This window comes from Comamonas sp. 26 (genome assembly GCF_002754475.1).
Classification (GTDB): Bacteria; Pseudomonadota; Gammaproteobacteria; order Burkholderiales; family Burkholderiaceae_C; genus Comamonas.
The window spans coordinates 399,980-626,421 of the sequence record NZ_PEFL01000001.1 but is presented as its reverse complement, the minus strand read 5'-3'; the positions used below and the strand labels follow the sequence as shown (position 1 = coordinate 626,421).

Below are 226,442 nucleotides of genomic sequence, written 5' to 3'. Positions count from 1 at the left end.
TTTGTGGACGACAGCAACAAGCAAGTCGAGCTGCGCCATAAAGTGCCGACCCAGATGCTGTAAATACGGCACCCGTTTTTTGAGTGAAAGAACACCATGCCTCATCTGCATATTGAATACACCGACAACCTGACCGGCCTGAACGAGCGCGAGCTGATGCGTGAAGTCAATGCCGTGGTCTGTGCTCACCCCACCGTGACCGACGAAGCCGATGTGAAATCGCGCATTGCGCGCCTGAACATGAGCAACGTCTACATCGGCAACCAGCCCGATAACCGCGGCTTTGTACACGTGCATCTGCAACTGATGGCCGGCCGCAGTACAGAAGCCAAAAAGCAGATGTCCGACGGTATCGCCGAAGTGCTGCGCCGCCTCGTGCCCCAGCCTGCTGGCCTGCATGTGCAGCTGAGCGTGGACGTGGCCGACATGGACAAGGCCACCTACTTCAAGGGCCGCCTGTAAGGCTCCAAGTCCTGCCCGCTTCAAACCAACGCCCGCAGCCTGCGCTTGCGGGCGTTGTTGTTTCAGGGGCATTGATTCAAGATAAAAACTGCCTCTACCGCATATCTATCAAGCGCAAGACGCTCTCAAATTATGAGCAAAACTGACCGACGCCCTCGCTGTCCCAACTGCCACCGTGCGCTACGTACCTGCATTTGCGCGCTGGCACTGCCCGTGGAGCATCAGGTCGAAGTACTCATCCTCATGCACCCCATGGAAGTCCATGAGGCCAAGGGCACAGGTCATTTGCTGCACCTGTGCCTGCCCCACAGCCGGGTCTTGGTGGGCGAGCAGTTTGATGCCCAGACGCTGCAGCAAGCCCTGCAAGGCAGCTGGCATGAACAGGCCCCGCGCCAGAGCCTGCTGCTCTACCCCGACACGCACGAGCAAGATGCGACGCTGGGCCTTGCGCAGGCCAGCGCCCTGCCCCAGCCGTGGCCGCTAGCACCCGAGCAATTGCGACTGGTCATCATCGACGGCACCTGGCGCAAAAGCCGCAAAATGCTCTACCTCAACCCCGCCCTGCAAACCTTGCCACGCGTGGCGCTGCAGGATGTGGGTGATTCTGGCTACGCCATTCGCAAGGCCCATCTGCCCGGTCAACTCTCCAGCTTTGAGGCGGCTGTGCTCGGCCTTGCACAGTTGCAGAACTGGCTGCTGGATGCGGCAGCCCCTGCAACCCTCACCCAGGTCTTTGAGCAGTTTGTGGCTCGTCAAATACTGCTGCAAAACCCAAATCAGGCGCCAACTAGGGCGCCTGATGAGGTAGTGTGAAACGGAGGGGTAAAGCAGGTTCAGCGATTGTTGGCCGCTATATCCTGCGCATCCGCAGGCTTGGCAGGGTCTGTGGTCACCAGCGTGGGGCCGTTGCGTTCAACCTTGCTGCGCTTGAAGCCTGAGGTTTCATCCTCCGCACCCAGGTTGTCGCGGGTGTTCTTCTGCACGGCAATGGCACCAAACAAGGCCAGCGCAAAAGCCATGCCGTAAAAGCCTTTTTCGCTCAGCTGCAGCGTGGCGTTGAACAAGCCCGTGCCCAGCAGCAGCACCGCAATCAGCAGCGCCACCCAGCTGATGCCGTAGTAAATGCCGGTCACGGCTACGCCTTCCAGCCGGTCACGCACCACCTTTTGCAAAGAGATGGCCGAGTACAAGCCCAGCACCAGTACAGCGAAATAGAAGCCTTTTTCATTGAGCTGCATATTGGCATTCCACAACCCGGCCATGAAGGCAGCGATACCCAGCAGCAGCGCAGCCCAGGAAGCGCCGATAAAGGCAGAAGAAGGCTTGTGGCTTGAAACGGCTTGGGAGTTCATGGTCTTGCCTCAAAAGTTGCGGTGAATGGATAGTATGAAAATCAAACGATCAGCCAGCCATATTTCTCAACGGGTATCAATTAAAGATACCCAAGGCACAGTTTCAACTTAGTCTTCAGGATCTTCCTCTTCCCCATCCATGGCGGCATTGAGCTCGTCCTGCACATGAGGTGGCATGCCGTCTTCCCAGCCTTGCTCATCGACATAGGCGTAGATATCGGGCTGCGTTCCAGGTACGGCTTCAAGCATGATGGCGGGAATGGCCCACATGGCATCGCTGCCCTTGACGGCCTCACTGGTCCAGTCATAGCCGGGATGCTTTTCGTTGCCCGTGGGGGATGCCAGGTCATTGGCCGGGTCCCAGCCAATGGTGGCGGGGGCCAGATTACCATCTGCAAAGCGCTGGCTCAGGGCCTGCACTCGCGCCCAGCCCTTTTGATTGATGCTGGGCACCTTGTCCTGCGATGCGTAATGCTGAAAGTAGCCAGGCTGCTGGTACCAGTACAGCGCCTTGGCCACTGCGGGCTCCAGCTTGGGATACTTGCTGATCCAGTCCGGCAGCGCGCTGCCGTTGTCGTAGTTCATGGTGGTGACCACGGCCAGCCACTGCACGGGGGTGGCGGTAGACAGGAACTCTTTCATCAAGTCCAGATAGAGCGCATCAAAGTCGTCGTCTTCCATGGTTCAGACTCCTCCCGGTTGGCAGAGGCACCCACGATAACAAACCCGGGCTATGCAATCAAACGTGCATCCAGCCAGCCACGCAGGCTATTGACAAACGCCCAGCCTGTAACGCGGCGCAGGTCATCAATCACAATCACTTTTTCAACCAGCCGCCCTTGGGACAGCGCAAGCGCGCGGCCCACGCCCGGCAGCAAACCGCATTGCAGTGCCGGGGTCACCCACTGACCATCCAGCTGCATGGCAATGTTGCCGCGCGTGCCCTCGGTGATCTGGCCGTTTTCATTGAACAGCACGGTATCAAACACCTCTGTGCTTTTGGGCTCAAACACCTCGTAATGGTGGCGCACCGAAGTCTTGAAGCGCACCACATCGCTTTGCGCCACCGCATTCAAGATGGGCTGGCGGGCCAGCTGCAGCTTCACCGGTTCGGCGCTGGGCAAGAGCTGCACCACCGTGAACTGCACCGCACCGGTGACGGACAGCGCCAGCCGCACACGCCAATGCCCCTCAGCATGCTTTTGTGCCAACTGGGCCATATCGCTTTCCAGCTGCATTTGCATCAGCGGGTATCGAAAGTGGTGGGCTGTAATCTGCAGCCGTGCCCAGTGCAGCGGCCAGTTCTGCCAGCGGCCATCTTTGAGGGCCAGCGTTTCGAGAATTTCAAAATGCGTATTCATGCTTTACCCCTGGCCTGCCTCTTCCAGCCCGCGCAGAAAAACCTGCTTGTGCTGCCACTCCATCCATTCATCGCCCGCGTTGGCGCTGGCCGTAATTCCGCTGCCAATGCCGCAGCTCAACTGCCCGGCTTGCAGCACCACGGTGCGAATAGGCACATTGAAGGTCGCATGAATGCGCCCAGGTGCAGAGCCCGGCCGTACCACGCCCAGCGCCCCGCAGTACACACCGCGCGGCTGGGGCTCCAGCTCGCGGATCAGCCGCATGGCTTGGCGCTTGGGCGCACCAGTGATGGAGCCGCAAGGGAACAGCGCGCCAAACACATCGACCAGCCGCACGCCGGCGCGGGTGCGCGCAACCACATCAGACGTCATCTGCCAGACCGCTGGCAGGGCCTGCACCTGAAACAGCTGCGGCACCTTCACGCTATGCGGCTCGGCGATGCGCGAGAGGTCGTTGCGCAGCAAGTCTACAATCATCACGTTCTCGGCCCGCTCTTTGACAGACTCGCGCATGGTCTGCGCAGCCAGCACATCGGCCTCGGGCGTCTGACCACGCGCGGCTGTGCCCTTCATGGGGCGAGTCAGAATCTGCTCGCCATCCCAGTCAAAAAACAACTCGGGCGATACGGACAGCACCTGCATATTGCCACTGTCCACCAGCGCGGCATAGCCGCCGGGCTGGGCCTGCTGCAGGCGTGCAAACAGGGCCTGAGCCAGCGCGGAGGAATTGAGAGAATCTGCCCCCTCAAGCTTTGCAGACAAAGGGGCGGTGTAATTAATTTGATAGCACTCACCAGCGGCAATGGCAGCATGAATGCGCGCAATATGCGCATCAAACTGCTCGCGACTCAAGGCGGTTTGCCACTGCACGGCTGGGGTGGGCAGGGGCTTAGGCGCGGCTTGCGCCCCCTGCGGAGCGGCATGTACGCCAAACCAGGCCAGTGGCTGGCCGGGCACTGCGCTGTGCACAGTCTGGGCATAGGCAGCATCAAAGGCGCTGGCGGCTTCATACGCCAGCCAGCCCACGCACCATTGGCCTTGTTCGGCGGCTTGCTGCACGGCCTCCAGCACGGCGGCTACGTCCTCAGGCCTGTGCGCCTGCAGGACTTTTTCAGGCGCGCCAAAGCCATGCTGCAGGCGGGCGGCATCGGCCTGTCTGGGTGCGGTGAAGTCAAGAACGGTTTTCAAGTCAAATCGCCTGCAAGCGCAGTATCAATAAGCGCTGAATGCTATCAAACTTGCTATATCCATTGGGGCGATATTGCTGCCATAAAAAAGCGCGCTGCAGACATCAAGCCTTCAGCGCGCATCCACCAAAGTAACGATCTCTATCACCTCAGGCTTATTTGGCACCCGACTGGTACTTGGCCACCGCTTCTTGGTAAGCGGGGCTGGCCAGCAGGCGCTGATACTCGGCATAAGCCTTGCGGTATTCGGCGCTGGACTCGACTTCGATATAAGCCGCAGGTGAGGGCAGATAGCCCAGGCCGGAACGCTGGTACATCTCCAGATCAGCCTTCACTTCGGCACGGCTTTTGCTGGGTGCAGCAGCATTCTGGGGCATGCCCTGAGCCATGGCAGCGGCGGCGCTGGCGGTCAGAACAAGGGCAGTCAACAAACGGGTAGCGGAGCGCATATCAATCCTTTCAATCGTAAAAGCTGCAAGGCTTGATGGCTTAGCAGCGGTATGGCTGAACTATGCGTGTTATCCCGGGAGCCGTCTGTGCGTTTTCTCACGCAAAAGGCAATTTCACAATATGAAAAGTTAGCGTGTTTCTTCGAGTAAAACACGCAAGCCATCAACACGGCAGATACGCAGATTGCGCCCCTCGCGCTGCAGCAGACCCAGGCGCGTCAGTCGCGACATCTCGCGCGCCACCTCCTCGCGGCTGGTGCCCAGCATCATCGCCAGATCGCTTTGCCGGGGCGCGGGGGACAACAGAGCCTCATCGTCATCAATGCCCACGGTTTCAGCCCGCTCCAGCAGCTGAGCCTGCAGACGGCCACGCACCGACAAAGTCCCCAGGCTGACCACGCGCCGGGCCAGCACGCCCGTCAGTTCGTTCAGCCGCTGAATCACCGCGCGCATGACCTGCACATCGCTCATGATCAGTGCTTCTAGCTCTGCATTGGATAGCGAAGCGACCAGACTAGCCTCTGTGGCCTGCACTTCTACTGCCACATTGCGGGGCGGCTGCGCGGCAAAGGAGCCAAAGAAAAAGCCCGGCCCCAGATACCCCACAATCATGGCCCGCCCGCTGACACTGTGCCCCGCCACGCTCAGCTGCCCGTTGATCAGCATGTAAATGCGCCGGTCGGTATAGGCCCCCTGCAACACCTGCCCTGCCTCCAGCCTGTGCCAGCGACATTGCCCGGCCAGCACCGCCAGTTTCTCGTCAGACAGCGAATCCAGCCAGCTGACGCCGCGCAGCCCTTGCCAGGCCACCGAGGGTGCTGGTGCAGAAACCAACGGAAACAGGGACTCGGCCATGGACATGAACTACCTTGCGCGGATGGAATGGAAACAGCAGAACGCGCACGGCCAGGCCATGCACAAGCAGACCAGCATAGTACGGGCGCTGACGGCTGCCATACCCAGTTTGCACTTGGCGCTGCACCGCAGCATGGCATAGACTCGCGGGCAAATTGGCACACAGACTTGTCTGTTGCGCTGAACCATGAACAGATCATCAGGAGACAAAACCATGACCGCCACCGGAACGCCTTACGGCACCATCCCCCCCTCTTCGCCCCAGCCCCAGCGCCGCCCCATCAGCCTGCCGCGCCTGGCTCAGATGCGTGCGGCGGGCGAGAAGATCACCATGCTCACCGCCTACGACGCCACATTTGCCGCCGTGGCCGATGCCGCCGGTGTGGAGTGCATTCTGGTCGGTGACTCACTGGGCATGGTCTGCCAGGGCCTGCACAGCACCGTGGGCGTGACACTGGCCGACATGGCCTATCACACCGCCAGCGTGACCCGTGGCCTGCACCGTGCGCAGGCCACCGCATGGGTGATTGCCGACATGCCCTTTGGCAGCTACGCCGAAAGCCCCGAGCAAGCCATGCGCAACGCCTGCGAGCTGATGCAGGCCGGAGCCCATATGGTCAAGCTCGAAGGCGGCGGCTGGACTGCGCCCATCGTGCGCTTTCTGGTCGACCGTGGCGTACCCGTCTGCGCCCACCTGGGGCTGACACCGCAAACCGTGCACGCACTGGGCGGCTACCGCGTTCAGGGCAAGGACGAGCAAGCCGCAGCCACCCTGCGCCAGCACGCATTGGAGCTGCAAGATGCCGGAGCATCCATGCTGGTGCTGGAAATGGTGCCCGCCGCCCTGTCTGCCAAGCTCACCGAAGAGCTGAAAGACTGCCACACCATAGGCATTGGCGCGGGCAACGGCACGGCCGGTCAGGTTCTGGTGCTGCACGACATGCTGGGCGTGAACCTGGGCAAGATGGCCAAGTTCGTCCACAACTTCATGGCCGACGCTGGCAGCGTCAAGGGCGCGATGGAGGCTTATGTGCAGGCTGTGAAAAACGGCAGCTTCCCCGACAACGCGCTGCACGCTTGGTAAATCAAGGGCACCACTCAAGGGCGTTGCGCTCACTTTTCCTGCTCTTAGACTTCTGTTCCCCGACTTCTGTTTCAGTCATGCAAATCGTTCACACCATCGCCGACCTGCGCGCAGCCCTTGCTGGCCGCGGCCACCCTGCTTTTGTGCCCACCATGGGCAATCTGCATGAAGGCCATCTCTCCCTGGTTCAGCAAGCCCGCTTGCATGGTGATGTGGTCGTGGCCAGCATCTTTGTGAACCGTCTGCAATTTCTGCCGCACGAAGATTTTGATAGCTACCCACGCACGTTTGACGCCGATTGCGCCAAGCTGGAAGCCCAAGGCTGCGACATCGTCTTCGCCCCCAAGGAAAAAGACCTGTACCCCGAGCTGCAGACCTTCAAGGTGCACCCAGACGCACAACTGGCTGACATTCTGGAAGGACACTTTCGCCCCGGCTTCTTCACCGGCGTGTGCACCGTGGTCATGAAGCTGTTTCAGGTCGTGTTTGCCACCACCGGCGGCGGCGTGGCCGTGTTCGGGCAAAAGGACTATCAGCAGCTCATGGTCATTCGCCGCATGGTGCAGCAGTTTGCGCTGCCCATCGAAGTCATTGGCTGCCCCACCACCCGCGCGGATAGCGGCTTGGCGCTCAGCTCACGCAACGGCTACCTCAGCGACGAGCAGCGCGTGCAAGCCATGGCGCTGTCGCAAGCACTCAAGGCACTGGCCGATGCCGCGCGCCAAGGCGGCAATCTGGCCGAGCTTGAAGCCCAAGCCATGGCCGACCTGCGCGCCAAGGGCTGGGAACCTGACTACCTGACCGTGCGCAAGCGCAACAACCTGCTGACGCCAGCGGACGCCACCAGCGGCGACCTGGTCGCACTGGGCGCAGCACGACTGGGCAGCACCCGCCTGATCGACAACCTGGAGTTCTAGACCTCCAGCATCTCCCGAGGCGCTTTGCGCCTTTCCCCGCTCTCTTTGAGAGGGGGCGACACCTTCGCTGCCCTGGTGCACCAAAGTCAATGTGACGGCCCTGCAGCGACTCTGTGCTGCAATAAAAACCCGGTGACTGCGTGTTCACCGGGTTTCTGGAAAATTGCTAGCTAACTGCTATCGGCCAATATCTGTCGTTCAGCGCTACCAGCTACACTTGAATGCAATTGCTTTTCCAGCAGACTCTTCGAAAGTCAGATATGCATCGTGAGGCTACGGTCTTTGGTGGGTTTATGTTGATTCTTGGTGTGTTCGGTATTGCGAATGGAATCGCTATTTTGATACGCGGTGCGATCCATGCAGAAGGAAGTAGCTGCAAAGCAATATGTGGGATCTCGCTCTTACTCGCTCAGTTTTTTAATCCGGCGGTTGGCGCGGTCTCAGCAGGATCGATCTACTTGCTAATAGGCTCATGTATTGCTGTGCTTGGCTTCATGGTGCTGAGAAACAGACAGAAGACGCAGCGTTGAGCGGCCACAGCGAGTCGCGCAGAGCTGATATTTCCAGTAGGAGTGACTTTCACTTTGAAAATTATCGAATGTGGAAATCTATGCAAACCATCATCGCCACATTCTTTGTATTCTTAAACGATTGGAGCTATGGACGCGTGTATGTCAGCGTGATTTGTGGATTTTTTATCGTCGCGTTAATTTACCTGCTCGCATTGCCAAGTGAGCTGGCGTTATGGCCAGCGGTGCTACTCATACTTCTATCGGGAGTCGTGGGGCTTTTGTGGGAACGCCATAGCTCACACAGTTCCGTGATGTAAAAACCACAAACCATGCCGAGAATTTCTCCTGCCCCTGTAGAACGAGCCCGACCGGCCATCGTTGATAACGATCTCATAGAAGCGGAAGAGCATCAATGGTGGATGCGCATCATTTTCGTAGCTATAAGTGTTGTGTTCGCGACTTTGATGATTAACGTTCTGAGTTCGTTTGCAACACTCCAGGATTTTCTTGGTGCCTTGTTGATTAGCCTGTTTTCATTGATTGCCGCATTCTTTGCAGTCTTGGCTTCCCCCATACGATTTCAGGATCGCTATATGCGTCCAATATTAATCTACGGAGCAATATTGGAAATCATCACCAATACGCTCATTATGTTGAAGTGATATTCAAGCTGCGCTCGGCGATTCGAACACCAATCAAGCTGCTCGACCCTTATGACGAATTCCTTATAAGGTCCGTCTGAGCCAGTGCTACTGGTGCTGGATTCAACGGGTCGTCTTAACTTTGAGGCTGGGTAGGTGAGCCTCAAACTAGTCTCACCCACTGTAGTTGGTCTTACGGCTGCAAGATGCCTCTCACCCAGTCTTGGTCAGCACTGATATGAATCCACCGAGCACTGACTGAGCAGCGAGCGCAACTCCAGCCCTTTGCCATTTAGCTCGCAAAATAGGCCACTGGAAAATTCCAGCTCCAGCGCAAAGCTGGCGTCGCTTTCAAACGGCATGGGCAGGCTTCGCAGACGTTGGCTGGTTGGAAGCCCTTCCAGCAAGAGTTCCGCCCGCTGCACGCGGCCTATCACGGTTAAAATTTCAGTCAAATGGGGCTCTAGCGCTCTATTAGCATGCGCTACCCGCTTGCAAATCAATAGCAAAGGCTGCCACAAACCCTGACCAGCACCGGTGCGGCCTGTGTCATATAAGCGGGCAGCCGAGAAACGAATATGCAGCGTATCGCCCTGCTGCGTGACCTCGGAGACCTCGGAATCTTCAAACTCAAAAATCATGCAGCCAAGCATAACGGGGAAGGCGCGAGAGCTGGCTGGCACCTGCGCAACACCCGCCTTGCTAAGGCCCGCGCATACTGCTTCGTCTGTAATGCAAGGACAAAAGGGGAAACGAGCATGAGCGAAAAGCTGTATCTGGACGATCTGTACGTAGGTCAGAAATTTGTGAGTGAGGGCTACCCGCTGGATGAAGCGCAGATCATCGCCTTCGCCCAGCAGTTCGACCCGCAGGTCTTTCACCTCGACCCAGAGGCTGCCAAGAACACCTTTTTTCAAGGCCTTGCTGCCAGCGGCTGGCATACGGCCGCCATCAGTATGCGGCTGGTGACGCAAAGCATTCCGCTGGCCGATGGCGTGATTGGCGGCGGCATGGAAGAGCTGGCCTGGCCCCAGCCCACGCGCCCCGGCGATGTGCTGCAGGTGGAGTCGGAGATTGTGGAAATCATTCCTTCTCAGTCCAAACCCAATCGCGCTCTGGTGCGCGTTCTGGCCCACACCAAGAACCAGCGCGGCGAGGTGCTGCAGCGCTTCAGGCCCAAGATGGTCTGCTTCAAACGACCGGCCTGACCCTCGCGCAGCAAAAGTCCAGGGCACTGAGTAACATCGCCCGCTGGCGCTGCCTCCTCTGCAGGGGCTGCGCATCACTTGCTGCTGCGATATGAATCCATCCCCCCTGCTGACCCGTCTGCGCGCTGAATGGGCACCCAGTGTGCCGCGTGAACTGCTGGCCGGTGCCGTTGCCACGTTTGCGCTGATTCCCGAAGTGATTGCCTTTTCCTTTGTGGCGGGCGTAGACCCAGCCGTGGGGCTTTATGCATCCTTCATCATCAGCATCGTGATTGCGGTGTTTGGCGCGCGCCCGGCCATGATCTCAGCCGCTGCGGGCTCGGTGGCACTGGTGGCTGCACCTCTTGTCGCATCACACGGGCTGCAATATCTACTGGCGGCAGGCTTGCTGGCCGGGGCCATGCAGATCGTTTTTGGCCTGTGCAAGATGGGCAGCCTGGTGCGCTTTGTCTCCAGTTCCGTGCGTACGGGCTTTGTCAATGCCCTTGCCATTCTGATCTTTTCAGCCCAGCTGCCACATCTGCAAGGCGCCAACACTGCGACTTGGGCCATGCTGGCCCTGGGTCTGGCACTGATCTACGGCCTGCCGTGGCTGGGACAGAGATTGCAGCTCAAGGCACTGACGGCCATTCCCTCACCGCTAATCTGTGTGCTGCTGCTGACACTGCTCAGCAGCTTCATGGGCCTGCCGCTCAAGACCGTGGCCGATCTGGGCCAGTTGCCCGACAGCCTGCCGCTCTTTGCTCTGCCTGAAATTCCCGCCAGCCTTGAGACCCTGCGCATCATCGCTTTGCCTGCTCTGGCGATTGCCATGGTGGGCCTGCTGGAATCTGTGCTCACCGCCGCCGTAGTCGATGATCTGACGGGCACACCCAGCAACAAGAGCCGTGAATGCACGGGCTTGGGGCTAGCCAATGCCGCGGCCAGCCTGTTTGGCGGCATCGCAGGCTGCGGCATGATTGGTCAGGCCGTGGGCAATGTGAAGTACGGCGGCCGGGGTCGCTTGTCCACGCTGTTTGCCGGCGTGTTTTTGCTGATTTTGATGGTCGCCCTCAAGCCCTGGGTATCGCAGGTGCCGGTAATTGCACTGGTGGCCATCATGATCATGGTGTCCGTATCGACGTTTGACTGGAAGTCGCTGGGCAATCTGGTGCGCTATCCGCATCTGTCCAGCTCGGTCATGCTGGTCACCGTGGTCATCACCATCGCCACCCACAACCTGGCCATGGGCGTGATTGCGGGTGTGCTGCTGTCAGGCGTGTTCTTTACCTTCAAGGTGGCCAATATGCTGAAGGTGCAGGGCCATCTCCATCAAGACACCTATATCTGGACAGTGACAGGCCAGGTGTTCTTTGCCTCAGCCGATGCGCTGATAGAGGCGTTTGACGTGCTCGCTGCCGCTGGCAAGCCTGTGCGCATTGATGTGAGCGCCGCTCACTTCTGGGACATCACCGCCGTCGGTGCGCTGGACAAGGTGATGGAGCGCCTGCGCCAGCACGGCTGCAGCGTGGAGCTGATCGGGCTGGATGACAGCAGCCAGCGGTTGATAGAAAGACTGAAGGTCTGACGGCGAAGGTCTGGCCTTATTTCAAGCTGGTTTTAGACAGGCGCTTGGCATTGGCCACGGCCTTGCGACGAATGGGGGCCAGACTTTTGGCCGCCACCTTGTCTGCCACGGCGGGCAGCTTCTGCCCCAGAGTCCAGGGGTTTTGCAGCCATGCCTGGCACAGCTGCTGCTGCACCTTGAACATCTCGGCGCCCATGGTCAGCCAGGACTGGTTGAAAGCATCCTGCTTTTCCACCACCATGCGCGTGAACTCACGCTGATCGCGTGGGGACAGCACGGGGCCGCTGAGCGCCATACGCGCAAGCCTGTGGCTGATGACCTGAGGCACAGCCATGCTGAGCTCCAGCAGTTCGCTGGCGGTACGGTGGGGAATGGCGGATTTGGTCATGCAGGTTTTTGGCTCAAAGCGCTACTCAAAAGAGCACTTATTGTGCACTGCAGCATAAATGAGTGCGCGCACTCACTTTATAAACCACCATCCGCCAAGGTCTGCCCCTGGGCTTCCTGCAGCAGCGCCTCCATCAGCCAGGGCACGCCCACATCGCCGGGGCGGTGCAGCGGCAGCAGCATGTGAACCTGAAATGGAATGGAAAACGCCAGCGGCCGCACCACCAGTTGCGGCCCGGCGCAGGCCCGCGCTGTGAGCGGGTTGACGACGGCCACGCCCAGCCCGTGCTGGACCATGGCACACACGGCCACGGCGCTGGCCGTCTCCAGACTCAGCTGGCGCTGCACACCGGCTTTGGAAAAAACGGCATCAATCTGCGCGCGGTAAGGATCGTCTCGCGCCAGACTGATAAAAGATTCGCCCTCAAAGTCCTGCGCCGTGAGCTGCACTTTTTGCGCCAGCGGGTGGCTGGCTGGCAGCACGGCAACCTCATCCATGGCGGGCAGCGGCTGGCTGCGCGTGCCGGGCGGGGCATCGGCCAGTTCAGACAGGCCCAGATCAAAGCGCTGCGCCGCCATCCATTCCTGCAGCAGCGGTGCTTCTTGCGTGGCTACGCTGACAGCCACCGTGCCATGACTGGAATGCAGCCGCGCCAATGCGCCCGGCAGCAAGGCGTGACTAAGTGCAGGCAGGCACAGCACGCTGATGCGCGCACCCTGCGGGCGGCCCAGCTCTACAGCGCGGTCAATCACCCGCTCAAGCCCCTGCCAGCTGCGCTGCACCTCATCCCACAGCAGCAAGGCGCGCGCATTGGCACGCAGACGGCCCTGCACCCGCTCAAACAGGGCGTAACCCAGCAGTTGCTCCATGCGCGCCAGTTCGCGGCTGACGGTAGGCTGCGAGGTGTAGAGCAGCTGCGCCGCGCTGGTGACGCTGCCTGCCGTCATGACGGCACGAAACACCTCGATATGCCGGTGCGTGATGCGCAGCGAAGAATCTGAATCGGTCATGCCAAAAGCATATCCAGTTTGAATACTCTTCAAAAAACAAGCTATTGGACTGAATAGATAGTACTTGGCATGATGCGCAGGATTTTTCTATTTTCAAGAGACAGCCACCATGTCAAACCCCTTCACTCCCGCCCTGCTCTGGAACCTGGCCGACGAATTCGGCACCCCGCTGTGGGTGTACGACGCCACCACTATCCGCGAGCGCATTGCCCAGCTCAAGGCTTTTGACACCGTGCGTTTTGCCCAGAAGGCCTGCTCCAACATCCATATCCTGAAGCTGATGCGCGAGCAAGGCGTGAAGGTGGATGCGGTCTCGCGCGGCGAAATTCTGCGTGCGCTGGCTGCGGGCTTTACACCCGGTTTTGGTGAGCCTGCCGACATCGTATTCACCGCCGATGTGATGGACGAGGCCACGCTGGCCACCGTGGTGGAGCACAAGGTGCCCGTGAACGCAGGCTCCATTGACATGCTGGGCCAACTGGCGGCGGTATCCAAGGGTCACCATGTGTGGCTGCGCATCAACCCCGGCTTTGGCCACGGCCACAGCAACAAGACCAATACCGGCGGCGAGCACAGCAAGCACGGCATCTGGCACAGCGAGCTGGAAGAGGCGCTTGAAGCCATCAAGGCCGGCGGCCTGGTACTGGCCGGTCTGCACATGCACATCGGCTCGGGCGTGGACTACGGCCATCTGCAGGAAGTCTGCGGCGCCATGGTCAAGCTGGTAGAGCGCGCCAAGGCGGCGGGCGTGGACCTGCACGCCATCAGCGCTGGCGGCGGCCTGTCCATCCCCTACAAAAAGGGCGACGCCACCATCGACACCGCCCACTACCATGGCCTGTGGGATGCCGCGCGCAAGCAAGCTGAAGCCGTTGTGGGCCACAGCCTTGGCCTGGAACTCGAACCCGGTCGCTTCCTGGTCGCCGAATCCGGTGTGCTGCTGGGCACCGTGCGCGCCACCAAGAATGCGGGCAACAACCACTTTGTACTAGTCGATACCGGCTTCAACGAACTGATGCGCCCCAGCATGTACGGCAGCTATCACGGCATGGAAGTGCTGCGCCGCGACGGCCAGCAACTGCCCGCGCAAGACAGCGTGGTGGCTGGCCCGCTGTGCGAATCGGGTGACGTGTTTACCCAGGGCGATGGCGGCGTGGTGCTGCCGCGCAGCCTGGCCGGTGCCTCCGTGGGCGATCTGCTGGTGATTCATGACACGGGCGCCTACGGCAGCTCCATGTCCAGCAACTACAACACCCGTCCTCTGGCAGCCGAAGTGCTGGTCGATGGCGACAAAGTGCAGCTGATTCGCCGCCGCCAGACGGTGGATGAGCTGCTTGCATTGGAACTGGGCTTGTAATTAAAGCGCCCCCTGAGGCGCACAACATTTGGCATTGTTGCCTTCCCCCTCTCTCTACGCGCTGCGCGCTAAGAGAGGGGAATGCAGCCCTCGCTGCGGAGCGGCCCTTGCTCGGCTGCACTGGCTTGGTCTGCGCCGGCTTCATGCGATACAGGTGTCGTACTGCACCATCGCTATCTGATTCCATAGCAGCTAGCGCTTATTCATCAAGGGCTTCAGGCCGAAATTGCCTGAAACCAGCCTCTCTCGGCACCGTACCGTGCCCAGCCAGTTCTTCCATGCCAAAGCACCCTGCCCCTTCAGTCCATCGCCACACGCTGACGGGCATTGGCTTTACGGTGCTGGCCTGTGCCTGCTTTTCCATACTGGATACCGGCTCCAAATACGCGGGTGCCTTGCTGCCGCTGCTGATGGCACTGTGGCTGCGCTATGTGCTGCAGTCGGCCTTGACGGTCGGTTTTGGCGTGGCGCGCCATGGGCTGGATATTTTTCGCACGCAGCGCCCGGGGTTTCAGTTGCTGCGCGCTATTTTGTTTTGCATGAGCAACGCGCTGGCCATGCTCAGCCTGCGCTATCTGCCGCTGGCAGAGTTCACCGCCATCGTGGCGCTGACGCCGCTGGCTCTGACACTGGTTGCGGCTGTGTGGCTGCGCCAGCAGGTCAGCCCGCTGCGCTGGGTGCTGGTGGCTCTGGGCTTTGCGGGCACGCTGGTCATCATCCGCCCGGGCGGTATGCAGTTCAGCGGCTGGGCGCTGGTCTGGCCTGCGTTGCAGCTCGCAGCCAATACGGCCTATCAAGTGCTGAGCAGCCGCATGGCCGGCAAGGAGCGCCCGCTGACCACACAGATCTACACCAGCCTGCTGGCGCTGAGCGTGACCTGCATGGCCCTGCCCTGGATCTGGCAGCTGCCAAATACAGCAGCGCTGTGGCTGGCGGCTATTGCCATGGGCGTGGGCAGTACCGTGGGACACCTGATGCTTCTCAAAGCCTATGAAAAGGCCGAGCCCGCCACCATCACACCGTTTCTCTACAGCCAGATTCCCTGCGCCTTGCTGGCCGGCTGGCTGCTCTATGGCCATATCCCCGACCAGTGGGCCGTGCTTGGCATGGCCGTCGTTGCGCTGTGCGGAGCGGCCAGTGCCTGGCTGAGCATGCGAGAAAGTCGCTAGCCCGCCTTAAGAGCGGCTAACACCGCCCTAAAAAGAATAGCTGCTTGCGCCTTTATTCATTAGCTTTCAATGCAAAAGCATTTGAAACCTAGAAATATCATGCACAAGCAGCTATTGTTTTATGAGGCTTTACTCGCCGCGCGGATCCCGCGCCATCAAAGACTGCACAGCCTCGGTCACTGGCAAGGTTCCATCCAGCAAGGCCACCACGGTTTCGGTAATTGGCATCTCCGCTCCAACCTGTCGGGCACGGGCCAGCACGGTGCGGGCGCTGTAAACACCCTCGGCCACATGGCCCAGCGATGTCACAGCCTGCTCCAGCGTCTTGCCCTGCGCCAGCAGCAAACCCACTTTGCGGTTGCGTGACAAATCACCGGTAGCAGTCAGCACCAAATCACCTAGACCCGACAAGCCCATGAAAGTCTCTGCCTGCGCGCCCAGCGCCACACCCAGGCGCGTCATCTCGGCCAGACCGCGAGTCACCAGCGCTGCACGGGCATTGAGGCCTAGCTCCAGTCCATCGCACAGGCCGGTAGCAATGGCCAGCACATTCTTGACGGCACCGCCCACCTCTACCCCCACGATGTCGTGGTTGGCATAAACGCGCATGGCATCGCCGTGAAAGGCCGACACCAGCAGCTCGCTCACGCTCTCATGCGCGCTGGCCGCGACCAGTGCCGTGGGCTGCTGACGCGCCACTTCAGCCGCAAAGCTGGGGCCGCTGAGGGCTCCGCTTTGCAGCTGCGGCGCCACTTGCTGGCAGACCTCGTGCGCCATCAAACCAAAGCTGCCAGGAGCAGCATCGGCGGGCACGGCTTCAAAGCCTTTGCACAACCAGACCACGGGCACGCGGCAATCCTTGAGCAAGCCCAGCCACCGACGCAGCGCCGCCATGGGCGTGCCCAGCACAATCAAATCTGCAGCAGCCGCATGCGCCATCACATCGCCGCTGACCACGGCGAGCGGCTCAGGAAAGGTGATGCCGGGCAAATAGCGGCTGTTGGCACGCTCAGCCTGCATGAGCTGCGCCTGCGCCGGGTCACGCGCCCAGAGGCTGACGACGCGCTTGTCCGGATGGGTGGCCGCGCTGATGGCCATGGCCGTACCCCAGGCGCCAGCGCCGATGACAAGAATTTTCATAGCTTTGGAATTCATAGCAAGTAACGCACGCCAGATATGCAAAAGAGGCCGCTAGGGCCTCTTTGCTGGGTGCCTGACCTGATTGTCCCACAGGGGCATCGGATCAAAAAGCGGTGCGCGTTACTGGGGCAACTGGCCTTCAGTCTGTGCGGCGGCAGCGGCTTGTTGTTGCTCGTACATGGCCTGGAAGTTGATTTCGGCCAGGTGCACAGGAGGGAAGCCAGCGCGGGTCACCACGTCAGCCACGTTGCCGCGCAGGTAGGGGTAAATGATCTGGGGGCAGGCAATGCCGATCACGCCACCCATCTGGTCTTCAGGCACGTTGCGGATTTCGAAGATGCCAGCTTGCTTGGCTTCGACCAGGAACACGGTCTTGTCCTGAATCTTGGTCTGAACGGTCGCTGTCACGGCCACTTCGTACACGCCTTCAGCCACGGGAGTGGCTTCCACGCCCAGCTGAATGTCAACACTAGGCTGCTCTTGCTCCAGCAAGATGGCGGGAGAGTTAGGCTGCTCCAGGGACAGATCCTTCAGGTACACGCGTTGGATCTGGAACACGGGGCTGTTGTCTTGTTCGGCCATGATGAGCTTGGTCTTTCAGAAAAATTCTTGCGGGAGAAATGCAAATGCCTGCGGTGAGTGTCAGCACGGGGGCTAGTCTCACAGCAGGCATTTCCATGAAATAGCGCTTTGCATTATGCAGCGACTGCCAACCGACCCATGGTCGCTACTTGTGTAAAGCGGGAATTCATACCATTTCTTGGCATTTTTACAGGGTATGTAATGAGGGCATGTTGAGAATTGATCGGAGATCGCGTGGTAACTCCGAACAAACCTCAGAGGACCTTAGCTTTGCAGCAGGGGCAGCAGGCCGCCATTGGCATCCAGCGCCATCAAATCGTCGCAGCCTCCCACATGGGTCTCGCCAATAAAGATCTGCGGCACGGTGCGGCGGCCGGTGATCTCCATCATGTGATTGCGGGCAGCGGTGTCGAAATCAATGCGGATTTCTTCAATCTCCTCAACACCCTTGGACTTGAGAATTTGCTTGGCTCGTGTGCAATAAGGGCAGACGGCGGTGGTGTACATCTTCACGGCTTGCATGGGGTCACTTTCTTTTCAGAATTTCACAGAGGGCGCCAGCAAAGGGCGCTCCGCAGCAAAGGCTGCCGTCCCTTTAGGGAAAGGCGCGCAGTGCTCAAGGAGTATTTTTCTCAACAGGCAGACCCGCATCGCGCCAGGCCTTCAAGCCACCGGCCAGTGCCTGGGCCTTTTCGTAGCCCAGCTTCTTGGCAATGGCTTCAGCGCGCACAGCACGTGCACCCGATGCGCAGACCAGCACCAAGGGCAGTTGCTTGTTCTTAACGGTCGTAGCCAGTTTTTCTTCGAACTGGCTCAGAGGCAGATTCTTGGCTCCGTTGACATGGCCTGCCGCGAACTCTTCGGGCTCGCATATATCCAGCACCACGGCTTTTTCACGGTTGATCAGGTGCACGGCAGCAGCAGCCGAAAGGGAACCGCCAGTAGCACCGCGCAGGGCGGGCAAGAGCAGCATCACACCCGAAGCTACAGCAATCAGGATCAAATACCAGTTATCGATGATGAATTTCACGTCATTCCTTGGGATGGCAAACCTGCTGATTTTAGAGGCTGCTCCGCCATTCGGCCCGGCCAGCACTGCACAGACCCGCGTCCCACAAGCCCATACGTTCTGTTTACAAGGCCACAACCGAAAGTGCACGCTCTCCAAAATCCCGAAAAGTCTCACAGGAATAGGAAGCAGACCGGCTATTTGCCTGAAGTGGCTTTCCTGGACTCGCTCCCGGGCAAAGGCCCTGCCTCTAGAATGCACGGTTTTGACTTTGTGTCATTACTGCTTTGCTACTTTGAGAGATTCCATGTACAAGCTCGTTCTGATCCGCCACGGTGAATCCACCTGGAACCTAGAAAACCGCTTCACCGGCTGGACCGATGTGGATCTGACTGCCACCGGCGTCGAACAGGCCAAAAAGGCCGGTCAACTGCTCAAGGCAGAAGGCTTCGACTTCGATGTGGCCTATACCAGCATGCTCAAGCGTGCGATCCGCACCCTCTGGCATGTGCAAGATGAAATGGACCGCACCTGGCTGCCCGTGGTGCATAGCTGGCGCCTCAACGAACGCCACTACGGCGGTCTGCAAGGCCTGAACAAGGCTGATACTGCCAAGAAGTATGGCGATGATCAGGTTCTGGTCTGGCGCCGCAGCTACGATGTGCCGCCTCCTGCACTGGAAGCCACGGATCCCCGCAGCGAGCGCGGCGATGTGCGCTACGCCAAGCTGCAGCCCGAGCAGATCCCGCTGACCGAATGCCTCAAAGACACCGTTGAGCGCGTTGTTCCTTTCTGGAGCGAGTCCATTGCCCCCGCCATCAAGGCAGGCAAGCGCATCGTCATCACGGCGCACGGCAACTCCATCCGCGCTCTGATCAAGTATCTGGACAATATCGCCGATGACGCCATCGTAGGTGTGAACGTCCCCAACGGCATCCCTCTCGTGTATGAGCTGGATGCCGATCTCAAGCCAATTCGCCACTACTACCTGGGCGATGCCGAAGCGGCAGCCAAGGCAGCCGCTGCAGTCGCAGCTCAGGGCAAGGCCTGAAATTCCTTTTCGCCGCCCATTGCTCAGACGGCTTAGCTAGTCTGAACATGGGCTGACGCAGCAAAAGGCCTATGGAACCTCATGGGCCTTCTGTCGTCCAAGGTGTATATTGCGAATGGTTAAAGGGGTGCTATGGGTCAAAAAATCAAAATTGCAGGCTGGATCTCTGTAGGCGTGGTCGCTGGTGCGCTGACCACCGTATCACTGCAGACGCTGGCTCGTGGCGGCGTAACGCCTCTGCCACTTGAAGAAATCCAGCAACTGTCGGCCGTTTTTGGTCTGATCAAAACAGATTATGTGGAGCCGGTCAGTGACAAGAAGCTGATCACCGATGCCATCTCCGGCATGGTCTCCAGCCTTGACCCCCACTCCCAGTACTTCGATAAGAAGACATACAAAGAATTCAAGGAAGGCACTTCGGGCAAGTTCGTTGGCGTAGGCATTGAGATCACCATGGAAGATGGCCTGATCAAGATCGTCTCTCCCATCGAAGGCTCGCCAGCCTTCCGCGCAGGCCTCAAGACCGGCGACCTGATCACCAAGATTGATGACACCGCCGTCAAGGGCCTAACGCTCAATGATGCCGTCAAGCGCATGCGTGGCGAGCCCAATACCAAGGTTCGCCTGAACATCCTGCGCAAGGATGAGAGCCGTAGCTTCCCCGTCACCATCACGCGTGAAGAGATCAAAACCCAGTCGGTCAAGGGCAAGGTCATCGAGCCTGGCTACGCTTGGATTCGCCTGAGCCAGTTCCAGGAACGCACGGTCGATGACTTTGTCCGCAAGGTCGAAGAAATCTACAAGCAGGACCCCAACCTCAAGGGGCTGGTGCTGGACCTGCGCAACGACCCGGGCGGCCTGCTGGATGCAGCCGTCGCCATCTCTGCAGCCTTCTTGCCGCCCGATGTGCCCGTGGTTTCCACCAACGGCCAGTTGGCTGAGAGCAAGGCTGTTTATAAGGCATCTCCAGAGTTTTACGCTCAGCGAGGCTTTGGCGACCCCTTGCAACGCCTGCCTGCTGCGCTGAAAAAGCTGCCTCTGGTTGTACTGGTCAACGAAGGCTCGGCCTCTGCCAGCGAAATCGTGGCTGGCGCCTTGCAAGATCACAAGCGCGCTACCGTGATGGGCAGCCAGTCTTTCGGCAAGGGCTCCGTGCAGACGGTGCGCCCCCTGGGCCCAGAGACTGCGCTCAAGCTGACCACTGCACGTTACTACACGCCTAGCGGCAAGTCCATTCAGGCCAAGGGCATCGTCCCCGATCTGATGGTGGACGAAACTCCAGAAGGCAACCTCTTCGCAGCTCTGGGCATGCGTGAAGCGGATCTGGAAAAGCACCTCTCCAGCGGCCAAGGTGCAGAAGTCAAGAACGACGCACTGGAAAAAGCTCGCGAAGAAGCCCGCAAGCGCCTCGAAGAAGAAACGAAAAAGCCCATTTCTGAACGCCGTCTGCCAGAGTTCGGCTCTGACAAGGACTTCCAGCTGCAGCAGGCGCTGAGCAAGCTCAAGGGCCAGCCCGTTCAAGTCAGCAAAACGCTGACAGAGCGCAAAGTTGAAGACAAGTCCGACGATGCGGCCGCTTCAGATAAAAAACCTGCCGTGAAGAAGTCGCCTGAAAAGAGCGAATCCGACAAGAGCAAAAAATAAGCTCAGGGCTGCAAACCCCTCCCAACCAGCCGGGCTTGCCCGGCTTTTTCTTGGACTCATGGAAACCAACCGATGAACGATGGTCAATTGCTGCGCTACTCCCGCCACATCATGCTCGACGAAATCGGCATCGAAGGTCAGGAGCGAATTCTTGCTGCACATGTCGTGATCATTGGCGCAGGTGGCCTGGGCTCCCCTGCTGCACTTTATCTGGGCTCCGCCGGCGTAGGCCGCATGACCATCGTCGACAACGACATCGTGGACATGACCAATCTGCAGCGTCAGATTGCACATACCACCGAGCGCATCGGCATGCCAAAAGTCGACTCCATTCGCACAGCGGTACACGCCATCAACCCCGAGGTTGATATTCGTTGCATTCAGGAACGCGCTACAGATGCTTTGCTCAATGAGCTACTTCCAGAGGCAACCCTCGTTCTGGACTGCACCGATAACTACAAGACCCGCCAATCCATCAACGCGGCCTGCGTGCGCCACTGCATTCCGTTGATAGAAGGCGCTGCCATTCGGCTGGACGGACAACTCATGGTCATCGATCCCCGAGCTTCTGACAGCCCTTGCTATGCCTGCGTCTTCCCGCCTGAGGCTGAGTTTGAAGAAATTCAGTGCTCGACCATGGGCGTTTTTGCGCCGCTAGTGGGGCTCATCGGCACCCAGCAGGCGGCAGAGGCAATGAAGCTGATTGTCGGTTTTGGCCAATCTTCTGTCGGACGACTCCAAATGCTCGATGCACGCACTTTGGAGTGGAGTACGATGAAAATTGCTAGGGTTAAAACCTGTGTGGTTTGCGGAAGCTGAGATCCCCTTTAGTAAATCAACATTACAATAAAATTGTATAAAACATAATTTGTTTCACTATGTGGGAACTTGGTAACTCTCACATCATGTCCACAAATACAGTCATCCCCACTAAACATCTACCTACCGCCGTGAAATTGCGCACTTTTTTCGTTGAAGACAACCCTACGATTCGCGAGAACCTGATTGCGACGCTGGCGGAGCTTGCAGATGTCGAAGCGGTGGGTCTCGCAGAGACTGAGGCTGACGCATCGGAGTGGCTGAGCATCAACCAGGGCGCATGGGATCTCGTCATCGTAGATCTATTCCTACGCGAAGGTAGTGGCCTTGGCGTGGTCACCAGCTTCCAGCATCGCCTTCCATCGCAAAAGCTGCTGGTACTCAGCAACTATGCAACAGCAGATGTTCGTGAGCGCTGCCTTGAACTGAATGCTGATGCAGTATTTGACAAATCTAATGAAATCGATGCCCTCATCGACTTTTGCATTGATCTAAACACAGCGAAAGCCTGATCGTTATCAAAAATAAAAAGAGGCTTGGATTTCCAAGCCTCTTTTCGTTAATCGATCAAACGATTTTTTAACGCGTAATATGTCAAATCACTATTGGAAGAAAGCCCCATTTTCTCCATCAATCTTGTTCGGTAAGTGCTGACAGTCTTGACGCTTAAAGAAAGTGATTTCGCAATATCACCAGCAGTCTCACCACGAGCCAGTTTCAGAAACACCTGAAACTCGCGCTCAGACAGTTGCTCGTGTGCAGGCACATCATCTTTGCGATTGAGTTGCTGTGCCAGAAGGTCAGCTACTGCAGGTGTCAGATAACGTCGCCCCAGCGCAACAGTTCGAATCGCCTCGGCAATATCTTGAGGATCACATTCCTTGTTTAGATATCCGCTGGCACCTTGGCGAATCAAGTTGATTGCATAGTGCTCCTCAGGGTATCCACTGAGAATCAAAATCCCCATGTCCGGCGCTTTAGCTCGGAGCATTGCCAGTGCATCAATGCCACTTTGCCCTGGCATAGACAAATCCATCAGCAGCACATCAATCTCTTGCTCTCGTACCAAGTCAATGGCCTCTCGTCCATTGCCTGCTTCTCCAACCACCCTCAGGTCTACATGTTCAGACAGGAATTGGCGTAATCCCGAACGAACAATTGCGTGGTCATCCACTATGCCTACTTTTATCATGAACACCTCTTTTTCATGAAGTTGCGCTCGTCTCCCCCTGCGCGTAACTTTTAAAGACCCGAACTATGATGTCAGTCATTGACGATACGATTATGCAGAATATCAGGTAATTGCCTTGTAGGTGAGAGGATGTAGATGCGCTGGACCAATATCCGCAAAATTGCAGTCAGCCTGACGATAGCGATCATTGCGGCTGTCTTAATGGTAAGTATTAATGAAGCTGGCTATAAACGATCCTTGCAGGCGCTGGATACGCTCACCCAGACACAAAGCACAAGGGCCAAGCTGAATTTGCTGATGCAGCAAATACTGGACGCAGAGACTGGTCTGCGTGGCTATCTGCTTACAGGAAAAGAACGCTATTTAGAGCCTTATAACTCCGCGAATGCAGCCATTAGCGGCAGTATGGATGAGTTGCGCCGCATCTTCATCATGGATCCCAAGGAGCTGGCATCCTTCACGCCACTGGCCCGCCAAGTCGAGCGCAAGACCAGCGAAATGGAGCTGAGCCTGCGCTTGTATCGACAAGGCAACAACGAGGCATGGCGCTTTGTGATGTTTACCGATATCGGCATAGAAAACATGGACGCCATCCGGGAACACATCAAAACACTGGTTGACAGCATCGACCAGCGCGCCAAAGCCAACCTTGCTGATATCGAACAAACGCTGAGCTTGTCCCGCATCGGTATTGCAACCGTGACTGCGCTAGGCATTCTTGGTTTCTTCATGTACTTGCGCCAAGCGAACGCCCTGCAGCATTCGCACCAGCGCGAGCAAGAAATTCAGCGTGAAGAGCGCAATCGACTCGAAGAGGTGGTGAGTGAGCGAACTGCCACACTGACAGAACTGGCAACCCACCTGCAGCAGGTACGCGAAGATGAGCGTGGTCATCTGGCACGTGAACTCCACGATGAGCTGGGATCCCTGCTAACCGCCGCCAAGCTAGATGTGGCAAGACTCAAATCAAAGATTGATATCTCAACACCCGAAGTCTCAGAACGAGTCGCTCACTTGATCGAAACGCTCAACAGCGGGATTGCACTCAAGCGCCGCATCATTGAAGACCTGCGCCCCTCATCCCTCTCCAATCTGGGCCTGACTACGGCTTTGGAAATTTTGACCCGAGAGTTTGGTGAGCGCAGCAATATCGAAGTGGAATGCAGTCTGGAGCCTGTCGATTTGACGGAGTCAACCCAGCTAACGGTATACCGCATCGTTCAGGAATCTCTGACCAATATTGGCAAATACGCCAAAGCCAACCATGTGATAGTGACCGTGCACAACTACCCTACCTATGTAGCTGTGCAGATTCAGGATGATGGTCAAGGCTTTGAACTGGCCAGCATGCGCCCTAACTCCCACGGGCTGGCAGGCATGAAGCACCGCGTTGAAGCCGTAGGTGGCAGACTCACCGTAGCCTCGCAACCCAGCAAAGGAACGACTATTTCAGCCGTCATCCCACTGGCCATGGTGAATGCCTGACAGTAAGTACTTCACAGAGATTTATCCTACGCAAGTGTACGAATTTACCCCTACGCAGTAGGAAGATGCTCACCGTCACCCCGCCTGACATCGAATCTCTACAGTAAATACATGCCCTTGGCTACAAGTTCTGCCAAGTCTGTACTTTCGAGGAGAGAAACATGCTGCACTACGCTATTGTCTTTTTTGTCATCGCCTTGATTGCCGCCATCTTTGGCTTCGGCGGCATCGCAGCCAGCGCTGCAGGCATCGCCAAAATCCTGTTCTTTGTCTTCATCGTGATGGCCGTTATCACCTTCTTGGTTGGGCTGGTGAAGAAGTAAGCCTTGCTTTGAAATGTGTAGAACTTTGTTCGTATGCATTGCGCAAACAAGGAGTATTGGCCATCATTCCTCTCAGCTTCTGTATTTCAGAAGTTGTGATGCTCATGAGCCACATGACCGCACACTTTCGCAAGAATTTTTAAATTTCTGGGAGTTTCAGACAATGAGCCAAGCTGCAAAAGACGCAAAAGACACAATGGAAGACCTCAAGAGCACAGCCAAAGATCTGGCTGGCGATGCCAAAGAGGCTGTGAATGATGCAGTGAGCTCCGCCAAGAGCACGGCTCACAAGGTTGCTGATGCCGCCGAAGACATGGCTGACGACTTGGCAGACAACGCTAAGGACACTGCGCGCAGCGCGCGCCGTACGGCTTCTGAAGCCATTGACTCAACAGGTCGTCACCTGCGCAATGCTGATGATGAAGTCAACCCGCTGATCGACAACCTCGCCAACCGTGCGCAGGACTTGGCCGAGCGCAGCATCAACTTCTGGGCTGACAACTCTCACCGCGCACGTCGCCAGATAAATACGGCCACAGATGCAACCACCAAGTATGTGAGCGAGCAACCCGGCAAATCGGTACTGATTGCTGCCGCCACGGGCGCAGCTCTGGCAACGGCCTTTTTCCTCGGTCGCTCGCGAAAAAAATAAGCTTTCAATTCTTTTTCTCAAGGCACTTTAACAAAACGTTTTGGTGCCGTTTTCAACACCAAGGGAGAACCTATGAAGAACATGACTCGTGCTTTGGCTTTCAGCTTCGTTGCCCTCACTGCCGTTCTGGGCACTACCGCTTGCTCGGTCGCTCGTGACCAGCAAACAGTAGGCTCCTACGTTGATGACGCTGGCATCACCACCGCGGTGAAAGCCAAGATGGCTGAAGACAAGAGCGTGTCTGCCACTGCTATCAGCGTGGAAACATTGAAGGGCGTTGTACAGCTGTCAGGCTTTGCCAAGTCTGATGCAGAAAAAGCACGCGCTGGTGAAATTGCCCGCACAACAAAGAATGTTCGCGAAGTGCGCAACAGTATTGTGGTCAAACCCTGATTCTGTTCACATCACCTGAAAGCGGAGCCTGACAGGCGCTGCTTTACTCAGCCAAAGCCAGCTTCGAGCTGGCTTTGTTTTTTCGCCTACACCACGGCGCCGCACTTCGACGCTAAAGTGAATGCATGCGAGTTTTCAACTGCGAGGCCTGCGGCCATCTGATCTACTTTGACAGTCTGCAATGCGTGCATTGTGGCGCAGCTCAGGCATTTCTGCCAGATCAGCTCAGGGTGGGAGTTCTTCCGCCCTCCAATACAACTTCCGATGCGTCATCTAGCGATCTGACAGCACGCTACCGGCCCTGTGCGCACCGGCACAACATCAGCCTGTGCAATTTTGCGATTGAGCCCTCTGACTCTCACCAGCTCTGTGTTTCCTGCCGCCAGACGGAATGGCTGCCAGACTCCAGCAACCCTGCCAACGAGCTGCGCTGGGCAAAGATTGAAGTTTCCAAGCGGCGTCTGTTCTATACCTTGGCCAAGCTAGGCCTGCTTGACCCTCATGGGCACCGGGTGCCAGAACCCCGGTTCTCACTGCTTGCGGATATTCCCGGCTCCACCCCGGTGATGACGGGCCACGCCAGCGGCATGATTACGCTCAATGTGGTCGAAGCTGACGATGATGAGCGCGCCAGACGTCGCCTTGCACTGCGTGAGCCATTGCGCACGCTGATTGGCCATCTGCGCCACGAATCAGGGCATTTTTACTGGGATCAATTGATAGCGCATAGCGCTTGGCTGGAGCCATTCAGAGCCCTGTTTGGCCACGAAAATCTGGACTACGCGCAAGCCCTGCAACAGCACTACAACAAGGATCCTCTGGACACTCGCTGGAGCCAGAGTGCCATCAGCGCCTATGCCACATCTCACCCATGGGAAGACTGGGCCGAGACCTGGGCGCACTATCTGCACATGGTGGATTTGATGGAGACAGCGGCCAGTTACAGCACCAGCATCACCGTGCCAGACATTCCCTGCTCAGGACCGCAGCTGATCTGCAACCCGCTGGGAAATGTGCCTTTGGACTTTTCTGTGATGCAGGCACAGTGGGTGCCCCTGACGCTGCTGCACAACAGCCTCAACCGCAGTCTGGGGCTTGAGGACGCCTACCCGTTTTCCATCTCAGCCATGGCCTGGGACAAGCTACGCTTTGTGCACGACCTGATCAGCGACTACCGCCAGAAATCTGGCTTTGCAGTCCCGGCCCTTTGATTAACGATTCTTAGCTGCTGCGGCCCACCTTGGCCATCAGCTTTTCGTGCACACCCTTGGAGACGAACTTGTCCACCTCACCATTGAGAGTTGCAATCTCGCGCACAAAGGTGGAGCTGATGAACTGGTAGCGGTCGCTGGGCGTGAGGAACACGGTTTCCACCTCGGGCATCAGCGTGCGGTTCATGCCTGCGAGCTGGAATTCATAGTCAAAATCCGTCACCGCGCGCAGGCCACGCACCATGGCCTTGGCTCCGCGGGCCAGCACAAAGTGCGCCAGCAAACCGTCAAAGCTTTCAACCTGAACCTGCGGATAGCTGGAGCAAGCCTCGCGCACCATGGCAATGCGCTCGTCCAGCGTGAACAATGTCTTCTTGTGATGACCGGCCGCCACCGCCACGATCACCTTGCCAAACAGCTGCGTGGCCCGGCGCACCACATCTTCATGGCCCAGCGTAATCGGATCGAAGGTGCCGGGGTAAACGGCAATCACGTTCTGGCTCATGGCTTATCTCTCCTGCGGCTTTTTATGGGTTTAGATGCTGCTGCAGTGCAGCACAAAAGCATTATGCATGCAGCATCAAATCGCGCTTTTTTTTGCATAAAAGAGCTGCTAGCGCCTTATTTATCAGTGCTAGCAGCTCTTATATCAATAGCAAACGAATGCTTTGACGTTTATTGCTTTTTCAGCAGGTGGGCGTGTACCGCACCCGCTTTCAAATAGCGGTACAGCTCCAGCCCCATCTCCAGCAAGCGCTCTTCAGACCAGGCCTCGGGCGCTTCCAGATAGATGAAGCCGCCGTCATTTAACGCAGCCATGGCCGCCTTTACGGAGGGCTCGAACAGGTCAACGCTCTCAAAAGGCGGGTCAAGCAAGATCAGGTCCTGGCCGATAGCCGTCTTCAGGCAGCTCAGGCCATCGCCACGCTGCACGCGCACCATCTTGGCGTCCAGCTTTTGCTGCAGACGCTGCAGTTGCTGGACCAGGGCCGGGTCTTGCTCGTTCATGATGACGCTGGTGGCACCGCGCGATGCAGCTTCAAAACCCAGAGCGCCTGTGCCGGAGAAAGCATCCAGACATTTCCAGTTGGTCAGGTCCTGGCCCAGCCAGTTGAACAGCGTCTCGCGCACGCGATCAGGCGTGGGGCGCAGGCCAGGCTTTTGCGCCACGGTCAAGCGCGTGCGGCGCCACTGGCCGCCGACGATGCGGATTTCACCCGCACCAGTAGTCACGCTCTTGCCTGCAGATGCGGCGCCCTTGGCCGCACCGGGGCGACCGGGCTTGGTCGCAGCCAGCTCCTGGGCCTTGCGCTCGGCCTCGTGAATCATCTTGTCCAATGCCTTGCGGCCTGCGGGGGTGTGTAGTTTGATGGCGCTGCGGCTCATGGCTTAGATCCGAGGGTAATGGTCACCATGCGGTCGGGTTGCACCATGCGCTGCATGGCGTCCTTCACGTCTCTGGTGGTGAGAGCCTGAACGCGGTCCGTCCAGTGCTCCAGATAATCAAGTGGCAAGCCGTTCCAGGCAATGTTCGAGACATTGCCCAGCAGCTTGCGGTTGCTGTCGATGCGCAGCGCGAAGCCGCCGACCAGATTATCCTTGGCTGCCTTCAACTCTTTCTCTGTCGGGCCTTCTGCGATGAATTTGCGCAGCACATCCTGGGAGACCTTGAGCGCCTCGGCCGCCTGATCAGGGCGGGTCTGCAGGCTGATCACAAACGCACCGCGATCAAGGCCGGGCGAGAAGTCGCTGGATACACCATAGGTCAGGCCACGTTTTTCACGCACCTCTTCCATCAGGCGTGAGGTGAAGCCACCGCCGCCCAGAATATGGTTGCCTACCATCACCGCCAGAAAGTCCGGGTTGTTGCGTGCAATGCCGGGCTGGCCGATCAGTACTTGGGCCTGAGCAGACTCAAATGGAATGCCCTCCACTTTGGCTTCCTTCAAGTCCTGCACCTTGGCGACTGCAGGCAAAGGCGCGCAGTCATTGCCGTTGGTCGCCTGTAGCGGGCCCAGCAACTGCTTAACCATGGCATCGGCCTGCTCGCGGCTGACCGCCCCCACCACGCTGACCTTGGCACGGCAGGCCTTAATCAGCTCCTTGTGAAAGGCTTGCATGGCCGAGACATCGATCTTGGCCAGGCTATCGACCGTGGTCTGGTAACCATAGGGCGAGTTGCCGAACACATCCTTGCGAAAGGCCTTGGAGGCAATCGTTCCGGGGCGTGTATCGGATTCCTTGATCGATGCGCTCCAGCGCTCGCGGTCGCGCTGCCACACGGCATCGGGCCAGCTGGGCGCAGCCATCTGGCGTGCGGCCAGGGCCACAGCCTTTTGTTGCAGATCGGGCACGGTCAAGCTGCGCAGACCAAAGGTAAAGCTGTCGCGACCTGCATTGGCACCAAAGCTGGCACCCAGATCGGCCCAGGCCTGTCCCAGCGCATTTTCATCCAGCGCAGGCGCATCGCCAGCCGCCTTGATGCCCTTGGATGTCATCATGGCCACGGCAGCAGCCAGACCGGCCTGGCCTTGCGGATCGCGGCGGCTGCCGGCATCAAAGTCCATCTGCACATCCACCATGGGAATGCCGGGACTTTGCACCAGCCAGACCTGCGCACCGCTGGGCTGGGTCCAGTGCTCAATAGGCAATAGCGCCCAGGCAGATTGAGTTAAAAAACCCATTCCAGCGCTTACAACCAAAGCGCCAGCAGCTATCTTTTTCATAGTTTTCATGTGTTCAACCTCTGTTTTCCACAACGCTGCGTAAACATGGGTGCGCCCCATGCGCGAGCAGCCAAGCAAGGGCCGCCCCGCAGCAAAGGCTGCATCCCCCTTCGGGGGAAGACGCGCAGCGGCTCAGGGGATGTTTCATCAATGTACCGATCCACCCATATCAGCCTTGCCCGACATGGGGCGCTGGGGCTTGCCACCTGCAGGCAGGGGCTGGGGGTTCAAGGTGCCAACGGTGAGCTGGTCATCGCCAAAATACTTGGCAGCCACAGCCTTGACTTCGTCAGAAGTCACTTTTTGCAACTGCGCCAGCAGCTTGTCTTCAGCATCCAGCGGCATGCCCTGAATCCAGTAGCTGCCCAGGTTCTGGGCCTGGCCCATGACCGAATCGCGCTCGTAGACGTTGGAGGCCATCCACTGAATCTTGACGCGCTTGAGTTCGTCTTCCTGCACACCCTCGTCGGCAATCTTCTTGATCTGGGCACGCAGTGCGGCTTCCACATCGGCCACGGTCTTGCCCTTGGCGGGCACGCCCGTCAGCATGAACAGGCTGGGGCCACGACCCATGATGCTGGCCGAGCTGCCAGCGCTATCGGCCACGCGACCATTGGCCTGGCCTTCGCCTTGCACCAGCGCGCGCTCCAGACGGGCGCCGTCATAGCCATCCAACACAGCAGAAAGTACCAGCAGCGCCAGCGCCTCTCTATCCTCGACACCCATTTTTTCCACGCTCTTCAAGGTGGGCGCGCGGTAAGCCATGGCGATAAAGGCTTGTTCTGCGGGCTGCTTGACCTCAATGCGGCGCACACCAATCTGCGTGGGCTCCAGTTGCGGCTTGCGCTGCGGCACCGCACGGACTGGCATGCTGCCGTAATATTTCTCGGCCCAGGCGCGCACCTGGTTCACATTCACATCGCCCACTACGACCACGGCCGCATTGGCGGGCACATACCAGCGCTTGTGGAAGTCGCGTACATCGGCGGGAGTCATGGAATCCAGATCGCTCATCCAGCCCACCACGGGGCGGCGATAGGGCGACGCCATGAAGGTGGCTGCCATTAACTGCTCCATGAGCATGGCACGCGGCTGGTCATCGGTGCGCATGCGGCGCTCTTCCTTGATGACCTCGATTTCCTTCTTGAACTCAGAATCAGGCCACAGGTTGTTGGTAAAGCGGTCAGACTCGAGCTTCATCACATCTTCAAGGCGATTGGATGGAATCTGCTGGTAGTAGCCGGTGTAGTCGCGCCAGGTAAAGGCATTGTCCTGACCGCCCAGAGCCGCCACGCGGCGCGAGAAATCACCCGGCTTGACGGTTTTGGAGCCCTTGAACATCATGTGCTCCAGCGCATGGGCCACGCCCGTGGTGCCATCGACCTCGTCCATGGAGCCCACACGCACCCAGACCATGTGCACCGCCGTAGGTGCGCGCCGGTCTGGCTGCACAAGCAGCTGCATGCCGTTTTTCAGCGTGAACTGCTGCACCAGCGGTGCAGCTTCAGCGACAGCAGCAGGCACAGGTTTTAACGATGCGCCCGGTGCAGCCAAAGCTGCCCCAGCGCTCAAACAGGCCATTAAGCCCAGTGCAGGGAGTACGAGTACATGTTTCATAGAATGATGCGATTCTAAAAACCAGCCAATGTTCAGTTTTTTCAAGAAAAAGCCCAGCCCGCCCAATGCGGTGGAGCCCACGCCAGCTGCCCCGGCAGCTGCTGCGCCCGCTCCTGTTATCGAGTCCAAGCCCAACCCACAGGATACGCCTGCGGTGCCTGCCGCGAGCGCCAGCGCCTCGTGGTGGCGCAAGCCCTTTGGTGGCGGCGATGACAAGCATACCGAAGCAGCACCAGCCAGTCAGGATTTTGTAGCAGCCCCCGAGCCTGCCGCAAAGCCGCAAGCGGATAACTCCCGCCAAAGCTGGATGGAGCGCCTGAAGGCCGGCCTGCGCAAGACTGGCTCCAGCATCGCCACCGTCTTTACTGGCACGCAGATCAACGACGCGCTTTATGAAGAGCTAGAAGATGCGCTGCTGATGGCAGACACTGGCGTCAAAGCCACCCAGCACCTGCTGGAAGACTTGAAACGCCGCGTCAAAGACACCAAGACCACCGAGCCCGCCGCCGTCAAGGCGCTGCTGGCCGATGCCCTGACCGACCTGCTCAAGCCACTTGAAAAGCAACTGACCATTGGTGAGCACCAGCCCACCGTGGTCATGGTTGCCGGCGTCAACGGTGCGGGCAAGACCACGTCGATTGGCAAGCTGACCAAGCACCTGGCCGACAACGATCAGACCGTACTGCTGGCCGCCGCAGACACCTTCCGCGCCGCTGCCCGTGAGCAGCTGGGCGTATGGGCCAACCGCAACACCGTGGAAATCATCAGCCAAGAAGGTGGCGACCCCGCCGCCGTGAGCTTTGATGCCGTTTCCGCAGGCAAGGCACGCAAAAAAGATGTGGTGCTGGTCGATACCGCCGGTCGCCTGCCCACGCAGCTGCACCTGATGGAAGAGCTGCGCAAGATCAAGCGCGTGGTCAACAAGGCCGACGGCACTGCGCCGCACGAAGTGCTGCTGGTCATTGACGGCAACACCGGCCAGAACGCTCTGACTCAGGTGCGCGCCTTTGACGATGCGCTGCAGCTGACCGGCCTGATCGTGACCAAGCTGGATGGAACCGCCAAGGGTGGCGTGCTGGCCGCGATTGCGCAGGAGCGTCCTATTCCCGTCTACTTCATCGGTGTGGGCGAGAAAATCGAAGACCTGGAAACCTTCAGCGCCCGCGAATTCTCGCAGGCTCTGCTGTCCTGATCTAGAAGCAATTGATGCCTATTTGATAGCTGGCAGCGCCTGATTCCTATGAATTTCAGGCCTCTTCAGCACTCAAACCCATGAAAGGAGCGCGCAAGGCGCTCCTTTTTTATGACTGCCGAGGATTCAGGCCTGCACCTGCTGCTTGAGCCACTTGGCGTAGTCGCTCAGGCAGCGCTCGGTACGCATCGTAATTTGCGGCACCTCGTAGCTGTGCTGGTCGCGCATCAGCTTGGTCAGCCGCTGCAAAGCCTCGGGCAGGGTCTTGCAGACCAGTCGCCACTCTGGCAATGACTGCAGCACCCCATCCCATTCGTAGTACGAGGTAATGCGCTCGGTCTGCACGCAGGCCGCCGCCTTGGCAGCCACCAGCGCGCGCGCCATGTCTTCGGCCTCGCCAGAATGGCCCACGGTGGTGGTCACCACGCAGAGCGTGGCCCAATGGCTTTCGGGTGAAGACGCGGTCTTGGTAGATAGGGTGCTCATGCAGCCTAGTCTAGGCCCAAGACCATTCCAGCCCGCCAAGCGTTACAACGGATACAAACCCAGCTGCTGTGCCCGCAGCCGGGTCAGCCCCAGCAGCGCATCGGTAAACGGCGTGGCAATACCGCACATGCGGCCCATCTCGCGCACCGCGCCCACCAGCGCATCCAGCTCCACCGGCTTGCCGCCTTCCACATCCTGCAGCATGGATGTCTTGAAGCCACCCAGCTTGAGCGTGACCTGATGGCGGTCTTGCGGCGAGTCGCTGATCGGCAGGCCGATACGGGCGCCAATCTCCTTGGCCTCCAACATCACGGCGGTAATGAAGTTGCGCACCAGCTCGTCGCCCAAAATCTTGTCAGTCGCCGCCCCGGTGATGGCACTGACGGGGTTCATGGTCATATTGCCCCAGAGCTTGTACCAGGCGTCGCGCTGGATGTTGCTGGAGACCTTGACCTCGAGACCGCCCACGCGCAGCAGCTCGGCCAGCGCCAGCAGACGCGGCGTAGGTTCGTCGCCGGGCAGCGTCATGGGTTCGCCCACAATGATGCTGTTGCCAAAATGGCGGCGCACCACGCCGGGCGCATCCAGCGAGCAACTGGCATGCACGACCGAGCCAATCACCTGCGTGGTGGGAATGGCCTGCGCAATCTCGCCCTGCGGGTCCACGGTCTTGAGCTGCAGGCCGCGCAGGCTGGCATCCACCCCGCCAGCCAGAAACCACCATGGCACGCCATTCATGGCTGTCAGCACCAGCGTTTGCGGGCCTATCAGCGGCGCAATCTGGCGCGCTACATCTGGCATGGCCGGGGCTTTGACTGCAATCACCACCACATCCTGCACACCCAGCGCAGCAGGGTCTTGCTGGGCATTGACAGCCACGGTCTCGCGCGCATCGCCATGAACCAGCGTCAAACCGTTTTGCTGCAGGGCGGCCAGAGTCTGGCCCCGCGCCACAGCGCTGAGTTCACACCCTGCCTTGGCCAGCGCCACACCCAGCCAGCCGCCAATGGCACCCGCGCCAAAAATGCATACCTTGGTCAAATTCATCTCCATATCTCAGTTTTATGTTTTATCCGGGCGCAGCAAAGACTCTCAAAACAAGAGCAGCTTGCGCTTGATGAGAAAGCGCTTGAGGCTTTTTGCGTACTTAATTCTCACCGGGCGGGCGCATCTTTGCGCATTGTTGACACGTGAACATCAGTATCAACCCGAGAGAAACTGAAGGCCGTTGACAGCTGACAGACCCGCAAGCCGGGAGCCCGCTGCCTTGTTTTTTGTATTTTCAAGGACTGTCCTCATGAGCTCCAGCAACACCATCAATCTGACCGCCCAGATCACCACCCTGAGTACGGCGCTGCGCATCGTTCTCAATGCCAGCCCCGATGCCGCTCAGGTACGCGAGCAACTGGCCACCGCGCTGAACCAGTCCATTCATGACGCGCAGGAAGAAGGTATGTGGGACAACGCAAGCGGCGTCAAAACTATCAAGGCCGCATTACTGGGTTGATCTCCGTGGATTGGTTGATGCACTAATCACCGCCACCATGAAAAAAGCCGGCGGGCAAATTGCCCAGCCGGCTTTTTTAGTGAGCATTCAGACTCCGATCAGGTGACCTGACGAATCGGCAGCGATCTCACTCGCTTGCCTGTGGCCGCAAAAATGGCATTGGCCAAGGCCGGAGCAACCGCAGGCAATGGGGGCTCGCCCACGCCGCCCAGCGGGACATCCATGCCGCCGCCCACCAGATGGGTCCGAATGGTCTGTGGCTGATCGACATGGCGCAGCACTTCATAGTCATGGAAGTTGCTTTGCTGAACGCGGCCCTTGGCAAAGGTGATTTCGCTGCTCATGGCCAGGCTCATGCCCATGATGACGCCACCTTCCAGCTGCGAGCGAATGCGCTCAGGGTTGATCTGTGGGCCGCAGTCCAGCGCCGTATCCACTGCAATCACTTTCACATTGCCTTTATCGTCCACCGCCGCTTCCACCACCATGGCGGAATAACTCATAAAGCTGTAGCAGAAAGCCAGCCCCAGGCCATGGCCCTTGGGCAGTTTTCGGCCCCAGCGCGCGCCACGTGTCGCTGCTTCAATCACCGCGCGCAGCCGCCCTGTGTCATAGGGGTATAGCGTGGGCGATTCGGTGTAGTTCCAGCTATCGCTCAAGTCCTTTTCAGGGTTGAGCTTGCGCGGCGGGCCAATCAGCTCCAGCGCATATTGCTTATGGTCTTTGCCTGCTCGATGGGCCAGTTCGGCAATAAAACTTTGCGCCGCAAATGCATGGGGAATGTTGTAGACCGAACGGAACCAGCCGATGCGGGTATGGGCCTCCACCTCGCCGGTCTCGATGCGCACATTGGGAATCTGATAGGGCATGTTGATAGCCCCCATCCCCATTTCCATGCTGCTCTGTCCCTTGGCACCTTCCTGAAACAACGAACTAATGGTGGGCGCTGCCGAGCGGTGCAGCCAGGTCTGGGGCATGCCCTTGGCATCCAGCGCGGCCTCCAAATGATCAGCTGCCACTGCGTGATAGAAGTCGTGCTGAATATCATCGTCACGCGTCCACACCACTTTGACGGGCGTGCCCGGCATGGTCTTGGCAATCAGCGCCGCCTCAACCGCGAAGTCCGGCTTGGACTTGCGGCCAAAAGCACCGCCCAGCAGCAGCACATTCACCGTGACTTGCTCAATCTTCAAGCCAAGAGCTGCAGCCACCAGCTCTCTGGCAGCTTCCGGTGCCTGCACCGAAGTCCAGATTTCACAGTGGCTTTTGTCGGCCGACAGCAACGCAGTGGCCGTAGGCGGCTCCATGGAGGCATGGGCCAAATGCGGCACGTAGTAATCTGCCTTGACCAGCGCCTTGTTTCCAGCTTTTTCGACAGCCGCATCCAGATCGCCGTTGCTACGCAAGACTTTGCCCGGGCTATTGGCGGACTTTTCCAGCTGCTTGCGGTATGCAGCCGAGTCATAACTGGCGTGCGGGCCCTCATCCCAGTCCAGCACCAGCGCCTCGCGCCCCTTGGTAGCGGCCCAGGTATTGCGCGCCACCACGGCCACGCCGCCCAGCGGCTGGAATGCGGGTGCGCCCTTGTACGCAGGAATATCCACCAGCGCCTTCACGCCGGGCACGGCCAGCGCCTTGTCTTTTTGGGCACTGCGCAACTTGGCACCCAGCACCGGCGGGCGGGCGACCACGGCATAGACCATGCCGGGCAGATGCTTGTCTTGCCCGTAAACCGCCTTGCCTTTGCCAATGTCCGCCAGATCGACCACCGCCAGCTTTCCCTTGCCGATGTAGCGGAAGTCCGCTGGCTTTTTGAGCCGCAACCCATCACCTTTTGGCACCGGTTGCTTGGCTGCATCAGCAGCCAGCTCGCCATAGCCGAAGCGCTTGCCGCTGGGGGTATGAATGACCTCGTGCTGCACCGCCTTGACCTGCTCCACCGGCACGCCCCAGCGCGCGGCAGCAGCCGATTCCAGCATCTGACGGGCCGCTGCGCCCACGCGGCGCATGGGGGCAAAGAAGTGGCGCACGCTGCGCGAGCCATCCACGTTCTGGTTACCGTATTTAGATTCAATGCCCTGCGCTTGAACCACGCGCACCTTGTCCCAGCGCGCTTCCAGTTCATCGGCCACCACCATGGGCAAACTGGTGCGCACGCCGGTGCCCATCTCGGCACGGTGGGCAATGATGCTCACCATGCCATCGGCCCCAATGCTGACAAAAACCAGCGGGTCATCGACCGTGCCCCCGGGCATGGAATCGGCACCGTATTTTTTGGCCTCTTGCGCGTGGACCACGCCTTGTGCGGTAACCGCCAGACTGAAGACCAGACCCGCACTGCTCTGCAGCAGGGTGCGACGTGAAATTTCAGGCAATGTTGCGTTGTCTTGCATCATTTAGCTCCCTGCAGGCGCTGCGCTGCCAGCTTGATGGCCGCACGAATGCGCGGATAGGTGCCGCAGCGGCAGATGTTGCCGCTCATGGCCTCGTCAATCTGCTTGTCCGTAGGCTTGCCATTGGTCTTGAGCAAACCGACCGCCGACATGATCTGCCCGCCCTGGCAGTAGCCGCACTGAGCCACCCCCAGCTCCACCCACGCGGCCTGCACTACTTTGCCCACGCGGTCCGACTCCATGCTCTCGATGGTGACCACCTGTTTGCCTTCGACGGCCGAGATCGGGGTGATGCAGGAGCGAATCGGCTGTCCATCGAGATGCACAGTACACGCCCCGCACAAGGCCATGCCGCAACCAAACTTGGTGCCACACATTCCCAGCTCATCGCGCAATACCCAGAGCAATGGGGTCTCCTGCACCGTGTCCACCGACTGGCGCTGTCCGTTGATATCAAGAGTTGTCATCAGGGGTCCTTTTTTGTGGAGCGATCTGATCTGCATCAAACCTCAAAGCAGCATACAGACCCCATCAAACAGACACTAAAGCCCGGCAACAATGCTGTCAGCCTTCGTAAGCAAACACTTCCATACCTTCTAGCTGCAAGCAGACAGCTCTAATTGATGCATCGATAAGCAATTGAAATTCACCCCAGTGAAAATGACGCTGCACTGCAACAATCCAACGGCAAAACCCAATTCACCGAGCCTGCAAAAGGTTCGGGAACTTTGTCCTTAGCACTCCCTCTAACAGAGTGCTAATATGAAGATTATGGAAGAAAGGAAACCCGCAATGACAACTGCCTCCGGCTCCATTGCTACAGCCTTGGCACCCGCTAACCCCTGGGCGCTGGTACCTCCGCTGGGCAACCTCGATGCCTATATCTCGGCCGCCAACCGTCTGCCCATGCTCACCCCTGAGGAAGAGCAGGCATACGCACGCAAGCTCAAAGAAAACAATGATCTGGACGCCGCTGGGCGTCTGGTGATGTCCCACCTGCGTCTGGTCGTGTCTATCTCGCGCCAGTATCTGGGTTATGGCCTGCCTCACGGCGACCTGATTCAGGAAGGTAACGTGGGTCTGATGAAGGCTGTCAAACGCTTCGATCCCGATCAGGGCGTGCGTCTGGTCAGCTACGCCATGCACTGGATCAAGGCTGAGATCCACGAGTACATCTTGAAGAACTGGCGCATGGTCAAGGTCGCGACGACCAAGGCTCAGCGCAAGCTGTTCTTCAACCTGCGCTCGATGAAGAATGACCTCAAGTCTGACGCTGCCATGGCGGATGACGAGCCCATGATGCGCGACACACTGACTTCGCACGAGATTGACACCGTAGCGGCCAAGCTCAACGTCAAGCGCGAAGAAGTCATGGAGATGGAAACCCGCCTATCGGGTGGCGACGTGCTGCTGGACCCTTCGCCCAGCGATGATGGCGAGCAGGCCTATGGCCCCATCGCCTATCTGGCCGACGCTAACCATGAGCCTACCGCCATGATCGAGTCGCGCCAGCGTGACCATCTGGCAACCGATGGCCTGGCCCTGGCACTGGAAGGTCTGGACGACCGCAGCCGCCGTATCGTTGAGCAGCGCTGGTTGCAGGTGAACGACGATGGCTCTGGCGGCATGACGCTGCATGAGCTGGCTGCCGAATATGGTGTCAGCGCCGAACGCATTCGCCAGATTGAAGTTGCCGCCATGAAAAAGATGAAAAAAGCGCTGGCCGAGTTTGCGTAAATACCAACTTGCGCCAAAGCCCTTAAAAAGGCTGAAATGCTGAACCCTAAACCCGGATAATTTCCGGGTTTTTCATTTCTGGCGTCGGTGTCACAGGCATCTGCGCTGATCTTCATACCAACAAGACATAAGAGACCTGCCATGCACGCACGCACTTTGAAGAATCTGTCTCGCCGCAGTCTGGTCGCCGCCGGGGCCGCCCTGATGGCCGCAACGCTGGCCCCCGCTGCCATGGCCGCTGACAACTGGCCCGACAAGCCCCTGCACCTGATTGTGGGCTTCCCCGCTGGCTCTTCCCCTGACCTCACAGCCCGCGCACTGGCCGAGCCACTGGAAAAGAAGCTGGGCCAGACGGTTATCGTGGAAAACCGCGTGGGCGCTGGCGGCAATATTGCGGGTGAATACGTGGCCAAGGCTGACGGCTACACCTTCAGCGTGATGATCAACGGCAATATGACCATCGCCAAGATGCTCAATCCCGCCGTGCGTTATGACCCCATTAAGGACTTGCAGCCCGTAAGCCTGATTGGCGTGGCCCCGCTGGTGCTGGTGGCTCCCGCATCGGCACCACAAGGCAAAGCCTTCATGGAAGCCGCAGCCCAAGCGGGCGACAAGTGGAGCTACGGCTCCCCAGGCGTGGGCACCGTAGGCCATCTGGGCATGGAGCTGCTCAAGAGCCGCTCTGCCATCAAGGCCGTGCATGTGCCCTATACCGGCTACCCACAGGTTTTCAATGCCATTCAGGGCGGCGACCTGAAGCTGTCCATGCTCCCCCCGGCTCTGGCCATGGCGCAGATTCAGGCAGGCAAGCTGCACGGCATTGCGGTGACTTCTGCCGCCCGCAGCCCGCTGGCTCCCGGCCTGCCCAGCCTCAAGGATCTGGGCGTCAACAACTTTGATCTGGAAATCTGGAACGCCGTGGCCGCGCCCAAGTCCATGCCCAAGGCCCACGTCGAGAAGTTGGCCGCTGCCGTCAGCGAAATTGTGCGCACGCCTGAAATGCGCCAGAAGCTTTCCATGCAAGGTTGGCAAGCTGTGGGCAGCTCGCCTGAAGGTCTGCAGAACCGCATTCAGCAGGATGTAAAGGCACTGGGCGCCATCATTCGCGACCAGCACATCACGTCGCAATAAGCCGCCGGAGGCCCTGGCGCGCTAGTTTTAAACGCTTGGTTTTTGCTAGGCGTCTCTGGTGAAGCTCCGCTCGGTATCAAATAGAGCGACTACCGCCTCAGATATCATGCGCTCGACAGGCATGCTTTTACGCTATGCCATCGGGCGCATTTTTTATCAGGCTGCCCCGCTGTTTACGGAGCCTTCATGGACGCTGGTACCTGGTTCACGCAACTCAACGCTTGGCAAGTCATGCTGTTGGGGCTGGTTTTTTTCGGTGGCATTTATCTGCTGGGCGGCCTGCTCATGAGCATGCTGACGTCCGGGCTTTCTCGACTTGGCATCGGTCAGGTACTCGATACGCGCCCGCTCAAGCCCGATCAGTTAGGGCGTGAATGGCGTCAGTCGTTTCATTCGATTCTGGTTTTCGGCCTCGGCATGATCGTGCCCTGGGGCTTTTTGCAACTGGGCTGGGCACACCTGACACCCGATGCCAGTGCAGGTCGCATTGCACTGGAGATTGCCGTGCTGCTGATCTGGAACGATGTGCACTTCTGGATCAACCACCGTCTGCTGCATACCCGCCAGCTGGTGCGCTATCACGGCGACCACCATCGCTCCGTTGTGACAACGCCGTGGTCCACCTACAGCTTTCACCCGATTGAGGCGCTGATGCTGGGCAACATTATTTTGCTGCCCATGGTTGTGCATGATTTCTACTTCTGGTCGCTGGCGTCAGTGCCGGTGCTGAGTCTGATCCTCAATCTCATCGGCCACTCCAACTACGACTTTTTCCCCAAAGTGCCTGACACGCACCCTCTGGCAGCAAGCCGTCGCCACCATCTGCACCATTCACGGCCTGCGGGCAACTATGGCTTTGCGCTGCCCTTTATGGATCAGATCATGGGCACCAAGGTCAAGACCGCCTATACCCGCGCATCTGCCGCTGAATGAGCCAACACCCCGGCCAGCGTCTGCTTCCCACTCTGCGCCACTGGCGCGACTGGCAATCCGTGTTTTACATGCTCATCCTGCCGCTGATCGTCTGGTGGCAGTGGTCGCATGGCTTCAACCTCATCCTCTACGGCATTGAGCTGTTTTTAACGCTGGGCGTGGGCGTCATTCACCACAACCACACCCATGTGCGCATGTGGTGGGGCCGCCGGACGAACCGCGCCACCGACTACTGGCTGACCCTGCTACAAGGCCACCCCACCTTTGTGTTCTGGCCCGCCCATGTGGCCAATCACCACCGCTTTCGCCACGGCCCGCGCGATCTGGTGCGCACCTACCGGCCTGAGTTTGGCGGTGATACCAATCACCTCTGGGGCTACCTCATCCACCCCGTGCAGGCGGCTGTGGTGCTGTACCCTATGTTCTTTCGCTGGCTGAACAATCTGCGCCTTCGCTGGCCCGGCGCATTCCGCTATTGCATGGGGCAGTACGCGCTATGGCTGGGTAGCTGGGGATTTTTTCTGTGGCTGGACTGGCAAAAGGCGCTGATCTTTATCATCGTCCCCCAGTTGCATGGTCTGCACTGGCTGCTAGCCACCAACTACCTGCAGCACGCCCATGCCGATGGCAGGCCGCTGTCCAGAGCGCAGCGCAATACTCCGGGTATCGAGCTGAACTACGCCCGCAACTTTGAGGGGCTGGTCAACCCCCTGCTTTTTAATATTGGCCTGCACACCGCGCACCATGAATGCCCGCATGCTCACTGGTCTGATCTGGCCACGCTGCATGAGCGCATTTACCGCCAGCGAGTTACGCCCGCATTGAACGAGGGTGGCCTGCTGCCCTATATGGGACGCGTGTTTGTATTAGGTCTGATCTGGCCTGCGGCAAGAACCCAGCCGCAAATGCCGCCAGACGATGTGAAGTAAAACCTGTCGAGGATCTATGCCTGTTGCCTATTCAAACGTCTATCTTCAATCTGCCGGTATGTTCCTGCCTGGCTCTCCGGTGGATAACGCTGGCATGGATGCATATGTCGCTCCGCTGAACCGCATATCCGGGCGCATCAAGCAACGCATCCTGGCGGAAAACGGCATTCAGCAACGCTACTACGCCATCGATGGCGCAGGCCAGACCGTCTTCAGCAACACGCAGATGGCCGCAGGCGCAATTACAGAAACACTGGCGCTGGCTGGCAAAACGCTCGCTGATGTGGGCTACCTCTCCAGCGGTTCATCGGGAGGCGATGCGCTGATGCCCGGCTTTGCCAGCATGATTCAGGGCGAGATGGCTGCCCCGCCCATGGAAACATTGTCCGTCCACGGCGTATGCGCCGCCAGCGTGGGGGCCATGCAGGCCGCAGCCATGGCTGTGGAAAGCTGTGCCCATTCACTGGCGCTGTCTGTTGCCAGCGAGATGCCATCGCGCCTGTTCAAGCGCTCGCGCTTCGCCGCTCAGGATTACAACACTGACTTTGACGCCCACTTTCTGCGCTGGATGCTGTCGGATGGCGCAGGTGCGGTGTTGCTGGGTGGCCCCAAGGCCCTGCCGCAAGCCAATGGCCTGCGCTTGAAGTTGAAATGGACGCACCAGCGCAGTTTTGCAGGCGACTACCCCGTCTGCATGCAGCTGGGCTTAACGCCAGATCGCAGCAAAAGCCATCTGGACTTCCCCGCCTGGGGCGATGCCGAGGCAGCCGGTGCGCTGTCTCTGCGCCAGGACATTCGCCTGCTGCCACACCTGTTTGACGTCTGCATTCACGAGTACGCCGACCTCGCCCACAAAGGCTGGGTGCCCGAGCGCGGCATTGACCACTTTCTGTGCCACTACTCGTCAGAACGCTTCATCCCCGTCGTCGATGATCTGCTGGGCAAAGCCCAGCTCAGCATCCCGCGTGATCGCTGGTGGAGCAACCTAACCTGGCGTGGCAACACGGGCGCGGCCTCCATCTTCATCATGATGTCGGAGTTTTTGCAGAAAGAAGGCAAGCGCCTGAAAGCGGGCGACACCGTGCTCTGCTTCATCCCCGAGTCAGGCCGCTTCACTGCCGGCTACATGCTATGGGAAGTAGAGCTGGATGCACCCGCCAATCAAGCGCTACAGGCCGATTTCCCTCATAAAACTGCCGCCGCTGAAACGATTGCCAACGATGCCCTGCCCGATGTCTCCACTATCGCCGCTCCGCACGACCCGGCCACCGCGCCGCAGCAGCTGGCCCCACTGCTGACCGAGCTGGCCAGCATCTGGCAGGACTACCGCAGCAATGTCTGGCGCACGCCACTGCTGCGCCGCATTCGCACCCGCGAGCTGCAAAGCAGCGACTATGTGCGCTGGATGAGCCACTGGATTCCCCAAGTGCGCGAAGGCAGCCTGTGGATGCGCGAAGGCGCAGCATCGCTCACGGGCGACTACGCCACGTTGGCTTCTCTCATCGACCTGCACGCCGGTGAAGAGCAAAACGACTTCAAAATTCTGCACAGCGACTACCTGAAGGCGGGCGGTGCCGAAACCGATATCAGCAAACTGCGCCGCAACCCCGGCGGTGAGGCACTCAACGCCTATCTGCACGGCCTTGCCGCCACGCCCAACCCCATCGGCCTGCTGGGCGCCATCTACATCATTGAAGGCACGGGCCAGCGCATCGTGCCCAGCCTGCTGCCGCTGCTGCGCGCTGCCCTGCCCTTGCCGCCCGATGCCTTCCGCTTTCTGGAGTATCACGGTGCCAATGATGAGAACCATTTGGAGCGCTGGCTGATCGCCGTGCAGATGGCGCTGGACATGGACACCGAAGGCTCGGCCCAGCAAGCCATACTGCAGACCGCCCGCCACACGGCGGCCATGTATCTGATGCAGTTCCAGCATGTGCTGGCCGAATAAAAACAAGACGAGCAGGACAGCCTGATGAAGAACGAATTCAACGACCATGTCTGGGACGAGCGCGACCCCAGCCCCTGGCTGGCCCTCTACCTGGATCAGAGCACGCCACTGCCCGATGACGTCAAAGCCGCCTGGCTGCGCGACTGCAGCAGCAGCTCGCGCCAGTTTTTTCTGCCCGCCATGCGGCCGCTGGCGCGCCTGTCGATGATCCTCATTCAGGCGCTGAAAATCTTTCTGCCAAAGCGCTGGTCACACTCCATCTTGCTGCACCGCATGCTGGCTTTTGGCATGAAGAAGTTTCTCTCGCCAGAGGCCAACTGGCTCATCATGCGGCACTTTCACCTGGGCTCTCAGGTGCTGCAGTTTGTGGCGGCTAACTCGCCTACCAAGGTCAGCACCACGCCTTTGACGCCCATGGAAATTGACGATGTGAAAGAGGAGCTATTCCTCAAGCACGACCTCAACCTCTTCAACTTTGTGATTCGCCTGAACAAGGCGCTGCGTGAAAACAAGCAAGAGCTGCTCGCTGTCGCAGAGCCCGATTTCTCGATGATTCACGAGCCCGAACTCAAGCTCGAAGACATGCCGCGCGGGCGCTTCAACGTCATCGATCTGCAAAGCGCCATTGAGCTGTACACGCCCATCTACCAGCTGCTGCTGACCGACAACGACTTCTGGCGCGCCAGCAACTCGCTGCAGCTGGATGAAACCCTGGGCATTTACTGCGCCAAGATTCTGGCCTCGCCCGAACATCTGGTGTTGCTCAATAACAAGCACCCCATGGTTCCAGATTCAACGCTTTATGCGGCTTACCGTCTGGTGCTGCACGGGCTGTCCACCGAGATGCTGCATTCGCTGCTTGCGCGCATGGCCAGCGGTGAGCTTCCAATTCCGGCGCGCGAACTGGCCAAGATGCATAAGACGGCTGAAGCCGCCCAATGAACCGTCACCCGTCATAAGTTCTTCAGACCACGGCTAACCACGCGTCTAACTGCTCGGCAGGCATGGCGCGGGAATGCAGCCAGCCTTGAAAGAATTCACAGCCAATGTTGCGCAGCAGTTGCAGCTGTTCGACCTCTTCCACGCCTTCTGCTACGACCTCCAGATCGAGGGCATGGGCCATGTGCACAATGCCGCCCATCAGTCGGTCCCGGCAGGGAGATGGAGACAAAAATTCCCGCCCCAGCTTGATGCGCTGCAGCGGCAGATATTGCAGATAAGCCAGCGATGAATGGCCGGTGCCAAAATCATCGAGTGCAATCGTCACCCCCAGCCGTGCCAGCCCTTGCAGCACTTCACGCCCCTGTTCGAGGTTCAACATGGCCTGCGACTCCGTAACCTCCAGCTCCAGCCATTGCGGCGGCACTTCATACCGCGTCAAACAACTGCTGACCTGCTCGACCAGATTCACCTGCCTTAACTGATGTGCCGAGAGATTGACCGCTACGCGCAGCGGCGTACCAGCCTTGAGCCATAAGGAAATTTGCTTGCAAGCGGCATCAAGCACATAGTTGCCCAAGGCCACAATCTGTCCGGAAGCCTCCGCCACCGGAATAAAACGCACAGGACTGACATTCCCCAGCACCGGGTCATGCCAGCGCAGCAAGGCCTCTACACCCACCACGGTTGCACTCTCTACCTTGACCTGCGGCTGGTAATGAAGCTGCAGCCCTCCGTAGCTGAGCGCCATGCGCAGGCGCTCGGCCAGCTGCACACGCTCGGCCATTTCCTTACCCATGCAGGGCTCGAAAAACACGGCATTGCCACGACCCCGCGCCTTGGCGCTGTACATGGCCATATCGGCAAACCGCATCAGATCATCGCCAGTCTGCGCATCATCGGGATACAGCGCGATGCCAATGCTGGCCCCGAAATCCAGCGCTAGCCCATCATGTTTGAAAGGAATGGACAGCGCGGCCAGAATCTGATCGCTCCAAAATTTCGCTCGGGCGGCGTTTTCCCCCGCCAGCATCACGATGAATTCATCACCTCCGAGCCGGGCCAGAACACCTTCGCTGCGCAGTTGAGATTTAAGGCGTCGGGCGACTTCTCTGAGCAGATGATCACCTGCGGCATGCCCGTAACCGTCATTGATAGCCTTGAAGTTATCCAGATCCAGCTGCAGCAGGGCCATTGAGTCATCGTCGGCCTGAGCGATCTTGAGCTGCTCCTGCAGCTCCTGACCAAACTGCCAGCGGTTGTTAAGGCCGGTCAACGTGTCCTTGGTAGCCTGAAACTTCAGACGTTGCTGCATCTGGTGCAGCTCCGTCACATCCCGAACAAAGGCTACAGCCAAGCCCTTTCCATCTTCGCCAAAAAACCCCAGCGCAATGTCGACAGGCATGGCACTACCTTGCTTTCGCTGCAGCCATAAAACGCGCCCCAGCCCCATGGGGCGGCGCGAGGGCTGAGAAAAATAACTGCGCAGGTAGTGACCATGCGTCGCCTGAACATCGGATGGAAGCAGGATGTCGAGCACCTGCCCTTCCAGCTCGCTGCATTCATAGCCAGATATGACTTGCATGGCTGCATTGGCCACCACGATGCGCCCATCCCGCCCCACCAGCAAGATTCCATCAGGCGCAGAATCCAGCGCATAGCGCTCACGCTGGGTCAGCAGCATGGAAGGCAGGCTCAGCTCATCCTGCCATGCAGAAAACGCCAGACCCAGTCGACGCTGACAGTTCGCCAGTGCTACCTCGGACACAGGCTCATGCATTGAAGAAAAAGGGCATTCAGCCATACAAGCGCTCCAGACATTCACTCTGGCGTTCCTGCGTGCAGAACCCCCTCATGCAACATCAGAGGATATGTATCTGCTGGCTCGCGGCGAGAAGCCTTGCCAAGTGTTTGAAAGCACCAACTATGCGCGGCAGCAAGCGCAATCTGCTTGCGCTACATCAAACACAAATGTGTAACAATAAATTTCAATGGATTGCACTCATCTACACGATTGCTCCAGACAGCCGCGCTATCAGCCCAGCAATGCTCTCACATCCTGCACCAGGACTTGAGGGCCTGTGCCATAGCGCTCATAGATGCGCAAGCGACCTTGGGGGTCGTACAGGTAAGTACCAGCGGAGTGATCGACGGTGTAAGTCCCTTCGGCCTTGCCTGGCACTTTTTTGAAGTAAATCTTGAAGTCCTTGACCACAGCGGCGAGCTCGTCAGGCGTACCGCTCAGGCCGACAAAGCTCTGGTCGAAGTTAGCTAGATAGGCCTTTAGCACTTCGGGCGTGTCGCGCTCAGGGTCCAGCGAGACGAACACAGCCTGCAGCTTGTCGCCATCAGCGCCCAGCGCCTGTTTGACTTCCAGTAGCTCTTGCAGCGTGGTCGGGCAGACATCGGGGCATTGCGTGTAGCCAAAGAACACGGCGACGACCTTGCCGGAGAAGTCCTTGAGGCTGCGCTTTTGGCCATTCACGTCAGTCAGAGGAATGTCTTTGGCGTAATCAGCGCCCGTCACATCCACGCCTTGAAACGCAGGCTTTTTATCGTCCTTGCAGGCAGTCAGAGCGAATGCGGCTGTGCAGGCCAGTGTTGCAGCGCCGAATGCGCGCAATGCACCTCGTTTATCCATGATGGTTCAGGTCAGGTAGTGATCCACCAGCAGGGCTGCGAACAGCAAACTCAGGTGAATCAGGGAAAAGCGGAAGGTTTTGCGTGCCAGCGCATCCGAGTAGTTGCGCAGCAGTGCCCAACCATAACCGCAAAAGCCCAACCCCAGGCCCACTGCGGCAAAGAGGTACAGATAGCCGCTCATGCCCACCACAAACGGCAGCAGACAGCCCGCAAACAGCACCGCGGTGTAGAGGAACACCTGCAGTCGCGTGAAAGCATTGCCATGCGTCACGGGCAGCATGGGCAAACCCGCGCGGCGGTAGTCTTCAACCCGGTACAGCGCCAGCGCCCAGAAGTGCGGCGGCGTCCACAGAAAAATGATGAGAAACAGCAGCAGCGCCTCGTGCCCGACCTGCCCCGTCATCGCGGCCCAGCCCAGCACCGGCGGCATGGCACCCGATGCACCGCCAATCACAATGTTCTGTGGTGTGAGTGGCTTGAGCACCAGCGTGTAGATGACCGCATAGCCGATAAAGGTAGCCAGCGTCAGCCACAGCGTCAGCGCATTGACGGCCAGCAGCAAGATGGCGGCACCCGCTGCGCACAGCAGGGCAGAAAACACCAGAGCCTGCCGGTGCGACAACTCGCCACGCGCCGTGGGGCGCCAGGCGGTGCGCTTCATTCGGGCATCAATCGTGCGCTCAACCAGGCAGTTAAAAGCCGCCGCGGCCGCTGCCACCAGCCAGATACCTGCGCTGGCCGCCAGCATGCGGCCCCAGTCTTGCCAGGTGGGCGCGCCGGGCACGGCAAGCACCATGCCGATGAAAGCACAAAACACAATGAGCTGCACCACGCGCGGTTTGGTCAGCGCGTAATACTGCGCCCAGCGCGATGAGTGCTGCGCTGCCTCCGCAGCGGACTGAGGGATGCTCTCCACATTCATGACTTTTGCCTGCATGTCACCCTCCTCAATAACTATGATTTAGATAGCTAGCAGCGCCTGATATGCATGCGCTACAAGCCATTTCAATACCTATTTCTCTATAGCGTCAGCAGCCGTCCGCCCGGCCTCATCCCACGAGGAAGAGGCACGCAGCAGCCGTTCCAGATCTCTCTTGGCCTTGCCTGCCGTGGCTTTGTCCATATTGGCCGGAAAGCGCATCATCCAGTGCCCTTGCGGGTCCACCACATACAGGTGCTCATCCAGCGCATGGCCCACCTCAGGTTTCAACCAGTCTTGAATGGCGGCTGCTGGCATGCGCAGCGCCGTCGCCTGCTCGGCGGCAGGCAGAATTTTTTCGCTTACGGCTTGCTGGTCGTTGATGAGCCAGACCCAGTCCAGCCGGTCTTTTTCACGGCCCAGCGTTTCACGCAGCTGACGCTGCAGATACAAGTGGTCCTGGCAGCGCGCTTCGCAGCTGGCATTACTGGTGCTGACCAGCAGCCACTGGCCCTGAAGATTGCGCAAATCCATGCTGGTGCCATCGAGCTTTTGCACCTTCACATCGGGCAGGCTGGGCTGGCTGCTGATCAACTCGCCATAGCTGCGCTGCTGCGTGGGGCGCAGCACGTAATAGGTGAGGTAAGAAGCCACCACCGGCGCAGCGCAGACCAGCAGCACAGCCAGCATCTTCCAGCGGCCGCTGCGCGCCTGCTGCATCTGGGTTTGTGAGGGGTCTGGCAGGCTGTGAATTGAAAAACTCAGCGGCTCATCACCTTCACGAACCTCACTAGCGCGGCGCTGCGATGCGGGCTGCGCGGCGGGGGAGGTAAAAGCGTCGGACGAGTTGAAACCAGACATAAAGCAACACCACCAAAACACTGAGTCCGAACCACTGAAAGGCATAGCCGTAGTGCTTTTGCACACCAGCATTGATTTGCGGCCAGTCACGCAGCAAGCCTTGGCTGGCGGCGTCATCGCTGGTCTCCACCAAGCTCAGCGCCAGCAACGGCAAGCTGCTTTGCTGTGCCCACTGGGCAATGTCTGCATTCTGTCGGATGCGCGACTTTTGCCCATCAGGGTCTGCCCCGCCATCCGCTCCTTCCAGCTCCATCAGTTTGGAGGGCGGTGCCTCAAGCCTGCCCTCAATCGTGACCATGCCAGCAGGTGTATGCACCGGGGGCAGCACCGTGCGATCCATGAAGTTGCGCGGTGCCCAGCCGCGCTGCACGATGATGACGGCGCCTTCCTGCGGGGCAGCAAGGCGAAACGGTGTGAGCACATAAAAACCCACCTTGCCCTGCATTTGCCGGTTTTCCAGAAACACCGTCTGCTCGGCCAGCCACTGGCCTTGCAGCTGTGCGGGTCTGTGTAGCAGCTCTTTGCGCTTGGAATCGCTCAGGATTTGGCTGATGTCCGGAACCTGCGCAACAAGCTCTGCGTTGCCCCAAGGCACCAGCGCCTGCTGGCGCGCCATGGCATCAAAAATTTCCTGCTTTTGCGCGGCACGGCTCAGTTGCCAGAAGCCCAGCGATGCTGTTATGCCTGCGCAGACAAGGGCGGCGAAAGAGATCAGTAGAAACCGCCAGAGGTCTGGAATTCGGGAAGTTCGCACCAGATAATCCATTCATGAAATTCGTGATCATTCTCGCTTTTCTCGCCATTTTGGCGAGCCTTGGCAGTGCGCTGTTCTTCATGATGCGCAAGGGCGATGGCAGCGCCAGCACGGCCGCCGAGGACGCAGAGCGCAGCCGCAAGATGTTCCGCGCCCTTGCCTTGCGCGTGGCTCTGTCCATAGGGCTGTTCCTGTGTATTTTGATGGCGGCCAAGATGGGCTGGATCCAGCCTACGGGCTGGGTGCCAGGCAGCTAATTGTTCGCAAGCAACCGTTCGCAACTCCCCGCGCTATACAAAGGCAAGCGCCTTGCGCCTGTCTGTCTTTGGTTTCAGCATCAAACAATGCTGAAACCTTCAGATGACAAGCGCAAGGCGCTCTGAAAAAAGTAGTGACTAAAGCTCTCTCACATCCAGTAAACAAGGATGTAGAGGAAGACCCAGACCACGTCCACAAAGTGCCAGTACCAGGCCGCGCCTTCAAAGCCGAAGTGGTGCTTATCGGTGAAGTCGCCCTTCATCAGGCGAATGGTGATGAAGAACAGCATCAGCATGCCCACCAGAACGTGGAAGCCGTGAAAGCCGGTCAGCATGTAGAAGGTGGAGCCGAACACGCCCGAGTTGAGCTTGAGGTTGTAGTCGTTGTAGAGGTGGTGGTATTCGTAGCCCTGCACGAACAGGAAGATGCAGCCCAGAATCACCGTCATCCACATGAAGCTGATGCAGCGTGCGCGGTTGTTGACCTGCAGCGCATGGTGGGCGATGGTCAGCGTCACACCGGATGTCAGCAGCAGTGCAGTATTGATGGTGGGCAGCCAGAACGGACCCACAGTCTTGAAGGGCTCAACAATATTGCCGGGCGATGCCGTGGCACCCGCTGCAACACTGGGCCATACGGCCTGAAAGTTGGGCCACAGCAGCTCGTTCGCCAGGCTGCCCAGTGCAGGCACAGAGTGCGCGCGCGCCCACCACAGGGCGGTGAAGAAAGCGCCGAAGAACATCACCTCAGAGAAGATGAACCAGCTCATGCTCCAGCGATAAGACAGATCAATCTTGCGACTGTATAGCCCAGCTTCACTTTCACGCGCTGCATCGCGGAACCAGACAAACAGTATCGACAGCCACCAGATCAGGCCAAAGTACAGGGAATACATTCCCCATTCATGGCCGTTGATCCAGGTGCCCGCACCGAGAATCATGAAAAACAGACCGATGGCCGCCATCACGGGATGGCTGGATTCGGCTGGCACATAGTAGTAAGGGGTCGCGCCCTTATGGGTTGCACTCATCACTCGGCTCCTGACGCTGTTGATCGTTGTTTTTACCGACGCTCCACTATCACTTGCACTTCGCCCCACCCGTCTTCAGCCTAGGCTAAACGACCAGGTTGACGATCCATATCAACGCTAATACCAAGATCACAATCGCTACCAGTCCCACGCCAATGACGTGCAGCGGCGTAATGCTGGCAAAGTCTTTCTCGTATTCCTTGCCCTTGCGCACACCCAGCATGGCCCATGCCACGGCGACGATGCTGCGCCAGAAGTTGGACTTTTTGCTGTCCTGCGTCATAAATGACTCCCCGGCGCAGCCACGGAAGCCGTGCTGTCAGCAGGTGTGGCAGGTGCGGGCGGGGTCTTGCCGCCCACTTCAAAAAACGTGTACGACAGGGTGATGGTCTTCACATCTTTGGAGATGCGCGGATCAATCACAAAAGCCACCGGCCATTCGCGTTTTTCGCCGGGCTCCAGCGTGTATTGCGAGAAGCAAAAACACTCCATCTTGTTGAAGTAGGCCGTGGCCTGACGCGGTGCATAACTGGGAATGGCCTGCGCGGCCATGCGGCGGTTTTGCACGTTCTGAAACTCATACATCACCGTCGCCAGCTCGCCGGGGTGAACCTGTACCGAGCGCTTGGCGGGCTTGAAGTCCCAGGGGCCGCGTGCATTGGCATCAAACTCTACGGTGATGGTGCGGGTGGTATCGATCTGGCTATTGCTGGGCAGCTTCACATCGCGCCCGGCCACGCCAGCACCGGGCACCTGCTTTTCAGACAGCGACAAGATGTTGATGCCCGTCAGCTCGCAGATGTGCTTGTAGATGGGGATGAGCACGTAGCCAAACGCAAACATGCCCAGCGCAACAATCGCCAGCTTGCCCACCATCTTTGCGTTTTCCTTGGCTACGCTCACATCACCCTCCTTGCATTCACTGCATCAACCGGCCGCTTCAGTGCAGCCAGGCCATCTTCACGACAAAGCCGATAAAGAATACGGCGGCTGTAGAGGCCAGAATCAGCCCCAGTTTCAGATTCGCCTTGCGTTGCTCTTGCATTCTGGTTTGCGTTGTCATCTCAAAGCTCCTGTTCAGCCGATCACCTTGGTGGCGGTTTCATCAAGCTTGGGTGGGTTCTCAAAGGTGTGGAATGGTGCGGGTGAAGGCACTTCCCACTCCAGACCTTCAGCGGCTTCCCAAGGCTTTTGCGGCGCTTTTTCACCACGGCCGCGCATGGCAGGCCACACCACGAAGACAAAGAAGTAAACCTGCATCAGACCAAAACCGAAGCCGCCGATGGAGGCAATCATGTTGAAGTCGGCAAACTGCATGGGGTAGTCGGCATAGCGACGTGGCATGCCGGCCAGACCCAGGAAGTGCATGGGGAAGAAGGTGATGTTGAAGAAAATCAGCGAGCCCCAGAAGTGGATGCGGCCACGCGTTTCGGAGTACATCACGCCCGTCCATTTAGGCGACCAGTAGTAGTAGCCAGCGAACATGGAGAACAGCGAACCGGCCACCAGCACGTAGTGGAAGTGCGCCACCACGTAGTAGGTGTCCTGCAGCTGAATGTCGATGGGAGCCATGGACAGAATCAGCCCGGTAAAGCCGCCCATGGTGAACACGAAGATAAAGCCCACAGCGAACAGCATGGGAGTCTCAAACGTCATGGAGCCGCGCCACATGGTGGCTGTCCAGTTGAACACCTTCACCGCAGTAGGCACGGAGATCAGCATGGTCGCGTACATAAAGAACAGCTGACCCGTAACCGGCATGCCGGTGGTGAACATGTGGTGCGCCCACACGATGAAAGACAGGATGGCAATAGCCGCCACGGCATAGACCATGGAGGTGTAGCCAAACAGCTTTTTGCGGCTGAAGGCGGGCACGATCTGGCTGACGATGCCGAAGGCTGGCAAGATCATGATGTAAACCTCGGGGTGGCCGAAGAACCAGAAGATGTGCTGGTACATCACCGGGTCGCCGCCACCTGCGGGGTTAAAGAAGCTGGTGCCGAAATGGCGGTCAGTCAGCGTCATGGTGATGGCACCAGCCAGCACCGGCATCACGGCAATCAGCAGATACGCCGTGATCAGCCAGGTCCAGGAAAACAGCGGCATCTTCATCAGCGTCATGCCGGGTGCGCGCATGTTCAGAATGGTCACGATGATGTTGATCGCGCCCATGATGGAGCTGGCACCCATGACGTGCATCGCAAAGATGCTGGTGTCCATGGAGGGGCCCATTTGCAGCGTCAGTGGCGCGTACAGCGTCCAGCCTGCAGCGGGTGCGCCGCCGGGCATGAAGAACGAGCCCACCAGCATGATGCCCGCAGGAATCAGCAGCCAGAAGCTGAAGTTATTCATGCGCGCAAAAGCCATGTCGGATGCGCCAATCTGCAGCGGCAGCATCCAGTTAGCGAAGCCCACAAAGGCCGGCATGATGGCACCGAACACCATGATCAGGCCATGCATGGTGGTGAGCTGATTGAACAGCTCTGGGTTGACGATCTGCAGGCCGGGCTCAAACAGCTCGGCGCGAATCAGCATGGCCAGCACGCCCCCCACCATCAGCATGGTGAAGGAAAACAGCAGGTACATCGTACCGATATCTTTGTGATTGGTCGCAAACAGCCAGCGACGCCAGCCCGTGGGCGTGGCGTGATGGTGGTCGTCATGCCCATGGTCATCGTGACCATGGCCCTCATGGGTGTGGACGGGAGGAACTACGGCGCTCATATTCTTTTCTCCAATCAGTCTCTATACCCGGGGCTTACTGTGCGGCCGTGATGTCAACACGGCGTGCCTGCTGGTCCGAACCGGCAGCAGCCGTGATGGTCTCGGGCTTGCGCATCTCGATGCGATCGGCGGCTACACCGCTTTCGCTCAGCAGTTTGGATACGGCCTTGGCGCGCTCCTTGGCCAGATCGGCGTTCTTGTCGGCGCTACCGGTGGCATCCACAAAGCCTGACAGAGCAATCTTGCCGTCCTTGTGCGCCGACCAGTACTCGGCGGCCTTCTTCACAACAGCCTGAGCCTTGTCGTCCAGCGTGCTCTTGCCGGACTCAAAAAAGACCTGGTAAGGACCGGATTCGCTGGCCGCTGCGGGTGCATTTTCTGCCGGAGCAGGTGCCGGTACAGCAGGTTCAGCCGCTGGTGCTGCAGCACCACCTTCAGGGAATTTACCGCTACGTGCTGCCACAAACTGCGCAGGCTGCACTAACTGGCCGGTCTTGTTGCTCCAGTGGTTCTTGGCAAAGGTCACCACGGCTGCCAAATCGGTGTCGCTCAGTTGCTTCCAGGCGGGCATGGCACCGTTGGCACGGCCCTCCAGCACGGCATGCATCATGTCTCCCGTGGGGCCCAACACCAAAGGGCTGCCATCCAGCGCCTTGATGGGGCCTGCACCCTTGCCGTTGGGCTGGTGGCAGGCCGCGCAGTTAGAGGCATAGACCTTCTCACCACGCGCCACCAGGTCAGCCAGAGCCCAAACCTTGTTCGGGTCATCGGCCTTGGCGGCCAGCTTTTTCATCTCGCCAGCCACCCATGCGGTGTAATTCTCGGCAGAGAGCACCTTCACATGAATGGGCATGTACGCATGCTCTTTGCCGCACAGCTCGGCGCATTGACCGTAGTAGTCACCGATCTTCTCAGCCTTGAACCAGGTGTCGCGCACAAAGCCGGGAATCGCATCCTGCTTAATACCAAAGGCCGGCACCATGAAGGAGTGAATCACGTCATTGGCAGTTGTGATGATGCGCACCTTCTTGTTGACGGGCACCACCAGCGGGTTGTCCACTTTGAGCAGGTAGTCGCTAGGTGCATTGCTCACATCGCCGCTGTTGGACATCTGGCGGTGCGCCGTATCCAGCGTGGAGATATAGGCCAGGCCCTCGCCTTCGCCGTTGAGATAGTCATAACCCCATTTCCACTGATAGCCCGTGGCCTTGATCGTGAGATCGGCATTGGTCGTATCTTTTTGCGCCACCAGCACCTTGGTCGCGGGCAGTGCAATCAAGATGACGATGATGAAGGGTGCCACCGTCCAAGCGATTTCTACCTTGACGGATTCATGAAAATTCGCAGCCTTGGCGCCCTGGGATTTGCGATGCTTCCAGATGGAGTAGAACATCACCCCGAACACGCCGAGAAAGATCACCGTGCAGATGATGAGCATCATCCAGTGCAGCCAGTGCTGCTCCACGGCAATGCGCGTCACAGGCGGATGCAGGTTGAGCTGGTTGACGGCAGGGCCTCCCGGCAGATCCTGCGCGGCGTAAGCCATGGAACTACCCCACGCTGCCAAGGCCAAACTCCAGGGAACCAGCTTGGTGGAAATGTTTTTCATCGTTTTCACTTACCTCTAAGCCTTAGTTTGTCCACTCGCTCAGACTGCTTGCGCGCCGCTTGCGCCAGAAGGCTGTGCACTCACACTACCCTTGCGAACTACACCGCAGCATGCCCCAAAATTTGATAGCACTGTCTGCGCGCATTCACTAATGCATGTACCGGGAACCCATGCCAATCAGCCTGCCTTGGCAGGACTGATTGACCACGAAACCAACAACGACAAGCGCATGCCGCGGCACATACCGGGCATGGCTAAAACAGGCATCGCAGCCGCAACAGAGGTAGAGAGATGGGGACGCGCATGTACTGCGGCGACAGCCGTGCACATGAATGCTTCAGCGCAGCGCGAGGCTGGCTTTTGGTGATGAAGAACTGCGTGAGCTGGCCGCTCAGAAACCCGCTGGCCAGTCCCCTTGGCAAAGCGAAACACCCGAATCTCCCCCGGCGACTCAAGCCGCACTGTCTTGTCTCTTTCAGGCAGGAGAGATGCTTGAAAGATGGCTGCTATCTATGAAATAACTTGGGGAAATTGTAGGCAGCTTTGCGCTAAATCAATGACCGGAAAACGACACTTGAACTATCGCAAACCCGTGTTGCGCGGCTGCTTGAGCATGGCCTTCATGTCTTCCAGCGAGACGGCGCTATTGGCTTCAAGGCGCACCTTGGGCTGAGGCTTGTAGGCGTGGCCATAGACAATTTCAAAGGTCAGTGACAACTGACCATCGGCCTGCTTGTCGGGCCAGCGCTCGGCCATTTTCTGCAGCAGATCGGCCTTCCAGCGCTTGCCGCGCAGACCCGCAAAACGAGCCGGGTGCAGATTGCGCCCCAGCTCGCGCAGCTCCTGCAGCAAACGCTCTGGCGTGGCAAAGGTCAGGGTGATGCGCTCCATGTCCATCACCGGCTCGGCAAAGCCAGAATGCACCAGCATGTCGCCCCAGTCATGCATGTCGGTAAAGGCGTGGCCTGCAGGACCCAGACCCAGCTGGGTATACAGGCGGTGCAACTGCTGCACGGTGTCAGGGCCCAGACCCGAGAACATCACATAGCCATCCACCTTGAGCGCTTTGTGCCAGCGCTCAATCAGCGTCTGTGGGTCAGCCGCGTTATGCAGCAGCATATTGGCCCAGAGCATGTCCAAGCTGCCGTCCGCAGGTTCGCCCACTTGCGCAGCAGCGCCCTTCCAGCGAGCCAGCTGCCACCAGCGGCTGGTCAGTTTCTCCTGCGCAAGGGCTTGGCGCTGGGCCACGGGCTCGTAAATCGTGCATTCAGCCTGCGGATAGCGCTCGCGCAGCAGATTGTGCGACGCCATCCCTCCCCGCACCGGCTCCCAGTGACACCATTGCTCGGGCGGCTTCACAATCCAGTCCAGCCGCTGCTGCATGCGGCTGGCCACCTCCTCATGCAACCAAGGCGATTCAGCCGGAGCGGCCGTGTGCCAATGGTTAGCAGCTACAGAATCAATAGTGGGAGGAAGAGCGTGAGACATGGGCAAACAAGGCGGGCAAGAGGCTGAGGGAGCGGGCCGCCCACCTCTTGCCTGAAAGGGAATCAATGCGGCGCGAGTATATTGATTCCATGCCCGACCTTCATGCGACATGGCTTTCGCAGCTGCGCCAGCGTCTGCGCCTACGTTTTCGCCGCCAGCAGCAAAACTGGCTGAACGCCTTGCCCAGCCAGTGTGCCGTCTGTGGCCGCTGGCCGGGGCCGCGCATTTGCCATGACTGCCGTGCGCGCTGGGTTAGCCGCCTTCATCGCTGCCAGACCTGCGCCATACCGCTGCCGGCACTGGTCTGCACCTGCGGCGCCTGTCTCCTGCAGCCACCCAAGCTCCACCGCTGCACCGCCGCACTGAGCTACGCCTACCCTTGGCAAGACCTCATCACCCGCTACAAATTTCAGGCCGATCTGGGGCTGGCGCGTAGTCTGGGCCGTCTGATGGCCAGTCACCCTGAAGTCAAGGAGCAGTTGCAGGCCTGTGATGTGCTGCTGCCCGTCCCCACTACCAGCCAGCGCATACGCGAGCGCGGCTTTGACCACAGCCTGCTGCTGGCACGCGCGCTCGCAAGGCAATCGGGTATCAAGCGTCCCGTGCTCACGCAGGTGGTGCAGCGCAAACACCTGGAGCTTGCCCAGCATTCATCGACACGCGAGCAGCGCCTGCGCCAGCTGCGCGGTGTTTTCAGCCTTGCACCGGCGCAGACAAAGCAGGTTGCGGGCCGCCACATTCTGTTGATTGACGATGTGATGACCACGGGTGCCACGCTGGACGCTCTGGCCGGTTGCCTGCTGACGGCGGGAGCCGCCTCCGTCTGCGCCGTGGTGTTGGCCCGCACGGCTTGATGCATATTCATCAGACCCAAAAACTGCCTGGGCTGGCAGCACGGGTAAAGGCCCGCCTGCACAATAGCGCCCCATGTTTCATATCGTTCTTGTGGCGCCCGAGATCCCACCCAATACGGGCAACGTCATCCGCCTGGCTGCCAATACGGGCTGCAGCCTGCATTTGATTGAGCCGCTGGGCTTTTCCATGGAAGACCGCCACATGCGTCGTGCCGGTCTGGACTACCACGAGTATGCCAACGTGGCCCGCCACGCCAACTGGGAAGCTTTCATCGCAACCTGCCAGCCTCAGCGTGACCGCATGTTTGCCATGACCACGCACAGCAGCAGTCCGGCTCATGCTATTCATTTCAAAGCAGGCGACTGGCTGGTCTTTGGCTCGGAAAGCAAAGGCTTGCCTGCCGATGTGCGCGCCCAGTTCCCCAATGAGCAGCGCCTGCGCCTGCCCATGCTGGCATCACAGCGCAGCCTGAACCTGTCCAACGCCGTAGCGGTCACCGTGTTTGAAGCCTGGCGTCAGCAGGGCTTTGTGGGAGCTGCGTTGGCAGAGCCAGTTCCCGCACCTTAAGTTCCCGCAAAATTAGCACTGTTCATGGAACGATAAGTTGCGACTCCGGGGGTTTTTCTTCTGATTGCATCGGCCTACAGTAGCACCTATCGATTGCAGCCAACCGACGATATCCGCCAGGACTGCAAGTCACGCCAACTAAGGACGCATCATGAAATACGCCAACCGTCTCGCCATCGTTGCCACACTTGCCATGTCTGCCGCCGCCGCACAGGCTGGAGGATTGGACTTCACCAGCGGCCACTACCCTCCCCAGGCCGAAAGCCATTCCACACTGACCCGTGCCCAAGTGCAAGCACAGGCCATCGATGCCATGGCCAAGGGTGAACTGCAGTTCGGAGATTCCTACCTGTCTCTTTCCTCCCAGTCCCAGCAGTCTTCCACTCTCAGCCGCGAACAGGTACGCCAGGAAACCGCAGCCGCCGGAAAGGCCGGTCTGCTGGACAGCTACGGTGAATAAAGCACCCGGCCCCTCAGACAGCAAAGCCCCAAGGAAACCCTTGGGGCTTTTTTCATGGTCGGATCAATGCAGAGAAATTCAGGCTGCAGCGCCAAAGCTGCGCGCCAGCGATTCCGCCACGCATACCGGCTTGTCACTGCCTTCACGCTCCACCGTGACCAGCCAGGTCATCTGAATGCCGTCAGGCTCCACGCGTTCGGCATGCTGCAAGGTCATGCGGGCACGCAAGCGGCTGTTGACCGGCACGGGAGCGACAAAACGCACACGGTTGAGGCCGTAGTTCACGCCCATCTTCGTGCCTTCAATGGCAAAGGTGGACTCAAAAAACCGGGGCAACAGCGACAGCGTCAGAAAGCCATGGGCAATCGGCGCACCAAACGGGCCCTTGGCGGCGCGCTCCGGGTCAGTGTGAATCCATTGCTGATCGCCCGTGGCATCGGCAAACATTTGAATCTGTGCCTGGCTAATGGCGATCCAGTCGCTGACGGCGACTTCCTGCCCAATTGAGGCCAGCACTTCGGAGTAGGAGCGAAAGGTTTTCATGCCCTGAATGTAGAAGCCCCCTGCCCTGCGCCATGTCTGACGCGGGACAAGGGGCTTACCCTGAATTCAAAGAAAAATACGCCTCAAGCCCAATGCAGTAAAGCGCAGAAAGCTATGGTTTTAAAAGCAGATCAAGCCTCGGTACCGCGCTGTACAAAGAAAAGGCCAGCACCCACCGCCATCAGCAAGCCGCCAAAGATGCGGTTTTGATTGCGCATGGCCCGCGCGCTGCGCATCAGGCCGCGCAAGGCGCTGGCACCGGCTGCATAGCTGTGCATGACAGTGGTATCTACCGCCAGCATGGTCACAGCCAGAATGGCCAGCTGAGGCGCCAGCGGGCGGCTGGTGGTCATGAACTGGGGCAGCACGGCCACCATGAAAATGATGCCCTTGGGGTTGGTGGCATTGGTCAAGAAACCGGTCAGTACCCGTTTTTTAAGGCTGACTTCAGGCATGGCCTCTTGTGTGGCCAGCGGCGAACCGCCCGAGCGCCACTGGCTGATGCCCAGATAAATCAGATAGCAAGCCCCCACAATCTTCACAGCGTTGAACGCCCATTCCGATGCCATGAGCAGCGAACCCACGCCAGCCCCTGCTATCAACAAAATGAGCAGCAAACCCAGCTGCAGCCCCATGATCGTGGCGCTGGTCTTGCGCACGCCATAGGACAGGCCATGGCTCATGGACAGCACCGCCCCCGACCCCGGCGACACCGCAATGATCCAGGAAGCCACAAAAAACGCGAACCATGTGTGCAAATCCATACCAGTCCCAAGTACCCAGTCACAAAACCGCTATCTTAAAAGTTGCGCCATCAACTTGCAGACGCACAGTTGACCTGACGATATAAGCAGCAGGCAGCAATTCATTCCACTTTTCGTGCGGTCAAAAGCAAAAATATGATCCTGGGTGCCAAAATGGAATCCGTCTAGGGTAAACACCAAACAACACTCCCCATGGAACACGGCTCCCCAATCTGGCTGACTTACGGCTTCATCTACCTGACGGCGGCAGTGCTCGCCGTCCCTATTGCCAGAGCACTGGGGCTAGGCTCCATCATTGGCTACCTTGGCGCGGGCATTGCCATGGGCCCCTGGGGCTTTGGGCTGGTGAGCAATGTCGAGGACATCCTGCACTTTGCCGAGTTTGGCGTGGTGCTCATGCTGTTCGTGATCGGCCTTGAGCTGCAGCCCAAGCGGCTGTGGGAGCTGCGACGGCCCATTTTTGGCTGGGGTCTGGCTCAGATGATGGTCTGCACCGGCATTCTGTTTCTGGCAGCCTGGGGCTTTGGCTTTACATGGCGTGTCAGCCTGATTGCAGGCATGGGCCTGGCCCTGTCGTCCACCGCCGTCTGCCTGCAGGTGATGGCAGAGCGCAACCTCATGCGCACACCCAGCGGGCAAGCTGCCTTCTCCATCCTGCTGTTCCAGGACGTAGCTGCCATCCCCATTCTGGCGCTGATTCCCATTCTGGGGGCCTACAAGGTGGCCAACGCCACTCACACCGACAGCCATCTCTGGCTGACCATCTTCAAGACCGTGGGCACAATTGCCGCCGTCATCATTGGCGGCCGCCTGCTGCTGCAACCCCTGCTGCGATGGATTGCGCGCAGCAAGACGCCCGAGATTTTTACCGCCACCTCGCTACTTCTGGTCGTGGGCATTGCCATGCTGATGACGCAAGTGGGCCTGTCCATGGCGCTGGGCGCGTTTCTGGCCGGTGTGCTGCTGGCAGACAGCGAGTACCGCAGCGAGCTGGAAACCAATATCGAACCCTTCAAGGGTCTGCTGCTGGGCCTCTTCTTCATGGCCGTGGGCATGAGCATTGACTTTGGCGTCATCCTCCAGTCGCCCTGGGCCATGGCCGCCATGGTGACGGGCTTCATCACCCTCAAGGCGCTGATGATTTTTGGTCTAGCGCGCTTCATGCAAATCCCCTGGCGCGAGCGCCCCGTCTTTACGCTGATGCTGGCGCAAGGGGGGGAATTTGCCTTTGTGGTGTTCCAGACTGCCGCCCAGTACAAGGTGTTTCACCACAATGTCTCATCCATGCTGGTGGCGGCCGTCGCCCTGTCCATGCTGCTGGGCCCGCTGCTGCTGGTCGTACTGGACAAGTTGCTGCTGCGCCGCTTCTCCACCATCAAGGACGACAACGCTGAATCCAGCAAAGCCAAGGAAATCTCAGAGCAGCAAGAAGCGCCCATCATCATTGCCGGCTTTGGCCGCTATGGTCAGATCGTCGCCCGCGTGCTGCTGGCGCAAGACATACGCCCCACCATCCTCGACCACAACGTGGAAATGCTGGAGGCCGCCAAAATCTACGGCCATGGCGTCTTTTATGGCGATGCCACGCGCATGGACCTGCTGCGCATTGCCGGTGCCGCCAAGGCCCGCGTGCTGGTGATTGCGGTGGATTCGCCCGAGCAATCCATCAAGATTGCCAGCCAGGTGCGCAAGCATTTCCCCAACCTGCAAATTGTGGCCCGCAGCCGCGATCTGAATCACTGGTTCCGCCTGCGCGACTTGGGTGTGGAGCACGCCCAGCGTGAAGTGTTTGAATCCAGCCTTGTGTCTGCCCAGTCGGTGCTGGAGTTGATCGGCCAGAGCCCGGCAGATGCACGCCACATGACAGCTCGCTTCAGAGAACACAATCTGGCACTGGCCGAGCGCATGTACCCGCACTACAAGGACAAGAACAAGCTGATCGCCGTCTCCAAACAAGGCCGCCAGCAACTGGTGGAGCAAATGGCCAAAGAGCGCGCCGACCTGCTGGAGAACAGTACAGAAATGCCTGATGAGTCCGATGCACCTGATAAACCCACCGTCAGCGAGCAAAACCACAGCCCAGCTGACTCAAAGCAGCCGTGATACGCTGCGCGCCATCATGTTCAACCCCAGTCAAGCCGACGTACGGCGATTTTTTTGCGGTGTGCGCGCCAAGATGATCAGCGGCGGGCCCATGGAGGCCATCGAGACGCTGGCCAGCCTGTGGATCGCCGAGCACCCCGAGTATTTTGACGAGCTCTCCGACGTAGATGCCGCCCTTGCGCGCAACTATGACGCCGAGACCGAACGCACCAATCCGTTCTTGCACCTGTCCATGCACCTGTCCATCAGCGAACAGTGCAGCGTGGATTCTCCGCGTGGCATTCGCCAGGCCGTAGAGCTGCTGACCCGCAAGCGTGATCTGCATGACGCGCACCACGCCGCCATGGAGTGTCTGGGCCAGATGCTCTGGGAAAGCCAGCGCTCCGGCCGCGCGCCAGATGGCGAAGCCTATGTCGCTGGCGTGCAGCGCCTGGCCACCACGGACGGCAGTTTCAAAAGCGCCAGTTAAGCAGTCGGCGCTTCCACAAAAAACAAAAGCCCGTTTTCACGGGCTTTTGTTTGCAAAGGAGCAAATTACTTCTGGCCCATACGGAAGTGCGGCTGCGCCACCACTTGCATCTCGCTGTCCAGACTGCCGATGTATTTGGCCAGTTGCTGCAACTCGTCGTTCTTGAACTGCTTGGCAATGCCTGCCATCACGCCATTGCTTCGGCCGATGAGCGGGTTGTTTTCGGTCTTGTATGACTGCAGGGCGCGGAAGACATAGTCCGAATACTGGCCCGCCACCTTCGGGTAGCTGGGGTCAATCGGTTTGGCAAAGCCATCGCCGTGGCAGGAGAAGCAGGCGCCCTTTTGCAGCAGGGCGGTAACTTCGGCATTGCCCTCCTTCGCCTTGCCTTCCTTGACCTTGCCGTGACCGGCGTAGAAAGCGGCCACATCGGCAATATCCTGATCGCTCAGAGGATCCGCAATGCCGCGCATGGTGGGGTGTTTGCGTTCGCCTTTTTTGTAGGCGTTCAGGGCCGAGACGATATAGGCCTCGTTCTGCCCGCCGATCATGGGCACCTTGTACACCTCAGGGAAACTGGCCTGATAGCCGGTGATACCGTGACAGCCTATGCACATGGCGATCTTGCCTTCGCCTGCTTTCGCGTTGCCCTTGACGGCCTGGGCATGTGCCACGCCGGTCACTGAGGCGACAACTACGGCCATTACCGTGGTCCAAGTTTTTATCATTTTTCGCGCACAATCCTTCAAGAGTTCAGACGGGTGCTCAAAAGCCTTGCTGCAGTGCAAACGATTATGGCAGTGAGAATTTGGCACGCTTATCAATACTTACGCTGATACCGCCCATGAAGTTTCAAGGTTCCGACAAATACGTTGCCACGCAAGATTTGATGCTGGCCGTCAACGCTGCTGCTACCCTGCAGCGCCCGCTGCTCATCAAGGGCGAGCCCGGCACGGGCAAGACCATGCTGGCCGAAGAAGTGGCCGAAGCACTGAAGATGCCGCTGCTGCAGTGGCACATCAAGTCCACGACCAAAGCTCAGCAAGGTCTGTATGAATACGACGCCGTGAGCCGTCTGCGCGACAGCCAGCTGGCGGATATCGAAGGCAGCGAGCGCGTCAAAAACATCCACAACTACATCATCAAGGGCGTGCTCTGGCAAGCCTTCACGGCCAATGAACCCGTGGTGCTGCTGATCGACGAAATCGACAAGGCCGACATCGAGTTTCCTAACGACTTGCTGCGCGAAATCGATCGCATGGAGTTCTACTGCTACGAAACGCGCGAGATGATTCGCGCCAAGCACAGACCCCTGGTATTCATCACCTCGAACAACGAGAAAGAACTGCCCGACGCCTTCTTGCGCCGCTGCTTTTTCCACTACATCAAGTTCCCCGATGCGGACACCATGCGCCAGATCGTGGCCGTGCACTTCCCCAAGCTTCAGGGCGAATTGCTGAGCGCCGCCATGAAGGTCTTCTATGACGTGCGCAATCTGCCGGGACTGAAGAAAAAGCCTTCTACATCTGAGCTGATCGACTGGCTCAAGCTGCTGGTGGCTGAGGAGATTCCCGCTTCCGCTTTGCAGGCAGAAGACGGTAAGGTGAGCGTACCGCCCATGGTGGGCGCACTGCTGAAGAACGAACAGGACATGAGCCTGTTCGAGAAGCTGGTCTTCATGAACCAGCGCAACCGTTAAACCATAAAAGTAGCCAAAAACAGTCCAAGGAGACAGACCATGAGCAACGCCCAACAACTGCTAATGGAAGGCTGCTCTGATGCCGTCGGCTTTGTCGGCGGCGCTCTTCTGGGCTGGGGCGTTGCACATGTGCTGGGCCTTGATCTGTTTGCCCAGGGCTACGGCGCAGGCAGCATTGCAGCCATTGCACTGGTGGGTCTGGGTGGCGGGCTAGGCCTGAAACTGGCCCGACTCTGGCGCAAACGCAAAACCGTTTGAGTGAGCACATCATGGCCTTTGTAGAACCCGTCACCCTGCGCGACCGTGGCGTGCGGCTGGAGCCACTGGCGTTGAGCCATGAAGCCGGCCTTATCGCCGCAGCAACAGACGGCGAGCTGTGGAAGATTCGCGTCACCTCTGTGCCTGCGCCGCAAGAGGTGCGCGGCTATATAGAAACCGCTTTGCTGGGGCGCGATCAAGGCCACCGCTTTGCATTTGCAGTAGTCGACGATGCGACGGACAAGGTGCTGGGAACGACCAGTTATCACGACATTGTTCCCGCCATTCGCCGCGTGGAAATTGGCTACACCTGGTATGCCAAAAGCATGCAGCGCACCCATGTCAACACCTCGGCCAAGCTACTGCTGCTGGCCCACGCCTTCGGCACGCTGGCCTGCCATGTCGTAGGCTGGCGTACCGACAATTTCAACTTTGCCAGCCAGCGCGCTATTGAGCGACTGGGGGCTAAAAAAGATGGTGTGATTCGCGGCCACGCGCTGCGCCGCGACGGCACGATCCGCGACACCGTGATGTACAGCATGCGCAGCGGCGAGTGGCCTGAGGTCCGTGCACAGTTGCTCTATCTGTTAGAGCAGCATGCGCCCGCCAAATAAGCGCTGGAGCCCAATTTAATGCTGATCGACTTTTTCTACACACTGCGTGCAGCCAAGCTGCCGGTCTCGGTCAAAGAGTTTCTGGCTCTGCTCGAAGCGCTGGACGCAGGCATCATCGGCCCCAAGAGCGAAGACTGCTGGAGTCTCGATGATTTCTACCACCTTGGCCGCACCATTCTGGTCAAGGATGAAAAGCATTTCGATAAATACGACCGAGCCTTTTCAGCCTACTTCAAAGGCGTAGAAATGCTGGCCGATCTAACCAAAGAGATTCCGCAAGACTGGCTGCAAAAGCTGCTGGAGCGCGAACTCAGCCCCGAGGACAAGGCCAAGATTGAAGCCATGGGCTGGGACGAGCTGATGGAGACGCTCAAGAAACGCCTTGAAGAGCAGAAAGAGCGGCACGAAGGCGGCAACAAATGGATTGGAACGGGCGGCACCAGCCCGTTTGGCCATGGCGGCTACAACCCCGCAGGCATTCGCATTGGCGGGCCGGGCCGCAACAAGAGCGCCGTCAAAGTGTGGGAGCAGCGCGCTTACCGCGACTATGACGATACGCAGGAGCTGGGCACGCGCAACATCAAGGTGGCACTGCGCCGCCTGCGCAAGTTTGCCCGTCAAGGCAGCGAGCTTGAGCTGGACCTGCCGGACACCATTCGCGCCACGGCAGCCAATGCGGGCTATCTCGATATCAAGATGATTCCCGAGCGGCACAACAACGTCAAAGTGCTGCTGCTCATGGATGTGGGCGGCACCATGGACGAGCATGTGCAGAAAGTGGAAGAGCTGTTTTCTGCCGTCAAAGGCGAGCTCAAGCACCTGGAGTTCTATTACTTCCACAACTGCGTCTACGACTTCATGTGGAAGAACAATCGCCGCCGCTTCGCAGAGAAGTTCCCTACGTGGGACATCATCCGCAAGTACAGCAAGGACTACAAGCTGATCTTTGTAGGCGATGCAACCATGAGCCCGTACGAGATTCTGCAGCCCGGTGGCTCGGTCGAATATATGAACGAAGAGCCCGGTGCCGAGTGGCTGCAACGCCTGACCAACGCATTCCCGCGCTTCGCCTGGATCAACCCCGAGCCGCAAGGCGTATGGCAATATCGCCAGAGCATCAGCGTCATTCAGCAACTGATGGGTGACCGTATGTACCCGTTGACACTCAAGGGTCTAGAAGACGCCATGCGTATGCTGTCAAAATAAGTAATGCTCCAGACATTGCTTGTAAAAAAGTCGGCCTTGAAGCCGACTTTGCTTTTGGGAGCCGCTTTGATTCTCAGCGGTTGCAGCCTACTGTCCCCTAAAGACAAAGAAGCAGAGGCCATGGGCATAGACACCAGCGGCCCTGCGGCTTTCACTCTTGAGGTTGATGCGCCTAAAGAAGTGCGTGCGTTGCTGGAGCAGCACCTCGAACTCAAACGCTTTCGCCACCAGCCTGATCTGCAGCGCCGCGAGCTGACGCGCCTGCTGGGCGCAACCGATGCCAATGTGCGCGAGCTGATTGGAACGATGGGCTACTTCAGCCCCAGCGTGACCGTAGAGCTGACCGATACACCCGATGAAGACACGCCGCGCAAGGTCGTGGTCAAGGTTGACCCCGGCCCGCCCACGGTGATTGAAAAATCTGAAGTACGCTTTACGGGTGTCAACGCCAGCGATGAGCTGGGCACCTCGCAGCGCTTGCAGATTGAAGAGAACTGGCCGCTGCAAGCGGGCGAGCAGTTCTCGCAATCGGCGTGGAGCAGTGCCAAGAGCGGTGGCCTCAAAGAGCTGCAAAAACGCCGCTACCCGCTGGCACGCATAGACACCAGCCTGGCCAATGTGGATGCCGACACCAACAAGGCGCAGGTCAACGTCACCTACGACCCCGGCCCGGCCTACACCTTTGGCCCGCTGCAGATTGAAGGCGCCGAGCGCTACGACCCCATTCGCATCGCCCGCATTGGGCGCCTGCCCCAGGGGCAGGAGTACGACCAGCAAAGCATGCTCGATGCGCAGCAGCGCTTGGTCAGTAGCGGCTACTATGACTCGGTGTTTCTCTCGCTGGCGGACTCCCCGTTGCAGACCGATACCGAAGCGCAGCGCGACGAGCAGCGCAAGAATCAAGGTGCAGCCGTCACCTCGCCGGTGATTGCCAAGGTGCGCGAGGCAAAGCTGCAGAAATGGGTGTTCGGTGTGGGTCTGAGCACCGACACCGGGCCACGCCTGTCCATCGATCACACCTATAACAAAGTGCCCGGTCTGGACTGGCGTGCCGTGAGCAAGCTGCAGATCGACAAGAAGAACCCGTTGATCTCCACCCAATTGGTGGGCCTGCCGGGTGAAGACCTGTGGCGCTGGTTTGCCGGTGGCAAGCTGGAGCGTGCGCCTGCAGGCGACTTCTACACCAACAGCGCGCAAATGCGCTTTGGCCGCAGCAAGGCAGAAGACCGTATCGAGCGCAATCTCTATCTGCAATACGACTACGCCAAAACTCAGGGCGACGGTGCGCCGCCCGGTGCCTCATCGCTGCTGGCAAACTATGGCTGGACGGCTCGCTACTTCGACAACAACCTGCTGCCCACATCCGGCTTTGGACTGGCCGCAGAAGCCGGTATCGGTACCACACTGACCCCACAACGCTCGCCTTTTGGCCGCATCACGGGCCGCTGGCTCAGCCTGATACCGGTGGGCGATCGCGATGAAGAAACCCGCCGCCGCAGCCGCCTGCAGCTCAAGGTAGGCGTGGGTGCCGCGCTGGCCAAGAAAGATGTGGACCTGCCCACCACGGTCATGTTTCTGACCGGTGGCGACAACACGGTGCGCGGCTACGGCTATCAATCGATTGGCGCACGCACCGAAAACGGGCGAGTGATTGCAGGCCGCTACCTAGCCATGGGCAGTGTGGAGTGGCAGCGCCCCATCACCATCAAGGGCAACACGCAAGATTTTGAACACACGCTGTTCATCGATGCAGGTACCGTGGGCGATGAAATCAACAATCTCTACACGCGCGTAGGCATAGGCACTGGAATGCGCTGGAAAAGCCCGGTCGGCCCGATTCAAGCAGATATCGCCTGGGGTGCGCAGGCACAAAAACTGCGCCTGCACCTGCGCCTTGGCTTCACGTTTTAAGCATGGCAGAACAAGACAACTCAACCCCCACCCAAGCACCCGCCCGATCAGTGCCCCTCAAGCGTCGTCGCTGGCTGCGCGCACTGGGCTGGACTTTCGCCGCAGCATTTTTGGCCATCGTGTTGGCCGTAGGCGGCCTGCTGTGGTGGATTGGCAAAGACGATTCTCTGAACCAGACCCTGCAGCGCGTAGCTGGCTGGCTGCCCGCCAATCAGACGCTGGTGGCCAAAGAGGTTTCAGGCAGCCTCAAGAATGGCGGCCATATTGGCTGGCTGCAGTGGCAAAGCCCGACCATGAAGGTTGAAGTCAAGGACGCCAAGATCGGCTGGCAATTCAGGCCACTGATTTTGGCGCGCACGCTCAAGCTCGGTGAAGTTCATATCGCCGAAGTACGCATTGCCAGCACCCCCGACCCCGAGAAAAAGCCCAGCGAGCCACTGCAGTCGCTGATGCTGCCCATCAAGATCGAGCTGCCGTTCAAGATCGATCAAATCATCTGGCAAGGTCCGCCAGAAGCCGTGGTGCAAAACCTGAACGGCATCTATGAATACACCGGCAGCCACCACGATCTGCAGATTCGCAGCCTGCAGGTCGCAGATGGCAACTACCAGATGCTGGCGCGCATTCAGGGCGCTGCGCCCATGCAGACCAAAATCGAGCTGCAAGGCAAGCTCCAGACCCCCAATCCATTGGAGGCTAAACAGGGCGACGCCGCACCGTCGTTGATCGACGTGCTGGCCAATGCGCAGATTGAAGGCACGCTGGCGACTGAAGCAGCGCAACTCAAGATCACGGCTCACGCTGAGGCAGAGATACAAAAACAAGAGCTTGCAGCGGCTGATGCAAAAGCATCTGACGATAAAAATGCATCAAAACCAGCCAATGACAAGCGCAAGCAGCTAGAAAAATCAGAGCAAAAACCGCTGGATGCCCAGCCCATGCTGGCCGATATTGAAGCCAGCGTCGCACCATGGCAATCGCAGCCACTGCTGTCTGCCAAGGCGCTACTCAAAAATCTGGACGTTGCTGCCTTCTGGCCTCAGGGCCCGCGCACGGCTTTGTCTGGTGAGCTAAGCGCTGGCACCGGTCAGGCACAAGTCTCGACAGACTCAGCCACGACCGTTGGTCAGCCATCTCAGTCACATAACGACACCCAGCAGATCTGGATGCTGAGCACCGCATTCACCAACACCCTGCCCGGCCCCTGGGACAAGCAACGCCTGCCGCTGCAACAGCTGCAGGCCAGGATCCTCTTCGACGGTAGCCAGTGGCGGGTGGATGACGGTCAGCTCGATATTGGCAAAGGCCAGATCAAGCTGGCAGGCCGCTATGTGCCCGTGGGCCAGATGTTTGACGGCAAGCTGCAAGTCTCGCAGCTCAACCCCGCAGACATACTCAGCAGCCTGGAAGCCGCACCGCTGGAAGGTTCGCTGCAGGCAGAGACACTGCCCCCCCCCGTCCCCGTCAACCCGGCTAATCAGGAGGAACCTCAACCCGCCCCTGCCGTAGCCTTCTCCGTTGACCTGCATGCCACAGGCAAGCCTGCTGGCAAGGCGCTGCGCATTCAGACGCTGGCCGCCAACGGCCAGTGGCAGGCACCGCTGCTGCAGCTGGAAAAACTGCAGCTCGAAGCGATGCAGGCCAGCATCAACGCCAAGGCTGTGGAGTTCAACACCGAAACCCAGCAGGCCAAGGCCCAGCTCAAAGCCACCGTGCCCGGCGCTCAGCTCAATCTGGATGGACACATGAGCCCTGACAGCGGCAAAGTGCAAAGTCAGTTGCAGCTGGCGTCCATGTCCAGCCTCACGCAGTGGCTGCGCAAGCTGCCGGGCATCAAAGATCCGCTGGCCGGTGCCCAGCTCGATGGCTCTGCCGATCTACAACTGGCATTGCAAGGCGGCTGGCAAAACCTGCTTCAACGCTTGAGCGCGGCCCATGGTGCACCCATCCCAGCCAGCGGTTTGCAAATGCAAGCCCAGCTGCGAGGCGACAAGATTCGCTATCTGCCAGCGAGCACGATGGCCGATCAAGCCATCGTCATCCCTGCCCTGCGACTGTCCCTGAACGGCAGCCCCGAAAGCACCAAAATCGAGCTGAGTGCGCAGGCACAGCAAGCCGGCAAAAGCGTGCAGATCGACACCGCCCTGCAAGCCGGCCTGACGGGCGGCAAAGGCACGGCACCGCTGGACTGGCAAGCCAGTCTTGAAAAGCTGCAAGCCCAGTTGAAACCCGGCAACGACAAACCCGGCCCGTGGGCCGTGCAACTGCAGCCCGGTGCACCCGTGCAGATTACGCAGCGCACCAGCGGCAATACCGTGCTCAACACCGTCTACCAGTTCAGCGCGGGCAAGCTGCAAATCACGCCGCCCAAGCTGAGCATGCGCCGCACCAGCGCCGAGCCATTGGCACCCGTGCAGCTGGCATGGGACGAGAGCTCTGTCACCCGCACCGGCAGTGGCACTTTGGGCGTGCGCAGTGCCGGTAAGGCGCTGGGCATTCCGCTGGCATGGTTAGATGCCTTCAGCCTGGGCGATGATGACCCGCCGCTGGAGGCCGCAGGTCTGTCCGGCGACCTGAGCTTTAACGGCAGCTGGAATCTGGACACGCTGGGTAAAGACCTCAAGGCCGACCTGACGGTCGAGCGCGCTGCGGGCGATTTGCGGCTGGCGGTGGACGATGGCTCCAGCACCACCGTCGTCCAGAGTACCGGCCCCACCGCCAACCGTGCGAGCGCCACACGCACCCGCAAGATCAGTGGCGCAGGCATGCGCGCGCGCATCAAAGACATTCGCCTCACCGTGCAGGCGCAAGGCAGCCAGGTCAACGCCAAGCTACTGTGGGACAGCGAGCGCGCAGGCACCATCAACGCCGACCTGCGCACCCAGCTCAGCTACCAGCAAAGCGGCTGGACGCTACCCGCCACAGCCCCCCTGTCAGGCCGGTTGCGCGCCAACATGCCTGACATGGGCATCTGGGCCTTGTTTGCCCCGCCGGGCTGGCGCATTCAGGGAACTCTGGCGGCCGATGCCACCATCAGCGGCAATCTGCAAGACCCGCAGTGGCAAGGCAATATCAAGGCCGATGCGCTGAACATTCTGTCTCTGCTCGACGGGGTGGATCTGCGCGACGGCATTCTGCACGCCAAGCTGCAAGGCACGCGGCTGGACATTACCGAGCTGCGCTTCAAGGGCGGCAAAGGCAGCAACTCGCGCATTCTGGGCTACAGCGGCAACCTGACCAGCGCCCCTGAAGATGGCGGCCTGCTGACCGGTACCGGCTACGCCCAGTTCACACCACCTGGCAAAGGCACCGGGTCTGGCATGAGCATGAATTTGCAGGCCAAGGCCAGCAAGCTGCAGGTGCTGGTGCGCGCAGACCGCCAAGTCAGCGTTTCCGGCGATCTACAGGCCAAACTTGAACAAGGCCAGTTCACGCTGCGCGGTGATCTCACCGTTGACCGTGCATCCATCATCCTGCCCGAGGAATCTGCGCCATCACTGGACAAAGACGTGGTCGTGCGCTCCGCCGCATCACGCAAGGCCGAGGAGGAAGAACGCCTGCGCGCCGAGCGCGAAATCCGCAAAGACCAGGCACGCGCCACACCACGAAAAGTGCCAGACATTCTCGTCAAGCTCAATATGGGCCGCGACTTTGCGCTGCAAGGTTTTGGCATCACCACCCGTCTGCTCGGCCAGCTGGAGGTCAAAGGCGCCAGCTATGTGGGCGGCCCGCCCAGCGTTACCGGAGAAATCAGCACCGAGCAAGGCCGCTACCGTGCATGGGGACAATCACTCAATGTAGAAACCGGTCTGATCCGCTTCAACGGCCCCTACAACAACCCATCGCTGGACATTCTGGCCCTGCGCCCCAACATCGCCGTCAAGGCCGGTGTACAGGTGCTGGGCACGGCCAGCGCGCCCCGCGTGCTGCTGTATTCAGATCCTGACCTGCCCGATGCAGAAAAGCTCTCCTGGGTCGTCATGGGCCGTGACCCGGCTTCTGGCGGTGCCAGCAGCGCCCTGTTGCAGCAGGCCGCCATGGCTTTGCTGGCGGGCGGCAACAGCAGTAGCGGCAAGATTGCAGGCAGCCTGGGGCTGGATGAGGTTGGCTTCAAAAGCGGTGGCGATGGCAGCGATGCATCAGGCGCAGCGCTGACCATGGGCAAGCGCCTGTCAGACAAGCTGTACCTGACCTATGAGCAGAGCCTGTCGGGGGCCATGGGCATCATCTACATCTTCTATGACCTGTCCCGCAGCGTCACACTGCGCGCCCAGACTGGCATGACCAGCGCGCTGGATATCGTCTATACCGTGCGCAAGGATTGAGCATAAAAAAGGCCTATAGCGCTTATCCAATAAGCGCTTACAGCTATGAGAATTGATAATCAGCCCAGCGCGCCACCCCTTGCGACTGCCGCTGGGTTGGTGGCTTGACAAGGCTCAGTCCAGCCAAGCCTTTGGGAGCGCTGCAACGCGGGTAGAATTCAAGCCAGATTGCAAATCTATTTGCAACCCAAACAGTTGTCCCGGTAGTTCAATGGATAGAACAATTTCCTCCTAAGAAATAAATAGTGGTTCGATTCCACTCCGGGATACCAATAAAAAAGCACCTTATCGAGGTGCTTTTTTATTATCTGGAAAACGTCAGGCCATTCACATCGTCCAGGCTCGTCTCAAGTAGCGACCACTTCCAGCTGTTTGCGTGAGGCCTTGACCTTGTACATGGCGGCATCGGCTTTTTGCAGGGCGTCATCCACATCGGTGCTGTCGGGCATCAGACAAACCATGCCGACGCTGGCACCAGCATAGTCAATCTTGCTGCCGTCGGACAGTTCCACGCAGGCGATTGATGCGCTGAACAGGCGGCTCTTCAAATCTTCCAGCACGGCATCACCGTCTTCTTGAAGTTGCGGACCAATGCCGACCATGACAAATTCATCGCCGCCAAAGCGGGCCAGCATGTCGCAGCCGCGCATGGATACTCTCAGCTGTTCGGCCAAAATGCGCATCAAAGAGTCACCGGCCTCATGACCAAACTGATCGTTGATCTGCTTGAAGTCGTCCAGATCGATAAAGCCGACCAGCACCCATTCACGCGAACGACAGCAATGGACGATGACGCGGTTGAGCTCTTCCGTAACGCAGCGCCGGTTGGGCAAGCCTGTCAAGGCGTCGAGCATGGCCAGCGAAGCAAGCTCTTCATTGGCGCGCTGCAGAGATCGCACCAGTTGCTCGCGCTCAACAAAGCCGGCAATGATTTTGGAGAAAAGACGCAGCACATCTTCCGCCTCGCCGCTGATGGACTGGGACGTTCTGCTGGTGGCACAGAGTGTGCCGTAGAGCTGTCCACTGCCAAAGCGCACGGGCGTGCTGACATAGGTCTGAATATCCAGAGCCCGTGCCGCATCCGAGTCGCCCCAGCATTCCTGCACATTGTTGGTAAAGGTTTGGCCTTCTTCCAAAGCACGCTTGCACAGGGTGTCAGACCAAGGGACTTCCAGCCCTTCGGGAATGTTCATCTGGCTGGTATTGAGGGAGTACAGCACGTTCTGCACGCCGCGGGCTTCATCCACGGTGGTGAGGTAAGCTGATTCCAACTCAGTGACTTCGATCATGATTTTCAGCAGGGGCCGCGTGAACGCAGAAAGCGTCTGTGCAGCCGTCACGGTTTGGGAAAGACGCTGAACAATCGATATCATCGTGCGACCTCTAATACAAACGAAATCAAAAAATAGGGATAACCACGTACGGTACAAGCCGAACATCGCAGGGACTTCTTGTGCCCCATCATGCTACCTGCCTCAAGATGTAACAGCCCTGTTTTGATGTAATCGTTTGTCGGACTAAGCCTTAGGCCACAAGACTCTGACACGCAGCCCACCCAGCGCTGGGGACTCATCGAGCAAGAGCTGAGCACCGCAGCCCTGCGCAATACTTTGAGCAATGGCCAGCCCCAGACCACTGCCGCCTGCCATGCCTCCTGCATCCGCCCCGCGCACAAATCGCAGCAACACACGCTGACGCTCGGCCACCGGAATGCCTGGACCAGAGTCTTCAACCACCAGTGCACGGCCGTGGTTGTCTTGCAGCCAGCCCACATCGACCCTGCCACCTGCGGGCACGTATTTGATGGCGTTATCCAGCAGGTTACGCAGCAGCACAGCCAGCGCCTGTGCATCCGCAGGTACGCTGAATGAGGTTTGCATCTGCGGGTCTTCGCTCAAGCCCATATCCAACCCCTTTGCCTGCGCCGCTTGCGCCGCATCAGCCAATGCCTGCTCCACCAGAGCTCGCAAATCCGCTTCTTGCCGGCCCTCGCCTACTGCGGTCTGCGCTGCCTCCTGCCTGGCCAGCGCCAGCAATTGCTCCACCAGCCGCTTGGCGCGCTCAATGCCTGCGGCAAGCTGTTCTTGCGCCGCTTCTTGCGCGGTCTCATCAGGCGCTTTGCGCAAGGCCTGCAATTGCAACTGCAAAGCCGCCAGCGGCGAGCGCAACTCGTGCGCGGCATCAGCCACAAAGTGCTGCTGAGCTTCAAACGCTTGCTGCACGCGCTGCAGCAGACTGTTGAGCTCATGCAACAGCGGGCGTATTTCATCGGGCAGACCATCCATGGAGACGGGGGCCAGATCCTGTGGCTTGCGCGCCGCCAGCTCATGGCGCACGCGCTGCACAGGGGCGAGTGACTGGTGAATCACCCACCACACCGCCAGCGCCAGCAGCGGCAAGAGCAGCACCACGGGCAACAGACTGCGCCAGGCGGCCTCACGCGCCAGCAACTGGCGCACGCGCATGTCCTGCGCAACCTGAATCACTTGCGATCGGGTCTGCAGCGAGAACACGCGATAAATGGTGCCGCGCGCTGGCACATCGGCAAAGCCCAGCACCGCCATTTGCGGCAGCGCATCGCCCAGCGCAGATTCAAAAATTCTCAAGCCCTCATTGGTCCAGACTTGAACAATGAATTCGTTGTTTTCATCTTCAGGGGACGTGCCTTGTGGACGCCCTCTGGCATCAACCGGCAGCCCTGCGCGCAAGGCAAGGGCGGTTTGCTGCATCTGATAGTCAAACAGCGCATCGGTCTGCTCCAGTGCATTGCGATAGGCCAATGCGCCCTGCAGTACCGCCACCAGCACAATGGCAGCACCAATAAACAGCAGCAAACGTGCCCCCAGCGAGCCGGGCAATCTGAGCATGGATGGGGTGCTGCGCGTACTCATGGTTTTGGCACCATATAGCCAAGGCCGCGCACATTGAGTACGGCTGCCGCGCCTAGCTTTTTACGCAGACCGTGGATATAGACCTCTACCGCGTTGCTACTGACTTCATCGCCCCAGCCATAGAGTTTGTCCTCCAGTTGCTGGCGCGACAGCGTGCTGCCCGGTCTTGCAAGCAACGCCTGCAGCACCGCCCATTCACGCCCAGAAAGCATGACGGGCTGGCCGTTCACACTGGCCTCGCGGGTGTTGGGGTTGAGCATGATTCCGTTGTGTTCATACACCTCATCCAGATACCCGGCAGCACGTCTCGTCAGCGCGCGAATGCGAGCCTGCAACTCATCCATGTCATATGGTTTGATGACGTAATCATCCGCACCGGCATCCAAGCCGGCAATGCGGTCACGCACGGCATCGCGCGCCGTCGCCACCAGCACCGGCGTCGCATCCTTGCGCGCCCGTAACTGCCGCAGCACCTGCAGGCCATCGAGCTTGGGCAAACCCAGATCGAGCAGCACCAGATCGTACTGATGGCCGTGCAAGGCCGTATCGGCCTGAGCGCCATCCTGCACCCAGTCCACCACATAGCCATCGCCGCGCAGTAAGCTAAGCACGGCTTGACCAATCATGCTGTCATCTTCAACAAGCAGTAAACGCATGGTGCAAGGATAGCGCCCCTTGGGGGAAGCGGCATAGCCGCTCCAGTATTCGAGATAGCCATCGCATCTCAGAAAAGCAAAGAGCGCACCGTTTAAAACTGGCGCGCCCTTTAGCAAGAGACAGCAAGCATCGCCGCGCAGCGAGGCTGTCGTCCCCTTGGGGGAAGCGGCCTAGCCGCTCAGGGGATAGTCAATTCAAACCGCCGCTTCAATCCCCGGCATCGCCATACGCGCCTTGGTCAGCGCCATGCCCAGATTTGCTGTGCGGCGGCAGACAAAGACGGCCACGTAGTCCGTCACGTTCTTGCTGCGCAAAAAGACGTGGATCAGGTTGTCACTGTTGATGATGATTTCCTGAAAGTAATGGTGGCCGTCATCGCTGATACCGCGCGAGCGCTTGAACAGCGTCTCGATCATGGACACATTGGGGCCGTTAAACAAATCAGCCGTGGCTGCAGCCACCAGATCAATCACTTCACGTGGATGCGAATCCACGGTGCGAATCGACAGCAGCATGCCCGAGGCCGCATCCACATAACCAGCAGCCAGACATTCAGGCACAGAGGCCGCAGCCTGTGTCAATACAGAATCCAAACTCATTGTTTTCTCACTTCTTTAATTTCAATTCAGCGGCGCGCGGCACTTCGGGCATCAGCCCATCTTCAGCAGCAGCGCGTTTTCGTATTCATAGAGCAGGGCTTCCTGCGCTTCGGATTGCACGTATTGCGCGTCAATCAAACGCACACGGCGCAGAGCCTCTTCTGCGGTCAGGCCTTCACGCACCATCCATGCGGCCAGCACGGTACCGGTACGCCCCAGTCCCGCCAGACAGTGCACGGCCAGTACCTCGCCGCGGCGCATGGCCGCCGACATACGCGCCAGCAGCATCTGTACCTGTGCGACGGTCGGCGACTCATGGTCGTAGACCGGCAGGTGAAAATTCTTGAGCCCATGGCGGGCAAGAGCATCTTGCGGAAAGTCCTTTTCCGTCAGCGTAATGAGCATGGTCACACCGCAGCGGCTCAGCGCCTTGAGGTCCATATCCATGTCATGCACCACACCCGGCCAGGGTGTTCCCGCAAGGCGACCCGGTACCAGCCAGGCAAAGCCATTGGGGCCGCGACTCGCAGCGACGGCATTTTCAGCAGCCACTAAGGGCTGCATTTCCATCAGCACGGCTGCATTGATCGGGCGCGGCTGATAGGCGGAAGCTGGTGCAGGCGCTGCATCCTTCGCATCCGGTAATTCAGCTTGAGCCACCACGGGTTCGAACTCGAATTCAGGCACTGCCTCAACCTGCGCCACAGACTCCATCATTGCAACCGGCTGCTGCGCAAATTCAGCAATGGCGGCCAGCGCAGCCACTGGCAAAGGGGGCGGGGGCAGTACATCGTCGGCCAGCTCTTGCAACGGCGTGCCGGGCATAGGCATAGCGCAACTGCCACTGCGCAAAAATTGCTGGCCCGCAGCGCTGATGGGGCGGTGCATAAAGTCGGCCATGCTGGCGGCTTCTTGAATGCTGCCGCCAGCCAGCAGCAGCATCTGTTGCGCTGCAGCCTGCGCGTGTTGCTGCTGATGCGTGACGAGCAGCACGCTGCTTTGCTGACCAATTTGCTTTAGTACATCGAGCAGCAAAAAGGCTTCGTAGCCTTCCAGATCCGCCGTGGGTTCGTCCACCATCAGCACCGCCGGTTTGGCCCATGCCTCGCGCAAGATGGCCACCACCCGTTGCTGCACACTGCTCAGCAGCATGGTGGGGTTGTCCAGCGCCTGCGCCAGCTCGGCAAAGCCGTAGTTTTGCAGCTGTGCGGTGACCCAGTTGCGCCACTCCAGCGGCGATCGCTGCTCGGTCTGGCGCGCCATTTCAATCAACGCATCAAGCGTGTTGGCACGCATCAGGCGGGCATGCTGCTGCACCAGCCGCGGCAGGGCTTGTGCGCCATCAGCCGTCAAAGGCATGTTCAGCGGCTGCTGAGCATAAGACACCTGTCCCCAGCAGCGAAAACGCGGGTTGGGCGTATTCAACCCAGCAAGTGTGCGCAGCAGTGTGGATTTACCCGTGCCTGCAGGGCCCAGCAGCGCGGTCACGCCATGCGCTGGCAGCGCGAAATCCACCTCCGCCAGAATGACGCGCGGGCCATATGACACCCCCAGGCCTTGCACCTGCAGACTGTGTTGCTGTTCCAAAGAAGTCTCCCCGCAGCGCCTGCACCGAGGGCCGTCATGATTGATTGCGGTCACGAATCGTCATCAAAGGCCTTGCATCAGGCAAATAGATGCGTCGGACCGACAGCCTCTGACATTACATGCTTGAAGATTCGCCATCTCTCAAAACAAGTCAATGTGATGGGGAAATCCATTGATTCGCCACCAATTCAAATTGCTTTTGTTTTAAATCAATAAAACATAAAAAAGAAAACAGCACCTGAAAACAGGTGCTGTTTTATCTACCCAAGCTGATGAATTAACCCAGTCGTACCGGCACAAAAATCTTGTTGCCATCACGCCAGATAAGCACTGCAACGGTCTTGTCGGCCTTGGCCACTGCCGCACGCACCGCATCCACATCACCAGCCGCCACGCCGTTGATGGACAGCAACACATCCCCTTCGGTAATGCCTGCCGCTGCAGCAGGGCCGCTGGCCTGAGCTACCAGCAAACCGGCATCGACACCGATCTGCTTTTTCTCTTCAGGCTGCAGGGGGCGCAAAGCCAGACCCAGCTTGCCGTGGCCTTCATCTGCGGCGGCCTTGGCGGTCTTGACGGCCTTCTCGCTGGCATCGCCCAAGGTCGCGTTCAGGGTTTTGGCTTCACCCTTGCGCCAGACCTCCAGCGTCACCTTCTGGCCGGGCATGGACTGACCGATCACAGCGGGCAAATCGCCCGACCCCACAATGGGTTGGCCATCCACCTTGCGCACCACATCGCCGGGCTCAAGCCCCGCTTTGGCGGCCGGGCCGTTCTTTTCAACACTGGCGACCAGTGCACCTTCAGGCTTGTCCAGCTTGAAGGAATCGGCAAAGGCCTGATTGACCTCTTGGACGCTCACGCCCAGCTTGGCATGCTGCGCCTTGCCCGTAGCCTGAATCTGTTGCTGCACGCGGGTTGCCACCTCGATCGGGATGGCAAAGGAAACGCCCTGATATCCGCCCGAGCGGGTGTAGATCTGGCTATTGATACCGACCACCTCGCCCTGCGCATTGAACAGCGGGCCACCCGAGTTACCGGGGTTGATGGCCACGTCGGTCTGCAGGAAAGGCACAAAAGAATCATCAGGCAGCGAACGGCCCTTGGCGCTGACCACGCCAGCTGTCACGCTGTTTTCAAAGCCGAATGGCGAGCCGATGGCCAGCACCCAGTCACCCACGCGCAACTGGCTGGTCTGCCCCAGTTTGACCGTGGGTAGGTTCTTGGCATCAATCTTGAGCACGGCCACGTCGGTCTTGGGATCAGCCCCCAGCACCTTGGCATTGAATTCGCGCCGGTCGTTGAGCTTGACCGTCACCTCTTTGGCGCCATGCACCACGTGTGCATTGGTCAAAATCACCCCATCGCTGGAGACGATAAAGCCTGAGCCTTCGCCACGCATGGGCGTATCAGGCTGCTGCGCACGTGGACCTATGCCGCGAGAGCCAGGGCCGCCGGGCATGCCGAACTGGCGGAAGAATTCAAAGAAGGGATCATCGGGGCTGATGCCCTGACCCTGCTGCTGACGCTCGCTGGTTTGATCGCCCTCTTCCTCACGCATGGAACGCGAAGAGCCGACCACGCTGATGTTGACCACGGCCGCACCATTGCGCGCCGTGATATCTGCAAAATTAGGAGCATTGACCGCAGGCAGATTAAGCGCTGCAGGCTGTGCAGACACTGTAGCCTGAGTAGCTTGCGCCTGTGCTGCGCTGCGCGTACCCACCAGACCGGCACCAGTCGCACCCAGTGCACCAATCGCACCGGCAGCGACCAGAGCCATTACCAATCGACGGGGAGTAGACAAAATCGTGTTCATGGCAATCCTTTCAAATAAACACCGTATCGGTGCCTGTTGAAGGGAAGTTTGAACGTCAAGACTTAGGCCAGACTTAGAGGTGATAACACCACCCAGCAAATCGCAGATTTGCGGTTGAGACGAGGCATGAAGCCGCAGGCAGTACAAGCGTACGGCAAGGCGAAATAACGACGTATCAAGGGTGGTGTTAGCGACTCTTAGGCCGTCGATATTTGCAAAACGCTACTAAATCAGAAGCTACTTTCGATTATCTGCAAAGGGCTTCAGCTTATTTTCAACTGAACCTTGCCAATCTCAGATCAACTCCAGCACCAGTTCTGGCGGGCGGCAAAGCTTGGCCCCCTTGGGCGTCACCACAATCGGGCGGTTGAGCAAAACCGGGTGCGCAGCCACGGCCTGGATCAGTTGCACATCGCTGACAGCAGCGTTGTCCAGCCCCAGCTCTTTGAACTGCGCTTCTTTGCTGCGCAGCAAATCTCGCACCGGCACACCCAGATGCGCCACCAGCTCGGACAGTTCAGGCGCCGTGAGCGGTGTGGCAATGTAATCCACGACATTGGGCTCAATGCCATGCTCGCGCAGCAGCGTCAGCGCACCGCGCGAATTGCTGCAACGGTTGTTGTGAAAGATGGTGATATCGGGGCGATTCACAGGGGTTTCAGTGCTTGTTGTCATGGCTGCAGTTTAGCGAGCCTGCGCATGAGCTTGTGCTCCGGCAAGGTCTGCATAGCTGCTATGCCGCCCAGGCCAGAACCACGTGTGCAGCTGTTCCCATAGACTGATTGAAAAATGCCTGAAAACACAATAAGGAGACAACATGCCTGATTCTCAAGCACCAATTCAACTCACTCTGAGCCGCCGCCAATGGAGTCAATGGGCCACAGCCACCGCATTGAGCGGATTCGCTGGCTCTGCACTTGCGCAAGAGACGAAATACCCCAGCAAGGCCATACGCATGGTCATCCCGTTCACTCCCGGAGGCTCGGCAGACATTCTGGGGCGCGCCATCGGCCATGAGCTCACCACGGCATGGGGTCAGAGCGTGGTGCCAGAGAATGTGGCTGGCGCAGGTGGCAGCATTGGCGCCGATCGCGTGGCCAAGGCCAGCTCAGATGGCTACACCCTGCTGATGGGGCATGTGGGCACGCTGGCCATCACCCCCACGCTGTACCCCAAGCTGCCCTACGACCCCATCAAGAGCTTCACGCCGCTGGCCTGGGTGGCGCGCGTGCCCAATGTGCTGGTGGTTCACCCCTCGCTGCCGGTCACTGATCTGGCATCGTTCATCAGCTACGTCAAAGCCAACCCCGGAGCGGTGAATTTCAGCTCGGGCGGCAACGGCAGTGCCGCGCACATGACCATGGCCTATCTGAGCCTGCAAGCAGGGCTCAAGATGCAGCATGTTCCCTATAAAGGCACAGCCCCTGCCGTCAATGATCTGGTTGCGGGCCAGGTACAGGCTTTGTTCACGGGCATACCGGCAGTGCTGGCGCAAATTCGTGCCGGGCAGATCAAGGCGATTGCCGTGTCATCGCCACAGCGTATCGCGGCTCTGCCGAATGTATCCACGGTGGCTGAAGCGGGTCTGCCCGGCTTTGAAGCAGACCAGTGGTATGGAGTCGTCGGCCCCGCCAACATGCCGACCGATGTGGTGGCCAAGATCAATCAGCAGATTAATGCTTCACTTAAAAGTCCGGCCATTCTGGAGCGCCTGCAAAACGAAGGCGCTCAGCCCATGCCCAGCACGCCGAAAGTGTTTGCCGACCTGATCAACAAGGACCTGGCACGCTGGCGCAAGGTGATTATCGATAGCAAGATGACTCTCTGAGGCTGCCCGTCCACCAAACAAAACGCAGCTCCTGGGCTGCGTTTTTTCTTGGAAACAGCTCTCAACTCTTGCGCAGCCGATCAACCTCAGCATGCAAATCCTTGGCCCAGCTGCGGCGATCACGGCCGTCTGCGCTTTGCAGCTCACCGTAATGCACCACGGCTTGCAGATGGTCCGCGCTGAGCACGCGCCAGATGGAGCCGAGCAGGGTTTCATCGCCCACATAGGTCGCGGCGTAGCTGGTTTCACCCGTCTTGCCATCCACAAAGCGCAGGCCCACTGGCTGCACTGGCGCATCGCATTGCACAGCGGCCTCAAGCAGGTTGGAGTGAAACGAGAGCAGGCTGCGACCGTCGCCCGTGGTGCCTTCAGGAAAGACGGCCAGGATTTCGCCACGCTTGAAAGCATCGGCCATGGCGGTGATCATGCGCATGGCATCGCGGCGCGAGCTGCGCTGGATGTAGAGGGTGCCGGCCGCCGTGGCCAGCGTGCCAATGATGGGCCAGCCCTTCACATCAGACTTGGAGATGAAGCGGCAATGGCGCGCTGCATGCAGCAGCGGAATATCAAGCCAGGAGATATGGTTGCTGACCATGAGCACCGGGCCTTTAGCGGGCGGCCGGCCTTTGACCTCCAGCTGCACGCCTGCGCGAACCAGCAGGGCTGCAGCCCAGGCCTGCACCAGCTCATGCTGCTGCAGATGATGCAACTGAGGAAAGCGGAACGCCACAACCCATGCGCCCTTGCCCACATGGGCCAGCAGTCGCATGCAGCGCCACACAGCGCGCAGGCTGGTTTTGATTTTGTGCAAGCCGTTTGCCATGATTCTCAAAGAGTGTAGCGACTCGCCCCGCACAAGTTGCACCAACTTGATACCGGCAAGTGCCTAAGACTGGCGCAATGCAAAGTCAGAGACACCGAGGAAGCGCCGCCGCGCACCGAGGGTGTCGTCCCCCTCCCGATGCAATGCATCGAGAGAGGGGGAAGCGGCAAAGCCGCTCATGGGGAGCCTATCGTTGATAGGCGACAGCGCCATCAACGATAGTCGTTACCACGCGCGCAGGCAGCTCGTAGCCGGTAAACGGCGTGCTCTTGCCTTGGCTGGCCAAAGCTTTGGGCTCAACAGTCCACTCCGCATCAGGGTTCACAATGCACAGGTCGGCAACGCCGCCCACGCTCAGCTGGCCCAGCTGCGATTGCTGCTCGCCCAGAGCGCTGCCCAGCACCGCCACAGGAGAGGTCGTGATGGCGGCCAGCGCGCGGTTCAGAGGCACGTTGTGCTCGCGGCTCCACTTCACGGCGATAGACAGCAGCAGCTCCACACCGGTGGCACCGGGTTCGGCTTCGGCAAAAGGCAGGACCTTGGCGTCTTCATCCACAGGAGTGTGGTCAGACACCAGCGCATCAATCGTGCCGTCGGCCAGCGCAGCACTCAACGCGTCGCGGTCGCGCTGCTGGCGCAGCGGTGGGGTCAGGCGGGCGCTGCTGTCGAAGAAGCCGATATCGGTTTCGGTCAGCAGCAGCGAATTGATGGACACGTCGGCCGTGACATTCAGGCCCTCGGCCTTGGCGCGGCGCACCAGCTCCACACCGGCGGCGCTGGCCAGACGGCACAGGTGAACGCGGGTTTGCGAGCCGCGAATCAGCTCAAAAATGGTGTGCAGTGCAATCGTCTCTGCCGCCACGGGCACGCCAGATAGGCCCATGCGGGTCGCCAGAGCGCCGCTGGCCGCCACGCCCTTGCCCAGATCCTTGTCTTGTGGGCGTAGCCACACAGCGTAGCCAAAGGTGTTGGCGTACGACATGGCGCGTTGCAGCGTCTGGATATTGGGCAGCGGCACATCCGCCTGACCAAATGCCACGCAGCCGGACTCGGTCAGCTCGGCCATTTCGGTCAGCGTCTCGCCCTTGAGTCCCACCGTTAGCGCGCCCATGGGGAACAGGCGGGACTTGTGCTGCTTCTCGGCACGGAACTTGAGCATTTCGACCAGACCTTGCTCGTCGAGCACGGGGTCGGTATCGGGCAGGCAAACCAGGCTAGTAACGCCACCGGCAGCGGCAGCGGCCATTTCGGACTGCAGCATGCCTTCGTGCTCGTGGCCAGGCTCGCGCAAGCGCACGGCCAAGTCGACCAGGCCGGGCAGCACCCAGCAGCCCTTGGCATCGATTTCACGCTCGGCCACAAAACCATCGGGTGCGGAGCCGATGGCTGCAATTTTGTTGCCGTCGATGGCGATATCGGCCTGCTGGTCGAAACCGCTTGCCGGGTCCATCACCCGGCCATTGCGAATCAGAATTTTCATGGTTTGGCACCAAATTGACTGCTAGCGCTTATCAATAAAGCGCTGGCAGCTATAAAAACAGGATCAGGCCTCGTTGCCAGCAACGATGGACATCACGGCCATGCGAACGGCAATACCAAAGGTGACTTGCGACAGAATCACGGCCTGCGGGCCGTCCACCACGGCGGAGTCGATCTCCACGCCGCGGTTGATGGGGCCGGGGTGCATGACGATGGCATCGGGCTTGGCCAGTTCCAGGCGCTTTTCGGTAAGGCCGAAGCTCTTGAAGTATTCCTGGCTCGATGGCAGCAATGCACCGCTCATGCGTTCGTTCTGCAGGCGCAGCATGATGATGACGTCGCAGTCCTTGATGCCCTCTTCCAGGTTGTGGAAGACGCGCACGCCCATGCTGGCCATGTCGGAGGGGACCAGTGTGCGGGGGCCGACCACGCGCACTTCGGCAGCGCCCAGCGTGGTCAGGGCGTGAATGTCGGAACGCGCCACACGCGAATGCAGCACGTCGCCCACGATCGCCACGCGAAGGTTGGAGAAATCCTTCTTGTAGTGACGGATGGTGTACATGTCCAGCAAACCCTGCGTGGGGTGTGCGTGGCGGCCGTCACCGGCGTTGACCACGTGGACATGGGGCGCCACATGCTTGGCGATGAGATAAGGCGCACCCGATTCGCTGTGGCGCACGACAAAGATGTCAGCGGCCATGGCCGAGAGGTTGTCGATGGTGTCCAGCAAGGTCTCGCCCTTACTGGCCGAGCTGCGGGCGATGTCCAGATTGAACACGTCTGCGCTCAAGCGCTTGGCCGCAATTTCAAACGTGGTGCGGGTGCGGGTGCTGTTCTCGAAGAACAAGTTGAACACGCTCTTGCCGCGCAGCAACGGCACTTTCTTGACTTCGCGGTCGTTGACGCTGACGAAGTTGCCGGCCGTGTCGAGAATCTGGGTCAGGATGTCCTTGGACAGGCCTTCGGTGGAGAGCAGGTGAATCAGCTCGCCATTCTTGTTGAGTTGGGGGTTGCGCTTGTACAGCACGATCAGGCCTCTTGAATGCGGAAGTGGAAAACACCGGCCTCGTCGCGCGCCAGCGCTAAAGAGCGGTCCGCCGGCAGCACCACGCGGGCTGCGGCAAAGTCGGCCTGGAAGGGCAATTCGCGCCCGCCACGGTCCACCAGAACGGCCAGACGCACGCAAGCGGGGCGGCCGTAGTCATAGAGTTCGTTGATGACTGCGCGCACCGTACGGCCGGTGTAGAGCACGTCATCCAGAATCAGTACATCCGCGCCGTTGACGTCAAAATCAATCTGAGTCTGCGCGCTGGAGGCCATGCCGCGCTGGGCAAAGTCGTCGCGGTGCAGCGAAGACGACAGCACGCTGGGCTTGCCCGCAAGGTTCAAGTCCTTGTGCAGACGCTCGACCAGCCATGCACCGCCCGAAGTGATGCCCGCCAGACGGGTGTTGGGCCCCATGATGCGCTGCACGCCGCGCAGCAGCTCGCTATACAGGGCTTCGGCATCCAGAATCAGGCTGCCTTGTCCCGGTTGGTTTCCTGCAATGGTTTCACTCATGGGAGACTCCTCAAAAACTGTTCAAGAATGATGCAGGCCGAAGCGGCATCGGCGTCGCGTGCGCCTCCTGCCAGGGCTTCGGTCGTGCTGTAGCGTTCGTCCACCTCATACACCGGCAGCTTGAAGCGGCTTCTGAGCTGGCGTCCAAATTTCAGGGCACGCGCCGTGTTCTCGTGCGCCGCGCCATCGGGGTGATAGGGCACGCCAATCACCAGCGCATTGGGCTGCCACTCGCGGACCAGCTTGTCCACGGCCACCAATCGAGCCTCGGCAGCTTCAGCCTTGATGGTGGGCAGCGGGTTGGCGCCGCCCAGAACGCGGTTGCCCGATGCACAGCCCGTGCGCTTTGTACCGAAGTCAAAACACAGAAACTGCTGGAAATGCGCAGGCACCTCGGGCTTTTGCGGCAGGGGTGCAGAGGCCGGCTGATCGCTGGCCGAGGAAAAGGCCGCATCGGCGGCCTTGTTGGAAGAGGAAATATCGTTCATGCGCGACCCGATTCGGGAGACAACATCCAGCGCTGCAGGCCCAGCAGGCCCAGCGCACGGTCATAGCGTTCATCAACAGGGGTGCTGAAGATCACGTCGGGGTCAGCTTCTACGGTCAGCCAGGCGTTTTCGCCAATTTCGGATTCGAGCTGGCCTTCATCCCAGGATGAATAACCCAGCGTGACCAGCACGCGCTTGGGGCCGGCACCATCGGACAGGGCTTCGAGCACATCCTTGGATGTGGTCATCTCCAGACCGCCGGGGATGGTCATGGTCGAAGCATAGGCCGATTCGTTCTCTGGTGCGCCTTCGATCACCATGGGCTCGTGCAGCACAAAACCGCGATCGGTCTGCACCGGGCCGCCGGTAAAGACCTGCTCTTCGCGCAAATCTTCACGCTTGAGACCCAAGTCCACTTTTTGTAGCAGGCCTTGCAGGCTCAGCTTGGAGGGCTTGTTGATAATGAGACCGAGCGCGCCACGCTCGCTATGCTCGCACAGGTACACAACGCTGCGCGAAAACGACTCATCTTCCAGACCCGGCATGGCAATCAGGAAGTGGTGAGTCAAGTTGATAGGCGCAGATTCTGCAGACATAACTGCGATTTTAATGGCGATCCATGACTCCTTTTTACCCTGTGGGCTTGATATGGTTCCGACGCGACCTGCGTCTGAGCGATAACGCCGCCCTCTACCATGCTGCGCAGCAATGCAAAACGCTGTATTGCGTCTTTGTTTTCGATGAAAGCATCCTCACCGCCCTGCCTCACGCCGACCGCCGGGTAGAGTTCATCTGCCAGAGCGTAGCCGAGCTGGACGAAGCCATTCGCCACGCCGCAGGCCGCCCGCAAGCAGGCCTCATCACCCGACACGGCCTGCCGCAAGAGATCATTCCGGCGCTGGCCAGCCAGCTGGGGGCTGGCGCCGTCTTCTGCAATGACGATGACGAACCTGCCGCTCTGGCGCGCGATGCGCAGGTGGCCCGCAGTCTCAAGGCTGATGGCCGCGTGCTGCTGCGCAGCAAAGACCACCGCATTTTTGCGCGCGACGAGGTGCTGACCCAGAGCCTGTCGCCGTTTTCGGTCTTCACGCCCTACAAAAACGCCTGGCTCAAAAAAGTAACGCCGTTTTACCTCTCCAGCTACCCCAGCGAGCGCGACCTGCCAGCCAAGCTGGCCGACCGGCATGAAGCCGACCGCCAAAGCACATCAACCGCAGTCGAGCTGGGCTTTGCGCCCGACACTCTGCAAGGCCTGCGCCTGCCCACAGGCGAAAGCGGCGCGCGCCAGTTGCTGGCCGACTTTCTGCCGCGCCTGCCGCAGTACAAAGCGGCGCGGGATTTTCCGGCGCTCAAAGGCCCCAGCTACCTCAGCGTACACCTGCGCTTTGGCACCGTATCGATTCGCGAGCTGGCTCGCCTTGCCCATGAAGCCGCGCATAACGGCGACTGGTCTGATGCAGGCCGTGAAGGCGCAGCCACCTGGCTCAGCGAGCTGATCTGGCGCGACTTTTACTTTCAGATTCTGGCCCACCACCCCCATGTCATTGAACGCAGCTTCAAGCCTGCCTATGACGTGATCGAATGGGACACGGGTGCCGAAGCCGATGCACTCTTCGCCGCATGGTGCGAGGGCCGCACCGGCTACCCTCTGGTCGATGCCGCCATGCGCCAGATCAACACCAGCGGCTATATGCACAACCGGCTGCGCATGGTGGTGGCGAGCTTTCTGGTCAAAGACCTGGGAATCGACTGGCGTCGGGGTGAGGCTTACTTTGCCGAGAAGCTCAACGACTTTGATCTGGCAGCCAACAACGGCGGCTGGCAATGGGCAGCCTCAACAGGCTGCGATGCCCAGCCCTGGTTTCGCATCTTCAACCCCATCACGCAGAGCGAGAAATTTGATGCGGACGGCAAATTCATTGCCCGCTATGTGCCCGAGGTGGCGCAACTGCCGGCCAAGCTGCGCCACGCGCCCTGGCTGGCCAAGCCGCTGGACCTGCTTGAAGCAGGCATCACGTTAGGCAGCAGCTACCCTTACCCCATCGTCGATCACGCCGTGGCGCGCGAGAAGACACTGGCACGCTACGGCATCTTGAAAAAGGACAGCTAAAAAAGAAGCGGCTTGCGCTTGTCTTTAAAAGGTTTCAGGTCACTTTTAACCCGAAACCCAATCAAGACCGGCGAAAGCCGCTTTTATTTTGGTAGCAGTGCTTATTCGGCAGCTGCTCCAGAGGCATCAAGCCCAGGGCCGCTGAGCGGGTTGCGCTCAGGTGCGGGGCCGCTAAGCTTCAAGGCGTAATGCTGAATCAGGCCCAGCAGCTCTTCATCAGAGTAAGGCTTGCCCAGATAGTGGTTGGCACCCAACTCACGGGCCATCTCGCGATGCTTCTGGGCAATACGCGAAGTGATCATGACCACGGGCATGCCTTCAAGTTTCTGGTCTGCACGAATATTGCGCAGCAGGTCAAAGCCATCCATGCGCGGCATTTCGATGTCCGACAGTACCAGCGTCGGGCGCTCTTCCTGCAGGCGTTCAATGGCTTGCAGACCATCAGCCGCCAGCGTGACGCGGTAGCCTTCGCGCTGCAGCAGACGCTGGGTCACGCGGCGCACGGTGATGGAGTCATCCACCACCAGCACCAGCGGCACCGTAATCTGACCCGCTTCAGCACCCAGCAAACCCGCACCTGCGGCCTTGGCCAGCAGTCCGCCTTCAGCGGCATCCAGCTCGGCCTTGGCCAGCATGGCGCGCACGCTGTCGCCGTACACGTTGGCCAGCGCCACCGGGTTGTAGATTTGCACCACAGAACCCGAGGGCAGCACGGACATACCCGTCAAGCCAGGCAGACGCGAAAGCTGTGGTCCCAGATTCTTGATCACCACTTCCTGGTTGCCCAGCACTTCATCCACGTGCAAAGCCACGCGCTGCGAGGCGCTGCGGGCAATCACCACGGGACGGGTACGACCCAGGTTTTCATCGCTGTGCAGCGAGGTCTGCCACAGCGCGCCAGCCCAGTAAAAGGGCATGACTTCGGTGCCATCGTGGAACTCGTTATTGCGATAGCTTTCTTCCAGCGCATCGACCGGCACGCGGCGCACGATTTCAATCAGGTTGGCAGGCACGCCCATGGACACAGAGCCCATGCGCAGCATGACCACTTGTGTCACCGCCGTCGTCAGCGGCAATACCAAACGGAAGGCGCTGCCACGACCGGGTTCGGTATGGGTTTCGATACGGCCGCCCAGCGCATTCACTTCAGAACGCACCACGTCCATACCAATGCCGCGACCGGCTACGCCTGTCACTTCAGTGGCTGTGCTGAAGCCCGGCTCAAAGATCAGACGGCCAGCGTCCTCCAGCGTCATGTGGCGGTCATCCGTCCACAGTTTGAGGCTGATGGCCTTGGCACGAATGCGCTCCAGATTCAAACCAGCGCCGTCGTCTTCCACAGACAGCGCAACGTCATTGCGCTCATGGCTCAGCACGATCTCGATGGTGCCGATGGCGGGCTTGCCCATTTCCTGGCGCAGTTCGGGGGACTCGATGCCATGCGCCACGCAGTTACGCAGCAAGTGCTCAAAGGCCGGCATCATGCGTTCCAGCATGCCGCGGTCCATTTCGATGGTGCCGCCCAAAATGTTCAGGCGAACCTGCTTGCCCATCTCCTTGGAGGTCTGGCGCACCACGGCGTACAGACGTTCGGCAAATGAGTCGAACTCCACCATGCGCGTGCGCAGCAGATCGCGCTGCAGATCACGTGCCTGGCGGCCCTGAGCCACCAGATCATCTTCGGCCACGGCCAGATCGCGCTGCAGATTGCGCTGCACGGTGGCCACGTCGTTCACCGACTCGGCCATCATGCGGGTCAATTCCTGCACGCGGGTGAAGCGGTCAAACTCCAGCGGGTCAAAGCCAGCCGCCGTGTCCTTGGACAGAGCCAGGCGCGACTGCATCTGGCTCTCGGCCTGCACTTCAATGTCACGCAACTGGGTACGCAGACGCTCCAGGTTACCGGTCAGGTCATTGAGCGCCGAGCGAGCCTGCATCAGGCGTGCATCAACACGCGAGCGGGCAATCAGCACTTCGCCGGTCTGAGAAATCAGACGGTCCAGCAACTGGGCACGCACCCGCACCGTCTGTTGCGACGAAGCGCGCGGCACCACGGGCGCAGGCATCTGAATCGCAGCGGGTGCTTCAGCAGACTCTGCCGCAACAACCTCAATTTTTTCGCTTTCAGCCTCGCTAGCACTCAGGTGCAGTGGCGCTTGGGCCAGCTTGTCTTCCAGCGGGTCCAGCGGCAGTTCAGGCTCTTGCTCACCCGCCATGCGCAGCACATCAAAGCTGGCTTGCAAGGCATCAAAGCTGCCCAGCAATGGCTCAATGGCTTCGGCGGAGGGGCGTTCATGGTCAATGCGTTCAACGGCAGACTCCAGACGATGAGCCATCTCGCCCATGCGCATGGCACCGGCCAGACGGGCACTGCCCTTGATGGTGTGCAGAGCACGCAAGACCTCGTTGCGCGCCTCATCCTGCGTGGGGCGGCCATGCCAGCGACGCAGCGCAGCGCCCAGTCTCGGCAGCAGGTCGATAGCTTCTTCTTCAAAGATGGGGAACAGATCGGGGTCAACCTGATCCAGCACATCAATGTCGTCTTCATCGTCGCCCGCATGCACGGCCAGTGCAATGGCTTCATCAATGCGGCGCTGCAGCTCAGCTTCATGCTCCACGCTGCCAGCGGCGGGCACCATGGAATAAGGGGCCTGAGTAGCTGCATCCGGCACCACATCCAGCAGTGGGTCTGCGGTTGGGGCATCGACATCAGGACTCTCAACCGCCTGTTCAGCGATCAATGCATCCGCCAATGTCTCCGTCAGTGCATCGCTGGAGAGCAATGCCTGAGCATCCAGCACTTGCTCGGCAGCAAAGTCCAGCGGCAAATCCTTGAGGTCTGCGGCTGGCTGCAGCACTTCAGCAACTGGCCACTCGACATCATCCAGATCGGGCAACTCATCGTATGCCGAAGCAGGCGCAGCGCTGGCATCAATGGTCGAGCTGAGAACTTCACGCAGCCCATCTTCAACCCCAGGCACGGTCTCTTTGAGGAAACCTGCCGCGAACTGATGCAGCAAGCGGCGCACTTCATCCGAAGCAGTCACACATTGCTGAATCTGCAGCCCGCTGGCAAAGCCCTGAGACTGCAGGTGCAGCAGCGCATGCTCCAGCAGGCGCGCCAGTTCCGACAAGGCCTTGAAGCCCACGGTACCGGAGCTACCCGCCAGCGAATGTGCCAGTGCAATCACGTCATCAGGGACAGGCTCCGCAGGCTCTTGCGACCACTGCTGGAGCACATCCCCCAGACGCTCGGACCAATCATCGGCCTCGTTGAGGTAGACGCTATAGAGCGGCGCGCTGATGCGCAAGCCATCAATATTGCGGTAACCCTCTTCCTCTTCGGCGTCAGAGCCATCTTGCGCAACAGGCTCTGATGCAGCGGCTTCTGGTTCCGCCGCTTCTGACTCAGTGGGCTTGACGACCTCAGGCTCAGCTGCTTCAGCTGCGGCATCAAGCAAGTCTTCGATCGCATCCAGCTCTGCAGCAGCCGTTTCTGGCTCAGCCGCCTCAGGCAATTCAGCCTGTGGCTCTTCGGCCACTTGATGCTCAGGCTCGGCAACGGCCTGCACTTCAATTGCAGCCTGCTCACTTTCACGCATGGCCGCTTCAAACGCCGCAAAGTCCAGCTCCTGCACTTCTTCAGCAGGGGTTGCAGACGATGCTTCTGCGGCTACGGCCGATGCATCAACCTGCTCCAGCAGGTCATCGGGAATATCCAGCTCCAGTATGGCAAAGTCGGCAGCGGCCTCTTCAGGCTCAACCAACGACTCTGCTTGAGCAACCGGAGTCAATTCGTCATCAGGAAAGTCGAGCTCAGGCATCACCAGAGCCGGCGTGTTGGGCACTGGATCGGCCAGTTCAGCACGCTTGCCACGACGCGGCACCAGAGCGATATCGACGCGCGTGCCTTGCAGACGCATAGCATCTGCCGCAGCGCGGAATGGCGTGGCCGACCAATTTTCGGCCTGGCGGTTTTCAATATCCTGCGCCCAGGCCGCAAAGGCCTTGAGCGAGTCTTGCGCCAGAAGCTGCATGGGCGCGGGCATGGGTTGCTGCTCAGCCAGCCAGGCATTGAGCATCTGCTCCATAGACCAGCCCGCTTCACCAAACTCATCAAGCCCGACCATACGGGAGCTACCCTTGAGCGTGTGGAAAGCACGGCGCAGTGTGGTCTGCTCGCTCAGGTTCTCTGGTTCATAACCCAGAACCTTCAAAGCATTCAGGCCGTTGTCGACGACTTCGCGGGCCTCTTCCAGGAAGATGGACAGCAACTCATCATCGCCATCCAACTCCTCTGCGCTCAGCTCTACGGCCTGAGCCACGGGTGCAGGGACAGGCGCAGCAACGGAAGCGGCAGACACAGGTACCGGTTCCGCCAAGGCACTGAAATCAGCAGCGAAATTCAGGCCATGGGCCAGTTCAGCGTCTGAAGCCTCAGAAGGCTTGGCTGTCTGCATCTCCTTGAATACCTGAGCCATGGCATCGGCCAGAGCATCAGAACCCACAGGAGTCATGTCCAGCCCAGCAGATGCAGCCGTCATGGTGAACTCGGGCAGAGCGCCCGGTTCTGTCACAGCCCACGGCGAGGACTCTTCCTCAATACTCGATTCCTGCTCTGCAGCTGCCTGATGCACGGCAGGCTGGTGAACTTCAGGAGAAATCAACAACTCAGGATCGGCCACGGCAGACACAGGAGCCTGCGTCACCTCAGCCGGTGGCGGAGGTGCAGCTACGGATGGCTGAGCGCCAGCATGCAGCGAAGCGGCCTGAGCCACTTCAGCAGCCGCAGGTTTGAAAGGAGCTGCAAATGGCGCAGCAACGACTGGTTGCACTGGCTTGAAGTCAGGAACCTGAGCAATATCAGTAGGGATGTCCACCGTGGGGCGGAAAGCCTCTGGGCCACGGCTGCGGCTATGGCCCATGACGATGCGCAGCTCGTCCTTTTCCTCATCGTAGACAAACAGCTTGCGCGCCATATTGCGCTGGTAGCTAAGCATGTCGATAAGGAAGCCCATGGCACCCAGACTGCTACCCAGTTTTTCAAAAACCTGGGGGTAGCTTTCCATGCTCAACTCGCCAAGCATCAGGTGCTCAACGGTCTCGCGCATGCGCTGCATGGCAGTCGCTGCCTGGTCAAAGCCCAGAACCGACAAAACGCCACGCATCTGCGACATCTGACCGGGCACTGGACCCAGCACAGAGGTATCTGCAGGATTGCGGAAGAACATGTCTAGCTGCTTTTCAGCCTCGCCCAAGGTCAAGCGCAACTCGCCCACCACAGATCCCATGGTTTGCTGGTCGCTCGCCTGGCGATAAAGCTCTTCCATCCAGACTTCAAGCGGCTCAGGCACGGCACCATTCAACGCAGCATCAAGACGATGCACGAGCACGCTGGACTGGGCAGACTGCACTTCTTCGTTTTGGCCAGCCGTCATAAAGCTGGCTTGCAGATACAGCACAGCCGTTGCCACTTCCATGGCCAGCTCGGCAGGTGGCGGCGCTCCAACGCTGTCCACCGTGTCCGCCACGCGAATCAGTGCACGCGCCAGGCCATGGCTGGCCGGCTGCAGTTTGACCAGCGATTCAGACACATGGCCGAATTGCTCGGCCATGGATTTAATCTTGCTGCGGTCACCTCCAGCTAGGGCCGACCAGGTTTCCGCCGCCGCCGCAATGCGCTTGCGGGCCTGCACCAGCACCGATGGATCAAAGCGGCCGAAACGGGCCACGTTGTAATCCACCAGTGGCATGTACTCCATCGCATATGCTTCATGCACGGCCTGCAAAGACTCACCGGCCTGCTCGCGGGGCTTGGCCTGCGCACAAAAGAACATCAAGTCTTGCAGCAAACGCGCTGGCGGCAAGCTGTCGCCCTTGGCCATGGATGCATACTGCATGAGCACACGTGAAGCCATGCGCTTTACGTAGATATCAGCAGTAATCAGGCCGCGCGCCAGCCCTTCAAAGAAGGCTGCCACAATCTTCCAGAAACTGCGCGCTGCCACATCATCGGGCAGAGCTGCGGCAAAGCGCAGGCACAGCTCGCGCATCTGGGCAGCGGCTTCACGGTCATCACTCTTGACCATGCGCAGCACCACGCCATCGAGCATGGCACGGGCATGCGGGCCATAGGCCAGCGGCTCGGGCACAGGGCCAGTCCAGCGCGGCTCGCGGGCTCGGCGCTCAGCAGGCCACAAATCAGCAGGATGAGACTTGTCATTACCCGCCAGGACCTGTGTTTCACGGTACTGAGGGAACAAAGCAACGGCAGAGACTTGCTGACCTGCAAGCACCGCCTCCAAAAATTCCATTAACGCAAAATGCGTGCGCTCCAGCGTGCTGGCCGCTTCCTGTGTGCAATATTCGGGGCGCTGCACGAAGCGGTTAACCACCGCTTCCATGCTGCGCATCACCTGCGCCGGGGCTGTGACGCCCACCATCTCCAGTGCACCGCAAGCCTGGTGCAACTGCTGGCGTGCAATGCGCAGCGCCGATGTATCCAACTCTTCCAGATCAGACAAACGGGCCGCATCTGCATCACGCATGAAACGACTTACAGCCTTGGTCGCAGCCTCAAGCGACTTTCGCACCTCATCGAGCACCCAGGCCAATGGACCCAGATCCTGTTCCGCGGGTGCAGGCATGGCTGCACGTGTTGGCGAGTCGTCAACCACTGACATGCTCTAGTTCCTTAACCCTCTGGGGGTCGTGCATTTTTATAAGAGGGAGAGCCAGTCAAATCAGGCAATCTTGAACCGAGAAACAGACTGACGCAATTCTTCAGCCATGTGAGAGAGCTCGCGCACCTGCTGGGCTGTTGTACGAGTACCTTCACCGGTCTGCTCGGTCACCGCAAAAATGTGCTGAATGTTTTCTGCCACGCCGTTGGCCATGATGGCTTCACGCGAAGTGGAATTAGAAATATGCTCAATCAGCTCGGCCAGTCGGCGCGACACGCTATCAATTTCAGACAGTGCGGTACCCGCAGAGTCTGACAGGCGAGCCCCTTCAACCACACCCTGTGTAGAGCGCTCCATAGCGGCCACTGCGTCCTGTGTATCGGTCTGAATGGCTTTCACCAGCGCTGCAATCTGACGGGTCGCATCGGCGGAACGCTCCGCCAGGCGCTGCACTTCTTCCGCCACCACCGAGAAGCCACGACCGGCTTCACCAGCAGACGCGGCCTGAATAGCTGCGTTCAGCGCCAGCACGTTGGTCTGTTCGGTAATGTCCGAAATCAGCTCTGTAATTTCTCCAATCTCCTGCGACGATTCACCCAGACGTTTGATTCGCTTGGAGGTATCCTGAATCTGGTCACGAATGGAGTTCATACCGCCGATGGCGTTCTGCACAGCCTTCAGACCCGAATCAGCGGCTTGCAGCGATTGACGGGCCACCAGTGCCGACTCCTGTGCCTGTGCCGATACATTGTTAATACGGCCAGCCATGTCCAGAATGGACTTGCCTGTTTCGCGAATTTCGTGCAATTGCTCGTTCGATGCGGCCAGCAGCTCAGTCGACGTCATGTCCACCTGCTCGGTCGTCTGAGCCACTCGGGTGACGGTATTCTGTACCGAGCCCACCAGCGCACGCAGCTCTTCTACCGTGTAGTTCACCGAGTCGGCAATCGCGCCGGTGATATCTTCGGTCACGGTCGCTTCCTGCGTCAAGTCACCTTCAGCGACGGATTGCAATTCGTTCATCAAACGCAGAATGGCAGCCTGATTGGCATCGTTGATGCGCTTGGCTTCTTGCTCCTGCAAGCGGGCGTCTACCTGGTGGCTTTCGGCTTCCTTCTGACGTGCGCGGCTGTCCAGCAGTTGCACGCGAGAAATACCGACGCCACTCAACACCGCCGTCAAAAGAGCCAGAGCCAGCACCACCAACTGCAGCATGCTGGAGCCGCCCAGGCCTTGTAAATCAGACTGCAGTTTCTCCAGCTGCTGGCGCAGTGGTTCGCTGTCATTGTTGATGCTGCTCTGCGCTTCACGGGCCGACACCAGACCTTGCAGGTTGCCCAGAATAGCGCTGGCCTGAGTGCGTGTGTCGTCGTACTGCTTGATCAGTGTCTGCAGTTGCTCACGTACCTGCGGGTCGCGCGAGGCGCTCAGACCCAACTCGGTGCTACCGTTGAGCAGACCTTCAGAGATTTCCTTGAAAGAGTTCAAGTCCTTGCCCAGCAAGAACACCGCCTCGGGGCTCACGCCTTCCAGCGTCTGGAATTCGTTGGCCGACTTGGCAATACGCTGAGTCAACATCACCAGCTGACCGGCAGCAGAGATTTCCGCCGCGCCGGCACCTTGCTGCAGCTTCAGCGATGAAATGGTTTCTGCGGTTTCCAGCAAGTCAGAAGACTGACGGTTAATGGTACGCAGCGCATCGCCAACCTGAGTCAGTGTTTTTTGCTGCCCCAGAATCAGGCTGGCACTTTTTTCTGCACGTTCCATCAGCGTGCTGATGTCGCTGACTTCATCTTGCAGGCCGCTGCTCAGCGCATTCACGCCCAGTTCAGAGTCACCAGCCGCCAGAGCGCGCACGTTGCGTGCCAGAACACCAGCGCTGTCCTTGACGTCTGCAAAAGCCGGCGCTGAACCGGTCATAGCCATGGAAACCGACTTGGCCAGTCGCTGCGACTGCATCAGGGCCTGGCCTGTTGCAGCGAGTTGCTGGTTGGAGTTGCTGGCGTCACGCAGCATCCATGCAGCAGTGACCACCAGCACCAGAACCGAGCCGCCCAGCAAGGTAAACAAGGTGCGCTGATGCTTGGCCACCGTCGCGGTGCCAAGAATCGGCAAGCTCACCCGTTCATCTTCGCGCCCCATCTCGTCTATTCCGATGATGGAAGGAGCACCTTGCACGCTGTTGAGCGCGCCGTCATACATATCCTGTACGACGGTGTCCGCCATCATGCTGCTATCCGCATGGAGAGCATCCGCAACGGGCTTGCGTCGAAACATTTGATTTATTTTTTGTGCGAAGGACATAGAGCTGTATCCAGAAACCTCAAGCACGAATGCTCAAAAATTTAGCAGTTTGAGACAGGTGCTGCAATTTCAGCTCCTGCCAGCGGCGGCCGCTCGCATCAATATGCACGGCACCGAAGAAACTCGGGGAGCGCTCAGGCGCAGGCTCGGTTCTGGAAAACGCATCTGCGGCGCGCAGCCCCAGCAGACGATCAGCCAGCAAGGCGGCATTCACTTCCAGCGCAGGGTTGAAGGCCAGCAAGCTGCAGTCCATCAATTCCTGCTCATTGCGGGCACTTCCATGGCCCAGCAGCTGGGCCAGATCGACAACGCCCATCAAAGCACCGCGCAAATTGGCGATGCCGAGAAACCAGGTTTGCGTGTAAGGAACAGGCTGAACGCCTGCCCAGGGGAAAATTTCGCCCGCTTGATTAAGCGGTAGCAAATAGTCCCGCCCGCCGGTTTGTACAGCCAACCAGGCGGCAACACTTATGCCTTCATTGCGCGCTGCTTGCAGGCGCCCGGCCAGTCGGGATTGGAGGTCTCGGAGGGCTTCGCGGTTCGCCATAAGCAGCGCAACCTTTACAGCGCTGCGATCTTGGCCTGCAACTCGGCTGCATCCACCGGCTTGGTGATGTAGCCTCGTGCGCCTTGTCGCATACCCCAGACGCGGTCAGTTTCCTGATTCTTGCTGGTGCACATGATGATGGGCACGTCGGCATACAGCGGATCACGCGAGATGGCGCGAGTCAGCTGAAAACCGTTTTGACCGGGCATGACCACATCCATCAGGATCAGATCAGGCTTGTCTTCGGCCAAGCGCTTCATGGCGTCTTCACCATTTTCAGCTGTACGCACATGCATACCCTGTTTTTGCAGGATGTCCGTCAGAGCCATCAGCTCTGTTTTTGAATCGTCGATGACCAGAACTTTTTGAATTGTCATTACGCAGCTCCCACATCTGCTGCCTGCAGCCCGTATTGTTGTACAGCTTGCAGCAATTGATCTTTAGTAAACGGTTTGGTCAGATAGTCTTGGCAACCCACCATGCGGCCACGCGCCTTGTCAAAGACACCGTCTTTGGAAGACAGCATGACGACGGGTGTGCTGGCAAAGCGCGCATTGCGCTTGATGATGGCGCAGGTCTGATAGCCATCGAGCTTGGGCATCAGAATGTCGCAAAAGATGAGTTGAGGCTGATAGTCGTTGACCTTAGAGAGGGCATCAAAGCCATCATCAGCCAGAAGAACTTCGTAGCCGCCTTGCTTGAGGAAAATTTCAGCGCTGCGGCGGATGGTGTTGCTGTCATCCACCACCAGGACGCGCAAAGGCGCACTAGATGCTGTCACAGTGAAATTCCTCCCAATTCGGTCGTCGATGGATTGAGTCTTTTGCTCACTCAGATTTCCACCATTTCAAAATCTTCTTTTCGTGCACCGCACTCCGGGCATGTCCAGTTCATGGGCACATCCTCCCAGCGGGTCTCGGGGGCAATTCCGTGCTCCGGGCAGCCAAGAGCTTCCTCATAGAGCCAGCCACAGGTCAAACACATCCAAGTTTTAGGGTCAGTCACAGCTTATAGGGGCTTCACATAGAATGCAACGATTGTATCTAGTCACAACCCCGGCTCCCACCCTTGCATTCCCGGGTGCAAACTGGGGTGCGCCATGGCATTGAACCCCATCTCCACCACTCCCCCTCGCCGCACCAGCCAGGAAGAAGCGACAGAATCCGCTCCCATTTGCGTGCTGTCTTTCAACAGCAGCGACCCAAGTGGAGCCAGCGGACTGTCGGCTGACATCGCCACCATATCCTCGGTTGGTGGCCACGCCCTGCCTGTCGCCTGCGGTGCTTACGTCAGAGACACTGCCCGCATTCATGAGCACTTCTCGCTCGATGATGAGGCGGTGACCGAGCAGGCCCGCATGGTGCTGGAAGACATCGCTGTCGCCGCCATCAAGGTCGGGTTTGCAGGCTCGCCCGCCAACTTGGCCGCGATTGCCGCAATCTCTTCTGACTACCCCAACATCCCCATCATCAGTTACATGCCGGACCTGTCCTGGTGGGAGGACGACAAGCAGGATCAGTACCTGGACGCGTTCAAGGAGCTTGTCCTGCCTCAAACCTCGGTGTTGGTTGGAAACCACAACACCCTGTGGCGCTGGCTGCTGCCTGACTGGGAGCAAAGCCGCTCGCCCACGGCGCGCGACATTGCCATGGCGGCCGAAGCGCTGGAAGTACCCTATGTTTTGGTTACGGGCATCCCCTTGCCAGACCAGTTTGTGGACAACGTACTGACCACTGCCCAGACCGTATTGGGCAACAGCAAGTACGAGATGTTTGACGCTACGTTCACAGGTGCAGGTGATACGCTTTCAGCTGCCATTACGGCCTTGCTGGCAACCGGCAACGACTTGGGCGTCGCAACGCTGGAAGCGCTGGAATACCTGGACCACAGTCTGGATGCAGGCTTTAGGCCCGGCATGGGCCACTACCTGCCTGACCGTCTTTTCTGGGCCCAGCCCACCGAGGACGAAGAGTCCGAAGACGAGCCAGAAGACGAAGAAACCCCTGATGATGAACCAGAGACAAAGCCGATCGAAGGCTTTGTGATCCCCTCTCATGACACAAAACACTGACTTGAACATTGCATTGTTTGAACGCGCCAAGGGTGTGATCCCCGGCGGCGTCAACTCGCCCGTGCGCGCCTTTGCCGCCGTGGGTGGTACACCCCGCTTTGTGAAGCGCGCTCAAGGTGCTTACTTCTGGGACCAGAACGAGCAGCAATTCACCGACTACATCGGCAGCTGGGGCCCCATGATCCTGGGCCACGGCCACCCCGAAGTGATAGAGACGGTACAAGCGGCCGTGCTCGAAGGCTTCAGCTTTGGCGCCCCCACCGAGCGCGAAGTGGTGCTGGCCGAGAAGATTCGTGAACTCATGCCCAGCATGGACATGGTGCGCATGGTCAGCTCCGGCACCGAAGCCGGCATGAGCGCGCTGCGCCTGGCCCGTGGCTACACCGGTCGCAACAAAATCATCAAGTTCAACGGCTGCTACCACGGCCATGCGGATTCGCTGCTGGTCAAGGCCGGCTCGGGCCTGGCGACCTTTGGTGCCTCGTCCTCAGCTGGCGTGCCTGCCGATGTGGCCAAAGACACCATCGTGCTGGAATACAACGATGTGGCCCACCTGGAAGAAGCCTTTGCCAAGATTGGCCACGAAGTCGCCTGCGTGATCATGGAGCCCATCGCTGGCAACATGAACTTTGTGCGCGCTAGCGTGGAGTTTACCCGCCGCATCCGCGAGCTGACCAAGGAGCACGGCGCGCTGATGGTCTATGACGAAGTCATGACCGGGTTCCGCGTTGCCTTGGGCAGCGCCCAGAGCCTGTACGCCAAAGACATCCCCGGCTTTGCCCCCGACATCACCGTGATGGGCAAGGTCATTGGCGGCGGCATGCCCATGGCTGCTTTCGGCGCGCGCCGCGAGATTATGGAAAAGCTCTCACCGCTGGGCCCTGTCTACCAGGCCGGTACGCTGTCGGGCAACCCCATTGCCACGGCTTGCGGCTTGAAGACGCTGGAACTTATCAGCCGCCCCGGCTTCCACGCCGATCTGCACCTCAAGACCGGCCATCTGATGCAAGGCCTGAAGTCCGAAGCCAATGCCGCTGGCATTCATTTCAGCGTGGACTGGCAAGGCGGCCTATTCGGTTTTTACTTCCTGCCCGAGCTGCCCACGGACTACGCGCAGGTCATGAAGACCGACGGCAAGGTCTTCAACAAGTTCTTCCACGGCATGCTGGAGCGCGGTCACTACTTCGCGCCTGCGCTGTATGAAGCGGGCTTTGTGAGCGCAGCCCATACCGAAGGCGATATCGACCGCACTATTGAAGCTGCCAAGGAAGTTTTCAGGACGCTGTAATCCCTGTCACCTCTACCCAAACGCCCCGCATCGCCGGGGCGTTTTTGATTTAGGCAACTGGAAAGCCATGCGCGCCTGCTCCACCTTGGCGCGGGTCACGCAGCCCGGCGCATGGTCGTTGACCAAGCCCATGGCCTGCATCAGCGCGTACATGGTGGTGGGGCCGACAAACTTCCAGCCGCGCTTTTTCAGCTCTTTCGACATGGCTTGTGACTCAGCGGTCTGAGCCTGAATATCCGTTCCCATCGATGGCTTGGCCGGTACATAGCGCCAAAAGAAGGCAGCCAGCGAGCCTTCTTGCGCCACCATCTCGATCGCGCGCTGGGCATTGTTAATCGCTGCTTCGATCTTGCCGCGGTGGCGCACGATGCCTGCGTCCTGCAGCAGGCGCTGCACATCGGCATCGCCAAACTGGGCAACTTGGTAGAAATCAAACCCCGCAAACGCAGCGCGAAAGTGCTCGCGTTTTTTCAGGATCGTGTACCAGCTCAGGCCGGACTGAAAGCCTTCCAGACAGAGCTTTTCAAACAGGCGCTGGTCGCTATCGACCGGGAAGCCCCACTCATGATCGTGATAGTGCACATAGTCGGGCGTAGCCAGGCACCAGGTGCAGCGGTGCTGGCCGTCTTCGGCGGGGCTGGTGGGAACTCGGGGAGTTGCGATGTCAGTGGATTCAGTGCTCATGCTTAGCACTCTAACCAATGCAAAAGCCCTGCAGCGAATGCACTGCAGGGCTTTTAATTTGATAGCTGCTTGCGCCTTATTTCATTAAGCCTCGGTCATAAAAACTGTTGAAATCTATAAATATCAAGCGCTACCAGCTCACTTTTTATTGGCTTGCGCCAGACGCGAGTAGCGCATGCCGTACACCATGTAGATGACCACGCCCAGTGCCATCCAGCCCAGAAAGCGCACCCAGGTCAGCGTGGTCAGGTTCAGCATCAGGTAGGTGCACAGCAGGGCCGAGAGCACGGGCAGCACGGGCACAAAGGGAACCCGGTATCCGCCCGTCGCTTGCGGGCGCTTTTTGCGCAGCACCAGCACGCCAATGCTGACCATCACAAAGGCAGACAGCGTGCCGATGTTGATCATCTCTTCGAGCAGCTCCACCTTGGTAAAGCCCGCCAGCACGGCCACCACGGCGCCCACGATCAGTTGCAGGCGCACAGGGGTTTTGCGCGCGGCCGATGTCACGCCCCAGCTGCGGGGCAGCAGACCATCACGACACAGGGCCAGCAGCACACGGGAGCTGCCCATGAGCAATACCATGACCACGGTCGTCATGCCAATCAGCACGCCGACCGAGATGACCTGCGCCGCCCAGCCTGCACCCACGGCGATGAAGGCGGTGGCCAGCGATGGATTCTCGGCCTTGGCCAGTTCGGTATAGGGAACCATGCCGGTCAGCGCCAGCGTGACCAGGATGTAGAGCGCCGTGACCAGGGCCAGCCCGCCCAGAATGCCGCGTGGCAAGGTGCGTTGCGGGTCTTTGACTTCTTCGGCCGATGTGGCGACCACGTCAAAACCCAGAAAGGCAAAGAACACCAGCGATGCTCCCGATACCACACCCAGCCAGCCATACTGACTGGGCGCTGCGCCAAACAGCCAGGCCAGCATGGGCTGACCCCACAGGTCACCCGTCACGCCATGCGCCACGACGGGCGGCTGCGAAGCTGGCACAAAGGGCGCGAAGTTCTCGGTGTTCATATAAGTGAAGCCGACCACGATCACAAACACAGTAATGAGCAGTTTGATGACGGTGAACACATTGTTCACCTTGGCCGACACCTGCGTGCCCGCAATCAGCAAGGCGGTGAACACCGCCACGATGAAGAACGGCCCCCAGTTGAGCGAGAAGCCGCCAATTTGGATGGTCTGCGCAATATCCAGCCCCGCCGTGGAGAACACGGCAGACAGGTAAATGCCCCAGTACTTGGCCAGCACGGCAGCGGCCGAGATCATCTCCAGCAGCAGATTCCAGCCGATGATCCACGCCAACCCCTCGCCCAGAGTGAGATAGGTATAGGTGTAGGCACTGCCGGTGACGGGTACGGTGGAGGCAAACTCCGCATAGCACATGATGGCCAGCGCGCAGGTAGCGGCCGCCAGAATGAAGGAGAAGATCACCGCCGGCCCGGCAAAGCTACCCGCAGCACGTGCGCCCACCGAGAAGATGCCGGCGCCGACGGCAACCGCCAGGCCCAGAATCATCAGATCAAAAACACCCAGCGTGCGCTGTAACTGGCGACCCGGCTCTTCCGAATCAGCCAGAGCCTGTTCAATGGTTTTGGTTTTCAGCCACTGCATGCATATCCCTTGGGCTCTGTGCAGCGCTTATGGAGCAGCACCTGTGGCCCAGTTTATTTGGTCAAAAATGCATACTAGGGATTCCACCAAGTGTGTGCATATTCCCTGCAGCATTACCGCCTTATCCGCATGTTTTATGCGCGATCAGCTGCAGAGAAGTCTCGAAAAAGATTAGCCAGGCTCTTGCTTCACGAAGCCTGCAAGCCGAAGAAAGATGGCGCTCATCTCCTGCAAGTAAGCAAGCACTCAAGCAGGATGCTTCAACTCAGCGGGCGCTGGCCTGATCACGCCATAGAGCACGGCGACCAGCAGCAGCGCCGTAACCACATCCAGAATATGGTGCTGGTGCACCAGCATGGTGGAGGCACAGATCGCCACACTCCACAGCGCAATTGCTACACACAGCCAGACCCGACCCTTGGGCCATTGCGCCTGACAGATGGCCAGCCCCGTGAGCGCCGTGTAGACGATGTGCAGCGATGGCAGCAGGTTGTGCGGCTTGTCCACGAAGAACATCGCAGAAAAAATGCTGCGATACGGCTCGACATCAGGAATCACTCTATCGAACGCCAGATTGGCCGGAAACAGCACAAAAACCAGACCGCAGATCAGCGTGCCCGCGACTTGACGCTTGCCCAATATCGAAATGGCCGGTTGCTGCACCAGCCAGTAAGGCAGGACCAGAAACGGGAAGAACGAGAAATAGACAAAGATGAATTCCGGCACCAGCGGAATCAGCCCATCCCAAGGTGTGATGAAGTCAAAACGCTGCTCACGCAGGCTCGCCAGCCAATTGGCCGTGGGGTAGACCGCATAAGAAGCAATCAGCACCCAGATAGCCCAGAAGACAAAGCCCCGCTGCTTGCGGGCCAGAGGCGGGTAAGCAGCATGGTGTTGGCTGCCAGAGGAATGCGCGGGCTGAGTCATGCACTGAATTATCAAAGATTGCGCGTCATCACTGACATAGGACGGCAAAGACAAAAAAGGCCGTGAGCATGACGCCCACGGCCTTTTCAGTCTTGCATCAACGGATTACTTCGCTTCTTCAGCTGGTGATGCCGTCAACGATGCACCTGGAGTCGCCGCCAGTATCCAGCTAGCCATCTGCAAAGACTGCTCATCGCTAATCTGCGGATGGCGCGGCATGATGACATTGCCCCAGACACCCACGCTACCGCCGCGAATCTTGCCTGCGATATAGCTTTGCGCATCACTCTGCGCACTGTACTTCTGCGCGATAGAGACAAAAGACGGGCCCACAAACTTGCGGTCCCAGCCATGGCAGCGCATGCAGTCAGACTGCTCGACCAGCTTCTTGGCTGCAGCCAGCTCAGGGTGGCTCTGCACCAGCACATCCGCCGCCTGCTCAGCCGAGCTGACCCGCATGATGCGCCAGCCAATATTGGCCACACCCAAAGCTGCCGCCAGCATGACCAGTCCGATCAGCCAGCCAATCCAGCGCGGACGCGGCGGGTAGTTTTCTTCGTCGTCTATGGGATTAGTCATTGCATCATTCTTCAATGTAGATCGGCCCGCAAAGGCGGGCCGATACAACTCTGCCTTTAGCGGTGAAGACAGGTCAGCGAATCTTCAGATTCGCGGTTCAGACGAGGCGACACAGTCGAAGGCAGTAGCAACGCTACGGCGAGACTGTGCAACGAAGTATGAAGACCTGTATTCGCCGCAGCCAAGATCAATGGCGGAAGTGGCGCACGCCGGTGAACACCATGGCCACGCCACGCTCGTTCGCCGCATCAATCACTTCCTGGTCACGCATGGAGCCGCCGGGCTGTGCCACGCAGGTTGCGCCCGCATCGACCACCACATCCAGACCGTCGCGGAAGGGGAAGAAAGCGTCCGACGCCACAACCGTGTTCTGCAGCGACAGCTTGGCCGCTTCCGCCTTGATGGAGGCGATGCGTGCCGAATCCAGACGCGACATCTGGCCTGCGCCCACGCCCATGGTCATGCCGTTCTTGCAGAAGACGATGGCGTTGGACTTGACGAACTTGGCCACGTTCCATGCGAACAGCAGGTCTTGCAGTTCTTCGGGCGTGGGTTGCTTGACGGTCACGACCTTCAGGTCGGCCAGTGTCAGCTCGTGGTTGTCAGAGGTTTGCAGCAGCAAGCCAGAGCCAATGCGCTTGGATTCGACGGCGTTGCGGCCGTTATCCCAGTCGGTGGCACCACCGGCAGGCAGTGCAATCGTCATCAGGCGCACATTGACCTTGGACTTGAAGATTTCCAGGGCTTCGGCGCTGAATGCGGGAGCCATCAGCACTTCAACGAACTGCTTGGACACCGCTTCGGCAGCGGCCTTATCCACAGGGCGATTGAAGGCAATGATGCCGCCAAACGCGCTGGTGGGGTCGGTCTGGAAGGCCTTGGCGTACGACTCGTGCGCATCCTTGCCAATCGCCACGCCGCAGGGGTTGGCGTGCTTGACGATCACGCAAGCGGGCACGTCAAAGCTCTTCACGCATTCCCACGCAGCATCAGCGTCGGCAATGTTGTTGTAGCTCAGTTCCTTGCCTTGCAGCTGCACGCCCGTGGCCAGCGAGCCGGGTGCGGGGTACAGATCGCGGTACCAGGCGGCTTGCTGGTGGCTGTTTTCACCGTAGCGCAGATCCTGGATCTTGACGAACTGGCTGTTGGCCTGGTCAGCAAACAGGTTGCGCTCGGGCACGTATTCTTCGCTCAGCTTCTCGTCTTCAAACTTCACCGACGACAGGTAGTCGCTGATAGCGCCGTCGTACTGGCTGATGCGGTTGAACGCAGCCACAGACATTTCAAAGCGCAGCTTGTTGCTCAGCTTGCCAGCTGTCTTCAGCTCAGCCAGCACAGCGTCGTACTGGTCAGCGGCGGTGATCACGCCCACGTCTTTCCAGTTCTTGGCAGCGGAGCGCACCATGGCGGGGCCGCCAATGTCGATGTTCTCGATCGCGTCGGCCAGCGTGCAACCGGCCTTAGCCACGGTGGCTTCAAAGGGGTAGAGGTTCACGACCAGCAGGTCAATGGTCTCGATGCCGTGTTCCTTCAGCGCAGCCATGTGCTCTGGCAGCTCGCGACGGGCCAGCAAGCCACCGTGCACCATGGGGTGCAGAGTTTTGACGCGGCCGTCCAGCATTTCGGGGAATTTGGTGACTTCGGCCACTTCGGTCACGGGCAGGCCCACGCCTGCCAGCAGCTTGGCGGTGCCACCGGTGGACAGCAGCTGCACGCCAAGAGCGTGCAGGGCTTGCGCAAATTCGACGATACCGGTCTTGTCAGAGACGGAGATCAGAGCTTTCATGGGCGTCAATTCAAAGTTTGGATAAAAACAAGCCGCAAGCCCATATCTATAAAGCGCTTGCAGCTATGGATTTGGTAGTTTTATCGATTCAGAGCAGCTGGTGATCGACCAGCTTTTTGCGCAGGGTGTTGCGGTTCAGGCCCAGCCACTCAGCCGCACGCGACTGATTGTTTTCGGCCTGCCCCATCACCACTTCCAGCAAGGGCTTTTCGACGAGGCGGATCACCATGTCATAGACATTGGCCGGTGTTTCGCCTTCGAGATCGCGGAAATAGCCTTCCAGGCTATCGCGAACAACTTGTTCTAAATTCTGATTGCTCATGCAGTCATTTCTGCCGGTTCATCCAGCTCGCTGCTGCCTTCAGCAGCGGCCGTGGCGGCCGGTATCCGGTCCATCTGCTGCCCAAGGGCCTCAAGATAGTCGGCAACGGCCTGCCATTGCACCGCGCAGTCCTCAATAGTGTTGATATGTTTTCTGAACTCTTCCCCGCCCGGCAGAGCACGCAGATACCACGCAATATGCTTGCGGGCGCTGCGCACGCCGGTTCCCTCTCCGTACAGACGGTAGTGATCTTGCAGATGCTCAAGCAGCAGGCTTCGCAGCTCGCTCACCAGCGGTGGTGCCAGATACTCGCCCGTGGCCAGAAAATGGCCAATCTCACGAAAAATCCACGGCCTGCCCTGCGCTGCACGGCCGACCATGATGGCGTCCGCCCCGGTATAGGCCAGCACATCGCGGGCTTTTTCGGGGCTGTTGATATCGCCATTGGCCACCACGGGCACGTTCACCGCCTGTTTGACGGCAGCAATCGTGTCGTACTCGGCAAAGCCTTTGTAGCCCTGCTCGCGCGTGCGGCCATGAACGGTGAGCATCTGAATGCCCACATCCTCAAACTGGCGAGCCAGGGCGATGGCATTTTTGTGCTCATCGCACCAGCCGGTGCGCATCTTCAGCGTGACGGGCACGTTGAAGGGGCGCGCGGCTTCAACCACGGCGCGGGCAATTTCCACGGCCAGTGGCTCGTTCTGCATCAGGGCGGAGCCCGCCCATTTGTTGCAGACCTTCTTGGCCGGGCAACCCATGTTGATATCAATGATCTGCGCGCCGCGCTCGATGTTGTAGACGGCGGCCTCAGCCATCATCTGCGCTTCGGTACCGGCGATCTGGACCGAAATCGGCCCCGGCTCGCCTTCATGGTTGGCGCGGCGGCTGGTTTTCAGGCTGTTCCACAAGTCCTTGCGGCTGGTCACCATCTCGCTGACCGCGTAGCCTGCCCCCAGTGCCTTGCACAGCTGACGAAACGGCCTGTCCGTCACGCCCGCCATGGGTGCGACAAACAGACGATTTGCCAGTGGGATATGACCAATGTGCAGGGCGGGCATGGAAAGGGGTTCGCTTTGCGGCGGGCTACCAGATTCTGGCGGGGCCCGGCGCAGACTGGGCGCTGGAAAAGAGGGGTAGATTATACCTGCCCAAATTTTCAGCAGCACTAAACACCATGCATCACCCTCGCGTGTGAATCACTATCAAAAACACGGGTCTGCGGCCTCAGTTGCTGCGCACCGGCACATTGAAGTACTGCTCGGGATAGGGCTCGCTGACCAGGGTGTAGTGCCACCACTCTTCAGGCAGATTTTTCCAGCCGTTGCGCTGCATCAGGGTACGCAGCCAGCGGCGGTTGTGCTGCACGTCCGGAGATTGCTTGGCGTTATCGGTATGCGACTGCTCGTCAAACATGTCAAAGGGCGTACCCATATCCACCTCGATACCGTCGGCCAGCGGGCCACGCACCAGTTTGCTGGCGCGCTTGGCATCGATCACCTGCAGCGTCATATCCACTGTGCTGGCGCGGCTGTGGCCGGATTTTTCAGCGATGTAACCGCGCTTGAACAGTTCACTCTTGGGCACGCGCGGGTAGTACATGTCCTTGTTCAGCTGGTCACCCATATCGCGGCCCCAGCGCACAAAGTCATCCACCGCAGCCTGCGGGCGGTAGCAGTCAAAAACCTTGAGCGCCAGCCCATGGCTGGTCAATTCCTTTTGCACGTCGGCCAGCGACTCTGCCGCCGGGCGGCTGAGCCAGCAGACCCCTGCCTCGTACCCCGCAATGGGTCGGCCCATGAAGTTGTGCTTGGTGACATAGCGCATGTCCTGCTTAACGCCCGGTGCCAGCGTTGCCAGCGGCACCAGATCGGCCGCGACTTTAGTCACTGCGGGTTTGGCATCAGATGAGGCTCCAGCGCCCATTTTCTGGGCGCAACCAGCTATCAAAAGCAAAGCAGCAGCCAGAGCTGCCGACTTGCTCAGCAGCGCCGTGTTTGACTGAGGGCTAAACGCCATTTTTACTCCCGTTAATCTGGTATCACTTGATTACACCAGCGTATACATTTGGAAAAGAAACCATACATCAGCCAAGCACTACTTACCCTGCCCGCGATCAGCAAAGTTCAGGGAATTCAGCGCGGCCCCTAAACTAGCTTCCCTATGGAAGCGTGGATTCATCAGTTACTACAGTGGCTGGCCCTGCCTGAGCTGGGCCTGAGCACCGTTTTTATCGTCGCCCTGATTTCGGCCACCTTGCTGCCACTGGGCTCAGAACCCGTGGTCGCAGCCCTTGTCTCGGCCAACCCGGCCCTTTTCTGGCCCGCCATTGTGGTCGCCACAGCAGGCAACACGCTGGGCGGCGCCATCAGCTGGGGGATGGGACTGGCAGCCCACAAGGCCTGGAACAAGGCCAAAAAGCTGCGCAAAACCGGCGACCCCGCGCTCCAGAACATGCACCACAAGTCACGCTGGAACCGCATGGCCCGCTACTGGCTGCGCAAATACGGTGCCAAAGCCTGCCTGCTGAGCTGGCTGCCCATTGTGGGTGACCCGCTGTGCGCCGTGGCAGGCTGGGTGCGCCTGCCTTTCTGGCCCTGCGTGTTCTATATGGCGATTGGAAAATTCATGCGCTACCTGCTGATGACGGCTGGTTTGCACCAGCTCATCCTGCGGTTTTTCTAGATCAGAACTCCGTGTGCAAACGCACAGCCAGTGCGTTGACCGGCCCGCGGTCCGAGTTATATGCAGGGTTGCGGATATGCTGCCAGTCAAAGCTGACGCTGGATTTCTTATTGATCCCCACGCTGTAGAACATTTCCAGAATATTCTCGGGCTTGTAGTTCAGGCGTCCATCACCAATGAATGGCCCCTTCCCCCCTCTGCCAGATACTGGCGGTGCGTGGGCGAGAGAAAATTGCGCGCCACGCCTATGCCCAGCGTATCGTTCGCTCTTCCCCATTTGCGCCCCTGGATCAGCAGACCGGCAGAAAGCGAGCGGTCAATCTCCGTAAAGGCATAGATTTCCGTCTTGCCGTCCGCCCAACTGCCACGGGCAAACAGCCCCACATCATCACTCAGCGCCTGCTCCAGATTGATGCCGAAGCCATGCTTGCTTCTGGCACCGTATCTCGCAGCATTCAGATCCGGCACCATCCCGGTCTGGGCCGCCAAGTTCAGCGCATCGCCATAGCTCGTCATCACGGCATGGTTGCGGAAGACCAAAGCCCGCAACTTGCCTGGCTGGCCAGCCAGCGTGTGTGCATGGGCCACTTCCAGTTGGTCGCCATAGTGTTTGAAGATTCGATAGTCCAGTGGCTGCCCGTTGGGCTCCTTGGGCTGGATGAAACGACCGAAGCGCACCTCCCAGTCGTCGTGAAACCACTCTAGCACCGCGCCCCAGCTGTAGCCCCGGGCATCTGCGGCATAGTCGAACGCGCCTTGAGTCATCAGCGACCAGTTCATGAACTGGGTGCGCGGGTCATGGTTGTAACGGTTGTTGTCAAAGATATCGATGACGGCCAGATTGCCTACCGTGAGCACCGTACGGCGCTTGTCCACCATGCCCGCCAATTGCCCGGCTTCGGACTCCAACGCCTCCCGCTCGCCACCCTGGTTCCATGTCTGACGCAAGTAAGCACGCGCCCGGTAGATCTTGAACTGTGAACCTGCAGTCTTGGCCAACTCACCATTGGTGGGACCTCCCAAACCGGCCAGATGGGACAGTGCAATCCCCTTTGCCCCTTCGAGATCCAGATACACCTCGCCACCAGCCCAGGGGCGATAGCCAAATGATGCCGTCGCCGTCAGCGAATAGCTGCGCTCTCTCTCGGGCGACAGGCTCATGGCACCGCTGTAAGGTGCCGAGAACGCCCGCTTACGCTGCCAGACATAGGTACTCTGGAACTTGGCATTCCAGTTTTCCGACTCCACAGTGTTCGCGCTTTGCACATCGTAGGCAACATCGGCTTCGGCAAGGTCGGCACTTTGCTGCGCCACGGCCGGAGCCATCCACGCCAGACACAGGGAGAAGATTCCGCCCGCGCAGATTTGTTTCTTCAGATGGATATCAGGTGTTTTCTTTTGCTGCTGCATTCGCACTCCTTGCTGCGCTCTGGCGCAATCCGTCTACTGCTCAGGCAATGAACTACAAGATAGGGAGAAAGAAGCCATTTCTGCCATGAACGCGCCCGCAGCCATGGCAGTCGCCTATTCACGACTGCCATTCCGATGGTCATAGAGAAAATGGAAATGGCCGGGCCTCATTGGCTGTAGAACTCATGCTCTACCCAACGCGGGGCATGGCCGAGGACGTCAGCCAGCCCGAGACGTACCGATGCGAAGCACCGGCCTACAACTATCACTCGGGCTAGTAGTCACTGCCGTCCTTTTGAAAATGAAAGTGCGCGGATTATAGGCAGCGAATGTTGCACCGCAATAACTCCTGTGGTTTGCGGCGAAAGAACCACATTGCGGCAAGCTCGACACAGAGCAGCGCACCGTAAACCGGCCAGGGTGCAGCCCCTTTTGCCAAAATTCAGTCCACCTTCAGCCCAAGGCTTTGGGTCACCGCCGCATAGCGATCCATATCGGCCTGAATCTGCTGCGCAAATTGCACAGGCGTCTGCTTGAGCAATGTGTAGCCCTGCTGCATCAGCGCCTGCTGCATGACAGGATCGCTCAGTATCTGGCCCAGCACCTCGTTCAGGTGAGCGACCACTGCATCAGGCGTGGCGGCCGGGGCCAGCAGGCCATGCCACTGCTCTACGGCAAAGGCTTTGACGCCCTGCTCTGCCACCGTGGGCACCTCTGCCAGCTGCGCCACCCGTTGCGGCGCCGTGATGGCAATGGCGCGCACACGGCCAGCCTCAATCAAGGGCGCTGCGCTGCTGGCTGTGACCACGCCCAGCGGCACCTGATCGGCTGCCACAGCGGTAATGGCCGGGCCACAGCCTTTGAAAGGAATGTGCTGCAAAGGCCTGTGCGTGGCCTGCGCCAGCATTTCACCGGCCATGTGCTGGGGTGTGCCGTTGCCACAGCTGGCAAAGGCCAGAGGTTGTGCTGCAGAGGTCTGAGCCAGCGCATCGGCAAGGCTGTAAATGCTGCTGTGCAGCGGAACGACCAGCACCGAGGCAATCGTGCCCGCATTGAAGACGGCCTTGAAGTCTTTGCGCGGGTCAAAGTCCAGATGCTGGTACACGCCAGGGTTGATGGCAAAAGAGCTGTTGGCCATCAGCAGCGTGCTGCCGTCTGCCTTGGCCTGCGCCACTTCACGCGCGCCAATGTTGCCGCTGGCACCGGGGCGGTTTTCCACCACCACGGTCTGGCCTATGCGCTCTTGCAGCGCTGCGCCCAGCTTGCGGGCCAGCAAGTCCGTGCCGCCGCCGGGCGGAAAGGTCACCACAATGGTGATGGGCTTTTCAAACCGCATGGCCGCAGTACCCGTGCGGGCCTGCCACAAACCAGCCGCAGCCGTGGCAAGCACAGCAAGTGCCAGCAAGGCCAGGCTGCGGCGATGTTTAAAAAGAGTCTTCATTAGCTGTCACATCACAAGACATGCAAAGGCAGAGCGCACACCAGAGACGCCGAGCAAGCGCCGCCTTGTGGCGAGGGTGTCATCCCCCCTTGGGGGGAAGGGGCAAAGCCGCTCAGCAGAGAGATCATCCAGCGTCCAGGCCAATATCCAGCACCTTGGCGCTGTGCGTCAGCCAGCCCACCGCGATCTGATCCACACCGGTGGCCGCCACAGCAGGTGCTGTCTCGGGGGTGATGCGGCCCGAGGCTTCGGTAATCGCGCGTCCCTTGCACATGGCCACAGCGTTGCGCAAATCGTCCAGACTCATGTTATCCAGCAGCACCACATCCACGCCCAGTTGCAGCGCCACTTCCAGCTGCGCCAGCGTGTCCACTTCCAGCTCGATCTTGACCATATGGCCCACGCCAGCGCGCGCGCGGCCCACGGCGGTGGCGACATCGCCGGCCAGCGCAATGTGGTTGTCTTTGATGAGCACGGCATCGTCCAGCCCAAAGCGGTGATTGCTGCCGCCGCCCACACGCACCGCATACTTTTGCAGCGAGCGCAGGCCGGGCATGGTCTTGCGGGTGCAGGTCACGCGCGTGCCAAAGGGCTTGATGGCTTCGGCAATCGAATGCGTGGCGCTGGCCACACCGCTCAGGTGGCACAGGTAGTTGAGGGCTGTGCGCTCCGCCGATAAAATGGCGCGGCTTTTGCCGCGAATACGGGCGATTTCCATGCCAGGCACCAGTCGCGTGCCATCAGCGCAGCTGACATCGAACTCCATACGGCCATCCATGAGCGTAAAGGCCAGACGCGCGAGGTCCAGCCCGGCTAGCACGCCGTCTTGTCTGGCCATCAGGCGCAGCTCGTCCGTGGTATCGGCAGGGACTATGGTGTCTGTGGTCAGGTCTCCGGCACGGCCCAGGTCTTCCAGCAAGGCCATACGCACCAGCGGCTCCAGCATCACATCGGGCAAAGACGGAACGGGCAGTGCTGCAATTTTAGTAATGCTCATTTTGAGTATTTATAGTCGAGAAAAAAGCGCGAATGGCTTTGAAAGCCTCGCGCAGGTGGACTTATGCTAAACCTGAGCATTATTCAAGTCAAGCACTACTCAGAGTGCAATTGACCGGAGGAATACGCGATGAATCAGTGGCTGCGCGCCAGCGGCAGCTTGTTGCCAACAATCGCCCGCTCCAGCATTACATTGCGCCTGAAGCGGTAGAGCTTGGCCGGGCGGCCCGCGCCCACAGCCGTGACCTGACCGGTTTCTTCGACCAGTGATTGCTGCTCTATAAGGCGGCGAAAATTTTGCTTGTGTAGGCCACGGCCTGCCAGCGCCTCTACCGTCTGCTGCAGCTGCAGCAGCGAGAATTCCTCGGGCATCAGCTCAAACACCACGGGCCGGTATTTGATTTTGGCGCGCAGGCGGGCCATGCCGGTGGCCAGAATGCGGCGGTGGTCGTTGCTCATAGCGGCGCCGGGCAGCAAGCTGGCGGCGGCAGAGGCCGAACTTTCGCCATCGCCCTCACCCCATGCCTCGGGTACCACGCAGGCTTCAAACAGCAGTTCGTAGCGCTGCAGCACCAGCTCTTCGTTCCACTCGTATTCATCCAGGCCAAAAGTCACTGCAGCCCTTTGCCAGCGTGCGCTTCTAGATACGCTATCTGAAGCGTTTTCACTCCAGTCAGTCAGCGCGGGTGCGATGCGTTCGGCAATCACGGCAGGCATGCCATCGCGCCAGTCTTCCCAGGGAAAGTAGCGGTACCAGTCCTGCCAGCCGGGCTGTGCGGCACCGGTTTCATCCAGCTCTTGCGTCAGAGCCAGATAGCTGATGGAGATGACATGCATGCCCAGTTGCTGCGAGCGTTCACGGTCGGCAAAGGTGTAGAGCTGCTCCACAAAACCCAGCGGGTGATGGGTCTGCTTTTCCACCCACGCGCGCAAGCTGGCCTGAAGGGAGCTGTGATTGCTGGTAAAGGGCCCGGCAGGCAGCGCCCGCCCGGACCCAGTGGTCAGGATACGGGGCTGGCCATCCGTGACGGCAACCAGCACTGCCACCAGATCGGCCTGCACGGAATGCAGTTCGGAATTGTTCAAACCACTCAAAAGCGTTGGAGGGCAAAGCCCCATCAGGGGAAAAGCAAATTCTACGGTGCGCAGGCACTGACCCGGAACTTCATAGTGCCTGAGTCGCCAAATCTTGCGGCATCCCGCCGCACTTCTGATCATGAACAACTCGTTTTAACGGACTACGCTTTCTCCTCGGGCTTTTCCCTGATTCCGCCACTCGCCCTGCACTTCCCGCGCGTACCACCCTCTTTGCACAGGTCGATAGTCCGTTTTGAGTAACTACTTGCGCATTACGGCATCAATACTGACTTCGGCTTGGGAAGCGAAATCAGATTGCATCTGAGCGCCTGCAGCCGCCGGTGCCAAGACAACACCGCGCACTGCCTGCGAGTCGGAGGCCAACGATTGAAGGTCGGTTTTGACCACCGGTTTTGCCTTGCCCGGGTTGGCGACGGATAGCTGCGGCGTATTTCGCCGGCAGACATCGGTCGGCCATCTCCATCTTTCAAGAATTAAAGATCCATGGAAGGGAAGACTGATGATTGATTTCAAAGGCAAGACGGTTCTGGTGACAGGCGGCGGATCAGGCATAGGGCGTGGTATCGCCGAGGCGTTCAGTGATGCCGGGGCGCGAATCGTCATTGCGGACATCAAGCCAGAACTGGTGGCCGAGATGCGTAAATCGCTTGATCGCGCAGGCGTTGAGGCCCTGGTAGTCGAGGGCGACATGACGCGAGAGGCAGACGTTCAGGCTCTGGCCCAGCGCATCTACAGCGAATTTGGCGGTCTGGACGTTCTCGTCAACAACGTCGGCGACTTTGTGCTCTCCAAGCGTTTTGAAGAATTCAGCGACGACGAAATCAGCCGCCTCTATGACCTGAATTTACGCCACATCTTCAGCGTCACCCGCGCCATGCTGCCCCTGCTGCGCAAACGCGGCCACGGCTCCAGCATTGTCAGCATCTCTTCCATCGAAGGCCTGCGCGGCGCTCCTACCTGCGCTGTCTACGCCGCGTTCAAGGCAGCGATTGGAGGCTTCTCTCGCACTCTGGCGCTGGAGCTAGCCCCCGAAGGCATTCGCGTCAACGTCATCGCACCTGAAACCACCGAAACCGCGCAAGTGCCTGTCAGCCTGGCCATCCCTGAAGCCAACAAGCACCACATCCCGCGCTGGATTCCGCTTGGCCGCTTCGGCCAGCCCAGCGACTGCGCAGGTGCGGCGCTCTACCTGGCCAGCCCGCTGGCAGCCTGGGTGACGGGCACCACCCTCAATGTTGACGGCGGCGCACTGGCAGCTGGCGGCTGGATGCAAGCCCCCGGCGGCGCCTGGACCACCATCCCCCTCATCACCGGCAATGGCTTTATCGACGCATCCAGCAGCGATCAGGCCAAGCCTGCCCTGCTCGACCGTTCCTGAACACTTCCTCTTTTTTGACAGAGTCACCATGAAAATTCTTGTTGTCGGAGGCACAGGCCTTCTCGGCGGTCACGCCGCACTGCATCTGCAATCGCTGGGCCATCAGGTCACCATTGCCGCACGCAAGCCCGCACCGGCCACCACGGCCATGGCGCAGCTGCCCTTTATCGCCATGGATTACGTAGCGGGCACCGTCACGCAGGCTGAGCTGACAGGTTTTGATGCTCTGGTTTTTGCAGCAGGCAATGACATTCGCCACGTGCCACCCCAGGCGGATGCCGCAGCCCACTGGCTATATGCCAACGGCGAAGCCCTGCCAAAATTCTTTGCACTGGCCCGCACCGCCGGCATTAGCAAAGCCGTGCTGATTGGCAGCTTCTACCCACAGATCGACATCAAACTGACCGAAAGCGATCCCTATGTACGCTCGCGCCACATGGCCTGCGTGGGTGCCCGCGCGCTGGCCACACCAGGTTTTGATGTCTGCAGCCTGAACGCGCCTTTTATGGTCGGATCGGTGCCCGGCCTGCCCAGCCCTATTTTTGAGGCCTACACCGCCTACGCCAAGGGCCAGATGGGTGATATGCCCGTCTTTGGCCCAACAGGCGGCACCAACTTCATGTCGGTGCGCTCGCTGTCTGAAGCCATTGCTGGCGCGCTGGAAAACGGCCAGTCGGGCGAGGCCTACCTGGTGGGCGATGAAAACATCTCGTTCGCCGACTTCTTCGGCCTGTTCTTCAAGGCTGTGGGCAGCAGCACCGTGGTACCCGAAAAAGACCAGAACCACCCGCTGATGCCCGACGAAGTCATCTACGCTGGCCGCCACACCCCTGTGAGCTATCAGCCCACTGCCGATGCGCAGCAGCGTCTGAATTACCGTCGCAACGACGTGGAGCACGCCATTCGCGAAGCCGTGGCGCAAGTACTGGAGTCACAAACTCAGGCGGCGTAAGACACAGCCTTGGCAACAAAAAAGCCCCGCCAATGACTGGCGGGGCTTTTTTAATGGCTGACGAGGCTTAGACGTTGAACAAGAAGTTCAGCACATCGCCGTCTTTGACGATGTATTCCTTGCCTTCAGCACGCATCTTGCCGGCATCCTTGGCGCCTTGTTCACCCTTGAACTGGATGAAGTCGTCAAACGCAATGGTCTGGGCACGAATGAAACCGCGCTCAAAGTCACCGTGAATCACGCCAGCCGCCTGAGGGGCGGTTGCGCCAATAGGTACAGTCCAGGCGCGCACTTCCTTCACACCAGCGGTGAAGTAGGTTTGCAGACCCAGCAGCTTGAAGCCAGCGCGAATCAGGCGGTTCAGGCCCGGCTCTTCCAGACCCAGCTCTTCCAGGAACATGTCGCGGTCTTCGTCGTCCATCTCGGACATTTCGGCTTCGATCTTGGCGCAGATGGCCACCACAGGCGCGCCCTGGGCTTCGGCATAAGCCTTGAGCTGGTCCAGCAAAGGATTGTTCTCGAAACCGTCTTCCGACACATTGCCCACAAACATGGCGGGCTTGGCGGTGATCAGGCAGAACTGCTTGATCAGGGGCGCGTCTTCCTTGGAGACGGGCACGGTGCGTGCTGGCTTGCCTTCGTTCAGGGCGTCCTGAATCTGGGTGAGCAGGGCCACCACCTTGGCGGCATCCTTGTCGGTACCAGAGCGAGCGGCCTTGTTATAGCGGTGAATTGCCTTTTCCACCGTAGCCATGTCGGCCAGGCACAGCTCGGTCTGAATGACTTCGATGTCGGCAATCGGGTCCACCTTGTTGGCCACGTGAATCACGTTGGAGTCTTCAAAGCAGCGCACCACGTTGACGATAGCGTCGGTTTCGCGGATGTGGGCCAGGAACTGGTTGCCCAGGCCTTCACCCTTGGAAGCACCGGCTACCAGACCAGCGATGTCCACGAATTCCACAATGGCAGGAACCACGCGCTCGGGCTTGACGATCTCGGACAGCTGATCCAGACGCGGATCGGGCACTTCCACCACGCCGGTGTTGGGCTCAATCGTGCAGAAGGGGTAGTTTTCAGCAGCGATGCCAGCCTTGGTCAGCGCGTTGAAAAGAGTGGACTTGCCCACGTTGGGCAGGCCAACGATGCCGCATTTGAGGCTCATGGAATTTTCCTTATGTATCAATGCACTACCTGGCACCACACCATCGTGGCCGAAGTGCCCGATCCGCATTGAGGCGAATCTGGTTCTCTTGGGAGCGTGACGGCAGAGCACTCTGGGCTTGCAGAGTTTTGTGCCGGTTTTGTCACGGAAAGCCCTCGATTGTAATGACCCGGCAATCTCTGCTTATCCGCCGTAGATTGCGCCCGTCATTACCAGGAGGTGGCTAATCAAAGCGCAGATTACCCGCCAGTTGCTGGCCCAGCGCCAGCTGAACGCTTACGCCCTCTGCCTCAGGCAGGCCCAGCACAATCGCGTTCATACCAAAAGTAATAGCACCATCCACACGTGGATCTTGGCGGTAGCTGCCAATCGACTGCCCAACTGAGGTTCCCGGCACCGCCGTATCCGGGTCGATATCGGGGATGGGGCAGCGCGTACAAGGCTTGCAGGGCAGCAGGCTCAAGCCCGGTAGCTCCTTCACATCCAGCTGTTCCACCCGGTCTTCGTCGTGGGCTTCGATGCCGGCAATCACGATATTAGGGCGAAAGCGCCTAGCATCAACTGCAGCCTCGCCCGCCTGGGCCAGGCGTTGGTTCAGCTCGTCAACCGCCGACTGGCTGAGCACCAGCAACGGGTAGCCGTCGGCAAAATGCACCGGGGCCTGACCGCTGCTCACCCAACGCTCGCTGGCCTGGCGGGGCTGGGCCGGGTCAAAGCGCACCAGCTGGCAATCCGTTTCCAGCACTTGGCTAAGCCATGCGCGAGCAGGTGCCGCCCATTCACCCAGATCCCAAGCCTGCACCGTGTCGCTCCAGACCCGGGCCCGGCATTTTTCGCCCTGCGCCAGCAGCGGTATTTGCAGACTGGGCTGACCGGCAAAGTGCAGCAGCAATGAATCGGCCGTGATTTCAGGGCGAATCAGCGCCATGCGCGGGTGACTGCGCTGGGTCAAGAACTCGCCATTGGGCTCCACCACCATCCAGTGCCGGTCCCACTCCAGCCCGTGGCGCGACAGGCGGGCCTGTTGCACGGCAATGCCGGCGCAAGATTTGACAGGGTAAATCCAGAGCTCGGCAATCTGGCCTTGCACGTCGTGGGTGGAGTCCGTCATCGCATGTCCTTTGCTAACTTTCACAGCATTTTGCACTCAAGCTCTTGCTAGTCATACGCAAGGCGCTATCAACAATATAGTTGCGCGCCCGATACACCAGCAGGGCGCTGGGGTTCCCTCTATGCCCGCAGGCCTCACCTGCGCCTTCTACAATGACGGCCATGGCGCAAACCTTTGATGTATGTATTCGTGGAGCCGGCATTGTGGGCCGGACCTTGGCCCTTTTGCTGGCGCGTGAGCGTTTGCGTGTCGCCCTCGTGGCACCGCCACAGGCCAGATCACAGCAGCAGGATGTACGGGCCTATGCGCTGAACGCCAGTTCCAGAGCCGTGCTGCAGTCTCTGCGCTGCTGGCCCGACGATGAAGATGCCACGCCCGTGGTCGGCATGCAGGTCTTTGGCGATCTGGACGGCCAGGTGCAGTTTGATGCCGCTTCGCAGGATGTGGAAGCGCTGGCCTGGATTGTCGATGTGCCCGCACTGGAGCAGCGTCTGGCCGAGGCCGTGCGCTACCAGCCGCAGGTCGAAATCGTCAAAGAGCCGGTAGACGCCGCCCTCACCGCCGTCTGCGAAGGCCGCTCCAGCAGCACGCGCAGCGAGTTTGGCGTGGAGTTCACAGTCACCCCCTACCCCCAGCACGCGATTGCCACACGCCTGAGCTGCGAGCTGCCCCACGGCGGTATCGCCCGCCAGTGGTTTACGCCCGAAGGCATTCTGGCCCTGCTGCCCATGGGCGGCCCGGAAGGTCATGAAGTGGCCGTGGTCTGGTCGCTGGAGCAAGCGCTGGTGCCCCAGTGGCTGGACAGCGACGAAGAAAGCTTCACCACCCGCCTGCAGGCCATCAGTCAAGATGCGCTGGGCCAGCTGGAGATGATTGCTGATCGCGCCACCTGGCCGCTGCAGCAGGCGGTGGCTGACCGCTGGTGCGGCCCGTTTGCGCAAAAGAGCAACCAGAGCTGGGTGCTGGCCGGTGATGCCGCCCACAACGTGCACCCATTGGCAGGTCAGGGCCTGAACCTGGGCCTTGCCGATGCCCAGGCGCTGGCCCGCGTGCTACAAGAGCGCGACTACTGGCGCAGCCCCGCTGATTTGAAGCTGCTGCGCCAATACGAGCGTGAGCGCAAGGCGGCTCTGGCCCCCATGGGTCTGGCCATGGATGGCCTGCAGCAGCTGTTTGCCCGCCCCGAAGTGCCCATGCAGATGCTGCGCAACTGGGGCATGAAGGGCTTTGAGCGCAGCGGCCCGCTCAAGTCCTGGATGGCCAAGCAGGCCATGGGTTTGCTCTGACGCCAACTTCATGGAACCCCTGAGACCGATCAGACTCCAACCCTCAGCCCTGCCTCCCGGCACACCCGGGACGGCAGAAACCGTTAGCCATACCCGCCGCCTGCGCGGCCTGACAGATCACCCATGAAACTTGTTGCCTGCCTTCTGGCTGCTGCCAGCCTGACCTTCGGCCTGAATGTTCACGCCCAGGATGCCAACCTCAAAAAGACACTGACCGAGCGCATTCCTCAGCTCGAAAAAATCGACGAGGTCCGCGCCACCCCCATGTCAGGCCTGTATGAAGTACGCGTGGGCACGGACATTTTCTATACCGATGCCAAGGGCAACTATCTGATTCAGGGCGAGCTGATCGACACCAAGGCGCGCCGCAATCTGACTGAAGACCGCATGACCCAGCTGACGGCTGTGGACTTCAAGCAGCTGCCGCTCAAGGACGCCATCACCATCGTGCATGGCAAGGGCGAGCGCAAGATGGCCGTGTTTGAAGACCCGAACTGCGGCTACTGCAAGCGCTTTGAAAAAGACCTACAAAGCGTGGATAACGTCACCATCTACCTCTTCCTCTACCCCATACTGAGCCCCGACTCCGCCGAGAAGTCGCGTAACATCTGGTGCGCCAAGGATCAGGCCAAGGCCTGGCATGAGCAGATGCTGAACAGCAAGAATGCCTCCGCCGTGCAGTGCGATACCGCAGCCATCCAGCGCAATCTGGCCTTTGGCCGCAAGTACAAGATCACCGGCACTCCTACCGTCGTGTTCTCCAACAATGTGCGCGTCCCCGGTGCTATTTCTGCCGCCGAGGTGGAAAAGCATCTGGCTGCTGCCAAGTAATTCCGCCAAATAACAACTCAATCTCTGCCGGAGCAGCGCGCGTCAGGTCTGTTTGAGATCACCGCGCTGCGATAGGTTCGCTTGCTCCGGCCGCATTTCTGGAGCTGCCATGACGACCGTTTCCCATGCCCCCGGCATTCGCTACACCGTGCAGGCCAGCGCGGTAGATGCTCATCTTTTTGATGTTCAGCTGCACATCACAAAGCCTGCAGCCGACCAGCTTCTGTCGCTGCCTGTGTGGATTCCCGGCAGCTATCTGGTGCGCGAGTTCTCCAAGAACCTGCAAAGCCTGAGCGCCACCCAAAACGGGCAGCCCGTTCCCGCAGAGCAGCTCAGCAAAAATCAATGGAAAATTGCCTGTAGCGCAGATGCAGAATGCGTTATCAGCTATCAAGTTTGCGCTTACGACACCTCGGTTCGTACCGCCTGGCTGGACCGCCGCCGTGGCTTTTTCAACGGCACCAGCCTGTGCCTGCGCGTGCACGGCCAAGAAAGCCAGCCCCATGCGCTGGAGCTGCTGAGCAGCGCCGCCACCGAGGACTGGCAAGTCGCCACCGGCCTGACGCCAGCCCGAGTCAATGCCAACGGCTTTGGCCTCTACACCGCCGCCCATTACGACGAGCTGGTGGACTGCCCAGTGGAAATGGGCCAGTTCTGGCGCGGCAGCTTTGTGGCTGGCGGCGTGCCGCACGAGTTTGTGGTGGCCGGTGCCGCCCCCAGCTTTGATGGCGAGCGCCTGCTGGCCGACACCCAAAAGATTTGCGAAACCGAAATCGCTTTCTGGCATGTCGATGGCAGCCAGCCGCCCATGGATCGCTATGTCTTCATGCTCAATGTGGTGGACGACAACTACGGCGGGCTGGAGCACCGCAACAGCACCGCCCTGATCTGCGGCCGCCGCGACCTGCCGCGCAAGGGTGAGGCCAAGGCTGGCGAGGGCTACAACACCCTGCTGGGCCTGATCAGCCACGAGTACTTTCACACCTGGAACGTCAAGCGCCTGCGCCCGGCGGAATTTGCCCGCTACGACTACGAGCAGGAAAACTACACCGAGCTGCTGTGGTTCTTTGAAGGCTTCACCAGCTACTACGACGACCTGTTCCTGCGCCGCGCCGGGCTCATCGACAGCGCCCTGTACCTCAAGCTCATCACCCGCACCATCAATCAGGTGCTGCAGACGCCGGGTCGCCATGTGCAGTCCGTAGCCGAGTCCAGCTTTGACGCATGGGTCAAGTACTACCGCCAGGACGAAAACACGGCCAACCACACGGTCAGCTACTACACCAAGGGCTCGCTGGTGGCGCTATGCCTTGATCTGACCCTGCGCAATAACGCTGGAGACAAGGGCCGCAGCAGCCTTGACGATGTGATGCGCGGCCTGTGGCGCAAAAGCGAAGGCGGCCCCATCAACGAAGCCGATGTGCTGGCCGTGGTGACCGAACTGGGCAATGCCGACATCGCCCAGCAACTGAAAGACTGGGTGCACTCCACCAACGATCTGCCGCTGCGCGAGCTGCTGGCCCAGCATGGCATCAGCACCAAGGTGGAACCCGCCCAGCTGGCGCAAAAACTGGGCCTGCGCGTGCAGGAGAACCACAGCGTGCAGATCAAGACCGTGCTGCGCGACGGCCCTGCCGAGCAGGCTGGCATGATGGCGGGCGACGAATGGCTGGCCCTTGAGGCAGACGGCCAGTGCTGGCGTATCGGCAAACTGGACGATGTGTTGCTGTACGCAGGCGGCTCCAATCAAGTCACCGCCTGGGTCGCGCGCGACCGGTTGATGCTTGAGCTGCCACTGAACCTGAGCCCGCTACCAGCCAAAACCGCCAGCGAGGATGCAGATAGCGCCAAGACCATCAGCAATCTGGGACTGGAGATCAGCGACAAAACCGCTGCAGAGCGCTGGCTGACGGGCGTTTCCGAATAAGACGCAGTGACCAAGCCTGGCTGCTGCAGGCTAGCTGGCAGCCAGCCTCAGCGGTTATTCTTGGCACAACAATTCATATTTAGCAGGAGACAAACTTGGCCTACGAAACCATCGAAGTCCGCGTCGAAGCGGAAAAAGTCGGCATCATCACCCTGAACCGCCCCAAACAGCTCAACGCACTGAACGATCAGCTCATGGATGAGCTGGGCGATGCGCTCAAGAAGTTTGATGCCGACAAAAGCATTGGCTGCATGATCATCACCGGCAGCGAGCGTGCCTTTGCCGCCGGTGCCGACATCGGTGCCATGGCCAAGTACAACTTTGCCGACACCTACGGCGGCGACTACATCACCCGCAACTGGGAAACCATTCGCAGCATCCGCAAACCCGTGATTGCCGCCGTCAGCGGCTTTGCACTGGGTGGCGGCTGCGAGCTGGCCATGATGTGCGACTTCATCATTGCCGCAGACACCGCCAAGTTCGGCCAGCCCGAAATCAAGCTGGGTGTGATCCCTGGCGCTGGCGGCACACAGCGCCTGCCCCGCGCCGTGGGCAAATCCAAGGCCATGGACATGGTGCTGACCTCCCGCATGATGGACGCCCACGAAGCCGAGCGTGCAGGCCTGGTCAGCCGCGTCGTGCCTTACGCGCAAATGATGGAAGAGACGCTGGGCGCCGCCATCATCATCAGCGGCTTCTCGCAGTTGGCTGTGATGGCCGCCAAGGAGTCCGTGAACCGCGCCTTTGAAGGCAGCTTGAATGATGGCGTGATGTTTGAGCGCCGCCTGTTCCAGGCGCTGTTTGCCACGCAGGACCAGAAGGAAGGCATGGACGCCTTCATGAACAAGCGCCCTGCCAACTTCACCCACCAGTAAGCACTATGCAGCCGATGACCGATTTTTGAAGCAAAAACACCTTCTTTACTTCCTCCGGTCATTTTTCTGCATATAATCGCTTTCTCAGGTCGTATAGCTCAGTTGGTTAGAGCGCAGCATTCATAATGCTGATGTCGCAGGTTCGAGTCCCGCTACGACCACCAGACAAGAAACCGCAGTGTTTGCAAAAGCACTGCGGTTTTTTCTTTGCAGCAACGCTCTCTGCAGCCTGCGTACAAAAATTCCCAACTTGGCTGCCAAGGCCATTTCTTCCTATACAATTACGGGCTGTCGGTCGTATAGCTCAGTTGGTTAGAGCGCAGCATTCATAATGCTGATGTCGCAGGTTCGAGTCCCGCTACGACCACCAAATTTAAGCCCCAAGCGCGCAAGCTCTTGGGGCTTTTCGCTTTTTACAGAGGCCTCATTGCGCCCCTGCCCTTTTTGCAGCTTGCAGAAATGCGTGCAGATGGCGCTGCAATGCTCCAGCCGCTCACCCCTCTCTCAAGGATTTTCTCGTGCCCGTTGCACCCCAAGGATGCTGCACGCACGCCGCGTGCCCACGCGCCGGTCATTCGCCCGGCGAGGGCTGTGCTTTTCCCGGAAAAAGCAGCCGCAGCTCACGAGAATCCGCCTTTGCTCTAGGACTCACCCGTGACCACTAAAACCACTAGCGCTGTGGCTGGCTCAGCCGCGCCCAGCGCACCAACAGAAGTCAACGGATACAGCTGGAAAGCACTCATGGGCTCAGCCGTCGGCTACGCCATGGACGGCTTTGATCTGTTGATTCTGGGCTTCATGCTTTCGGCTATTTCAGCCGACCTTAACCTCACTCCCGGTCAAGCTGGCTCGCTGGTGACATGGACGCTGATCGGCGCTGTCTTCGGCGGCATCTTTTTCGGCATTCTCAGCGACAAGTACGGCCGCATCCGCGTGCTGACCTGGACGATTGTGCTGTTCGCGGTCTTTACCGGCCTGTGCGCTTTTGCGCAGGGCTACTGGGACCTGCTGATCTACCGCACCATTGCCGGCATTGGTCTGGGCGGCGAGTTCGGCATTGGCATGGCGTTGGCCGCTGAAGCCTGGCCTGCCCGCCACCGTGCCCGCGTATCGTCCTATGTGGCACTGGGCTGGCAACTGGGTGTGCTCGGCGCCGCCGTGCTGACCCCGCTGCTGCTGCCTTCCATCGGCTGGCGCGGCATGTTTCTGGTGGGTGTGATTCCTGCGGTCGTGGCCTGGGTCATCCGCAACAAGCTGCATGAGCCCGAAGTGTTTACGGCGCGCGACCCCAAAGACCAGCCCTCAGCCATGCAATGCCTGAAACTGCTGATGAAGGACAAGGCCACAACCAAAGTCAGCCTGGGCGTGATCGTGCTGACTTCGGTTCAAAACTTCGGCTATTACGGCATCATGATCTGGATGCCCAGCTTCCTGTCCAAGCAAATGGGCTTCAGCCTGACCAAGTCCTCCATGTGGACGGCCGCCACCATCATCGGCATGTCCGTCGGTATCTGGGTCTTTGGCCAGATGGCCGACCGCATTGGCCGCAAGCCCACCTTCCTGATCTTCCAGGTCGGCTCAGTCATCTCGGTACTGACCTATTCCCAGCTCAGCGACCCCACCGCCATGCTGTGGGTGGGTGCCATCATGGGCTTGTTCGTCAACGGCATGATGGGCGGCTACGGCGCCGTCATCAGCGAGGCTTACCCCACCGAAGCCCGTGCCACGGCGCAGAACGTGCTGTTCAACATCGGCCGCGCGGTCGGCGGCTTTGGCCCGGTGGTGATTGGCGCTCTGGCCATGGCCTATTCCTTCCAGGTCGCCATCGCCCTGCTGGCCGCCATCTATGTGCTGGACATGCTGGCCACGGCTTTCCTGATTCCTGAACTCAAGGGCAAAGAACTGCAATAAAGATAGCTTCTACCACATATCAGTAAAGCGCCAGAGCCTTAAAAGCCTGGCGCTTTTTTCATGCCTGACTCTCTTGCTGATCCTGTTTATGTGTGCAGCTGAAACACCTCGCTGACCAGCGCACGCAACCACTGGTTGGCGGGTTCGCGCTCAAAGCGCCAGCTCCAGTGCAGGGAGACATCAAACGCGCTTTCGGGCAGATCGGCCTGCAGCACCGCATAGCCGCCCATTTGCTCAAACGTGTCCGCAATCTCGGCCGGCATGATGACGGCCAGATCACTCTGGCGCACGATGGAAGGCACGGCCATGAAGTGCGCCGCCGAGAGGCGTATCTGGTTCTGCAACTCCAGCGTGCGCAAAATGCGCAAAGTCTCTGAGTGCGAACGCACCGCCACATAGTCCAGGCCCTGCAAATGCTCAGGGCCAAGCCGCTTGTTCTTCAAACCCTTGAGCACAGGGTGTGCCTGCCGCAGCAGCACGGCATAGTGGTCCGAAAGCAAGACCTGCTGCTTGGTGCCCGTTACACCGGGCAAAAAACCGATGGCAATGTCCAGTGAGCCACGGTCCAGCGCATCGGCAATCTCCCCCATGGGCATGGGCAGCGTCTCCAGCTTCACGTTCGGCGCTTTCTCTCGCAAGGCCTGTATCAGCGGTGGCAAAAAACGGGCCTCGCCAATATCGCTGAGATGAATGCGAAAGCACTGACTCGCCTCCAAGGGATCAAAGGTATGCGCCTCGGCCAGCGCCACCTCCAGTGTAGCCAGGGCCGAACGCACCGCTCGGGCCAGCCTCTCGGCGCGCGGCGTGGGGCGCACTCCGCCATGCATGCGCTCAAACAGAGGGTCACCGAGTAACTGGCGCAGCCGCGTCACAGCCTGACTGGCTGCAGGCTGCGATAACCCCACCTCCAGTGCCGCACGACTGACACTGCCGTGCCTGAACACCGCATCAAAGACGCGCAACAAATTCAGATCCAGACCCGATATATCCATGAAACGAATATCTCTTAGATGATTTATTCAATTGCTGGAAATTATGAGGCCATGCAAGATTCCCTCAGAAGCGCTCCAGCCCATGAAGAGCCGCCAGATCAAGGAAACACACTTTGCAAGTCACGCCTCAAACCACACTCCCGCAAGACACCCACACCGTCCGCCATGCCGTCATCGCCATGCTGCGCGAGCTGGGCATGACGCGCATCTTCGGCAACCCCGGCTCGACCGAGCTGCCGCTGTTTCGTGACTACCCCGAAGACTTCTCGTACGAGCTGGGCCTGCAGGAAGCCGTCGTTGTCGGCATGGCCGACGGTTATGCACAGGCCACACGCAATGCCAGTTTTGTCAACCTGCACTCGGCCGCTGGCGTGGGCCACGCCATGGCCAATATCTTCACGGCCTTCAAGAACCGCACGCCCATGGTCATCACGGCCGGCCAGCAAACGCGCTCTTTGCTGCAGTTCGACCCGTTTTTGCATTCGCGCGACGCTGCAGAGCTGCCCAAGCCCTATGTCAAATGGAGCTGCGAGCCCGCCCGCGCCGAAGATGTACCCCAGGCACTGGCCCGCGCCTACTACATCGCCATGCAGGAGCCACGCGGCCCTGTGTTTGTCTCCATTCCTGCGGATGACTGGGACAAGCCCTGCGAGCCCATCACGCTGCGCAGCATTGGCTTTGAAACCCGCCCCAACCCGCAAACGTTGGCTGCCATAGGCCATGCACTTGATGCCGCCAAGACACCGGCTTTTGTCGTGGGCGCTGCCGTAGACCGCGCTGGCGCGTGGGATGCCGTCGTGGCACTGGCCGAGCGCCATCAGGCCCGTGTGTTTGTAGCGCCCATGAGCGGCCGCTGCAGTTTCCCCGAAGATCACCCGCTGTTTGCCGGATTTCTGCCCGCCATGCGCGAGCGCATCGTGGACCTGCTGGGCCCCTATGACAAAATTTTCGCCCTTGGCGCTGCCGCCTTCACCTACCACGTGGAAGGCGAGGGTCCATTCATCCCCGTTGGCTCCGAGCTGTTCCAGCTGATTGAAGACCCGGCCATCGCGGCCTGGGCACCCGTGGGCACGGCTGCCGTGGGCAATATCAAGCTGGGCATCGAAGAATTGCTGAGTCGCCCGCAACTGGCGCAGCGCCCAGCGCCAGCGCGCAAGCCCACACCGCCCGTGCCTGCTGCACCCGCTGCGGGTGAGCGCATGTCGGTCGCGTTTGCCATGCACACACTGGCCAGCGTGCGCGACCCACACAGCATCATCGTGGAAGAGGCCCCCAGCTCACGCTCCACGATTCAGACCTATCTGCCCATCTTTCACAGCGAGACCTTTTTCACCATGTGCAGCGGTGGGCTAGGCCACAGCATGCCTGCGGCTGTCGGCATCGCTCTGGCCAAACCCGAGAAAAAAGTGATTGCCGTGATTGGCGACGGCTCCGCCATGTATGCGATTCAGGCACTGTGGTCGGCAGCCAATCTGCGCCTGCCCATCACCTTTGTGATTCTCAAGAACCGCCGCTACGCCGCACTGCAAGACTTCTCCAAAGTCTTTGGCTACCGCGACGGTGAAAAGGTAGAAGGCACGGAGCTGCCCGATCTCGACTTCGTTGCTCTCGCCAAGGGCCACGGCTGTGATGGCATCCATGTGGAAGACGCCAGTCAGCTCAGCCGAGTCCTGGCGGAAACGATTGCCCACCCTCGCCCCATCGTGGTTGAGGTCGAGGTGGCCTGAAAAATCTCAAAAAATGACCGCCCGTTCGAGGCGGATTGATAAAAAACCTGTCCAAGGAGACAAGACATGCCTTCAAAACCCCTCATCAACTGCCTGCGCCGCCTGAGCCTGGCGGCCGTTCCGGCCCTGCTTTGCAATGCATTTGCGGCCCCTGCCATGGCTTCTGAAAAGTGGCCAGACCGCCCTATCCGCCTAATCGTCAACTTCGCCCCCGGCGGCGCTGCCGACGTGATGGGCCGGGCCATCTCCCCTACCATGAGCCAGGTGCTTGGCCAGTCCGTGGTGGTGGACAACAAGCCCGGTGCCAACGGCAATATCGGCATTGGTGAAACCGTGCGCTCGCCCAAGGATGGCTACACGCTGCTGCTGAGCTCTGGCGGCGGCATCAGCATCAATCCGATGATTTACAGCAAGCTGCCCTTCAACCCCGAGAAGGATTTGATACCTGTCGCAGCCGTGGCCCGCGTGCATGTGTTTCTGGAAACCAACCCCAGCCTGCCCGTGAGCAATGTGCAGGACTTCATCAAGCACCTGCAGGCCAACCCCGGCAAGCTGTCTTATGGCTCCCCCGGTCCCGGCAGCTCGCCCCATCTGGCGGGCGAAATGTTCAAGCGCGCTGCCAAGGTCGATGCCACCCACATCCCCTACAAAGGCGCAGGCCCGGCTTTGACCGATGTGCTCAGCGGCCAGCTCCAGTACTGGTTTGATCCGGGTCCCGGCCTCAAGCAGGTCGAGGCCGGAAAACTCAAGCTGCTGGCTATTGGCAGCCCGCAACGCTCGCCGCTTTACCCCAAAGTCCCCACGCTGGCCGAAAGCGGCCTGCCCGGTTTTGATGCCGACACTTTATTCGGCATTTACGCTCCCGCAGGCACGCCTGCGTCCGTGGTGGAGGCCGTGCGCGCCAGCGTGCTCAAGGCGCTGGAGCAAAAAAATGTGATCGACGTGCTGCAAGGCATTGGCTCCACGCCTGAGCCCAATATGAGCCGCCAGGCATTTGTAGACCATCACGCCAAGGAGCGTGTCCGCTTTGCGCCCTTGATCAAGGCCATTGGCCTCAAGGTGGACTGACAAAGCAGCTTGTCTAGCACGGTGGCCGCTACTTCAATAAAGATAGCAGCTACCGCCTATCAATAAAGCGCTGGAGTGTCAAAACACTGCAGCGCTTTTTTATGGAGGTTAAACGCTTAGCCGGCGGTAACCGCGACCACCACCGCAGATTCAGGCACTTCCAGCCACACACTGTCGTTAGCTACCAGCCCGCTCATGGCGGGTGCAAAGCCGACGATCTGCGCGCCCCAGCTCAGGCGGCAAATGGCTTCATCAGAGGCCATGACTTCCTCAGACACTGTGGCCGCGCCATAGGTAGCGCGCTGCACCACGGCGGGCCAGAGGTTGATGTTCTGCATGGAAGCTGCCGGGCGCTCATTGCCCAGCCAGACCTTGACGGCCGTGGCCTTGCACAGCGCCAGCACCTTCACGCCAGGGGCCAGGCCCAGCAGCTCATAGCTTTCGGGGGTGATGCGAGCAGCAATCGTCCAGTCTGAGCCCGCCTCCATCGCCGCGCGCAGCCAGACCCGGATCTGGCCGCCCATCGATTCCACCTTGAGCACGGTGCAGGGCCACTGGTTGCGCATGCTGGTCATCAGACCCAGATTCGGCTGCGTACCGCCCGGCGTCCCAGACTGCATGCGCTGCATCAGCTCGGTGCGCAAGCGCATCATGGCCTCGGCTGCATGCAGCAATTCCTCGCCCGCAGGCGTCATCTGGGCACCACCGCCACCAGCCCCGCCCACGCTACGCTCCACCAGCGGCACGCCGGCCAGGTTGGTCAAGGTATCAATGGCCTGCCACGCCGCCTTGTAGCTCACGCCCACATCGCGTGCCGCCTGAGAAATGGAGCCGCTTTGCGCAATGCCGCGCAAGATGGCGATGCGGCGATCTGCCATGTCGTAGCCCAGCGCCTGAGATACGGAGTCTGACGAGAGCGAGCGGCTTGGCGCAGCCTCATCGTCAAACGCATCAAATTGTTCTTGTTCGAAATGATCGGGTTCTGACATAAGCCACCATCATGCCCGCCTTGGATTTTCCTGGCTGCCTCTTGCCTTTTCAAAAAGGCTACACTTCGCTATTCCTTTTATGAATAGCGATACTTCAATGACTCAGATCACTGCCCGCTCCTCGCGTTTTCCCTTTCAACTGGCCCGATCTGTGGCCGTGATCGCGACCGTGACCAGTTCGGCCGTGCTGGGCCTGTGGTCCGCGCAGGCGCAGGCAGCCGAAGTGGCGGTTGCCGTGGCCGCCAACTTCACCGCGCCCATGAAGAAGATTGCTGTGGAATTTGAAAAAGACACAGGCCACAAGGCCGAGCTGTCGTTTGGTGCCACCGGCAAGTTCTACGCTCAGATCAACAACGGTGCGCCCTTTGGCATCTTGCTGGCCGCCGATGACACCACGCCCGAAAAGCTCGCCAAAGAGGGCAAGGGCGTGGCGGACTCGCGCTTTACCTACGCCATCGGCACGCTGGTGTTGTGGAGCCCCAAGGCCGGTTATGTCGACGACAAGGGCGAAGTGCTGAAGACCGGCGACTACAAACACATCGCCATTGCCAACCCCAAGCTGGCGCCCTACGGCACAGCAGCGATGGAGGTGCTGAACAAACTGGGCTTGACCACCCAGGTGCAACCCAAGGTGGTGATGGGCGAGAACATTGCCCAGACCTACCAGTTCGCCGCCACCGGCAATGCGCAACTGGGCTTTGTGGCGCTGTCGCAGGTCATGGAAAACGGCAAGATTCGCGAAGGCTCGGCCTGGCAAATCCCCGGCAATATGCACGAGCCGATTCGCCAGGATGCCATCGTCCTGAACAGCGCCAAGGACAACGAAGCCGCCACCGCGCTGATGAAATACCTGCGCAGCCCCAAGGCGCACGACATCATCCGCTCCTATGGTTATAGCTTCTGACGCTTGATAGATAAGCGCTAGAGGCCGATTTAGAACGGCTAACGCAACCCGGCAAATCGCAGATTTGCGGTTGAGACGAGGCGCGAAGCCGCAGGCGGTACAAAAGTGCGACAAGGCTTCGCTCCGACGTATCAAGGGTTGCGTTAACGGTTCTTCACCCCAACTGCTCCGCTCTTCCCTTGGTGCTGCTCGGCTAAGCTGAGCACTCCAAGGGTCTTTTTTTGATTCCATGCAACTGAATGCCGAAGACTACGCAGCCATCTGGCTCACGCTCAAACTCGCCAGCGTGACCACGGTACTGCTCATGCTGCTGTGCACACCGCTGGCCTGGTGGCTGGCCCACACCCGCTCGCGCTGGCGCGGGCCGATTGGAGCCGTGGTGGCGCTGCCGCTGGTGCTGCCGCCTACCGTCATCGGCTTTTACCTGCTGGTCACCATGGGCCCCAACGGCCCCGTTGGCAAATTCACCCAAGCGATCGGTATCGGCAATCTGCCATTCACCTTTGCCGGTCTGGTCATAGGCTCGCTGATCTATTCCATGCCGTTTACCGTGCAGCCGCTGCAGCGCGCCTTTGAAGCATTGGGCACACGCCCCATGGAAGCCGCAGCCAGTCTCGGCGCCAGTCCGCTTGATCGCTTTCTGACCGTGGCCATCCCTCTGGCGCGCCCCGGCTTTATTACCGCCGCCGTGCTGACCTTTGCCCACACCGTGGGCGAGTTTGGCGTGGTGCTGATGCTGGGCGGCAACATCCCCGGCGTGACCCGCGTGGTCTCGGTACAGATTTACGACCATGTGGAAGCCATGGAGTACGGCCACGCCCACCTGCTGGCCGCAGGCATGGTGGTGTTCTCCTTCATCGTGCTGCTGGCACTCAACTGGCTGCAGCCCAAGGCGGAGCGCCGCGCATGAGCACTTCCCATTTCATCTCCGCCCAGCTCCAGCTGAGCCGCTCGGACTTTTCCCTCGATGTCGATCTGCAGCTGCCCGGCCACGGCGTCACCGCCTTGTTCGGGCCTTCAGGCTGCGGCAAGACCACCTGCCTGCGCAGCCTGGCCGGACTGGAGCGCGCACAGGGCCGGGTCGCCGTCAACGGCAATGTCTGGCAGGACGACGCCCGCAAGCAATGGCTTCCCACACACCAGCGCGCACTGGGTTATGTGTTCCAGGAGGCCAGCCTGTTCCCCCACCTCTCGGTGCAGAAGAACATCGACTATGGCTTGAAGCGCACGCCGGTGGAGCGGCGCAAGGTATCGCGCGATCGCGCTGTCGGGCTGCTGGGGATTGCGCATTTGATGGACCGCATGCCCGCCACGCTGTCTGGGGGCGAGCGCCAGCGCGTGGCTATTGCCCGCGCACTGGCCACCAGTCCCGAAGTGCTGCTGATGGACGAACCGCTGGCCGCACTTGATGCGCAACGCAAGGCCGAGGTGCTGCCCTATCTGGAACAGTTGCAACGCCATCTGCAGATTCCCGTCATCTACGTCAGCCACTCGCTCGATGAGGTGGCGCGGCTGGCCCAGTACATGGTGCTGCTGGATGCAGGCCGGGTCGTGGCGCAAGACGCGGTGACCGTTCTCCTGTCCAGCCTTGATCTGCCGCTGGCCCATGGCGATATTGCCTCCAGCGTGGTGCACGCCACGGTGCAAAGCCATGATGCGACTGACCACCTGAGTACCTTGGCCTTTGATGGCGGGCAGCTACAACTGGTGATGGCCCACCCGCGCGCCGTAGGCACTCAGGTACAGCTGCGCGTGCAAGCCCGCGATGTGAGCCTGAGCCTTGGCAGACCCGAGAGCAGCAGCATTCTCAACATCCTGCTCGCGCAGGTACTGGATCTGCGCGAAGACGGGCCAGGGCAGGTCATGGTGTCGCTGCAATCTGGCAACACCCGTCTGCTGGCACGCATTACCCAGCATTCGGCCAGAGCCTTGCAGCTGCAGGCGGGTCTGCCGCTGTTTGCACAGATCAAGGGCATGGCGCTGCTGGACTAGCCATCTCCACCTTCTGGAGGCATGGAAACGGCTCACTGACTATCATCGGCCCATGACCGATTCAGCCTGCCCTATCCCAGCCGCTACCTGCATTGAGCCACTGCAAAAGCAGGCTGTGACCTTCTTCAATGCAGGGCGGGCAGAGCCACAAGAGCGTGTGCTGGCCGCCGAGGTGCCGATTGCGCTGGTTTTCAACGGCATATCGCACGCGGTAATGATGGGCTCGCCCGGCGATGTGGAAGACTTTGCCCTGGGCTTTGCGCTGACCGAAGGCATCATCGACAGCGCAGCCGACTGCTACAGCATTGAAGCGCAACTGGTGAGCGCCACTGCCGCAGGCCTGCCCGAAGGCATGGACGGCCAGGAGGTGCAGCTAGACATTGCCTCGCGCTGCTTTGCGCGCCTGAAAGACAAGCGCCGCAGCATCACGGGCCGCACGGGCTGCGGCGTCTGCGGAGTGGAAAGCTTTGCCGCGCTAGACCTGTCGTTTGATGCCCTCCCCGCACATGACTGGCTGGCTCGTGTGGATGCAGCCACCGTGCTCAAAGCCATAGACGCCTTGCCTCCGCACCAGATTCTGAACGCCGAAGCCGGTGCCATTCACGCCGCAGGCTGGGCCACGCTGAGTGGCGAGATCACCGACGTACTGGAAGACGTGGGCCGCCACAACGCTCTGGACAAGCTGATTGGCCGCCTCGCCCGCACCGGCAGACTGGGCGAGGCCGGTTTTGTGGTGCTGTCCAGCCGGGGCAGCCATGAACTGGTACGCAAATGCGCCAAGGTGGGCATTGCGGCGCTGGCCACCATCTCCGCCCCCACGGCCATGGGCGTGCGCATGGCCGAGCTGACAGGCCTGCGCTTCTGGGGCTTGTGCCGCCCGCCCAAGGCCGTTCTGTACGCCGGCGACGGCAAAGCTTGAGCAAGCGCGTAGCTGCACGCCAGCCTCTAGAATCGCGGCATTGCGCTTCTGAAACGTCATTGCGCCGCCCCTTGATCAGCCCCTGGATATACACCATGAACCGCTGCACCACCGCTTTCCTCAATCGTCGTCTGTTTGGCTCCATCGCTCTGGCCGCTGCTGCCAGCGCCAGCCTGCTGGCTCAGGCCCAGGGCCTGCCGTCGAATGACACACGCAACTTCCCGCCAACCGCGCTGTTTGGCGAGCTGACGATCACCAACTTCCCCGAAGTCGCCATCAACGGCGGCGCCATCCGCACCACGCCGGGTTTTCGCCTGTTCAGCCAGGAACGTTCCGTCGTCTTTGCCCACAACTACGCGGGCCAGAAGATGCTGGTGGGCTATGTGATCGAGCCCCAGACTCAAGGCCTGCACACGGCCTGGATTCTGACGCCCGCCGAGATCGAAAAATACAAGCCGATACAGCTGCGCAGCTTGCTGCAACGCGTGTTTGGCAGCTGAATCAGCCACCGCTGACTGCTATTGATTTCAAAGCTGCTTGCGCTTTTTCTGCAAGCAGTTCAGACCGTTTATCTATTCAAACCAAGTTGTGGCGTGCGCTAGCCGCTATGACTTTGCGCTTGCAAACCCTGCAAGCGCTGCACCCGACACACCCTATAAGAGCGCCCCATGAGCAAAAAAGTCTTTATCAAAACCTTCGGCTGCCAGATGAACGAGTACGACTCGGACAAGATGGCCGACGTGCTGGGCGCAGCCCAGGGCTATGAATCCACCAACGACCCCGAGCAGGCCGACCTGATCCTGTTCAACACCTGCTCGGTGCGCGAAAAGGCGCAGGAGAAGGTGTTCAGCGACCTGGGCCGCTTCAAGCACCTGAAGGAAAAAGGCGTGCTGATCGGCGTGGGCGGCTGCGTGGCCAGCCAGGAAGGTGAAGAGATCATCAAGCGCGCGCCTTATGTGGACGTGGTGTTTGGCCCCCAGACCCTGCACCGCCTGCCCGAGCTGCTGAACGCACGCGCCGCCAAGGCCAAGCCCCAGGTCGATATCTCCTTTCCCGAGATTGAAAAGTTCGACCACCTGCCGCCCGCCCGCGTAGAAGGCGCATCGGCCTTTGTGTCGATCATGGAAGGCTGCTCCAAGTACTGCAGCTACTGCGTGGTGCCTTACACCCGTGGTGAAGAAGTCAGTCGCCCGTTCGAAGACGTGCTGGTGGAAGTGGCCGGTCTGATCGAGCAAGGCGTGAAGGAAATCACGCTGCTGGGCCAGAACGTGAACGCCTATCTGGGCAAGATGGGTGACACCAGCGAGGTTTGCGACTTTGCGCTGCTGCTGGAATATGTGTCCGAGATTCCCGGCATTGAGCGCATTCGCTACACCACCAGCCACCCCAACGAGTTCACACCCCGCCTGATCGAGGCTTACGCCAAGATTCCAAAGCTGGTCAGCCACCTGCACCTGCCCGTGCAGCACGGCAGCGACAAGATTTTGATGGCCATGAAGCGCGGTTACACCGCTATGGAATACAAGAGCACGATTCGCAAGCTGCGCGCCATTCGCCCCGATCTGGCGATGAGCAGCGACTTCATCGTGGGCTTCCCCGGCGAGACCGAAGAAGACTTCCAGAAGATGATGAAGCTCATCCACGATGTGCGTTTTGACAATTCTTTTAGTTTCATCTTCAGCCCCCGCCCCGGCACGCCTGCGGCCAATCTGCACGATGACACGCCGCATGAAGTCAAGCTGCGCCGCCTGCAGGAGCTGCAAGCCGTCATCAACAACAACATCAAGGAGATCAGCGAAGAGCGCGTGGGCACCGTGCAGCGCCTGCTGGTCGAAGGCGTGAGCAAGCGCGACGGCAGCGAGCTGATGGGCCGCACCGAGTGCAATCGCGTGGTCAACTTCCCCGGCCATGAGCGCCTGATCGGCCAGATGGTGGATGTAAAAATCACCGAAGCCAAAGCCTACACCCTGCGCGCTGAAGTGCTGGTCAAAGAATAAATCCAGCATCAACCGTTCAGAAATCAGCCTGCACTGCACCGTGCAGGCTTTTTTTGCGCCATTTTGCCGACACTTCTGACCCCATTCAGCAGATAGGATGGAGGGCATTGGGGCAACGACTGCCCCGGCACGAACTCTGGACACAATGAATCAAACTGCTGCACTTCAGGGTGATGCCCTGTTCGCTCTCATCGATAGGGCGCATGAACTGCTCAATGACTATCACGAAGATCACTCCAGCGCCATCAGCCGGCAAGACCGCGTTGCCGCTGCCGTAGAGCTGCTGGGGCAGCAAAACTTTGCCCCCGCCACGGTGCAAGAGCTGGAGCGTGTGCACGACTTCTGGCTTTATCTGGAGCAGCCCGAAACCGCCAACACCTTGCTGCAGCAGCACAGAGCCACGGTGCTGACCACCGGTGCCGACCTTGCCAGCGACTCAGCGGTGCGACTGGCGCTCAGCGATATTCAAAGCCGCATGGTCTTTGACAGGCCCGCCGCCACGGCCCTGCTCATGCCCGCAGCGCAGGCCATTGCCCGGCTGCCCGAAGACATAGACACCGACAACTTCTGGCATGGCTGGCAGTGGATGGCCGATGAGCTGCAAGCCTGGGACATTGCCGCCACGGGTATCGACCTGCACCGTGCCAGAGAACGAAGCAACCCCGATCTCGCCGCAGACACCGCCTATCTGGACGCCATCGCCTGCGTGCGCAAGGCCGCGCTGCTGCAAAAGAGCAACCCCGCAGCGGACATGAGCGGCATGGTGCAGACGGCCATCAACACCCTGCGCGATGCCACGCCCGAGCAAAGTGTGGACTTTGACTCCTGGATGACCCTGGCAGAGCATGCCCTGCCGCTGGCACCGCAAAGCCTGCCCGCGTTGCTCATGGCCTGCGAACAGCAGGTAGCGCGCACTGAAAGTCCTGCGCCATCGCAAGCCGTCAAAGCCCATCGACAGGTCAAAATCGTGCGCCTGCAGGCCAAAGCCTGCGCACAGGCTGGCCAGCTGGATGCCGCGCTGCAACTGGCACCACAAGGCCACTTTGGCCTGACCGACGATGAAGGCGACCCGTTCACCCCCACGCATCTGGGCTGGCTGGTGCAAGCCGATCGCATCAGCGAAGCCGCTGATCTGGCGCTTGAAAGCGTGCTGCACTCGCGCCCCGTGTCTGCCGTGGCCGCCTTCCAGCTCGCGCGGGAGCGTTTTGACAGCGACCCCGCTCACTCCATTACCTGGGCGCTGATTCTGGGCATCTCTCAGATTGATGAAGACATGCGCCAGTTGCTGGCGCAGGAAAGCCGCCCCCCGCACCCGGCAGACTTCTACCTGAACATGGCCCGCGCCGCCCAGCCGGGCCACCCGGCGCTGGCGCTGATTGACGGCATGAAACTGGCCAAAAAGCGCCAGTTTGAACAGGCCTTGCCTCTCCTGGAAGTGGGCGTGAGCCAGCATCCAGAACTGGCCGACGGCGACAAGCTTTCCTCCCTGTGGGCCGCCCGCTTTGCAGTCCTGCCGCTGGAAGAAGCATTGGCCCGCCCCTTCCCCGAAGCCTATGGCGGCCACTGGTGCTATGCGGCAGCCGTGGTGCTGGATGACCCCGATGATCTGGCACCCCTGATGGGCGGCAAGAAGAAAGTGCCGTCACAAGAAGTGCGCGAACCGCTGGTGGTGCGCTACTACGAGGAAGGCCTGCGCCGCTTCGAAAACTTCTGGGCCACGGGCAAAGGCATGTTCAAGGATGCAGACCTGCATGTGTACTCCATGCTCTGCAACAACCTGGCCATCAAGTACCGCTTCATGAACCGCTACGACGAGGCCGCTGAACTGCACCACAAGGGTCTGAACAGCAGCGCGTTTGCCGAGCACCACAACGGTCTGTTCTGGTGCGCGGTAGGCAAGGACGATGACACACAGACCGTGATCGAAGCCGAGCGTCTGTGGCACTTTGCGCTGGAGAACGGTTATGGCCGCCATGACCCTACGCGCTACTTCTCCACCGTCGCCATGTCGCTTTACAAGCTAGACCGTGATGACGAAATCACCATCTGGATGGAGCGTCTGGACCAGTGGTTCAGCGAGCTGGACGAAGACGATCAACGCAGCGAGCGCCGCGACTATCTGGCCTCGCTGATGTCCATGCTGGACTTTTTCTCCAGCACCCGGCCCGAGCAGGTACTGCCGCGCCTGCGCGCGCATCAGGAAGAGGTCATTGCCCTGCATGACTGCTATCCGCTACGCCGCATTGCCTGCGCGCTCGAAGCCTATCCCGAGCTGCTGGAGGAATCCGTGGAACTGCACAAGCAGGCCCACAGCTATCTGGACAAGGACGACGACGAAGACGAGCAGCGCATGTCGCGCGCGGGTATCGAACGCGCCGAGCGCAAGCTGGCCGAACGCGATGCCGCCCCTGCCTCTGGCCGCAAACCATGGTGGAAATTCTGGTGAGTCAAGCGCCCGACCACTCTGCCGCCGCCAGTGCCTACAAGGCTCGGGATGTCGTCAACGCCCCGGCCATCAAGCAGCGCATCAAGGAGCGCAGCACCGGGCGTGGCGACGCGCCGGATGTCGCCACCTGGCTGGGTAACCATTTCTACCGACATGTCGTGGGCAATCTGCAGGCCGATGAGCCCGGCGTGCAGCGCATTGCCGATGCCCAGCAGCTGCAGACCCTGATGGGCAGGCAAGAGCCACCCGCCTGGGCACTGGAGCGACTGGCGCGCAAGCAGTCTGGCTTTGACCTGCCCGACCTGTGGTGGGTGCTGCCGGACTCCGCCGCGGTGCTGACGCTGGAGACGCGGCTGGTGGAGTTTCTCTCCACCCGCAAGGGCACATCGCTGGAAGGCAAACTGCAGCGCGTAAACGCCCCGCAGGCACTGGCACGCTGGACGCTGGAACACCTGGCCTTCGAGCAAAAGCAAAACAGCGGCTGGATAGAGCACAGTCAAGAAGCCGTGCAAGGCATTCTGCGCGGCCAGCTGGGCACTTTTGTAGAGTTTCTTGGCAAGAGCCCCAAGGCCCGCCAGGAGATGGCTTATGAAAGCCAGATGATGGGCCACTGCGTGGGCCAGTTTGCCAGCCGCAAGACCTTTATCGGCGGCTATGGCGAGCATTATGCGGAAGGCCTTGAGTCAGGCCGCATGCGCCTGTTCAGCTACCGCACGGGTGCAGCTCAGCCACGCATCACCGTCAACGCCTTTTTGCAAAAAGACGGCAAGCTGAAAATTGAACAGATCAAAGGCAAGCAAAACCGTCCGCCCATTGCGCGCTATGTACCCGATGTGGTGACCTTGCTCAACCACCTTCCGCTCAATGACGAGGTGCCCGAAGACGCCGTGGCCATGGGCATTGTGCGACGCCCGCCCGATGTGCTGCTGGCCCACCCTGAGCTGGCACCCTGGTGCTCGGTGCAGGAGCTGCAGACCGACAACGAGCAGCTATGGCTGATGCAGCAGCACCCCAGCCTGCTTCCCCTGCTCAATCTGCAGTCCCCGCTGATGCAGTGGATGGTGGCGGCGCGCAAGGATTCGCTGGACAGCGAAGTCATTGAACGCATGCCCAAATCCACCGCCCTGAAACACACTTTGCAGATGGCCAAAAAACGCCCCCTGCGCGCCGGAGGCCGGGGATGAGCGGCTGGACGATTTTTTTCATCATCGTGGCACTGTTGTTCTTGATGCTGCGCAGAGGCTTCAAACGTCTTAACGAGGCCAAAAAACGCGGCGACATCATCAGCTACCAGGCGGGCAGCGATGAGCGCAACTGGGCGCTGGCGCTGGCCCACCCCATGGCCTACCACGCCATGCAGGGCGGTTTTGCCAGCGATCTCGGCGGCGCTGACGACGCACTGGCCAAACAGCTGCGCCCCATGATCTTGCACCACATGGGTCTGCGTACCGACCTGAACGACGAGCAAGTGCGCCTGCAATTGCCAGACGCTTTGCGCCAGCGCTGGTTCATGCTGGACTTGCAACGCCTGCAGCGCAGCGACGACGGCCGCGCTGCCATGGCTTTTGCCTGCGCGCGTGTGAGCTTTTTTGTGCGCAGCGCCCGGCTACTGGACTGGCTGGAAGACAGCATGCACTGGGAGGTTCTGCTGCTCAACGCCCAACGCGCCCAGCAATGCTTCAGCAACTGGCAGGAGTTTGGTCAGGCCTTTGCACAGGGGCGCGCACAATGGCTGGCCCTTGGCCGCAGCGATGTGCTAGGCAAGGCCTTCAGCCCCGAAGAAGTAGCGCAGTGGGTGACGGAAGAAAAACACCCCTGGCATGTGATGAGCTGGAGCTTGCCACTGGCAGCCAATGAATCGAACACTGCCATGCCGCTTGCTGCATAAGCGCAAAGCGCTATCAAAAACAAAGGGACTGTCAGGCAGTCCCTTTTTCATGTGCGCGGCAAAATTTCAGGAAAAGATGCTGCGAGCTTCGGTAAAGCGTTTGGCAAAGTAAACATTATCCATGCGCACCCGCTGCACGGTGCCGCCGCTGGATGGCGCATGCACAAACTGCCCGTTGCCGACGAAAATGCCCATGTGTGAATAGCGCCCGCCCAGGGTGTTGAAGAACACAAAGTCGCCGCGCATCAGATCACGCCCACCCACCACATTGCTGGCCTTAGCCCACTGCGATGTGGTGCGCGGCAGCCGCGTCTCGGTAATACCGCCCACGGCCCATTGAATCAAACCGCTGCAGTCAAAACCACCTTCGGGCGAGTTGCCGCCATAGGTATAGGGTGTATTGACCACCAGCATGGTGCGCGCCAGCAGTGACTCGCGCAGATCATCGGAAAGATTGAGCGCCTGGGGTGAGCGCGGGCCACCGGCTTGTGCGGCGGGCTTGGCCTTCTCCTTGGGCGCTGACGAGCAACCGGCCAGCACCGCAGCCAACGAGCCGAACAGCGCCAGCGTACAGGCGCGGCGGCCAGAGTTGAGTGCATTGCGTTCAACGTTCAGCGCTTCGCTGAGAGCGGTCTCGCCCTGCATGGGAGTCCAGACTTGTAGCTTCATGGATGGGCATGTTCGCAGAAAGCGCAGCCCAGCTCCAGCTTGAGGTCTGCGGCTTTATAAAAATGTGAGCTGATAGCGCAGATTCGGCTCACATTTACCAATAAAAACATATAAAGCCCAATTCAATAAAGCACCAGCAGCTCATTTTTTTATGAGCAAGCCATGAAAAAAGCGCCCCGTATGGAGCGCTTCTTGCAAGTGGGTAGAGCCGATCAGAAGGGCAGTTTGGGCATGCCGCCACCGCCCATCATGCCCTTCATGGCCTTCATGCCGCCCATCTTCTTCATCATCTTCATCAGGCCGCCGCCCTTGAACTTCTTCATCATGGTCTGCATTTGCTCAAACTCCTTGAGCAAACGGTTCACTTCCTGAACCTGCACGCCAGCGCCGTCAGCGATGCGTTTTTTGCGCGTGGCCTTGATGAGGGCGGGGTGCTTGCGTTCCTTGAACGTCATGGAGCAGATGATGCCTTCCTTGCGCTTGATTTCGCGCTCGGCCTTGTCCATGTCAACAGCACCGGCCTTGCCAGCCAGCTCGGCAGGCAACTTGTCCATCAACTGGGACAGACCACCCATGGACTTCATCTGCTGCAGCTGGGCCAGAAAGTCGTTCAGATCGAAGCCGTCGCCGCTTTTCAGCTTCTCGGCCATCTTCTGCGCGGCTTCCATGTCCACGCCCTTGGTGACCTGCTCGACCAGGGCCACGATGTCGCCCATGCCCAGCACACGCTGTGCGTGGCGGTCGGCATCGAAGACTTCCAGGCCATCGAGCTTTTCAGAGACACCGGCAAACTTGATGGGCGCGCCCGTGATCTGGCGCACGGACAGAGCCGCACCACCGCGCGAGTCGCCATCGAGCTTGGTCAGCACGATACCGGTCAGCGGAAGCGCTTCCTTGAAGGCCTTGGCGGTATTGATCGCATCCTGGCCCTGCATGGCATCGACCACGAACAAGGTTTCAACGGGCTTCAGGATGGAGTGCAAGTCCTTGATTTCAGCCATCAACAGTTCGTCAATGGCCAAGCGACCGGCCGTATCCACCAGCAGCACATCAAAGTAATGCTTTTTGGCGTAGTCCAGCGCAGCGATGGCGATGTCGCGGGGCTTTTGATCGGGCGTGGACGGGAACCACTCGGCACCAGCCTGTGCCGTCACGGTCTTGAGCTGCTCGATAGCAGCAGGGCGGTACACGTCACCCGAGACAGTCAGCACTTTCTTCTTGCGCTTTTCGATCAGGTGCTTGGCCAGCTTGGCGGTAGTGGTCGTCTTACCCGCGCCTTGCAGGCCGGCCATCAGGATGATTGCGGGCGGCTGGGCATTGAGGTTGATGTCCGCAACCCCCTCACCCATGGTGGCCGCCAGCTCTTTGTTGACGATAGAGACCAGCACCTGGCCGGGCTGCAGCGAGCTGATGACTTCCTGACCCAGCGCCTTTTCCTTGACGCGGGCAATGAAGTCGCGCACCACGGGCAGGGCCACGTCGGCCTCAAGCAGGGCCATGCGCACTTCGCGCAGCATGTCCTGCACGTTGGATTCGGTAATGCGGGCCTGGCCACGCATCTCCTTGACGAGGCGCGAGAGTTTATCGGTCAGTGCGGAGGCCATAGACAAAAAGCATTCGAAAGTTGTGGACAGACAAGAAACAGAGCGCGAGCCAGCATGCGCCAGTCGCCACACAGCCTGCTGACATTGCCGGGCCGTCCATCACCGAGACAAGGCAAAGCTGTGCGATTAAGGCATTTTACCCGCACCCCCTTCTATGGAGGGTGTTGGTGCCTGTTTACGCCTGCCCTGGCCCGGCTCTGTCACCCTTTTGTCTATGGCGACTCAGCAAAACTGCCCATCAAAGCACTGTTTCGCAGGGTTCTGGCGAGCTTGTGATTAAGTGCTGCGCAGGTAACGATCAACATCGTCACCCCGCTTCGAGGGGCTGCCACTAGTCCACTGGCACTCCCAAAATCCAAGGCGCTTCATGCCTGACCAGCTGCTGTACCGTCACTTTCTCGATCACTTCGCTGACGCCTTCTTTCTGAATGACGACTGTGGCCAATTGCTGGATGTCAATATGCAAGCCTGTGAAAGTCTGGGCTTCAACCGTGACGAGTTGCTGCTGAAGGTCCAGAACTTCTCAAAAAACTATGACGAGCAGGCGCTGATCGCTCTATGGAAATTGGTGAACCCGGGCGTCAATACCGTTGTGAAAAACCACCACACCCGTAAAAACGGCACGATTTACCCTGTCGAGGTCAAGATTGCATGGGCGTTGTTGCTCGCTTTGGTGGCGAAGAATTTGCGCTCATCCTGCACGGCCATACCGAGCCACAGACGCTTGTCGAACAGTTCCGCGAACGCGTGGTCCAGCTGGACATCGCCCGAACGGCAACGCACCTGACGGTCAGTTGCGGAGTGCTGACCATCGCACAGCCCACGCCGGAAACCTTTGAAGAATGGCTGCAAAAAGTCGATGAACTGCTTTACAAAGCCAAGACACAAGGCCGCAACCAGGTGCAGTCCGCGCTTTATGCGAAAAATTGACACGCCCGCACTCTCCTGCAAAAGATGAGTGCCAGCCAGCCGCACTATCATTGAACACATGCTTTCCCCACCGCTCACCGCAGCCAGCCCCATGGCCTGGATTTTGGCCATTGCGGCAGCCATTGCCTACGCCCTCCCCGCTCTTGCCACGCAACACCTGCAAGAAACAGGCGCGCGCCGCTGCCTGCGTCTGGCCTGGGCCTTGCACGCCCTGTTTTTGGGCTGGGGCCTGCTGGGCGAGTTTCCGCGCTTTGGCTTCGCCCCCGCACTCTCCATCACCGCTTGGCTGGTGCTGACCGTCTACGTGGTCGAGCAGCAGCTCTACCCCCAGCTCAGCTCGCGCTGGCCGCTGTCCATCATGGGCAGCTTGGCGGTCTTGCTGGCCGCGGTGTTTCCGGGCTCTGCTCTGCATGTCGATGCCTCGCCTTGGCTGCCGCTGCATCTGGCCCTTGGCATTGCTTCGTACGGACTGTTTGCCGCAGCCGTCGTCCACGCTGCGCTGATGAGCCATGCCGAGCGGCAGATGCGCCAAGGCGCTGACCACGATGGCGGCCTGCCCCTGCTCACACTGGAGCGCCTGACGTTCCGCTTTGTGGGCGCAGGCTTTATCTTGCTGACCGCCACGCTGGCTGCTGGCTGGTTTTTTGGTGAGCAGCTTTATGGCAAGAGCTGGGTGTGGAATCACAAGTCCGTGTTCTCCCTGCTCTCCTGGATCGCTTTTGCAGTGCTGCTGTTTGGCCGCAATCGCTTTGGCTGGCGCGGGCAAAGCGCCGTGCGCGTGCTGTATATCGGCGCCATCTTTCTGCTGCTGGCCTATGTGGGCTCGCGCTTTGTCGCTGAAGTTCTGCTGGAGCGCGTTGCATGAAGTACCTGCTCGTTTTGCTGGTCATCGTGGTGGCCATCGGCATCTGGCGCAATAAGCGCCGGGCCGAATTAACTGAGCGTAAAGCTGCTGGCCCCAGGCCCGCGCCAGCGCTCAAGCAACCGCAAAACATGGTGGCCTGCGCCCACTGCGGTCTTCACCTCCCTCAGGCAGATGCTGTGACCGACGGCGCAAGCCAGTACTACTGCAGCGCAGAGCACCGCAGCCTGGCGCAGCAATCGCGACCCTGAACCCATGGTGAATTCCGCTTCGCCCTGGCAGCACACCGTCATTCCGCTGGATACCGCCATTAGCCGCCGGGCCGATGCCAGCCTCAACGCCCCGTTTGTGCGTCTGTGGCAGGCATTTTTAAGCGGCCGCGTTTTTCTGGCACTCGCTTTAATCTTGCTGCAGGCTCTGAATCTGCAATTGCAAAGCATCAGCTCGCCGCTGGTCTGGCTGATCTGCATTGTCTATCTGATTCTGACCACGGTGCTGCGACTGTTGGCAGGCAAGCATTTGCCCGCACCGCGTGCCGCCCTGCAATGGCTGCCGGTGATCGGCGTAGACATTGCCGTGATTTTTCTGCTGCAGATTTCCCAGGTGGGCTCGCTCAACTACTCCGCCCTGCTGGCGATTCCCATCCTGATTTCTGCAGCCCTGGGCGGCCTGATGCTCGCGTTTGGGACCACGGCCTGTATTACGCTGCTGACGCTGACCCACACTTTCTGGCTCTACCGCGGCGGGCTCAGCGATGCCGCTCAGGCCTACTATCAGACCGCATTTTCTTCGGCGGGCTATTTCTGCGTAGCCTATCTCACGCATGAGCTGGCCAAACGCGTCAGGCGCGAGCGCTCTCAGGCACTTTTCAACCGCCTGCGCACGCAGACACAGGAGCAGGTCAACAGCCTGGTCATCAACCATTTCTCGGACGGTGTTCTGGTGGTTGACTCCAGCCTGCAAGTGCTGCAGGCCAACCCCGCCGCTCTGCAATTGCTGAATCTGCCCCCCGAACACACCCAGCCTTTCTCCCTGCAAGCACATAGCGGGTGGGAGCCTTTGGCGGATGCCGCGCAGGCCAGCTTTGCCCACGCCCGCCCTTTGTCGGCCACGATTCATCTGCAGGCCACCGAGCATCGCGGCCCCACGGGAATCAATGTGCGCACCCGCATCACCGAAGTTGCCGCGCCCTATCTGGATGAAGAGCCTCAGAATGAGCCAGGCCACTCACTCTGCGTCATGTTCCTGCACGACCTGCGCGAGATCGAAGCACAGCTGCGCACCGAAAAACTAGCATCCATGGGCCGTATGTCTGCTGCCGTGGCCCATGAGATACGCAACCCGCTGGCTGCGATTACGCAGGCCAATGCATTGTTGGCCGAAGACCTCGTCAGCCAGCCAGGCCCCCAGCAGCTTTGCCGCATCGTGGGCCAGAACGCAGACCGCCTGGCCCGCATTGCCGAAGAAATTCTCAATCTGGCACGGGTGCAGCAGGGTGTAGAAACCCATCAGGGCCAATCTCTGCCGCTCGATATGCTGCTCGCCCAGATCAGCCACGAATGGCGCGGGCAGTCCACGCCCTCTCGCCAGATTTTGCTGCAACTCAATGCAAGCACACGGAATATCGTGTTTGATGAGGAGCATCTGCGCCGCGTGCTGATCAATCTGCTGGACAATGCCCAGCGCCACCGCAGTCAGGCGGGCAATGAGGCCGGCCTACAGTTGGTCAGCGGCCATGGTCCGCTCAATACCCAGATGCCCGGCCTGCCTGAGGACGATATCTGCTGGTTCATGGTCTGGAGCAACGGCGCACCACTGGAAGCCAGCGTAGAGCGCCACCTGTTCGAGCCGTTTTTCTCCTCGCAAAGCCGCTCCAGCGGTCTGGGCCTGTATATCTGCCGCGAGCTATGTCAGCGCTACGATGCCACCATTAGCTACCTGCGCCTTGCCCGCAGCACGCCAGAAGGTAATGTCGATGGCAATGCATTTATCGTGACCCTGCGCAGCGGCCCGTCAACCCTCGCAAGCCGCACTCTTTTTGACTCGATCATGGTGTAAGCCTAGTGACCTTTTTGCCTACCGCATCCACAAGCGCCACCATTTTGGTGGTCGATGATGAGCCCGATCTGCGCACACTTTATGAGCTGACCTTGCTCAGGGAGGGCTATCGCGTAGAGACAGCTGGTTCGGTGCAAGAAGGCTCAGCACAGCTGCAAAGCCAGCACTTTGATGTAGTGATCACCGACATGCGACTGCCCGACGGCGTTGGCATGGAGTTGCTGCTGCTGCTGCGCGAGCAGTCGCGCACCGAGCGCTGTATCGTCATGACTGCCTACGGCTCTGCCGAAAATGCAGTCGAAGCCTTGCGCGCAGGCGCGTTTGACTATCTGACCAAACCTGTGGACCTACGCCAGTTCCGCCAGGTCGTTGCCTCTGCCGTTCAAGGCATTGGTGGCGTGCCCGCCCCCGCCTCCCCCCAAACGGCTGCAACAGCAGCCAGCGGCAACCAGGATCTCAACGCCAGCGCCCTACAGGCACTGGTGGGTAATTCTCAGGCCATGCAACTGGTCAAACAGCGCATTGCCAAGGTCGCCAAGGGAATGGCCCCGGTGCTGATTCATGGCGAGTCCGGCACGGGTAAAGAGCTGGTGGCCCGCGCCCTGCACGCCTGCAGCCAGCGTGCCAATGGCCCCATGGTGGCCGTGAACTGCGGTGCCATTCCTGAAAACCTGCTGGAGGCCGAATTCTTCGGTGCCCGCAAAGGCTCATACACCGGTGCGGCACAGGACAGGCCCGGCTACTTTCAGGCCGCACAGGGCGGCACGCTGTTTCTCGATGAAATTGGCGATCTGCCGCTGGCCATGCAGGCCAAGCTGCTGCGTGCCATTCAGGAGCGCAAGATTCGACCATTGGGCAGCACGCAGGAAGAGTCTGTCGATGTCCGCATCGTCAGTGCCACCCACCGTGATCTGGGCACCGGAGTTCAGACCGGAAACTTCCGTCAGGACTTGTACTACCGCCTCAATGTCATTGAAATCGAGCTGCCCGCCCTGCGTGAGCGCCGCGAAGACTTGAGCCTGCTGTGTCAGGCTCTGCTCAAAAAACTGGCCAAAGAATCGGGTCTGGCCACGCCAGCACTGGATGAAACAAGCCTCGCCCAGATCGCCTTGCTCCCCCTGCCCGGCAATGTGCGCGAACTGGAAAATGTGCTGCACCGCGCGATTGCGCTGGGCGATGATGGGCCGCTGCGCATTCCGCCAAACGGCCTGCAGTCCGGCAATGAAAGCGCAGCAAGCCGGGCATTGACCGCCGCGCCGCCCCCCCTGCAAGAAGCCCCCGCAGAAAGCCCAGCCGGCCTGCCCGAAAACCTGCAAGGCTGGCTGGACGAGCAAGAGCGCAGCATTCTGGTCAGAGCGCTGCAGGACAACGGTTTCAACCGCACCGCGACTGCTGCAAGACTCGGCATCAGCCTGCGCCAGATTCGTTACCGGATTGACCGTCTAGGCATAGACCTGCCCGCCGAGGGCGGCAAGCACCAAACTGACAATGCCTGATTCTGTGCCGCACGACGCCCCCCAATTACCAGAAAAGTCGCCAGACAAGTCTTTGGACTGGTCTTCCGGCTGGTACCAGCCTGCCCAGCAGCTCGCCTCTCCCAACTTTGGCCCCCGCCCTGATGGCGCACTGATCGACCTTGTTGTTCTTCACTCCATCAGCCTGCCGCCGGGCCAGTACGGTACAGGGGCCGTTCAGCAGCTTTTCAGCAATCAGCTGGACTGGGATGCCCACCCTTACTACCAAGGCATTCGCGGGCTGGAAGTATCAGCTCACTTCTTTATTACCCGCCAGGGCGAGATCTGGCAATTTGTCAGTTGCGATGACCGTGCATGGCACGCCGGCATCAGCCAGTGGCGGGGCCGTGACCGCTGCAACGACGACTCCATTGGCATTGAACTCGAAGGCCTTGAAGGCCTGAGCTTTGAAGCCCCTCAATATCAAGCCTTGCAGCAGCTTTGCCAGGCCATTGCCGCGCAATACGCCATTCGCTATATCGCCGGCCACGAACACATTGCACCGGGACGCAAGCAAGACCCCGGCACCGGCTTTGACTGGGCGCAACTTCAGCAGCAACTGAGCGCTGACAACGACACACAGGTCTGGGAATTTCCTTCACGCCCCGCCTGAAGCTCAAGGCCGCACATATATCAGGAGCATGTAGCGCCTGTTGTTCCGCGGTTTCAGATCGATATGCGACTGAAGACCACGACTGAATTGCGCAACCCGCTCATCTTTTAAGAGTAACCACTTCGACTTCTGAGCTCACATTCAAGCCCCCACTGTCAATGGTGCGCACGCAACATCTGTCGCCTGTAGCAAACACCTAAATTTTTTACAAATTTACGGCACTGAATCTGCTGCACCGCAACCACGCCACAGCCCTTGATTCATGCGGTATGAGGGCTTTTTTCAAGCTGTCAAGCGACTGCTCAAATGTCCATTTCAGTAGTTTCATCAGGTCAGCAAGATTGAAGAGCGATACACTACCGGTAGTGTTTGAGAGCGCCTTAGACCCCACATCTAGTGTTTACAAGTTGTGCACACCCTGTGCAAACCATGTGTAGACCTTGGCGCCAAATCTTGTTTTTGACGGCCTGCCCAGAGTGCAGGCCTTTGTCTGCTATCCACAAACTGATTCCGAGGAACTTATGCAAGAAGCGTTGAACTCACTGCCTTCTGCCGCGCCTGTCAGCGCAGCTGATTCTTCCTCCCAAAATGACAACTACCAGATCATTCGCCGCAGCGGTGATGTGGTGGCGTTCGCCCCACAGAAGATTGCCATCGCCCTGACCAAGGCCTTTCTGGCCGTGCGCGGCGCACAAGGCGCTGCGTCTGCCAGCGTTCGCGATACCGTCAACGAACTGACCGAAGGCGTGGTGCGCGCTCTGTTGCGCTCGCGCCCTGAAGGCGGCACCTTCCACATTGAAGATGTGCAGGACCAGGTTGAGCTGGGCCTGATGCGCGGTGGTCACCAGGATGTGGCCCGCGCCTATGTGCTGTACCGCGAGCGCCGCAACCAAGAGCGCGCCGAGCAGAAGAAGGCCGCCGAAGTGGCCGCTGCTGCAGTCTCGGCCAAGCCCGTGCTGCATGTGACCGAAAACGGCCAGCGCGTGCCTCTGAACCAGGAACTGCTGGAAGCCCTGATCCAGTCGTCTTGCCGCAACCTGAATGCTGACATTCAGGCTGCGCCCATCATGGCTGAGACCCTCCGCAACCTCTACGACGGCGTGCCGCTGGCCGAGGTCTACAAGGCATCCATTCTGGCTGCCCGCACGCTGATCGAAAAAGATCCCGACTACACCTACGTCACCGCCCGCCTGTTGCTGCACACCATCGTGCGCGAAGTCATGCTGCGCGATGTGCAGCCTGCCGACATGCAGACCGCCTACGCCGAGTACTTCCCTGGCTTCATCCAGAAGGGCGTGGACAACGAACTGCTCAACCCCGAGCTGCTGAACTACGACCTGCCCCGCCTGGCCAAGGCCCTGAAGGCCGAGCGCGACGAACAGTTCGACTACCTGGGTCTGCAGACGCTGTACGACCGCTACTTCCTGCACGTCAAGAAGACCCGCATCGAGCTGCCCCAGTCCTTCTTCATGCGCGTGGCCATGGGCCTGGCGCTGCAGGAAGATGACCGTAACGCGCGCGCCATCGAGTTCTACGAGCTGCTGTCGTCGTTCGACTTCATGTCGTCCACCCCCACGCTGTTCAACAGCGGCACACTGCGCTCGCAGCTGTCGTCCTGCTACCTGACCACCGTGCCCGACGATCTGGACGGTATCTACGAATCCATCAAGGAAAACGCCCTGCTGTCCAAATTTGCGGGCGGTCTGGGCAATGACTGGACACGCGTGCGTGCTCTGGGTTCGCGCATCAAGGGCACGAACGGCGAGTCGCAAGGCGTTGTGCCTTTCCTCAAGGTCGTCAACGACACGGCCGTGGCCGTGAACCAGGGCGGCAAGCGCAAGGGCGCTGTCTGTACCTATCTGGAAACATGGCACCTGGATATTGAAGAGTTCCTGGAGCTGCGCAAGAACACCGGCGATGACCGCCGCCGCACTCACGACATGAACACGGCCAACTGGATTCCAGACCTGTTCATGAAGCGCGTGATGGAAAAGGGCAACTGGACTCTGTTCTCGCCCTGTGACGTACCCGACCTGCACGACCTGTTTGGCGCCGAGTTCGAGAAGGCCTACCTGGCCTACGAAGCCAAGGCTGCTGCCGGTGAACTCAAGCTGCACAAGACACTGCCCGCCACCGACCTGTGGCGCAAGATGCTCTCGATGCTTTTCGAGACCGGCCACCCCTGGATCACCTTCAAGGATCCTTGCAACATCCGTTCGCCCCAGCAACACGTGGGCGTGGTGCACTCGTCCAACCTGTGCACCGAGATCACACTGAACACCAGTGACACCGAAACGGCTGTCTGCAACCTGGGTTCCGTGAACCTGGTTCAGCACATCAAGGACGGCAAGATCGACCACGACAAGCTGCGCAAGACGGTGACCACCGCCATGCGCATGCTGGACAACGTCATCGACATCAACTACTACGCCGTGGCCAAGGCCAAAGAATCCAATCTGCGCCACCGCCCTGTGGGCATGGGCCTGATGGGCTTCCAGGATGCGCTGTATGAAATGCGCACCGCCTACGCCAGCCAGGGCGCAGTCGAATTCGCTGACCAGGCCATGGAAGCGATCTGCTACTACGCCTACTGGGCCTCGACCGAGCTGTCCAAGGAACGCGGCACTTACTCCACCTTCAAGGGCTCGCTGTGGGATCAGGGCATCCTGCCCCCAGACACCCTGAAGCTGCTGGAAAAGGCCCGCGGCGGCTATGTGGAAGTGGACCGCTCCGCTCAGATGGACTGGGATGCTCTGCGCGCAAAAATAGCCAAGGACGGCATGCGCAACAGCAACTGCGTGGCCATTGCGCCTACGGCCACCATCTCCAACATCGTGGGTGTGGATGCATCGATCGAACCTTCGTTCGGCAACCTGTCCGTGAAGTCCAACCTGTCGGGCGAGTTCACCGTCATCAACCAGTACCTGGTGCGTGACCTGAAGCGTCTGGGCCTGTGGGATGACGTGATGGTCATGGACCTGAAGCACTTCGACGGCTCGCTGCGTGCCATCGACCGTGTGCCAGAAGAGATCAAGAGCCTCTACGCCACCGCGTTTGAAGTCTCGCCCGAATGGCTGGTGGAAGCAGCCTCGCGTCGCCAGAAGTGGATCGATCAGGCCCAGAGCCTGAACATCTACATGGCTGGTGCATCGGGCAAGAAGCTGCACGACACCTATATGCTGGCATGGGTTCGTGGCCTCAAGACCACCTACTACCTGCGCACCACCAGCGCGACCCAGATTGAAAAGTCGACGGTCCAAAGCCGCACGCTGAATGCGGTGTCCTCCGCTGCTCCTGCGGCTGCCAAGCCTGCGATGAGCGCGCTGGAAGCTGCCGCTGCTGCTGCACGTGCACAGGCTCCTGCAACGGATGTGAAGTTCTGCGCGATTGACGACCCAGGCTGCGAGGCCTGCCAGTAATTAACGACACCCCCTGAGGCGCTTTGCGCCTTCCCCCTCTCACTACGCGCTGCGCGCTACGGGAGGGGGACGACACCTTCGCCGCAAGGCGGCTCTTGCTCGGTGTCTCTGGGGTGGATAGCGCCAGTTTTGAACTGACGCTTAAAAATTAGATGAATCTAAAGGCTGGATGTCGATTGCATTGCACCCAGCTTTTTCCCATTAAGGAATACCTTCATGCTGAGCTTTGACGACGACACCTTTGCCCCTTCCGCTGCCAGCGCAGAAGCCGAAGCACCGACCACTCACAAGCGCGTGAATGCTGCAGACAAGCGCATCATCAACGCCAAGACCGACGTGAACCAGCTGGTTCCCTTCAAGTACAAGTGGGCCTGGGAAAAGTATCTGGCCACCTGCGCCAACCACTGGATGCCGCAGGAAGTGAACATGACCCGCGACATCGCTTTGTGGAAGGACCCCAATGGTCTGACCGAAGACGAGCGCCGCATCATCAAGCGCAACCTCGGCTTCTTCGTGACCGCAGACTCGCTGGCCGCCAACAACATCGTGCTGGGCACCTACCGCCACATCACTGCCCCCGAGTGCCGCCAGTTCCTGCTGCGCCAAGCGTTTGAAGAAGCCATTCACACACACGCCTACCAGTACATCGTGGAGTCGCTGGGTCTGGATGAATCGGAAATCTTCAACGCCTACAACGAAGTCAAATCCATCCGCGACAAGGATGAGTTCCTGATCCCCTTCATCGAAGCGATCATGGACCCGAACTTCAAGACCGGCACGCACGAAACCGACCAGACCTTGCTCAAGTCGCTGATCGTTTTTGCCTGCCTGATGGAAGGTCTGTTCTTCTACGTGGGCTTCACGCAAATTCTGGCACTGGGTCGTCAGAACAAGATGACCGGCGCTGCAGAGCAGTACCAGTACATCCTGCGCGACGAGTCCATGCACTGCAACTTCGGCATCGACTTGATCAACCAGCTCAAGCTCGAAAATCCCAACCTGTGGACAGCCGAGTTCAAGCAGGAAATCACAGCGCTGTTCCAGAAAGCTGTCGAGCTCGAATATCAGTACGCTGAAGACACCATGCCACGCGGCGTACTGGGCATGAACGCATCGATGTTCAAGGGCTATCTGCGCTACATCGCCAACCGCCGCGCCACGCAAATTGGTCTGGAAGAGTTGTTCCCCGGCGAAGAAAATCCCTTCCCTTGGATGAGCGAGATGATCGATTTGAAGAAAGAACGTAACTTCTTTGAGACACGAGTGATCGAGTATCAAACCGGAGGCGCACTTTCTTGGGATTAATTGCTTCTAAGCAGGCACAATGCGAGTCATGACTTGCTTCACTTCATTGCTATAAAAACTGAGGTTTTGGCGTGAAGCAAATTTGTGTTCCTAGCGATACGTAACTCCACATCGCTTTGAATCGTCCGGCCATGAAAAAAGCCGGGCGTCTTATGCAAATCAACGAAGGAGAAAATGATGGCAACTGCGAAGAAGACGGCCGCCAAGGCCACACCCGAGAAAAAAATAACTGCCAAGAAGGCGGCCGCGCCCAAGGCTGAAGCTGCAAAGAAGACAACAGCAACAAAGACTGCCGCTGCCCCAAAGGCTGCTGCTCCCGCCAAGAAGGCTGCAACGACTGCTAAGGCCGCTGCTCCCAAGAAGGCTGCAACGACTGCCAAGGCCGCTGCTCCCAAGAAGGCTGCAACGACTGCCAAGGCCGCTGCTCCTAAAAAGGCTGCAACGACTGCCAAGGCCACTGCTCCCAAGAAGGCTGCAACTGCTGTTAAGGCCGCTGTACCTAAGAAGGCTGCAACGACTGCCAAGGCTGCTGCTCCTAAGAAAGCTGCAACGACTGCCAAGGCTGCTGCTCCTAAGAAAGCTGCAACGACTGCCAAGGCTGCTGCTCCTAAGAAGGCTGCAACAACCGCCAAGGCTGCTGCTCCTAAGAAGGCTGCAACAACTGCCAAGGCCGCTGCTCCCAAGAAGGCTGTAACAACTGCCAAGGCTGCTGCTCCTAAGAAGGCTGCAACTGCTGTTAAGGCCGCTGCACCTAAGAAGGCTGCAACGACTGCCAAGGCTGCTGCTCCTAAGAAGGCTGCAACAACTGCCAAGGCCGCTGCTCCTAAGAAGGCTGCAACAACCGCCAAGGCTGCTGCTCCTAAGAAGGCTGCAACGACTGCCAAGGCCGCTGCTCCTAAGAAGGCTGCAACCGCTGTCAAGGCTGCTGCTCCCAAGAAGGCCGCAACCGTTGCCAAAGCAGCTCCCGCCAAGAAGGCTGCAGCTCCTAAAAAGACTGCTGCCAAGAAGGCAACTGCTGCACCAGCTCCCACAAATGCCGTGGCGGAAACTGCAGCACCTGTGGCTCAGACTCGCCTTGCACCTCAAGCTGCATGGCCCTTCCCCACAGGTAACAAGCCCTAATCAGCTCACTGACCTGCACGCAATAAAAAAGCCCGATCTCGCTTGCGAGAGTCGGGCTTTTTTACATGCCTGATGTCAGCACACTGAGTGCGCCGACCAAGGTATCAAGGCTGAAAGTCTAGCTGATAGTTTTGTGGGCCACGGCTCGCAATCTTCAACGCACCAATGCGGTTGCCCAGTTCAGCGCAGCGCACCAGATCCCAGCCGCGCTCCAAGCCAAACAGGAAGGCACCGCGCCATGCATCGCCGCAACCGGTAGGGTCCACCACCGCAGCAGGCTTCACAGGGGCAACCAGCGTCTTCTCGCCGTTCTGCCAGACTTCACAACCTTCGGCACCCAGCGTCACAACCAGGCCTCGCACTTGCTGCGAGATTTGCGCAAAGCTCAGGCCGGTACGCTCGCTGAGCATCTTGCCTTCATAGTCGTTCACTGCCACCCAGTCGGCTTGCTCAATAAAGGCCTTGAGCTCGTCACCATTGAACATGGGCAAGCCTTGACCGGGATCGAACACAAACGGAATGCCAGCCGCCTTGAACTGCGCCGCATGATCAATCATGGCCTGACGACCATCAGGAGCGACGATGCCGACTTTGACCTCGGCAGCCATATCGGCCGTGATCTGGTTCTCATGCGCCTGCATCATGGCACCGGGATGGAAGGCCGTGATCTGGTTGTTGTCACGGTCCGTCATGATCATGCACTGAGCCGTGTGCGTGCTCTGCAGCTGGCCCACGTGACGGGTCTCAATACCCAGATCCTTGAAGCGCTGAACATAGTCAGCGCCATCGCTACCCACCATGGCCATGGGGCGTGCATCGCCGCCCAGCAGCTTCAGGCTGTAGGCAATATTGCCGGCGCAACCACCAAAGTCGCGGCGCAGCGAGGGTACCAGAAACGACACATTCAGAATGTGCAGCTGGTCAGGAAGAATCTGGTCCGCAAAACGACCTTCAAAGGTCATGATGTTGTCGAATGCCAGCGATCCACAGATCAAAGCAGCCATGGCGCTTTCACTTTCAGAAATTGATTAGGGGTAAAAAACCAGTGCACGGTAGCCGGCCACAGGGGCGTCAAGATCCTGCACTTGAACAGGTACGCTCACGCTCCACTCCTGGCGGGCCTGCAATTGCTCTGGCGCACCAAGCGGCTTGAGATCTATCACGCGGCGGAGCAGCGGTTTGTCCTGAGCATCGGTCAAGGTCAGCTCGGCCATGGGCGTTGCCACGGCAAAATCGGAGCGATTTTCCAGCGTCAAACTCCACTGGTACTGTTGTGCATCAGCCAATTGCGTGAATCCAGAGCCGCTGATCACCACATCGGCAATCTGGCGCCGAGCCTGTAGTTCACAACCAGCCAGGCGGCATGCTTGGGTCAGAACCGGCGTCAGCGCTGGGTATTGCGCCGCCAGAGCATCGCGCTGCTGCCATGCATACTGACCTGCAACACCTGCCACAGCGGCCAGTGAACCCAGCACCAGCACAGCACGCATGCCAGTGGATTGCCAAAAGGCCTTGCGCCTTGCTTCGCGCACAAAGCCAGGCTCATCGCTTTCAGGCAAAGATTTTTCATCCTTACCCTCGCCCGTATCATCGCCTTTGATCGCATCAGCATCCACAGGCTGAGATACCGCAGAAACGGGCATTGACTTATCCACAGAGGCAGATTGCAGAGCATCCGCCGATTCGACTTCTACCGTCGTTTCTTGCTGAGCCTCAGGTTCTGATTCAGTGGCAAGCGGTGACTTATCGTGTTCAGCCTGCACCGACTCAATCGGCGACTCGTACTCTGCAACCAGAGGGAGCGCCTGATCGACAAACGAAGGCTCTGCAGCCTCCTGCTCCTCTGAGACTTCAGACGGAGATTCGGACTCTGATTCAGACGCTGTTGACGATTCAAGCGGAACTTGAGCCGCCTCCTGATCACCCATTTCCGCTGCCTGCTCCAGAGCGGCATCAACCTCTGCCGACTCCACATCTAGCGCTTCTTCAGAAGCAAGATTTGAATCAGATGAGGTTACAGCCCTTTCTTCATCAGCACTAGCAGCTTCCAAAACAGGAGCATTTAATGTTTCAGCAGCATCTTGCTTCTGCACTGATTCTTGCTGCTCAGCAGGGGCCTGCGCCGCTGACTGCAGGGCTTTAGGCTCCAGCAGTTCATCGGGCACGGTCTGCAAGTCCTGAGATGCATCAAATACGCTTTGACACCTGCCGCAGCGCACCCAGCCTTGCGAGATGCGCAACTGGTCTGCAACCACTTTGAAGCAGGTTCCACAGGAGGGGCAACGGGTAACTTGGCTCATCAGATGGCAATTGTAGGCAGCAGCAAACCGCACCCGGCAAGGGTGCGGGCATGTATCGGAATCAGGCGGCGCGCTGGGCGGTCATCAAGATCCAGCCATCCTGGGTATCTGCTACCTCAAGCTTGAGGTAGGGTGCGTAGGCTTCTTTGAGTTCGTCAGCCTGACGCTCCAGAATACCGGCCAGCACCAGATTGCCACCGGCCTGCACACGGCCGCACAGCAAAGGTGCCAGCACCTTGAGCGGCGTCGCCAGAATATTGGCCAGCACGGTCTGATATGTACCGCCAGCTGCATCAGGCAAACCTGCAGTGACCTGTACATGGTTGGCGCTGCTGTTGTAGTTGGTGGACTCCACCGCCGCTGGATCGATATCCACTGCGTCGATTTCGGTCGCGCCAAACTTGGCGGCGCCAATGGCCAGAATGCCGGAGCCACAGCCGTAGTCCAGCGTGCGGCCCAGCGTCCCCTTGGGCTGGCGCGCAATCCAGCGCAGGCACATGCGGGTCGTGGGGTGGGTACCGGTACCAAAGGCCAGACCGGGGTCAAGGCGAATGCTGATCTTGGCCTGCTCGGGCAATTCATGCCAGGTTGGCACAATCCAGAACTCGGGCGTGATGTCCACGGGCTCGAACTGCGATTGCGTCAGGCGCACCCAATCCTGATCGGGTACGGGCTTGACGGCCAGAATCTTGCAGCCTTCAAAAAAGTCCTGCGGTTGCAGCAACTCGCGCGCTTCCACGGCCGCAGCTTCGGTTGGGAACAGCGCAATCACACGGCTGCGCTGCCAGCCATCCTTGGGCGCAGGCATGCCAGGCTCACCAAACAGCGCCTGTTCGGCATCTGTTTGCGCGTCAGCATCTTCAACGGACACGCTCAATGCATCCAGTGCATCCAGCGCGTCGCTCATAGTTTCAACCCGGTCCTCCGGGCACAACAGGCTCAGCTCGTACATGGCCAATCCTTTCATGGATCTACACAGGGCGAGATGCAAGGCTATGCCTCTATCTGCCTGGGTAAACCGTAGTTTCCTGAAAAACGAAAATGCTGGTCTCCGTTACCAGAGGCCAGCATGAGAGGTCAAAGCGGCAAATGCCCGCTCATCGCTTGGAAGGGTTGCGGCGTGTCAGCCACTCTTCCAGATAGTGGATGTTCGTGCCACCCTCAATGAACTTCGCGTCCACCATCAAATCCTGGTGCAGCGGAATATTCGTGTTGATGCCTTCAACCACCGTCTCCAGCAGCGCAGTGCGCATGCGGGCGATCGCCTGTTCGCGGGTATCACCATACGTGATGATCTTGCCGATCATCGAGTCGTAGTTAGGCGGCACGAAGTAGTTGTTGTACACATGCGAGTCCACGCGCACGCCAGGGCCACCGGGGGCATGCCACATGGTGATGCGGCCAGGCGAGGGAGTGAACTTGTAGGGGTCTTCTGCATTCACACGGCATTCAATGGCATGGCCCTTGAATTCGATCTGACGCTGGGTGAACGGCAGCTTTTCGCCGGCGGCCACCATGATCTGGGTGCGAACAATGTCCACGCCGGTGATCAGCTCGGAGATCGGATGCTCCACCTGAATACGGGTGTTCATCTCGATAAAGTAGAACTCGCCGTTTTCGTAAAGGAACTCGAACGTACCAGCACCGCGGTAACCGATTTTCTTACAGGCGGCCACGCAGCGCTCACCAATGCGCTCAATCAGCTTGCGGGGAATGCCTGGAGCCGGAGCCTCTTCAATCACCTTCTGGTGGCGGCGCTGCATGGAGCAGTCGCGCTCGCCCAGATAGACGGCGTTCTTGAAGGTATCGGCAATCACCTGAATTTCCACGTGACGTGGGTTTTGCAGGTACTTTTCCATGTAAACCGCAGGATTGCCGAAAGCCGCAGCAGCCTCCGCCTTGGTCATTTGCACGGCGTTCACCAGAGCTGCCTCGGTATGCACCACGCGCATGCCGCGACCACCGCCACCACCAGAGGCCTTGATGATCACCGGGTAGCCCACAGCCTTGGCAATGCGCTTGATGAGTGCGGGATCGTCGGGCAATTCGCCGTCCGAGCCGGGCACGCAAGGCACACCGGCCTTGATCATGGCTTGCTTGGCCGAGACCTTGTCACCCATGATGCGGATGTTTTCAGGTGTCGGGCCAATGAAGGTGAATCCGCTTTTTTCAACGCGCTCGGCGAAGTCAGCGTTTTCGGCCAGGAAGCCATAGCCAGGGTGAATCGCCTCGGCGTCCGTCACCTCGGCAGCCGAGATTAGGGCCGGCATGTTGAGATAGCTCAGTCCCGAGGGAGCTGGGCCAATACACACGGCTTCGTCGGCGAGCTTGACGTACTTGGCATCACGGTCGGCTTCGGAATAAACCATCACCGCCTTGATACCCAGCTCACGACAAGCGCGCTGGATGCGCAGGGCAATTTCACCCCGATTGGCAACCAAAATTTTCTTAAACATGAAGTTCCTCGCAGCTTGTTGCCTGCACTTCAGCGCAGACCACTGCCAATGACCCAGTCGCGCAGCCAGCGGCTAGCGCACCTCGGCGCTGCAATGCGAGCTGCATGCAACGCCTCATGATCTATTACTCGATCACGAACAGAGGCTGGCCGTATTCCACAGCCTGGCCGTTTTCACCCAAAACGCGAACAATGGTGCCGCTCTTGTCGGCTTCGATCTCGTTGAGGATCTTCATGGCTTCAACGATGCAGATCGTGTCGCCTTCCTTGACCTGGCTGCCCACATCCACAAACGCCTTGGCGCCTGGGCTGGAAGCGCGGTAGAAAGTGCCCACCATGGGCGACTTGACGACATGACCTTCCACAGCGGCTGCGGCAGGTGCTGCGGCGACGGGCGCGGCAGCGGCTGCAACAGGGGCGGCCATCATGGGGGCTGCCTGCATAGGGGCGGCAACGTACTGCTGATGCACCACACCTTCGCTCTTGACAATACGGACCTTGCCCTCTGCTTCGGTGATCTCCAGTTCCGACACATTCGATTCGGACACTAGGTCAATGAGGGTCTTGAGTTTTCGCAAATCCATGGGAGCTCCAGCGACGTAATTCTAAACAGGGCGCGAATTTACCTCAAATTCGGCCTTCTGCGCGCATTGGCGGATATTTTTCAATAACGTCACCAGGGAATTTTGCGCGCCTACACTTTTCTGACGGCAAGAGCAATGTTCATTCGCTCTATTTGCTCCAATTTGCCAGATCTTCGCTGGAAAGTTCGCCTATTTTACGCTGCTTGACTTGACCTTGACTGTCGAACAAAACCGTGAACGGCAGGCCACCTTGCAAATTCCCCAGGGTTCGAGTAAGGCCTAACCCCCCTTGCATGGCAATACCGACGGGGAACTGCACAGGTTGGCGCTGCAAAAACCGCTGCACCGCTTCAGACTTATCAACGGCCAAGCCGACTACTTGAATACCCTGAGCGCCTTGTTTGGCCGCAAATTCGCTGAGCATGGGCAGCTCCTTCACGCAAGGCGGGCACCAGGTCGCCCAGAAATTGAGCAGCACTGGACGACCTTTGAAGTCGGCCATGGCAAACGGTTTACCGTCAGGCGCTTCAAAAACTTGGCTCCACAGCTGCGCTTCAGCGCTGGGACCCATAGCCTGCGGCTGGCTGCGCAACCATGCAAAGCCAGCGCCCGCCACAGCGGCCACGCCAGCGACAGACGCTGTCAGCCAGAGGCGGCGATTGCGCTCTTTGCCTTGCGAATCAGGGCTTGGCATCTCACTCATCACGACTCTCCTCCAGTAACTTGCGCAAAGCCTTAGCATCGCCACGCAGGCTGCGTCCTCGACTATCGGGTTTCATCGCACCGCGCATATCGTCATGGTCATACACCATCAGATGCACGCCCACAGTTTCATTGATCGGCTTGCACAGGGAGTGGATGGAGAGCGCCTCCACCGGCTTGCCCTGAAAGCCAGTCACAGTGCTCGGCTCATAGTTAACCTGGTTGTTGATCAAGGCAATTTCTGCGGACTTGGAGTCATCGCAAAACAATTGCAGATAGATATCAGACAAGCGCGTAGCAGTACCGCGCCAGACCGCTCCTGCCAGATGCGGGCGAAACTCCTGCAGCCGGTCCATCCAGACCAGCGCCAGCTTGCGCAGCGCCAGCAGCTCTTGTGGTTGGGTTTCGCCGCAGAACAGCTCTATATATTCACGCACCGCTTCTTCAAGCTGGTCGTTGTCGGGCAGCGCCGTGCGGCTGGGCAAGGCCAGCTGGCGCAAGGCGCGCTGCTTGGCCGGACCCCACTCAAGCCCTTCTTCGACCACGATGTGGGCCGCTGTCTGAGCGATTTCAGCCGTCAAATTATCCAAACTCATAGCGCGCTCTTCCGTAGATCCCGCAGCGGTGTGCAATGCAGGTCATTTGCAGACATTGTGGCCCATGAAAGCGCAGGCACTTTGGCCTATTCCGCACAAGGCTGCTGTTTTGATAGCTGGTAGCGCTTGATAGATCTCACCCTCAAAGTAAAAACACTTTCAAACTAATATAAATAAGGCGCAGCCAACTATCAATTTGATAAGAAAGGTTACTGGCAGCGCCCGCGCAGTCGATAGATCGCCCTCAGGGCCTGCGCGCAAACGTAGAATCCCCGGCCATGCACATTCATATTCTGGGCATTTGCGGCACCTTCATGGGAGGTCTGGCCGCCTTGGCGCGTGAAGCGGGTCATAAGGTGACGGGCTGCGATGCGGGCGTCTACCCGCCAATGAGCGATCAGCTGCGCCAGCTGGGTATTGAGCTGATTGAGGGCTATGGTGCCGATCAGATCGCGCTCAAGCCCGATATGTATGTGATCGGCAACGTCGTCAGCCGCAAGCACCTGCCCGACGGCTCGCCCAAATTCCCGCTGATGGAAGCCATTCTGGACACCGGTGCCGCCTACACCAGCGGCCCCCAGTGGTTGGCAGAACATGTGCTGCGTGGTCGCCATGTGCTGGCTGTCGCGGGTACGCACGGCAAGACCACCACCACATCCATGCTGACCTGGGTGCTGGAATGCGCAGGCCTGCAACCGGGCTTTCTGGTGGGCGGTGTGCCGCTGGACTTTGGTGTCTCCGCCCGTCTGGGCGCGCCCAAGCGCCCCACGACCGGCCCCGGCCCTATGGGCCACGAGCCCGTGTTTGTGATTGAAGCCGATGAATACGACACGGCCTTCTTCGACAAGCGCAGCAAGTTTGTGCACTACCGCCCTCGCACGGCCGTGCTGAACAACCTCGAATTCGATCACGCCGATATCTTTGATGATCTGGCCGCCATTGAGCGCCAGTTCCACCATCTGGTGCGCACCGTGCCCTCCACCGGGCGCGTGGTGACTAATGGCCTGGAAGAAAGCCTGACCCGCGTGCTGACGCAAGGCTGCTGGAGCGAAGTGCGCGCCTTCGGTACTGCTGTCAGCGATTTCAGCGCCGAAGGCGACCCCAGCGACTTTGCCGTGCTGCGCCATGGCAAAAAAGTGGGCCAGCTGACCTGGTCGCTGACTGGCGTGCACAACCAGCTCAATGCGCTGGCAGCCATTGCGGCCGCTGACCATCTGGGCGTAAGCGCCGAAGCCGCCTGCAAAGCCCTGTCGCGCTTTCAGAACGTCAAGCGCCGTATGGAGCTGCGCGGCACGGTGAACGGCATTGAGGTCTATGACGACTTTGCCCATCACCCGACAGCCATCCGCACCACGCTGGACGGCCTACGCCGCAAGCTCGGCCCCGATGCCCGCATCCTCGCCGTCTTCGAGCCCCGCAGCAACACCATGAAGCTGGGCACCATGAAAAGCCAGCTGCCTTGGTCACTGGAAAGCGCCGATCTCGTCTTCTGCCACACCGCCGGCCTGGACTGGGATGCGGCAGAAGCCATGGGATCCATGGGCGTAGGCCCCGGCAAGCGTGCTCAAGTCGCTGGCGATATCGACACCTTGATCGCCCAGATTACCGCAGCGGCTAAGCCCGGCGACCATATCGTCGGCATGAGCAACGGCGGGTTTGGCGGCATCCACGCCAAGCTGCTGGAAGCACTGAAGTAAGTCAGAAACTAAAATGCCCGCTGAGAAATCAACGGGCATTTTTCTTGGCACAGCCACAACCCAAGCCAGGGCACCGAGCAAGAACCGCCTCGCAGCGAAGATGCGGTCCCCCTCAGGGGGAGCTTAATAACTAATCGACATCGCTGGCACATCTACCCGAATCAGCGGCTTGGACAGGACTGCCTGAGCTGCCACGGCATAAGTGTTACGCCAGTCTGGGCTCTCAAACAACTCGGGACGATTACGCGCTTCGCGCGCGACAACGACCAGCTTGTCGGCCAGCAGCACCTTGCCGGTGGCTCGCAAAGGCTCGCACTCGAGCGAGATAAATTGCTGATCCAGCCAGCGACGACCTTCATCCGAACTCACGGTCGGCAGAGCCTGGGTGTCGACCCGATATTCCAGGTCATCACCCAAAACTACGATTACTTCACTACGCATATATCTCCTCTCACTTCTGGTGACTGTTGCACCATTCGTTGTTGTGACCACAGCTTAATAGTGGCCGAGGGGCTGAAGACGCTACAAGCTGACAGCTTGCAAACAGCGGCGGCAACCAGTGCAAGCCCTGGCAAGATCCATAGGGCATCACAGTGGTTACAGAAACATGGTGTGCGCAGCAATAAGAAATCAATTAATTTGATAGCACTGAGCGCATACTTGGCATGAATATAAGGGCGAAAGTGTCTTTTTCAACCCCTTTGAAGAAACCGTAACTCTATTGTTATTGATCCCCATCACAGCAGGCTTGAAATTCCAGCGAGAGCACTTACATACTTGGCAGCTTATTTTTGTGAGCCGCACAGCAACGCCTTCAGGAGCCCATGACCATGACCGCTGAAAACATCTATCAAGAATTACGCGAGAACCTGCTGCAACTGGAAGTTGAGCTGCAAGCCCAGAAACTCTGGTCAGCAGTGGCTCCCGACCCGAAGGCGCTGGAGTCCACAACGCCCTTTATGTATGACACCCTCAAGCTGCACGAATGGCTGCAGTGGGTCTACATTCCGCGCCTGCGCGCCCTGATGGATGCCAAGGGCATCCTGCCTCATCAAAGCCATGTATATCCCCTGGCCAGCCATGAGTGGGAGCAGCACACCCACTTCGACAAAGGTCAATTGCTGCGTCTAATCAACCGCATTGATGCAACCCTCAACGGCTGCGAGATGACCCCCGAATCCGTTCCAGACGCCAAGCACTGAGCCAGCACCTAGTCTATATAGGCATATAGACAAGCAAACAGGCCACAAGACGCGATTGTCTTGTGGCCTGTTTCATTTAAGCAAGGCGCGCTGATCAGGCGGCGACTTCAGCTTCCTTCACGCTGGCCACCGCAGCCTGACGGCGCTGGAGCACGGCTTGCGACAGCTCTTCCATCGTGGCCACAGAATCTTCCCAGTTGAGGCAGGCATCGGTAATGCTCTGGCCATAAGTCAGCTTGCTGACCTCGTCCTTGCCGGGGGTGAACTTCTGGGCACCGCCGACCAGATGGCCTTCAATCATCACGCCGAACACGCTATTCGAGCCACCGGCGATTTGAGCAGCGATATCGCGGGCAACGTCCTTCTGCCGTTCGTGCTGCTTGCTGCTGTTGGCATGGCTGCAGTCCACCATCAAGGTAGGCGTCAGGCCTGCGGCTTCCAGATCCTTGCAGGCGGCGGCCACATGATCCGCATCATAGTTAGGCGTCTTACCGCCGCGCAAAATGACGTGGCAATCTTGATTGCCGCCAGTGTGCACGATGGCGACCTGACCATTCTTGTGTACCGACAAGAAGTGGTGACCTCGGCTAGCGGACTGAATAGCGTCTGTTGCAATGCGAATATTGCCGTCTGTGCCGTTCTTGAAGCCGATGGGCGCCGAGATGCCCGAAGCCAGCTCTCGGTGCACCTGGCTTTCCGTCGTACGGGCACCAATCGCGCCCCAGCTGATCAGATCGGCGATGTACTGGGGAGAGATCACGTCCAGGAATTCACTGGCAGCAGGCACGCCCATGCGGTTGATGTCGATCAACAACTGGCGTGCAATGCGCAGACCTTCATCGATACGGTAGCTCTGGTCCAGGTAGGGGTCGTTGATCAGACCCTTCCAGCCCACCGTGGTACGGGGCTTCTCGAAGTAAACGCGCATCACCACTTCCAGCGTGTCCTTGTACTGCTCGCGCACCACGGCCAGGCGGCGGGCGTATTCCAGAGCAGCAGCCGGGTCGTGAATGGAGCAAGGGCCGACGATGACCAGCAGACGGTCATCCTCGGCACGCATGATGTTGTGGATGCTGCGGCGGGTGTCGCTGATCAGCGTTTCCACGGCAGTGCCGCAGATGGGGAAGAAGCGAATGAGGTGCTCTGGAGGGGGTAACACTGTGATGTCCTTGATACGTGCGTCATCGGTCTGGCCTGTCTTGGGAGAACCGGTGCGATACCAGGAGTCAGTGGCGGAAGTGTTCAGAGCAGTCATGGCAATCTTTCGTGAAGTCTTTGATCTTTGAAAACCGGGGGACCTGGAACGTGGGCATAAAAAAACCGCCGGGCTTTGCAGCTTCGGCGGTTCTTTGGGAGGTGTTTGCGGGGTGCGCGCTATTACCTCTCAGCCGCCTGGGGTGAGAGCCAAAAGTAAAAGAAATAAGCGCGTTGGGTTTTCATGTCTTTCAATGTAGCACAGCTCTTTTGCAATGCAACATCAGCGGCAGGCGCAAAAGTCTTGTCAAAAAAACACTGTCCCTCTGAATACAGGAATTTACTCAATTATTTTCAAATGCAATATTTTTGCGTTTTTTTGATTTTTTTAGAATTTTATTGATTTATAAACGATTTATTCCAAAATCAATGCAATTTTTCAGCGAAGCCGCAATATTTATCGCTTAGCCATTTAATACCCTGAGAAACCGCTCTTTTCAAGCATTTTCAGAGCCCAAAAATAACAAAACCCCGGCCTGCCATGCAGAGCGGGGTTGAGCGTTTCAGCGGGCAAGCCGCCGAAAAGTGCCGTATCAGGCCGTTCCGCCGACCGTCAGGCCGTCGATGCGCAGCGTAGGCTGACCCACGCCCACAGGCACGCTCTGACCTTCCTTACCGCAGGTGCCCACGCCCGAGTCCAGGCGCATATCGTTGCCGATCATGCTGATGTGCTTGAGCGATTCTGGGCCGCTACCAATGATAGTCGCGCCCTTGACGGGGTACTGGATCTTGCCGTTTTCGACCCAATAGGCTTCGCTGGCCGAGAACACAAACTTACCGCTGGTGATGTCCACCTGCCCACCAGCGAAGTTGCTGGCATACAAGCCTTTCTTGATGGAGCCGATGATTTCCTGTGGATCCTTATCGCCACCCAGCATGTAGGTGTTGGTCATGCGCGGCATAGGGATGTGCGCATAGCTTTCACGGCGGCCGTTACCCGTGGGCTTTACGCCCATGAGGCGGGCATTCATCGAATCCTGAATGTAGCCCTTCAAAATACCGTCCTCAATCAGCACATTGCGCTGGCTGACGTGTCCTTCGTCGTCCACATTGAGCGAGCCACGGCGATCGGGGATCGTGCCGTCGTCCAGCACGGTGACGCCCTTGGCGGCCACGCGCTGACCGATTCGGCCGCTGAAGGCGCTGGAGCCCTTGCGGTTGAAATCGCCTTCCAGACCATGACCAACGGCTTCATGGAACAGCACGCCTGGCCAGCCCGAACCGAGCACCACCGTCATCACGCCCGCAGGCGCGGGGCGCGATTCGAGGTTGACCAGTGCGGAGTGCACGGCTTCATCCACGTACTGGGTGATTTGCTCATCGCTGAAGTAAGCCAAGCCGAAGCGACCGCCACCGCCGGAAGAGCCCACCTCACGGCGGCCCTTTTGCTCAGCAATGACGGTGACCGACAGGCGCACCAGCGGTCGCACATCAGCGGCCAGCGTGCCATCGGCACGGGCGACCATCACCACATCGTATTCGCTGGCCAGACCAGCCATGACCTGCACCACGCGAGGATCCTTGGCACGTGCCAGCTTTTCCACCTTGCCCAGCAGTTCGACCTTGGCCGTGCTGTCCATCGTGCTGATGGGGTCCAGTTCTGGGTAGAGAGAACGGCTTTGCGAAATCTTCTGGACGCCAGCCTTGACGCGGCGGGTCTGGGTTGCGCTAGAGATGGAGCGCACGGTGCGTGCGGCATCCAGCAAGGAGGCTTCCGAAATGTCGTCGGAATAGGCAAATGCCGTCTTCTCGCCGCTGACAGCGCGAACGCCAACGCCTTGATCAATGGAAAAGGAGCCGGTCTTGACGATGCCCTCTTCCAGACTCCAGCCTTCGGCGCGGGTGTACTGGAAGTAGAGATCGGCGTCATCCACCTGGTGCGAGCGAATTTCGGCAAGCGCGCGCGCAAGATGGGTTTCGTCCAGGCCGAAAGGCTCAAGCAGCAACTGACGGGCCGTGGCCAAGCGTTCGATGGTGGGTTCGCGGGAAATCATGGATACATTGTAGAGATAGCTACAAGTCCTGACGCGTTGGTGGATGCACCATAAAAAAGAGCGGAATGTCCCCCCACCAGGCTGGACAACATTCCGCTCTATTCACTCGCGCAGGTTTCTGTGCTGCCCGCATTGCATCACAGAAGCCTCTTGGGCCTTTGCCGCTCCCGCATGATCGGTCTTCTGGCCCCTCCAGAGTCGTTTGTAAACCCTGTTCACACTCCAGGCAAGAGGTCAAAGGGAACTACTGGCTATTTTCAATGCTCTAAGAGCCCCGCCGATTCATTAAATCAAAGCAAAATCACGCGCTACCGCTTTATGAATAATCGCTGGCAGCTTCTTTTTTAATAGCATTTTGTTTTCCCCGGATTTTTACCCATGGGGAATATGCCCATCACCGCCTGGTAACTGACGCTGCGCCCGCGAGACCGACATCAGCACACCCAGCGCCAGCCCCAGCGTGACCATGGCAGTGCCGCCATAGCTGATAAAGGGCAAGGGCACACCCACCACGGGAAGAATGCCGCTGACCATGCCCATGTTCACAAAGGCATAGGTAAAGAAAATCATAGCCACCGCTGCAGCCATCAGGCGACCGAACAGCGAGTTGGCGTGCATGGCAATCGCCAAGCCTCGCCAGACCAGCAGCAAGAAGCCAACGATGATGAACAGATTGCCCACCAAGCCAAACTCTTCGGAGTAGGCGGCAAAAATGAAGTCGGTGGTGCGCTCGGGGATGAATTCAAGGTGAGTCTGCGTGCCGGCCATGAAGCCCTTGCCCCAGATACCGCCCGAGCCGATGGCAATCATGCCCTGAATGATGTGAAAGCCCTTGCCCAAGGGGTCACGCGTAGGGTCCAGCAGCGTGCAGACTCTGGTGCGCTGGTAGTCATGCAGCAGATACCAGCTCACGCCGTCAGCGCAGAGCTGGGGCTCGAACCAGACGATGAGAAAGATGCCGACCACAGCCAGCACCACTGGCGGCACGATCAGCTTCCAGGGCAGGCCCGCAAAGAAGATGACGGACAGGCCCGCAGCCATCACCAGCAGCGAAGTACCCAAGTCAGGCTGCTTCATGATCAACCCCACGGGCACCATGAGCAGCACAAAGGCAATGACAAAGTCTGAAGCACGCAAATTACCTTCGCGACGCTGAAACCACCAGGCCAGCATCAGCGGCGTGGCAATTTTCAAAATCTCAGAGGGCTGAATCACCACGCCCACATTCACCCAGCGCGTAGCCCCCTTCTTGGTAATACCAAAAAGCACCACAGCGACCAACAGCGCCACGCCCACGGCATAGAGCGGCACCGCCACCTTCATCAGCTGCTGCGGCGGTATCTGCGCCAGCAAAAACAGCAGACCCGCTGCAATCAGCATGTTGCGCCCGTGGTCCACAAAACGCGTACCGTGATCAAAGCCCGCCGAGTACATGGCCAGCAGCCCGGCCCCCGCCAGCATGGCTATAAACAAAAGCAGCAGGAAGTCAAAGCCGCGAAACAGCGGAACAATGCGCTGCAACAGCGAGGGTTTATCGAATTCGATGGCGGACATGGGCGGCAATTATCGGGGGAGCAGACCTCCGTGCGCATTGCAAGGTTGAGCTTTGCTGACGACTCAATACTGATGAACCCGATTCAGCCCGCTACAGGCCTTCCCCCTGCTAGGCTAAGGCGTAAACAGTCCACAATGATCGGTACTGAAAAGCTGCTTTATTTACGAGAGGAGATTGCCGCCATGACAACCACCCACCTGCTTTATCTGCACGGCTTTCGCTCCTCCCCTCAATCCAACAAGGCCCGCATCATGGCGGACTACGTCAGCGCCAAACACCCCAAGGTGCGCTGGTGGTGCCCACAGTTGCCGCCTTCCCCTCGCGATGCCGCGTCGTTGATTGCAGAAGGCATCGCCAACTGGCCGCGCCAGAGCATGGCCGTCATGGGCTCATCCCTGGGCGGTTACTACGCCAGCTGGGTGGCGCAGCTGGCCCGCTGCAAGAGCGTGCTGATCAACCCAGCCGTGAACCCGGCCCGTGATCTGGAAAAATACATTGGCGAGCAAGCCAGCTGGCATGACCCGGAAGAAAAATTCTTCTTTCGCCCTGAATACATTGATGAATTGCGCCTGCTCGATACCAGCAGCATGACGCCAGCAGCCCCGGAGATGGTTTTGATCGCCCAGGGCGACGAGGTACTGGACTGGACAGAAATGAGTGAACGCTACCCTCACGCCCTGCAACTGGTGCAGGAAGGCGGCGATCATGCCCTGTCAAATTTTGAGGAGTACCTGAGCTGCGTGGAAGAATTTCTGGCCTTGGCTTGAGCTCAACCAGGGATTCAGACCGCGCCAGGTCGTCCGCTCGTGGGAAAATACACGGCTATGCACGCACTGTTTGAAGAAGCCGGCAAATTTCTGGCCGGACGCATCCTCTCTGAAGCCGAATCCTCTGCCCAAGTCGAACTGGACTCGGGCAAGCGGGTCAAGGTCAAGTCCGCCAATATCCTGCTCAAGTTCGAGAAACCGGCTCCCGCCGAGCTGATGGCCCAGGGCCAGGCACTGGCGAGCGAGATCGATCTGGATCTGGCCTGGGAATTTGCGCCCGATGAAGAGTTTGGCTTTGCCGACTTGGCGCGCGACTATTTTTCCGAGTCTGCCACGCTGGCACAGCAGGCCGGCGCGCTGTTCTGCCTGTTTGATGCACCGCACTACTTCCGCCGCGCAGGCAAGGGCCGCTTCAAGAAGGCGTCCGCTGAAATCCTGCAGCAGGCGCTGGCCGCCATTGAAAAGAAAAAGCTGATTCAGGCACAGATTGACGGCTGGGCCGAAGAGCTGGGCCGCGGTGAATGCCCTCAGGCCATTCGCGAGCAGCTTTACAAAATTCTGTTCAAGCCTGACAAGAACGCGCCTGAATACAAGGCCGTTGTCGAGGCCAGCCGCGCCACCCGCATGGCCCCACTGGACCTGCTGCACCGCGCAGGCGCCATCGACTCGGCCTACCAGTTCCACTGGAAGCGCTTCCTGTTCGACAACTTCCCCAAGGGCACGGGCTTCCCGGCTCTGGAAGCACCCCAGCCACCTGCAGACCTGCCTCTGGCCGAGGTCAAGGCGTTCTCCATCGACGATTCGGCCACTACCGAAATCGACGACGCCCTGTCCGTCAGCGGTCTGGGTACGGGCACTGTCACCGTGGGTATTCACATTGCCGCCCCCGGCCTGGCCATCACGCCCGGCAGCGAGCTGGACAAGCTGGGCCGCAACCGCCTGTCCACGGTCTACATGCCCGGCTACAAGATCACCATGCTGCCCGATGAGGTGGTGCAGATCTACACGCTGGATGAAGGCCGCGCCAACCCCGCCGTGTCGCTGTACGTGACCATCAACGAGGAAACGCTGGAGACCACGGCCACCGAAACCCGCCTTGAGCGCGTGCCCGTGGATGTCAACTTCCGCTACGACAAGCTCGATCACATCGTGACCGAAGAGTGGCTGAGCGATCCATCGATTGAGATTGAAAACACGCCAGAGTCCTTGCTGAACAAGCGCAAGGAGCTCACATTTTTGCAGCGCTGGTCCAAATTTCTCAAGGCCAACCGTGAAGTGGTGCGTGGCAAGCCCGAGAACTTCAGCCGACCGGACTACAACTTCCGACTCGTCGGCAACGACGGTGCCGAACCCAATGGCAGCGAGCAGGTGCAGATCTCCGTGCGCAAGCGCGGCGCGCCGCTGGACCTGATCGTGGCCGAAGCCGCGATTGTGGCCAACAGCACCTGGGGCCTGATGCTGGCCGAACACGGCGTGCCCGGCATTTACCGCAGCCAGGCCAGCCTGGCCCCCGGCATGAAGGTGCGTATGAGCACCAAGGCGCTGCCCCACGCCGGTATTGGCGTGAAGGCCTATTCCTGGGCCACCTCGCCGCTGCGCCGCTATGTGGACCTGGTCAACCAGTGGCAGATCATTGCCTGCGCCCGCCACGGCAAGACTGCCGCGCTGGCTGCCCCCTTCAAGCCCAAGGATGCTGAGCTGTTCGGCATCATCAGCAGCTTTGACGGTGCCTACAGCGCCTACAACGGCTACCAGGCCGGCATGGAGCGCTTCTGGACTCTCAAGTATCTGGAGCAGAACGGCATTACCGAGCTGACGGCCAGCGTCTTCAAGGAAGGCCCCAATGGTTCTTTCCTGGTGCGTGCCGACAATCTGCCCCTGGTGCTGCCCGTGCTAGGCGCGCAAAACCTGCCGCGTGGTGCACATATCCGCATCAAGCTCGGCGAGATTGACGAAATCTCGCTGGACATCACCGGTACGCTGATCGAGCGTCTGGATGCCAGCGCCGATGCGCAGGCCGAGGGTGATGACAGCGGCGAGGACGATGACGACACCGTGGCCGGCCCCATTGCCATTGCGGTGGACATGAACGACGCCGAAGCTCCTGCCGCCGACAAGCCACAGTCCTGACCTCTACTCTCCATCGCCCTGACGCCGCCGTGAAACTGCCCTCCTCTCTTCAACGACTGAGCACGCTGCAGCTGGCGCTGGGCGTATCGATTGCCGTACATGCCGTATTGCTGACCATCCGGTTTGTAGACCCTGAGAACTTCGAGCGCGTGTTTCAGGACACGCCACTGGAAGTGATTCTGGTCAACGCCCGTGCCAACGAGATACCGGACAAAGCTGCGGCCATTGCCCAGACCTCGCTGGCCGGCGGCGGCGATGCGGAAAAGGGCCGGGCCACCAGCCCCATGCCCTACTCGGCCCTCACGGCGGTGGGCGATGATTTTGAGGAAAAGCAGCGCCAGCTCGACGCCATGGAAGAGCAGCAACATCACTTGCTGACCCAACTGCGCCAGCAGGTCGCCGCGCTGCCGCCCATGGACCCGCGCCTGAACGCAGAGAATCCGGCCAAGGAATCACAGGAAGAAAAGCGGCTGCAGCTCATCAAGATGCTGGCCGAGATTGAAAAGCGCATCAACACCGAGAACGCTCGCCCCAAAAAGCGCTACATCAGCCCCGCGACCAAGGAAGCCGTGTATGCCGTCTATTACGACGCGCTGCGCCGCAAGGTGGAAGACAAGGGCACAGAGAACTTCCCCGAAAACAAGGGCCAGAAGCTCTACGGCGAACTGGTCCTTGTGATGACCGTGAACCACGACGGCCATGTGCTGTCCACCGAAGTGGTGCAAGGCTCGGGCAACCGCATGCTGGATACCCGCGCCGAAGCCATTGCCCGCGCTGCCGGCCCCTACGGCCACTTTGGCCCGGCCATGCGCACCAAGGCCGATCAGATCGCCGTGGTCTCGCGCTTTCTCTTCACTCGCGACCAGACGCTGGAAACCAGCGTGCAATAAGCCCCGGCTGCGCCCTACCCGCATTACCAGTGGCTGCTGCGGCAGCCCCGACTTCCATGACCGCTACCACCGACTCGTACTGCGTTGCTGGCAACCCTGTTGCCCATAGCCGCTCCCCCTGGATTCATGCCCGCTTTGCCGAACTGACAGGCCAGCAACTGGGCTATGAGCGCGCACTGGTCCCGCTCGACGGCTTTGCCACCTTTGTGCAGGACTTTGCCGCCGCCGGTGGCAAGGGCTGCAACGTCACCGTGCCTTTCAAACTTCAGGCGGCCGAGCTGGCCACCAGCGCCAGCGAGCGTGTACGCTTGGCTGGCGCGGCCAACACCCTGGTCTTCAGCGCCAGCGGCATTCATGCCGACAACACCGATGGTCTGGGCATCGTGGCCGATATCACCCGCAACGCATGCATAGCGATTGCCGGGTGCGATGTGCTGCTGCTGGGTGCAGGTGGCGCAGCGGCTGGCGCTTTAGGCTCATTGCTGGAGCAAAATCCCCGCCGCATTGCCGTGGTGAACCGCACCCACGCCAGAGCCCAAGCACTGGTCGCCCAGCACGCCGCTATCGCCGCGCTACATAAAGTAGAGCTGATTGCACTTGAAAGAAAAGCGCTAGAGGCCGATTTAACCCAATGTTTCGACATCATCATCAACGCCACGGCCAGCAGTTTGGCCGGGGCTGATGTGCCCGCGCCCGCCAGCGTGCTGCACGCACGCAGTCTGGCCTACGACATGATGTATGGTCCCGCCGCCCAGAATTTCCTGGACTGGGCCAGCAGCCATGGCGCGCTAGCGCGTGATGGCCTTGGCATGCTGGTGGAACAAGCCGCTGAGTCCTTTTCCATGTGGCGCGGTGTGCGCCCGCCATCGGCTCAAGTACTGGCTGAGTTACGCGAACTGCTGCAAACCGAACCAGCGCGTTAATACAGCCTGTTAGCCATGAAAGCCTTTGCCCGCCTGCTCCTGCTAGTGCTTTGCGCAGCTTTGCTGCTGCAATTATTTTTTGTAGCACGTATCGCAGTCATGGCTTGGCTTGATCCGGAATCCACGACCTATCAACGCTCTGAAGCCTGGCAGCTGGCCCATAGCGAAGACGGTCTGCGCTGGCGCCAGCAATGGGTGGACTACGGAAAAATCTCCAGCAATTTGACGCGTGCAGTGATTGCATCTGAAGACGCTGGCTTTATTGACCACCACGGCGTGCAGTGGGATGCGATCCAGAAGGCCTGGCAGCGCAACGCCAAGGCCGAAGCCAAGGCTGGGCAGAGCGATAGCGGAAAACCAGCCAAGGTTTATGGCGGCTCCACCATCACCCAGCAGCTGGCCAAAAACCTGCTGCTGTCTGGTGAGCGCAATTTTCTGCGCAAGGGGCAAGAGCTAGTCCTAGCCCAGTTGCTGGAGCTGATGCTGAGCAAGCAGCGCATTCTGGAGATTTATCTCAACAACGTGGAATGGGGCCATGGCGTGTTTGGTGCCGAAGCTGCTGCCCAGCACTACTTTCGCAAAAGCGCAGCCCAGCTCAGCGCCAGTGAGGCAGCCCGGCTGGCCGCCATGCTGCCTGCACCCAAGCGCTTTGAAAAAATGCCGCAATCGCGTTATCTGGCTCAGCGCACCCGCACTATTGCAAGATACATACCGATGGTGACCGCCCCTTGAGAGGCGCTACATTCAAACCATGCGAATTCTAGGAATCGACCCCGGTCTGCAGACCACGGGCTTTGGCGTTATCGACATGGCAGGCCAGCGCCTGAGCTATGTGGCCAGCGGCACCATACGTACCAACAAGATGGAGCTGGGCGATCTACCAGGTCGCCTCAAGGTGCTGTTTGATGGCATTTCGGAAGTCACTTCACGCTACAGCCCTGATTGCTCTGCGGTGGAAATCGTCTTCGTCAACGTCAACCCTCAGTCCACCCTGCTGCTGGGACAAGCACGCGGCGCGGCGTTGACGGCACTCGTCAACGCCAACCTGCCAGTGTCTGAATACACCGCCCTGCAGATGAAAAAGGCCGTGACTGGCCATGGCCGTGCGGCCAAGAATCAGATTCAGGAAATGGTCAAACGCCTGCTGCAACTGCCCGGCCTGCCCGGCACCGATGCCGCCGATGCACTGGGGCTGGCTATTACCCATGCTCACGCCCACGCAGCCATGAGCTTGATGGCCAAATCCACCGATCTGCAACGCAAGCAGCACGCGATGTTCAAGGGTGGAAGAGTTTATTGATTCCCATATGCCGCTTTCAGGCTTCGTCCTGAGGGGAGGACAGCCTCTAAGTCAGGCCGTGCGGTTTTGTTGCTCGTTCAGCTTCTTAATAACCACCCAGCACCATGGAGGCGATCACACCCGTGGCAATGCCGATCAGCAGATAGTCGCTGCCGTTCTGCACCCATTGATAGCCGCGCGGAGGCGCAGAGAGGTGGTGGCCGCGCCAGTCGTTGACGACATAGTGGTGCGAGCGGTACTGGGGCGGCACGCGGTAGCCGCGCTGCCAATTGTGGTCGGGACCTGCGCCACGGCGGTCATGGCGGTTATCAGCCCGGCGGTCGTCATAACGACGATCGTCACGACGCTGGTTGTCGTTGTTACGGCCACGGTCATCATGGCGACCACCATGGCGCATGTCTTGCGAACCATGGCCGGGAGGCGGGCCGGGCTGGGCCTGAACGGCCAGACTCCCCAGACCCAGACAGGCAGCGACGGAGGCGGAAAGAATGCGAGAGGTCAGACGGGACATAGTTTTTCCTTTCTGAAGCAAGGCACTCAACAGATTTCGAGGCCATGCCTGCATCTTCGCCAAATCACGCTCAGCGGCAAGCCGAACCAGGGTCTTTTACCGCTTTTTTGCCTGTGCTTTACAAAGCAAATACAGCTGTAGCGCTTGTGTATCAAGCACTGACAGCTATGCACTTCAAATGCATCAACATCAGCATGGCGCCAATGCCTAGATAACGCGTCCCACAAACATCACGGCAAAAAAGGCCAAACCGGCAATCACCGTCCACTTGAAAAGCAAAAAGCCAAGACGCTTGTACGACTGCTTGCCAGTCCCGAGATAGAAGGCAAAGCTCAACGCCGAAGCCAGAATCAGCAGCGTGGCAAGCCATCGAAAGATCAGCATGCTGTCTCGCTTACCAGGCCTGCGCCGGCAGAGCAAAGCCTTGAGGAGCCTGACGCTCGCTCTCGAAGGTCACGATTTCCCAAGTCTCTGGCTGAGCCATCATGGCGCGCAGCAGCTTGTTGTTCAGGCCGTGGCCCGAGCGGAAGGCGCTATAGGCTCCGAGGATGGGCTTGCCAATCAGGTACAGGTCACCGATGGCATCCAGAATCTTGTGCTTGGCAAACTCGTCGTCATAGCGCAGGCCATCGCTATTGAGGACCTTGTAGTCGTCCATGACGATTGCGTTATCCAGACCACCGCCCAGCGCCAGACCGTTGTTGCGCAGCATTTCCACATCCTTGGTAAAGCCAAAGGTGCGGGCACGGGCGATGTCGCGGGTGTAGTTGTCAAGCCCCATATCAAACTCCACGCATTGGCCGGTGGAATCCACGGCAGGATGGGCAAAGTCGATCTCAAAACGCAGTTTGAAGCCGTGGTAAGGGCCAAAACGCGCCCACTTCAGGCTCTGGCCCTCACCTTCGCGCACTTCAACCGGGCTCTTGATGCGGATAAAGCGCTTGGGGGCTTTTTGCAGCTCAATGCCTGCGCTTTGCAGCAAAAACACGAAGGACGAAGATGATCCATCCAGAATCGGCACTTCTTCAGCCGTGATGTCCACATAGATGTTGTCGATGCCCAGACCGGCAATGGCCGACATCAGATGCTCCACCGTATGCACCTTGGCACCACCGGTGCCGATGGTGGACGCCATGCGCGTATCCGTAACGGCCTCGGGAGAAATAGGAATGTCCACAGGCTCAGGCAAATCCACGCGACGAAACACGATGCCGGTATCAGGCTGGGCAGGGCGTAGTGTCAACTCGACACGCTGTCCGCTGTGCAGGCCCACGCCTACGGCACGGGAAATAGTCTTGATGGTGCGTTGCTGAAGCATGTCGTTATTTTAAATGCGACAACCCTGAGAAGGCATATACCAACTCAGGGTTGTCTTAATCGCTGCGATAAAGCGAACTGATGAAGGCCTCGCTGCTTAACGTACCAGAGGACCTTACGGCTGACTCTCAAACACTGGCGTACTCGAAGTCAGAGACACCAAGGAAGGGCCGCCCCGCACCTAGGGTGTCGTCCCCCTCCCGCGAAGCGAGAGAGGGGGAAGGCGCAAAGCGCCTCAGGGGGGTGACCAACGATCAGTCAGCCTGCTTGCGCAGGAATGCGGGGATTTCCACATCATCCATACCGCCAGACGCCAGTGCGCTCACGCGCTCCGAAGCCTGGGTGCGGTTGGTGCGCCAGACGCTGGGCACATTGGTATTGGCCGTGCCGTAGTCCAGACCGCCAATTGGAGGCAGACCCACTGCGACGTTGTCAGTACCAGTGCGCAAACCGCCCTGCACCACCTGAATGTTCTGGCGGCGCACGTTGGGACGCGACAGGCCGGTAGCTACCACGGTCACACGGATTTCGTCACCCAGCGAGTCATCGTAGGCAGCGCCGTAGATCACATGGGCATCAGGCGAAGCGTAGGCATTGATGGTGGACATGGCCAGACGCGACTCGGACAGCTTCAGGCTGCCCTTGGCGGCTGTCACCAGCACCAGCACGCCCTTGGCGCCAGACAGATCGATGCCTTCCAGCAGTGGGCAAGCCACGGCCTGCTCGGCAGCAATGCGGGCACGATCAGGGCCTGCGGCCTTGGCGGTACCCATCATGGCCTTGCCAGGCTCACCCATCACGGTGCGCACGTCTTCGAAGTCGACGTTCACATGGCCGTACTCGTTAATGATCTCGGCAATACCGCCCACGGCGTTCTTCAGAACATCGTTGGCATGGGCAAAAGCCTCATCCTGGGAGATATCGTCACCCAGCACATCGAGCAGCTTTTCGTTAAGCACCACGATCAGCGAGTCCACATTCGCTTCCAGCTCGGCCAGGCCGTTGTCAGCGTTTTGCATGCGGCGACCACCTTCCCAGTCGAAAGGCTTGGTCACCACACCCACCGTCAGAATGCCCATTTCCTTGGCCACTCGTGCGATCACAGGCGATGCACCGGTACCCGTACCACCACCCATACCGGCTGTAATGAAGAGCATGTGCGCGCCTTCAATCGCAGCGCGAATATCGTCCACAGCCAGCTCAGCAGACTCACGCCCCTTTTCGGGCTTGCTGCCTGCACCCAGGCCGCTGCCACCCAGATGGATGGTGCGGTGGGCGCGGCTGCGCAGCAGAGCTTGAGCATCGGTATTGGCAGTGATGAATTCAACGCCTTGCACGCTGCGCTCAATCATGTGGTCAACGGCATTGCCGCCACCGCCGCCGACGCCGATCACCTTGATCTGCGTGCCTTGGTTGAATTCTTCAGTTTCAATCATGTCGATAGGCATGGTGATGCTCCTGTTCTCTAGTGGTGGTTTGTCGCTGCTGTGGAAAAGAAATCTCGAACTCTTGGGGCCATCGCGGTCTTCGTCGTCGATGCCGCGAATAATCCACCTGGGGAGGCCCGGTGATGAACATGCGATAAGCGCTCATATCAGAAGTTCCCCACGATAAAGTCTTTGAACCGGCCAAAAGCAGTCTTCATGGAACCGCTCTTCTGGGCCACCTTGTAGCCGCGCATGCGTGCCAGGCGTGCTTCATCAAGCAGGCCCATCACGGTGGCGGCGCGGGGCTGGGCGACCATATCGGCCAGCGCACCCGAATATTTAGGAAGACCACGGCGCACAGGCTTGAGGAAGATGTCCTCGCCCAGCTCGATCATTCCGGGCATGACGGCACTGCCGCCGGTAAGCACAATGCCCGAGGACAGCACTTCTTCGTAACCCGACTCGCGGATGACTTGCTGCACCAGCGAGAAAATTTCTTCTACGCGCGGCTCAATCACACCCGCCAGCGCCTGCTTGCTGATCATCCGGGGGCTGCGGTCGCCAAGGCCAGGCACTTCGACTTGCGCGTCGGGGTCGGCCAGCAGTTGCTTGGCATAGCCGCTTTCGACCTTGATGTCTTCCGCATCCTTGGTGGGCGTGCGCAGCGCCATGGCGATGTCGCTGGTGATCAGGTCACCGGCAATCGGAATCACGGCCGTGTGACGAATAGCGCCACCCGTGAAGATGGCTACATCGGTCGCACCGGCACCGATATCCACCACCGCCACACCCAGCTCACGCTCGTCGTCGGTCAGCACGGCCTGGGCGGATGCCAGTGGGTTGAGCAGCAGCTGCTCCACTTCCAGACCGCAGCGGCGCACGCACTTGATGATGTTCTCGGCAGCGCTTTGCGCACCGGTCACGATATGAATCTTGGCTTCGAGGCGAATGCCGCTCATGCCGATGGGCTCGCGCACTTCGTGGCCGTCAATGACGAACTCCTGCGCCTCCACCAGCAGCAGTCGCTGGTCGGACGAGATATTGATGGCTTTGGCGGTTTCCATCACGCGGGCCATGTCGGTGGACGAGACTTCTTTGTCCTTGATGGCCACCATGCCGCTGGAATTAAGGCCACGGATATGACTGCCCGTGATGCCAGTACAGACCCGCTGAATTTTGCAGTCGGCCATCAGCTCAGCCTCTTTCAAAGCCTGCTGAATGCTCTGCACGGTAGCGTCAATATTGACGACCACGCCGCGCTTGAGGCCGTTGCTGGGCGCTACACCCAGACCTGCCAGCTTGAGTTCTCCATTGGACAGAACCTCAGCCACCACAGCCATGACTTTGGCTGTGCCGATATCCAGCCCAACGATCACATCCTTGTATTCTCTTGCCATATCAGCATCCGCCCTCGGTAAGTTCCGTCTTGTCTTTATGTGCGCCTTGCATAGCTGCGTTCCTGCTCCGGTTCATCGTCTGGGCCTGGCAGATGCCGGCGCTGAGGATCCAGTGGTTACGCCCTTGAGTCGCAAGGCATAGCCGTCTTCGTAGCGCAAATCAGCGGATGCAAGATCCGCAGCCGAGCGCTGGTATTGAGAGGTGATCTGAGGCAGTGTGCGCACCAGGCGCTGCACGCGCAGCAGCACGTCTTCTGTCGTGCCACCACCCAGTTCAATCTGAGCATCGTTGTCCAGCACAGCATCCCAGCTGCCACGTGCATTCAGCGTTAGGCTGTCCAGCCCCACGTGCAGAGGCTTCAGGGCAGGAGCCAGCGAGTGGTACATCTGCAGCACGCGCGGGGCCGAACCTTCAGGCCCTTGCAGGCGCGGCAAACCTTCGCGGTCCAGCTCACCCAGGTTGGCTTCAAACACTTCACCAGCCTTATTGACCAGACCGGTGCTGGTCTCGGGACCCCAGAAAGCCTCCGCCACATGCTCTTTCAGAGACACGCGCAGACCGTTCGGATATTCGCGGCGCACCTGCGCTTCCTGAACCCAGGGCACTTGCTCGAAGGCATGCTGAGCCGCCTTCAGGTCCACGGTAAAGAAGTTGCCTTTGAGCACGGGCGCCACATTGGCGCGCAGCGTCACTGCGTTGTTGTGCACCAACTCACCTTCCACCACGATGCGGCCAATATTGAAGGCCGGAGTTCGCATCAACCACCACCCCACGGTCATCACGCACGCGGCCAAGCAACCCATGAACATGACCGTTGCGGTGATGTTCATGAGCTTGACGTCGAACGGGACGACAGATGTGGGCTGGCTGCGGTTCATGGCTTCTCCGCGTCTCCATCCAGTGCGCTCATGGCCAGAATGCCCAGGCACAGGTTTTCATAACTCACACCGGAGGCACGCGCAGCCATGGGGACGAGAGAATGCCCTGTCATGCCCGGCGATGTATTGATCTCCAGCAAGAAAGGCTTGCGGTCACTGCCGCGAATCATGATGTCGGCACGTGCCCAGCCACGGCAGCCCAGCGTGCGGAAGGCTTTTTCCACAATGCGCTGGATCTCTATCTCTTCATCTGTCGGCAGACCGCTGGGGCAGTGGTACTGCGTGGTGTCGGTGAAGTACTTGTTCTGATAGTCGTAGTTGCCTTCGGGCGCCACGATGCGAATCACGGGAAGCGCGCCAGCCTTGGCACCAGTGCCAAGCACGGGGCAGGTAGTTTCATCACCCGTGATGAATTCCTCGCACAGCACTTCTGCGTCGTACTGTGCAGCCAGCGCATAGGCTTTGGCACATTCGTCAGCATTCATCACCTTGGTCAGGCCGATGCTGGAGCCATCACGTGCGGGCTTGACGATCATGGGCGCGCCCAGCGCTTCAAACGCAGCGCGGGTTTCATTGGCCGATGCCACCATGCGCCAGTCCGGCGTGGGCAGGCCTTCAAAGCGCCAGATGCGCTTGGTCATGACCTTGTCCATGGCAATGCTCGAAGCCATCACGCCCGAGCCGGTGTAAGGAATGCCCAGCAACTCCAGCGCGCCCTGCACCGTGCCGTCTTCACCAAAGCGGCCATGCAGCGCGATAAAGCAGCGGTCGAAGCCTTGCACCTTGAGCTGGTCCAGCGTCTGCTCTGCCGGATCAAACTTGTGAGCATCCACACCCTTGGACTGCAGCGCGGCCAGCACACCAGAGCCCGACATCAGCGAGACCTCACGCTCGGACGAGCGACCGCCCATCAGCACGGCAACCTTGCCCAGTGCTTTCACATCAATGTTTGTGCCAAATGTGCTCATTGCGCGCTCCCAGCGGGCGCAGCCAGCTCTTGTTTTTGAAGCATTTCAACCAGTTTCCCAGGGACGGCACCGATAGACCCAGCACCCATGCACAGCAATACATCGCCGCCTTGCGCGTTGGCCGCAATGGCCACCGGCATATCGGCAATGTCTTCCACAAAAATAGGCTCGACCTTGCCAGCCACGCGCAGTGCGCGGGCCAGAGAGCGGCCATCCGCCGCTACGATAGGCGCCTCGCCAGCGGCATAGACCTCGGCCAGCAGCACGGAATCAGCGTTGCCGATGACCTTCACAAAGTCCTCAAAGCAGTCACGCGTGCGGCTGTAGCGGTGGGGCTGGAAGGCCAGCACCAGTCGCTGGCCAGGGAAGGCACCGCGCGCAGCAGCCAGCGTGGCCGCCATTTCAACGGGGTGATGACCATAGTCGTCAATGACGGTGAACACGCCACCATTGCTGGCAGGCAGATCGCCGTAGCGTTGGAAGCGACGGCCCACGCCCTTGAAGCCTTCGAGTGCACGCAGCAGTGCCTCGTCGGAAATCTCCAGCTCCATGGCCACGACCACAGCAGACAGCGCATTCAAAACGTTGTGCTCGCCGGGCAGGCTCAGCACCACATCCAGATCGGGGTAGGTTTGCTCACCCAGGCAGCGCTTGACCGTAAAGCACATGCGACCGGCTTCGGCTCGCACATTGATGGCGCGCACCTGAGCGTCTTCGGCAAAGCCGTAAGTCGTCACCGGGCGGGCCAGCTTGGGCAAAATTTCGCGCACCGCAGGGCTATCCAGGCACAGGATGGCACGGCCATAGAACGGCATGCGGTGCAGAAAATCAACAAACGCCTGCTTCAGACGGCCAAAGTCATGGCCGTAAGTTTCCATATGGTCGGCGTCAATATTGGTGACGACAGCCATCACGGGCAGCAGGTTCAGGAAGGATGCATCAGACTCATCGGCCTCGACCACGATGTAGTCGCCATGGCCCAGCTTGGCATTGGCGCCAGCGCTATTGAGCTTGCCGCCGATCACAAATGTGGGGTCCAGACCGGCTTCGGCCAGCACGCTGGTCACCAGGCTGGTAGTCGTGGTCTTGCCGTGCGCGCCAGCAATGGCGATACCTTGCTTGAAGCGCATGAGCTCAGCCAGCATCAGCGCGCGGGGCACGACAGGGATTTTTTTCTCGCGGGCGGCCACGACTTCGGGGTTGTCACCCTGCACAGCGGTCGATGTGACCACGGCATCGGCACCCGAAATATTCTCGGCTGCATGACCCACAAAGGTCTTGATGCCAAGACCCGACAGGCGACGCAGCGTGGCGCTATCAGCCAGGTCGGAGCCCGAAATAACGTAACCCAGGTTATGCAGAACCTCTGCAATTCCGCTCATGCCGGAGCCACCAATACCGACAAAGTGAATGTGTTGAATGGCGTGTTTCATGCGGCCAATTCCTCACAAGCGGCGACCACCTTTTCAGTGGCATCAATCTTTTGCATTTTCTTCGCGAGTTCAGCGCGCTCCAACAGCGTAGCGCGCTGCATATTTTGTAGCATTTCAGCCAACCCGTGGGGGCTCAGAGTACTTTGTGGCATCAACCATCCAGCTCCGGCATCAACCAGAAAACGGGCATTGCTTGTCTGGTGGTCATCCACCGCTGCCGGGAAGGGCACATAAACCGCTGCTGCGCCCACGGCGGCTATCTCGGTCACGGTGCTGGCACCGGCGCGGCAGACGATGACATCCGCCTCAGCAAAGGCTTTGGCCGTGTCATCAATAAAGGGGGTCAGCTCGGCCTGCACACCAGCCGCCTGATAGTTGGCACGCAGTGCGTCAATCTGCGCCGCGCCACTCTGGTGCGTCACCCGAGGGCGCTGGTCGGCAGAAATCAGGGCCAGCGCCTTGGGTACGATTTCGTTCAGCGCCTTCGCGCCCAGACTGCCACCCACGATCAGCAGCTTGAGCGTGCCAGTGCGGCCTGCAAAGCGCTGGGCGGGTGCGCCCTGCTCCAGAAAAGGCTGACGCAGCGGGTTGCCAACCCACTCGCCCTTGGCAAACACCTTGGGGAAAGCAGTGAACACGCGCTTGGCAACCATGGCCACGACCTTGTTGGCCATGCCGGCCACAGAGTTCTGCTCATGCAGCACCACAGGCACGCCAGACATGGCGGCCATCAGGCCACCGGGTACGGTGAGGTAGCCACCAAGGCCGATGACCACATCGGGCTGCACGCGCTGGATCACGCCACGCGCTTGAGAGAAAGCCTTGAGCAGCTTGAATGGCAGTTGCAGCAGGGTCTTGATGCCCTTACCGCGCACGCCGCCAAACTCAATCAACTCCAGTGCAAAGCCTTGCGGCGGCACGATGCGCGACTCCATGGAGCCGGGTGCGCCCAGCCAGTGCACATTCCAGCCGCGCGCACGCAACTCTTGCGCCACCGCCAGACCAGGGAAGATATGGCCGCCCGTGCCGCCCGCCATGACCAGCGCAGTGCGTTGCTTGTTTTTTGAGACCGGGAGGCTCATGCGTGGCCTCCCTTCATCAGCAGCTTGTTTTCGTAATCAACTCTGAGCACAACAGCTATCGCAATCAAATTCATCAAAATGGCTGAACCGCCAAAACTCATTAACGGAAGAGTCAGGCCTTTGGTTGGCAGCGCGCCCAAATTCACACCCATGTTGATAAAGGCCTGAAAGCCCATCCAGATCGCCACGCCCTCAGCCACCAGCCCGGCAAACACACGGTCAAGGGCGATGGCCTGACGGCCGATCAGCATGATGCGACGGGTCAGCCAGAAGAAGACGGCGGCAATCACCAGCAGGCCAATCAGACCGAACTCTTCACCAATCACGGCCAGCAAGAAGTCGGTATGCGCTTCGGGCAACCAGTGCAGCTTTTCCACGCTGCGGCCCAAACCGACACCAAAGATTTCACCGCGGCCAATGGCAATCAGCGCGTGCGAGAGCTGGTAGCCCTTGCCCAGTGCGTGCTTCTCATCCCATGGATCGAGGTAGGCAAAAATACGTTCACGGCGCCATTCCGAGGTCGCAATAATCATGGCGAACGCAGCGACCACCAGCAGCGCGATGATGAAAAACATGCGCGCATTCACGCCGCCCAGAAACAGAATGCCCATGGAGATCACGACGATCACCATGAAAGCGCCCATATCAGGCTCGGCCAGCAACAGCACACCCACCACCACCACGGCCAGCCCCATGGGCAGCACGGCGCGGAAGAAGCGCTCTTTGACTTCCATCTTGCGCACCATGTAGTCGGCGGCATAGATCAAGATGGAGAACTTGGCCAGCTCAGAAGGCTGGAAGTTCATGATGCCCAGTGACAGCCAGCGCCGCGCGCCGTTGACCACGGTGCCCACGTGCGGAATCAGCACCGCAACCAGCAACAGAATGGAAACAACAAACAGCTTGCGCGCCACCTTCTCCCAGACATTCATGGGAACCTGGAAGGCCAGCAGAGCGCCCACGAATGCCATGCCGATAGACATGGTATGGCGCAGCAGGAAGTGATAGGGCTGAATCTTGCCGAATCGCGGGTTATCCGGCATCGCAATCGATGCCGAATAGACCATGACCAGACTCCAGGACAGCAAGGCGATGACAACCCAGATCAATGCCTGATCAAGACCCAGCACACTGGCCGGCGTGCGAGTGGGACGGTCATACAACGGCCCGCCCACGCGCACGGGAAGTACGTCAATGGGTTTGTCCTCAGCGCTGCGAAACCACGAGCGCATGAGGCCGGAGAGGCTGGTCAGGAAGGCGGCAGTCATGCACCGTCCTCCAGTTGCTGGCCTGTGTCCAGCGCCAGCTCACGTACCGCTTCCACAAACTGGTGGGCGCGGTCCGCGTAGTCTTTGAACATGTCCATGCTTGCGCAGGCGGGCGAGAGCAGCACGGCATCATTGGCATGGGCCAGACGGGCGGCATGCAGCACGGCATCCTGCATGGTGGTCGCATCAACCAGCGTCACGCCGCAGTCGGCCAGGGCTTCACGGATGAGAGGCGCATCCTGACCAATCAGCACCGCAGCGCGCACATAGCGCGAGACCGGTGCAGCCAGCGGCGCAAAATCCTGGCCCTTGCCCAGACCTCCCAGAATCACCACGATGCGGTGATCAGGACCCAGACCCATGAGAGCAGCCACGGTGGCACCCACGTTCGTGCCCTTGCTGTCGTCAAAGTATTCGACATCGCTCACGCGGCCAATGGGTTGCACGCGGTGCGGCTCACCACGATATTCACGCAGGCCGTAGAGCAGCGGAGCCAGATTGCAGCCCGCGCCCGTTGCCAGCGCCAGTGCTGACAGGGCATTGATGGCGTTGTGACGACCACGAATGCGCAGAGCATCGGCCGGCATCAGGCGGGTAATGTGCAGGTCATCGGCGTGCTTGCCCTTGCTGGTTTCGTCGGCCTCATGGGCGCGCACCAGCCAGGTCATGCCGTTGACTGTTTCCAGACCAAAGTCGCCGGGGCGGCGCGGCATGTCTCCACCAAAGGTGACATAAGCACGCTGAAAGGTCTTGCCGCGCTTGCCAGGAACCGGCACTGCGGCAGGCAGCATGGCCATGACCACAGGGTCTTCGCGATTCAGCACCATCAGGCCCTGCTCGCCAAAGACATGGGCCTTGGCTGCCGCATAGGCTGGCATGCCACCATGCCAGTCCAGATGGTCTTGTGTGATATTGAGCACCGTGGCCGCCGTGGGCGCAAAGCCCTTGTCTCCCACGTTCAAGTCGTCGAGCTGGAAGCTGGACAGCTCCAGCACCCAGGCCTGCGGCAGGGTCTCGGCGTCAATGCGCTGGGACAGCGTATCAAGAAGAGTCGGGCCGATATTGCCAGCCACACCCACAGACAAACCGGCGTTTTCCAGCAGTTGCCCGGTCAGCGAGGTGACCGTGGTCTTGCCATTGGTGCCTGTGATGCCCAGCACCTTGGGCGCGTAGCCATGGGCTTCGCGCAGACCTTTGAGGGCGAAAGCGAACAGATCCAGCTCACCGCCCGTGGGCAGGCCAATACTGCGCGCGGCGTTAAAAACGGAGGCGACACTTGCAGGACTCAAGCCCGGTGAACGGTAAACGGAACTCAGACTCTGGCCATCGACCAGAGCCGCAGTGAATTCACCAGAGACAAAGCGCACGCCAGGTAACTCAGCCTGCAGGGCAGGCAGGAAGGGTGGCGTCTCGCGCGTATCGGCCACAGTGACATCGGCACCGGCGCGCGCACACCAGCGCGCCATGGCGATGCCCGAAATTCCCAAACCCAGAATCAGTACACGCTGGCCCTGCAGATGCTGGGCTGCGCCTCGGGGCCACAGCGCAGGCACGGGCGGCAAATCCACCACTTCAGCTTCAGCCACTTCTGGCTCCTCTTGGGCCTGCGTGACTTCGCCGTCTGCGGCATCGGAGATGCTGGGGTCGGCAAAAATTTGCGCCACAAAGGCGGCCGCATCTCTGGCGGCCGTCAAGGTGGAGATATCAGGAATGGGCTCGGCATCCACCGCCGAGCGCAGACCTTCAGCGACGGCTGGTGCCACCTGCACTGCTTCAACTTCAGTAGCAGCTACCGCTTCAAATTCATTCACTTCAGCGGCAATTGCCTCTGAAGTCGCTTGCAGATGAGCGTCAGGTGCTTGGATTTGCATAGCATCTTCCAACTCCTGCATCAGAGCCTGATCGTCGTGCTTGAGGTCTTCGTCCTGCATGGCGATTACCTCAGCTTCAGGGTCGACAGACCCAGCAGGCACAGCAGCATGGTGATGATCCAGAAGCGGGTCACAACCTGCGTTTCCTTCCAGCCGCTCTTTTCGAAGTGGTGGTGCAAAGGAGCCATCTTCAAGAGGCGACGGCCTTCGCCGTAGCGCTTCTTGGTGTATTTGAAGTACGTCACCTGCAGCATCACGGACACGGCTTCGGCCACAAAGATGCCACCCATGATGGCCAGCACGATTTCCTGGCGCACGATCACGGCAATGGTTCCCAGCGCCGCGCCCAGCGCCAGCGCACCCACATCGCCCATGAAGACCTGCGCCGGATGGGCATTGAACCAGAGGAAGGCCAGGCCGGCACCGGCCATGGCACCGCAGAACACCATCAGCTCGCCCGTACCAGGAATGCTGGGGAACAACAGATATTTGGCATAGGTGGCGTTACCCGTCACATAGGCAAAAATGCCCAGCGCCGTGCCCACCATGATGACCGGCATGATGGCCAGACCATCAAGACCGTCAGTCAGGTTGACCGCATTGCTGGCACCCACGATGACCAGATAGGTCATGACGATAAAGCCCAGCACGCCCAGCGGATAGCTGACTTCCTTGAAGAACGGCACCATGAGGCCCGCCTTGGGCGGCAAGTCCATAGAGAAGCCGGACTGCACCCAGGAGATGAACAGACCGAAGACTTCGGCATTGTTGTTCTCGGAAATGCAGAACACCAGATACAGCGCAGCCAACAGACCGATGACGGACTGCCAGAAATACTTTTCGCCCGAACGCATGCCCTCGGGGTCTTTGTTGACGACCTTGCGCCAGTCGTCCACCCAGCCAATCGCGCCAAAGCCCAGTGTTACCAGCAGCACAATCCAGACAAAGCGGTTGGACAGGTCAAACCACAACAGGGTAGAGACAGCGATAGAGAACAAAATCAGCACGCCACCCATGGTGGGAGTGCCGCTTTTAACCAGATGGGTCTCCATGCCATAGCCACGCACGGGCTGACCGATCTTGAGCGCGGTCAGCATGCGAATCGCCTTGGGGCCAACGATCAAACCAATCAGCAAGGCCGTGACAGCGGCCAGCACTGCGCGCAGCGTCAGATACTGAAAGACGCGCAGGAAACCGAATTCGGGCGAGATGCCCTGCAACCATTGAGCGAGCATCAGCAGCATGCAGTTTTCTCCCCGCAGTTGCCCTGCTCCTTGTCTGCACAGGCTTGCACAGCCTGCACCACTTGCTCCATCTTCATGAACCGTGAACCTTTGACCAACACACTGCCCAGACTGGGCAAGACCTCACATGCCGCCTGTTGCAAGGCAGCCATGCTCTCAAAATGCTGAGCGCCGCTGCCAAAAGCAGTAGCTGCAAATGCGCTTTGTGCGCCCAGCGTGTACAAATATTCAATGCCAGCCTGCTTGGCCAACACACCCGCTTCAGTGTGGAACTGCGGGCCGTTGTCGCCCACCTCGCCCATATCACCCAGCGCCAGCAGGCGCGGTGCGGGCAGCTCGGCCAGCACGGCAATCGCTGCCGCCACAGAGTCGGGGTTGGCGTTATAGGTGTCATCCACCACGGTCACGCTCTGACCATTGATTTGCACAGCCAGCGCACGCGAGCGCCCCGTCACCGGCTCAAAGCCAGAGAGACCCTGGGCAATGGCAGCCAGCGGCACGCCGGCGGCATGGGCGCAAGCGGCTGAGGCCAGCGCATTGCCCACGTTGTGGCGACCTGCAATATGCAGCTGCACTGCGGCGCTGCCTTGCGGGGTGTTGAGCACAAAGCTCCAGGCACCGTTTTTCCATGCCACATCCGTGGCAAAAACCTGCGCACCATCGGCGGCTTCGCCAAACATCAGGCAAGGACGGCCTGCAGCCAGCTGCGTCCACAGCGGCGTGTATTCATCACCAGCGGGGAAGATGGCCATGCCATCCTGGGGCAAAAAGCTCAGTACCGATCCGTTTTCACGCGCCACGGCTTCCACCGTGTGCATGAATTCCTGATGCTCACGCTGGGCGTTGTTAACCAGCGCCACCGTGGGCTGGCCAATGGCAGCCAGCTCGGCGATTTCGCCGGGATGGTTCATACCCATTTCCAGCACGGCAATGCGGTGCTCGCCCGACATGCACAGCAAATTCAGCGGCATGCCAATGGAGTTGTTGAAGTTGCCACGCGTGGCCAGCGCAGCCTCACCCACTCCGCCCACATGCGTGCGCAGAATAGAGGCAATCATCTGTGTGACGGTGGTCTTGCCGTTGCTGCCGGTCACGGCAATCAGCGGCAGATCAAACTGTGCGCGCCATGCGCGGGCCAGTGCGCCCAGCGCCAGCAAGGTGTCGGGCACTTCAATGCCGGACAGACCCGCTTGCGCCAGACCATGACTGGCCAGCGCTGCCAAAGCACCCGCGCCTTTAGCCTGCGGCAGAAAATCATGGGCGTCAAAACGCTCGCCCTTCAGGGCTACGAACAAATCCCCACTTTGCAGCGTGCGCGTATCGGTGTGCACGCGCGCCAGCACAATCTTGCCATCGCCGATCAGGCGGGCTTGGGGAATATGCGTCTGGATCAGCTCCAGCGCTTTTGCCAGGGTCATCATGACCGTATCTTTCCTTCGCGGACTGTCAGCGCTTTTTGCGCTTCGGCCATATCGGAGAACGGCTGGCGAACGCCCTTCGTCTCCTGGTAATCTTCATGCCCCTTGCCTGCAATCAGCACCACGTCGCGCACGTCGGCCTGTGCAATGGCATGTGCAATGGCCCCCGCACGGTCAGCCTGAACATGCAATGTCTCGCCCTGCTGCATGCCGGCCAAAATCTGGTCGATGATGCTTTCGGGCCGCTCGCTGCGCGGGTTATCGCTGGTGACAAGCACGCAATCGGCATTCGCCTGCGCAGCTTGTCCCATCAAGGGGCGCTTGCTGTTATCGCGGTCGCCGCCACAGCCAAACACGCACCAGAGCTTGCCACCACGCTGCTGCGCCGCAGGCTGCAGCGCACGCAAGGCTTTTTCAAGAGCGTCGGGAGTGTGGGCGTAATCCACGGCAATCAGCGGCAGACCGTGCTTGGCAATTTGCTGCATGCGACCAGGCACGGGTTCCAGATCGGCGCAGGCGGCCACGGCCTCTTCCAGCGACAGACCCAGACTGCGCAAGGTCGCCAGCACGCCCAGCAGATTGGAAACGTTGTATTGACCAACCAGACGCGTATTCATGCGCAGGCTATGACCCGCTTCCATCACGGTGAAGTTCAGGCCTTCATCGCCCAGACCAATGTCCTTGGCTTGCAGACGAGCCGGACCTTGAATGGAGACACTCCACACATCCAGCGGCTTGGCCTGCAACTTGGCCCATAGCTTGGCCCCATGGGCGTCATCAATATTGACCACCGCAGCCTGCAGACCCGGCCAGTCAAACAACTGGGCCTTGGCCTGCCAGTAGGCGTCCATGCTGCCGTGGTAGTCCAGATGATCCTGCGTGAAGTTGGTGAACAGAGCCACGCGGATTTGGCTGCCGTCCAGGCGATGCTCGACGATGCCAATGGACGAAGCCTCAATTGCGCAGGCAGCCAAGCCTTGATCGGCATAGCTGCGGAAGACGCGCTGCAGCAGCACCGGGTCGGGAGTGGTCATGCCCGTCGATTCGAGTGCCGGCGGCACACCAACACCCAAAGTGCCCACCAGCGCACAGCCAGTGCGCGCATTCAGCTTCACTTTTGATAGTGCATGCGCCAGCCACCAGGCCGTGGTGGTCTTGCCATTGGTGCCGGTCACAGCCAGCACGTCCAATTCACGGCTGGGGTGCGCAAACCATTCGTCGGCGATCAGGCCGGTGGCGGCCTTCAAACCCTTGAGAGCGGCAACCTTGTCGCTGTTCAGATCAAAGGCGTCAAGACCATCGGCTTCTACCAGCACGGCGGCCGCGCCCAGCTCCAGCGCCTTGGCGACATAAGCACGGCCATCGGTGGCTGCGCCCGGCCAGGCGATAAAGGCATCGCCCGCCTTGACCTTGCGGCTATCAGTCTGCAGGTCGCCCTGCACGCGGGTACGCAGCCAGGCTACCGCCTCGGCTGCGTTGTTCAGTGTTTGAATCAGAGTGCTCATAGCACAGGCTCCTCAGGCGGCGCAGCCACGATCAGAGGTTTGACTTCCTTGTCGGGCTGAACGCCCATAAAACGCAGCGTCTGCTGCACCACATCGGCAAAAACAGGGCCGGCCACGGTACCGCCGTAGTAAGAACCAGCGGTGGGCTCATCCACCATCACGGCCACGATGATGCGAGGCTTGTCGATAGGGGCGATGCCGGTGAACCAGGCGCGGTACTTGCCGGCTGCATAGCTTTTACCGACCTGTTTGCGGGCCGTACCGGACTTGCCACCAATGGTGTAGCCCTCGGCCTGTGCCTTCTGGCCAGTACCGCCAGGGCCTGCAGCCATGCGCAGCATGTGCAGCACGGCGGCCGCATTTTCTTTGGAGATCACGCGCACGCCCACGGGCGGCTCGGTCGTTTTCAAAATCGTGGACGGAATGACGTTGCCGTCGTTGGAGAACACGGTGTACGAGCGTGCCATCTGGAATAGCGAGGCCGACAAGCCATAGCCGTAAGACATGGTGGCTTGCTCAATCGGTTTCCAGGTCTTCCAGGCACGCAGGCGGCCCGAGACCGCACCAGGAAACTGGATTTGTGGCTTCTGGCCAAAGCCAAGAGCGCTGAAGTACTCCCACATCTCCTGTGGCGAAAGCTTTTGCGCGACCTTGGTCGCCCCCACGTTACTGGATTTCTGGATCACGCCTTCCACCGTCAGCGTGCCATAGTTGTGCGTATCGGTGATGGTCGAGCCCGTCACCGTATAGCGGCCGGGTGCAGTATCAATAATGGTGGAAGGCTTGACCCGCTTAAGCTCCAGCGCCGCCGCAACGGTAATGGGCTTCATGGTCGAGCCGGGCTCAAACGTATCGGTCAGCGCGCGGTTGCGCAGTTGCTCACCCGTCAGATTCTTGCGGTGTCCAGGGTCGTAGCTGGGGTAGTTGGCCAGTGCCAGCAATTCGCCAGTGTGGGCATCCATCACCACCACGCTGCCAGCCTTGGCCTTGCTGATTTCAACCTGCTGCTTGAGCTTCTGGTAGGCGTAGTACTGAACCTTGCTGTCGATGGACAGCTGAATGTCCTGGCCGTCCTGCGGCGGCACTTCATCGCCCACGCCTTCGACCACACGGCCCAGCCTATCCTTGATAACGCGGCGCGAGCCGGGCTTGCCGGCCAAATCCTTGTCAAAGGCCAGCTCCATGCCTTCTTGACCATGGTCTTCCACATTGGTGAAGCCCACGATGTGCGCAGCCGACTCTCCTTCGGGGTACTGGCGCTTGTATTCTTTGCGGTTGTAAATGCCCTTGATATTGAGCGCCACAATCTTCTGGCCCACATCCCAGTCCAGCTGCCGCTTGACCCAGACAAAGGACTTGTCCTCAACGTCAAGCTTCTCCATCAAAGTCTTCAGAGGCATGTCCATGAGCTTGGCCACGTCCTTGAGCTTTACCTGAACCTCGGGGTCCTTCAGATCCAAATCTTCAGGAATAGCCCAGATGCTGGCCGCCGGCACGCTGGACGCCAGAATCAGGCCATTGCGGTCAAGCAAACGGCCACGGTTGGCCGGCAGTTCCAGTGTGCGCGCAAAGCGCACCAGGCCCTGGCGCTTGAAGAAATCGTTGGCATAGACCTGCACGTAGGCCGCACGCGCGCCCAGACCCACAAAGCCCAGCGCCAGAGCAGCCACAATGAACTTGCTGCGCCACAGCGGAGTCTTGGATGCCAGCAAAGGGCTGGTGGTGTAGAGAACACTGCGCGTCATTGCACTGTGGCTCCGGTTGCGGAGCCTTCCTGCACGTACTGGGTAATGGCCGGCGAAGCCTGCTTCATCTGCAGCTTGTCACGCGCCAGCGTCTCGATGCGCTGAGGCGTGGCCTGCGCACGTTTTTCCACCTGCAGTCGCAGCTGATCCGTTGCCAGACGGCGCGATTCATTTTCGGCGCGATCCAGCTCGGTAAAAAGCCGACGCGACTCATACTGGGTATGCACCAGAAAAATGGCGCTCATCATCACCGCCAGCAGCAGCAGCAGGTTTATGCGCAGCACGGCAGCCCTCCCGCAGCCATGCACTGAGCGGCATGGCGGTGCATCATGCAGGCACCTCGGTGCGCTCAGCCACACGCATCACGGCAGAGCGTGAACGCGGGTTGCCGTCGACTTCAGCAGCGCTGGGCTTGATGCGGTCCAGCGCCTTAAGGCGCATGGGCGTGGGCAGTGCAAACGGAGCACGGCGGTCATAGACCTCCTTGGAGTGCTTGGAGATGAACTGCTTGACGATGCGGTCTTCCAGTGAATGGAAGCTGATCACGGCCAGACGCCCTCCGGGTGCCAGCACGCGCAAGCTTGCTTCTAGCGCTTGTTCAAGCTCCTGAAGTTCGGCATTGATGAAAATCCGAAGAGCCTGGAAGGTCCGTGTAGCCGGATTCTGCCCAGCTTCGCGGGTCCTGACTTGGCCAGCCACGAGCTGGGCAAGCTCACCGGTAGTGCGCAATGGCCCCTGACTTTCGCGCCTAGCAACAATCGCCTTTGCAATGGGGCCAGCAAACCGTTCTTCGCCGTAATCACGTATCACCTCCGCAATCTGCTGCACTTCAGCGTCTTCCAGCCACTCAGCCACGCTTTGGCCACGGGTAGTGTCCATACGCATATCGAGAGGGCCATCAAAGCGGAAGCTGAAGCCCCGGTCCGGGTTGTCAATCTGGGGCGAGCTCACGCCCAGATCCATCAACACCCCTTGCACGCTGCCTTCCGGCAGTTCATTGAGGTGACTGAATCCTTCGTGCCGAATCGAAAAACGCGCATCGGTGATGCGCGCCGCTTCAGCGATTGCGTCCGGATCTTTGTCGAACGCAACCAGTCGGCCATCTGGCCCTAATCGCTGCAATATGAGCCGGGAATGACCTCCCCGGCCGAACGTTGCATCCACCCATTGGCCCGCTGGCGGCTGAGCAGCACCACCTAACAGGGCGTCCACGGCCTCGTCAAGCAAGACGGTGATATGTTGCAACGGCTGATTCACAAGCTCTTCCTACAAAACAAAATCCTGGAAAGCCGCCGGCATCGGTTGCTGGCGTGCCTCCGCTTCGCGCATTTCATACGTGGCCTTATCCCAGACCTCGAAATGCGCCCCCATGCCCAGCATCAAGACCTCTTTGGTCAGACCTGTAGCCTCACGTAACTCAGGCGAGATCAGCAGTCGGCCGGTCGCGTCCATGTCCACATCCATCGCGTTGCCCAGAAAAATGCGCTTCCACCACTGAGCAGTGATCGGCAGTTGCGCGACACGTTCGCGAAACTGCAGCCACTCAGGCCGCGGAAACAGCAACAGACAACCATCGGGATGCTTGGTGAAGGTGACCTGGCCTTCAGCCATCGACAAAAGGGCGTCACGATGCCGGGTCGGCACAGACAGCCGCCCCTTTCCATCGATATTCAGCGAAGACGCCCCTTGAAACACGGCTAATTGCTCCGGTCATCTGGAGCCACTCGTTCCTCGAAAAAGCAGGTACGAGGGCAGCTTTCACCACTTAATTGCACTTTTTTGCACTGTATCAGCAATTTGAGGGTATTCCAAACGCAAATGAACAATTATTTGCAATGAAATCAAGCACTTAGAGCAAAAAACAAAAGGTTTACTTTGAAAATACCTTTCCTTTACAAGCACTTAGCAAACTCAATGCATGTGGACTCTCATTCGGTCCGTCAATTGCAACCAAGCAATTCAATGGAAAGAACTGATTTAACTCTGGTCCTTCTCCTACAAATGCAAACTGCCCGCACAGGCGGGCAGCTTGAATCAAGCGCTCAGAACTTCAGAGAATGAAGCGCGACAGGTCTTCGTCCTGACTCAGCATTTGCAGGCGTTGGTCCACATAGGCAGCGTCAATGATTACGGTCTGGCCCGAAAGCTTGACCGCATCGAAGCTGACTTCATCCAGCAGACGCTCCATCACCGTGGACAGACGACGCGCACCAATGTTCTCGGTGCGCTCATTCACATCAAAGGCAATCGTGGCCAGTCGAGTGATACCGTCAGGTTTGAACTCCAGCGTCACACCTTCAGTCGCCAGAAGCGCTTGATACTGCTTGACCAGCGAGGCGTGAGTCTGCATGAGAATCGCCTCGAAGTCCTGAACCGACAGCGATTCCAATTCCACGCGAATGGGGAAACGCCCCTGCAGCTCAGGAATCAGATCACTGGGCTTGGACAGATGAAATGCACCCGAGGCAATGAACAAGATGTGATCGGTCTTGACCACGCCGTACTTGGTAGACACTGAAGTGCCCTCCACCAGCGGCAGCAGGTCACGCTGCACGCCTTGGCGTGAAACGTCAGAGCCACTGGTTTCCTGGCGCGTAGCGACTTTGTCGATTTCGTCGATGAAGACAATGCCATTTTGCTCCATATTGGCGATGGCGCGCGTCTTGGCATCTTCCTCGTTCACCATCTTCGCGGCTTCTTCGTCGGTCAGCAGCTTCAGCGCCTCTTTGATAGGCAACTTGCGGGTCTTGCGCTTTTCCTGGCCCATATGGCTGAACATGCCGCGCAGTTGCTCGGCCATTTCTTCCATACCCGGCTGCTGACCCATGATCTGCACCTGGGGCAATTGCTCCGCGATGTCGATCTCGATTTCCTTGTCATCGAGCTGGCCTTCGCGCAGCTTTTTGCGGAAGACCTGGCGGGCGGTGTTATCGGCCGTCACCTCACCGGTGCGGGCCTGCGGCACCAGCACATCGAGAATGCGGTCTTCGGCCGCATCTTCGGCGCGGGCACGCATCTTCTTCATGTCCGACTCGCGGGTCTGCTTGACAGCGACCTCGGCCAGATCACGAATGATGGCGTCCACATCCTTGCCCACATAACCCACTTCCGTGAACTTGGTGGCTTCAACCTTGATGAAAGGCGCATCGGCCAATTTTGCAAGGCGGCGCGCAATTTCGGTCTTGCCCACGCCAGTGGGGCCGATCATCAGAATATTCTTGGGCGTGATTTCCTGGCGCAAGCCATCAGGCACCTGTTGACGGCGCCAGCGGTTACGCAGCGCAATCGACACGGCGCGCTTGGCACCGTGCTGGCCGACGATGTGCTTATCCAGCTCGGAGACGATCTCCTGGGGAGTCATGGCAGAAGACATGGGATTTTCTCAGTCAAATGGCCGCTAGCGCTTATCAATAAAGCGCAAGCAGCTATCAAATTAGATAGATGAAGCGCTTACAGCGTCTCAATCGTGTGATTCATGTTCGTGTAAATGCACAGCTCACCGGCAATCGCCAGCGATTTGCGCACAATGTCTTCGGCCGACAGCTCAGTGTTGTTGAGCAGCGCCTTGGCGGCCGAGTGCGCATAGGCACCGCCTGAACCGATGGAGACAATACCCTGCTCGGGCTCAAGCACATCGCCATTGCCGGTAATGATGAGGGAGGTGGTGGCATCGGCCACGGCCAGCATGGCTTCGAGCTTGCGCAGCACGCGGTCGGTACGCCATTCCTTGGTCAGCTCAATGGCCGCGCGGGTCAAGTTGCCCTGGTGCTTTTCCAGCTTGGCTTCAAAGCGCTCAAACAGCGTGAAAGCGTCTGCAGTCGCGCCCGCAAAACCCGCCAGCACCTTGCCGTGGTAGAGCTTGCGCACCTTGCGCGCCGTGCCCTTGATGACGATGTGACCCAATGTGACCTGACCATCACCACCGATAGCGACTTGAACGCCCTCGGGAGTCTGGCGGCGCACGCTAATGATGGTGGTGCCGTGAAACTGTTCCATCTGCTGCAGATGGGGCAAGCTACAGCGACCTCAAGAGCCCAAACAAATTAAATTTGAAGAAAATACCCAGCAAAAAACGCTGCGGCGCAGCACCAGAAACGCCAGGCAAGAGTCATCACGTCACGGCGATGGCCTCACCCTTCGCGAAAGGGGGATGCAAAACGCCTCAGGGGGTGTCAGTCTTTTCGAGGAATCACCTGAGCGTGCTCTTGAATGCCTACGACATTAAAGAACACGGCCAGCAACTGGTGCAACTGGCTGAACTGCAGCACATGACCTACCTCTTGCATCTGCGCAGCCCAGTTCAGCACCGATCCTGCTGCCGCAAAGTCCATGCGCACCAGTCGTGTGCAGTCAATGGCAAGGGCTTCGCCCAGCTTGGCCTTGCCCTGCACTTCGCTGAGCCAGGGCAGCGCATCGCCGTCAATCACACCCTGCAGCGCAAAGCGTGGCTTGCGCTCCTTCCAGAGCATGTTCGGCTGAATCGTCTCAGGGCCCATCAACAGGCTGTCCTGATAAGCACGCTTTTGATTCTGGCCTTCGTTCGCATAGCCGCAGACAGGGTCAACCCAGGATGGCGGCGACAGCTCATAGGTCACGCAGTAATCCAGTGCCGTCAATTCAAAATCATCTTGCAGATGCATCAGGCGCTGCATGGCCAGTCGCAAATGCCACCAGTCCTGATCAACCTCGCGGTCACCCGAAGGCGCATGTTTGCCGAGCACCGCAAGCAGTCGCTCATGCCCGGCAAAAACCAGCTGCCCTTTTTGGGCCGACCATTGTTCGGCGGCTTCCAGCATTGGAGCCGTCACGTCCGGGTCAATCACCTCAAGAGCACTCCAGTCCATGACCCACGGACCAGGGCTGCGCGCCTTGCTGACCTGCAAAGCCCTGAGGCTGGATTCGCCCAATTGCACAGGCGCAGACCAGTGAAAGCCTGCCTGAGGTGCTTCTGGCGTTGTTTCACTGAGCTTGCCGGCCTGCTGCGGCATGGCAAACCATTGCGGCGCGGAGCGTCCAAAGCGCGCCACAAAGTCCATGGCAGCATCTTCAAACTGGGCCTGCATGCCCGCCGCTCGGTACATGTCCAGCAAAGCCAGCCATACCGGCAGCTGCGAAGGCATGTCCTGGGTGCGCTGGGCAATCAGGGCCTTGAGACTGGCCTCGGCTCCTTCGTTATCGCCACTGGCAAAAACAATGGCCGCATCCTCCAGCTCCGCATCGTGCTCAAAATGCACAAACGAAGGCGGAACCATGCTGACTTCGACCGGAGCGGAGACCTCGGTCGATGCAAAGCCAGGGGAAAAATCTGTGTAGCCCCGCAAGGGCTTGATGTCTGCACCGGACTGAGGCAGCGTGAAACCGCTGGGCAAGGCATCACTGAGCATGGGCAGTGAGCTTTCCGGCACGGGAGGCTGCGCTCTGAAGACCGAAGGCATGGTGTTACCACCTTCAGGCAGCTGCAGCGGCATGGTGGCCGCGTCTGCGACCTGTTTGCCGCGCCACCATTGCTGGGCCATCTGCGCTTCGATTTCATCGATTTTCTTGATGGTATCTGCACGCTCTCCAAGAATGGAGTTTTGCGCAGTCTGCAAGAAGGCCGATGCTGCTAATGGGGTAGGCGTATCAAGCGGAGCTCTGGCGGTGACCGAGGCTTTGACCAGCTGCGCCTGACGCATCTTGCGCAGCTGCTCAAATTCGCGCTTGCGCACAAAGTCATTCTGGCGCTTACGCTCCAGCATCTCCTTGAGCGCCTGCTTGCTGTACTGACTCTCGTCGCTGTCCTGGTTCAGATTCTCCAACTCGGACCAATTGACGGTCGGATGGCGCACAAAGCGCGCCACCTTGGACAGCAATCCTCCCGATTTGTTTTCTTCTTTCGCCATGGTCCTCTACTTTGATGCCTACAGCCCCATCAACACTTGATGCAAATCAATCGCCGTACATCTTCTGCTTGAGTTCACGGCGTTGCTGGGCTTCCAGCGACAGTGTAGCCGTGGGGCGTGCCAGCAGTCGGCCCACACCGATAGGCTCGCCAGTTTCGTCGCAATATCCGTAATCACCTGCATCAATGCGAGCAATGGACTGATCGATCTTCTTGAGCAGCTTGCGCTCGCGGTCGCGGGTGCGCAGCTCCAGAGCATGCTCTTCTTCAATCGTGGCACGGTCTGCAGGGTCTGGGACCACCACAGTGTCTTCACGCAGGTTTTCTGCGGTTTCACCCGCATTCACGTGCATGTCGTTCTTGAGCGTGACCAGCTTGCGGCGGAAGTAAGCCAGCTGGGCATCGTTCATGTAGTCGTCGTCAGACATGGCCAGCACCTCAGCATCGGTCAATTCCTCCACCGACTTGGTTTTCCAGGCATTGGCCAGCTTGGGATCCTTCTTGATCGCGGCTTGCTTTGTGTTGGTCATAGCTTTCTTATCACTTTGGGTTGCTGCTGCCGTGGCGCTGATTGGAGCCATGGACGGAACATCTGTTTCAGGCTGCCGCGCAGGAAGCGTTGCAGATCGTTTGGGTTTAGGTGCGCTGGAAGAGATCCCCTGTACCCCGGATGCCAGCTGCGCTTTGTCCGCAGCCATACCCGCCAAAGAGGACCCGGCACCACCAGAGTGCAAAGCAGTGGCTGCGGTGTTGGCCGCTGCCTTGGTTTGCTTGGCTTTCACAGTGTTCATGTCCTGTCTCCTCACAGTACAGTGTCCTTGCAGAGCAAGATTGCACTAACACCCTCTTTAGGGGCGGCATTGTAGCCACGACCGCCGACTCATCCTCCAACCGTTGCACATACCCCACAATTTCAAAAACTGACGTCGTCCATATCCAGAGCAGTTTGCGAGAAATTTCAAACAAAAAAACGGCCTGTAACGCAGGCCGTCAGTCATTGTCAGCAATGCCGGACCGCTGGTCCAGCCTCACTCTCAAGCCGTTACACCAGGCACTGATCCAGGCCTTGGCGCAGGATGTCCTGAGGCAGGTCGATGCCGATGAAGACCATCTTGCTGACATGCTTCTCGCCCTCTTCCCACTCTGGACCCAGATCGCTGCCCATCAGCTGGTGCACACCCTGGAAGATCACCTTGCGGCTGGTGCCCTTCATGTCCAGAACGCCCTTGTAGCGCAGCATCTTGGGACCATAAATATTGACAATGGCACCCAGAAAATCTTCCAGCTTGGCGGGGTCAAACGGGCGATCAGCACGGTAGACAAAGCTCTTCACATCATCGTCATAGTGGTGGTGATGCAGGTGGTTGCAGTGCTCACCATGCTCGTGATCATGGTGGTCGTGACCGCAATGCTCATCATGCACATGCTCCTGCTTGTGCTCATGGGCGTGATCGTCATGCGCGCATTGTCCGTGGTCGTGATCGCAGGCGCTGTGGTCATGTGCATGGTCATGCTCATCTTCCTTGAGGAAGTCGGGGTCGATGTCCAGCTTGGCATTCAGATTGAAGCCGCGCAGGTCGAACACTTCGCTCAGGGGCACATCGCCAAAGTGCACGGCGCGAATAGGCGCACGGGGATTCATGTGCTTGAGGCGGTGGGTCAATGCTTCCTTTTCCGCTTCTGTCACCAAATCAGTCTTGGACATGAACATCTGATCCGCAAAGCCCACCTGACGGCGCGCCTCCTGGCGGTTATCCAGCTGCTGGTTGGCGTGCTTGGCATCGACCAGCGTAATGATGGAGTCGATCAGATAGGTCTCGGCAATCTCATCGTCCATGAAGAAAGTCTGAGCCACGGGGCCGGGATCGGCCAGGCCGGTGGTTTCGATCACGATGCGATCAAAGTCCACCAGGCCCTTGCGGCGCTTGGCGGCCAGCAATTGCAGGGCTTCGCGCAGATCTTCGCGGATGGTGCAGCAGATGCAGCCATTGCTCATCTGCAGAATCTGCTCTTTGGACTCGGTCTTGAGAATGTCGGTGTCGATGTTTTCCTCGCCGAACTCGTTCTCGATCACGGCAATCTTCATGCCGTGCGACTCGTGCAGGACGCGCTTGAGCAGCGTGGTTTTGCCAGAGCCCAGAAAGCCCGTGAGGATAGTGACTGGAATGAGAGCCATGCGTTGAAACCTCTTGCTGAGGCAGCTGCTACATGCCGCTGCCAAAAAACACGCGGGCGCAGCTCGAACAGCTGGACCCGGTGATAAACAGCTGGGGAGTGTAGCGGCGCTTTCAAGCGCTCACGGCCAGCAGGGCCGGGCAAAAATACAAAGAAAATAGGCCTCTGGTGCTTATTCCAATTGCGCTATACGCTATCAAATCAGGACTAATTAATCCTCAGCCTCATCGCTGCTGGCATTTGGCATCTTGCGCCGTGACTTGGGCTTTTCATCCCCGCTCTGGCGCTGCGCGCGCGGGTGGGCGTTTTCATAGGCCTGGGCCAGATGCTGAAAATCCAGCCGCGTATAGATTTGCGTGGTGGCAATGCTGGAGTGACCCAGCAGCTCCTGTACGGCCCGCAGATCACCGCTGGACTGCAGCATATGGCTGGCAAAAGAGTGGCGCAGCACATGTGGGTGTACGCCAGATGCCAGCCCGGCTTGCTGCCCGCGCTGCTTGAGCCTGGCCCAGACGGATTGACCTGTCAGTCGCTCGCCCCGGCGGCCGATGAACAAGGCGGCCTCGCCCTGCGCCTTGGCCTGCGCAGCCGCTGACAGAGCGCTGCTGCGCAGCGCCAGCCACTTTGTCAGCGCCTGCAGCGCCATGCGCCCCACGGGCACGCTGCGGCGCTTGCCGCCCTTGCCCTGCACATGGGCATCACCCCCGTCCAGATCTATCCAGCCCCGGCCTTGCTGCTGCGTGGTCTGATCGGGCCTGACATCCAGTCCCACCAGCTCGCCCACGCGCAGGCCGCAACTGTAGAGCAGCTCGGTCATCGCGGCATCACGCGCTTCAATCCACGGCTCGGCTTCGGAGTTTTGAAAGCTGGCCAGTTGCACGGCGTCATCTACAGCCAAGGCCTTGGGCAAGGGTTTGGGTGACTTGGGTCCGCGCACGCCTTCCACAGGGTTGAAGGGCACCAGTTCCTGCTGGGCCGCCCAGCGATAAAAGCTGCGCCAGCCCGAAAGAATCAGCGCAATGCCGCGTGCGCTGCGGCCTGCGCTATGCATTTGCGCAGCAAAACGGCGGATATGCATGGGCTGCAGCGCCAGCAGCTCTTGGTTGACCACCCGCGCAAAGTCTTGCAGCTTGATCAAATCCAGCGCGTAAAGCGTGTGCGTGCGGTCCGCCAGGCGCTTTTGCACCCGCACATGCTCAAGGTAGCTGTGGACAAGGTCCGGCAGCTGCGCGTATTGCTCCTCAAAAGAGAGCTGCTCGCGCTCTTTCATCAAGGGCTGCAACCCGTTTTCACCAGATTTAACCGTGAGCCAGCGTCAAAGCAGGCAGGCGCATGCGCGAAAGCGATGCACTGGTCAGCTCGGAAATCCGCGCGAGGAATTCAAGGCCCATGGTCGCGTCAAAACGCAGCGGATCTGGCGAGCCCAGCACCAGCATGCCAAAGGCGTTGGAGGTGCTGTCCATCGCACCATCGTGCAAGGTCAACAGCGCCACGGACTGCACGGCATTGGGGTTGGGCAGCCAGTTCACGGGCTCAAAACCCATATTGGGTCCGCAGAACGGCATGGTCAGCGATGCGGCAAAGGCCTTGGCATCATCGCTGACGCCCATGGTGTAGACAGTGCCACTGTGCGCGCCCGCCACATTCCACAGGCGCAGCGCCACCTGGGGCACCTCAAAAATATGCTGCAGGCTGGCGGTGAGTGCATGGGGCAGCTCGCGCAGGTCCTGCACCTTGACGAGAGCATGCGTCCACTGGTGAATCTTGTTGGCGATGCTCGCGTTCTCGCTGCCGTGGCGCACCATGTCCATGATGCGGTGCTCCAGCCCCTTGATCTTTTCACGCAGCATCTCCGCCTGGCGCTCCTGCAAGCTCACGGCACGCGGGCCATGGCCACTGATCAGGCGCACGCCAGTCAGCATTTCGGCATGGCGCTCGAAGAATTCGGGGTTTTGCTGAAGATAGTCGGTAATCGACTCTTCGGTCACTGCGATGTCGGTCAAGCTGTTCATAACGTATCGGGAATGTCGATCTGGCCTTCAAAAACAAACTCGGCGGGGCCGGTCATGCGCACACGGTCCTGCGCACCACCCGCCCACTCAATGGTCAGCAGACCACCACGGGTATGCACATCCACACGGCTGTCCAGCAGCCCCCAGCCAATGCCTGCCACGATGGCCGCGCAGGCACCAGTGCCGCAGGCCAGCGTCTCGCCTGAGCCGCGCTCATAGACGCGCAGATTGACGGCGCTGCGGTTGATGATCTGCATGAAGCCAGCATTCACGCGCTGCGGAAAGCGAGCATGGCGCTCGATCAGCGGGCCATGCACCTCGACCAGCGCGGTGTTCACATCGTCGACCAGTTGCACGGCGTGGGGGTTACCCATGGAGACAGGCGCTATCCAAACCGTAGCTTCCTGCGCAGGCACATCAAGCGCCAGAGGCCATTTTTTTGCAAAACCCAATGTCTCAGGCTGCAGGCCTTCGGTCGTGAACGGTACCTTGGCGGGGTCGAGCTGCGGCGCGCCCATGTCCACGGTCACGCGGCCGTTGCTGTGAATTTCGGGGGCGATGATGCCCGACAGCGTCTGCACGCGAATCACGCTTTTATCGGTCAGCCCCTTGTCATGCACATAGCGGGCAAAGCAGCGCGCGCCATTGCCGCACTGCTCCACCTCACCGCCGTCGGCGTTGTGAATGACGTATTCAAAATCCACGCCCTCTGCCGGGGCGGGGCGGACGGTCAGAATCTGATCGGCACCCACGCCAAAGTGGCGATTGGCCAGATAACGGTATTGGGCTGCGTTCAGGCCCAGACGGGCCTGGGTTTCGTCGAGCACGACAAAGTCGTTGCCCGCGCCTTGCATCTTGGTGAAGCGAATCTGCATGATGCTGGGCATTATCGCGCCGGGCACGCGGTCTGCGCCATCGGACAACCTTAGCGGTACAGCTTTTGCAACAGCTCTCTGAGCTGAGCCTGCTCCATCTCGCTCAAGTGAGCGATGGATTGCGCCTCGCGGCTCTTGAGTTCTGGCTCGGCGGCATCGACCAGCTCACGCCCCGCAGCGCTCAGATACAGACCTGTGGCACGGCCGTCACGCGGGTGCGGGCGGCGCTCCAGAAAACCGCGTTTACCCAGAGCGTCAATCATCCCCACCATATTGGGCGGCAGCACCGCCAGTTGCTGGCAGAGCTGGCGCGAAGTGATGCCCGCATTGCTGCCGATCAGCGACAGCACGGAGAACTCCACAATCTTGAGGTCAAAGCGTTTCATGCTCTCGACAAAGACGCCCACCAGCGACAGCGATGCACGACGCGCGTTGTAGCCCAGCAGCGATTCGAGAAAGCTCGCGTCCACACGATCCACGGCAAACACTTCAATCGCCTCACTGCTCCCCTGCTCCGGGCTTGCAGCGCAAGAGTCCTCAGCCTTGCTGCGCGCATTACGCACAACGTGTGCGGGCTTTGAGGCAGTTTCTTTAACAGGGGTTTCGGCAGTCTTGTGAGCGAGCATTGGACGAGTCAAATTCTGTAGCAAGAGAGCAAGCAATCAAGGGCGCACCAAGCCCACGAATGCTATGAAAGTCCATAATTTTGCCGGTTTTAGTGACATCTTGCAGGCATATTTAGTCAATTTGTCGCTGCATACAGCTGGTTGCCGTGCACCACAGAAGCCTGCGCCCACTGCGATTTCATCAGACTCATGCGCCAGTCCATTTCAGGCAGGATTCGCTGCTGCACCTGCTTGAGCGGGCCTTGCCAGCGCTCATTGTCTGTACCTTCCGTGGCGGCAATACGTGCCCAGGCCCAGCCCAGCAACAGCACGGCCACGCAGCGCAGGTAGTCGTCGGCCACGCGCCAGGCCAGGGTGTCGTCTTCCTTGCAGGCCTGCGCCAGCACGGTGGTGAAGTAGCGCAGTTGCGCAAGGCCACGCAAAACCTCGGCATCCAGCGAGCGTCCTGCATCCAGCGATTTGCGTAAAAACAGAAGCCACTGGCCCATGGCCTGCCCACCATCAGGCAGCACCTTGCGCACCAGCAGGTCAATGGCCTGAATCTCGTTCGTGCCCTCATAAATCATGGCCACGCGAGAGTCGCGCACGATCTGCTCAATGCCCCATTCACGGATATAGCCGTGGCCGCCAAAAACCTGCAGACAAGCGCTGGCGCCTTCAAACGCCTGCTGCGTCCATGCAGCCTTGAGCACAGGCGTCATCAGACTGCACCACTGCTGGGCCTGCTCGCGCTCCTTGGCGCTTTCTGCATGGCGCGCCACATCGAGGTAAACGCCGGTCTGGTAGGCCAGCACGCGCCCGCCATCCACCCATGCGCGCTGCACATCCAGCGTGCGGGCAATGGTCGGGTGCTCAATGATCAGATCCGCCGTATCGCCCACGCCGCGCGAGACAGGCACCGCGCCCGGCGCGCGCATCTGGCGGCGCTCCAGCGCATAGGCATGGGCTTTTTGCCATGCCGCATCCAGCAGACCCATGCCTTGCAGCGCCACATGCAGGCGGGCGGCATTCATCATCACAAACATGGCGTTCAGGCCTGCGCCGGGCTGACCAATCAGCCAACCGGTGGCAGCGTCAAAGCGCATCACACAGGTGGGGCTGCCGTGCAGGCCCATCTTCTCTTCAATACGCTCGCAGACCACGGCATTGCGCTCACCGTCTGGCAACACCTTGGGCACCAGAAACAACGACAGCCCCTTGGGTCCGGCAGGCGCACCGGGCAGACGTGCCAGCACCAGATGGACAATGTTGTCAGTCAGGTCATGCTCGCCGCCCGAGATAAAAATCTTGCCGCCGCTGATGGCGAAACTCTCACCTAGCGGCGAATCACCCGCAGGGATGGCCTGCGTGCGCACCAGCCCCAGATCGCTACCCGCATGCGCTTCCGTCAGGCACATGGTGGCCAGCCATTCACCGCTGGCAATTTTTGACAGATAAGCCGCCTTGAGCGCATCGCTGCCGTGGTGCTTGAGGCATTCATACGCCCCATGCAGCAGTCCCGGTGCCATGGTCCAGCCATGATTGGCGGCGCTCAGCCATTCATAAAGCACGCCTTCCAGCACCCAGGGCAGGCCCTGGCCACCATCTTCTTCGGCACAGGCCAGCGCAGGCCAGCCGGCCTGCCAGAAGTCCTGATACGCACTGGCAAAGCCCGGCGGCGTGGTCACACGGCCCGCATCAAACTGCGCACCGGTTTCATCACCACTGCGCGACAAGGGACCCACCACATCGCCCACCCATTTGCCAGCCTCATCCAGCACCTGCTGCATCAAAGCCTGATCCGTACCCGCATGGACAGGCAGGCGCTGCAACTGCTCATCAGCCTTGAGCACATCAAAAAGAAGAAACGCGTTATCAGCGCTGGCGGGCAAATAGGACATACAAAAAGACCGCGATGGCAATCAAAGAAAGGGGAAATTGGAAGTCAACCGGATAAGCACAGACTCATGCCATCGGGGAATCTGGGACGCCAGGCAAGAGCCACCTCGCGGCGAGGGCGTCACCCCCTCTCCCGCAAAGCGAGAGAGGGGTAAGCCGCAAAGCGGCTCAGGGGGTGAATCAGGAGTCTGCCGTGAAGCCGATCTGCTTGACCAGCGGCCCCCAGCGATCAAACTCCGCCTGCTGCGAGCGGGCCATTTCCTCTGGCGTAGAGCTGGTCGCAATCAACCCCACCACGCCCACGCTGTCCTTGAGCGCATCGCTCTTGAGTGCCGCCGTGATGGCAGCATGCGCGCGCTGGCGCACATCTGCAGGTGTCTTGGCGTTCGCATAGAAGCCAAACCACTCTTCGGCGATCAGATCGCTAAAGCCCTGCTCTGCAAACGTAGGCACATTGGGCAGGTAGGGGTTGCGCTGCTGACCGCTGGTGGCCAGCACGCGCAGCTTTCCGGCCTTGTAGTAGCTCAAGAAATCGCCACTGGGGCCCATGACGGCCGCAATCTGGCCGCCCGCCAGGTCAGACACCGCAGGCGCCGTTCCGCGATAAGGCACATGGCTGAGCTTGACGCCGGAGCGCAGGCTGAGCAACGCGCCAATCAGGTGGGGCTGGGTGCCGGCACCGGGGCTGCCAAAACTGGCCTTGTCGGGGTTGTTCTTGCTCCATGCCAGAAAATCTTTCAGCGTCTTGACTTCGGCAGGCACTGCCGGACCGACCGCCAGACCGTGGTGCATGATGGCTCCAATAGAAATCGGCTCGAAGTCCTTTGCCTGATAGGGGAGCTTGCTATAAATATGCGGGTAGATGGAGAAGGCCGAGACCTGCGAGAGCACGATCACCGAACCATCGCCCACAGAGCCGCGCAGGCTTTCCAGCGCAATACGGCCACCAGCGCCGGGCTTGTTTTCCACCACGCCCATATTCTTTGAATAGCTGGTGCCACCAATCTTCTCAGCCACGCGGCGTGCCACCGAGTCACCGGCGCTGCCCGCAGGGAAGCCGTAAAGAATGCGAACTTGCTCCAGCGGGCCACCGCCCTGTGCATAAGCACTGCGACTGGCGATACCGCCAAACGCGGCCAGCGCAGCGCCAGCACTCAGACTTTTGACGAAATTGCGACGATCTTGCATGGTTTGTCTCCTATTAGAAATAAACGGAATCTTCGTTCCTGTGAAATAGATATGTAGAACCGCGCTGGCTCTCAGCCCTCAAGGTCGGAGACGCCAAGCCAGAGCAGTCCGCGGCAATGGTGTCATCCTTTTGAGGAAAAGCACGCCGCGCTTCGTGGATTCCTTACCTCGGCGCCATGCGCAGCGCACCATCGAGGCGAATCACTTCACCGTTGAGGTGATCGTTGTGCACGATGTGCACGGCCAAATCTGCAAACTCAGCAGGCTTGCCAAGGCGCGACGGGAAAGGAATGGACGCCGCCAGCGACTGTTGCACCGCCTCGGGCAACTCTTGCATCAGCGGCGTGGCAAACAGGCCCGGTGCCACGGTGCAGACGCGAATGCCGTGCTGGGCCAAGTCTCGCGCCATGGGCAACGTCATGCCGACCAGACCGCCCTTGGATGCGCTGTATGCCTGCTGGCCTACCTGCCCATCAAAAGCCGCGACGGATGCGGTGTAGACAATCACGCCGCGCGCACCATCCTCCTGTGCAGCCAGCTTGGCGCAGCGCGCAGCAAACAGGCGCGTCATGTTGTAGCTGCCAATCAGGTTGACGCGAATGACGCGCTCAAAATCATCCAGCGGCGCTGGCTCTCCGTCACGACCAATCACACGCTTGGCCGTGCCAATACCTGCTACGTTCATCAAAATTCGGGCATCTGCACCCCAGTGCGCCTTAATCTGATCGAGCGCCGCCATCACGCTGGCCGTATCGCAGATATCGCACTCCAGCGCCAAGCCACCAATTTCGGCCGCCACGGCCTTGGCTTTGTCCAGCTGACGGTCCAGCACGACGACTTTGGCTCCGGCCGCTGCCAGAGCACGGGCGGTGGCTTCACCCAGCCCCGAGGCTGCGCCAGTGACGATGGCAATCTGATCTTGAACTTGCATTTCACTATCCTTTTAAAAGCTTCTCGCGCTTTCTGCTATGGGGTTTAAGCCTGATTTGGCTTCAAGATCAAGGCCAGAGTCTCGTCATACAAACCCGCCACCACATCGGCACGATGCTGGAGCACGGCGCGCTGGTTGATGGAGCCTTTGTCTGTGACTTCACCCAAGTCCAGCGATGGCGCACGTGTAGCGGCCACGGCACGCGCAATGCGGCTGGCACTGCCGGTCGCGGTTTGCGCCAGCTGGTTGAGTATGGTCTGCAGATGCTGCTGCACAGGCGCGCTGTGCATGATTTGCTCTTGCGTGGCACCGGCTCCCAGTCCGCTCAGCGCGGCACAGGCCGGGGTGCCGAAGATGATGGCACCCACCTCTTTGCGGTCAAGCCCGGTCACCACCACATCCTGGATATAGGGCGCTCCGGCATGAATGACCTTGGCGCGCAGCGGACCCACGTTCACAAAGGTGCCGGTTGCAAGCTTGAAGTCTTCGGCAATGCGGCCATCAAAGCGCAGGCCCTGATGGTGGTCTTGCGGGTCACGCCACTGCACGGCATCGCCGGTGCAGAAGAACCCTTCTTCATCAAAAGCCTCGGCCGTCGCCTCTGGCGCACGCCAGTAGCCGGGCGTGACATTGGGGCCACGGTAGCGCACCTCCAGCTTGCCCGCCGCAGGAGCCAGCTTGAGCTCCAGCCCCGGCACGGGCACCCCCAGATCGCCAGAGCGCACATCGGCCCGGTTAACAAACAGCGCTGACGGCGATGACTCCGTCATGCCCAGCCCTGTGCCCATCACCACGCGGTGGCCCAGTTCTTTTTCCTGCGTGCGGTACAGGCTGTCCCACACCGGCTGCGCCAGCGATGCACCTGCGTAATAAAACATGCTCAAGCGCTTGAGCAGGCTGCTGCGCAGCACGGCGTCGTTCTCCATCGCACCGGCAATGTATTCAAAACCGGTGGGGACATTGAAGTAGGCCGTGGGCGATATTTCGCGCAGATTGCGCAGCGTCTCGCCAATGCCTGCCGCCGTGGGTTTGCCTTCGTCGATATAAAGCGTGCCGCCGTGGTAGAGCGTCATGCCAATGTTCTTGTTGCCGCCAAACGTGTGGTTCCACGGCAGCCAGTCCACCAGCACGGGCGGGCCTTTGACCATATCGGGCATGGTCTGGGCAATTTGCTGCTGGTTGGCGCACCACATGCCGTGGGTATTGATGACCGCCTTGGGCAGCTTGGTCGAGCCCGAGGTGAACAGGAATTTGGTGATCGTTTCTGGCCCTGTGGCCTGCATGGCGGCATCGACGGCAGGCGTGGCCTGCGTCGCCAGCAGTTCGGCAAACAAGGTGTGCGCCTGGGCATCCACAGCGGGTTTGGCATAGACCACTTCGCAGCCCTCAGGCAGCACGGCCTGCACGGCTTTTTCGTAGCGCGCTGCATCGCTGGCAAAGATCAGACCGGGGGTGAGCGTGTTCACCACATGGCGCAGCTTGGCGTAATCGGTGCTGACCAGAGAGTACGCGGTGGAAGCCGAGCAGTACGGCACGCCCGCATACAGGCAGCCCATAGCCAGCATGGCGTGGTCCAGATCGTTTTCGCTGAGGATGATGACCGGTCGTTCTGCCGACAGTTTTCGATCAACCAACGCCTGCGCAATGCTGCGCGCAGCGGCCAGCGTCTGCGCATAGCTAATGTGTTTCCAGTCACCCGTACCGCCATCTGGCAGACGCTCGCGCTGGGCGATAAAAGTGTGATCGGGTGTGGCCTGTGCCCAGTGCACCAGCCGGTCCGTCATGCGCTTCGCATACGGGGCCAGTTCCTGATCGGCCCGTGCGTAGCTTGTGCCGTCACTCCTCTCATCGACTTTGAGGCTGCACACGCCAAACTCCAGCGCGCGGTACTTGGGGCTTTGGCCCTCTTTCTGTACCTCTTGCATGCTGCTGTTGGCCTGCATGGCTGTACTTGTCTCTTGCATGGTTTTTGTCTCCATCGCTTGATTGTGATGCGCCAGGTTTTCAGTCTGTGCTGACCTTGGCGGCTCGCCCGGACAGGAACTCCTGCAGGCGGAATTTGGCTTCAGGTGCGCTTTGCGCCACAGCGGCCATCAGCGCTTCGGTCATCAGGCCTTGGTCTGACGGCTGCTCGGCAATGCGGGGCAGCGCATGCACCAGCGCGTAATTGGTCATGGGGGCGTTTTCGGCAATGCGCAGCGCCAGCTCCACCGCCTTATCCAGCGCCTGACCTTCGGGCACCAGGTATTGCGACAGGCCAATGCGCTCGCCCTCTTCGGCCTTGTAGACGCGGCCGGTGAACATCATGTCGGCCATGCGCGCCGCGCCAATCAGGCGCGGAATGCGCACCGAACCACCGCCGCCGACAAAGATGCCGCGCGAGCCTTCAGGCAGTGCATAAAACGTGCTGCTGTCTGCCACACGAATATGGCAGGCACTGGCCAGCTCCAGCCCACCGCCCACTACCGCTCCATGCAAGGCCGCCACCACGGGCACGGCGCCAAACTGCACCTGACGCAAGGCTTCATGCCACATGCGTGAGTGCAGAACGCCCTGCGAAGCATCGCGTTCGCCCAGCTCGCTCAGGTCCAGCCCGGCGCAAAAGTGCGGGCCATCACCATCCACCACTGCTGCGCGCACGCTGGCGGGCAGGTTCATGAAAACATCGCGCAGCCCCAGCACCAGCCCATCCGACAAGGCATTGCGCTTGGCGGAACGCATCAGGCGAATGACCGCCACCTGCTGGGCTTCACCCCGAAATTCCACTGCAATTTCTTTATGAGTCATAACCATTCCTTTGATTCATTATTGTTATCTTCAATAATCAAATGCAAGCAACTGAGCACGGTTTGCTCTCAGTGCTTTCCCCGATTTGACGCGCAGCAACGACGCAAGTAGTCCAGATATGGCATCCAATGCACAGCGCATTTCGCATAATTCAACCCATGACCCCACCCAGCCAGCCCCGCCCCAGTCAGCTTCTTCAGCCCCAGCGCGATCCGGTTCCCGCACGCGAAGCCTCCACCATCTTGCTGCTGCGTGATGGCGCCGATGGCTTTGAAGTACTGATGACAAGGCGCGCCGACCAAGGAATTTTTGCCAATGCCTATGTGTTCCCAGGCGGTGGACTGGAAGATCAAGATGCCGACCCGGCCAACCACGCGCTGGCCCGTATGCGCCCCAGCATGGTGGAAGTGGGTGGCGATGAGCGCATCACACAGGCGCTGGCCGGCATTCGCGAGACCTTCGAAGAACTGGGCATCTTGCTGGCCTATGACGAAGCGGGTCAGCCCGTCGCCCCTGCACAGGTGCAGCAACTGGACCGCCATGCATCGCTGTATGAGCAATGCCGCGCGCGCGGCTGGACACTGGCGGTCGATCAGCTCTGGTATCTGGCGCAATGGACCGCACCTTTTGACCTGCCCAAGCGCTTCAACGTACCGTTTTTTGTAGCGCGCATGCCTGAAGGGCAAACGCCGGTGGCCGATGAAACCGAGCAGTTCGAGCCCACCTGGATTCGCCCACAAGATGCGGTGGAGCGCTTTAAAGAAAAAAATCTCTTCATCCTCTTCCCCACCCTGCGTACGCTGGAGCGAATCTCTGCGCTGCCTGATACGCAGGCCCTTATCAACACGCTGCAAAGCGAAAAACCGCTGTGGCAGGCCTGCCCGCGCGGTGGCCACCTGCTGGGCAAGGACACACGCCACACAGAAACTGACATGGCCTATGGCGAGCTGGAAATGGTGCTGCCCGACAGCCACGGTATTCATCACCTGGACTGGCAAAACGAAAAGGCCGTGCCGCTGCGCAAAAACCTGATGCGCCTGACGGCCCCCAACCCCGGAATGATGAGCGGCCCCGGCACCAACACCTATATGGTGGGTGATGCCAGCAGCGGCTACATCGTCATCGACCCAGGCCCCAACGAGCCAGTGCACCTGCAGCGCATTCATGCTGCGACGGGTGGCGACATCCGCTTCATCGTCTGCACCCACTCCCACCCCGACCACTCGCCGGGTGCCGCGCCGCTGCAGGCACTGGTGGAGCAGTCCGGTCAGGGCAAGCCCCCTGTCATGGGCATGACTTCAGCCCCCACGGCGCGGGCCAATAGTCGCTTCAAGCCCGATGTACCGCTACAAGATGGAGAGCGCGTGACGCTGACCGGGAAAGGGCCAGATGGCGAAATTACGCATACGCTGCAAGCCATCTTCACGCCCGGCCATGCGGCCAACCACCTGTGCTTTTTGCTGGAAGAGGATGCACTGCTGTTCAGCGGCGACCACATCCTCAACGGCAGCACCACCGTGATCAGCCCGCCAGACGGCAACATGATCGATTACCTGGCTTCGCTGGATAAGCTGCATGCGCTGTGCCTTGAGCGGGGCATTCGCTACATCCTGCCCGCCCACGGCTATGTGCTGGGCTTTGCGCCGCATCAGATCACCAAACTCAAGGCCCATAGACTGGCGCGCGAGTCCAAGGTGCACAACGCCATGCGCACCAAGCCCGACGGCAGCATTCAGGACTGGGTAGCCATTGCCTATGCCGACACGCCGCCCGCCCTGTGGCCTGTGGCTCAGCAGTCGCTGCTAGCCCATGTGGAGCGAATTCAGAAGCTCTGTCTGGGCAGATAAGACTGCCACCGCTCTGCTAGACCTGTGGACAACTAGGACATGGCCGTGGCATTAAGCTATCGCCATGTCTGAATCACAGCCCGAACAAAAAGAAAGCATCCGCCTGTCCAAGCGAGTTGCAGAGCAAGAACAATGCTCGCGCCGCGAGGCCGAGTTGCACATCGAAGCGGGCAATGTCCAGGTCGATGGCAAAGTCGTGCAAGTGCCCGAAACTCGGGTCAGCCCCGAGCAGGTTGTGACCGTGCGCGCCGGTGCCAAGCCCGAGGCACTGCCCCCTGTCACCATTCTGATGAACAAGCCAGCGGGCTACACGCAAGGACCCGCTTATGGTCGCACACGCAGCGCGCATTCGCTGCTGAGCGAAGCCACCAAGGCCCAGCTGGACACGCCCATGCCCCAGTTGGTGCTGGACCATCACTTCAAGAATCTGGAGTCGTTTTTGACGATTCCTCTGCCCGCCAGCGGCCTGATCGTCTATACGCAAGACAAGCGCATCATCCGCAAGCTGGCTGAAGAAGGTAAATGGCTGGAGCAGGAAATCATCGTCGGCGTGGAAGGCCAGATCATTGCAGATGGTCTTGAAATTCTCTACGAAGGCCTGCCTATCCCCGGTGGCAACGGCCACCGCCGCATGCCCCCCTGCCATGTGAGCTGGCAAAACGAAGGCCATTTGCGCTTTGCACTCAAGGGCATTGCGCCTGAAGAGATCGAAAAAATGTGCGACGCCATTGGCCTGCGCGTGACCAGCATGCGCCGCCTGCGCATTGGCCGCGTGTCTTTGGGCAAGGTGCCTGAAGGCCAGTGGCGCTACCTGATGCCTTGGGAACGCTTTTAAGTCAGCCCACTATCAAAAAAAAGAGCTGCTAGCGCTTTATACATAAGCGCTAGCAGCTCTTTTTATTTGGAATAAGTGTGAAGTGCGCCGATAAGCCGGATTCTGTGCACAACGGTTGCCCGCCATGTGACCGCCATTAATCTTGGCTGCCAGTCGCCTGACAGCTCGGTGCTACCTACCCGCACACTCCGGGGGCCCCGTCAACGTGTGCCTACTTGGTATTGCTGCGCGTAGAGATTGCCCGTTTCACCCCCGGTGGTCTACCTTGCGGCACGCCCCCGGGACTCGTCTCTGTTGCTCTGATCCTCACCTCACGGTGGACAGCTGTTAGCTGCTACGCCGCCCTATGCAGTCCGGACGTTCCTCCAGTACGATCTTTCGACCCAACGCAAGCGTTGGCCTTTCGGCTAGTACCAGCGGCGGTCTGGCGCACTTCACGGTTCGCATTATCTCGCGTTCACAAAGAGCTTGCACTGAACTCGCGTCGAAACTGCTCGGGCGGCAGGCCTGATTCACGCTGAAACATGGCAATAAAGGCCGATGGCGTGCTGTAACCCAGGTCGTAGGCGATGCGCTGCACGGTGTGACCAGCCTCCAGCGCATCAATCGCGCACAGGTAGCGCATGCGCTGGCGCCACTCACCCAGACTCATGCCCAGCTCGCGCTGGCAGTGGCGGGCCAGCGTGCGCTCGGTCATATGCACGGTCTCGGCCCACTCGGCCAGACTGCGGTGGTCACCCGGCCCGGCCTGCATCGCATCCAGCACCTGCACCAGCGCCGGATGCTGGGCCATGGGCAGAAAACTCAGCTCCAGCGGCGTGGTGCACAGCTGGTCATGCACTACCTGCGCCAGCCTGAGATCTGCGGCGGCGGTTGGGGTCTGCACACCGCGCAGGCCAAAGTCCAGCAAGATGGCTTTGACAATGGGGCCCATCCGCATGCAGCCCGCCACCTGCGGCAAGGCTTCGCACAGCTCAGGGGCCAGGTAGACGGAGCGGTACTGCACCGCATGCTGCAGATAGCAGCTGTGCACCACACCGGGCGGAATCCACACCCCATGCTGGGGCGGACAGAGAATACGGCCCGCTGGCACCTCCATGCTCAGGCTGCCATGCGAGGCATAGTTCAAATGCCCCCAGCGGTGCGAATGCGGCGGTGCCTCGCTGTGCGCGCCAAACTCGTCGTAGCGAAAGTAGTAACTGCCCTGCACCTGATCCGTGTCCAGAATGGCGACGGAATGGCGCTGAGCCGCGGCTTGATTGGTCTTCATCAGCTTCGTCCAGCTTGCGCTATGGTTTGTCTGAAATCAGCAATGCACTTTAAATACGTCAGTCGCATGATAGACCCATCAAGGAGTCTTCATGGGTGCATACCTATTACCGCTGGGCGCGGTGCTTATCTGGTCGGTCAACACCGTGGTCAGCAAAATGGCAGCGGGCAGCATCAGCGCGTCTGAGATTGGTTTTTTCCGCTGGCTGGTGGCGGCCCTGCTGTTCACCCCGTTTGTGCTTCCCGGCATCTGGCGTATGCGCGCTGTCATCAAGCCGCTGCTGCCCCGCATCACGGCGCTGGGTGTGCTGGGCATGGTGATTTATCAAAGTCTGGCGTACTACGCGGCCCACTACACCACCGCCACACATATGGGCATCATCGGCTCGCTCACGCCCATGCTGGTGCTGGCTCTGGCCGTGTTTTTTCTGGGTCAGCCGCTGACGCGCGGCGGTGTCTGGGGTTCACTGCTGGCTATTTTTGGGGTCGCGCTGGTGGTGTCGTCAGGCAATCTTGCGCATCTGGCATCTGAAGGCCTGAATCAGGGCGACGCAATGATGCTGCTGGCCATGCTGGCCTATGCCATATACAACATTTTGCTCAAGCGCTGGCCCATGCCTGCGCTCAAAACGGTGCAACTGCTGTATCTGCAAATTCTGGTGGCGGTGGTGGTGCAGTTTCCGCTGTACCTGTTTTCACCCAAGACGGGGCTGAACGCCAGCAATATGGGGCTGGTCGCCTTTGCCGGCATCATGGCCTCCATCGCCGCGCCGCTGTTGTGGATGAAGGCGATCAGCGCGCTGGGTCCCAGCCGCTCGATCATGTTTTTCAACCTGATTCCGGTGTTCACCGCCATCGTGGCGTTTGCCACGCTCTATGAACCACTGGCGCTGTACCACGCCGTGGGCGGTGTCATGACGGTTGCAGGGCTGCTGCTGGCCGAGCTATGGAAAACGCCGCTGCGCGCCCGCAAACCTGCGGATCAGGCCACGCCTAGCTCAGCAACTTGACGATGGAGTAACTCATCAGCGAGAGCAGCGCCACCACGGCCGCCAGCATCAGCCAGGGTGCCCAGCGCTGCTCGCGCCATGAAAAGCCCACCAGCAATATGGTGCAACTGCCAGCCAGCGCCATCAAGATTGCGTTGAAAGAAAGCATGGGAGCATCCTCCGAGAAATAGCTCAATCCCATTCTTGCCATGCATGCGCCAGCGCGGTGATCTGTCTGGCCGGTGCTTGATCTGCGGCAAGCATATTCATATTCCTGTACGGCAGAACAACTGCGCCACAATGCATGCATAGGGCCTTGCTCGCCCCTCTGCACTCTTATCCACACCCGGAGGCTTCATGAAGTTCGACAACGTTCTGCAAACCATTGGCAACACGCCCGTCATTCACATCAACCGCCTGTTTGGTGACAACACCAACGTGTGGATCAAGTCCGAGCGCGGCAACCCTGGTGGCTCCATCAAGGACCGCATTGCACTGGCCATGGTGGAAGATGCGGAAAAAACCGGAGCCTTGAAGCCGGGCGGCACCATCATTGAGCCCACCAGCGGCAACACCGGCGTGGGTCTGGCTCTGGTAGCCGCCGTTAAGGGCTACAAACTGATTCTGGTCATGCCCGAGAGCATGAGCATCGAGCGCCGCCGCCTGATGCTGGCCTACGGCGCAACGTTTGATCTGACTCCCAAGGAAAAAGGCATGAAGGGCGCCATCGCCCGCGCGCAGGAACTGGCTGCACAAACGCCAGGCTCCTGGATTCCCCAGCAGTTCGAGAACCCCGCCAACGTGGCCGTGCATGAAACCACCACTGCGCAAGAAATTCTGCGTGACTTCCCTGAAGGTCTGGATGCTTTTATCACCGGCGTTGGCACGGGCGGCCATCTGTCTGGCGTGGCCAAGGTGCTCAAAGCCAAGTGGCCCAACCTCAAGGTCTATGCGGTGGAGCCTTCTGCATCGCCCGTGATCTCTGGCGGCCAACCAGCACCTCACCCCATACAGGGCATTGGCGCGGGCTTTATTCCCAAGAATCTGGACACCAGCCTGCTGGACGGCGTGATCCTGGTCGAAGCAGAGCCTGCCCGTGAATACGCTCGCCGCATGGCTTCTGAAGAAGGCCTGCTGGTGGGCATTTCCTCCGGGGCCACACTGGCCGCCATTGCACAAAAACTGCCTGAGCTGCCCGCTGGTGCCAAGGTACTGGGCTTTGCCTATGACACGGGCGAGCGTTATCTGTCGGTTGAAGGCTTCCTGCCCAACGCCTGATTTCAGACGCTCTCAAAAAAAAGGCCTGCATTGCAGGCCTTTTGTGATTTCGGCTCTATCTCTGGATCTATCAGCCCACCCACGGTCCGCCATCAGCCGCCCGAGTTTCGCCCTTTTTCTGCACGATAAGGCCATAGCACTCGGGGTGGCGATGCAGGTCAAAGTTGAAAGTGGTCCGCTTGTAGACGGCGCAAAAATCCAGATCGGCACGGCCCAGCACCACTTCATCGCCCTGGGTTATGCAGCGCGCTACCACTTCGCCCGAGGGCGCCACCAGCAGACTGCCAGCAATGCTTTGCACGCCTTCTTCCAGGCCGCCCTTGGCCACGCTTGCCACCCAACAGCCGTTTTGATACGCGCCAGCCTGCACGGCCAGCTGGTTATGAAATAGCGAGAGATCATCGTGCTGCGGTGCGGGGGCGTTATGTACCGGCGTGTTGTAGCCAATGAAGATCATCTCCGCACCCTGCAGTGCCATGACGCGATAACTTTCGGCCCAGCGGCGGTCATTGCACAGCGCCATGCCCACAGTGCCGCCAAAGGCTTGGTGAACATCAAAGGACTTGCCGGGGGTGAAATAGCGCTTTTCCAGATGCTGAAATTTGCGCCATGGCTCATGCTCAAAGTGACCGGGCACATGAATCTTGCGGTACTTTCCAACGATGGCGCCCGTCTTATCCACCAGCATGGCGGTGTTGTACTGAATCAGCGCACCGGCTTCTTCGGCCAGCTCCGCATAGCCCAGGTAAAAGCCAATGCCCAGCTCTCTGGCCAGCTCGAACAGCGGCAAAGTCTCACGGCTGGGCATTTCGCGTTCGTAATAGCTGTGCAGCTCGGCCATGTCTTCGATGTACCAACGCGGGAAGAAGGTGGTCAGCGCCAGCTCGGGGTAGACGATGACATCAGCGCCCAGACTTTTGGCCTCGCGCATCATGGCGCACAGGCGGTGCACCACACTGGCGCGTGAGTCGTTTTTCTGAACCGGGCCCAGCTGGCCTAAGGCGATATTGACAATACGGGTCATAGCAGTTGTTCTCTTTTTGATAGCTGCTTGCGCTTAAGAGATAAGCGCTAGCAGCCTGTTTCATTCAAATTTCATAACAGCGGCGAACGCAACCTGGTACACCGCAGGTTTACGGTTGAGACGATGCGAAGCAACGCCGCAATAAAGGATGGCGTTAGCGGCTCTCCACATCAGGCGCGCTGTGCACGTTCCAGCAGCACTTGCAGCAGCACGTTGGCACCTTGCTCCAGCTGCAGGGCATCGGTGTGCTCACGCACGTTGTGCGACAGGCCACCAGCGGATGGCACAAACACCATGGCGGTGGGACAGATGCGCGCCAGCATTTGCGCGTCGTGACCAGCGCCGCTGGGCATGCGCAATGTGCTTAAGCCCTGCGCTTTGGCATGCTGCTCAACGCTGCTTACCAGCGCCGCATCAAAAGCCACGGGTGCAAAGTCAGCCAACTGGCGGTGAGAGAAATTCACCCCGTTTTCTGCCGCGACCTGGCGTGCAAACGCCAGAACTTCGGCCTGCGCCTGCTGGAGCTTGTCCCCATCGGTGTTTCGCAAATCCACGCTCATCACGGCCTGCGCCGCAATCACATTGATCAGATTGGGTTTGAGCTGCACAGCACCCACAGTGCCCAGTTGGCTGTCACCATAACGCTGGGCCAGATCCGCAATAAAGGCTGCGACCCGCATGGCGCAGATGCCCGCATCGTGGCGCAAGGCCATGGGCGTGGTGCCCGCATGGTTGCTGGAGCCAGCAAACGTGAATTCCATCCAGCAAATGCCTTGCACGCCTTCCACCACTCCGATGGTCACGCCTTGCTGCTCCAGCACGGGGCCTTGCTCGATGTGCAGCTCTACAAAGCTGTCCACCTGCGGCGTATCCGCAGCCATTTCGCCGGCATAGCCAATACGCGACAGCTCATCGCCCAGAGTGGCTCCGTTATCCACAGCTTGCACGGCCAGCGCTTGCGCCAGCGGCATGCCGCCCACCATGACAAGGCTTCCCAGCATGTCGGGCTGAAAGCGTGCGCCCTCCTCGTTGGTGAAGAACGCCACCTGAATGGGCCTGCAGGTGCGCAAGCCCGCATCACGCAGCGTGGCCACCACTTCAAGGCCCGCCATCACGCCATAGTTACCGTCGTACAGACCGCCGGTGCGCACGGTGTCGATATGGCTGCCTGTCATCACGGGCAGCCAATCCTGAGTCCCGGCATAGGTCGCCACCACATTGCCAATGGCATCGACCTGAACCGTCATCCCCAGAGCCTGCATCTGGCCCACCGTCCAGTCACGCCCCGCACGGTCGGCATCGCTGAGCGCGAGTCGGTTGATGCCACCACCTTCCAGCGCACCAAACTGGCCCAGATCCTTCAAGCGCTGCAACAGGCGCGTCCCATCAATTCGCAAAGCAGAAAACTCACTCATGCCGGCACCCGGCCTTGTTCAGCGACGCGCTGCGCCACCGCTTCTGCGCTTTCACCCAGCAGTTGTGCATACAGCACAGGGTCGGTCGCAGCCTCGCTGCCAAAGAACAGAATGCGGCTATCAGTGCGAAGCCCCAGTTGCTGGCGCGCTGCAGCGCTCTGGCTGACACCGATGGCTGCAGCCACTCCGGCCACGGCAGACTCACCAGCCACAATCACCGGGTCGTTGCCCAGTGGGCGGGCCAGCAGGCGCATGGCTCCCACGGCTGCTTCATCGGCAATCACGCAAAACGCATCCGTGCCTTTTTCCAGGATTTCCCACGCCAGGTGCGATACCTCACCGCAAGCCAGCCCCGCCATCAGCGTGTCGATATCGCCAGTTACAGCCGTTAACTGGCCGGCCTTGGCGCTTTGCGTCAGGCAGTCGGCCTTATCCGGCTCCACCACCACATAGATGGGACGGTCGCCGCCATCACGCTCCCAGAAATAGCCGCAGACCGCAGCCGCCAGACCGCCCACACCGGCTTGCACAAAGATATGCGTGGGGCGCTGCTCAAGCTGCGTGGCGGCTTCTTCCACCATCAGCTGGTAGCCCTGCATCACATCGCGCGGCACATCCATGTAGCCGGGGTAGGAGGTATCAGAAATCACAAAGCGATCGTGCTGCTTGGCATCTAGATCAGCCTGACGCACTGCATCGTCATAGTTGCCTGCCGTACGAACGACCTGCGCCCCATACAAAGCAATGGCATTCTTACGACCTTCGCTGACCGTGGCATGAATGTAGATCACACACTGGCATCCAAACAGCTGCGCACCCCAGGCGACTGAACGGCCATGATTGCCGTCGGTAGCGCAGGTGACCGTGAACGCTGCGCACAGTGCACGCAGCTCGGGCGTCAGCAAATCCTGTGTCGTCAGCTTGCGACCCAGACGAGCACTCAGTTCGCGACACAGCAGGCGGGCCACGGCATAAGCACCGCCCAGAGCCTTGAAGCTACCCAGACCAAAGCGCCCGCCTTCATCTTTGTAGTGCACGCAGGCCACATTCAAAGCCGCAGCCAATGCGGGCAAGCTGTACATTGGCGTGAGAGCATAGCCTTGCCACTGCGAGAGTTCACGCTGCGCCAGCGCCAGGGCATCGGCACCCAGAATTTCTGTGCGCCGTGTGCCATAAGGCTCCATGCGATTGGCGGCGGGATTGGCAAAGGTTTCTACGGCAATGGCGGGGAGAGAGGCGGTCGTCATAAGGGATTCCAGAGATTCAGACAAGAGTTAGGAAAATCAGCAGCCGTCACAGCTGCGGATGAAGATCGTCAAGCGCTACGTGCATGCGCTCTATGCGTGCAAGGCGCTCTTGCGTACCCGATCGCAATTGCTGCGCGACAGAGGCGGCGAGAAAGTTCACCAGGCTTACCGCGCAAACATAGGAGTCAAACAGCCCCTGCTGCTCTGCAGCGCCGCAGCGCAGCACCACATTGCTTTGCATGGCCAGCGCAGAGACCGGTGCATCGGTCAGCACGAGCACCTGCGCGCCAGCCGTGCGTGCCGCAGCCAGCACCGAAGGCAGGCGCTGGCTGCGGCGCCGAAAGTCCACCGCCAGCACCACATCTTTCTCACTGGCACAGGCCAGCAAATCAGCCTCACGGCCTGCGGCATCGTTAAGGCTCAGCACTTCGCCGCGCACTTGCGCCAGCAGTGAGTGGGCGTAGAACGCTGTCAGATGGCTGTGCCTATAGCCCACCACCCAGACCTTGCGCGCCTTGGTCAGCAACGCCAGCGCAGCCTCCAGCTGGGCGTCTGGCAATGATTCACTCCATTCACGCAGGCGTTCAGCGTCGTCCATCAAATGGGTCTTGAACTGCTGCACCGCACTGGTCTTGCTTCGCGCCCGCCCCATCCGGGCCAGCGGCGACTGCTGCTGCGCATCGCGCACAGAGTGGCGAAAAGACTCATAGCTTTCGTAACCCAGACTACGAAAGAAACGCGCGGCGCTGGACTTTGACGTGCCCGCCAGCAGCGCCAGCTCGGTGGCGGAATAGCCCAACAATTCACGCTGACGCGCCAGCACTACATCGGCCAGCTTGCGCTCTGCGGCGGAAAGCTGGGCATACACATGGCGAATACGTGCATCAAGAGTCGCAGTGTTCAAGAGTTCGGTCATGGCAACGTCTTTGCTCCAAATTGGTGAACAAGCACCATTTCAGGTACTTCGTGCACTAAAAAAGTGAAACACTTGTGCCAATTTCATGAAATTTCGGCACCCGTGTTTCAAGATCAACACTGCTACGCAAAAGCAGTGCCTGCTTGCAAAAGCAGATGAAAAAAAGTGCCGCCATAGAGGAAAGATTTCGTTTGCGACGCCTTACCCAAGCAGTGCTTTTCTGCGGCAAACCTCTTGAGAAACAAAGACGCTGAAACACCAGCACAAAGGAAAAGAAACGCCTGTTTCAAAGTTGGCACGGTATGTGCTGAGACAGTGCATCTCGATTCTTTTTCCACTGGAGTGAGCACCATGTCTTTGAGCCTTCGCACTTTCACCGCGTCCACTGCCGCCGCACTGGCGCTGATCGTTTCCGCCAACGCTACCGCTCAGGAAGACAAGTCGCTGCAGCGCATCCTCGACAAGAAAGCCATCACCCTTGGTATTCCTACCGACTACCCGCCCTATGGCTTCATGGGCCCCGACTTCAAGCCCACGGGCGTGGATGTCGCCACCGCTCAACTGATTGCCGACAAGCTGGGCGTGAAAGCCGAGTTTGTGCCGGTCAGCACCCCCAACCGCATTCCCTATCTGCAGGCCAAGAAGATTGACCTGATCGTCTCTGCACTGGGCAAAAACGAGGAGCGCGCCAAGGTGATCGACTTCACCACTTCTTACGCACCATTCTTTCAGGCCGTGTTTGGGCCCAAAGATGCAGTGATCAAGGGCTTTGACGACCTGGGTGGCAAGACACTGGCGGTGACGCGAGGCACCATTCAAGACGATGCGTTGCAACAACTGGCCCCCAAGACCTTGAAGATTCAGCGCTTTGAAGACGACAACGCCACCATGGCTGCCTTCATGACCCAGCAAACCCAGTTTGTGGCAGTAGGTGCCGCCGTAGCAGGCGCGGCTCTGGCCAAGAATCCCAAGGTGCAGGCCGAGTACAAGCTGCTGATCAAAGACTCGCCCAACTACATCGGCGTGCGCAAGGGCGAGACGGCTCTGCTGAACAAGGTCAACACCATTCTTCATACCGCCAAACAAGATGGGACGCTGAACTCTTACGCCAAGAAGTGGCTGGGCCGCGACATGGGCAACCTGCCGGACTGATCCATGAGCACGCTGCTGGCACCTGGTCTGCCAGCAGTTTTTGGGACGACTTTCATACCAGGCGCACACGGCTTTCGCGCCCCAGTCGGCACAGTCAAGAGAGCGGGAATTACCTGATGGAAATAGATTTTTTAACGGTGCTGGGCCAGTGGCCCATGCTCCTTAATGGCCTGTGGCTGACCTTGTTGTTGACCGCGCTGGCCGTACCGCTGGGCTTGCTGCTGGGAATTAGTTGCGCATGGATGCGCCTGCACGGCAACTTGCTGGTGCGCGTTGTAGTCGCCAGCTATGTGGAGTTGTTTCGCAACACGCCCTTCATCATTCAGCTTTTCTTTCTCTTTTTCGGCCTGCCCTCGCTGGGGCTCAGGCTGTCGCCAGAGACGGCCAGTGTTCTGGCCATGGCACTCAACCTGGGGGCTTATGCCTGCGAGCAGATTCGCGCCGGCATAGAAGCCACGCCACGCGGCCAGATTGAGGCGGCCCAGTGCCTTGCACTCAGCCCCTGGCAGATCTTCACCCGCGTGGTACTGCCGCCTTCGCTAGGCCGTGTCTGGCCAGCGCTCACCGGGCAAATCATCATCGTAATGCTGGGCTCGGCCGTGTGCAGCCAGATTTCTACCGAAGAGATTTCCTACGCGGCCAACCTGATCTCCAGCCGCACCTTCCGCAGTCTTGAGTCTTACATCGTGGTCACGCTGATCTACCTGGGTCTGTCCGTGCTGCTGCGCCAGTTTTTGAACTGGATCGGCCCGCGCTTTGTCTTTGGTCGCCGCTGATACAGGAGTTCCCCATGGTTGATTTCACGTTCTGGGATATTTCCTACCAGCTGCTGCTCGCGCTTCGCTGGACTGTTGGCCTGTCACTGCTGGCCTTTGTCTGCGGCAGTGCGCTGGGATTGGCACTGCTGGTGCTACGCCTGAGCAAGCTCAAAGGTGGCGCTCGCTTTGTGTCGCTATACGTGCAGCTATTTCAGGGCGTGCCGCTGCTGATGCAGCTGTTTCTCACCTACTTCGGCATGGCCATGATCGGCATCGACACATCACCCCTGCTCGCCGCATCGGTCTGCCTGACGCTCTACTCCGCCGCCTACCTGTGCGACATCTGGCGCGGGTGTGTTGACGCTGTGCCAAAAGGTCAATGGGAGGCATCCTCTTGTCTGGCCCTGAGCTTCACCGAGCAACTGCGCCACGTCATTCTTCCACAAGCCATGCGCTTGGGCATTGCGCCCACGGCAGGCTTCATGGTGCAAATCGTCAAAGCCACGGCGCTCACCAGCGTCATCGGTTTTGTGGAGATCACCAAGGCCGGGCAGCTCATCGCCAATGCCACCTTCGAGCCCTTCATGGTCTACGGCTTTGTGGCCGCCCTGTACTTCGCGCTGTGCTTTCCGCTGTCGCTCTTGAGCCAGCGCCTTGAGAAGCGCCTGCGCCCCAAGACCTGAACACCGACACCTTTGCCAGCTCATCCCACATTTCGGATTCCGCTCATGACGACTCCCGCTCTCCAGCCTTCCACCTTCCCTCTGGTTGATATCAACGGCCTGCGCAAACGCTATGGCAACAACGAAGTCCTCAAAGGCGTTGACCTGCAGATTCAGCGCAGCGAAGTGGTCTCCATCATCGGCAAAAGCGGCTCTGGCAAAAGCACGCTGCTGCGCTGCATTAACGGCCTTGAAAACTTTCAGGAAGGCCAGCTTCACGTCCACGGCCAGGCGCTACAGGCCGATAACGCTCAGTCGCTGCGCGAGCTGCGCAAGAACGTGGGCATGATTTTTCAGAGCTTCAACCTCTTTCCCCATCTCTCCGTGGGGCGCAACGTGATGCTGGCGCCTTCGCTGGTCATGAGCCAGCCGCATGAGGATGCACGCGCCAATGCCAAACGGCTGCTGGAGCGCGTGGGGCTGGCAGAGAAGTTTGACGCCATGCCAGACCAGCTCTCCGGCGGTCAGCAGCAGCGCGTAGCCATCGCACGCGCCCTGGCGATGGGGCCAGAGATTTTGCTCTGCGACGAAATTACCTCCGCTTTAGACCCAGAGCTGGTCTCCGAGGTGCTCAGCGTGGTTGAAAGTCTGGCCGCCCAGGGCATGACGCTCATCATGGTGACGCACGAAATGAGCTTTGCCCGAAAAGTCAGCGACAAAGTCGTCTTCATGCATCAGGGAAAAGTCCACGAAGTGGGAAGCCCAGAGCAAATATTCAGCGCACCGCAGACCCCTGAGTTGCGCCAGTTTCTGGGAAAGACAGAGGAGTAAATAGCTCCGGATTTTTTATAAAAACATGCTTTGACCCTAATAGATAAAAGCGTCAGAGGCTATCAATCAAGGAGTATCTAAAGCCACCGCAGCCAGCA

The 226,442-nt window shown here is 59.5% G+C and carries 215 protein-coding genes, 3 tRNA genes and 1 other RNA gene (1 of these 219 cut by a window edge); 94 read left to right on the top strand and 125 right to left on the bottom strand.

Going from position 1 to position 226,442, the window contains the following annotated elements:
- The 3 genes from panD to CLU84_RS02950 all read left to right on the top strand — a co-directional run.
- Positions 1–63, top strand: partial view of an aspartate 1-decarboxylase gene (gene panD / locus CLU84_RS02960; RefSeq protein ID WP_099735871.1) — the 3' end only. 318 nt of this gene lie to the left of the window's left edge; the window shows 63 of its 381 coding nt (coding positions 319–381); its start codon lies off the left edge, out of view; its stop codon occupies positions 61–63.
- Between the two features lie 33 nt (positions 64–96).
- Positions 97–462: a 5-carboxymethyl-2-hydroxymuconate Delta-isomerase gene (locus CLU84_RS02955; RefSeq protein WP_099735870.1), complete on the top strand. Its 366-nt coding sequence runs from the start codon at positions 97–99 to the stop codon at positions 460–462.
- Positions 463–594: 132 nt separating this feature from the next.
- Positions 595–1,275 carry a tRNA-uridine aminocarboxypropyltransferase gene (locus tag CLU84_RS02950; protein ID WP_099735869.1) on the top strand — a complete coding sequence of 227 codons (681 nt, stop codon included), beginning with the start codon at positions 595–597 and terminating at the stop codon, positions 1,273–1,275.
- 20 nt (positions 1,276–1,295) lie between these two features.
- Here CLU84_RS02950 and yiaA read toward each other — a convergent pair whose 3' ends face one another.
- The 6 genes from yiaA to CLU84_RS02920 form a co-directional block, all read right to left on the bottom strand.
- Positions 1,296–1,814 carry an inner membrane protein YiaA gene (gene yiaA / locus CLU84_RS02945; RefSeq protein WP_099735868.1) on the bottom strand — a complete coding sequence of 173 codons (519 nt, stop codon included), beginning with the start codon at positions 1,812–1,814 and terminating at the stop codon, positions 1,296–1,298.
- Positions 1,815–1,922: 108 nt separating this feature from the next.
- Positions 1,923–2,495, bottom strand: coding sequence for a DUF4274 domain-containing protein (locus tag CLU84_RS02940; protein ID WP_099735867.1), 573 nt, complete (start codon positions 2,493–2,495; stop codon positions 1,923–1,925).
- A gap of 50 nt (positions 2,496–2,545) precedes the next feature.
- A complete protein-coding gene (locus CLU84_RS02935) occupies positions 2,546–3,175 on the bottom strand; it encodes an aminotransferase class IV (protein ID WP_099735866.1) in 630 nt (209 codons plus the stop codon).
- A 3-nt stretch (positions 3,176–3,178) separates the two neighbouring features.
- Positions 3,179–4,363: an aminodeoxychorismate synthase component I gene (gene pabB / locus CLU84_RS02930; RefSeq protein WP_099735865.1), complete on the bottom strand. Its 1,185-nt coding sequence runs from the start codon at positions 4,361–4,363 to the stop codon at positions 3,179–3,181.
- Positions 4,364–4,517: 154 nt separating this feature from the next.
- Positions 4,518–4,811, bottom strand: a complete 294-nt coding sequence (locus CLU84_RS02925) for a DUF4148 domain-containing protein (protein WP_099735864.1) — start codon at positions 4,809–4,811, stop codon at positions 4,518–4,520.
- 129 nt (positions 4,812–4,940) lie between these two features.
- Complete coding sequence (locus CLU84_RS02920; protein ID WP_099735863.1) at positions 4,941–5,672, bottom strand: Crp/Fnr family transcriptional regulator; 732 nt, start codon at positions 5,670–5,672, stop codon at positions 4,941–4,943.
- Here CLU84_RS02920 and CLU84_RS21975 point away from each other — a divergent pair.
- The 6 genes from CLU84_RS21975 (at position 5,665) to CLU84_RS02895 (ending at position 8,841) form a co-directional block, all read left to right on the top strand.
- A complete protein-coding gene (locus CLU84_RS21975; RefSeq protein WP_158235160.1) occupies positions 5,665–5,808 on the top strand; it encodes a hypothetical protein in 144 nt (47 codons plus the stop codon). The two genes, CLU84_RS02920 and CLU84_RS21975, sit on opposite strands and share 8 nt — an antisense overlap.
- Before the next feature lie 72 nt (positions 5,809–5,880).
- Positions 5,881–6,750, top strand: coding sequence for a 3-methyl-2-oxobutanoate hydroxymethyltransferase (panB, locus tag CLU84_RS02915; protein WP_099735862.1), 870 nt, complete (start codon positions 5,881–5,883; stop codon positions 6,748–6,750).
- Between the two features lie 77 nt (positions 6,751–6,827).
- Positions 6,828–7,667 (top strand): pantoate--beta-alanine ligase, encoded by an 840-nt coding sequence (gene panC / locus CLU84_RS02910; protein WP_099735861.1) that lies wholly within the window; start codon positions 6,828–6,830, stop codon positions 7,665–7,667.
- A gap of 221 nt (positions 7,668–7,888) precedes the next feature.
- On the top strand, positions 7,889–8,197 hold the full coding sequence (locus CLU84_RS02905) for a hypothetical protein (protein WP_099735860.1): 309 nt from the start codon (positions 7,889–7,891) through the stop codon (positions 8,195–8,197).
- Positions 8,198–8,277: 80 nt separating this feature from the next.
- Positions 8,278–8,496: a hypothetical protein gene (locus CLU84_RS02900; RefSeq protein WP_144445404.1), complete on the top strand. Its 219-nt coding sequence runs from the start codon at positions 8,278–8,280 to the stop codon at positions 8,494–8,496.
- Between the two features lie 12 nt (positions 8,497–8,508).
- Entirely contained in the window at positions 8,509–8,841 is a 333-nt protein-coding gene (locus tag CLU84_RS02895; RefSeq protein ID WP_144445403.1) for a hypothetical protein, read from the top strand.
- A 206-nt stretch (positions 8,842–9,047) separates the two neighbouring features.
- Here the strand turns inward: CLU84_RS02895 and CLU84_RS02890 are convergent, their stop codons facing one another.
- Positions 9,048–9,461, bottom strand: coding sequence for a hypothetical protein (locus tag CLU84_RS02890; protein WP_099737829.1), 414 nt, complete (start codon positions 9,459–9,461; stop codon positions 9,048–9,050).
- Between the two features lie 117 nt (positions 9,462–9,578).
- Here CLU84_RS02890 and CLU84_RS02885 point away from each other — a divergent pair, with 117 nt between their 5' ends.
- Both CLU84_RS02885 and CLU84_RS02880 read left to right on the top strand, forming a co-directional pair.
- The gene (locus CLU84_RS02885) at positions 9,579–10,028 is read left to right on the top strand and encodes a MaoC family dehydratase (RefSeq protein ID WP_099735857.1); all 450 of its coding nucleotides are present in this window, start codon (positions 9,579–9,581) and stop codon (positions 10,026–10,028) included.
- Positions 10,029–10,119: 91 nt separating this feature from the next.
- Complete coding sequence (locus tag CLU84_RS02880) at positions 10,120–11,595, top strand: SulP family inorganic anion transporter (protein ID WP_099735856.1); 1,476 nt, start codon at positions 10,120–10,122, stop codon at positions 11,593–11,595.
- A 16-nt stretch (positions 11,596–11,611) separates the two neighbouring features.
- Here the strand turns inward: CLU84_RS02880 and CLU84_RS02875 are convergent, their stop codons facing one another.
- Together CLU84_RS02875 and CLU84_RS02870 are read right to left on the bottom strand one after the other, a co-directional pair.
- Entirely contained in the window at positions 11,612–11,983 is a 372-nt protein-coding gene (locus CLU84_RS02875; RefSeq protein WP_099735855.1) for a polyhydroxyalkanoate granule-associated phasin, read from the bottom strand.
- 77 nt (positions 11,984–12,060) lie between these two features.
- Positions 12,061–12,993, bottom strand: a complete 933-nt coding sequence (locus tag CLU84_RS02870; RefSeq protein WP_099735854.1) for a LysR family transcriptional regulator — start codon at positions 12,991–12,993, stop codon at positions 12,061–12,063.
- Between the two features lie 109 nt (positions 12,994–13,102).
- Here CLU84_RS02870 and lysA point away from each other — a divergent pair, with 109 nt between their 5' ends.
- Together lysA and CLU84_RS02860 are read left to right on the top strand one after the other, a co-directional pair.
- A complete protein-coding gene (gene lysA, locus CLU84_RS02865) occupies positions 13,103–14,350 on the top strand; it encodes a diaminopimelate decarboxylase (RefSeq protein ID WP_099735853.1) in 1,248 nt (415 codons plus the stop codon).
- A 278-nt stretch (positions 14,351–14,628) separates the two neighbouring features.
- Positions 14,629–15,519 carry a DMT family transporter gene (locus CLU84_RS02860; protein ID WP_099735852.1) on the top strand — a complete coding sequence of 297 codons (891 nt, stop codon included), beginning with the start codon at positions 14,629–14,631 and terminating at the stop codon, positions 15,517–15,519.
- Between the two features lie 129 nt (positions 15,520–15,648).
- On the opposite strand, the gene CLU84_RS02855 is transcribed toward CLU84_RS02860, so the two are convergent.
- The 4 genes from CLU84_RS02855 to CLU84_RS02840 all read right to left on the bottom strand — a co-directional run bounded on the left by CLU84_RS02855 (position 15,649) and on the right by CLU84_RS02840 (position 18,271).
- The gene (locus CLU84_RS02855) at positions 15,649–16,659 is read right to left on the bottom strand and encodes an NAD(P)H-dependent glycerol-3-phosphate dehydrogenase (protein ID WP_099735851.1); all 1,011 of its coding nucleotides are present in this window, start codon (positions 16,657–16,659) and stop codon (positions 15,649–15,651) included.
- Positions 16,660–16,779: 120 nt separating this feature from the next.
- Positions 16,780–17,241: a protein-export chaperone SecB gene (secB, locus tag CLU84_RS02850; RefSeq protein WP_003051901.1), complete on the bottom strand. Its 462-nt coding sequence runs from the start codon at positions 17,239–17,241 to the stop codon at positions 16,780–16,782.
- Between the two features lie 264 nt (positions 17,242–17,505).
- Positions 17,506–17,763 carry a glutaredoxin 3 gene (gene grxC, locus CLU84_RS02845; RefSeq protein WP_099735850.1) on the bottom strand — a complete coding sequence of 86 codons (258 nt, stop codon included), beginning with the start codon at positions 17,761–17,763 and terminating at the stop codon, positions 17,506–17,508.
- 94 nt (positions 17,764–17,857) lie between these two features.
- Positions 17,858–18,271, bottom strand: coding sequence for a rhodanese-like domain-containing protein (locus CLU84_RS02840; RefSeq protein ID WP_099735849.1), 414 nt, complete (start codon positions 18,269–18,271; stop codon positions 17,858–17,860).
- 286 nt (positions 18,272–18,557) lie between these two features.
- On the opposite strand from CLU84_RS02840, the gene gpmA reads away from it, so the two are divergent.
- The 4 genes from gpmA (at position 18,558) to CLU84_RS02820 (ending at position 22,276) form a co-directional block, all read left to right on the top strand.
- Positions 18,558–19,301 (top strand): 2,3-diphosphoglycerate-dependent phosphoglycerate mutase, encoded by a 744-nt coding sequence (gene gpmA, locus CLU84_RS02835; RefSeq protein ID WP_099735848.1) that lies wholly within the window; start codon positions 18,558–18,560, stop codon positions 19,299–19,301.
- A gap of 132 nt (positions 19,302–19,433) precedes the next feature.
- The gene (locus tag CLU84_RS02830; RefSeq protein ID WP_099735847.1) at positions 19,434–20,945 is read left to right on the top strand and encodes a S41 family peptidase; all 1,512 of its coding nucleotides are present in this window, start codon (positions 19,434–19,436) and stop codon (positions 20,943–20,945) included.
- 72 nt (positions 20,946–21,017) lie between these two features.
- On the top strand, positions 21,018–21,764 hold the full coding sequence (locus tag CLU84_RS02825) for a HesA/MoeB/ThiF family protein (protein ID WP_099735846.1): 747 nt from the start codon (positions 21,018–21,020) through the stop codon (positions 21,762–21,764).
- A 131-nt stretch (positions 21,765–21,895) separates the two neighbouring features.
- Positions 21,896–22,276, top strand: coding sequence for a response regulator (locus CLU84_RS02820; RefSeq protein ID WP_099735845.1), 381 nt, complete (start codon positions 21,896–21,898; stop codon positions 22,274–22,276).
- A 47-nt stretch (positions 22,277–22,323) separates the two neighbouring features.
- Here CLU84_RS02820 and CLU84_RS02815 read toward each other — a convergent pair whose 3' ends face one another.
- Positions 22,324–22,956, bottom strand: coding sequence for a response regulator transcription factor (locus tag CLU84_RS02815; protein ID WP_099735844.1), 633 nt, complete (start codon positions 22,954–22,956; stop codon positions 22,324–22,326).
- Positions 22,957–23,091: 135 nt separating this feature from the next.
- Here CLU84_RS02815 and CLU84_RS02810 point away from each other — a divergent pair, with 135 nt between their 5' ends.
- The 5 genes from CLU84_RS02810 (at position 23,092) to CLU84_RS02790 (ending at position 27,020) form a co-directional block, all read left to right on the top strand.
- Entirely contained in the window at positions 23,092–24,441 is a 1,350-nt protein-coding gene (locus tag CLU84_RS02810) for a CHASE3 domain-containing protein (RefSeq protein ID WP_099735843.1), read from the top strand.
- A 161-nt stretch (positions 24,442–24,602) separates the two neighbouring features.
- A complete protein-coding gene (locus CLU84_RS02805; protein WP_099735842.1) occupies positions 24,603–24,764 on the top strand; it encodes a DUF1328 domain-containing protein in 162 nt (53 codons plus the stop codon).
- Positions 24,765–24,927: 163 nt separating this feature from the next.
- Positions 24,928–25,416: a hypothetical protein gene (locus CLU84_RS02800; RefSeq protein WP_099735841.1), complete on the top strand. Its 489-nt coding sequence runs from the start codon at positions 24,928–24,930 to the stop codon at positions 25,414–25,416.
- A 72-nt stretch (positions 25,417–25,488) separates the two neighbouring features.
- Entirely contained in the window at positions 25,489–25,809 is a 321-nt protein-coding gene (locus CLU84_RS02795) for a BON domain-containing protein (RefSeq protein WP_099735840.1), read from the top strand.
- Between the two features lie 125 nt (positions 25,810–25,934).
- Positions 25,935–27,020 (top strand): putative zinc-binding metallopeptidase, encoded by a 1,086-nt coding sequence (locus tag CLU84_RS02790; RefSeq protein ID WP_099735839.1) that lies wholly within the window; start codon positions 25,935–25,937, stop codon positions 27,018–27,020.
- A 10-nt stretch (positions 27,021–27,030) separates the two neighbouring features.
- Here CLU84_RS02790 and coaD read toward each other — a convergent pair whose 3' ends face one another.
- The 4 genes from coaD to CLU84_RS02770 all read right to left on the bottom strand — a co-directional run bounded on the left by coaD (position 27,031) and on the right by CLU84_RS02770 (position 31,363).
- Positions 27,031–27,525, bottom strand: a complete 495-nt coding sequence (coaD, locus tag CLU84_RS02785) for a pantetheine-phosphate adenylyltransferase (protein ID WP_099735838.1) — start codon at positions 27,523–27,525, stop codon at positions 27,031–27,033.
- A gap of 170 nt (positions 27,526–27,695) precedes the next feature.
- Positions 27,696–28,406, bottom strand: a complete 711-nt coding sequence (rsmD, locus tag CLU84_RS02780; protein ID WP_099735837.1) for a 16S rRNA (guanine(966)-N(2))-methyltransferase RsmD — start codon at positions 28,404–28,406, stop codon at positions 27,696–27,698.
- On the bottom strand, positions 28,403–29,755 hold the full coding sequence (locus CLU84_RS02775) for a pitrilysin family protein (protein ID WP_099735836.1): 1,353 nt from the start codon (positions 29,753–29,755) through the stop codon (positions 28,403–28,405). The genes rsmD and CLU84_RS02775 overlap by 4 nt, the downstream gene beginning before the upstream one ends.
- A gap of 138 nt (positions 29,756–29,893) precedes the next feature.
- Positions 29,894–31,363 carry a pitrilysin family protein gene (locus tag CLU84_RS02770; RefSeq protein WP_233209907.1) on the bottom strand — a complete coding sequence of 490 codons (1,470 nt, stop codon included), beginning with the start codon at positions 31,361–31,363 and terminating at the stop codon, positions 29,894–29,896.
- Between the two features lie 28 nt (positions 31,364–31,391).
- Here CLU84_RS02770 and ftsY point away from each other — a divergent pair, with 28 nt between their 5' ends.
- The gene (ftsY, locus tag CLU84_RS02765; protein WP_099735834.1) at positions 31,392–32,555 is read left to right on the top strand and encodes a signal recognition particle-docking protein FtsY; all 1,164 of its coding nucleotides are present in this window, start codon (positions 31,392–31,394) and stop codon (positions 32,553–32,555) included.
- Positions 32,556–32,681: 126 nt separating this feature from the next.
- Here the strand turns inward: ftsY and cutA are convergent, their stop codons facing one another.
- Both cutA and CLU84_RS02755 read right to left on the bottom strand, forming a co-directional pair.
- Complete coding sequence (gene cutA, locus CLU84_RS02760; protein ID WP_099735833.1) at positions 32,682–33,041, bottom strand: divalent-cation tolerance protein CutA; 360 nt, start codon at positions 33,039–33,041, stop codon at positions 32,682–32,684.
- A 42-nt stretch (positions 33,042–33,083) separates the two neighbouring features.
- Positions 33,084–34,088, bottom strand: a complete 1,005-nt coding sequence (locus CLU84_RS02755; RefSeq protein WP_099735832.1) for a 2-dehydropantoate 2-reductase — start codon at positions 34,086–34,088, stop codon at positions 33,084–33,086.
- Between the two features lie 250 nt (positions 34,089–34,338).
- Between CLU84_RS02755 and CLU84_RS02750 the strand changes: the two genes are divergently transcribed.
- A complete protein-coding gene (locus tag CLU84_RS02750) occupies positions 34,339–34,548 on the top strand; it encodes a hypothetical protein (protein WP_099735831.1) in 210 nt (69 codons plus the stop codon).
- A 98-nt stretch (positions 34,549–34,646) separates the two neighbouring features.
- On the opposite strand, the gene CLU84_RS02745 is transcribed toward CLU84_RS02750, so the two are convergent.
- Entirely contained in the window at positions 34,647–36,941 is a 2,295-nt protein-coding gene (locus CLU84_RS02745; protein WP_099737828.1) for a xanthine dehydrogenase family protein molybdopterin-binding subunit, read from the bottom strand.
- Positions 36,941–37,408 (bottom strand): (2Fe-2S)-binding protein, encoded by a 468-nt coding sequence (locus CLU84_RS02740; protein WP_099735830.1) that lies wholly within the window; start codon positions 37,406–37,408, stop codon positions 36,941–36,943. The genes CLU84_RS02745 and CLU84_RS02740 overlap by 1 nt, the downstream gene beginning before the upstream one ends.
- Before the next feature lie 325 nt (positions 37,409–37,733).
- On the opposite strand from CLU84_RS02740, the gene rpoH reads away from it, so the two are divergent.
- The 6 genes from rpoH to CLU84_RS02710 all read left to right on the top strand — a co-directional run bounded on the left by rpoH (position 37,734) and on the right by CLU84_RS02710 (position 44,561).
- Entirely contained in the window at positions 37,734–38,678 is a 945-nt protein-coding gene (gene rpoH / locus CLU84_RS02735) for an RNA polymerase sigma factor RpoH (RefSeq protein ID WP_099735829.1), read from the top strand.
- A 141-nt stretch (positions 38,679–38,819) separates the two neighbouring features.
- On the top strand, positions 38,820–39,809 hold the full coding sequence (locus CLU84_RS02730; RefSeq protein ID WP_099735828.1) for a tripartite tricarboxylate transporter substrate binding protein: 990 nt from the start codon (positions 38,820–38,822) through the stop codon (positions 39,807–39,809).
- A 186-nt stretch (positions 39,810–39,995) separates the two neighbouring features.
- The gene (locus CLU84_RS02725) at positions 39,996–40,742 is read left to right on the top strand and encodes a sterol desaturase family protein (protein ID WP_099735827.1); all 747 of its coding nucleotides are present in this window, start codon (positions 39,996–39,998) and stop codon (positions 40,740–40,742) included.
- Entirely contained in the window at positions 40,739–41,671 is a 933-nt protein-coding gene (locus CLU84_RS02720) for a fatty acid desaturase (RefSeq protein WP_099735826.1), read from the top strand. Before CLU84_RS02725 ends, CLU84_RS02720 begins: the two co-directional genes overlap by 4 nt.
- A 16-nt stretch (positions 41,672–41,687) precedes the next feature.
- The gene (locus CLU84_RS02715) at positions 41,688–43,619 is read left to right on the top strand and encodes a beta-ketoacyl-ACP synthase III (protein WP_099735825.1); all 1,932 of its coding nucleotides are present in this window, start codon (positions 41,688–41,690) and stop codon (positions 43,617–43,619) included.
- Positions 43,620–43,643: 24 nt separating this feature from the next.
- Complete coding sequence (locus CLU84_RS02710) at positions 43,644–44,561, top strand: hypothetical protein (RefSeq protein WP_099735824.1); 918 nt, start codon at positions 43,644–43,646, stop codon at positions 44,559–44,561.
- Between the two features lie 22 nt (positions 44,562–44,583).
- On the opposite strand, the gene CLU84_RS02705 is transcribed toward CLU84_RS02710, so the two are convergent.
- The 5 genes from CLU84_RS02705 to CLU84_RS02685 form a co-directional block, all read right to left on the bottom strand.
- Positions 44,584–46,362, bottom strand: coding sequence for a bifunctional diguanylate cyclase/phosphodiesterase (locus CLU84_RS02705; protein WP_099735823.1), 1,779 nt, complete (start codon positions 46,360–46,362; stop codon positions 44,584–44,586).
- 231 nt (positions 46,363–46,593) lie between these two features.
- Complete coding sequence (locus CLU84_RS02700; protein ID WP_099735822.1) at positions 46,594–47,199, bottom strand: SCO family protein; 606 nt, start codon at positions 47,197–47,199, stop codon at positions 46,594–46,596.
- 6 nt (positions 47,200–47,205) lie between these two features.
- Entirely contained in the window at positions 47,206–48,123 is a 918-nt protein-coding gene (gene cyoE / locus CLU84_RS02695; RefSeq protein WP_099737827.1) for a heme o synthase, read from the bottom strand.
- 90 nt (positions 48,124–48,213) lie between these two features.
- The gene (locus tag CLU84_RS02690) at positions 48,214–48,981 is read right to left on the bottom strand and encodes a hypothetical protein (protein WP_099735821.1); all 768 of its coding nucleotides are present in this window, start codon (positions 48,979–48,981) and stop codon (positions 48,214–48,216) included.
- Positions 48,911–49,735 carry an SURF1 family protein gene (locus CLU84_RS02685; RefSeq protein WP_099737826.1) on the bottom strand — a complete coding sequence of 275 codons (825 nt, stop codon included), beginning with the start codon at positions 49,733–49,735 and terminating at the stop codon, positions 48,911–48,913. Before CLU84_RS02685 ends, CLU84_RS02690 begins: the two co-directional genes overlap by 71 nt.
- 14 nt (positions 49,736–49,749) lie before the next feature.
- On the opposite strand from CLU84_RS02685, the gene CLU84_RS02680 reads away from it, so the two are divergent.
- Positions 49,750–49,992 (top strand): twin transmembrane helix small protein, encoded by a 243-nt coding sequence (locus CLU84_RS02680; protein ID WP_099735820.1) that lies wholly within the window; start codon positions 49,750–49,752, stop codon positions 49,990–49,992.
- A gap of 149 nt (positions 49,993–50,141) precedes the next feature.
- Here CLU84_RS02680 and CLU84_RS02675 read toward each other — a convergent pair whose 3' ends face one another.
- The 7 genes from CLU84_RS02675 to CLU84_RS02650 form a co-directional block, all read right to left on the bottom strand.
- Positions 50,142–51,023, bottom strand: coding sequence for a cytochrome c oxidase subunit 3 (locus CLU84_RS02675; protein ID WP_099735819.1), 882 nt, complete (start codon positions 51,021–51,023; stop codon positions 50,142–50,144).
- A gap of 85 nt (positions 51,024–51,108) precedes the next feature.
- On the bottom strand, positions 51,109–51,306 hold the full coding sequence (locus CLU84_RS02670) for a DUF2970 domain-containing protein (RefSeq protein ID WP_099735818.1): 198 nt from the start codon (positions 51,304–51,306) through the stop codon (positions 51,109–51,111).
- A complete protein-coding gene (locus CLU84_RS02665; protein WP_099735817.1) occupies positions 51,303–51,926 on the bottom strand; it encodes a cytochrome c oxidase assembly protein in 624 nt (207 codons plus the stop codon). Before CLU84_RS02665 ends, CLU84_RS02670 begins: the two co-directional genes overlap by 4 nt.
- A 37-nt stretch (positions 51,927–51,963) precedes the next feature.
- On the bottom strand, positions 51,964–52,086 hold the full coding sequence (locus tag CLU84_RS22305) for a cytochrome oxidase small assembly protein (RefSeq protein ID WP_210768956.1): 123 nt from the start codon (positions 52,084–52,086) through the stop codon (positions 51,964–51,966).
- A gap of 14 nt (positions 52,087–52,100) precedes the next feature.
- Entirely contained in the window at positions 52,101–53,747 is a 1,647-nt protein-coding gene (ctaD, locus tag CLU84_RS02660) for a cytochrome c oxidase subunit I (protein ID WP_099735816.1), read from the bottom strand.
- A 34-nt stretch (positions 53,748–53,781) separates the two neighbouring features.
- Positions 53,782–55,356 (bottom strand): cytochrome c oxidase subunit II, encoded by a 1,575-nt coding sequence (gene coxB, locus CLU84_RS02655; protein ID WP_099735815.1) that lies wholly within the window; start codon positions 55,354–55,356, stop codon positions 53,782–53,784.
- Positions 55,357–55,935: 579 nt separating this feature from the next.
- Positions 55,936–56,844 carry a trans-aconitate 2-methyltransferase gene (locus CLU84_RS02650; RefSeq protein ID WP_099735814.1) on the bottom strand — a complete coding sequence of 303 codons (909 nt, stop codon included), beginning with the start codon at positions 56,842–56,844 and terminating at the stop codon, positions 55,936–55,938.
- An 89-nt stretch (positions 56,845–56,933) separates the two neighbouring features.
- On the opposite strand from CLU84_RS02650, the gene CLU84_RS02645 reads away from it, so the two are divergent.
- The 3 genes from CLU84_RS02645 (at position 56,934) to CLU84_RS02635 (ending at position 58,726) form a co-directional block, all read left to right on the top strand.
- Positions 56,934–57,698: a ComF family protein gene (locus CLU84_RS02645; RefSeq protein WP_233209906.1), complete on the top strand. Its 765-nt coding sequence runs from the start codon at positions 56,934–56,936 to the stop codon at positions 57,696–57,698.
- Positions 57,699–57,771: 73 nt separating this feature from the next.
- On the top strand, positions 57,772–58,266 hold the full coding sequence (trmL, locus tag CLU84_RS02640; protein WP_099735812.1) for a tRNA (uridine(34)/cytosine(34)/5-carboxymethylaminomethyluridine(34)-2'-O)-methyltransferase TrmL: 495 nt from the start codon (positions 57,772–57,774) through the stop codon (positions 58,264–58,266).
- 151 nt (positions 58,267–58,417) lie between these two features.
- A complete protein-coding gene (locus CLU84_RS02635) occupies positions 58,418–58,726 on the top strand; it encodes a DUF4148 domain-containing protein (protein WP_099735811.1) in 309 nt (102 codons plus the stop codon).
- 78 nt (positions 58,727–58,804) lie between these two features.
- On the opposite strand, the gene CLU84_RS02630 is transcribed toward CLU84_RS02635, so the two are convergent.
- Entirely contained in the window at positions 58,805–59,269 is a 465-nt protein-coding gene (locus tag CLU84_RS02630) for a MaoC family dehydratase (protein ID WP_099735810.1), read from the bottom strand.
- 131 nt (positions 59,270–59,400) lie between these two features.
- Positions 59,401–60,033, bottom strand: a complete 633-nt coding sequence (locus tag CLU84_RS02625) for a LysE family transporter (RefSeq protein WP_099735809.1) — start codon at positions 60,031–60,033, stop codon at positions 59,401–59,403.
- Between the two features lie 192 nt (positions 60,034–60,225).
- On the opposite strand from CLU84_RS02625, the gene kefC reads away from it, so the two are divergent.
- Together kefC and CLU84_RS02615 are read left to right on the top strand one after the other, a co-directional pair.
- Positions 60,226–62,136, top strand: a complete 1,911-nt coding sequence (kefC, locus tag CLU84_RS02620) for a glutathione-regulated potassium-efflux system protein KefC (protein ID WP_099735808.1) — start codon at positions 60,226–60,228, stop codon at positions 62,134–62,136.
- Between the two features lie 16 nt (positions 62,137–62,152).
- Complete coding sequence (locus tag CLU84_RS02615; protein WP_099735807.1) at positions 62,153–62,605, top strand: DUF1841 family protein; 453 nt, start codon at positions 62,153–62,155, stop codon at positions 62,603–62,605.
- A 65-nt stretch (positions 62,606–62,670) separates the two neighbouring features.
- Here CLU84_RS02615 and CLU84_RS02610 read toward each other — a convergent pair whose 3' ends face one another.
- A complete protein-coding gene (locus CLU84_RS02610) occupies positions 62,671–63,333 on the bottom strand; it encodes a cytochrome c (protein WP_099735806.1) in 663 nt (220 codons plus the stop codon).
- A 116-nt stretch (positions 63,334–63,449) separates the two neighbouring features.
- Here CLU84_RS02610 and CLU84_RS02605 point away from each other — a divergent pair, with 116 nt between their 5' ends.
- The 7 genes from CLU84_RS02605 (at position 63,450) to CLU84_RS02575 (ending at position 72,890) form a co-directional block, all read left to right on the top strand.
- The gene (locus CLU84_RS02605) at positions 63,450–64,304 is read left to right on the top strand and encodes a MoxR family ATPase (RefSeq protein WP_099735805.1); all 855 of its coding nucleotides are present in this window, start codon (positions 63,450–63,452) and stop codon (positions 64,302–64,304) included.
- A gap of 39 nt (positions 64,305–64,343) precedes the next feature.
- Complete coding sequence (locus CLU84_RS02600; RefSeq protein WP_099735804.1) at positions 64,344–64,562, top strand: hypothetical protein; 219 nt, start codon at positions 64,344–64,346, stop codon at positions 64,560–64,562.
- Between the two features lie 11 nt (positions 64,563–64,573).
- Positions 64,574–65,176: a GNAT family N-acetyltransferase gene (locus CLU84_RS02595; RefSeq protein ID WP_099737825.1), complete on the top strand. Its 603-nt coding sequence runs from the start codon at positions 64,574–64,576 to the stop codon at positions 65,174–65,176.
- 18 nt (positions 65,177–65,194) lie between these two features.
- Positions 65,195–66,382 carry a VWA domain-containing protein gene (locus CLU84_RS02590; protein WP_099735803.1) on the top strand — a complete coding sequence of 396 codons (1,188 nt, stop codon included), beginning with the start codon at positions 65,195–65,197 and terminating at the stop codon, positions 66,380–66,382.
- Positions 66,383–66,502: 120 nt separating this feature from the next.
- Positions 66,503–68,293 (top strand): autotransporter assembly complex family protein, encoded by a 1,791-nt coding sequence (locus CLU84_RS02585; RefSeq protein WP_099735802.1) that lies wholly within the window; start codon positions 66,503–66,505, stop codon positions 68,291–68,293.
- A 2-nt stretch (positions 68,294–68,295) separates the two neighbouring features.
- Complete coding sequence (locus CLU84_RS02580; RefSeq protein WP_099735801.1) at positions 68,296–72,618, top strand: translocation/assembly module TamB domain-containing protein; 4,323 nt, start codon at positions 68,296–68,298, stop codon at positions 72,616–72,618.
- 197 nt (positions 72,619–72,815) lie between these two features.
- A tRNA-Arg gene (locus CLU84_RS02575) sits at positions 72,816–72,890 on the top strand.
- Between the two features lie 75 nt (positions 72,891–72,965).
- Here the strand turns inward: CLU84_RS02575 and CLU84_RS02570 are convergent.
- From CLU84_RS02570 to arsC, 7 genes are all read right to left on the bottom strand, one after another.
- A complete protein-coding gene (locus CLU84_RS02570; protein WP_099735800.1) occupies positions 72,966–73,991 on the bottom strand; it encodes a sensor domain-containing diguanylate cyclase in 1,026 nt (341 codons plus the stop codon).
- A 144-nt stretch (positions 73,992–74,135) separates the two neighbouring features.
- Positions 74,136–75,509 carry an ATP-binding protein gene (locus CLU84_RS02565; protein ID WP_099735799.1) on the bottom strand — a complete coding sequence of 458 codons (1,374 nt, stop codon included), beginning with the start codon at positions 75,507–75,509 and terminating at the stop codon, positions 74,136–74,138.
- Complete coding sequence (locus tag CLU84_RS02560; protein WP_099735798.1) at positions 75,506–76,165, bottom strand: response regulator transcription factor; 660 nt, start codon at positions 76,163–76,165, stop codon at positions 75,506–75,508. Before CLU84_RS02560 ends, CLU84_RS02565 begins: the two co-directional genes overlap by 4 nt.
- A gap of 195 nt (positions 76,166–76,360) precedes the next feature.
- A complete protein-coding gene (locus CLU84_RS02555) occupies positions 76,361–76,765 on the bottom strand; it encodes a hypothetical protein (RefSeq protein WP_099735797.1) in 405 nt (134 codons plus the stop codon).
- A gap of 51 nt (positions 76,766–76,816) precedes the next feature.
- Positions 76,817–78,352 carry an ATP-binding cassette domain-containing protein gene (locus CLU84_RS02550; RefSeq protein ID WP_099735796.1) on the bottom strand — a complete coding sequence of 512 codons (1,536 nt, stop codon included), beginning with the start codon at positions 78,350–78,352 and terminating at the stop codon, positions 76,817–76,819.
- A gap of 277 nt (positions 78,353–78,629) precedes the next feature.
- Positions 78,630–80,171, bottom strand: a complete 1,542-nt coding sequence (locus CLU84_RS02545; protein WP_099735795.1) for a Do family serine endopeptidase — start codon at positions 80,169–80,171, stop codon at positions 78,630–78,632.
- Between the two features lie 294 nt (positions 80,172–80,465).
- Positions 80,466–80,846: an arsenate reductase (glutaredoxin) gene (arsC, locus tag CLU84_RS02540; RefSeq protein WP_099735794.1), complete on the bottom strand. Its 381-nt coding sequence runs from the start codon at positions 80,844–80,846 to the stop codon at positions 80,466–80,468.
- Between the two features lie 142 nt (positions 80,847–80,988).
- Here arsC and CLU84_RS02535 point away from each other — a divergent pair, with 142 nt between their 5' ends.
- Positions 80,989–81,999: a tripartite tricarboxylate transporter substrate binding protein gene (locus tag CLU84_RS02535; RefSeq protein ID WP_099735793.1), complete on the top strand. Its 1,011-nt coding sequence runs from the start codon at positions 80,989–80,991 to the stop codon at positions 81,997–81,999.
- A gap of 61 nt (positions 82,000–82,060) precedes the next feature.
- On the opposite strand, the gene CLU84_RS02530 is transcribed toward CLU84_RS02535, so the two are convergent.
- The 6 genes from CLU84_RS02530 to CLU84_RS02505 form a co-directional block, all read right to left on the bottom strand.
- On the bottom strand, positions 82,061–82,822 hold the full coding sequence (locus CLU84_RS02530; protein WP_099735792.1) for a 1-acyl-sn-glycerol-3-phosphate acyltransferase: 762 nt from the start codon (positions 82,820–82,822) through the stop codon (positions 82,061–82,063).
- A 187-nt stretch (positions 82,823–83,009) separates the two neighbouring features.
- Positions 83,010–84,302: a dihydroorotase gene (locus CLU84_RS02525; protein ID WP_099735791.1), complete on the bottom strand. Its 1,293-nt coding sequence runs from the start codon at positions 84,300–84,302 to the stop codon at positions 83,010–83,012.
- A 63-nt stretch (positions 84,303–84,365) separates the two neighbouring features.
- Positions 84,366–85,328 (bottom strand): aspartate carbamoyltransferase catalytic subunit, encoded by a 963-nt coding sequence (locus tag CLU84_RS02520; protein WP_099735790.1) that lies wholly within the window; start codon positions 85,326–85,328, stop codon positions 84,366–84,368.
- Between the two features lie 2 nt (positions 85,329–85,330).
- Positions 85,331–85,861: a bifunctional pyr operon transcriptional regulator/uracil phosphoribosyltransferase PyrR gene (gene pyrR, locus CLU84_RS02515; RefSeq protein ID WP_099735789.1), complete on the bottom strand. Its 531-nt coding sequence runs from the start codon at positions 85,859–85,861 to the stop codon at positions 85,331–85,333.
- On the bottom strand, positions 85,858–86,349 hold the full coding sequence (ruvX, locus tag CLU84_RS02510) for a Holliday junction resolvase RuvX (protein ID WP_199173675.1): 492 nt from the start codon (positions 86,347–86,349) through the stop codon (positions 85,858–85,860). The genes pyrR and ruvX overlap by 4 nt, the downstream gene beginning before the upstream one ends.
- On the bottom strand, positions 86,346–86,945 hold the full coding sequence (locus CLU84_RS02505) for a YqgE/AlgH family protein (protein ID WP_099735788.1): 600 nt from the start codon (positions 86,943–86,945) through the stop codon (positions 86,346–86,348). Before CLU84_RS02505 ends, ruvX begins: the two co-directional genes overlap by 4 nt.
- 23 nt (positions 86,946–86,968) lie before the next feature.
- Here CLU84_RS02505 and CLU84_RS02500 point away from each other — a divergent pair, with 23 nt between their 5' ends.
- A complete protein-coding gene (locus CLU84_RS02500; protein WP_099735787.1) occupies positions 86,969–88,459 on the top strand; it encodes a deoxyribodipyrimidine photo-lyase in 1,491 nt (496 codons plus the stop codon).
- A 101-nt stretch (positions 88,460–88,560) separates the two neighbouring features.
- On the opposite strand, the gene CLU84_RS02495 is transcribed toward CLU84_RS02500, so the two are convergent.
- From CLU84_RS02495 to CLU84_RS02470, 6 genes are read right to left on the bottom strand one after another with little or no spacing between them, the layout of a single operon-like run.
- Positions 88,561–95,142 (bottom strand): Hpt domain-containing protein, encoded by a 6,582-nt coding sequence (locus CLU84_RS02495; protein ID WP_099735786.1) that lies wholly within the window; start codon positions 95,140–95,142, stop codon positions 88,561–88,563.
- Positions 95,143–95,202: 60 nt separating this feature from the next.
- Positions 95,203–97,446, bottom strand: a complete 2,244-nt coding sequence (locus CLU84_RS02490; protein ID WP_099735785.1) for a methyl-accepting chemotaxis protein — start codon at positions 97,444–97,446, stop codon at positions 95,203–95,205.
- A 19-nt stretch (positions 97,447–97,465) separates the two neighbouring features.
- Complete coding sequence (locus CLU84_RS02485; RefSeq protein ID WP_099735784.1) at positions 97,466–97,993, bottom strand: chemotaxis protein CheW; 528 nt, start codon at positions 97,991–97,993, stop codon at positions 97,466–97,468.
- A 14-nt stretch (positions 97,994–98,007) separates the two neighbouring features.
- Complete coding sequence (locus CLU84_RS02480; protein ID WP_099735783.1) at positions 98,008–98,370, bottom strand: PleD family two-component system response regulator; 363 nt, start codon at positions 98,368–98,370, stop codon at positions 98,008–98,010.
- Positions 98,370–98,774, bottom strand: coding sequence for a PleD family two-component system response regulator (locus CLU84_RS02475; protein WP_099735782.1), 405 nt, complete (start codon positions 98,772–98,774; stop codon positions 98,370–98,372). Before CLU84_RS02475 ends, CLU84_RS02480 begins: the two co-directional genes overlap by 1 nt.
- Positions 98,775–98,824: 50 nt before the next feature.
- Positions 98,825–98,977 carry a rubredoxin gene (locus CLU84_RS02470; RefSeq protein ID WP_099735781.1) on the bottom strand — a complete coding sequence of 51 codons (153 nt, stop codon included), beginning with the start codon at positions 98,975–98,977 and terminating at the stop codon, positions 98,825–98,827.
- 115 nt (positions 98,978–99,092) lie between these two features.
- Between CLU84_RS02470 and CLU84_RS02465 the strand changes: the two genes are divergently transcribed.
- Complete coding sequence (locus tag CLU84_RS02465) at positions 99,093–100,064, top strand: bifunctional hydroxymethylpyrimidine kinase/phosphomethylpyrimidine kinase (protein WP_099735780.1); 972 nt, start codon at positions 99,093–99,095, stop codon at positions 100,062–100,064.
- Positions 100,048–101,352: a glutamate-1-semialdehyde 2,1-aminomutase gene (hemL, locus tag CLU84_RS02460; protein ID WP_099735779.1), complete on the top strand. Its 1,305-nt coding sequence runs from the start codon at positions 100,048–100,050 to the stop codon at positions 101,350–101,352. The genes CLU84_RS02465 and hemL overlap by 17 nt, the downstream gene beginning before the upstream one ends.
- 12 nt (positions 101,353–101,364) lie before the next feature.
- On the opposite strand, the gene CLU84_RS02455 is transcribed toward hemL, so the two are convergent.
- The 8 genes from CLU84_RS02455 to CLU84_RS02420 form a co-directional block, all read right to left on the bottom strand.
- The gene (locus tag CLU84_RS02455; protein WP_099735778.1) at positions 101,365–102,036 is read right to left on the bottom strand and encodes a DNA-3-methyladenine glycosylase I; all 672 of its coding nucleotides are present in this window, start codon (positions 102,034–102,036) and stop codon (positions 101,365–101,367) included.
- Positions 102,037–102,174: 138 nt separating this feature from the next.
- Positions 102,175–103,659 (bottom strand): amino acid permease, encoded by a 1,485-nt coding sequence (locus CLU84_RS02450; RefSeq protein WP_099735777.1) that lies wholly within the window; start codon positions 103,657–103,659, stop codon positions 102,175–102,177.
- A 246-nt stretch (positions 103,660–103,905) separates the two neighbouring features.
- The gene (locus tag CLU84_RS02445) at positions 103,906–104,586 is read right to left on the bottom strand and encodes a hypothetical protein (RefSeq protein ID WP_233209905.1); all 681 of its coding nucleotides are present in this window, start codon (positions 104,584–104,586) and stop codon (positions 103,906–103,908) included.
- A gap of 105 nt (positions 104,587–104,691) precedes the next feature.
- Positions 104,692–105,165, bottom strand: coding sequence for a c-type cytochrome (locus CLU84_RS02440; RefSeq protein WP_099735776.1), 474 nt, complete (start codon positions 105,163–105,165; stop codon positions 104,692–104,694).
- Positions 105,166–105,352: 187 nt separating this feature from the next.
- Positions 105,353–106,951 (bottom strand): bifunctional phosphoribosylaminoimidazolecarboxamide formyltransferase/IMP cyclohydrolase, encoded by a 1,599-nt coding sequence (gene purH / locus CLU84_RS02435; protein WP_099735775.1) that lies wholly within the window; start codon positions 106,949–106,951, stop codon positions 105,353–105,355.
- Positions 106,952–107,039: 88 nt separating this feature from the next.
- Positions 107,040–107,273 carry a Fis family transcriptional regulator gene (locus CLU84_RS02430; RefSeq protein ID WP_099735774.1) on the bottom strand — a complete coding sequence of 78 codons (234 nt, stop codon included), beginning with the start codon at positions 107,271–107,273 and terminating at the stop codon, positions 107,040–107,042.
- The gene (dusB, locus tag CLU84_RS02425; protein ID WP_099735773.1) at positions 107,270–108,334 is read right to left on the bottom strand and encodes a tRNA dihydrouridine synthase DusB; all 1,065 of its coding nucleotides are present in this window, start codon (positions 108,332–108,334) and stop codon (positions 107,270–107,272) included. Before dusB ends, CLU84_RS02430 begins: the two co-directional genes overlap by 4 nt.
- Positions 108,335–108,500: 166 nt before the next feature.
- Entirely contained in the window at positions 108,501–109,292 is a 792-nt protein-coding gene (locus tag CLU84_RS02420; protein WP_199173674.1) for a M15 family metallopeptidase, read from the bottom strand.
- Between the two features lie 144 nt (positions 109,293–109,436).
- On the opposite strand from CLU84_RS02420, the gene CLU84_RS02415 reads away from it, so the two are divergent.
- Positions 109,437–109,958 carry a YqaA family protein gene (locus CLU84_RS02415; RefSeq protein WP_099735772.1) on the top strand — a complete coding sequence of 174 codons (522 nt, stop codon included), beginning with the start codon at positions 109,437–109,439 and terminating at the stop codon, positions 109,956–109,958.
- A gap of 1 nt (position 109,959) precedes the next feature.
- Here the strand turns inward: CLU84_RS02415 and CLU84_RS22545 are convergent, their stop codons facing one another.
- The 5 genes from CLU84_RS22545 to CLU84_RS02395 all read right to left on the bottom strand — a co-directional run bounded on the left by CLU84_RS22545 (position 109,960) and on the right by CLU84_RS02395 (position 114,891).
- Positions 109,960–110,091, bottom strand: a complete 132-nt coding sequence (locus CLU84_RS22545; RefSeq protein ID WP_255409103.1) for a carbohydrate porin — start codon at positions 110,089–110,091, stop codon at positions 109,960–109,962.
- A gap of 26 nt (positions 110,092–110,117) precedes the next feature.
- The gene (locus CLU84_RS02410) at positions 110,118–111,368 is read right to left on the bottom strand and encodes a carbohydrate porin (RefSeq protein ID WP_233209904.1); all 1,251 of its coding nucleotides are present in this window, start codon (positions 111,366–111,368) and stop codon (positions 110,118–110,120) included.
- Positions 111,369–111,810: 442 nt separating this feature from the next.
- Entirely contained in the window at positions 111,811–112,809 is a 999-nt protein-coding gene (locus CLU84_RS02405; protein WP_099735771.1) for a tripartite tricarboxylate transporter substrate binding protein, read from the bottom strand.
- Between the two features lie 124 nt (positions 112,810–112,933).
- On the bottom strand, positions 112,934–113,806 hold the full coding sequence (gene nadC, locus CLU84_RS02400; RefSeq protein WP_099735770.1) for a carboxylating nicotinate-nucleotide diphosphorylase: 873 nt from the start codon (positions 113,804–113,806) through the stop codon (positions 112,934–112,936).
- Between the two features lie 134 nt (positions 113,807–113,940).
- Entirely contained in the window at positions 113,941–114,891 is a 951-nt protein-coding gene (locus CLU84_RS02395; RefSeq protein ID WP_099735769.1) for a hypothetical protein, read from the bottom strand.
- A 511-nt stretch (positions 114,892–115,402) separates the two neighbouring features.
- Here CLU84_RS02395 and CLU84_RS02390 point away from each other — a divergent pair.
- Both CLU84_RS02390 and CLU84_RS02385 read left to right on the top strand, forming a co-directional pair.
- A complete protein-coding gene (locus CLU84_RS02390) occupies positions 115,403–116,281 on the top strand; it encodes an SDR family NAD(P)-dependent oxidoreductase (protein WP_099735768.1) in 879 nt (292 codons plus the stop codon).
- 28 nt (positions 116,282–116,309) lie between these two features.
- Positions 116,310–117,233: an NAD(P)-dependent oxidoreductase gene (locus CLU84_RS02385; protein WP_099735767.1), complete on the top strand. Its 924-nt coding sequence runs from the start codon at positions 116,310–116,312 to the stop codon at positions 117,231–117,233.
- 67 nt (positions 117,234–117,300) lie between these two features.
- Here the strand turns inward: CLU84_RS02385 and ychF are convergent, their stop codons facing one another.
- Positions 117,301–118,395, bottom strand: coding sequence for a redox-regulated ATPase YchF (ychF, locus tag CLU84_RS02380; protein WP_099735766.1), 1,095 nt, complete (start codon positions 118,393–118,395; stop codon positions 117,301–117,303).
- Positions 118,396–118,618: 223 nt separating this feature from the next.
- Positions 118,619–119,506: an MOSC domain-containing protein gene (locus CLU84_RS02375; protein WP_099735765.1), complete on the bottom strand. Its 888-nt coding sequence runs from the start codon at positions 119,504–119,506 to the stop codon at positions 118,619–118,621.
- Between the two features lie 161 nt (positions 119,507–119,667).
- Between CLU84_RS02375 and CLU84_RS02370 the strand changes: the two genes are divergently transcribed.
- From CLU84_RS02370 to CLU84_RS02340, 7 genes are all read left to right on the top strand, one after another.
- Positions 119,668–120,792: an FAD-dependent monooxygenase gene (locus CLU84_RS02370; protein WP_199173673.1), complete on the top strand. Its 1,125-nt coding sequence runs from the start codon at positions 119,668–119,670 to the stop codon at positions 120,790–120,792.
- 123 nt (positions 120,793–120,915) lie between these two features.
- A complete protein-coding gene (locus tag CLU84_RS02365) occupies positions 120,916–121,623 on the top strand; it encodes a DsbC family protein (RefSeq protein ID WP_099735763.1) in 708 nt (235 codons plus the stop codon).
- A gap of 109 nt (positions 121,624–121,732) precedes the next feature.
- The gene (locus tag CLU84_RS02360; protein WP_099735762.1) at positions 121,733–123,550 is read left to right on the top strand and encodes a M61 family metallopeptidase; all 1,818 of its coding nucleotides are present in this window, start codon (positions 121,733–121,735) and stop codon (positions 123,548–123,550) included.
- A 95-nt stretch (positions 123,551–123,645) separates the two neighbouring features.
- A complete protein-coding gene (locus CLU84_RS02355; RefSeq protein ID WP_099735761.1) occupies positions 123,646–124,425 on the top strand; it encodes an enoyl-CoA hydratase in 780 nt (259 codons plus the stop codon).
- An 87-nt stretch (positions 124,426–124,512) separates the two neighbouring features.
- Positions 124,513–124,589: transfer RNA gene (locus tag CLU84_RS02350), tRNA-Met, on the top strand.
- Between the two features lie 129 nt (positions 124,590–124,718).
- Positions 124,719–124,795 (top strand) — tRNA-Met (locus CLU84_RS02345).
- Between the two features lie 371 nt (positions 124,796–125,166).
- Positions 125,167–126,336 (top strand): MFS transporter, encoded by a 1,170-nt coding sequence (locus CLU84_RS02340; RefSeq protein WP_199173749.1) that lies wholly within the window; start codon positions 125,167–125,169, stop codon positions 126,334–126,336.
- Between the two features lie 86 nt (positions 126,337–126,422).
- On the opposite strand, the gene CLU84_RS02335 is transcribed toward CLU84_RS02340, so the two are convergent.
- Positions 126,423–127,328: a LysR family transcriptional regulator gene (locus CLU84_RS02335; protein WP_099735759.1), complete on the bottom strand. Its 906-nt coding sequence runs from the start codon at positions 127,326–127,328 to the stop codon at positions 126,423–126,425.
- 179 nt (positions 127,329–127,507) lie between these two features.
- Between CLU84_RS02335 and mdlC the strand changes: the two genes are divergently transcribed.
- Both mdlC and CLU84_RS02325 read left to right on the top strand, forming a co-directional pair.
- The gene (gene mdlC / locus CLU84_RS02330; RefSeq protein WP_233210070.1) at positions 127,508–129,055 is read left to right on the top strand and encodes a benzoylformate decarboxylase; all 1,548 of its coding nucleotides are present in this window, start codon (positions 127,508–127,510) and stop codon (positions 129,053–129,055) included.
- A gap of 66 nt (positions 129,056–129,121) precedes the next feature.
- Entirely contained in the window at positions 129,122–130,123 is a 1,002-nt protein-coding gene (locus tag CLU84_RS02325) for a tripartite tricarboxylate transporter substrate binding protein (RefSeq protein ID WP_099735757.1), read from the top strand.
- A 116-nt stretch (positions 130,124–130,239) separates the two neighbouring features.
- Here the strand turns inward: CLU84_RS02325 and CLU84_RS02320 are convergent, their stop codons facing one another.
- Positions 130,240–131,112, bottom strand: a complete 873-nt coding sequence (locus tag CLU84_RS02320; RefSeq protein WP_099735756.1) for a TOBE domain-containing protein — start codon at positions 131,110–131,112, stop codon at positions 130,240–130,242.
- A 97-nt stretch (positions 131,113–131,209) separates the two neighbouring features.
- Between CLU84_RS02320 and modA the strand changes: the two genes are divergently transcribed.
- The 9 genes from modA to CLU84_RS02275 all read left to right on the top strand — a co-directional run bounded on the left by modA (position 131,210) and on the right by CLU84_RS02275 (position 141,258).
- The gene (modA, locus tag CLU84_RS02315; RefSeq protein WP_099735755.1) at positions 131,210–132,016 is read left to right on the top strand and encodes a molybdate ABC transporter substrate-binding protein; all 807 of its coding nucleotides are present in this window, start codon (positions 131,210–131,212) and stop codon (positions 132,014–132,016) included.
- Between the two features lie 229 nt (positions 132,017–132,245).
- Positions 132,246–132,926 carry a molybdate ABC transporter permease subunit gene (gene modB, locus CLU84_RS02310; RefSeq protein WP_099735754.1) on the top strand — a complete coding sequence of 227 codons (681 nt, stop codon included), beginning with the start codon at positions 132,246–132,248 and terminating at the stop codon, positions 132,924–132,926.
- The gene (modC, locus tag CLU84_RS02305) at positions 132,923–134,008 is read left to right on the top strand and encodes a molybdenum ABC transporter ATP-binding protein (protein ID WP_099735753.1); all 1,086 of its coding nucleotides are present in this window, start codon (positions 132,923–132,925) and stop codon (positions 134,006–134,008) included. Before modB ends, modC begins: the two co-directional genes overlap by 4 nt.
- 52 nt (positions 134,009–134,060) lie before the next feature.
- The gene (gene fdhD, locus CLU84_RS02300) at positions 134,061–134,927 is read left to right on the top strand and encodes a formate dehydrogenase accessory sulfurtransferase FdhD (RefSeq protein ID WP_099735752.1); all 867 of its coding nucleotides are present in this window, start codon (positions 134,061–134,063) and stop codon (positions 134,925–134,927) included.
- A 95-nt stretch (positions 134,928–135,022) separates the two neighbouring features.
- On the top strand, positions 135,023–135,427 hold the full coding sequence (locus CLU84_RS02295) for a hypothetical protein (protein ID WP_099735751.1): 405 nt from the start codon (positions 135,023–135,025) through the stop codon (positions 135,425–135,427).
- A 168-nt stretch (positions 135,428–135,595) separates the two neighbouring features.
- Positions 135,596–136,924, top strand: a complete 1,329-nt coding sequence (miaB, locus tag CLU84_RS02290; RefSeq protein WP_099735750.1) for a tRNA (N6-isopentenyl adenosine(37)-C2)-methylthiotransferase MiaB — start codon at positions 135,596–135,598, stop codon at positions 136,922–136,924.
- Between the two features lie 145 nt (positions 136,925–137,069).
- Positions 137,070–139,370: a hypothetical protein gene (locus CLU84_RS02285; RefSeq protein ID WP_099735749.1), complete on the top strand. Its 2,301-nt coding sequence runs from the start codon at positions 137,070–137,072 to the stop codon at positions 139,368–139,370.
- A complete protein-coding gene (locus tag CLU84_RS02280) occupies positions 139,352–140,554 on the top strand; it encodes a hypothetical protein (protein WP_099735748.1) in 1,203 nt (400 codons plus the stop codon). The genes CLU84_RS02285 and CLU84_RS02280 overlap by 19 nt, the downstream gene beginning before the upstream one ends.
- On the top strand, positions 140,551–141,258 hold the full coding sequence (locus tag CLU84_RS02275; protein WP_099735747.1) for a DUF1266 domain-containing protein: 708 nt from the start codon (positions 140,551–140,553) through the stop codon (positions 141,256–141,258). Before CLU84_RS02280 ends, CLU84_RS02275 begins: the two co-directional genes overlap by 4 nt.
- A gap of 66 nt (positions 141,259–141,324) precedes the next feature.
- Here the strand turns inward: CLU84_RS02275 and CLU84_RS02270 are convergent, their stop codons facing one another.
- Positions 141,325–141,927 (bottom strand): C40 family peptidase, encoded by a 603-nt coding sequence (locus CLU84_RS02270; protein WP_233209903.1) that lies wholly within the window; start codon positions 141,925–141,927, stop codon positions 141,325–141,327.
- Positions 141,928–142,139: 212 nt separating this feature from the next.
- Positions 142,140–143,531: a signal recognition particle protein gene (ffh, locus tag CLU84_RS02265; protein WP_099735745.1), complete on the bottom strand. Its 1,392-nt coding sequence runs from the start codon at positions 143,529–143,531 to the stop codon at positions 142,140–142,142.
- Positions 143,532–143,898: 367 nt separating this feature from the next.
- Between ffh and CLU84_RS02260 the strand changes: the two genes are divergently transcribed.
- From CLU84_RS02260 to CLU84_RS02215, 10 genes are all read left to right on the top strand, one after another.
- Entirely contained in the window at positions 143,899–144,318 is a 420-nt protein-coding gene (locus CLU84_RS02260) for a PAS domain S-box protein (RefSeq protein WP_099735744.1), read from the top strand.
- Positions 144,225–144,461 carry a diguanylate cyclase gene (locus CLU84_RS22300; protein ID WP_233210064.1) on the top strand — a complete coding sequence of 79 codons (237 nt, stop codon included), beginning with the start codon at positions 144,225–144,227 and terminating at the stop codon, positions 144,459–144,461. The genes CLU84_RS02260 and CLU84_RS22300 overlap by 94 nt, the downstream gene beginning before the upstream one ends.
- Positions 144,462–144,519: 58 nt before the next feature.
- Positions 144,520–145,326 carry an inner membrane protein YpjD gene (locus tag CLU84_RS02250; RefSeq protein WP_099737821.1) on the top strand — a complete coding sequence of 269 codons (807 nt, stop codon included), beginning with the start codon at positions 144,520–144,522 and terminating at the stop codon, positions 145,324–145,326.
- Positions 145,323–145,574, top strand: coding sequence for a PP0621 family protein (locus tag CLU84_RS02245; protein ID WP_099735742.1), 252 nt, complete (start codon positions 145,323–145,325; stop codon positions 145,572–145,574). The genes CLU84_RS02250 and CLU84_RS02245 overlap by 4 nt, the downstream gene beginning before the upstream one ends.
- Before the next feature lie 4 nt (positions 145,575–145,578).
- Positions 145,579–147,381, top strand: coding sequence for a PAS domain-containing sensor histidine kinase (locus CLU84_RS02240; protein WP_099735741.1), 1,803 nt, complete (start codon positions 145,579–145,581; stop codon positions 147,379–147,381).
- 14 nt (positions 147,382–147,395) lie between these two features.
- A complete protein-coding gene (locus CLU84_RS02235; protein ID WP_369826850.1) occupies positions 147,396–148,877 on the top strand; it encodes a sigma-54-dependent transcriptional regulator in 1,482 nt (493 codons plus the stop codon).
- Positions 148,870–149,508 (top strand): 1,6-anhydro-N-acetylmuramyl-L-alanine amidase AmpD, encoded by a 639-nt coding sequence (gene ampD / locus CLU84_RS02230; protein ID WP_099735739.1) that lies wholly within the window; start codon positions 148,870–148,872, stop codon positions 149,506–149,508. The genes CLU84_RS02235 and ampD overlap by 8 nt, the downstream gene beginning before the upstream one ends.
- 521 nt (positions 149,509–150,029) lie before the next feature.
- Positions 150,030–152,927 carry a ribonucleoside-diphosphate reductase subunit alpha gene (locus tag CLU84_RS02225; RefSeq protein ID WP_099735738.1) on the top strand — a complete coding sequence of 966 codons (2,898 nt, stop codon included), beginning with the start codon at positions 150,030–150,032 and terminating at the stop codon, positions 152,925–152,927.
- A gap of 216 nt (positions 152,928–153,143) precedes the next feature.
- Positions 153,144–154,232 carry a ribonucleotide-diphosphate reductase subunit beta gene (locus tag CLU84_RS02220; protein WP_099735737.1) on the top strand — a complete coding sequence of 363 codons (1,089 nt, stop codon included), beginning with the start codon at positions 153,144–153,146 and terminating at the stop codon, positions 154,230–154,232.
- Positions 154,233–154,409: 177 nt separating this feature from the next.
- Entirely contained in the window at positions 154,410–155,354 is a 945-nt protein-coding gene (locus CLU84_RS02215; protein ID WP_099737820.1) for a hypothetical protein, read from the top strand.
- A gap of 104 nt (positions 155,355–155,458) precedes the next feature.
- Here the strand turns inward: CLU84_RS02215 and CLU84_RS02210 are convergent, their stop codons facing one another.
- The 7 genes from CLU84_RS02210 to CLU84_RS02180 form a co-directional block, all read right to left on the bottom strand.
- A complete protein-coding gene (locus CLU84_RS02210) occupies positions 155,459–156,358 on the bottom strand; it encodes a carbohydrate kinase family protein (RefSeq protein WP_099735736.1) in 900 nt (299 codons plus the stop codon).
- 24 nt (positions 156,359–156,382) lie between these two features.
- Positions 156,383–157,654 carry a DUF3426 domain-containing protein gene (locus CLU84_RS02205; RefSeq protein WP_099735735.1) on the bottom strand — a complete coding sequence of 424 codons (1,272 nt, stop codon included), beginning with the start codon at positions 157,652–157,654 and terminating at the stop codon, positions 156,383–156,385.
- Positions 157,655–157,715: 61 nt separating this feature from the next.
- On the bottom strand, positions 157,716–158,606 hold the full coding sequence (gene prmA, locus CLU84_RS02200) for a 50S ribosomal protein L11 methyltransferase (RefSeq protein ID WP_099735734.1): 891 nt from the start codon (positions 158,604–158,606) through the stop codon (positions 157,716–157,718).
- Positions 158,607–158,751: 145 nt separating this feature from the next.
- Entirely contained in the window at positions 158,752–160,110 is a 1,359-nt protein-coding gene (gene accC / locus CLU84_RS02195) for an acetyl-CoA carboxylase biotin carboxylase subunit (RefSeq protein WP_099735733.1), read from the bottom strand.
- Between the two features lie 124 nt (positions 160,111–160,234).
- On the bottom strand, positions 160,235–160,693 hold the full coding sequence (accB, locus tag CLU84_RS02190) for an acetyl-CoA carboxylase biotin carboxyl carrier protein (RefSeq protein WP_099735732.1): 459 nt from the start codon (positions 160,691–160,693) through the stop codon (positions 160,235–160,237).
- Positions 160,694–160,841: 148 nt separating this feature from the next.
- A complete protein-coding gene (locus tag CLU84_RS02185) occupies positions 160,842–161,387 on the bottom strand; it encodes a TlpA family protein disulfide reductase (RefSeq protein ID WP_369826849.1) in 546 nt (181 codons plus the stop codon).
- Position 161,388: 1 nt separating this feature from the next.
- Complete coding sequence (locus CLU84_RS02180) at positions 161,389–161,991, bottom strand: hypothetical protein (protein ID WP_199173672.1); 603 nt, start codon at positions 161,989–161,991, stop codon at positions 161,389–161,391.
- Between the two features lie 278 nt (positions 161,992–162,269).
- Between CLU84_RS02180 and mpl the strand changes: the two genes are divergently transcribed.
- Positions 162,270–163,688: a UDP-N-acetylmuramate:L-alanyl-gamma-D-glutamyl-meso-diaminopimelate ligase gene (gene mpl / locus CLU84_RS02175; RefSeq protein ID WP_099735730.1), complete on the top strand. Its 1,419-nt coding sequence runs from the start codon at positions 162,270–162,272 to the stop codon at positions 163,686–163,688.
- A 123-nt stretch (positions 163,689–163,811) separates the two neighbouring features.
- Here the strand turns inward: mpl and CLU84_RS02170 are convergent, their stop codons facing one another.
- Positions 163,812–164,129: a hypothetical protein gene (locus tag CLU84_RS02170; protein ID WP_099735729.1), complete on the bottom strand. Its 318-nt coding sequence runs from the start codon at positions 164,127–164,129 to the stop codon at positions 163,812–163,814.
- Positions 164,130–164,518: 389 nt separating this feature from the next.
- Between CLU84_RS02170 and CLU84_RS02165 the strand changes: the two genes are divergently transcribed.
- Positions 164,519–164,890: a YqcC family protein gene (locus CLU84_RS02165; RefSeq protein WP_099737818.1), complete on the top strand. Its 372-nt coding sequence runs from the start codon at positions 164,519–164,521 to the stop codon at positions 164,888–164,890.
- 94 nt (positions 164,891–164,984) lie between these two features.
- Here the strand turns inward: CLU84_RS02165 and CLU84_RS02160 are convergent, their stop codons facing one another.
- From CLU84_RS02160 to rodA, 3 genes are all read right to left on the bottom strand, one after another.
- A complete protein-coding gene (locus CLU84_RS02160) occupies positions 164,985–166,145 on the bottom strand; it encodes a 3-deoxy-7-phosphoheptulonate synthase (protein ID WP_099735728.1) in 1,161 nt (386 codons plus the stop codon).
- Positions 166,146–166,677: 532 nt separating this feature from the next.
- Positions 166,678–168,138, bottom strand: a complete 1,461-nt coding sequence (gene tldD, locus CLU84_RS02155; RefSeq protein WP_099735727.1) for a metalloprotease TldD — start codon at positions 168,136–168,138, stop codon at positions 166,678–166,680.
- 372 nt (positions 168,139–168,510) lie between these two features.
- Positions 168,511–169,692: a rod shape-determining protein RodA gene (gene rodA / locus CLU84_RS02150; RefSeq protein ID WP_099735726.1), complete on the bottom strand. Its 1,182-nt coding sequence runs from the start codon at positions 169,690–169,692 to the stop codon at positions 168,511–168,513.
- A 183-nt stretch (positions 169,693–169,875) separates the two neighbouring features.
- Here rodA and CLU84_RS02145 point away from each other — a divergent pair, with 183 nt between their 5' ends.
- From CLU84_RS02145 to ruvC, 6 genes are read left to right on the top strand one after another with little or no spacing between them, the layout of a single operon-like run.
- The gene (locus CLU84_RS02145; RefSeq protein WP_099737817.1) at positions 169,876–170,460 is read left to right on the top strand and encodes a YqiA/YcfP family alpha/beta fold hydrolase; all 585 of its coding nucleotides are present in this window, start codon (positions 169,876–169,878) and stop codon (positions 170,458–170,460) included.
- A 57-nt stretch (positions 170,461–170,517) separates the two neighbouring features.
- Positions 170,518–172,590, top strand: a complete 2,073-nt coding sequence (locus CLU84_RS02140) for a ribonuclease catalytic domain-containing protein (RefSeq protein ID WP_099735725.1) — start codon at positions 170,518–170,520, stop codon at positions 172,588–172,590.
- Positions 172,591–172,619: 29 nt separating this feature from the next.
- Complete coding sequence (locus tag CLU84_RS02135; RefSeq protein WP_099735724.1) at positions 172,620–173,480, top strand: energy transducer TonB; 861 nt, start codon at positions 172,620–172,622, stop codon at positions 173,478–173,480.
- Between the two features lie 56 nt (positions 173,481–173,536).
- On the top strand, positions 173,537–174,403 hold the full coding sequence (gene aroE, locus CLU84_RS02130) for a shikimate dehydrogenase (RefSeq protein ID WP_099737816.1): 867 nt from the start codon (positions 173,537–173,539) through the stop codon (positions 174,401–174,403).
- Positions 174,404–174,418: 15 nt separating this feature from the next.
- On the top strand, positions 174,419–175,135 hold the full coding sequence (mtgA, locus tag CLU84_RS02125) for a monofunctional biosynthetic peptidoglycan transglycosylase (protein ID WP_099735723.1): 717 nt from the start codon (positions 174,419–174,421) through the stop codon (positions 175,133–175,135).
- 19 nt (positions 175,136–175,154) lie between these two features.
- Entirely contained in the window at positions 175,155–175,703 is a 549-nt protein-coding gene (ruvC, locus tag CLU84_RS02120; RefSeq protein WP_099735722.1) for a crossover junction endodeoxyribonuclease RuvC, read from the top strand.
- An 85-nt stretch (positions 175,704–175,788) separates the two neighbouring features.
- Here ruvC and CLU84_RS02115 read toward each other — a convergent pair whose 3' ends face one another.
- The 32 genes from CLU84_RS02115 to CLU84_RS01965 form a co-directional block, all read right to left on the bottom strand.
- Entirely contained in the window at positions 175,789–176,214 is a 426-nt protein-coding gene (locus tag CLU84_RS02115) for an RcnB family protein (RefSeq protein WP_099735721.1), read from the bottom strand.
- A gap of 207 nt (positions 176,215–176,421) precedes the next feature.
- Positions 176,422–176,598, bottom strand: coding sequence for a hypothetical protein (locus tag CLU84_RS22120; protein ID WP_199173671.1), 177 nt, complete (start codon positions 176,596–176,598; stop codon positions 176,422–176,424).
- Positions 176,599–176,608: 10 nt separating this feature from the next.
- A complete protein-coding gene (gene lpxC, locus CLU84_RS02110; protein ID WP_099735720.1) occupies positions 176,609–177,532 on the bottom strand; it encodes a UDP-3-O-acyl-N-acetylglucosamine deacetylase in 924 nt (307 codons plus the stop codon).
- Between the two features lie 253 nt (positions 177,533–177,785).
- Positions 177,786–178,979 (bottom strand): cell division protein FtsZ, encoded by a 1,194-nt coding sequence (ftsZ, locus tag CLU84_RS02105; protein ID WP_099735719.1) that lies wholly within the window; start codon positions 178,977–178,979, stop codon positions 177,786–177,788.
- Between the two features lie 146 nt (positions 178,980–179,125).
- Complete coding sequence (gene ftsA, locus CLU84_RS02100; RefSeq protein ID WP_099735718.1) at positions 179,126–180,355, bottom strand: cell division protein FtsA; 1,230 nt, start codon at positions 180,353–180,355, stop codon at positions 179,126–179,128.
- Positions 180,356–180,427: 72 nt separating this feature from the next.
- Entirely contained in the window at positions 180,428–181,234 is an 807-nt protein-coding gene (locus CLU84_RS02095; RefSeq protein ID WP_099735717.1) for a cell division protein FtsQ/DivIB, read from the bottom strand.
- On the bottom strand, positions 181,231–182,202 hold the full coding sequence (locus CLU84_RS02090) for a D-alanine--D-alanine ligase (protein WP_099735716.1): 972 nt from the start codon (positions 182,200–182,202) through the stop codon (positions 181,231–181,233). The genes CLU84_RS02095 and CLU84_RS02090 overlap by 4 nt, the downstream gene beginning before the upstream one ends.
- Positions 182,199–183,635, bottom strand: a complete 1,437-nt coding sequence (gene murC / locus CLU84_RS02085; RefSeq protein WP_099735715.1) for a UDP-N-acetylmuramate--L-alanine ligase — start codon at positions 183,633–183,635, stop codon at positions 182,199–182,201. The genes CLU84_RS02090 and murC overlap by 4 nt, the downstream gene beginning before the upstream one ends.
- Positions 183,632–184,717 carry an undecaprenyldiphospho-muramoylpentapeptide beta-N-acetylglucosaminyltransferase gene (murG, locus tag CLU84_RS02080; protein ID WP_099735714.1) on the bottom strand — a complete coding sequence of 362 codons (1,086 nt, stop codon included), beginning with the start codon at positions 184,715–184,717 and terminating at the stop codon, positions 183,632–183,634. Before murG ends, murC begins: the two co-directional genes overlap by 4 nt.
- Positions 184,714–185,985, bottom strand: coding sequence for a putative lipid II flippase FtsW (ftsW, locus tag CLU84_RS02075; protein ID WP_099735713.1), 1,272 nt, complete (start codon positions 185,983–185,985; stop codon positions 184,714–184,716). The genes murG and ftsW overlap by 4 nt, the downstream gene beginning before the upstream one ends.
- On the bottom strand, positions 185,982–187,916 hold the full coding sequence (murD, locus tag CLU84_RS02070; RefSeq protein ID WP_099735712.1) for a UDP-N-acetylmuramoyl-L-alanine--D-glutamate ligase: 1,935 nt from the start codon (positions 187,914–187,916) through the stop codon (positions 185,982–185,984). Before murD ends, ftsW begins: the two co-directional genes overlap by 4 nt.
- Before the next feature lie 5 nt (positions 187,917–187,921).
- Positions 187,922–189,100, bottom strand: a complete 1,179-nt coding sequence (mraY, locus tag CLU84_RS02065; RefSeq protein WP_099735711.1) for a phospho-N-acetylmuramoyl-pentapeptide-transferase — start codon at positions 189,098–189,100, stop codon at positions 187,922–187,924.
- Entirely contained in the window at positions 189,091–190,521 is a 1,431-nt protein-coding gene (gene murF / locus CLU84_RS02060) for a UDP-N-acetylmuramoyl-tripeptide--D-alanyl-D-alanine ligase (RefSeq protein WP_099735710.1), read from the bottom strand. The genes mraY and murF overlap by 10 nt, the downstream gene beginning before the upstream one ends.
- Positions 190,518–192,023: a UDP-N-acetylmuramoyl-L-alanyl-D-glutamate--2,6-diaminopimelate ligase gene (locus CLU84_RS02055; protein ID WP_099735709.1), complete on the bottom strand. Its 1,506-nt coding sequence runs from the start codon at positions 192,021–192,023 to the stop codon at positions 190,518–190,520. The genes murF and CLU84_RS02055 overlap by 4 nt, the downstream gene beginning before the upstream one ends.
- Positions 192,020–193,768: a penicillin-binding protein 2 gene (locus tag CLU84_RS02050; RefSeq protein WP_099735708.1), complete on the bottom strand. Its 1,749-nt coding sequence runs from the start codon at positions 193,766–193,768 to the stop codon at positions 192,020–192,022. Before CLU84_RS02050 ends, CLU84_RS02055 begins: the two co-directional genes overlap by 4 nt.
- Complete coding sequence (ftsL, locus tag CLU84_RS02045; protein ID WP_099735707.1) at positions 193,765–194,052, bottom strand: cell division protein FtsL; 288 nt, start codon at positions 194,050–194,052, stop codon at positions 193,765–193,767. The genes CLU84_RS02050 and ftsL overlap by 4 nt, the downstream gene beginning before the upstream one ends.
- A 43-nt stretch (positions 194,053–194,095) precedes the next feature.
- Positions 194,096–195,025, bottom strand: a complete 930-nt coding sequence (gene rsmH / locus CLU84_RS02040) for a 16S rRNA (cytosine(1402)-N(4))-methyltransferase RsmH (protein WP_099735706.1) — start codon at positions 195,023–195,025, stop codon at positions 194,096–194,098.
- 9 nt (positions 195,026–195,034) lie between these two features.
- A complete protein-coding gene (gene mraZ / locus CLU84_RS02035; RefSeq protein ID WP_099735705.1) occupies positions 195,035–195,463 on the bottom strand; it encodes a division/cell wall cluster transcriptional repressor MraZ in 429 nt (142 codons plus the stop codon).
- Positions 195,464–195,818: 355 nt separating this feature from the next.
- A complete protein-coding gene (gene hslU, locus CLU84_RS02030) occupies positions 195,819–197,141 on the bottom strand; it encodes an ATP-dependent protease ATPase subunit HslU (protein WP_198460431.1) in 1,323 nt (440 codons plus the stop codon).
- A gap of 77 nt (positions 197,142–197,218) precedes the next feature.
- Positions 197,219–197,764: an ATP-dependent protease subunit HslV gene (gene hslV, locus CLU84_RS02025; protein ID WP_099737814.1), complete on the bottom strand. Its 546-nt coding sequence runs from the start codon at positions 197,762–197,764 to the stop codon at positions 197,219–197,221.
- Positions 197,765–197,940: 176 nt separating this feature from the next.
- Entirely contained in the window at positions 197,941–199,650 is a 1,710-nt protein-coding gene (locus CLU84_RS02020; RefSeq protein ID WP_099735704.1) for an STAS domain-containing protein, read from the bottom strand.
- Between the two features lie 46 nt (positions 199,651–199,696).
- The gene (gene dksA, locus CLU84_RS22115; protein WP_199173670.1) at positions 199,697–200,440 is read right to left on the bottom strand and encodes an RNA polymerase-binding protein DksA; all 744 of its coding nucleotides are present in this window, start codon (positions 200,438–200,440) and stop codon (positions 199,697–199,699) included.
- A gap of 251 nt (positions 200,441–200,691) precedes the next feature.
- On the bottom strand, positions 200,692–201,825 hold the full coding sequence (locus CLU84_RS02010) for a GTP-binding protein (RefSeq protein WP_099735703.1): 1,134 nt from the start codon (positions 201,823–201,825) through the stop codon (positions 200,692–200,694).
- Positions 201,826–202,035: 210 nt separating this feature from the next.
- A complete protein-coding gene (locus CLU84_RS02005) occupies positions 202,036–203,094 on the bottom strand; it encodes a tyrosine recombinase XerC (protein ID WP_099735702.1) in 1,059 nt (352 codons plus the stop codon).
- 28 nt (positions 203,095–203,122) lie between these two features.
- The gene (locus CLU84_RS02000; protein ID WP_099735701.1) at positions 203,123–203,836 is read right to left on the bottom strand and encodes a DUF484 family protein; all 714 of its coding nucleotides are present in this window, start codon (positions 203,834–203,836) and stop codon (positions 203,123–203,125) included.
- A complete protein-coding gene (dapF, locus tag CLU84_RS01995; protein WP_099737812.1) occupies positions 203,833–204,711 on the bottom strand; it encodes a diaminopimelate epimerase in 879 nt (292 codons plus the stop codon). The genes CLU84_RS02000 and dapF overlap by 4 nt, the downstream gene beginning before the upstream one ends.
- A gap of 50 nt (positions 204,712–204,761) precedes the next feature.
- Positions 204,762–205,337 (bottom strand): MarR family winged helix-turn-helix transcriptional regulator, encoded by a 576-nt coding sequence (locus CLU84_RS01990; protein ID WP_099735700.1) that lies wholly within the window; start codon positions 205,335–205,337, stop codon positions 204,762–204,764.
- 116 nt (positions 205,338–205,453) lie between these two features.
- Entirely contained in the window at positions 205,454–207,217 is a 1,764-nt protein-coding gene (locus tag CLU84_RS01985; RefSeq protein ID WP_099735699.1) for an acyl-CoA dehydrogenase family protein, read from the bottom strand.
- Positions 207,218–207,395: 178 nt separating this feature from the next.
- Positions 207,396–208,403: a Bug family tripartite tricarboxylate transporter substrate binding protein gene (locus tag CLU84_RS01980; RefSeq protein ID WP_099735698.1), complete on the bottom strand. Its 1,008-nt coding sequence runs from the start codon at positions 208,401–208,403 to the stop codon at positions 207,396–207,398.
- Positions 208,404–208,566: 163 nt separating this feature from the next.
- On the bottom strand, positions 208,567–209,334 hold the full coding sequence (locus tag CLU84_RS01975) for an SDR family NAD(P)-dependent oxidoreductase (RefSeq protein ID WP_099735697.1): 768 nt from the start codon (positions 209,332–209,334) through the stop codon (positions 208,567–208,569).
- 44 nt (positions 209,335–209,378) lie between these two features.
- On the bottom strand, positions 209,379–211,298 hold the full coding sequence (locus tag CLU84_RS01970) for a feruloyl-CoA synthase (RefSeq protein ID WP_099737811.1): 1,920 nt from the start codon (positions 211,296–211,298) through the stop codon (positions 209,379–209,381).
- Positions 211,299–211,338: 40 nt separating this feature from the next.
- Entirely contained in the window at positions 211,339–212,121 is a 783-nt protein-coding gene (locus tag CLU84_RS01965) for a crotonase/enoyl-CoA hydratase family protein (RefSeq protein WP_099735696.1), read from the bottom strand.
- Between the two features lie 158 nt (positions 212,122–212,279).
- Between CLU84_RS01965 and CLU84_RS01960 the strand changes: the two genes are divergently transcribed.
- The gene (locus tag CLU84_RS01960; RefSeq protein WP_099735695.1) at positions 212,280–213,968 is read left to right on the top strand and encodes an MBL fold metallo-hydrolase; all 1,689 of its coding nucleotides are present in this window, start codon (positions 212,280–212,282) and stop codon (positions 213,966–213,968) included.
- A 64-nt stretch (positions 213,969–214,032) separates the two neighbouring features.
- Entirely contained in the window at positions 214,033–214,803 is a 771-nt protein-coding gene (locus CLU84_RS01955; RefSeq protein WP_099735694.1) for a pseudouridine synthase, read from the top strand.
- Between the two features lie 75 nt (positions 214,804–214,878).
- Here the strand turns inward: CLU84_RS01955 and rnpB are convergent.
- Together rnpB and CLU84_RS01945 are read right to left on the bottom strand one after the other, a co-directional pair.
- An RNA gene (rnpB, locus tag CLU84_RS01950) (RNase P RNA component class A) lies at positions 214,879–215,239 on the bottom strand.
- A gap of 21 nt (positions 215,240–215,260) precedes the next feature.
- The gene (locus CLU84_RS01945; protein WP_099735693.1) at positions 215,261–216,073 is read right to left on the bottom strand and encodes a helix-turn-helix domain-containing protein; all 813 of its coding nucleotides are present in this window, start codon (positions 216,071–216,073) and stop codon (positions 215,261–215,263) included.
- A 91-nt stretch (positions 216,074–216,164) separates the two neighbouring features.
- Here CLU84_RS01945 and CLU84_RS01940 point away from each other — a divergent pair, with 91 nt between their 5' ends.
- A complete protein-coding gene (locus tag CLU84_RS01940) occupies positions 216,165–217,082 on the top strand; it encodes a DMT family transporter (RefSeq protein ID WP_099735692.1) in 918 nt (305 codons plus the stop codon).
- On the opposite strand, the gene CLU84_RS01935 is transcribed toward CLU84_RS01940, so the two are convergent.
- The gene (locus CLU84_RS01935; RefSeq protein ID WP_233209902.1) at positions 217,066–217,230 is read right to left on the bottom strand and encodes a hypothetical protein; all 165 of its coding nucleotides are present in this window, start codon (positions 217,228–217,230) and stop codon (positions 217,066–217,068) included. The genes CLU84_RS01940 and CLU84_RS01935 overlap by 17 nt on opposite strands.
- 188 nt (positions 217,231–217,418) lie before the next feature.
- Between CLU84_RS01935 and cysK the strand changes: the two genes are divergently transcribed.
- A complete protein-coding gene (gene cysK, locus CLU84_RS01930; RefSeq protein WP_099735690.1) occupies positions 217,419–218,339 on the top strand; it encodes a cysteine synthase A in 921 nt (306 codons plus the stop codon).
- 70 nt (positions 218,340–218,409) lie between these two features.
- Here cysK and CLU84_RS01925 read toward each other — a convergent pair whose 3' ends face one another.
- From CLU84_RS01925 to CLU84_RS01910, 4 genes are all read right to left on the bottom strand, one after another.
- A complete protein-coding gene (locus CLU84_RS01925; protein WP_099735689.1) occupies positions 218,410–219,363 on the bottom strand; it encodes an N-carbamoyl-D-amino-acid hydrolase in 954 nt (317 codons plus the stop codon).
- Between the two features lie 170 nt (positions 219,364–219,533).
- The gene (locus CLU84_RS01920; protein ID WP_099735688.1) at positions 219,534–220,778 is read right to left on the bottom strand and encodes a Zn-dependent hydrolase; all 1,245 of its coding nucleotides are present in this window, start codon (positions 220,776–220,778) and stop codon (positions 219,534–219,536) included.
- A complete protein-coding gene (locus CLU84_RS01915) occupies positions 220,775–222,025 on the bottom strand; it encodes a diaminopropionate ammonia-lyase (protein ID WP_099735687.1) in 1,251 nt (416 codons plus the stop codon). The genes CLU84_RS01920 and CLU84_RS01915 overlap by 4 nt, the downstream gene beginning before the upstream one ends.
- 46 nt (positions 222,026–222,071) lie before the next feature.
- Positions 222,072–222,941: a MurR/RpiR family transcriptional regulator gene (locus tag CLU84_RS01910; RefSeq protein ID WP_099735686.1), complete on the bottom strand. Its 870-nt coding sequence runs from the start codon at positions 222,939–222,941 to the stop codon at positions 222,072–222,074.
- A gap of 351 nt (positions 222,942–223,292) precedes the next feature.
- On the opposite strand from CLU84_RS01910, the gene CLU84_RS01905 reads away from it, so the two are divergent.
- From CLU84_RS01905 to CLU84_RS01890, 4 genes are all read left to right on the top strand, one after another.
- Positions 223,293–224,093: a transporter substrate-binding domain-containing protein gene (locus tag CLU84_RS01905; RefSeq protein ID WP_099735685.1), complete on the top strand. Its 801-nt coding sequence runs from the start codon at positions 223,293–223,295 to the stop codon at positions 224,091–224,093.
- A 116-nt stretch (positions 224,094–224,209) separates the two neighbouring features.
- Entirely contained in the window at positions 224,210–224,869 is a 660-nt protein-coding gene (locus CLU84_RS01900) for an amino acid ABC transporter permease (RefSeq protein ID WP_099735684.1), read from the top strand.
- Between the two features lie 14 nt (positions 224,870–224,883).
- Positions 224,884–225,534 (top strand): amino acid ABC transporter permease, encoded by a 651-nt coding sequence (locus CLU84_RS01895; RefSeq protein ID WP_099735683.1) that lies wholly within the window; start codon positions 224,884–224,886, stop codon positions 225,532–225,534.
- 45 nt (positions 225,535–225,579) lie between these two features.
- The gene (locus tag CLU84_RS01890) at positions 225,580–226,344 is read left to right on the top strand and encodes an amino acid ABC transporter ATP-binding protein (protein ID WP_099735682.1); all 765 of its coding nucleotides are present in this window, start codon (positions 225,580–225,582) and stop codon (positions 226,342–226,344) included.
- Positions 226,345–226,442 lie beyond the last annotated feature (98 nt).

Excerpts from the sequence above, each read along its gene's own strand:
- CLU84_RS02955 (WP_099735870.1), top strand. The coding sequence starts at position 97 with ATGCCTCATCTGCATATTGAATACACCGACAACCTGACCGGCCTGAAC.
- CLU84_RS02950 (WP_099735869.1), top strand. The coding sequence starts at position 595 with ATGAGCAAAACTGACCGACGCCCTCGCTGTCCCAACTGCCACCGTGCG.
- yiaA (WP_099735868.1), bottom strand. The coding sequence starts at position 1,814 with ATGAACTCCCAAGCCGTTTCAAGCCACAAGCCTTCTTCTGCCTTTATC.
- CLU84_RS02940 (WP_099735867.1), bottom strand. The coding sequence starts at position 2,495 with ATGGAAGACGACGACTTTGATGCGCTCTATCTGGACTTGATGAAAGAG.
- CLU84_RS02935 (WP_099735866.1), bottom strand. The coding sequence starts at position 3,175 with ATGAATACGCATTTTGAAATTCTCGAAACGCTGGCCCTCAAAGATGGC.
- CLU84_RS02925 (WP_099735864.1), bottom strand. The coding sequence starts at position 4,811 with ATGCGCTCCGCTACCCGTTTGTTGACTGCCCTTGTTCTGACCGCCAGC.
- CLU84_RS21975 (WP_158235160.1), top strand. The coding sequence starts at position 5,665 with ATGGACATGAACTACCTTGCGCGGATGGAATGGAAACAGCAGAACGCG.
- CLU84_RS02920 (WP_099735863.1), bottom strand. The coding sequence starts at position 5,672 with ATGTCCATGGCCGAGTCCCTGTTTCCGTTGGTTTCTGCACCAGCACCC.
- panB (WP_099735862.1), top strand. The coding sequence starts at position 5,881 with ATGACCGCCACCGGAACGCCTTACGGCACCATCCCCCCCTCTTCGCCC.
- panC (WP_099735861.1), top strand. The coding sequence starts at position 6,828 with ATGCAAATCGTTCACACCATCGCCGACCTGCGCGCAGCCCTTGCTGGC.
- CLU84_RS02905 (WP_099735860.1), top strand. The coding sequence starts at position 7,889 with ATGCAATTGCTTTTCCAGCAGACTCTTCGAAAGTCAGATATGCATCGT.
- CLU84_RS02900 (WP_144445404.1), top strand. The coding sequence starts at position 8,278 with ATGCAAACCATCATCGCCACATTCTTTGTATTCTTAAACGATTGGAGC.
- CLU84_RS02895 (WP_144445403.1), top strand. The coding sequence starts at position 8,509 with ATGCCGAGAATTTCTCCTGCCCCTGTAGAACGAGCCCGACCGGCCATC.
- CLU84_RS02890 (WP_099737829.1), bottom strand. The coding sequence starts at position 9,461 with ATGATTTTTGAGTTTGAAGATTCCGAGGTCTCCGAGGTCACGCAGCAG.
- CLU84_RS02885 (WP_099735857.1), top strand. The coding sequence starts at position 9,579 with ATGAGCGAAAAGCTGTATCTGGACGATCTGTACGTAGGTCAGAAATTT.
- CLU84_RS02880 (WP_099735856.1), top strand. The coding sequence starts at position 10,120 with ATGAATCCATCCCCCCTGCTGACCCGTCTGCGCGCTGAATGGGCACCC.
- CLU84_RS02875 (WP_099735855.1), bottom strand. The coding sequence starts at position 11,983 with ATGACCAAATCCGCCATTCCCCACCGTACCGCCAGCGAACTGCTGGAG.
- CLU84_RS02870 (WP_099735854.1), bottom strand. The coding sequence starts at position 12,993 with ATGACCGATTCAGATTCTTCGCTGCGCATCACGCACCGGCATATCGAG.
- lysA (WP_099735853.1), top strand. The coding sequence starts at position 13,103 with ATGTCAAACCCCTTCACTCCCGCCCTGCTCTGGAACCTGGCCGACGAA.
- CLU84_RS02860 (WP_099735852.1), top strand. The coding sequence starts at position 14,629 with ATGCCAAAGCACCCTGCCCCTTCAGTCCATCGCCACACGCTGACGGGC.
- CLU84_RS02855 (WP_099735851.1), bottom strand. The coding sequence starts at position 16,659 with ATGAAAATTCTTGTCATCGGCGCTGGCGCCTGGGGTACGGCCATGGCC.
- secB (WP_003051901.1), bottom strand. The coding sequence starts at position 17,241 with ATGGCCGAACAAGACAACAGCCCCGTGTTCCAGATCCAACGCGTGTAC.
- grxC (WP_099735850.1), bottom strand. The coding sequence starts at position 17,763 with ATGCAAGCCGTGAAGATGTACACCACCGCCGTCTGCCCTTATTGCACA.
- gpmA (WP_099735848.1), top strand. The coding sequence starts at position 18,558 with ATGTACAAGCTCGTTCTGATCCGCCACGGTGAATCCACCTGGAACCTA.
- CLU84_RS02830 (WP_099735847.1), top strand. The coding sequence starts at position 19,434 with ATGGGTCAAAAAATCAAAATTGCAGGCTGGATCTCTGTAGGCGTGGTC.
- CLU84_RS02825 (WP_099735846.1), top strand. The coding sequence starts at position 21,018 with ATGAACGATGGTCAATTGCTGCGCTACTCCCGCCACATCATGCTCGAC.
- CLU84_RS02815 (WP_099735844.1), bottom strand. The coding sequence starts at position 22,956 with ATGATAAAAGTAGGCATAGTGGATGACCACGCAATTGTTCGTTCGGGA.
- CLU84_RS02810 (WP_099735843.1), top strand. The coding sequence starts at position 23,092 with ATGCGCTGGACCAATATCCGCAAAATTGCAGTCAGCCTGACGATAGCG.
- CLU84_RS02805 (WP_099735842.1), top strand. The coding sequence starts at position 24,603 with ATGCTGCACTACGCTATTGTCTTTTTTGTCATCGCCTTGATTGCCGCC.
- CLU84_RS02800 (WP_099735841.1), top strand. The coding sequence starts at position 24,928 with ATGAGCCAAGCTGCAAAAGACGCAAAAGACACAATGGAAGACCTCAAG.
- CLU84_RS02795 (WP_099735840.1), top strand. The coding sequence starts at position 25,489 with ATGAAGAACATGACTCGTGCTTTGGCTTTCAGCTTCGTTGCCCTCACT.
- CLU84_RS02790 (WP_099735839.1), top strand. The coding sequence starts at position 25,935 with ATGCGAGTTTTCAACTGCGAGGCCTGCGGCCATCTGATCTACTTTGAC.
- coaD (WP_099735838.1), bottom strand. The coding sequence starts at position 27,525 with ATGAGCCAGAACGTGATTGCCGTTTACCCCGGCACCTTCGATCCGATT.
- rsmD (WP_099735837.1), bottom strand. The coding sequence starts at position 28,406 with ATGAGCCGCAGCGCCATCAAACTACACACCCCCGCAGGCCGCAAGGCA.
- CLU84_RS02775 (WP_099735836.1), bottom strand. The coding sequence starts at position 29,755 with ATGAAAACTATGAAAAAGATAGCTGCTGGCGCTTTGGTTGTAAGCGCT.
- CLU84_RS02770 (WP_233209907.1), bottom strand. The coding sequence starts at position 31,363 with ATGAAACATGTACTCGTACTCCCTGCACTGGGCTTAATGGCCTGTTTG.
- ftsY (WP_099735834.1), top strand. The coding sequence starts at position 31,392 with ATGTTCAGTTTTTTCAAGAAAAAGCCCAGCCCGCCCAATGCGGTGGAG.
- cutA (WP_099735833.1), bottom strand. The coding sequence starts at position 33,041 with ATGAGCACCCTATCTACCAAGACCGCGTCTTCACCCGAAAGCCATTGG.
- CLU84_RS02755 (WP_099735832.1), bottom strand. The coding sequence starts at position 34,088 with ATGAATTTGACCAAGGTATGCATTTTTGGCGCGGGTGCCATTGGCGGC.
- CLU84_RS02750 (WP_099735831.1), top strand. The coding sequence starts at position 34,339 with ATGAGCTCCAGCAACACCATCAATCTGACCGCCCAGATCACCACCCTG.
- CLU84_RS02745 (WP_099737828.1), bottom strand. The coding sequence starts at position 36,941 with ATGCAAGACAACGCAACATTGCCTGAAATTTCACGTCGCACCCTGCTG.
- CLU84_RS02740 (WP_099735830.1), bottom strand. The coding sequence starts at position 37,408 with ATGACAACTCTTGATATCAACGGACAGCGCCAGTCGGTGGACACGGTG.
- rpoH (WP_099735829.1), top strand. The coding sequence starts at position 37,734 with ATGACAACTGCCTCCGGCTCCATTGCTACAGCCTTGGCACCCGCTAAC.
- CLU84_RS02730 (WP_099735828.1), top strand. The coding sequence starts at position 38,820 with ATGCACGCACGCACTTTGAAGAATCTGTCTCGCCGCAGTCTGGTCGCC.
- CLU84_RS02725 (WP_099735827.1), top strand. The coding sequence starts at position 39,996 with ATGGACGCTGGTACCTGGTTCACGCAACTCAACGCTTGGCAAGTCATG.
- CLU84_RS02720 (WP_099735826.1), top strand. The coding sequence starts at position 40,739 with ATGAGCCAACACCCCGGCCAGCGTCTGCTTCCCACTCTGCGCCACTGG.
- CLU84_RS02715 (WP_099735825.1), top strand. The coding sequence starts at position 41,688 with ATGCCTGTTGCCTATTCAAACGTCTATCTTCAATCTGCCGGTATGTTC.
- CLU84_RS02710 (WP_099735824.1), top strand. The coding sequence starts at position 43,644 with ATGAAGAACGAATTCAACGACCATGTCTGGGACGAGCGCGACCCCAGC.
- CLU84_RS02705 (WP_099735823.1), bottom strand. The coding sequence starts at position 46,362 with ATGGCTGAATGCCCTTTTTCTTCAATGCATGAGCCTGTGTCCGAGGTA.
- CLU84_RS02700 (WP_099735822.1), bottom strand. The coding sequence starts at position 47,199 with ATGGATAAACGAGGTGCATTGCGCGCATTCGGCGCTGCAACACTGGCC.
- cyoE (WP_099737827.1), bottom strand. The coding sequence starts at position 48,123 with ATGAATGTGGAGAGCATCCCTCAGTCCGCTGCGGAGGCAGCGCAGCAC.
- CLU84_RS02690 (WP_099735821.1), bottom strand. The coding sequence starts at position 48,981 with ATGTCTGGTTTCAACTCGTCCGACGCTTTTACCTCCCCCGCCGCGCAG.
- CLU84_RS02680 (WP_099735820.1), top strand. The coding sequence starts at position 49,750 with ATGAAATTCGTGATCATTCTCGCTTTTCTCGCCATTTTGGCGAGCCTT.
- CLU84_RS02675 (WP_099735819.1), bottom strand. The coding sequence starts at position 51,023 with ATGAGTGCAACCCATAAGGGCGCGACCCCTTACTACTATGTGCCAGCC.
- CLU84_RS02670 (WP_099735818.1), bottom strand. The coding sequence starts at position 51,306 with ATGACGCAGGACAGCAAAAAGTCCAACTTCTGGCGCAGCATCGTCGCC.
- CLU84_RS22305 (WP_210768956.1), bottom strand. The coding sequence starts at position 52,086 with ATGACAACGCAAACCAGAATGCAAGAGCAACGCAAGGCGAATCTGAAA.
- ctaD (WP_099735816.1), bottom strand. The coding sequence starts at position 53,747 with ATGAGCGCCGTAGTTCCTCCCGTCCACACCCATGAGGGCCATGGTCAC.
- coxB (WP_099735815.1), bottom strand. The coding sequence starts at position 55,356 with ATGAAAAACATTTCCACCAAGCTGGTTCCCTGGAGTTTGGCCTTGGCA.
- CLU84_RS02650 (WP_099735814.1), bottom strand. The coding sequence starts at position 56,844 with ATGTCTCACGCTCTTCCTCCCACTATTGATTCTGTAGCTGCTAACCAT.
- CLU84_RS02645 (WP_233209906.1), top strand. The coding sequence starts at position 56,934 with ATGCCCGACCTTCATGCGACATGGCTTTCGCAGCTGCGCCAGCGTCTG.
- trmL (WP_099735812.1), top strand. The coding sequence starts at position 57,772 with ATGTTTCATATCGTTCTTGTGGCGCCCGAGATCCCACCCAATACGGGC.
- CLU84_RS02635 (WP_099735811.1), top strand. The coding sequence starts at position 58,418 with ATGAAATACGCCAACCGTCTCGCCATCGTTGCCACACTTGCCATGTCT.
- CLU84_RS02630 (WP_099735810.1), bottom strand. The coding sequence starts at position 59,269 with ATGAAAACCTTTCGCTCCTACTCCGAAGTGCTGGCCTCAATTGGGCAG.
- CLU84_RS02625 (WP_099735809.1), bottom strand. The coding sequence starts at position 60,033 with ATGGATTTGCACACATGGTTCGCGTTTTTTGTGGCTTCCTGGATCATT.
- kefC (WP_099735808.1), top strand. The coding sequence starts at position 60,226 with ATGGAACACGGCTCCCCAATCTGGCTGACTTACGGCTTCATCTACCTG.
- CLU84_RS02615 (WP_099735807.1), top strand. The coding sequence starts at position 62,153 with ATGTTCAACCCCAGTCAAGCCGACGTACGGCGATTTTTTTGCGGTGTG.
- CLU84_RS02610 (WP_099735806.1), bottom strand. The coding sequence starts at position 63,333 with ATGATAAAAACTTGGACCACGGTAATGGCCGTAGTTGTCGCCTCAGTG.
- CLU84_RS02605 (WP_099735805.1), top strand. The coding sequence starts at position 63,450 with ATGAAGTTTCAAGGTTCCGACAAATACGTTGCCACGCAAGATTTGATG.
- CLU84_RS02600 (WP_099735804.1), top strand. The coding sequence starts at position 64,344 with ATGAGCAACGCCCAACAACTGCTAATGGAAGGCTGCTCTGATGCCGTC.
- CLU84_RS02595 (WP_099737825.1), top strand. The coding sequence starts at position 64,574 with ATGGCCTTTGTAGAACCCGTCACCCTGCGCGACCGTGGCGTGCGGCTG.
- CLU84_RS02590 (WP_099735803.1), top strand. The coding sequence starts at position 65,195 with ATGCTGATCGACTTTTTCTACACACTGCGTGCAGCCAAGCTGCCGGTC.
- CLU84_RS02585 (WP_099735802.1), top strand. The coding sequence starts at position 66,503 with ATGGGCATAGACACCAGCGGCCCTGCGGCTTTCACTCTTGAGGTTGAT.
- CLU84_RS02580 (WP_099735801.1), top strand. The coding sequence starts at position 68,296 with ATGGCAGAACAAGACAACTCAACCCCCACCCAAGCACCCGCCCGATCA.
- CLU84_RS02570 (WP_099735800.1), bottom strand. The coding sequence starts at position 73,991 with ATGATATCGATTGTTCAGCGTCTTTCCCAAACCGTGACGGCTGCACAG.
- CLU84_RS02565 (WP_099735799.1), bottom strand. The coding sequence starts at position 75,509 with ATGAGTACGCGCAGCACCCCATCCATGCTCAGATTGCCCGGCTCGCTG.
- CLU84_RS02560 (WP_099735798.1), bottom strand. The coding sequence starts at position 76,165 with ATGCGTTTACTGCTTGTTGAAGATGACAGCATGATTGGTCAAGCCGTG.
- CLU84_RS02555 (WP_099735797.1), bottom strand. The coding sequence starts at position 76,765 with ATGAGTTTGGATTCTGTATTGACACAGGCTGCGGCCTCTGTGCCTGAA.
- CLU84_RS02545 (WP_099735795.1), bottom strand. The coding sequence starts at position 80,171 with ATGAACACGATTTTGTCTACTCCCCGTCGATTGGTAATGGCTCTGGTC.
- arsC (WP_099735794.1), bottom strand. The coding sequence starts at position 80,846 with ATGACAACAAGCACTGAAACCCCTGTGAATCGCCCCGATATCACCATC.
- CLU84_RS02535 (WP_099735793.1), top strand. The coding sequence starts at position 80,989 with ATGCCTGATTCTCAAGCACCAATTCAACTCACTCTGAGCCGCCGCCAA.
- CLU84_RS02530 (WP_099735792.1), bottom strand. The coding sequence starts at position 82,822 with ATGGCAAACGGCTTGCACAAAATCAAAACCAGCCTGCGCGCTGTGTGG.
- CLU84_RS02525 (WP_099735791.1), bottom strand. The coding sequence starts at position 84,302 with ATGAAAATTCTGATTCGCAATGGCCGGGTGATGGACCCGGCAAGCGGT.
- pyrR (WP_099735789.1), bottom strand. The coding sequence starts at position 85,861 with ATGAGTGAAACCATTGCAGGAAACCAACCGGGACAAGGCAGCCTGATT.
- ruvX (WP_199173675.1), bottom strand. The coding sequence starts at position 86,349 with ATGAACGATATTTCCTCTTCCAACAAGGCCGCCGATGCGGCCTTTTCC.
- CLU84_RS02505 (WP_099735788.1), bottom strand. The coding sequence starts at position 86,945 with ATGTCTGCAGAATCTGCGCCTATCAACTTGACTCACCACTTCCTGATT.
- CLU84_RS02500 (WP_099735787.1), top strand. The coding sequence starts at position 86,969 with ATGACTCCTTTTTACCCTGTGGGCTTGATATGGTTCCGACGCGACCTG.
- CLU84_RS02495 (WP_099735786.1), bottom strand. The coding sequence starts at position 95,142 with ATGTCAGTGGTTGACGACTCGCCAACACGTGCAGCCATGCCTGCACCC.
- CLU84_RS02490 (WP_099735785.1), bottom strand. The coding sequence starts at position 97,446 with ATGTCCTTCGCACAAAAAATAAATCAAATGTTTCGACGCAAGCCCGTT.
- CLU84_RS02485 (WP_099735784.1), bottom strand. The coding sequence starts at position 97,993 with ATGGCGAACCGCGAAGCCCTCCGAGACCTCCAATCCCGACTGGCCGGG.
- CLU84_RS02480 (WP_099735783.1), bottom strand. The coding sequence starts at position 98,370 with ATGACAATTCAAAAAGTTCTGGTCATCGACGATTCAAAAACAGAGCTG.
- CLU84_RS02470 (WP_099735781.1), bottom strand. The coding sequence starts at position 98,977 with ATGTGTTTGACCTGTGGCTGGCTCTATGAGGAAGCTCTTGGCTGCCCG.
- CLU84_RS02465 (WP_099735780.1), top strand. The coding sequence starts at position 99,093 with ATGGCATTGAACCCCATCTCCACCACTCCCCCTCGCCGCACCAGCCAG.
- hemL (WP_099735779.1), top strand. The coding sequence starts at position 100,048 with ATGACACAAAACACTGACTTGAACATTGCATTGTTTGAACGCGCCAAG.
- CLU84_RS02455 (WP_099735778.1), bottom strand. The coding sequence starts at position 102,036 with ATGAGCACTGAATCCACTGACATCGCAACTCCCCGAGTTCCCACCAGC.
- CLU84_RS02450 (WP_099735777.1), bottom strand. The coding sequence starts at position 103,659 with ATGCAGTGGCTGAAAACCAAAACCATTGAACAGGCTCTGGCTGATTCG.
- CLU84_RS02445 (WP_233209905.1), bottom strand. The coding sequence starts at position 104,586 with ATGACTCAGCCCGCGCATTCCTCTGGCAGCCAACACCATGCTGCTTAC.
- CLU84_RS02440 (WP_099735776.1), bottom strand. The coding sequence starts at position 105,165 with ATGACTAATCCCATAGACGACGAAGAAAACTACCCGCCGCGTCCGCGC.
- purH (WP_099735775.1), bottom strand. The coding sequence starts at position 106,951 with ATGAAAGCTCTGATCTCCGTCTCTGACAAGACCGGTATCGTCGAATTT.
- CLU84_RS02430 (WP_099735774.1), bottom strand. The coding sequence starts at position 107,273 with ATGAGCAATCAGAATTTAGAACAAGTTGTTCGCGATAGCCTGGAAGGC.
- dusB (WP_099735773.1), bottom strand. The coding sequence starts at position 108,334 with ATGCCCGCCCTGCACATTGGTCATATCCCACTGGCAAATCGTCTGTTT.
- CLU84_RS02420 (WP_199173674.1), bottom strand. The coding sequence starts at position 109,292 with ATGGCGTTTAGCCCTCAGTCAAACACGGCGCTGCTGAGCAAGTCGGCA.
- CLU84_RS02415 (WP_099735772.1), top strand. The coding sequence starts at position 109,437 with ATGGAAGCGTGGATTCATCAGTTACTACAGTGGCTGGCCCTGCCTGAG.
- CLU84_RS22545 (WP_255409103.1), bottom strand. The coding sequence starts at position 110,091 with ATGTTCTACAGCGTGGGGATCAATAAGAAATCCAGCGTCAGCTTTGAC.
- CLU84_RS02410 (WP_233209904.1), bottom strand. The coding sequence starts at position 111,368 with ATGCAGCAGCAAAAGAAAACACCTGATATCCATCTGAAGAAACAAATC.
- CLU84_RS02405 (WP_099735771.1), bottom strand. The coding sequence starts at position 112,809 with ATGAAGACTCTTTTTAAACATCGCCGCAGCCTGGCCTTGCTGGCACTT.
- nadC (WP_099735770.1), bottom strand. The coding sequence starts at position 113,806 with ATGAGCATTACTAAAATTGCAGCACTGCCCGTTCCGTCTTTGCCCGAT.
- CLU84_RS02390 (WP_099735768.1), top strand. The coding sequence starts at position 115,403 with ATGATTGATTTCAAAGGCAAGACGGTTCTGGTGACAGGCGGCGGATCA.
- CLU84_RS02385 (WP_099735767.1), top strand. The coding sequence starts at position 116,310 with ATGAAAATTCTTGTTGTCGGAGGCACAGGCCTTCTCGGCGGTCACGCC.
- ychF (WP_099735766.1), bottom strand. The coding sequence starts at position 118,395 with ATGAGCCTCAAATGCGGCATCGTTGGCCTGCCCAACGTGGGCAAGTCC.
- CLU84_RS02375 (WP_099735765.1), bottom strand. The coding sequence starts at position 119,506 with ATGACGGACTCCACCCACGACGTGCAAGGCCAGATTGCCGAGCTCTGG.
- CLU84_RS02370 (WP_199173673.1), top strand. The coding sequence starts at position 119,668 with ATGGCGCAAACCTTTGATGTATGTATTCGTGGAGCCGGCATTGTGGGC.
- CLU84_RS02365 (WP_099735763.1), top strand. The coding sequence starts at position 120,916 with ATGAAACTTGTTGCCTGCCTTCTGGCTGCTGCCAGCCTGACCTTCGGC.
- CLU84_RS02360 (WP_099735762.1), top strand. The coding sequence starts at position 121,733 with ATGACGACCGTTTCCCATGCCCCCGGCATTCGCTACACCGTGCAGGCC.
- CLU84_RS02340 (WP_199173749.1), top strand. The coding sequence starts at position 125,167 with ATGGGCTCAGCCGTCGGCTACGCCATGGACGGCTTTGATCTGTTGATT.
- CLU84_RS02335 (WP_099735759.1), bottom strand. The coding sequence starts at position 127,328 with ATGGATATATCGGGTCTGGATCTGAATTTGTTGCGCGTCTTTGATGCG.
- mdlC (WP_233210070.1), top strand. The coding sequence starts at position 127,508 with ATGCTGCGCGAGCTGGGCATGACGCGCATCTTCGGCAACCCCGGCTCG.
- CLU84_RS02325 (WP_099735757.1), top strand. The coding sequence starts at position 129,122 with ATGCCTTCAAAACCCCTCATCAACTGCCTGCGCCGCCTGAGCCTGGCG.
- CLU84_RS02320 (WP_099735756.1), bottom strand. The coding sequence starts at position 131,112 with ATGTCAGAACCCGATCATTTCGAACAAGAACAATTTGATGCGTTTGAC.
- modA (WP_099735755.1), top strand. The coding sequence starts at position 131,210 with ATGACTCAGATCACTGCCCGCTCCTCGCGTTTTCCCTTTCAACTGGCC.
- modB (WP_099735754.1), top strand. The coding sequence starts at position 132,246 with ATGCAACTGAATGCCGAAGACTACGCAGCCATCTGGCTCACGCTCAAA.
- modC (WP_099735753.1), top strand. The coding sequence starts at position 132,923 with ATGAGCACTTCCCATTTCATCTCCGCCCAGCTCCAGCTGAGCCGCTCG.
- fdhD (WP_099735752.1), top strand. The coding sequence starts at position 134,061 with ATGACCGATTCAGCCTGCCCTATCCCAGCCGCTACCTGCATTGAGCCA.
- CLU84_RS02295 (WP_099735751.1), top strand. The coding sequence starts at position 135,023 with ATGAACCGCTGCACCACCGCTTTCCTCAATCGTCGTCTGTTTGGCTCC.
- miaB (WP_099735750.1), top strand. The coding sequence starts at position 135,596 with ATGAGCAAAAAAGTCTTTATCAAAACCTTCGGCTGCCAGATGAACGAG.
- CLU84_RS02285 (WP_099735749.1), top strand. The coding sequence starts at position 137,070 with ATGAATCAAACTGCTGCACTTCAGGGTGATGCCCTGTTCGCTCTCATC.
- CLU84_RS02280 (WP_099735748.1), top strand. The coding sequence starts at position 139,352 with ATGGTGGAAATTCTGGTGAGTCAAGCGCCCGACCACTCTGCCGCCGCC.
- CLU84_RS02275 (WP_099735747.1), top strand. The coding sequence starts at position 140,551 with ATGAGCGGCTGGACGATTTTTTTCATCATCGTGGCACTGTTGTTCTTG.
- CLU84_RS02270 (WP_233209903.1), bottom strand. The coding sequence starts at position 141,927 with ATGAAGCTACAAGTCTGGACTCCCATGCAGGGCGAGACCGCTCTCAGC.
- ffh (WP_099735745.1), bottom strand. The coding sequence starts at position 143,531 with ATGGCCTCCGCACTGACCGATAAACTCTCGCGCCTCGTCAAGGAGATG.
- CLU84_RS02260 (WP_099735744.1), top strand. The coding sequence starts at position 143,899 with ATGCCTGACCAGCTGCTGTACCGTCACTTTCTCGATCACTTCGCTGAC.
- CLU84_RS02250 (WP_099737821.1), top strand. The coding sequence starts at position 144,520 with ATGCTTTCCCCACCGCTCACCGCAGCCAGCCCCATGGCCTGGATTTTG.
- CLU84_RS02245 (WP_099735742.1), top strand. The coding sequence starts at position 145,323 with ATGAAGTACCTGCTCGTTTTGCTGGTCATCGTGGTGGCCATCGGCATC.
- CLU84_RS02240 (WP_099735741.1), top strand. The coding sequence starts at position 145,579 with ATGGTGAATTCCGCTTCGCCCTGGCAGCACACCGTCATTCCGCTGGAT.
- ampD (WP_099735739.1), top strand. The coding sequence starts at position 148,870 with ATGCCTGATTCTGTGCCGCACGACGCCCCCCAATTACCAGAAAAGTCG.
- CLU84_RS02225 (WP_099735738.1), top strand. The coding sequence starts at position 150,030 with ATGCAAGAAGCGTTGAACTCACTGCCTTCTGCCGCGCCTGTCAGCGCA.
- CLU84_RS02220 (WP_099735737.1), top strand. The coding sequence starts at position 153,144 with ATGCTGAGCTTTGACGACGACACCTTTGCCCCTTCCGCTGCCAGCGCA.
- CLU84_RS02215 (WP_099737820.1), top strand. The coding sequence starts at position 154,410 with ATGGCAACTGCGAAGAAGACGGCCGCCAAGGCCACACCCGAGAAAAAA.
- CLU84_RS02210 (WP_099735736.1), bottom strand. The coding sequence starts at position 156,358 with ATGGCTGCTTTGATCTGTGGATCGCTGGCATTCGACAACATCATGACC.
- CLU84_RS02205 (WP_099735735.1), bottom strand. The coding sequence starts at position 157,654 with ATGAGCCAAGTTACCCGTTGCCCCTCCTGTGGAACCTGCTTCAAAGTG.
- prmA (WP_099735734.1), bottom strand. The coding sequence starts at position 158,606 with ATGTACGAGCTGAGCCTGTTGTGCCCGGAGGACCGGGTTGAAACTATG.
- accC (WP_099735733.1), bottom strand. The coding sequence starts at position 160,110 with ATGTTTAAGAAAATTTTGGTTGCCAATCGGGGTGAAATTGCCCTGCGC.
- accB (WP_099735732.1), bottom strand. The coding sequence starts at position 160,693 with ATGGATTTGCGAAAACTCAAGACCCTCATTGACCTAGTGTCCGAATCG.
- CLU84_RS02185 (WP_369826849.1), bottom strand. The coding sequence starts at position 161,387 with ATGCCAAGCCCTGATTCGCAAGGCAAAGAGCGCAATCGCCGCCTCTGG.
- CLU84_RS02180 (WP_199173672.1), bottom strand. The coding sequence starts at position 161,991 with ATGAGTTTGGATAATTTGACGGCTGAAATCGCTCAGACAGCGGCCCAC.
- mpl (WP_099735730.1), top strand. The coding sequence starts at position 162,270 with ATGCACATTCATATTCTGGGCATTTGCGGCACCTTCATGGGAGGTCTG.
- CLU84_RS02170 (WP_099735729.1), bottom strand. The coding sequence starts at position 164,129 with ATGCGTAGTGAAGTAATCGTAGTTTTGGGTGATGACCTGGAATATCGG.
- CLU84_RS02165 (WP_099737818.1), top strand. The coding sequence starts at position 164,519 with ATGACCGCTGAAAACATCTATCAAGAATTACGCGAGAACCTGCTGCAA.
- CLU84_RS02160 (WP_099735728.1), bottom strand. The coding sequence starts at position 166,145 with ATGACTGCTCTGAACACTTCCGCCACTGACTCCTGGTATCGCACCGGT.
- tldD (WP_099735727.1), bottom strand. The coding sequence starts at position 168,138 with ATGATTTCCCGCGAACCCACCATCGAACGCTTGGCCACGGCCCGTCAG.
- rodA (WP_099735726.1), bottom strand. The coding sequence starts at position 169,692 with ATGTCCGCCATCGAATTCGATAAACCCTCGCTGTTGCAGCGCATTGTT.
- CLU84_RS02145 (WP_099737817.1), top strand. The coding sequence starts at position 169,876 with ATGACAACCACCCACCTGCTTTATCTGCACGGCTTTCGCTCCTCCCCT.
- CLU84_RS02140 (WP_099735725.1), top strand. The coding sequence starts at position 170,518 with ATGCACGCACTGTTTGAAGAAGCCGGCAAATTTCTGGCCGGACGCATC.
- aroE (WP_099737816.1), top strand. The coding sequence starts at position 173,537 with ATGACCGCTACCACCGACTCGTACTGCGTTGCTGGCAACCCTGTTGCC.
- mtgA (WP_099735723.1), top strand. The coding sequence starts at position 174,419 with ATGAAAGCCTTTGCCCGCCTGCTCCTGCTAGTGCTTTGCGCAGCTTTG.
- ruvC (WP_099735722.1), top strand. The coding sequence starts at position 175,155 with ATGCGAATTCTAGGAATCGACCCCGGTCTGCAGACCACGGGCTTTGGC.
- CLU84_RS02115 (WP_099735721.1), bottom strand. The coding sequence starts at position 176,214 with ATGTCCCGTCTGACCTCTCGCATTCTTTCCGCCTCCGTCGCTGCCTGT.
- CLU84_RS22120 (WP_199173671.1), bottom strand. The coding sequence starts at position 176,598 with ATGCTGATCTTTCGATGGCTTGCCACGCTGCTGATTCTGGCTTCGGCG.
- lpxC (WP_099735720.1), bottom strand. The coding sequence starts at position 177,532 with ATGCTTCAGCAACGCACCATCAAGACTATTTCCCGTGCCGTAGGCGTG.
- ftsZ (WP_099735719.1), bottom strand. The coding sequence starts at position 178,979 with ATGCCTATCGACATGATTGAAACTGAAGAATTCAACCAAGGCACGCAG.
- ftsA (WP_099735718.1), bottom strand. The coding sequence starts at position 180,355 with ATGGCAAGAGAATACAAGGATGTGATCGTTGGGCTGGATATCGGCACA.
- CLU84_RS02095 (WP_099735717.1), bottom strand. The coding sequence starts at position 181,234 with ATGAACCGCAGCCAGCCCACATCTGTCGTCCCGTTCGACGTCAAGCTC.
- CLU84_RS02090 (WP_099735716.1), bottom strand. The coding sequence starts at position 182,202 with ATGAGCACATTTGGCACAAACATTGATGTGAAAGCACTGGGCAAGGTT.
- murC (WP_099735715.1), bottom strand. The coding sequence starts at position 183,635 with ATGAAACACGCCATTCAACACATTCACTTTGTCGGTATTGGTGGCTCC.
- murG (WP_099735714.1), bottom strand. The coding sequence starts at position 184,717 with ATGAGCCTCCCGGTCTCAAAAAACAAGCAACGCACTGCGCTGGTCATG.
- ftsW (WP_099735713.1), bottom strand. The coding sequence starts at position 185,985 with ATGACTGCCGCCTTCCTGACCAGCCTCTCCGGCCTCATGCGCTCGTGG.
- murD (WP_099735712.1), bottom strand. The coding sequence starts at position 187,916 with ATGCAGGACGAAGACCTCAAGCACGACGATCAGGCTCTGATGCAGGAG.
- mraY (WP_099735711.1), bottom strand. The coding sequence starts at position 189,100 with ATGCTGCTGATGCTCGCTCAATGGTTGCAGGGCATCTCGCCCGAATTC.
- murF (WP_099735710.1), bottom strand. The coding sequence starts at position 190,521 with ATGATGACCCTGGCAAAAGCGCTGGAGCTGATCCAGACGCATATTCCC.
- CLU84_RS02055 (WP_099735709.1), bottom strand. The coding sequence starts at position 192,023 with ATGAGCACTCTGATTCAAACACTGAACAACGCAGCCGAGGCGGTAGCC.
- CLU84_RS02050 (WP_099735708.1), bottom strand. The coding sequence starts at position 193,768 with ATGACGCGCAGTGTTCTCTACACCACCAGCCCTTTGCTGGCATCCAAG.
- hslU (WP_198460431.1), bottom strand. The coding sequence starts at position 197,141 with ATGTCTTCTGCCATGACTCCCCAGGAGATCGTCTCCGAGCTGGATAAG.
- hslV (WP_099737814.1), bottom strand. The coding sequence starts at position 197,764 with ATGGAACAGTTTCACGGCACCACCATCATTAGCGTGCGCCGCCAGACT.
- CLU84_RS02020 (WP_099735704.1), bottom strand. The coding sequence starts at position 199,650 with ATGGCGAAAGAAGAAAACAAATCGGGAGGATTGCTGTCCAAGGTGGCG.
- dksA (WP_199173670.1), bottom strand. The coding sequence starts at position 200,440 with ATGAACACTGTGAAAGCCAAGCAAACCAAGGCAGCGGCCAACACCGCA.
- CLU84_RS02010 (WP_099735703.1), bottom strand. The coding sequence starts at position 201,825 with ATGGCTCTCATTCCAGTCACTATCCTCACGGGCTTTCTGGGCTCTGGC.
- CLU84_RS02005 (WP_099735702.1), bottom strand. The coding sequence starts at position 203,094 with ATGAAAGAGCGCGAGCAGCTCTCTTTTGAGGAGCAATACGCGCAGCTG.
- CLU84_RS02000 (WP_099735701.1), bottom strand. The coding sequence starts at position 203,836 with ATGAACAGCTTGACCGACATCGCAGTGACCGAAGAGTCGATTACCGAC.
- dapF (WP_099737812.1), bottom strand. The coding sequence starts at position 204,711 with ATGCAGATTCGCTTCACCAAGATGCAAGGCGCGGGCAACGACTTTGTC.
- CLU84_RS01990 (WP_099735700.1), bottom strand. The coding sequence starts at position 205,337 with ATGCTCGCTCACAAGACTGCCGAAACCCCTGTTAAAGAAACTGCCTCA.
- CLU84_RS01985 (WP_099735699.1), bottom strand. The coding sequence starts at position 207,217 with ATGTCCTATTTGCCCGCCAGCGCTGATAACGCGTTTCTTCTTTTTGAT.
- CLU84_RS01980 (WP_099735698.1), bottom strand. The coding sequence starts at position 208,403 with ATGCAAGATCGTCGCAATTTCGTCAAAAGTCTGAGTGCTGGCGCTGCG.
- CLU84_RS01975 (WP_099735697.1), bottom strand. The coding sequence starts at position 209,334 with ATGCAAGTTCAAGATCAGATTGCCATCGTCACTGGCGCAGCCTCGGGG.
- CLU84_RS01970 (WP_099737811.1), bottom strand. The coding sequence starts at position 211,298 with ATGCAAGAGACAAGTACAGCCATGCAGGCCAACAGCAGCATGCAAGAG.
- CLU84_RS01965 (WP_099735696.1), bottom strand. The coding sequence starts at position 212,121 with ATGACTCATAAAGAAATTGCAGTGGAATTTCGGGGTGAAGCCCAGCAG.
- CLU84_RS01960 (WP_099735695.1), top strand. The coding sequence starts at position 212,280 with ATGACCCCACCCAGCCAGCCCCGCCCCAGTCAGCTTCTTCAGCCCCAG.
- CLU84_RS01955 (WP_099735694.1), top strand. The coding sequence starts at position 214,033 with ATGTCTGAATCACAGCCCGAACAAAAAGAAAGCATCCGCCTGTCCAAG.
- CLU84_RS01945 (WP_099735693.1), bottom strand. The coding sequence starts at position 216,073 with ATGAAGACCAATCAAGCCGCGGCTCAGCGCCATTCCGTCGCCATTCTG.
- CLU84_RS01940 (WP_099735692.1), top strand. The coding sequence starts at position 216,165 with ATGGGTGCATACCTATTACCGCTGGGCGCGGTGCTTATCTGGTCGGTC.
- CLU84_RS01935 (WP_233209902.1), bottom strand. The coding sequence starts at position 217,230 with ATGCTTTCTTTCAACGCAATCTTGATGGCGCTGGCTGGCAGTTGCACC.
- cysK (WP_099735690.1), top strand. The coding sequence starts at position 217,419 with ATGAAGTTCGACAACGTTCTGCAAACCATTGGCAACACGCCCGTCATT.
- CLU84_RS01925 (WP_099735689.1), bottom strand. The coding sequence starts at position 219,363 with ATGACCCGTATTGTCAATATCGCCTTAGGCCAGCTGGGCCCGGTTCAG.
- CLU84_RS01920 (WP_099735688.1), bottom strand. The coding sequence starts at position 220,778 with ATGAGTGAGTTTTCTGCTTTGCGAATTGATGGGACGCGCCTGTTGCAG.
- CLU84_RS01915 (WP_099735687.1), bottom strand. The coding sequence starts at position 222,025 with ATGACGACCGCCTCTCTCCCCGCCATTGCCGTAGAAACCTTTGCCAAT.
- CLU84_RS01910 (WP_099735686.1), bottom strand. The coding sequence starts at position 222,941 with ATGACCGAACTCTTGAACACTGCGACTCTTGATGCACGTATTCGCCAT.
- CLU84_RS01905 (WP_099735685.1), top strand. The coding sequence starts at position 223,293 with ATGTCTTTGAGCCTTCGCACTTTCACCGCGTCCACTGCCGCCGCACTG.
- CLU84_RS01900 (WP_099735684.1), top strand. The coding sequence starts at position 224,210 with ATGGAAATAGATTTTTTAACGGTGCTGGGCCAGTGGCCCATGCTCCTT.
- CLU84_RS01895 (WP_099735683.1), top strand. The coding sequence starts at position 224,884 with ATGGTTGATTTCACGTTCTGGGATATTTCCTACCAGCTGCTGCTCGCG.
- CLU84_RS01890 (WP_099735682.1), top strand. The coding sequence starts at position 225,580 with ATGACGACTCCCGCTCTCCAGCCTTCCACCTTCCCTCTGGTTGATATC.